Source organism: Kribbella pratensis (assembly GCF_004365355.1).
Classification (GTDB): Bacteria; Actinomycetota; Actinomycetes; order Propionibacteriales; family Kribbellaceae; genus Kribbella.
In genome coordinates this window covers 3209185-3434839 of sequence record NZ_SODP01000001.1, presented here as the reverse complement: position 1 = coordinate 3434839, position 225655 = coordinate 3209185, and the positions used below count along the sequence as shown (strand labels likewise).

At 67.3% G+C, this 225655-nt stretch carries 221 protein-coding genes and 6 pseudogenes (2 of these 227 running past the window's edge); 115 read left to right on the top strand and 112 right to left on the bottom strand.

Features of this window, described 5'->3' with window-relative positions; translation table 11 throughout:
- The 3 genes in view from EV653_RS16295 to EV653_RS16285 are tightly spaced (at most 51 nt apart) and all read right to left on the bottom strand, a layout consistent with a single transcriptional unit that may run on beyond the window.
- A protein-coding gene (locus EV653_RS16295; protein WP_134103672.1) for a sensor histidine kinase crosses the window boundary here: on the bottom strand, positions 1 to 415 show its 5' portion. Its footprint begins 977 nt before the window's first position; the window shows 415 of its 1392 coding nt (coding positions 1–415); it begins with the start codon at positions 413 to 415; its stop codon lies off the left edge, out of view.
- Entirely contained in the window at positions 415 to 2064 is a 1650-nt protein-coding gene (locus EV653_RS16290; RefSeq protein WP_134103670.1) for an FAD-dependent oxidoreductase, read from the bottom strand. Before EV653_RS16290 ends, EV653_RS16295 begins: the two co-directional genes overlap by 1 nt.
- Positions 2065 to 2115: 51 nt before the next feature.
- Positions 2116 to 2838: a FadR/GntR family transcriptional regulator gene (locus tag EV653_RS16285; protein WP_238159772.1), complete on the bottom strand. Its 723-nt coding sequence runs from the start codon at positions 2836 to 2838 to the stop codon at positions 2116 to 2118.
- 165 nt (positions 2839 to 3003) lie between these two features.
- On the opposite strand from EV653_RS16285, the gene EV653_RS16280 reads away from it, so the two are divergent.
- The 11 genes from EV653_RS16280 (at position 3004) to EV653_RS16230 (ending at position 14678) form a co-directional block, all read left to right on the top strand.
- Positions 3004 to 4524, top strand: a complete 1521-nt coding sequence (locus tag EV653_RS16280) for an ABC transporter substrate-binding protein (protein WP_238159770.1) — start codon at positions 3004 to 3006, stop codon at positions 4522 to 4524.
- Complete coding sequence (locus tag EV653_RS16275; RefSeq protein WP_134103666.1) at positions 4521 to 5468, top strand: ABC transporter permease; 948 nt, start codon at positions 4521 to 4523, stop codon at positions 5466 to 5468. The genes EV653_RS16280 and EV653_RS16275 overlap by 4 nt, the downstream gene beginning before the upstream one ends.
- On the top strand, positions 5465 to 6283 hold the full coding sequence (locus tag EV653_RS16270) for an ABC transporter permease (protein ID WP_134103664.1): 819 nt from the start codon (positions 5465 to 5467) through the stop codon (positions 6281 to 6283). Before EV653_RS16275 ends, EV653_RS16270 begins: the two co-directional genes overlap by 4 nt.
- 76 nt (positions 6284 to 6359) lie before the next feature.
- Complete coding sequence (locus tag EV653_RS16265; protein ID WP_134103662.1) at positions 6360 to 7313, top strand: ABC transporter ATP-binding protein; 954 nt, start codon at positions 6360 to 6362, stop codon at positions 7311 to 7313.
- On the top strand, positions 7306 to 8175 hold the full coding sequence (locus tag EV653_RS16260; protein ID WP_134103660.1) for an ATP-binding cassette domain-containing protein: 870 nt from the start codon (positions 7306 to 7308) through the stop codon (positions 8173 to 8175). Before EV653_RS16265 ends, EV653_RS16260 begins: the two co-directional genes overlap by 8 nt.
- On the top strand, positions 8172 to 9605 hold the full coding sequence (locus tag EV653_RS16255; RefSeq protein ID WP_134103658.1) for an aldehyde dehydrogenase family protein: 1434 nt from the start codon (positions 8172 to 8174) through the stop codon (positions 9603 to 9605). Before EV653_RS16260 ends, EV653_RS16255 begins: the two co-directional genes overlap by 4 nt.
- Positions 9606 to 9617: 12 nt before the next feature.
- Complete coding sequence (locus EV653_RS16250) at positions 9618 to 10379, top strand: SDR family NAD(P)-dependent oxidoreductase (protein WP_134103656.1); 762 nt, start codon at positions 9618 to 9620, stop codon at positions 10377 to 10379.
- 10 nt (positions 10380 to 10389) lie between these two features.
- Positions 10390 to 11751, top strand: coding sequence for an amidase (locus tag EV653_RS16245; RefSeq protein WP_134103654.1), 1362 nt, complete (start codon positions 10390 to 10392; stop codon positions 11749 to 11751).
- A 78-nt stretch (positions 11752 to 11829) separates the two neighbouring features.
- The gene (nuoH, locus tag EV653_RS16240; RefSeq protein ID WP_134103652.1) at positions 11830 to 13050 is read left to right on the top strand and encodes an NADH-quinone oxidoreductase subunit NuoH; all 1221 of its coding nucleotides are present in this window, start codon (positions 11830 to 11832) and stop codon (positions 13048 to 13050) included.
- A gap of 45 nt (positions 13051 to 13095) precedes the next feature.
- Positions 13096 to 13827: a TetR/AcrR family transcriptional regulator gene (locus EV653_RS16235; protein WP_166679417.1), complete on the top strand. Its 732-nt coding sequence runs from the start codon at positions 13096 to 13098 to the stop codon at positions 13825 to 13827.
- 17 nt (positions 13828 to 13844) lie between these two features.
- Complete coding sequence (locus EV653_RS16230) at positions 13845 to 14678, top strand: RNA polymerase subunit sigma-70 (RefSeq protein ID WP_134103648.1); 834 nt, start codon at positions 13845 to 13847, stop codon at positions 14676 to 14678.
- A gap of 4 nt (positions 14679 to 14682) precedes the next feature.
- Here EV653_RS16230 and EV653_RS16225 read toward each other — a convergent pair whose 3' ends face one another.
- Positions 14683 to 16746, bottom strand: coding sequence for an MMPL family transporter (locus EV653_RS16225; protein WP_134103646.1), 2064 nt, complete (start codon positions 16744 to 16746; stop codon positions 14683 to 14685).
- A gap of 70 nt (positions 16747 to 16816) precedes the next feature.
- On the opposite strand from EV653_RS16225, the gene EV653_RS16220 reads away from it, so the two are divergent.
- From EV653_RS16220 to EV653_RS41175, 8 genes are all read left to right on the top strand, one after another.
- The gene (locus EV653_RS16220; RefSeq protein WP_166679416.1) at positions 16817 to 17347 is read left to right on the top strand and encodes a MarR family winged helix-turn-helix transcriptional regulator; all 531 of its coding nucleotides are present in this window, start codon (positions 16817 to 16819) and stop codon (positions 17345 to 17347) included.
- A gap of 86 nt (positions 17348 to 17433) precedes the next feature.
- Positions 17434 to 18099, top strand: a complete 666-nt coding sequence (locus EV653_RS16215) for a fasciclin domain-containing protein (RefSeq protein WP_134103642.1) — start codon at positions 17434 to 17436, stop codon at positions 18097 to 18099.
- 398 nt (positions 18100 to 18497) lie between these two features.
- Positions 18498 to 19061 carry an RNA polymerase sigma factor gene (locus tag EV653_RS16210; protein ID WP_238159769.1) on the top strand — a complete coding sequence of 188 codons (564 nt, stop codon included), beginning with the start codon at positions 18498 to 18500 and terminating at the stop codon, positions 19059 to 19061.
- Positions 19058 to 19762 (top strand): anti-sigma factor, encoded by a 705-nt coding sequence (locus tag EV653_RS16205; RefSeq protein ID WP_134103640.1) that lies wholly within the window; start codon positions 19058 to 19060, stop codon positions 19760 to 19762. The genes EV653_RS16210 and EV653_RS16205 overlap by 4 nt, the downstream gene beginning before the upstream one ends.
- Before the next feature lie 76 nt (positions 19763 to 19838).
- Positions 19839 to 20720: a MerR family transcriptional regulator gene (locus EV653_RS16200; protein WP_134103638.1), complete on the top strand. Its 882-nt coding sequence runs from the start codon at positions 19839 to 19841 to the stop codon at positions 20718 to 20720.
- A gap of 175 nt (positions 20721 to 20895) precedes the next feature.
- Positions 20896 to 22512, top strand: a complete 1617-nt coding sequence (gene qcrB, locus EV653_RS16195) for a cytochrome bc1 complex cytochrome b subunit (RefSeq protein WP_134103636.1) — start codon at positions 20896 to 20898, stop codon at positions 22510 to 22512.
- Between the two features lie 118 nt (positions 22513 to 22630).
- Positions 22631 to 23464, top strand: a complete 834-nt coding sequence (locus EV653_RS16190; RefSeq protein ID WP_134103634.1) for a DUF4397 domain-containing protein — start codon at positions 22631 to 22633, stop codon at positions 23462 to 23464.
- Between the two features lie 260 nt (positions 23465 to 23724).
- On the top strand, positions 23725 to 24138 hold the full coding sequence (locus tag EV653_RS41175) for a class F sortase (RefSeq protein WP_166679415.1): 414 nt from the start codon (positions 23725 to 23727) through the stop codon (positions 24136 to 24138).
- A gap of 50 nt (positions 24139 to 24188) precedes the next feature.
- Here EV653_RS41175 and EV653_RS42715 read toward each other — a convergent pair whose 3' ends face one another.
- The 7 genes from EV653_RS42715 to EV653_RS16150 all read right to left on the bottom strand — a co-directional run bounded on the left by EV653_RS42715 (position 24189) and on the right by EV653_RS16150 (position 28848).
- Complete coding sequence (locus EV653_RS42715) at positions 24189 to 24263, bottom strand: hypothetical protein (RefSeq protein WP_370357964.1); 75 nt, start codon at positions 24261 to 24263, stop codon at positions 24189 to 24191.
- A 70-nt stretch (positions 24264 to 24333) separates the two neighbouring features.
- Positions 24334 to 25032 (bottom strand): hypothetical protein, encoded by a 699-nt coding sequence (locus tag EV653_RS16175; protein WP_134103630.1) that lies wholly within the window; start codon positions 25030 to 25032, stop codon positions 24334 to 24336.
- The gene (locus EV653_RS16170) at positions 25016 to 25246 is read right to left on the bottom strand and encodes a hypothetical protein (RefSeq protein WP_134103628.1); all 231 of its coding nucleotides are present in this window, start codon (positions 25244 to 25246) and stop codon (positions 25016 to 25018) included. Before EV653_RS16170 ends, EV653_RS16175 begins: the two co-directional genes overlap by 17 nt.
- 518 nt (positions 25247 to 25764) lie before the next feature.
- Positions 25765 to 26388 carry an NADPH-dependent F420 reductase gene (locus tag EV653_RS16165; RefSeq protein ID WP_134103626.1) on the bottom strand — a complete coding sequence of 208 codons (624 nt, stop codon included), beginning with the start codon at positions 26386 to 26388 and terminating at the stop codon, positions 25765 to 25767.
- Between the two features lie 72 nt (positions 26389 to 26460).
- Positions 26461 to 27195, bottom strand: coding sequence for an SDR family NAD(P)-dependent oxidoreductase (locus tag EV653_RS16160; RefSeq protein ID WP_134103624.1), 735 nt, complete (start codon positions 27193 to 27195; stop codon positions 26461 to 26463).
- Positions 27196 to 27248: 53 nt separating this feature from the next.
- Complete coding sequence (locus tag EV653_RS16155) at positions 27249 to 28184, bottom strand: SDR family oxidoreductase (protein ID WP_134103622.1); 936 nt, start codon at positions 28182 to 28184, stop codon at positions 27249 to 27251.
- Between the two features lie 40 nt (positions 28185 to 28224).
- Complete coding sequence (locus EV653_RS16150; RefSeq protein WP_134103620.1) at positions 28225 to 28848, bottom strand: NADPH-dependent F420 reductase; 624 nt, start codon at positions 28846 to 28848, stop codon at positions 28225 to 28227.
- Positions 28849 to 29035: 187 nt separating this feature from the next.
- Between EV653_RS16150 and EV653_RS16145 the strand changes: the two genes are divergently transcribed.
- On the top strand, positions 29036 to 29932 hold the full coding sequence (locus tag EV653_RS16145; protein WP_134103618.1) for a LysR family transcriptional regulator: 897 nt from the start codon (positions 29036 to 29038) through the stop codon (positions 29930 to 29932).
- A gap of 105 nt (positions 29933 to 30037) precedes the next feature.
- Here the strand turns inward: EV653_RS16145 and EV653_RS16140 are convergent.
- A pseudogene (locus EV653_RS16140) lies at positions 30038 to 31362 on the bottom strand (ISL3 family transposase).
- Between the two features lie 215 nt (positions 31363 to 31577).
- Between EV653_RS16140 and EV653_RS16135 the strand changes: the two are divergent.
- Both EV653_RS16135 and EV653_RS16130 read left to right on the top strand, forming a co-directional pair.
- Positions 31578 to 32237, top strand: coding sequence for a Type 1 glutamine amidotransferase-like domain-containing protein (locus EV653_RS16135; protein ID WP_134103616.1), 660 nt, complete (start codon positions 31578 to 31580; stop codon positions 32235 to 32237).
- Positions 32238 to 32387: 150 nt separating this feature from the next.
- Positions 32388 to 33986: an MBL fold metallo-hydrolase gene (locus EV653_RS16130; RefSeq protein ID WP_134103614.1), complete on the top strand. Its 1599-nt coding sequence runs from the start codon at positions 32388 to 32390 to the stop codon at positions 33984 to 33986.
- Here the strand turns inward: EV653_RS16130 and EV653_RS16125 are convergent.
- The 22 genes from EV653_RS16125 to EV653_RS16020 form a co-directional block, all read right to left on the bottom strand.
- A complete protein-coding gene (locus EV653_RS16125; RefSeq protein ID WP_134103612.1) occupies positions 33965 to 34633 on the bottom strand; it encodes a sugar transferase in 669 nt (222 codons plus the stop codon). The genes EV653_RS16130 and EV653_RS16125 overlap by 22 nt on opposite strands.
- A 10-nt stretch (positions 34634 to 34643) precedes the next feature.
- Positions 34644 to 35714 carry a hypothetical protein gene (locus EV653_RS16120; protein WP_134103610.1) on the bottom strand — a complete coding sequence of 357 codons (1071 nt, stop codon included), beginning with the start codon at positions 35712 to 35714 and terminating at the stop codon, positions 34644 to 34646.
- On the bottom strand, positions 35711 to 37036 hold the full coding sequence (locus EV653_RS16115; RefSeq protein ID WP_134103608.1) for an oligosaccharide flippase family protein: 1326 nt from the start codon (positions 37034 to 37036) through the stop codon (positions 35711 to 35713). Before EV653_RS16115 ends, EV653_RS16120 begins: the two co-directional genes overlap by 4 nt.
- Positions 37033 to 38325: an O-antigen ligase family protein gene (locus tag EV653_RS16110; protein ID WP_134103606.1), complete on the bottom strand. Its 1293-nt coding sequence runs from the start codon at positions 38323 to 38325 to the stop codon at positions 37033 to 37035. Before EV653_RS16110 ends, EV653_RS16115 begins: the two co-directional genes overlap by 4 nt.
- Positions 38326 to 38331: 6 nt before the next feature.
- Positions 38332 to 39384 (bottom strand): aminoglycoside phosphotransferase family protein, encoded by a 1053-nt coding sequence (locus tag EV653_RS16105; RefSeq protein ID WP_134103604.1) that lies wholly within the window; start codon positions 39382 to 39384, stop codon positions 38332 to 38334.
- The gene (locus EV653_RS16100; protein ID WP_134103602.1) at positions 39381 to 39815 is read right to left on the bottom strand and encodes a hypothetical protein; all 435 of its coding nucleotides are present in this window, start codon (positions 39813 to 39815) and stop codon (positions 39381 to 39383) included. The genes EV653_RS16105 and EV653_RS16100 overlap by 4 nt, the downstream gene beginning before the upstream one ends.
- Positions 39812 to 40972 (bottom strand): glycosyltransferase, encoded by a 1161-nt coding sequence (locus EV653_RS16095; RefSeq protein WP_134103600.1) that lies wholly within the window; start codon positions 40970 to 40972, stop codon positions 39812 to 39814. The genes EV653_RS16100 and EV653_RS16095 overlap by 4 nt, the downstream gene beginning before the upstream one ends.
- On the bottom strand, positions 40972 to 41979 hold the full coding sequence (locus EV653_RS16090; protein WP_134103598.1) for a hypothetical protein: 1008 nt from the start codon (positions 41977 to 41979) through the stop codon (positions 40972 to 40974). Before EV653_RS16090 ends, EV653_RS16095 begins: the two co-directional genes overlap by 1 nt.
- Entirely contained in the window at positions 41976 to 43220 is a 1245-nt protein-coding gene (locus tag EV653_RS16085) for a hypothetical protein (protein WP_134103596.1), read from the bottom strand. The genes EV653_RS16090 and EV653_RS16085 overlap by 4 nt, the downstream gene beginning before the upstream one ends.
- A 28-nt stretch (positions 43221 to 43248) precedes the next feature.
- Positions 43249 to 47466 (bottom strand): right-handed parallel beta-helix repeat-containing protein, encoded by a 4218-nt coding sequence (locus tag EV653_RS16080; protein WP_166679414.1) that lies wholly within the window; start codon positions 47464 to 47466, stop codon positions 43249 to 43251.
- 50 nt (positions 47467 to 47516) lie between these two features.
- Positions 47517 to 48977, bottom strand: coding sequence for an RtcB family protein (locus EV653_RS16075; protein WP_134103592.1), 1461 nt, complete (start codon positions 48975 to 48977; stop codon positions 47517 to 47519).
- Positions 48978 to 49009: 32 nt separating this feature from the next.
- Positions 49010 to 50485 carry a polysaccharide biosynthesis protein gene (locus tag EV653_RS16070; RefSeq protein ID WP_238159767.1) on the bottom strand — a complete coding sequence of 492 codons (1476 nt, stop codon included), beginning with the start codon at positions 50483 to 50485 and terminating at the stop codon, positions 49010 to 49012.
- Positions 50482 to 51705: a DegT/DnrJ/EryC1/StrS family aminotransferase gene (locus EV653_RS16065; RefSeq protein ID WP_134103589.1), complete on the bottom strand. Its 1224-nt coding sequence runs from the start codon at positions 51703 to 51705 to the stop codon at positions 50482 to 50484. The genes EV653_RS16070 and EV653_RS16065 overlap by 4 nt, the downstream gene beginning before the upstream one ends.
- Positions 51706 to 51795: 90 nt before the next feature.
- The gene (locus EV653_RS16060; RefSeq protein WP_134103587.1) at positions 51796 to 52503 is read right to left on the bottom strand and encodes a response regulator transcription factor; all 708 of its coding nucleotides are present in this window, start codon (positions 52501 to 52503) and stop codon (positions 51796 to 51798) included.
- Positions 52500 to 53117 (bottom strand): response regulator transcription factor, encoded by a 618-nt coding sequence (locus tag EV653_RS42585; protein ID WP_134103585.1) that lies wholly within the window; start codon positions 53115 to 53117, stop codon positions 52500 to 52502. The genes EV653_RS16060 and EV653_RS42585 overlap by 4 nt, the downstream gene beginning before the upstream one ends.
- Positions 53114 to 53755, bottom strand: coding sequence for a sensor histidine kinase (locus EV653_RS16050; RefSeq protein WP_134103582.1), 642 nt, complete (start codon positions 53753 to 53755; stop codon positions 53114 to 53116). Before EV653_RS16050 ends, EV653_RS42585 begins: the two co-directional genes overlap by 4 nt.
- Positions 53756 to 54015: 260 nt before the next feature.
- A complete protein-coding gene (locus EV653_RS16045; protein ID WP_166679413.1) occupies positions 54016 to 55341 on the bottom strand; it encodes a right-handed parallel beta-helix repeat-containing protein in 1326 nt (441 codons plus the stop codon).
- 278 nt (positions 55342 to 55619) lie between these two features.
- Entirely contained in the window at positions 55620 to 56702 is a 1083-nt protein-coding gene (locus EV653_RS16040) for a sensor histidine kinase (protein WP_134103578.1), read from the bottom strand.
- Complete coding sequence (locus tag EV653_RS16035) at positions 56674 to 57339, bottom strand: response regulator transcription factor (protein ID WP_134103576.1); 666 nt, start codon at positions 57337 to 57339, stop codon at positions 56674 to 56676. The genes EV653_RS16040 and EV653_RS16035 overlap by 29 nt, the downstream gene beginning before the upstream one ends.
- Positions 57340 to 57637: 298 nt before the next feature.
- A complete protein-coding gene (locus EV653_RS16030) occupies positions 57638 to 58240 on the bottom strand; it encodes a L,D-transpeptidase family protein (RefSeq protein ID WP_238159766.1) in 603 nt (200 codons plus the stop codon).
- A gap of 255 nt (positions 58241 to 58495) precedes the next feature.
- Entirely contained in the window at positions 58496 to 59080 is a 585-nt protein-coding gene (locus EV653_RS16025; RefSeq protein WP_134103574.1) for a GNAT family N-acetyltransferase, read from the bottom strand.
- Positions 59081 to 59136: 56 nt separating this feature from the next.
- Complete coding sequence (locus tag EV653_RS16020; RefSeq protein WP_134103572.1) at positions 59137 to 60450, bottom strand: SEC-C domain-containing protein; 1314 nt, start codon at positions 60448 to 60450, stop codon at positions 59137 to 59139.
- Positions 60451 to 60812: 362 nt separating this feature from the next.
- On the opposite strand from EV653_RS16020, the gene EV653_RS16015 reads away from it, so the two are divergent.
- The gene (locus EV653_RS16015; RefSeq protein ID WP_134103570.1) at positions 60813 to 61700 is read left to right on the top strand and encodes a LysR family transcriptional regulator; all 888 of its coding nucleotides are present in this window, start codon (positions 60813 to 60815) and stop codon (positions 61698 to 61700) included.
- Positions 61701 to 61758: 58 nt separating this feature from the next.
- Here the strand turns inward: EV653_RS16015 and EV653_RS16010 are convergent, their stop codons facing one another.
- The 7 genes from EV653_RS16010 to EV653_RS15980 form a co-directional block, all read right to left on the bottom strand.
- The gene (locus tag EV653_RS16010) at positions 61759 to 62733 is read right to left on the bottom strand and encodes an aldo/keto reductase (protein WP_134103568.1); all 975 of its coding nucleotides are present in this window, start codon (positions 62731 to 62733) and stop codon (positions 61759 to 61761) included.
- Positions 62734 to 62778: 45 nt separating this feature from the next.
- Positions 62779 to 63747 (bottom strand): hypothetical protein, encoded by a 969-nt coding sequence (locus EV653_RS16005; protein ID WP_134103566.1) that lies wholly within the window; start codon positions 63745 to 63747, stop codon positions 62779 to 62781.
- Entirely contained in the window at positions 63744 to 65045 is a 1302-nt protein-coding gene (locus tag EV653_RS16000) for a family 4 glycosyl hydrolase (RefSeq protein ID WP_134103564.1), read from the bottom strand. Before EV653_RS16000 ends, EV653_RS16005 begins: the two co-directional genes overlap by 4 nt.
- A gap of 2 nt (positions 65046 to 65047) precedes the next feature.
- Positions 65048 to 65677 carry a hypothetical protein gene (locus EV653_RS15995; protein WP_238159765.1) on the bottom strand — a complete coding sequence of 210 codons (630 nt, stop codon included), beginning with the start codon at positions 65675 to 65677 and terminating at the stop codon, positions 65048 to 65050.
- A 130-nt stretch (positions 65678 to 65807) separates the two neighbouring features.
- Complete coding sequence (locus tag EV653_RS15990; RefSeq protein WP_134103559.1) at positions 65808 to 66620, bottom strand: carbohydrate ABC transporter permease; 813 nt, start codon at positions 66618 to 66620, stop codon at positions 65808 to 65810.
- Positions 66617 to 67540 carry a carbohydrate ABC transporter permease gene (locus EV653_RS15985; protein WP_134103557.1) on the bottom strand — a complete coding sequence of 308 codons (924 nt, stop codon included), beginning with the start codon at positions 67538 to 67540 and terminating at the stop codon, positions 66617 to 66619. The genes EV653_RS15990 and EV653_RS15985 overlap by 4 nt, the downstream gene beginning before the upstream one ends.
- On the bottom strand, positions 67476 to 68876 hold the full coding sequence (locus tag EV653_RS15980; protein WP_134103555.1) for an ABC transporter substrate-binding protein: 1401 nt from the start codon (positions 68874 to 68876) through the stop codon (positions 67476 to 67478). Before EV653_RS15980 ends, EV653_RS15985 begins: the two co-directional genes overlap by 65 nt.
- A 117-nt stretch (positions 68877 to 68993) precedes the next feature.
- On the opposite strand from EV653_RS15980, the gene EV653_RS15975 reads away from it, so the two are divergent.
- Both EV653_RS15975 and EV653_RS15965 read left to right on the top strand, forming a co-directional pair.
- Entirely contained in the window at positions 68994 to 69701 is a 708-nt protein-coding gene (locus EV653_RS15975) for a GntR family transcriptional regulator (protein ID WP_202871612.1), read from the top strand.
- Positions 69702 to 70661: 960 nt separating this feature from the next.
- Positions 70662 to 70895, top strand: a complete 234-nt coding sequence (locus tag EV653_RS15965; RefSeq protein WP_134103548.1) for a hypothetical protein — start codon at positions 70662 to 70664, stop codon at positions 70893 to 70895.
- A 684-nt stretch (positions 70896 to 71579) separates the two neighbouring features.
- Here EV653_RS15965 and EV653_RS15960 read toward each other — a convergent pair.
- Both EV653_RS15960 and EV653_RS15955 read right to left on the bottom strand, forming a co-directional pair.
- The gene (locus tag EV653_RS15960; RefSeq protein WP_134103546.1) at positions 71580 to 72224 is read right to left on the bottom strand and encodes a hypothetical protein; all 645 of its coding nucleotides are present in this window, start codon (positions 72222 to 72224) and stop codon (positions 71580 to 71582) included.
- Positions 72221 to 72571: a hypothetical protein gene (locus EV653_RS15955; protein WP_134103544.1), complete on the bottom strand. Its 351-nt coding sequence runs from the start codon at positions 72569 to 72571 to the stop codon at positions 72221 to 72223. Before EV653_RS15955 ends, EV653_RS15960 begins: the two co-directional genes overlap by 4 nt.
- A 396-nt stretch (positions 72572 to 72967) precedes the next feature.
- Here EV653_RS15955 and EV653_RS15950 point away from each other — a divergent pair, with 396 nt between their 5' ends.
- Positions 72968 to 73282, top strand: coding sequence for an effector-associated constant component EACC1 (locus EV653_RS15950; protein WP_134103542.1), 315 nt, complete (start codon positions 72968 to 72970; stop codon positions 73280 to 73282).
- Between the two features lie 371 nt (positions 73283 to 73653).
- A complete protein-coding gene (locus EV653_RS15945; protein WP_134103540.1) occupies positions 73654 to 74229 on the top strand; it encodes a YncE family protein in 576 nt (191 codons plus the stop codon).
- Between the two features lie 39 nt (positions 74230 to 74268).
- Here the strand turns inward: EV653_RS15945 and EV653_RS15940 are convergent, their stop codons facing one another.
- Positions 74269 to 75399 (bottom strand): epoxide hydrolase family protein, encoded by a 1131-nt coding sequence (locus EV653_RS15940; protein WP_134103538.1) that lies wholly within the window; start codon positions 75397 to 75399, stop codon positions 74269 to 74271.
- A 48-nt stretch (positions 75400 to 75447) separates the two neighbouring features.
- Here EV653_RS15940 and EV653_RS15935 point away from each other — a divergent pair, with 48 nt between their 5' ends.
- Positions 75448 to 76479 (top strand): helix-turn-helix transcriptional regulator, encoded by a 1032-nt coding sequence (locus tag EV653_RS15935; RefSeq protein ID WP_238159763.1) that lies wholly within the window; start codon positions 75448 to 75450, stop codon positions 76477 to 76479.
- Here EV653_RS15935 and EV653_RS15930 read toward each other — a convergent pair.
- Both EV653_RS15930 and EV653_RS15925 read right to left on the bottom strand, forming a co-directional pair.
- Entirely contained in the window at positions 76433 to 77083 is a 651-nt protein-coding gene (locus EV653_RS15930) for a response regulator transcription factor (RefSeq protein ID WP_134103536.1), read from the bottom strand. The two genes, EV653_RS15935 and EV653_RS15930, sit on opposite strands and share 47 nt — an antisense overlap.
- Positions 77080 to 79173, bottom strand: a complete 2094-nt coding sequence (locus EV653_RS15925; protein WP_134103534.1) for a sensor histidine kinase — start codon at positions 79171 to 79173, stop codon at positions 77080 to 77082. The genes EV653_RS15930 and EV653_RS15925 overlap by 4 nt, the downstream gene beginning before the upstream one ends.
- Positions 79174 to 79332: 159 nt before the next feature.
- Here EV653_RS15925 and EV653_RS15920 point away from each other — a divergent pair, with 159 nt between their 5' ends.
- The 3 genes from EV653_RS15920 to EV653_RS15910 all read left to right on the top strand — a co-directional run bounded on the left by EV653_RS15920 (position 79333) and on the right by EV653_RS15910 (position 81258).
- Entirely contained in the window at positions 79333 to 79677 is a 345-nt protein-coding gene (locus EV653_RS15920) for a hypothetical protein (RefSeq protein WP_134103532.1), read from the top strand.
- The gene (locus tag EV653_RS15915) at positions 79674 to 80372 is read left to right on the top strand and encodes a hypothetical protein (RefSeq protein ID WP_134103530.1); all 699 of its coding nucleotides are present in this window, start codon (positions 79674 to 79676) and stop codon (positions 80370 to 80372) included. Before EV653_RS15920 ends, EV653_RS15915 begins: the two co-directional genes overlap by 4 nt.
- Before the next feature lie 118 nt (positions 80373 to 80490).
- On the top strand, positions 80491 to 81258 hold the full coding sequence (locus EV653_RS15910; RefSeq protein WP_134103528.1) for a methyltransferase domain-containing protein: 768 nt from the start codon (positions 80491 to 80493) through the stop codon (positions 81256 to 81258).
- A 9-nt stretch (positions 81259 to 81267) separates the two neighbouring features.
- Here EV653_RS15910 and EV653_RS15905 read toward each other — a convergent pair whose 3' ends face one another.
- Positions 81268 to 82155 carry a DMT family transporter gene (locus EV653_RS15905; RefSeq protein WP_134103526.1) on the bottom strand — a complete coding sequence of 296 codons (888 nt, stop codon included), beginning with the start codon at positions 82153 to 82155 and terminating at the stop codon, positions 81268 to 81270.
- A 78-nt stretch (positions 82156 to 82233) separates the two neighbouring features.
- Between EV653_RS15905 and EV653_RS15900 the strand changes: the two genes are divergently transcribed.
- The gene (locus EV653_RS15900) at positions 82234 to 83148 is read left to right on the top strand and encodes a LysR family transcriptional regulator (protein ID WP_134103524.1); all 915 of its coding nucleotides are present in this window, start codon (positions 82234 to 82236) and stop codon (positions 83146 to 83148) included.
- Here the strand turns inward: EV653_RS15900 and EV653_RS15895 are convergent.
- Positions 83123 to 83917, bottom strand: coding sequence for a hydroxypyruvate isomerase family protein (locus EV653_RS15895; RefSeq protein WP_134103522.1), 795 nt, complete (start codon positions 83915 to 83917; stop codon positions 83123 to 83125). The genes EV653_RS15900 and EV653_RS15895 overlap by 26 nt on opposite strands.
- A 60-nt stretch (positions 83918 to 83977) precedes the next feature.
- On the opposite strand from EV653_RS15895, the gene EV653_RS15890 reads away from it, so the two are divergent.
- Genes EV653_RS15890 through EV653_RS15875 form a run of 4 tightly spaced genes read left to right on the top strand, consistent with a single transcriptional unit; the run spans position 83978 to position 88479 of the window.
- The gene (locus EV653_RS15890) at positions 83978 to 86020 is read left to right on the top strand and encodes an alpha-amylase family protein (RefSeq protein WP_134103520.1); all 2043 of its coding nucleotides are present in this window, start codon (positions 83978 to 83980) and stop codon (positions 86018 to 86020) included.
- Positions 86017 to 86865 carry a 2-hydroxy-3-oxopropionate reductase gene (locus EV653_RS15885; protein ID WP_134103518.1) on the top strand — a complete coding sequence of 283 codons (849 nt, stop codon included), beginning with the start codon at positions 86017 to 86019 and terminating at the stop codon, positions 86863 to 86865. The genes EV653_RS15890 and EV653_RS15885 overlap by 4 nt, the downstream gene beginning before the upstream one ends.
- A gap of 19 nt (positions 86866 to 86884) precedes the next feature.
- Positions 86885 to 87799: a D-2-hydroxyacid dehydrogenase gene (locus EV653_RS15880; RefSeq protein ID WP_134103516.1), complete on the top strand. Its 915-nt coding sequence runs from the start codon at positions 86885 to 86887 to the stop codon at positions 87797 to 87799.
- Between the two features lie 8 nt (positions 87800 to 87807).
- Entirely contained in the window at positions 87808 to 88479 is a 672-nt protein-coding gene (locus EV653_RS15875) for a GntR family transcriptional regulator (RefSeq protein ID WP_134103514.1), read from the top strand.
- Here the strand turns inward: EV653_RS15875 and EV653_RS15870 are convergent.
- Positions 88464 to 89015, bottom strand: coding sequence for a dihydrofolate reductase family protein (locus tag EV653_RS15870; protein ID WP_134103512.1), 552 nt, complete (start codon positions 89013 to 89015; stop codon positions 88464 to 88466). The two genes, EV653_RS15875 and EV653_RS15870, sit on opposite strands and share 16 nt — an antisense overlap.
- Positions 89016 to 89294: 279 nt before the next feature.
- Between EV653_RS15870 and EV653_RS15865 the strand changes: the two genes are divergently transcribed.
- Entirely contained in the window at positions 89295 to 90659 is a 1365-nt protein-coding gene (locus EV653_RS15865; protein WP_134103510.1) for an FAD-binding oxidoreductase, read from the top strand.
- Positions 90660 to 90732: 73 nt separating this feature from the next.
- Here the strand turns inward: EV653_RS15865 and EV653_RS15860 are convergent, their stop codons facing one another.
- The 4 genes from EV653_RS15860 to EV653_RS15845 all read right to left on the bottom strand — a co-directional run bounded on the left by EV653_RS15860 (position 90733) and on the right by EV653_RS15845 (position 93190).
- On the bottom strand, positions 90733 to 91314 hold the full coding sequence (locus EV653_RS15860; RefSeq protein ID WP_134103508.1) for a hypothetical protein: 582 nt from the start codon (positions 91312 to 91314) through the stop codon (positions 90733 to 90735).
- The gene (locus EV653_RS15855) at positions 91311 to 91883 is read right to left on the bottom strand and encodes a hypothetical protein (RefSeq protein WP_134103506.1); all 573 of its coding nucleotides are present in this window, start codon (positions 91881 to 91883) and stop codon (positions 91311 to 91313) included. The genes EV653_RS15860 and EV653_RS15855 overlap by 4 nt, the downstream gene beginning before the upstream one ends.
- Before the next feature lie 190 nt (positions 91884 to 92073).
- Positions 92074 to 92613, bottom strand: coding sequence for a dihydrofolate reductase family protein (locus EV653_RS15850; protein WP_134103504.1), 540 nt, complete (start codon positions 92611 to 92613; stop codon positions 92074 to 92076).
- 13 nt (positions 92614 to 92626) lie between these two features.
- Complete coding sequence (locus EV653_RS15845) at positions 92627 to 93190, bottom strand: NADPH-dependent FMN reductase (RefSeq protein ID WP_134103501.1); 564 nt, start codon at positions 93188 to 93190, stop codon at positions 92627 to 92629.
- A gap of 104 nt (positions 93191 to 93294) precedes the next feature.
- On the opposite strand from EV653_RS15845, the gene EV653_RS15840 reads away from it, so the two are divergent.
- Both EV653_RS15840 and EV653_RS15835 read left to right on the top strand, forming a co-directional pair.
- Positions 93295 to 96318: a BTAD domain-containing putative transcriptional regulator gene (locus tag EV653_RS15840; protein ID WP_134103499.1), complete on the top strand. Its 3024-nt coding sequence runs from the start codon at positions 93295 to 93297 to the stop codon at positions 96316 to 96318.
- A 76-nt stretch (positions 96319 to 96394) separates the two neighbouring features.
- Positions 96395 to 97924: an LLM class flavin-dependent oxidoreductase gene (locus tag EV653_RS15835; RefSeq protein ID WP_134103497.1), complete on the top strand. Its 1530-nt coding sequence runs from the start codon at positions 96395 to 96397 to the stop codon at positions 97922 to 97924.
- Between the two features lie 21 nt (positions 97925 to 97945).
- Here the strand turns inward: EV653_RS15835 and EV653_RS15830 are convergent, their stop codons facing one another.
- Positions 97946 to 98572 carry a DUF6308 family protein gene (locus EV653_RS15830; protein WP_134103495.1) on the bottom strand — a complete coding sequence of 209 codons (627 nt, stop codon included), beginning with the start codon at positions 98570 to 98572 and terminating at the stop codon, positions 97946 to 97948.
- 228 nt (positions 98573 to 98800) lie between these two features.
- Between EV653_RS15830 and EV653_RS15825 the strand changes: the two genes are divergently transcribed.
- Both EV653_RS15825 and EV653_RS15820 read left to right on the top strand, forming a co-directional pair.
- Entirely contained in the window at positions 98801 to 99418 is a 618-nt protein-coding gene (locus EV653_RS15825) for a DUF4291 domain-containing protein (protein ID WP_134103493.1), read from the top strand.
- A 189-nt stretch (positions 99419 to 99607) separates the two neighbouring features.
- Positions 99608 to 100177 carry a LysE family transporter gene (locus EV653_RS15820; protein WP_134103491.1) on the top strand — a complete coding sequence of 190 codons (570 nt, stop codon included), beginning with the start codon at positions 99608 to 99610 and terminating at the stop codon, positions 100175 to 100177.
- On the opposite strand, the gene EV653_RS15815 is transcribed toward EV653_RS15820, so the two are convergent.
- Positions 100174 to 103839, bottom strand: a complete 3666-nt coding sequence (locus EV653_RS15815; RefSeq protein WP_134103489.1) for a UvrD-helicase domain-containing protein — start codon at positions 103837 to 103839, stop codon at positions 100174 to 100176. The genes EV653_RS15820 and EV653_RS15815 overlap by 4 nt on opposite strands.
- The gene (locus tag EV653_RS15810) at positions 103832 to 106903 is read right to left on the bottom strand and encodes a PD-(D/E)XK nuclease family protein (protein WP_134103486.1); all 3072 of its coding nucleotides are present in this window, start codon (positions 106901 to 106903) and stop codon (positions 103832 to 103834) included. The genes EV653_RS15815 and EV653_RS15810 overlap by 8 nt, the downstream gene beginning before the upstream one ends.
- Positions 106904 to 107029: 126 nt before the next feature.
- Here EV653_RS15810 and EV653_RS15805 point away from each other — a divergent pair, with 126 nt between their 5' ends.
- From EV653_RS15805 to EV653_RS42125, 12 genes are all read left to right on the top strand, one after another.
- Positions 107030 to 107242, top strand: a complete 213-nt coding sequence (locus EV653_RS15805; RefSeq protein WP_134103484.1) for a hypothetical protein — start codon at positions 107030 to 107032, stop codon at positions 107240 to 107242.
- 7 nt (positions 107243 to 107249) lie between these two features.
- Positions 107250 to 107645, top strand: a complete 396-nt coding sequence (locus EV653_RS15800; protein ID WP_134103482.1) for a VOC family protein — start codon at positions 107250 to 107252, stop codon at positions 107643 to 107645.
- Positions 107646 to 107763: 118 nt separating this feature from the next.
- Positions 107764 to 110508 (top strand): FtsK/SpoIIIE domain-containing protein, encoded by a 2745-nt coding sequence (locus EV653_RS15795; protein ID WP_238159758.1) that lies wholly within the window; start codon positions 107764 to 107766, stop codon positions 110506 to 110508.
- Between the two features lie 13 nt (positions 110509 to 110521).
- Positions 110522 to 111199 (top strand): hypothetical protein, encoded by a 678-nt coding sequence (locus EV653_RS15790; protein ID WP_134103480.1) that lies wholly within the window; start codon positions 110522 to 110524, stop codon positions 111197 to 111199.
- Positions 111200 to 111217: 18 nt separating this feature from the next.
- The gene (locus tag EV653_RS15785) at positions 111218 to 111478 is read left to right on the top strand and encodes a hypothetical protein (RefSeq protein WP_130388988.1); all 261 of its coding nucleotides are present in this window, start codon (positions 111218 to 111220) and stop codon (positions 111476 to 111478) included.
- Between the two features lie 17 nt (positions 111479 to 111495).
- Positions 111496 to 112725 carry a hypothetical protein gene (locus tag EV653_RS15780; protein ID WP_134103478.1) on the top strand — a complete coding sequence of 410 codons (1230 nt, stop codon included), beginning with the start codon at positions 111496 to 111498 and terminating at the stop codon, positions 112723 to 112725.
- On the top strand, positions 112725 to 113186 hold the full coding sequence (locus EV653_RS15775) for a hypothetical protein (RefSeq protein ID WP_134103476.1): 462 nt from the start codon (positions 112725 to 112727) through the stop codon (positions 113184 to 113186). The genes EV653_RS15780 and EV653_RS15775 overlap by 1 nt, the downstream gene beginning before the upstream one ends.
- Positions 113187 to 113190: 4 nt before the next feature.
- Positions 113191 to 113649: a hypothetical protein gene (locus EV653_RS15770; protein WP_134103474.1), complete on the top strand. Its 459-nt coding sequence runs from the start codon at positions 113191 to 113193 to the stop codon at positions 113647 to 113649.
- Positions 113650 to 114389: 740 nt separating this feature from the next.
- Entirely contained in the window at positions 114390 to 114560 is a 171-nt protein-coding gene (locus EV653_RS41170; RefSeq protein ID WP_166679412.1) for a hypothetical protein, read from the top strand.
- On the top strand, positions 114560 to 115051 hold the full coding sequence (locus EV653_RS15765) for a hypothetical protein (protein WP_134103472.1): 492 nt from the start codon (positions 114560 to 114562) through the stop codon (positions 115049 to 115051). The genes EV653_RS41170 and EV653_RS15765 overlap by 1 nt, the downstream gene beginning before the upstream one ends.
- Positions 115052 to 115203: 152 nt before the next feature.
- A complete protein-coding gene (locus EV653_RS15760) occupies positions 115204 to 115449 on the top strand; it encodes a hypothetical protein (protein WP_134103470.1) in 246 nt (81 codons plus the stop codon).
- Positions 115446 to 115961, top strand: a complete 516-nt coding sequence (locus EV653_RS42125; RefSeq protein WP_238159757.1) for a hypothetical protein — start codon at positions 115446 to 115448, stop codon at positions 115959 to 115961. Before EV653_RS15760 ends, EV653_RS42125 begins: the two co-directional genes overlap by 4 nt.
- A gap of 190 nt (positions 115962 to 116151) precedes the next feature.
- Here EV653_RS42125 and EV653_RS15750 read toward each other — a convergent pair whose 3' ends face one another.
- Positions 116152 to 116463 carry a hypothetical protein gene (locus EV653_RS15750; protein WP_134103468.1) on the bottom strand — a complete coding sequence of 104 codons (312 nt, stop codon included), beginning with the start codon at positions 116461 to 116463 and terminating at the stop codon, positions 116152 to 116154.
- Between the two features lie 182 nt (positions 116464 to 116645).
- On the opposite strand from EV653_RS15750, the gene EV653_RS15745 reads away from it, so the two are divergent.
- Positions 116646 to 117635 carry an NAD-dependent epimerase/dehydratase family protein gene (locus tag EV653_RS15745; protein WP_134103466.1) on the top strand — a complete coding sequence of 330 codons (990 nt, stop codon included), beginning with the start codon at positions 116646 to 116648 and terminating at the stop codon, positions 117633 to 117635.
- 11 nt (positions 117636 to 117646) lie between these two features.
- A complete protein-coding gene (locus EV653_RS15740) occupies positions 117647 to 118138 on the top strand; it encodes a metallophosphoesterase family protein (RefSeq protein ID WP_134103464.1) in 492 nt (163 codons plus the stop codon).
- Positions 118139 to 118228: 90 nt separating this feature from the next.
- Here the strand turns inward: EV653_RS15740 and EV653_RS41165 are convergent, their stop codons facing one another.
- Positions 118229 to 118384 (bottom strand): hypothetical protein, encoded by a 156-nt coding sequence (locus EV653_RS41165; RefSeq protein WP_165546543.1) that lies wholly within the window; start codon positions 118382 to 118384, stop codon positions 118229 to 118231.
- A gap of 18 nt (positions 118385 to 118402) precedes the next feature.
- Between EV653_RS41165 and EV653_RS15735 the strand changes: the two genes are divergently transcribed.
- Entirely contained in the window at positions 118403 to 119038 is a 636-nt protein-coding gene (locus EV653_RS15735) for a hypothetical protein (protein ID WP_134103462.1), read from the top strand.
- Between the two features lie 188 nt (positions 119039 to 119226).
- Positions 119227 to 120468 carry an exonuclease domain-containing protein gene (locus tag EV653_RS15730; RefSeq protein ID WP_134103460.1) on the top strand — a complete coding sequence of 414 codons (1242 nt, stop codon included), beginning with the start codon at positions 119227 to 119229 and terminating at the stop codon, positions 120466 to 120468.
- 593 nt (positions 120469 to 121061) lie between these two features.
- Here the strand turns inward: EV653_RS15730 and EV653_RS15725 are convergent.
- The 4 genes from EV653_RS15725 to EV653_RS15710 all read right to left on the bottom strand — a co-directional run bounded on the left by EV653_RS15725 (position 121062) and on the right by EV653_RS15710 (position 123694).
- Positions 121062 to 121580: an orotate phosphoribosyltransferase gene (locus EV653_RS15725; protein WP_134103458.1), complete on the bottom strand. Its 519-nt coding sequence runs from the start codon at positions 121578 to 121580 to the stop codon at positions 121062 to 121064.
- Between the two features lie 830 nt (positions 121581 to 122410).
- A complete protein-coding gene (locus EV653_RS15720) occupies positions 122411 to 122665 on the bottom strand; it encodes a hypothetical protein (protein WP_134103456.1) in 255 nt (84 codons plus the stop codon).
- Positions 122666 to 122728: 63 nt separating this feature from the next.
- Positions 122729 to 123217: an FBP domain-containing protein gene (locus tag EV653_RS15715; protein ID WP_134103454.1), complete on the bottom strand. Its 489-nt coding sequence runs from the start codon at positions 123215 to 123217 to the stop codon at positions 122729 to 122731.
- An 87-nt stretch (positions 123218 to 123304) separates the two neighbouring features.
- Complete coding sequence (locus EV653_RS15710; RefSeq protein ID WP_134103452.1) at positions 123305 to 123694, bottom strand: hypothetical protein; 390 nt, start codon at positions 123692 to 123694, stop codon at positions 123305 to 123307.
- Positions 123695 to 123842: 148 nt separating this feature from the next.
- On the opposite strand from EV653_RS15710, the gene EV653_RS15705 reads away from it, so the two are divergent.
- Positions 123843 to 124394, top strand: coding sequence for a YceI family protein (locus tag EV653_RS15705; RefSeq protein ID WP_134103450.1), 552 nt, complete (start codon positions 123843 to 123845; stop codon positions 124392 to 124394).
- 309 nt (positions 124395 to 124703) lie between these two features.
- On the opposite strand, the gene EV653_RS15700 is transcribed toward EV653_RS15705, so the two are convergent.
- Both EV653_RS15700 and EV653_RS15695 read right to left on the bottom strand, forming a co-directional pair.
- Entirely contained in the window at positions 124704 to 125189 is a 486-nt protein-coding gene (locus EV653_RS15700; RefSeq protein WP_166679411.1) for a hypothetical protein, read from the bottom strand.
- 102 nt (positions 125190 to 125291) lie between these two features.
- Positions 125292 to 125834, bottom strand: a complete 543-nt coding sequence (locus tag EV653_RS15695; RefSeq protein WP_134103448.1) for a hypothetical protein — start codon at positions 125832 to 125834, stop codon at positions 125292 to 125294.
- A gap of 239 nt (positions 125835 to 126073) precedes the next feature.
- On the opposite strand from EV653_RS15695, the gene EV653_RS15690 reads away from it, so the two are divergent.
- The 4 genes from EV653_RS15690 to EV653_RS15675 are packed head-to-tail and all read left to right on the top strand — an operon-like array spanning position 126074 to position 128905.
- Positions 126074 to 126694 carry a hypothetical protein gene (locus EV653_RS15690; RefSeq protein ID WP_134103446.1) on the top strand — a complete coding sequence of 207 codons (621 nt, stop codon included), beginning with the start codon at positions 126074 to 126076 and terminating at the stop codon, positions 126692 to 126694.
- Between the two features lie 13 nt (positions 126695 to 126707).
- Positions 126708 to 127904 carry a sensor histidine kinase gene (locus EV653_RS15685; RefSeq protein WP_134103444.1) on the top strand — a complete coding sequence of 399 codons (1197 nt, stop codon included), beginning with the start codon at positions 126708 to 126710 and terminating at the stop codon, positions 127902 to 127904.
- Positions 127894 to 128544 carry a response regulator gene (locus EV653_RS15680; RefSeq protein WP_238159831.1) on the top strand — a complete coding sequence of 217 codons (651 nt, stop codon included), beginning with the start codon at positions 127894 to 127896 and terminating at the stop codon, positions 128542 to 128544. The genes EV653_RS15685 and EV653_RS15680 overlap by 11 nt, the downstream gene beginning before the upstream one ends.
- A gap of 4 nt (positions 128545 to 128548) precedes the next feature.
- Positions 128549 to 128905, top strand: coding sequence for an MmcQ/YjbR family DNA-binding protein (locus EV653_RS15675; protein WP_134103440.1), 357 nt, complete (start codon positions 128549 to 128551; stop codon positions 128903 to 128905).
- Here the strand turns inward: EV653_RS15675 and EV653_RS15670 are convergent.
- Positions 128902 to 129567, bottom strand: a complete 666-nt coding sequence (locus EV653_RS15670) for a maleylpyruvate isomerase N-terminal domain-containing protein (RefSeq protein ID WP_134103438.1) — start codon at positions 129565 to 129567, stop codon at positions 128902 to 128904. The two genes, EV653_RS15675 and EV653_RS15670, sit on opposite strands and share 4 nt — an antisense overlap.
- 122 nt (positions 129568 to 129689) lie before the next feature.
- On the opposite strand from EV653_RS15670, the gene pgm reads away from it, so the two are divergent.
- The gene (pgm, locus tag EV653_RS15665) at positions 129690 to 131312 is read left to right on the top strand and encodes a phosphoglucomutase (alpha-D-glucose-1,6-bisphosphate-dependent) (RefSeq protein ID WP_134103436.1); all 1623 of its coding nucleotides are present in this window, start codon (positions 129690 to 129692) and stop codon (positions 131310 to 131312) included.
- Here pgm and EV653_RS15660 read toward each other — a convergent pair.
- Positions 131309 to 131683 carry a DUF3037 domain-containing protein gene (locus EV653_RS15660; RefSeq protein WP_134103434.1) on the bottom strand — a complete coding sequence of 125 codons (375 nt, stop codon included), beginning with the start codon at positions 131681 to 131683 and terminating at the stop codon, positions 131309 to 131311. The genes pgm and EV653_RS15660 overlap by 4 nt on opposite strands.
- The gene (locus tag EV653_RS15655) at positions 131680 to 132417 is read right to left on the bottom strand and encodes a HipA family kinase (protein ID WP_134103432.1); all 738 of its coding nucleotides are present in this window, start codon (positions 132415 to 132417) and stop codon (positions 131680 to 131682) included. The genes EV653_RS15660 and EV653_RS15655 overlap by 4 nt, the downstream gene beginning before the upstream one ends.
- A gap of 42 nt (positions 132418 to 132459) precedes the next feature.
- Between EV653_RS15655 and EV653_RS15650 the strand changes: the two genes are divergently transcribed.
- Positions 132460 to 133515 (top strand): carboxylate-amine ligase, encoded by a 1056-nt coding sequence (locus EV653_RS15650; protein WP_134103430.1) that lies wholly within the window; start codon positions 132460 to 132462, stop codon positions 133513 to 133515.
- Here EV653_RS15650 and EV653_RS15645 read toward each other — a convergent pair.
- From EV653_RS15645 to EV653_RS15630, 4 genes are all read right to left on the bottom strand, one after another.
- Positions 133512 to 135290 carry a glycerophosphodiester phosphodiesterase family protein gene (locus EV653_RS15645; protein ID WP_134103428.1) on the bottom strand — a complete coding sequence of 593 codons (1779 nt, stop codon included), beginning with the start codon at positions 135288 to 135290 and terminating at the stop codon, positions 133512 to 133514. The genes EV653_RS15650 and EV653_RS15645 overlap by 4 nt on opposite strands.
- A gap of 119 nt (positions 135291 to 135409) precedes the next feature.
- Positions 135410 to 138067, bottom strand: coding sequence for an ABC transporter permease (locus tag EV653_RS15640; protein WP_134103426.1), 2658 nt, complete (start codon positions 138065 to 138067; stop codon positions 135410 to 135412).
- Positions 138064 to 138804: an ABC transporter ATP-binding protein gene (locus EV653_RS15635; RefSeq protein WP_134103424.1), complete on the bottom strand. Its 741-nt coding sequence runs from the start codon at positions 138802 to 138804 to the stop codon at positions 138064 to 138066. Before EV653_RS15635 ends, EV653_RS15640 begins: the two co-directional genes overlap by 4 nt.
- A gap of 337 nt (positions 138805 to 139141) precedes the next feature.
- A complete protein-coding gene (locus EV653_RS15630) occupies positions 139142 to 139756 on the bottom strand; it encodes a hypothetical protein (protein ID WP_238159830.1) in 615 nt (204 codons plus the stop codon).
- Positions 139757 to 139869: 113 nt separating this feature from the next.
- Between EV653_RS15630 and EV653_RS15625 the strand changes: the two genes are divergently transcribed.
- The 17 genes from EV653_RS15625 (at position 139870) to EV653_RS15545 (ending at position 157628) form a co-directional block, all read left to right on the top strand.
- Positions 139870 to 140097, top strand: a complete 228-nt coding sequence (locus EV653_RS15625) for a hypothetical protein (protein ID WP_134103420.1) — start codon at positions 139870 to 139872, stop codon at positions 140095 to 140097.
- A 26-nt stretch (positions 140098 to 140123) separates the two neighbouring features.
- Positions 140124 to 140519: a hypothetical protein gene (locus tag EV653_RS15620; RefSeq protein WP_238159755.1), complete on the top strand. Its 396-nt coding sequence runs from the start codon at positions 140124 to 140126 to the stop codon at positions 140517 to 140519.
- An 82-nt stretch (positions 140520 to 140601) separates the two neighbouring features.
- A complete protein-coding gene (locus EV653_RS15615) occupies positions 140602 to 141714 on the top strand; it encodes a GNAT family N-acetyltransferase (RefSeq protein ID WP_134103418.1) in 1113 nt (370 codons plus the stop codon).
- Positions 141686 to 142636, top strand: coding sequence for a potassium channel family protein (locus tag EV653_RS15610; RefSeq protein ID WP_134104301.1), 951 nt, complete (start codon positions 141686 to 141688; stop codon positions 142634 to 142636). The genes EV653_RS15615 and EV653_RS15610 overlap by 29 nt, the downstream gene beginning before the upstream one ends.
- A gap of 241 nt (positions 142637 to 142877) precedes the next feature.
- Positions 142878 to 143894: a LacI family DNA-binding transcriptional regulator gene (locus EV653_RS15605; RefSeq protein WP_134103416.1), complete on the top strand. Its 1017-nt coding sequence runs from the start codon at positions 142878 to 142880 to the stop codon at positions 143892 to 143894.
- Positions 143895 to 143925: 31 nt separating this feature from the next.
- The gene (locus EV653_RS15600) at positions 143926 to 144843 is read left to right on the top strand and encodes a carbohydrate ABC transporter permease (protein WP_134103414.1); all 918 of its coding nucleotides are present in this window, start codon (positions 143926 to 143928) and stop codon (positions 144841 to 144843) included.
- Positions 144840 to 145673 carry a carbohydrate ABC transporter permease gene (locus tag EV653_RS15595; protein ID WP_134103412.1) on the top strand — a complete coding sequence of 278 codons (834 nt, stop codon included), beginning with the start codon at positions 144840 to 144842 and terminating at the stop codon, positions 145671 to 145673. Before EV653_RS15600 ends, EV653_RS15595 begins: the two co-directional genes overlap by 4 nt.
- Positions 145674 to 145719: 46 nt before the next feature.
- Positions 145720 to 147003: an ABC transporter substrate-binding protein gene (locus EV653_RS15590; RefSeq protein ID WP_134103410.1), complete on the top strand. Its 1284-nt coding sequence runs from the start codon at positions 145720 to 145722 to the stop codon at positions 147001 to 147003.
- Entirely contained in the window at positions 147000 to 148148 is a 1149-nt protein-coding gene (locus EV653_RS15585) for an ADP-ribosylglycohydrolase family protein (protein WP_238159751.1), read from the top strand. The genes EV653_RS15590 and EV653_RS15585 overlap by 4 nt, the downstream gene beginning before the upstream one ends.
- A complete protein-coding gene (locus EV653_RS15580) occupies positions 148145 to 149443 on the top strand; it encodes an ADP-ribosylglycohydrolase family protein (protein WP_134103406.1) in 1299 nt (432 codons plus the stop codon). The genes EV653_RS15585 and EV653_RS15580 overlap by 4 nt, the downstream gene beginning before the upstream one ends.
- Positions 149433 to 150353 (top strand): ribokinase, encoded by a 921-nt coding sequence (locus tag EV653_RS15575; RefSeq protein WP_134103404.1) that lies wholly within the window; start codon positions 149433 to 149435, stop codon positions 150351 to 150353. Before EV653_RS15580 ends, EV653_RS15575 begins: the two co-directional genes overlap by 11 nt.
- Entirely contained in the window at positions 150350 to 152338 is a 1989-nt protein-coding gene (locus tag EV653_RS15570) for an SUMF1/EgtB/PvdO family nonheme iron enzyme (protein WP_134103402.1), read from the top strand. The genes EV653_RS15575 and EV653_RS15570 overlap by 4 nt, the downstream gene beginning before the upstream one ends.
- On the top strand, positions 152335 to 153522 hold the full coding sequence (locus EV653_RS15565) for a CaiB/BaiF CoA transferase family protein (RefSeq protein ID WP_134103400.1): 1188 nt from the start codon (positions 152335 to 152337) through the stop codon (positions 153520 to 153522). Before EV653_RS15570 ends, EV653_RS15565 begins: the two co-directional genes overlap by 4 nt.
- A 31-nt stretch (positions 153523 to 153553) precedes the next feature.
- On the top strand, positions 153554 to 154381 hold the full coding sequence (locus EV653_RS15560) for an HpcH/HpaI aldolase/citrate lyase family protein (protein ID WP_134103398.1): 828 nt from the start codon (positions 153554 to 153556) through the stop codon (positions 154379 to 154381).
- Between the two features lie 9 nt (positions 154382 to 154390).
- Complete coding sequence (locus EV653_RS15555) at positions 154391 to 155983, top strand: phytoene desaturase family protein (protein ID WP_134103397.1); 1593 nt, start codon at positions 154391 to 154393, stop codon at positions 155981 to 155983.
- Positions 155980 to 156396 (top strand): TIGR03668 family PPOX class F420-dependent oxidoreductase, encoded by a 417-nt coding sequence (locus tag EV653_RS15550; protein WP_134103395.1) that lies wholly within the window; start codon positions 155980 to 155982, stop codon positions 156394 to 156396. The genes EV653_RS15555 and EV653_RS15550 overlap by 4 nt, the downstream gene beginning before the upstream one ends.
- Complete coding sequence (locus EV653_RS15545) at positions 156372 to 157628, top strand: RNA polymerase sigma factor (RefSeq protein ID WP_238159749.1); 1257 nt, start codon at positions 156372 to 156374, stop codon at positions 157626 to 157628. Before EV653_RS15550 ends, EV653_RS15545 begins: the two co-directional genes overlap by 25 nt.
- On the opposite strand, the gene EV653_RS15540 is transcribed toward EV653_RS15545, so the two are convergent.
- From EV653_RS15540 to EV653_RS15525, 4 genes are all read right to left on the bottom strand, one after another.
- Positions 157618 to 158679, bottom strand: a complete 1062-nt coding sequence (locus EV653_RS15540; protein ID WP_202871611.1) for a class I SAM-dependent methyltransferase — start codon at positions 158677 to 158679, stop codon at positions 157618 to 157620. The genes EV653_RS15545 and EV653_RS15540 overlap by 11 nt on opposite strands.
- A 19-nt stretch (positions 158680 to 158698) precedes the next feature.
- Positions 158699 to 159664 carry a Gfo/Idh/MocA family protein gene (locus EV653_RS15535; RefSeq protein ID WP_134103391.1) on the bottom strand — a complete coding sequence of 322 codons (966 nt, stop codon included), beginning with the start codon at positions 159662 to 159664 and terminating at the stop codon, positions 158699 to 158701.
- A complete protein-coding gene (locus EV653_RS15530) occupies positions 159661 to 160668 on the bottom strand; it encodes an alcohol dehydrogenase catalytic domain-containing protein (RefSeq protein ID WP_134103390.1) in 1008 nt (335 codons plus the stop codon). The genes EV653_RS15535 and EV653_RS15530 overlap by 4 nt, the downstream gene beginning before the upstream one ends.
- Before the next feature lie 61 nt (positions 160669 to 160729).
- The gene (locus EV653_RS15525; protein WP_134103388.1) at positions 160730 to 161713 is read right to left on the bottom strand and encodes a LacI family DNA-binding transcriptional regulator; all 984 of its coding nucleotides are present in this window, start codon (positions 161711 to 161713) and stop codon (positions 160730 to 160732) included.
- Between the two features lie 76 nt (positions 161714 to 161789).
- On the opposite strand from EV653_RS15525, the gene EV653_RS15520 reads away from it, so the two are divergent.
- Together EV653_RS15520 and EV653_RS15515 are read left to right on the top strand one after the other, a co-directional pair.
- Positions 161790 to 163103: an acyl-CoA dehydrogenase family protein gene (locus EV653_RS15520; RefSeq protein ID WP_134103386.1), complete on the top strand. Its 1314-nt coding sequence runs from the start codon at positions 161790 to 161792 to the stop codon at positions 163101 to 163103.
- A complete protein-coding gene (locus EV653_RS15515) occupies positions 163103 to 164314 on the top strand; it encodes an acyl-CoA dehydrogenase family protein (RefSeq protein ID WP_134103380.1) in 1212 nt (403 codons plus the stop codon). Before EV653_RS15520 ends, EV653_RS15515 begins: the two co-directional genes overlap by 1 nt.
- Before the next feature lie 38 nt (positions 164315 to 164352).
- Here EV653_RS15515 and EV653_RS42120 read toward each other — a convergent pair whose 3' ends face one another.
- The gene (locus EV653_RS42120) at positions 164353 to 165480 is read right to left on the bottom strand and encodes a tyrosine-type recombinase/integrase (RefSeq protein ID WP_134103378.1); all 1128 of its coding nucleotides are present in this window, start codon (positions 165478 to 165480) and stop codon (positions 164353 to 164355) included.
- A 798-nt stretch (positions 165481 to 166278) separates the two neighbouring features.
- Here EV653_RS42120 and EV653_RS15505 point away from each other — a divergent pair.
- Positions 166279 to 167355, top strand: coding sequence for a haloalkane dehalogenase (locus EV653_RS15505; RefSeq protein ID WP_134103376.1), 1077 nt, complete (start codon positions 166279 to 166281; stop codon positions 167353 to 167355).
- Here EV653_RS15505 and EV653_RS15500 read toward each other — a convergent pair.
- On the bottom strand, positions 167301 to 167780 hold the full coding sequence (locus EV653_RS15500) for a hypothetical protein (RefSeq protein ID WP_134103374.1): 480 nt from the start codon (positions 167778 to 167780) through the stop codon (positions 167301 to 167303). The genes EV653_RS15505 and EV653_RS15500 overlap by 55 nt on opposite strands.
- A gap of 275 nt (positions 167781 to 168055) precedes the next feature.
- Between EV653_RS15500 and EV653_RS15495 the strand changes: the two genes are divergently transcribed.
- The 4 genes and pseudogenes from EV653_RS15495 to EV653_RS15480 all read left to right on the top strand — a co-directional run.
- Complete coding sequence (locus EV653_RS15495; protein WP_202871610.1) at positions 168056 to 168949, top strand: sigma-70 family RNA polymerase sigma factor; 894 nt, start codon at positions 168056 to 168058, stop codon at positions 168947 to 168949.
- A gap of 918 nt (positions 168950 to 169867) precedes the next feature.
- Positions 169868 to 170503, top strand: a complete 636-nt coding sequence (locus EV653_RS15490; protein WP_134103369.1) for an NAD(P)-dependent oxidoreductase — start codon at positions 169868 to 169870, stop codon at positions 170501 to 170503.
- Positions 170504 to 170596: 93 nt separating this feature from the next.
- Complete coding sequence (locus EV653_RS15485; RefSeq protein WP_134103367.1) at positions 170597 to 171289, top strand: NAD(P)-dependent oxidoreductase; 693 nt, start codon at positions 170597 to 170599, stop codon at positions 171287 to 171289.
- 272 nt (positions 171290 to 171561) lie between these two features.
- Positions 171562 to 171815 (top strand): annotated as a pseudogene (locus EV653_RS15480) (IS3 family transposase); the annotation flags it as partial.
- Between the two features lie 19 nt (positions 171816 to 171834).
- On the opposite strand, the gene EV653_RS15475 reads toward EV653_RS15480, so the two are convergent.
- Positions 171835 to 172284, bottom strand: a complete 450-nt coding sequence (locus tag EV653_RS15475) for a MarR family winged helix-turn-helix transcriptional regulator (protein ID WP_134103365.1) — start codon at positions 172282 to 172284, stop codon at positions 171835 to 171837.
- 52 nt (positions 172285 to 172336) lie between these two features.
- Here EV653_RS15475 and EV653_RS15470 point away from each other — a divergent pair, with 52 nt between their 5' ends.
- From EV653_RS15470 to EV653_RS15460, 3 genes are all read left to right on the top strand, one after another.
- Entirely contained in the window at positions 172337 to 173419 is a 1083-nt protein-coding gene (locus tag EV653_RS15470) for a GNAT family N-acetyltransferase (protein ID WP_134104297.1), read from the top strand.
- Between the two features lie 430 nt (positions 173420 to 173849).
- Positions 173850 to 174065 (top strand): hypothetical protein, encoded by a 216-nt coding sequence (locus EV653_RS15465; RefSeq protein WP_134103363.1) that lies wholly within the window; start codon positions 173850 to 173852, stop codon positions 174063 to 174065.
- A 158-nt stretch (positions 174066 to 174223) separates the two neighbouring features.
- Positions 174224 to 174598, top strand: coding sequence for a DoxX family protein (locus tag EV653_RS15460; RefSeq protein ID WP_134103361.1), 375 nt, complete (start codon positions 174224 to 174226; stop codon positions 174596 to 174598).
- Between the two features lie 727 nt (positions 174599 to 175325).
- Here the strand turns inward: EV653_RS15460 and EV653_RS15455 are convergent.
- From EV653_RS15455 to EV653_RS15445, 3 genes and pseudogenes are all read right to left on the bottom strand, one after another.
- The gene (locus EV653_RS15455) at positions 175326 to 175823 is read right to left on the bottom strand and encodes a MarR family winged helix-turn-helix transcriptional regulator (RefSeq protein WP_166679409.1); all 498 of its coding nucleotides are present in this window, start codon (positions 175821 to 175823) and stop codon (positions 175326 to 175328) included.
- Positions 175824 to 175957: 134 nt separating this feature from the next.
- Positions 175958 to 176416, bottom strand: coding sequence for a hypothetical protein (locus EV653_RS15450; protein ID WP_134103357.1), 459 nt, complete (start codon positions 176414 to 176416; stop codon positions 175958 to 175960).
- A gap of 261 nt (positions 176417 to 176677) precedes the next feature.
- A pseudogene (locus EV653_RS15445) lies at positions 176678 to 176794 on the bottom strand (IS110 family transposase); the annotation flags it as partial.
- 110 nt (positions 176795 to 176904) lie between these two features.
- On the opposite strand from EV653_RS15445, the gene EV653_RS15440 reads away from it, so the two are divergent.
- The 5 genes from EV653_RS15440 to EV653_RS15425 all read left to right on the top strand — a co-directional run bounded on the left by EV653_RS15440 (position 176905) and on the right by EV653_RS15425 (position 181432).
- Positions 176905 to 177780 (top strand): haloalkane dehalogenase, encoded by an 876-nt coding sequence (locus EV653_RS15440; RefSeq protein ID WP_134103355.1) that lies wholly within the window; start codon positions 176905 to 176907, stop codon positions 177778 to 177780.
- A gap of 5 nt (positions 177781 to 177785) precedes the next feature.
- Positions 177786 to 178766, top strand: a complete 981-nt coding sequence (locus EV653_RS15435) for a zinc-binding dehydrogenase (protein ID WP_134103353.1) — start codon at positions 177786 to 177788, stop codon at positions 178764 to 178766.
- Positions 178767 to 178801: 35 nt separating this feature from the next.
- A complete protein-coding gene (locus tag EV653_RS15430; protein ID WP_134103351.1) occupies positions 178802 to 179875 on the top strand; it encodes an alpha/beta hydrolase in 1074 nt (357 codons plus the stop codon).
- 127 nt (positions 179876 to 180002) lie between these two features.
- Positions 180003 to 180167 carry a hypothetical protein gene (locus EV653_RS41160; RefSeq protein WP_166679408.1) on the top strand — a complete coding sequence of 55 codons (165 nt, stop codon included), beginning with the start codon at positions 180003 to 180005 and terminating at the stop codon, positions 180165 to 180167.
- Between the two features lie 65 nt (positions 180168 to 180232).
- Positions 180233 to 181432: a hypothetical protein gene (locus EV653_RS15425; protein ID WP_134103349.1), complete on the top strand. Its 1200-nt coding sequence runs from the start codon at positions 180233 to 180235 to the stop codon at positions 181430 to 181432.
- Positions 181433 to 181671: 239 nt separating this feature from the next.
- Here EV653_RS15425 and EV653_RS15420 read toward each other — a convergent pair whose 3' ends face one another.
- The 5 genes from EV653_RS15420 to EV653_RS15400 form a co-directional block, all read right to left on the bottom strand.
- A complete protein-coding gene (locus tag EV653_RS15420) occupies positions 181672 to 182982 on the bottom strand; it encodes an RNA polymerase sigma factor (protein WP_238159747.1) in 1311 nt (436 codons plus the stop codon).
- Entirely contained in the window at positions 182979 to 183332 is a 354-nt protein-coding gene (locus tag EV653_RS15415; RefSeq protein ID WP_134103347.1) for a YciI family protein, read from the bottom strand. The genes EV653_RS15420 and EV653_RS15415 overlap by 4 nt, the downstream gene beginning before the upstream one ends.
- Positions 183333 to 183395: 63 nt before the next feature.
- The gene (locus tag EV653_RS15410) at positions 183396 to 183935 is read right to left on the bottom strand and encodes a dihydrofolate reductase family protein (RefSeq protein WP_134103345.1); all 540 of its coding nucleotides are present in this window, start codon (positions 183933 to 183935) and stop codon (positions 183396 to 183398) included.
- A 68-nt stretch (positions 183936 to 184003) separates the two neighbouring features.
- The gene (locus EV653_RS15405) at positions 184004 to 184465 is read right to left on the bottom strand and encodes a DUF6069 family protein (RefSeq protein ID WP_134103343.1); all 462 of its coding nucleotides are present in this window, start codon (positions 184463 to 184465) and stop codon (positions 184004 to 184006) included.
- Positions 184466 to 184739: 274 nt separating this feature from the next.
- On the bottom strand, positions 184740 to 185189 hold the full coding sequence (locus EV653_RS15400; protein WP_134103341.1) for a MarR family winged helix-turn-helix transcriptional regulator: 450 nt from the start codon (positions 185187 to 185189) through the stop codon (positions 184740 to 184742).
- Between the two features lie 429 nt (positions 185190 to 185618).
- Between EV653_RS15400 and EV653_RS41685 the strand changes: the two are divergent.
- Positions 185619 to 186473: pseudogene (locus tag EV653_RS41685) on the top strand (class I SAM-dependent methyltransferase).
- 310 nt (positions 186474 to 186783) lie between these two features.
- On the opposite strand, the gene EV653_RS15390 reads toward EV653_RS41685, so the two are convergent.
- From EV653_RS15390 to EV653_RS15365, 6 genes are all read right to left on the bottom strand, one after another.
- Positions 186784 to 187236, bottom strand: coding sequence for a hypothetical protein (locus tag EV653_RS15390; protein WP_134103339.1), 453 nt, complete (start codon positions 187234 to 187236; stop codon positions 186784 to 186786).
- 60 nt (positions 187237 to 187296) lie between these two features.
- The gene (locus tag EV653_RS15385) at positions 187297 to 187521 is read right to left on the bottom strand and encodes a hypothetical protein (RefSeq protein WP_134103337.1); all 225 of its coding nucleotides are present in this window, start codon (positions 187519 to 187521) and stop codon (positions 187297 to 187299) included.
- Between the two features lie 1138 nt (positions 187522 to 188659).
- The gene (locus EV653_RS15380) at positions 188660 to 189529 is read right to left on the bottom strand and encodes an MBL fold metallo-hydrolase (RefSeq protein ID WP_134103335.1); all 870 of its coding nucleotides are present in this window, start codon (positions 189527 to 189529) and stop codon (positions 188660 to 188662) included.
- The gene (locus tag EV653_RS15375) at positions 189526 to 189912 is read right to left on the bottom strand and encodes a DUF3870 domain-containing protein (protein ID WP_134103333.1); all 387 of its coding nucleotides are present in this window, start codon (positions 189910 to 189912) and stop codon (positions 189526 to 189528) included. Before EV653_RS15375 ends, EV653_RS15380 begins: the two co-directional genes overlap by 4 nt.
- Positions 189909 to 191168 carry an MFS transporter gene (locus tag EV653_RS15370; protein ID WP_134103331.1) on the bottom strand — a complete coding sequence of 420 codons (1260 nt, stop codon included), beginning with the start codon at positions 191166 to 191168 and terminating at the stop codon, positions 189909 to 189911. The genes EV653_RS15375 and EV653_RS15370 overlap by 4 nt, the downstream gene beginning before the upstream one ends.
- Positions 191169 to 191172: 4 nt before the next feature.
- Entirely contained in the window at positions 191173 to 191592 is a 420-nt protein-coding gene (locus tag EV653_RS15365; protein WP_134103328.1) for a cupin domain-containing protein, read from the bottom strand.
- A 356-nt stretch (positions 191593 to 191948) separates the two neighbouring features.
- Between EV653_RS15365 and EV653_RS15360 the strand changes: the two genes are divergently transcribed.
- Positions 191949 to 192353 (top strand): tautomerase family protein, encoded by a 405-nt coding sequence (locus EV653_RS15360; protein ID WP_134103325.1) that lies wholly within the window; start codon positions 191949 to 191951, stop codon positions 192351 to 192353.
- Between the two features lie 255 nt (positions 192354 to 192608).
- Here the strand turns inward: EV653_RS15360 and EV653_RS15355 are convergent, their stop codons facing one another.
- Positions 192609 to 193061 carry a winged helix-turn-helix transcriptional regulator gene (locus EV653_RS15355; protein WP_134103323.1) on the bottom strand — a complete coding sequence of 151 codons (453 nt, stop codon included), beginning with the start codon at positions 193059 to 193061 and terminating at the stop codon, positions 192609 to 192611.
- A gap of 161 nt (positions 193062 to 193222) precedes the next feature.
- Here EV653_RS15355 and EV653_RS15350 point away from each other — a divergent pair, with 161 nt between their 5' ends.
- From EV653_RS15350 to EV653_RS15330, 5 genes are all read left to right on the top strand, one after another.
- Positions 193223 to 194140, top strand: coding sequence for an MBL fold metallo-hydrolase (locus EV653_RS15350; RefSeq protein ID WP_134103320.1), 918 nt, complete (start codon positions 193223 to 193225; stop codon positions 194138 to 194140).
- A gap of 99 nt (positions 194141 to 194239) precedes the next feature.
- Positions 194240 to 194485 (top strand): hypothetical protein, encoded by a 246-nt coding sequence (locus EV653_RS42115; protein WP_255510742.1) that lies wholly within the window; start codon positions 194240 to 194242, stop codon positions 194483 to 194485.
- 5 nt (positions 194486 to 194490) lie between these two features.
- Positions 194491 to 195372, top strand: coding sequence for an NmrA/HSCARG family protein (locus EV653_RS15340; protein WP_134103318.1), 882 nt, complete (start codon positions 194491 to 194493; stop codon positions 195370 to 195372).
- A 19-nt stretch (positions 195373 to 195391) separates the two neighbouring features.
- A complete protein-coding gene (locus tag EV653_RS15335) occupies positions 195392 to 195838 on the top strand; it encodes an ester cyclase (RefSeq protein ID WP_134103315.1) in 447 nt (148 codons plus the stop codon).
- A 188-nt stretch (positions 195839 to 196026) separates the two neighbouring features.
- The gene (locus EV653_RS15330) at positions 196027 to 196230 is read left to right on the top strand and encodes a hypothetical protein (protein ID WP_134103312.1); all 204 of its coding nucleotides are present in this window, start codon (positions 196027 to 196029) and stop codon (positions 196228 to 196230) included.
- Positions 196231 to 196237: 7 nt separating this feature from the next.
- On the opposite strand, the gene EV653_RS15325 is transcribed toward EV653_RS15330, so the two are convergent.
- Positions 196238 to 197155, bottom strand: a complete 918-nt coding sequence (locus EV653_RS15325) for an NADP-dependent oxidoreductase (protein WP_134104291.1) — start codon at positions 197153 to 197155, stop codon at positions 196238 to 196240.
- Positions 197156 to 197163: 8 nt separating this feature from the next.
- Positions 197164 to 197598, bottom strand: a complete 435-nt coding sequence (locus tag EV653_RS15320) for a luciferase domain-containing protein (RefSeq protein ID WP_134103309.1) — start codon at positions 197596 to 197598, stop codon at positions 197164 to 197166.
- A 130-nt stretch (positions 197599 to 197728) separates the two neighbouring features.
- Here EV653_RS15320 and EV653_RS15315 point away from each other — a divergent pair, with 130 nt between their 5' ends.
- Positions 197729 to 198130, top strand: a complete 402-nt coding sequence (locus tag EV653_RS15315) for a winged helix-turn-helix transcriptional regulator (protein WP_134103306.1) — start codon at positions 197729 to 197731, stop codon at positions 198128 to 198130.
- On the opposite strand, the gene EV653_RS15310 is transcribed toward EV653_RS15315, so the two are convergent.
- From EV653_RS15310 to EV653_RS15295, 5 genes are all read right to left on the bottom strand, one after another.
- A complete protein-coding gene (locus EV653_RS15310; RefSeq protein ID WP_134103303.1) occupies positions 198115 to 198369 on the bottom strand; it encodes a hypothetical protein in 255 nt (84 codons plus the stop codon). The two genes, EV653_RS15315 and EV653_RS15310, sit on opposite strands and share 16 nt — an antisense overlap.
- 95 nt (positions 198370 to 198464) lie before the next feature.
- Positions 198465 to 199367: an MBL fold metallo-hydrolase gene (locus EV653_RS15305; protein ID WP_134103300.1), complete on the bottom strand. Its 903-nt coding sequence runs from the start codon at positions 199365 to 199367 to the stop codon at positions 198465 to 198467.
- A gap of 422 nt (positions 199368 to 199789) precedes the next feature.
- Positions 199790 to 200011, bottom strand: coding sequence for a hypothetical protein (locus EV653_RS15300; RefSeq protein WP_134103297.1), 222 nt, complete (start codon positions 200009 to 200011; stop codon positions 199790 to 199792).
- Positions 200008 to 200130: a hypothetical protein gene (locus tag EV653_RS42485; protein ID WP_255510739.1), complete on the bottom strand. Its 123-nt coding sequence runs from the start codon at positions 200128 to 200130 to the stop codon at positions 200008 to 200010. Before EV653_RS42485 ends, EV653_RS15300 begins: the two co-directional genes overlap by 4 nt.
- Before the next feature lie 182 nt (positions 200131 to 200312).
- The gene (locus tag EV653_RS15295; protein WP_238159745.1) at positions 200313 to 201962 is read right to left on the bottom strand and encodes a molybdopterin-dependent oxidoreductase; all 1650 of its coding nucleotides are present in this window, start codon (positions 201960 to 201962) and stop codon (positions 200313 to 200315) included.
- 74 nt (positions 201963 to 202036) lie between these two features.
- Here EV653_RS15295 and EV653_RS42710 point away from each other — a divergent pair.
- Positions 202037 to 202168 (top strand): annotated as a pseudogene (locus EV653_RS42710) (hypothetical protein); the annotation flags it as partial.
- 15 nt (positions 202169 to 202183) lie between these two features.
- On the opposite strand, the gene EV653_RS41680 reads toward EV653_RS42710, so the two are convergent.
- Both EV653_RS41680 and EV653_RS15280 read right to left on the bottom strand, forming a co-directional pair.
- Positions 202184 to 202360, bottom strand: a complete 177-nt coding sequence (locus tag EV653_RS41680) for a hypothetical protein (RefSeq protein ID WP_202871698.1) — start codon at positions 202358 to 202360, stop codon at positions 202184 to 202186.
- A 181-nt stretch (positions 202361 to 202541) separates the two neighbouring features.
- On the bottom strand, positions 202542 to 203213 hold the full coding sequence (locus tag EV653_RS15280) for a fasciclin domain-containing protein (RefSeq protein ID WP_134103294.1): 672 nt from the start codon (positions 203211 to 203213) through the stop codon (positions 202542 to 202544).
- Positions 203214 to 203388: 175 nt separating this feature from the next.
- On the opposite strand from EV653_RS15280, the gene EV653_RS15275 reads away from it, so the two are divergent.
- Positions 203389 to 204024: a carbonic anhydrase gene (locus tag EV653_RS15275; RefSeq protein ID WP_134103291.1), complete on the top strand. Its 636-nt coding sequence runs from the start codon at positions 203389 to 203391 to the stop codon at positions 204022 to 204024.
- A gap of 6 nt (positions 204025 to 204030) precedes the next feature.
- Here EV653_RS15275 and EV653_RS15270 read toward each other — a convergent pair whose 3' ends face one another.
- Together EV653_RS15270 and EV653_RS15265 are read right to left on the bottom strand one after the other, a co-directional pair.
- Entirely contained in the window at positions 204031 to 205017 is a 987-nt protein-coding gene (locus EV653_RS15270) for an L-threonylcarbamoyladenylate synthase (protein ID WP_134103288.1), read from the bottom strand.
- A gap of 235 nt (positions 205018 to 205252) precedes the next feature.
- Positions 205253 to 205747 (bottom strand): MarR family winged helix-turn-helix transcriptional regulator, encoded by a 495-nt coding sequence (locus tag EV653_RS15265; protein ID WP_202871608.1) that lies wholly within the window; start codon positions 205745 to 205747, stop codon positions 205253 to 205255.
- A 90-nt stretch (positions 205748 to 205837) separates the two neighbouring features.
- Between EV653_RS15265 and EV653_RS15260 the strand changes: the two genes are divergently transcribed.
- Positions 205838 to 206974, top strand: coding sequence for an ABC transporter substrate-binding protein (locus EV653_RS15260; RefSeq protein WP_202871607.1), 1137 nt, complete (start codon positions 205838 to 205840; stop codon positions 206972 to 206974).
- Between the two features lie 357 nt (positions 206975 to 207331).
- Here EV653_RS15260 and EV653_RS15255 read toward each other — a convergent pair whose 3' ends face one another.
- Positions 207332 to 210775 (bottom strand): putative Ig domain-containing protein, encoded by a 3444-nt coding sequence (locus tag EV653_RS15255; protein WP_134103285.1) that lies wholly within the window; start codon positions 210773 to 210775, stop codon positions 207332 to 207334.
- A gap of 242 nt (positions 210776 to 211017) precedes the next feature.
- On the opposite strand from EV653_RS15255, the gene EV653_RS15250 reads away from it, so the two are divergent.
- From EV653_RS15250 to EV653_RS15230, 5 genes are read left to right on the top strand one after another with little or no spacing between them, the layout of a single operon-like run.
- Entirely contained in the window at positions 211018 to 212331 is a 1314-nt protein-coding gene (locus EV653_RS15250; protein ID WP_134103283.1) for an ABC transporter substrate-binding protein, read from the top strand.
- A gap of 26 nt (positions 212332 to 212357) precedes the next feature.
- Complete coding sequence (locus EV653_RS15245; RefSeq protein ID WP_134103280.1) at positions 212358 to 213323, top strand: carbohydrate ABC transporter permease; 966 nt, start codon at positions 212358 to 212360, stop codon at positions 213321 to 213323.
- A complete protein-coding gene (locus EV653_RS15240; protein WP_134103277.1) occupies positions 213320 to 214216 on the top strand; it encodes a carbohydrate ABC transporter permease in 897 nt (298 codons plus the stop codon). Before EV653_RS15245 ends, EV653_RS15240 begins: the two co-directional genes overlap by 4 nt.
- Before the next feature lie 26 nt (positions 214217 to 214242).
- Positions 214243 to 215250, top strand: a complete 1008-nt coding sequence (locus EV653_RS15235; protein ID WP_134103275.1) for a hydroxyacid dehydrogenase — start codon at positions 214243 to 214245, stop codon at positions 215248 to 215250.
- 43 nt (positions 215251 to 215293) lie between these two features.
- Positions 215294 to 216364: a LacI family DNA-binding transcriptional regulator gene (locus EV653_RS15230; RefSeq protein ID WP_134103272.1), complete on the top strand. Its 1071-nt coding sequence runs from the start codon at positions 215294 to 215296 to the stop codon at positions 216362 to 216364.
- Between the two features lie 98 nt (positions 216365 to 216462).
- Here the strand turns inward: EV653_RS15230 and EV653_RS15225 are convergent, their stop codons facing one another.
- Positions 216463 to 217524 carry a hypothetical protein gene (locus EV653_RS15225; RefSeq protein ID WP_134103269.1) on the bottom strand — a complete coding sequence of 354 codons (1062 nt, stop codon included), beginning with the start codon at positions 217522 to 217524 and terminating at the stop codon, positions 216463 to 216465.
- 142 nt (positions 217525 to 217666) lie between these two features.
- On the opposite strand from EV653_RS15225, the gene EV653_RS42110 reads away from it, so the two are divergent.
- Complete coding sequence (locus EV653_RS42110; RefSeq protein WP_166679243.1) at positions 217667 to 218032, top strand: hypothetical protein; 366 nt, start codon at positions 217667 to 217669, stop codon at positions 218030 to 218032.
- 16 nt (positions 218033 to 218048) lie between these two features.
- Here the strand turns inward: EV653_RS42110 and EV653_RS42705 are convergent.
- The 6 genes and pseudogenes from EV653_RS42705 to EV653_RS15195 all read right to left on the bottom strand — a co-directional run.
- Positions 218049 to 218408 (bottom strand): annotated as a pseudogene (locus tag EV653_RS42705) (BadF/BadG/BcrA/BcrD ATPase family protein); the annotation flags it as partial.
- Positions 218405 to 219499, bottom strand: a complete 1095-nt coding sequence (locus EV653_RS15215) for an SIS domain-containing protein (protein ID WP_202871604.1) — start codon at positions 219497 to 219499, stop codon at positions 218405 to 218407. The gene EV653_RS15215 and the pseudogene EV653_RS42705, both read right to left, overlap by 4 nt.
- Positions 219496 to 220860, bottom strand: a complete 1365-nt coding sequence (locus tag EV653_RS15210; protein WP_134103266.1) for a family 4 glycosyl hydrolase — start codon at positions 220858 to 220860, stop codon at positions 219496 to 219498. Before EV653_RS15210 ends, EV653_RS15215 begins: the two co-directional genes overlap by 4 nt.
- 25 nt (positions 220861 to 220885) lie before the next feature.
- Positions 220886 to 221722, bottom strand: a complete 837-nt coding sequence (locus tag EV653_RS15205; protein WP_134103263.1) for a carbohydrate ABC transporter permease — start codon at positions 221720 to 221722, stop codon at positions 220886 to 220888.
- On the bottom strand, positions 221719 to 222663 hold the full coding sequence (locus EV653_RS15200) for a carbohydrate ABC transporter permease (protein WP_134103260.1): 945 nt from the start codon (positions 222661 to 222663) through the stop codon (positions 221719 to 221721). The genes EV653_RS15205 and EV653_RS15200 overlap by 4 nt, the downstream gene beginning before the upstream one ends.
- Positions 222660 to 223985 (bottom strand): ABC transporter substrate-binding protein, encoded by a 1326-nt coding sequence (locus EV653_RS15195; protein ID WP_166679406.1) that lies wholly within the window; start codon positions 223983 to 223985, stop codon positions 222660 to 222662. Before EV653_RS15195 ends, EV653_RS15200 begins: the two co-directional genes overlap by 4 nt.
- Before the next feature lie 158 nt (positions 223986 to 224143).
- Here EV653_RS15195 and EV653_RS15190 point away from each other — a divergent pair, with 158 nt between their 5' ends.
- A complete protein-coding gene (locus EV653_RS15190) occupies positions 224144 to 224899 on the top strand; it encodes a DeoR/GlpR family DNA-binding transcription regulator (RefSeq protein WP_134103253.1) in 756 nt (251 codons plus the stop codon).
- A gap of 218 nt (positions 224900 to 225117) precedes the next feature.
- Positions 225118 to 225655: the 5' end (the start) of an amidohydrolase family protein gene (locus EV653_RS15185; RefSeq protein WP_134103250.1), read on the top strand. Its footprint extends 539 nt past the window's final position; the window shows 538 of its 1077 coding nt (coding positions 1–538); the start codon lies at positions 225118 to 225120; its stop codon lies beyond the right edge, outside the window.

Below are 225655 nucleotides of genomic sequence, written 5' to 3'. Positions count from 1 at the left end.
TCGACTCGATCGCCCGCGCGGTCCCGTACACGCCCCTGATCAGATGCCCGGCGAGCGGGAACCACGCGTCGATCCGCTCCCGAAGCACATCGGTCGGCACCCGCAGCACCCGGCCCTCGGCCAGGCCGCGGCCGCTGGCGAGGTAGACGCCGTGCTCGTCCCAGGCGCGGAACCCGCCGGCCCAGCGGCCTGGTACGTCCATCTTGCCCATCACGGTGTCCTCGCGGCCGATCTTGCGGTGCAGCGCGATCACGCCGTCGACCAGGACCCACCAGAAGTCGGCGGGCTCACCTTCGTGGAACAGGTCGGCGCCGAGCTCGATCGTGACCTCGGTGCTGCCGTCGATCAGCTCGTCCAGTTGCGCGTCGGTCAGCCCGGCGAAGAGCGGGATGCCTCGCAGGTCCTCGGCGCGCATCAGACGGTCGCCAGGTAGCGGTGGACGAGATAGATCGACATGGCGCCTTCGCCGACCGCGGAGGCCACCCGTTTCATCGAGTCCAGCCGGACGTCGCCCGCGGCGAACACCCCGGGCACGCTGGTCTCCAACGCGTACGGCGGTCTCGGCAACGCCCACCGATCGAAGGCGAGCACGTCAGGCCCGGTCACCACGAAGCCCTTCTCGTCGCGGACGACCGAGTCGCCGAGCCAATCGGTCCGCGGGATCGCTCCGACGAAGATGAACAACCAACTGGCCAGCACCTCCTCGACGCGACCGGAAGCGCGGTCGGCCAGTGTCAGACCCTCGAGGTGACCATCCCCGCGGCAGCCGACCACCTCGGTCCGGCACCGTACTTCGATCGTGGGCGCGTTGGTGATCTTGTCGATCAGGTACCGCGACATCGAGCTCTCGAGCGAGTCGCCGCGGACGAGGAGCACGACCCGCTTGGCGTAGCGCGACAGGTTGAGGGCTGCTTGACCGGCCGAGTTCGCCGCGCCGACGATGAACACCTCGTCGTCCTGCACCTGGCTGGCCTCGCTGGCGGTCGCACCGTAGTACACGCCGCGGCCGGTGAGGTCGGCGAGGCCGGCGACGTCGAGGCTGCGGTACGAGACGCCGGTCGCAACGATCAGCGCGCGAGCCTCGATCTCCCCGGATCCTTCGAGCAACACGGCGTGCACGGGCCCGCGCGACTCGAGCCCGACGACCGAGCGCGCGAGCACCATCTCCGCGCCGAAACGGGAGGCTTGCGCGACCGCTCGCTGGGCGAGGTCCGAGCCGGTCAGTCCGCGCGGGAAACCGAGATAGTTCTCGATCGCCGCGCTGAGACCGGCCTGGCCGCCGGGTGCTTCGCGCTCGATGATGACCGTGCTGAGGCCTTCGGACGCGGCGTACACCCCCGCGGCCAGGCCGGCGGGTCCGCCGCCGACGATGCACACGTCGTACAGCGGCTGTTCGGCTCGCGTGCGCAGGCCGAGCGCCGACGCGAGGTCGAGAGTGGTGGGGGAGCGGAGGGTGTCACTCTCCGGGATCAGGACCAGCGGGAGATCGTTGTCGGAGGCATCGGCCAGGTCCTTCAGGCGCTGGGCTTCGGGGTCGCGTTCGATGTCGTACCAGCGGTACGGCACGTGGTTGCGGGCCAGGAACGTCTTGATGTCGTGCGACCGGTCCGACCAGCGGTTGCCGACGACGCGGACATCGGACACGTGGTCGGGGTTGGCGTGCTGCCAGTCGCCGAGCAGGTCGTCGACGACCGGGAACAGTTGGTCCTCGGGCGGATCCCACGGCTTCAGCAGGTAGTAGTCGAGGCCGATGTCGTTGATGGCCCGGATCGCGACGTCGGTGTCGGCGTACGCGGTGAGCAGCAGGTACTTCGCGCTCGGTGCGTGCACGCGGGCGCGTTCGAGCAGCTCGATCCCGGTCATGCCGGGCATCCGCTGGTCGGTGGCGATCAGCGCGATCGGCTGGTTGCGCAGGGCCAGCTTCGTCAGCGCGGCCAGCGCCTGGTCGCCCGAGGTCGCCCGCACGACCAGGTAGTCGTCGCCGTACCGCCGGCGCAGGTCACGGGAGATCGCCGCCGAAACCATCGGGTCGTCGTCGACAGTCAGAATCGCAGGTTTGCTCACGCGGTGCCCCCCACCCATGAACCGATCCCGTCAGAATGCCACGGGAAACACTCAGTCCTCTACGAGCGCACGCAAGGTTTCCTGCTCGGAGTCGGGCACGTACCCGCCGTAGTAGTCGTACATGTTCTGACGGGCCAGGCGGGCGGCGGCGTGGCCGTTGCCGGTGCGGATCGCGTCGACGACGTCGGCGTGGTGGTGCAGGGACTCGAGCATCAGAGCGCGGCTGTTCGGCGCGTGGGCGATCTTGTCGGAGATCAGGCTGAGGACGACGCCGCGGACGACCTCGTTGCAGGTCTGGATCAGCGAGTTGCGGCTGATCCGCGCGATCAGCTCGTGGAAGGCGAGATCGGCCTGGCTGAACGCGTCGAAGTCGACGTCGATCGCGGCCCGCATCGCGACTAGCGTCTCCTCCAGCTCGTCGAGCTCTTCCGGTGTACGCAACCGCGACGCGACCTGGATCGCGGCGCCGTCCATGATCATCCGGAACCCGATCAGCTCGCTCAGGGTCAGCTCGTCGACGCGGGCCAGGCGGACCATCTGCTTGCGCAGCGCGGACTGCGAGAACGGCAGGATCTCCGGCCCGTTGGGATCGCCCGGGCGGGAGCGGACCACGCCGTTGCTCTCCAGCACCCGCAGCGCCTCGCGGACGGTCGACCGGCTGACTGCGAACTGCGCGACCAGCTCGCGCTCGCTCGGCAGCCGCTGGCCCGGGACGAGGTCGCCGCTGGCCAGTGCGTCCTCGACCTGTTCGACGATCCGTTCGTACGCGCGCACGGGTTGTACCGGTTGGAACTGTGGTCCTGTTGTCACCCGGCGCACCCCCTACTCGCTTGACAGGCACTTGAGCAGGGACAAATCTAGTGGCCCAGTAATACCTAGTCCACTGGTCAGACCAGTCGCAGGTCAGACAGGATCAGTACGGCCTCTGAAGGAGTTGGCGTGAAGTCGTCGTTTCGCATTCGGGCGGTCGCGTTCCTCGCCTCCGCGGCGGTGCTGGCCCTGACCGCCTGCTCGGCAGGTTCGAGCACGTCCGGCGGTGGGTCCGGCAGTTCGCCCGGCGGGGACCAGAAACTGTCGGTCGGCCTGGTCGCCGAGCCGGCCAGCCTGGACTTCACCACCACCGACGGCGCTGCGATCCCGCAGGCGCTGCTCGGCAACGTGTACGAGACGCTGGTCAAGCAGGACGACTCCGGCAAGATCGTGCCGTCGCTGGCGAAGTCGTGGACGGTCTCGCCGGACCGCAAGACCTACACCTTCGACCTGGTCGACAACGCGAAGTTCACCAACGGCAAGCAGTTCACCGCGAACGACGCGGTGTTCAGCATCAACCGGGTGAAGACGGCGTGGACGATCTCGCTGAAGGCCGCGATGGACGTCGTCGCATCCGCGAAGGCGCTGTCGCCGACCCAGTTGCAGGTCACGCTGGCCAAGCCGAGCAACGACTGGCTGTTCCGGATGACCACTCGGATCGGCGCGATGTTCTCGGAGAGCGGCGTCAGCGCGCTGGCGACCGACCCGGTCGGCACCGGCCCGTTCAAGTTCTCGAAGTGGAACCGCGGCGACTCGATCGTCATGGTCCGCAACGACGACTACTGGGGCAGCAAGCCGTTCTTCCAGCAGATCACGCTGAAGTACTTCAAGGACGCGACCGCCCTCAACAACGCGCTGCTGACCGGCACGATCAACGTGATCGGCACGGTCCAGGCGCCGGAGGCGTTGAGCCAGTTCACCAGCAACGACAAGTACCAGGTGATCGAAGGGACGACGAACGGCGAGGTGCTGCTCTCGTTCAACAACTCGCGGCCGGTGTTCAAGGATCTCCGCACCCGTCAGGCGATCCGGATGGCGATCGACCACAAGGCGCTGCTCGATACGTGCTGGGCCGGTCGCGGCAAGCTGATCGGCAGCATGGTCCCGCCGACCGACCCGTGGTACGAAGACCTCACCGGCGTCGCGCCGTACGACCTGGCGAAGGCGAAGTCGTTGCTGCAGGCATCCGGTGCGGCCGGCAAGACCCTCCGGCTGCGGCTGCCGACGTTGCCGTACGCAACGTCCTGCGGCCAGGTCGTGAAGAGCATGCTGGAGCAGGCCGGGCTGAAGGTGCAGATCGACCAGCTCGAGTTCCCCGCGGCCTGGCTGACCACGGTCTTCAAGAACGCCGACTACGACATGTCGATCATCGCCCACGTCGAGCCGCGCGACCTCGGCGCCGTGTTCAACGCGAAGTACTACACGCGGTACGACGATCCGACCTTGCAGGGCTATCTCGCCGCCGCGGACTCCGGTGACGAGGCCGCGCAGGTCGACAACATGAAGAAGGCGGCGCGCCGGCTGTCCGAGCAGGCCGCGGGCGACTGGCTGTTCCTGCTGCCGAACCTGATCGTCGCGGACAAGAACATCAAGGGCCTGCCGACCAACGCCATCACCGAGAACTTCGATCTCTCCAAGCTCGCCCGATGATTCTTCGCCTGATCGAGCGCACCGGCGTGTTCTTGGTCAGTCTTGCGGTGAGCTCGGTGCTGGTGTTCGCGTTCATGGCGGTGCTGCCCGGCGACCCCGCTCGGGTCGCGCTCGGCGTGAACGCATCCGACCAAGCGGTGGCCGAGCTCCGGCAGCAGTTCGGCCTCGACCGTCCGCTGCCGACGCAGTACTTCGACTGGCTCGGTGGATTGCTCCACGGCGACCTCGGTACGTCGTACGTGTCGAAGGTGGCGATCGGGCCGCAGGTGTTCGACCGCCTGCAGGTGACGCTGTGGCTGGTCGTCGCCGGCATGATCATCGCGCTGGTGATCGCCGTGCCGGCCGGTACGGTGATGGCCGCGCGGCACCGCAAGGTGTCCGGGCTGGCGCTCTCCGCGGTGTCCCAGGTCGGCGTCGCCGTACCGGCGTTCCTCGCCGGGATCCTGCTGATCGTCGTGTTCGCGGTCAAGCTCGGCTGGCTGCCTGCGAACGGCTGGACCCCGCCCGCACAAGACCCTGGGATGTTCCTCAAGCAGCTGATCCTTCCGGCCCTCTCGCTAGGCCTGGTCCAAGGTGCGGTCCTCACCCGCTACGTCCGCAGCGCAGTCCTGGACGTGCTCCGCGAGGACTACTTGCGGACGGCACGCGCGAAGGGTCTGCGGCCGTTCCAGGCGTTGTGGCGACACGGGCTGCGCAACGCAGCCGTGCCGGTGGTGACCGTGCTCGGTCTCCAACTGGCGACGTTGTTGATCGGGGCAGTCGTCGTCGAGCGCGTCTTCGTCATCCCCGGCCTGGGCAGCCTCCTGCTGGACGGCGTCTCGAACCGAGATCTTCTGCTCGTCCAGGACGTCGTGATGGTCCTGGTCCTGGCCGTCCTCCTGGTCAACTTCATCGTCGACGTGCTGTACGTCGCCCTCGACCCGCGACTGAGGACGGCGTCATGAAGCGACTGAACCCGAGCCTCATCGTCGGCGGCGCGATCGTCGCCGTCATCGTCCTGATGGCGCTGGTCTCCTTCGTCTGGACCCCGTACGACGCCACGCTCGTCACGCCCACCTCCCGGTTGCTGAAGCCGTCCTGGTCGCACTGGTTCGGGACCGACAAGTTCGGACGGGACGTGCTCAGCCAGATCATGGTCGGCTCACGGACGACGCTGTTCGTCGGCGTGGTCGCCGTCGGCGTCGCCGCGGTGATCGGCGTACCGCTCGGAATCCTGGCGGCGATGGTACGTCGGTGGCCGGGCGAGGCCATCATGCGCGCCAACGACCTGCTGCTCGCGTTCCCGGCGTTGCTGTTGGCCATCATGTTCGGCGCGGTGTTCGGGGCGAGCACGCTGACGGCGATGATTGCCATCGGCATCGCTTCGGTGCCGAGCTTCGCCCGCGTGATCCGCAGCGGCGCGCTACAGGTGATGCGGACCGAGTACGTGCTGGCGGCCCGCGCCGCCGGACGACGGCCGGTGCCGATCGCAGTCCGGCACGTCCTGCCGAACGTGACCAGCCTGATCACCGTGCAAGCCTCCGTGTCGTTCGCCATCGCAGTACTCGCGGAGGCGGCGCTCTCGTTCCTCGGCTACGGCACGCCACCGCCGACACCGTCGTGGGGCCGGATGCTCCAGGAGAGCCAGGAGTTCCTGTTCAGCGCGCCGCGGTTGGCGATCTTCCCCGGCATCGCGATCGCCATCGCCGTCCTCGGCTTCAACCTCCTCGGCGACGGCCTGCGCGACCGCTTCGATCCGAAACTGGAGGACCGCCCATGAACGAGCGAAGCGAGTTCATCGACGGGCACAGCGCGCCTCGTGCCTCATCCGCGCCCGGAGCGAAGCGAGGACGTGGATGAGCAATGTGCTGACGGTTCGCGGGTTGTCCGTGAAGGTTCGCGACACGGAGCTGGTGTCCGACGTCGACCTGACGGTCGGCGCAGGGGAGCGGGTCGGGCTGATCGGCGAGTCGGGCTCGGGCAAGTCGTTGACAGCGTTGAGTGTGATCGGCCTCCTTCCCGAGGATGTGTACGCCGCCGGCTCGGTCCGCCTTGATGGTGTCGACCACGAGCTGATCGGCGCCGACGAACGCCGCATGTCGCAGGTCCGCGGCCGTGACATCGCGATGGTCTTCCAGGAGCCGATGACCGCGCTCAATCCGACCATGCGGATCGGTGACCAAGTCGCCGAGGCGGTGCTGATCCACAAGACCAAGCCCAAATCGGCGGCTCGTGCCGCCGCGGCCGAGCTCCTCGACCGCGTGCAGCTGCCGACCGACACCCTGCGTGCGTACCCGCACCAACTCTCCGGCGGCCAACGTCAGCGAGTCGTCCTGGCGCTTGCCCTGGCCAACGATCCGTCGCTCCTGATCTGCGACGAGCCGACCACCGCGCTCGACGTCACGGTCCAGGCCCTTGTGCTCGACCTGATCGTTCGTGGCGTCATGGACCGGTCGTCCGCACTCCTGTTCATCACCCACGACCTGGCCGTCGTCGCGACAGTCTGCGAACGCGTGCTCGTCATGTACGGCGGACGCGTCGTCGAATCCGGCCCGGTCACCGACGTGTTCACGCGGCCACGTCACCGCTACACCGAGGGCCTGCTCGCCGCGTCCGACCTCGACACCACGTCCCGTCGACTCACCACGATCCCCGGCAACGTGCCACCCGCAGGCAGGTTCCCGTCCGGCTGCGTCTTCCGCACCCGCTGCGCCTACGCCACCGCCCTGTGCGAAGAGTCTCCACCATGGTCGGGCGACGAGGCGCAGGGCTTCGCCTGCCATCACCCCGCGGGGGTGGCCGATGCCTGAGCACATCCCGACGACGCACGAGCTCGAGACGCCAACCGCCATCCAGGTCGTCGATCTCGTCCGCGACTACCCGCGGCCGCGGACCTCGTTGTTCCAGCCGGCTCCGGTCGTGCATGCGCTGCGTGGCGTGAGCCTGGAAGTCAAGCAGGGCGAGCGGTTCGGCATCGTCGGCGAGTCCGGCTGTGGCAAGTCCACGCTCCTGCGCATCATCGCGGCGCTCGACCGCGCGACGTCCGGCACTGTGATTGTCGAAGGCACCGATATCACCCGGCTGTCCGATCGCCGGCTGCGCTTCCTCCGCGAGAACCTCCAGCTCGTCTTCCAGGACCCGATGAGTTCGCTCGACCCGCGGATGCGCGTCCGCGACATCATCGCCGAGCCGCTCGTCGTCCAAGGCCACCCGGCGTCGGGCGAACGCGTCCGCGAGCTGCTCGAGGCCGTCGGCCTGTCCGCGGATGCAGGCGACCGGTACCCGCATCAGTTCTCCGGCGGCCAGCGTCAGCGCATCTCGATCGCGCGTGCGCTCGCGCCCCGTCCGCGCATCCTGATCGCGGATGAGCCGGTCAGCGCACTCGATGTGTCGGTCCGTGCCCAGGTCCTCAACCTGATCTCCGATCTGGTCGACGAGCTCAACCTGACGCTGGTGTTCGTCTCGCACGACCTGTCCGTGATCAAGCACGTCTGCGACCGCGTGGCCGTCATGAATGCCGGCCAGATCGTCGAGACCGGTTACACCGGCGACGTGTACGCCTCCCCACAGCACCCGTACACGCAACGCCTGGTCTCGGCCATCCCCACCCTTCAGCGCGCCCTCTCCGGGGCGACGACGTCCGACCTGCTCGCGAAGGGAGATCCAGCGTGAAGTTCCCAGCCGGCCTGCCGATCGGTGAGGCCTGGATCGAGGCACCGGCCACGGCTCCGGTGATCTTCCCCTACGACGGTTCGACGGTGGCGGACGCGCCGGTCGGTGATGTAGAGCTGGCGCGGACGGCGCTCGACAACGCCCTGTCCGTGCGCGAGGCGGTCGGCCGGCTTCCGTCGTACCTTCGCCGGAAAGTCTTGCAGAGCGTGCATTCCGCGGTCCTTGCTGCGCGCAACGAGTTCGTGGATCTGCTGGTGCTCGAGACCGGCAAGCCGCTCGTCGACTGCCGGGTGGAGATCGATCGGACACTGCTCACCCTGGAGACGTCAGCCGAGGAGGTCGCCCGGCTGCATGGCGAGACGGTGCCGCTCGATCTGCTGCCGAGTGGTGAAGGGCTGCAAGGGTTCTGGGTGCGGAAGCCGATCGGCGTGGTCGTCGGGATCACCGGGTTCAACTATCCGTTGTTGCTCGCGGCACACAAGATCGCGCCGGCGTTCGCGGCGGGCTGCCCGATCATCGTGAAGCCCGCACCGCAGACGCCGCTCGCCACGCTGTGGCTGGTCCATCTCATGCGCTCAGCTCTCGCGGACGCCGGAGCACCCGAGAGCGCTGTTCAGTTGGTCACGGGCGGGGCCGACGTCGGCGCGACGCTCACCACCGACGGTCGCATTGGTGCCGTCTCGTTCACCGGATCCGCCGCGGTCGGTCACCGCATCGCGCGTGATGCAGCTCCGACCAAAGTCCTGCTCGAACTCGGTTCGAACTCCGCGCTGGTCGTTGCCGAGGACGCCGATCTCGACGCGGCCGCCGATGCGATCGTGCGTGGTGGGTACTACGCCTCCGGTCAGGCGTGCATCTCCGTCCAACGCGTGATCGCGGTCGAGTCCGTTCGCCAAGCATTGTTGGAGAAACTCGGTGCTCGCCTCCCGGCCGTCGTCGTCGGGGACCCGCGCGATCGGGAGACGCGGGTGTCCGCCCTGATCAATCCCGCGTCCACCGATCGGGTCCGGAAGTGGGTCGGCGACGCGGTCCACGCGGGCGGGTCGATTGCGTACGAGGCGCCTGGCGACGTCCTCGGGCCGATCGTGCTGACCGACGTACCCGATGGTCTGCCTGCCTGGGACGAGGAGATCTTCGGACCGGTGATCGCGGTGCGGGCGGTGCCCGATATCGACAGCGCGCTGCGGGCCGTGAACGAGACGCGGTACGGCCTGCACGCGAGCGTCTTCACCTCCTCGCTGGACACCGCGTTCGCCGCGATCGACCGGCTCGAGGTCGGGGGAGTGGTGATCAACGACGTCCCCGGGTTCCGCTCCGATGTCATGCCGTACGGCGGTGTGAAGGACTCGGGCACCGGCCGCGAGGGACCGCGCTTCGCGATCGAGGAACTGACCACAACCCGCATGGCAATCATCCGCCCGCGTCCGTGAGAGGTGGCCTGTATGGAGTACGCGAATCTGTTCCGGCTTGACGGCAAGCACGCGCTGGTGATCGGCGCCGGGAGTGGAATCGGGCGCGAGAGTGCGCTGGCGTTGGCCGCGCAGGGCGCGAGGGTCACGTGTGCGGACCGGGACCTCGCGGCGGCTCGCGAGACGGCGGGAAGCGCGCTCACGGCGTACGAGCTGGATGTGCTGGACGATGCCGCGATCGCGCAGGCGGTTGATGAGTTGGATCCCGTGGACGTGCTGGTGTTCACGGCGGCGACCAATGTGCGGAAGCGGATCCTCGACTACAGCGGCGAGGAGTTCGACCGGGTCGTGTCGCTGAACCTGCGGGCGTCGTTCCAGCTGATCCGCGCGTTCGGCAGGGGGATGGCGGAGCGGGGGAGCGGCAGCATCATCGGGTTCAGCTCGATCCGCGGGACGACGGTCGAGCCGGGGCAATCGGTGTATGCGGCAACCAAGGCCGGGCTCGTGCAGTTGTTGCGTACGGCGGCGGCCGAGCTCGGGCCGTCCGGCGTACGGGCGAACGCGATCGCGCCCGGTGTCGTCGAGACCCCGCTCACCGCGCAGATCAAGGCCGATCCGGCCTGGTACGACGCGTATGCGCAGAAGGGCGCACTCGGTCGGTGGGCCCAACCGAGCGAGCTCGCGGGCGCCGTGGTCTATCTCGCGTCCGATGCCGCGAGCTTCGTGACCGGGAGCGTACTCGCGGTCGACGGCGGCTGGACCGCGGTCGACGGCCGCTTCGACCCACCGAACTGAGGAGGCCTGGATGAATCTCGCCGACCTGACTGCCGTTGACTTGCTGGCCAAATACCGTGACGGCTCGGTGTCGCCCGTCGAGGTGATCGAGGACGTGCTGGCGCGGGTGGAGCAGTTCGAGCCCCGGATCTCTGCTCTTTACGCACTAGATCCTGCGGGCGCGCGGGCGGCCGCTCATGAGTCGGAGCGCCGCTGGCGGGACGGTACGGCGGGCGCGCTGGACGGCGTACCGGTCACGGTGAAGGAGAACATCGCGACCCGCGGGACGCCGGTGCCGCAGGGGACCGCGGCGACAGAGCTGATCCCGGCTGTGGAGGACGCGCCGGCTGCGGCGCGGTTGCGGGAGGCCGGGGCGGTGATCTTCAGCAAGACCACGATGCCGGAGTACGGGATGCTCTCGTCCGGGGTGTCGACGTTCCATCACCTGACCCGCAATCCGTGGGATGTCACGAAGACAGCCGGTGGGTCGAGCGCAGGTGCCGCGGCGGCCGCAGCGGCCGGCTACGGTCCGATCCACCTCGGGACCGACATCGGCGGCTCGATCCGCTTGCCGGCGGGCTGGTGCGGGCTGGTCGGCATCAAGCCCACGCACGGGCGGGTCGCGGTCGGGAATCCCTACCCTGGAAGAGCGATCGGGCCACTCACCCGTACGGCGGCCGACGCCGCGCTGGCGTTGTCGGTGATCTCGGGATACGACCCGCGGGACTACACGTCACTGCCGGCTGCCTCGGATCGCTACGAGATCACGATCGCCGGTCTCCGCGTCGCTCTGTTGCTGGATGCCGGCATCGGCCTGCCCGTCGATCCCGAGGTGGCGGCCGCCGTATCGTCGACCGCTAGTCAGCTCGAGAAGGCCGGCGCTCTGGTCGAGCGGATCGCCCCGATCATCACCCGTGAGATGCTCGACGGGCTGGATCGCTTCTGGCGGATCCGCTCGGCCACGGACATCGCGGCGCTGCCCGAGGAGCGGCGCGCGAAGGTCCTCCCGCAGATCCGGGAATGGGTGTCGACGGCGGGCGATCTGTCCGGATTCGACGTCTTCCACGGCTACAGCCAGATGGGTGCGATGGCGGCTGCGGTCGGGCGGGTGTTCACGACGTACGACGTGATCCTGTCGCCGGTCGCGCCGATCACCGCGTTCCCGGCCGAGCTCGCCTATCCGACCGACGACCCGTCCAAGCCGTTCGAACACATCGCCTTCACCGTCCCGTACAACATGTCGCAACACCCCGCGACCACCGTCAACGCCGGCTGGTCCTCGTCGGGCCTCCCCATCGGCGCCCAGCTGGCCGTGCCTCACCACCAGGACCTGACCGCACTGGCCTTGGCCGCTCACCTCGAGAACCACCAGCGGGAGTGGCCGACGAGCTGACCGTCCGCCTTGCCACTCGACTCCCTTAACTGATACACCGTATCTTTTAAGGGAGTCGAGTGGACGAGGTGATGTCTCATGCCCGGGCTGACGCAGTTCGGCCACGACGTCTGGTGGCTCATGCTGCTCAAGGCAGTGCTGATCTTCGTGATCCTGATGCTGCTGACGCTCTTCAACATCTGGGCGGAGCGCCGGGTGGTCGCGCGGATGCAGCAGCGCATCGGCCCCAGCGTCAACGGTCCGTTCGGCCTGCTGCAGTCACTGGCCGACGGCATGAAGCTGATCCTGAAAGAGGACCTGATCCCGAAGACCGCCGACAAGCTGATCTTCCTGTGCGCGCCGCTGATCGTCGTGGTTCCGGCGTTCCTGACCTGGTCGGTGATCCCGTTCGGGCCGACGGTGCGGCTGCCGTGGAGCGACATTCACACGCCGTTGCAGCTGACCGATATGCCGGTCGGGGTGATCTTCGTGCTCGCGATGGCGTCGGTCGGCATCTACGGGATCGTGCTGGGCGGCTGGTCGTCCGGGTCGACGTACTCGCTGCTCGGCGGGCTGCGCTCGAGCGCCCAGATGATCTCGTACGAGGTCTCGATGGGGCTCTCGTTCGTCGCGGTGTTCCTGTACGCCGGATCGATGTCGACTTCGCAGATCGTCGCGGCGCAGGACCGGATCTGGTACGGGCTGATCCTCGCGCCGTCGTTCGTGGTCTATGTGATCTCGATGGTCGGCGAGACCAATCGCGCGCCGTTCGACCTGCCCGAGGCCGAGGGGGAGTTGGTCGGTGGATTCCACACGGAGTACTCGGGGGCGAAGTTCATGCTGTTCTTCCTCGCGGAGTACGTGAACATGGGGACGGTGTCGGCGCTGGCGACCACGCTGTTCCTCGGCGGCTGGCACGCGCCCTGGCCGATCAGTTTCTGGGACGGCGCCAACAGCGGCTACTGGCCGGTCCTGTGGTTCATGGGCAAGGTGATGTTCTTCATCTTCGTGTTCATCTGGCTGCGGGGATCCTTGCCGCGGCTGCGGTACGACCAGTTCATGCACTTCGGCTGGACGCGGCTGATGCCGCTGTCGTTGCTGTGGATCCTTGCGGTCGCGACGGCTCGCACGATCGACCTGCGCGCGGGTATCGAGCGGCAGTGGCTGTTCGCGGCGATCGCGGTGTGCCTGGTCGTGATCGGCATCCTCTTCTTCGCCGCCGAGAAGAAGCAGTCGGACGTCGCGGGCAAGCAGGAGGCCGCGGAGTTCGATGCCTTCGCCGGCGGGTACCCGGTACCACCGCCGGCGAAGGTCCCGTGACCGGGCGGCTCGATGTCGGCGTACCGGGGTCGTACGATGCCCGACATGGCGCTTCCCTCGTCACCCGACGGCAACGCCCAGCCCGTGGGACCGGTCTGGGCGCGGAACGATCGCCAGCCGCGGCGCCGGACGCTCACCCGGGAGTCCATCGTGCTGGCGGCGATCGAGATCGCGGACCGGGACGGGCTCGACGCCGTCTCGATCCGTAGCGTCGCGGCGGGGCTGGGCGTCCGGCCGATGAGTTTGTACGGTCACGTGTCGAGCAAGGACGACCTGCTCGACCTGATGTTCGACCAGCTCGCCGGGGAGAGCGTGCTCGGTGCGGACCTGCCTGACGATTGGCGGAGTGCGCTCGAGGCGATCGCCCGGCGTACGAGGGATCAGGGATTGGCGCACCCGTGGTCGATCGAATTGCTGGTCGACCGCATCCAGCTCGGACCGAACACCCTCCGTGTCCTCGACGAGTGGATCCGCGCGCTGGCGCCGTTGTCGATCACCGCGGACGAGGCCTGGAGCATCGCGACAGCCGTCAACGACTACACCGTCGGCTACGTCACCCGCATCTCCGCCCAGCGCCGCGCCGTACCGACGGATCCGAACGCCGCCCGGGAGTGGACCACGACCGTCAACACCTACCTGACCGAACGCGCCGAGAGCGGCGACCACCCGCACATAGCCCCGCTCCTGCGCGAGGGCTTCGCCGCCCAGCCCGACAGCTTCGAACCAGGCCTCGCCTGGCTCCTCGACACCATCGAACAAAGGCACGCCCCGAACTAACCGCTGATGGAGTAGGTATGGACGACTCCCGGTTGATCGCGCACTGCTACCGCATGCTCGGCTCCATCACGGAAGCCGTCCCAATCGCGGGCGGAGTATCCAACTACGCGGATGCCACTCTCGCCTGCCTCGCTCGCGCCGGGACCCGTCCGCTGCCTTCCGACCTGGCCGCTCCCAGCGCGCATCCGGAGAGCCCACTGTCGGAGAGCTCGGAGATCCTCTGGCTCGAGCCGATTCCCGAGCATCTGATGGACGGCCGCCCGATCGACCTCGGCCTGATCGCCGCCTTGCAACGCATCCCACCACGCGAGCGGGCCGCCTCCATCCTCCACGACATCGAGGGCTGGCCGGCTGCTCGCGTCACGACCCTGCTGGGCGACGTACGTCCGGTGCCGGTCGTCGCGGCGCCGACCGTCGTCCCGGACGACGCTCTGCTGACCCGGTATCGCGCGGCGTTCGAGCAGTACGACGTACCCGCGATCGTCACGCTCTTCACCGACGACGCGATCTGGGAGATGCCGCCGTTCACGTCCTGGTTCCGCGGCGCCCGCGACATCGGCCGCCTCATCTCCACCCACTGCCCGGCCGAACGCCCCGGCGACCAGTACCTCGTCCCCCTGAAGGCCAACGGCCTACCAGCGTTCGCCGTCTACATGCGAGACCCCCGCGACAACATCCACCGCGCGTTCCAGATCCAGGTCCTCACACTCACGGCCACCGCGATCGTCCACGCGGTCGCGTTCTTCGACCTGTCCCTCTTCCAAACCTTCCACCTGCCAGACCTACTCCAAGGCCTCCCACCCAACCTCTACGACGGCACCCTCAAACCCCACATAGAACGACGCCACTAACCATCTACCGCATGCTCGGCACCTCGCCGCCGGCATCCCGGACGGCGGACTGCTCTTGTCTCCGTGGCGTCGCCGGCCACCAGAAGTGCTCTCCGAGCAGGAAGGCCAGCGCCGGTACGACGACAGTCCGGACCAGCAGAGTGTCGAGTAGGACTCCGACGCACACGATGATCCCGACCTGGGTGAGCGTAATCAGCGGAAGCACACCCAGGACCGCGAAAACGGCGGCGAGGAGCAGACCGGCGCTGGTGATCACGCCGCCGGTGACCCGCAGCGCCGTGGCCATCCCCGCCCGGGTGCCCGCGGTGCGTGTCTCCTCCAGAGCACGGGTGCTGAGGAAGATGTTGTAGTCCACACCGAGTGCGACCAGGAAGAGGAACGACAGCAGGATCACTGAACCGTTGAGGGCCGGGAAGTGGAGCAGGTGGTCGAACACGAGCCAACTGGCCCCGAAGCTCGCGAGGAAGGATGCAATCACGGTCAGCAGGAGCAGGGCGGGCGCCAGGATGGATCGCAGGACCGCGACGAGGACCGCGCCGACCAGGATCAGGATCAGGGGCATGATCAGCAACCGGTCGCGCTGGTCTGCGGCCTGAACGTCCAGGCTCTCGGCCGGGCCACCGCCGACGAGCACCTGGTCACTGACCTGATCGAGACGCTGCCGAAGCTCTCGTACGACGGTGAACGAGGCATCGCTGCCAGGTTCGGCCGACAGTATGACGTCGTACCCGGTCAGTTCTCCGTTGCCTTGCACGGGCCTGACCTCGGCGACTCCGTCGACCTCGCGGATGAGCTTCGCGGTCGCAACGGCGTCCTTGGCCGGTCCGACGATCTCGACGGGGTCGGTCGCACCGGCCGGAAAGGCCTCCGCGAGGACCTTCGCGCCCCGCACGGCCTCGGGTTCGACCCGGAACTGCTCGTTGTCTGCCAGGCCGGTGCGGACGCCGAGCCCTCCCGCTGCCAAGCCCGCCAGCAGGAGGACGGAAAGCGTGAGGACGAGGGCAGGCCGCCGGGCGACCATGGCTCCGAGCCGGCCCCACACCTTGCCCTCGGTCGCCTCTTCACCGACGCGCGGGACGAACGGCCAGAAGATCCGGCGCCCGAACAGGACCAGGGCGGCCGGCAGGACGACCAGTCCGGACACAACGGCGAACGCAATGCCGATCATGCAGCCGATCCCGATGCCGCGCAGGGTCTCGGTGCTGGACAGCAGCAGGAAGGCCAGCGCACCGATCACCGTTCCGCCGCTCGCCAGGATCGGCTCGGCAACGCGCCGTACGGCGATGCGCATCGCTGTCAGCGCGTCCGTTTCGGAGCGCAGTGTCTCGCGGTAGCGCGCGATCAGGAGCAACGCATAATCCGTGGCCGCGCCGAAGACCAGCACGCTGACGATGCCGGACACTTCACCGCCGGCAGGGATGCCGAGCCGGGACAGAACCTGCTCGGACACGCTGGTGGTCACCTGTTCGGTGAGTCCGACCACGAGGAGCGGGATCAGAACAAGTCCCGGGCTGCGATAGGTCAGCAGCAGCAGGAGGGCAACGACGCAGGCCGTGACCAGGATCAGCCGGGTATTGGCGCCGTCGAAGACCCGGCTGAGGTCGGTGGTGAAGGCCGCTGGGCCGGTCACCGATGCTTGCAACCCGTCGGGAAGGTTCCTGAGGTTCTCACGCAGGGTGTCGACCGTCCGCGTGATCTGCTCGTCGTCCCCGGCAGGCAGGGTCAGGATCGCCAGGCCGATCTTGCCGTTCTCGGCGAACTGCACCGGGACCTTGACTCCGAGGCCGGCGGCCGCTGTGCGTGCCGCGGTCTGGTCCGCGGGGCTCAAGGCGGCACCCTCTGATCCGCTGAAGACGATCAAGGCAGCCGATGTGTCCGAGCCGGGGAACTTGGCGCGCAGTTGTTCGACCCGCGCCGACTCGACCGACGTGGACAAACCGGTGGCGGAACGCGGCTCGGCCTCCTCCGCGGCCGGGGCCAGCAGCGCGGCCGCCGCAAAGGCGAGCCCGATGAGGACGAAGATGAAGGAAACGCGTCGGGTCCGAAGGAACCAGCCTGAACCTGGCACAGTGTCTCCTCGACGGGATCAGAAGTCTCGATCAGGAAGTATCTTGATTATCAAGACATTAGGAGGTCGGGTGAGCCCGCGCAAGTCTGAGCCGCGGCCTGCCGAGGGCCGGGACGAGCTGGTCCGACTGGTCCAGCTGCTGATCGCGGAGGGCCAGCGGATAGCGCATTTGTTTGCCCAGCGCCAAGGCATCCATGGCACGGACGTGGAGGCTCTGCTCAGGATCCTGGTGGCCGATGAGGGCCGGCCGATGACGGCCGGTCGGCTCGCGGCCGAGCTGGGGCTGAGTACCGGAGCAGTGACGACGCTGATCGATCGGCTCGAGCGTGACGGTCATGTGCGCCGTGAGCGCGACACCGCGGATCGACGCCGCGTGATCGTGCGCTACGACCGGTCCGGCCTCGAACTCGCCGGGCGCTTCTTCCAGCCGCTGGGCCTTCATCACCGTACGGCGACCGCGGATTTCACAGCGGCGGAGCTCGAGGTCGTGAAGCGCTACCTCGCGGCATCGATCGACGCGTTCAGTTCCTACCGCGAGCAGTTGACCGCGGAGCCGGACGTGGGGTCATCCGACCGGCCGGAACAGATATCCGGCCCGTAAGCGCATCCGGACCTGTCGGCGGTGGAGAAGTACCTCACAACAGCGGCTGCCCTGAGACAGTCGTTCCCGTCCGAAAGGTTGGTCCGATGCGCATGCCTTCACGCCCGCTGAGTCGATACCTGACCACAGCAGCCGTCACGATCGGAATGCTGGCGACGAGTGTTGTCGCCACCACGGCGCCGGCCAGTGCCAGCCGTCCGCTGGGCACCAGGAGCCTGGCCAGTGTCCTCGCCGCCGACGGCGATACCTTCGACCGCAACTGGAACGACTACGACGTGCTGACGCAGGCGGTCGGCGCCGTCCTCGCCGCGAAGCCGAACAGTCCGGTCAAGGTGCTGACCGACGGTTCTGTTCGGCTCACCGCGTTCCTCCCCAGCGACCGCGCGTTCCAGGTCCTGGCCAAGGACCTCACCGGGAAGACGTACCGCTCCGAGAGCGCGCTGTTCGCTGCGCTGGCCGGGTTGCTCGGTGTCGGCACGATCGAATCCGTCCTGCTGTACCACGTCATCCCCGGCGTCACGATCGACCGCAGAACCGCCCTGCGGTCCGACGGCGCCAAGCTGACCACTGCTCTGCCGGGCGGGACCATCAAGGTCGATGTCCTCAGCAGGCGCTGCCGGCTGGTCCGGCTCATCGATGCGGACCGCAATGACGCGAATCCCTTGATCAACCCGTGGGCCTTCGACATCAACAAGGGAAACCGTCAGATCGCCCACGGTATCTGGCTGGTCCTCCGTCCGGCCGACATCTGAGACCGTCGCGGACCGCGCCGTGCCACGGTGGCCGCCGCGCAGCGTCAGTTGCACGGCGGCCGGTCCGAAACACGACGGACGAGGGGCTCACCGGATCCCACCTGTGGTCCGGCGCTGGTCAGCCCGACGATCACGCCTCTCAGTTTCCGACCCGACCGGTTGTGCGTAAGTTCTGCACAAGTTGCTTGACGATCCGTGCATCCGGAACCGGTTCTGGGGCGGAATGTCTGTCCAGGAAGTACTGCGCCGGAGGAGAGTGTCATGACCATGCGCCGTCTCGGATCACCGCGGGCCGCTGCCCGAGGCTGCTTCGGCTCGTCATCGGCCCCGTGAACGCAACGATGCAGTGGCCGGCATCGTCTCGGCAACCGGCGACCAGTGGAGCTAGAGTTCCAGCCGTGACCAGCGCCGAGGCCGATGCACCGTCGCCGGCCGATATCGCGAAGGGTTTCGCGGACGGCGACGAACAGAGCCTTGCGGACGCCTATGCCCGCTGGTCCGGTCTCGTCTTCACGCTGGCGCTGCGGAGTCTCCAGGACCGTCCGGATGCCGAAGACGTGACCCAGCAGGTGTTCGTATCGGCATGGCGGGGCAGAGCTACCTTCGATCCGGCCAACGGGTCCCTGGGCGCCTGGTTGACCGGGATCACGCGGCATCGGATCGCGGACCGCTTGGCCGCCCGGAGTCGCGACCAACGCAACTCGTCGGCCGCGATCGGGCTCGTGGATGCCGGCTCCCCACCGGCACATGTCGACGACCACACCGTGGACCGCGTCGTACTCGCCGACGAGCTGGCCAGGCTCGAGGACCCGCGCCGAACCATCCTCAGGCTCGCGTTCTACGAAGATCAGACCTATCCGCAGATCGCCGAGACGCTCGACCTACCCTTGGGCACGGTCAAGAGCCACGTGCGGCGCGGACTGATCCAGCTGCGAGACCGGTTGAAGGAGGTGCAGGGGTGACGCATCTTGACGACGAGCTACTCGCCGAGCTCGCATTGGACGCTCGTACTCCGGACCCCGGCGCCGCCGACCATCTTCGGCTGTGTGATCGCTGCCGCGAGAGCCTGGCGCAGCTGCAGGAGGTGGCGCAAGTACGAGCCGAACTGCCTCGGCTCGAGCTCCCGCCGGCTCACGTCTGGGACCAGATCCGCAGCGAGGTCGGCCTGTCGACTCCCGTCGGCGAGGCTCTCGATCACGCCCGGACTCGGTCCCGCGGTCTTACCCGCCGTTCGCTGGCTCTCGCTGCCAGCGTGGCGGCAGTCCTCGGCTTGGGCGCCGGAGTGGCCGGCACGCTGCTGCTTACCGACCGAGATCGTGCTCCGTCCAACACGGTCGAGGCGGTGATCAGACTGGAGCCGCTGGCCGGCAAGACCGGTGACGGAAACGCCGACCTGATCCGCTCGCCTGCCGGCAACGAGTTGAAGGTCGCGGCCTCGGGTCTCGCCACGACCCCAGGCTTCTACGAGGTCTGGCTGATCAATGTCGACGGGAAGCGGATGGTCTCGCTCGGAGTGCTCAACCCGCGCAGCGGCGGGACGTTCCAGATACCGACCGAGATGACGGCCGAGGGCTACCGCATCGTCGACGTCTCCCTGGAACCGAACGACGGTAACCCTGAGCACTCCCACGACAGCATCATCCGCGGCACCCTCCCGAGCTGAGCCCGGGTCGGCGGACGGTACGTCGCTTGCCGCGGGTTGTGGTGTGACGACCATCCGCACATGAGATTCTTGGGTCATGGGATCCCGGGCTTCGGCGATCGACGGCACCGCACGGGCAGCAACCGTGCTGCCGGTGGGCAAGGTCTCTGAGCTGCTCGGAATCCCTGCGGTCACCCTGCGCACCTGGGAGGCACGATACGGCCTGGGCCCGTCCGGGCGAACCAGCGGAAGTCACCGCCGGTATACGTCCGCGGACATCAAGCGGCTCCGCCGCGTGCAACAGCTGATCGCCCGCGGAGTCTCGGCCGGCGACGCGGCACGGCTGAGTCTCGGCGGCGATGCCACGACCGGGCATCCCGCCCACCGCACTCAGCGGCTGCTGGAAGCGGCCGAGTCGCTGGCCGTCACCGAACTCACCGACACCCTCGTCGAGTGTTTCCTGAACTGGGGAGCGGTGGAGACCTGGACGACGCTCGTCTCGCCTGCGTTCCGGACGCTCGAAACACGGTTCGGACGGACCGGGGACTGCACTGACATCGAGCTCGTTCTCGCGGCAGCAGTCACCACCTCGGCGGAGCGATACCTGCAGTTACGCAAGCTGAGTGCGGACAAGGATCGGCCGATCCTCCTCGTGCATTCGCCGGCGGAACGTCACACGCTGCCCCTGGTCGTCCTCCGGACGGCTCTGCTGGAACGCAGCCGTCCAGTGGTCGTCGTCGGACCTGACGCCAACGAACGCGCCGTTCTGCAAGCGATTGCGCGGACCGATCCCACAACGGTGGTGCTCTGGGCAACTATCCGTCGGCCCGGGCAACTCAAGCTCCGCAATCGGGTGCGGGAGACGGGGAGCCCGTTCCTGCTCGCCGGCCCGGGGTGGCCGGCCGCTGCCGCGCCGATCGAGAGCCTCGTCGCCGCACTCGAGGCGCTGACCACGCCTCGCCACTCGACCAAGTTCTGAGCAGCGGTCGCTCACGGCCGGGCTTGGGATCCGCCGGCCGACAATGCTGCCATGCACCGGAACAGCAAGTGTTCCAGGCGTCACGGCCTTCCTTGCCCTGTGTGCGGGATCACGTCGGCGGATTGTTTGCATCGATTCTGCATAAGTTCTACCGTGGGTTGCAGACACCCTGGAGGTGACGAGCGTGGCAGCCGAACTACCCCCACCGGTGGCTTGGGCCGACGAGCGTCTCGGACTGGCAAAGCTCGGCCGCAAGAATCTGCGCAAGGTTTTCCCCGACCACTGGTCTTTCATGCTCGGCGAGGTCGCGCTCTACAGCTTCGTCATCCTGATCCTCAGCGGCGTCTTCCTGACCCTGTGGTTCAAGCCGTCGATGGCCGAGGTCCAGTACAACGGCTCGTACAGCCTGCTCAAGGGCTTGCACATGTCCGAGGCGTACGAGTCCACCGTGAACATCTCGTTCGACGTCCGCGGCGGTCTGCTGGTCCGGCAGATCCACCACTGGGCCGCGGTGCTGTTCATCGCCGCGATGATGGTTCACCTGCTCCGGATCTTCTTCACCGGCGCGTTCCGCAAGCCGCGTGAGCTGAACTGGCTGATCGGTATCGGGATGCTGTTCCTCGGCATCGTCGAGGGCTTCATCGGCTACGGTCTGCCCGACGACCTGCTGTCCGGCACCGGGTTACGGATCACCGAAGGCCTTGTGCTCGCCGCGCCCGTCGTCGGCACGTACCTCAGCTTCTTCATCTTCGGCGGTGAGTTCCCGGGCGACGACTTCGTCTCGAGATTCTTCACCGTGCACGTGCTGCTGATCCCCGGGATCATCCTGGCCCTCGTCACCGTGCACCTGTTCCTGGTCGTGTACCACAAGCACACGCAGTACGCCGGACCCGGCCGGACCGAGAAGAACGTGGTCGGCCTGCCGCTCTTCCCGGTGTACGTCGCGAAGGCGGGCGGCTTCTTCTTCGTGGTCTTCGGCATCACCGCCCTGATGGGCGCGCTGATGCAGATCAACCCGGTCTGGCTGTACGGGCCGTACAACCCGGCCGAGGTGACGGCAGGGTCCCAACCGGACTGGTACATGGGCTGGCTCGACGGGGCCGTCCGGCTGATGCCTGGCATCGAGTCCCATCTCGGCACCGTGACGATCGGCTGGAACATCTTCCTTCCGGCCCTGGTGGTGCCACCGCTGTTCATCGGGTTCGTTGCCCTGTACCCCTTTATCGAGCAGTGGGTGACTGGCGACAAGCGTGAGCATCACCTGCTGGACCGGCCGCGGAACGTCCCGACCCGGACGGGGATCGGCGTGGGCATGATCACGTTCTACGGAGTTCTCTGGCTGAACAGCGGCAACGATCTGATCGCCACGCACTTCCATTCGTCGATCAACACCATCACCTGGGTCTGTCGCGTACTCGTCCTCATCGGACCTGTGATCGCATTCTGGATCGCCCGGCGCTGGGCGCTGTCGCTCCAGCGTGCCGACTACGAGCGGCTGACGCACGGCCTCGAGACCGGCGTCATCGTCCGCTCGCCCGACGGCGGCTATTCCGAGAAGCATCGGCCGCTGTCGCGGTTCGCAGCCTATGAGTTGACCGCGCGGGAACGGCTGCTTCCGCTGCAGACGCCGCCTGACACCGACGAGAACGGCGTACGCCGGCCGCATCGACGTCGCGACCGGATCCGGGCTGCACTGTCGCGCTTCTACTTCTCCGACATCGTCGAGCCGCCGGCAGCGGACGAGCTGACCGCGGCGCAGCACGGACCCGCGCGCCCTGAGCTCGACGGGTGACCGCATTCGCGACGCGAGTCCTGAACTTCTGCAAAACTTATTCGGCGGCAGTGAATCCGATCGGTGATCCGCGACGGAAGTACGGGTAAGGAAGTCCACCTCCGAGGAGGAAACTCAGATGCCCGTTCGCCGAATCGCTGCCCTGGTGGGTGCGGGGTTGCTGACCGCCGCCCTGCCGTTGGCCGGCGCGACGTCCGCTCAAGCCCGCGCGACGGCCGATGCCCACGTGTCGGTGCTGCACGCCGTACCGGGAGCCACTGTCGATGTCTACGCAAATGGCAAGGCCCTGCTCACGAACTTCAAGCCCGGCACCCTCACCGATCCGGTCAGCCTGCCTCAAGGTAGCTACGACCTCAAGGTGACCGCGGCCGGTGCCGGTGCCAACGGCGCGGCCGTCATCCAGGCCAACGACGTCAACGTGCCCGGTGGCGCGAACATCACTGTGGTCGCGCACCTCGGCGCCGACGGGAAACCCGTCCTGACGCCGTACGTCAACGACACCTCGAAGCTCGCGGCCGGCAAAGCTCGCCTCACCGTCCGCCACGACGCGGCTGCACCCGCCGTCGATATTCGGGCTGGTGGCAAGCCTGTGTTCAAGGGTCTGACCAACCCTGAGGAGGCGAAAGCCGACGTTCCCGCAGGCACCGTCAAGGCCGACGTCGTGCTGGCTGGCACTTCCACTGTCGCGATCGGCCCGGCCGACGTGAATCTGAAGGAAGGCGTCAACACCATCGTCTACGCGTGGGGCAGCGCGAAGGACAAGAACCTCAAGCTCGCCGTTCAAACGATCTCCGGCCTGCATGGGAACCCCACGGGTGTCCCGGGCGGCACTGGCGGCCAGGCCGCACAGCAGACCGACTGGCCGGTGTGGATGGTCGCCCTGCTCGGTGCAGGGGCCCTCGTCATCATCGGAGCGGGGACCGTCGCAATTCGGGCACGCTCCCTGCCGTGAGCAGTCTTCGTCGTGCGGTCACCCTCGTGGTGACCGCACTGGCCCTGACTGTCCAGGCCGGCTGCGGATCCTCACCCCCAACGACGACCTCCGAAAGTCAAGCGTCGGCGGTCGCGACTGCGCGACCGAGCTCTCCTCCGGGCTCAACTGGAGCATCGCGGCCGCCGACACCGTCCGGCGGTGAGATCCGCAGTCAGTCAGCTGCGCTGCCGACCAGGCAGGCGTCAGCACCGGTGCCTTCTCGGCTGATCGTTTCCGCGGTGCACATCGATGTTGCCGTGCAACCCGTGGGGGTGGCTCCCGACGGACAGATGGCCTTGCTGCCGGATCCGGCCGTCATCGGCTGGTACCGCTTCGGCTCCAGCCCTGGCAGCGGCCGGGGCGCAGTCGTCCTAGGCGGGCACGTGGACAGCAAGCAGTACGGCGTCGGGCCGCTGTCACGGCTACGTCGGCTGGCCAACGGTGACTCGATCATCGTGCTGTCCAGTGACGGAACGAGGAAGCGGTATCTCGTCCAACGTGTCGAAGACATCGCCAAGAAAGCACTTCCGATCGACGACCTGTTCGATCGAGACGGTCAGGAACTCCTGCACATCGTGACCTGCGGCGGTCCGTACGACCGCAACGCCGGCGGGTATCGCGACAACCTCGTCGTCACCGCCTCCCCAGCCTGAATCCCCAACCGCCCGACACTGCGGTTAGACCCAGTAGATCGGTGTCACGGTCAGATCGCCGTGGTGCCGCCGTCGGCGAGCAGTTCCAGGCCGTTCACATAGCTCGAGTCGTCGGAGGCGAGCAACAGCGCGACCGCGGCGATCTCCTAAGGGCGGACCATCTTTTCCCCGGGATCAGCGACTCGAACGCCGCAACTAACCAACAGCATCAAGCCGACCGACTGCGGTGTTGACGAACTGGACGAACGCGGCGTCGGTCGGGAAGGTGTCGCTTTCGGCTCTGAGCGTCAGCAGAGTGCCGCCTCTGGCCGCGTACGCGCGGTAGCTCTCGGAGGTCAGTTTCGGATCGGCCGGATCTCCGAATCGGGGCGCAATGCCGGCCCGCAAACCGCGAACCGGCAGTTGGCGGGCGAACGACTTGAACGTCTCGCCTTCCAGCGCCCCGCCGAAGGTCGCACAGCGCGGTAGCACGGCGACGATGTTCCGAACCAGCGGAAGCTGCGAAGCCGGCCACGACGCGATCACCTCGGTCACGACCTTGTCGTCGCTCGGGCTGTCCGCTCCGAGAAAGTACTGTCCCCGGACGGTCGTGCTAGGTGTCTTCCGATCACGCAGCGGGTCGCGTAGCAGCTGGCAGTCGGCCGGATCGTAGGTGATCGGCAGTCCGAGCGTCGGCGTCCGATCCGACGCCACCCCACCTTCCCAGCCCTTCGGCAGGTCGGCGACGGTCAGTGCCGCTTTCGACGCCTGCGCCACCGTCAGTGGAACGACCGTCGGTGCGCTCGGCGCCGGGGTGGTGTCGTCCGCCTGGTGCGCGCACGCGCTCAACAACAGCACGCCGACCACTGCGAACCGGCGTACTACAAGTGAAATGCGCCTAGTGCGCAGCGGCATCAAGCCGAGCCACCGCCTTCGTCAAGAGTCGTGCAAACGCAGCGTCGGTGGGAAACGTATCGCTGACGCCAAAGATGCGGAGCACAGTACCTCCGCGTATCACCGTGGCGGTGTGAAGCACGAAGGTGTGGTCGGGAGTATCCGAGTCGATCAGCTCGGTGCGTAGAGCGATGCCGTCCTTCAGGCCCGGCACCCGCACCTCCTTGACCGTCATCCTCAACTTGGTCCGGACCAACATCGTGCCGCTGACGGTCGTGCAATGCGGCAGCGCCTCGGCGATCTTCCCGACGATCGACAGTTGGCTAGTCGGCCAGGAATAGATCAGTTCGGTGATCCCCTGGAGAGGTTGTCGGACGAAATACTGCCCCCGGACCGAGGTAGCAGGCGCATTCAGGCCCCTCAGTGGGTCACCGACAACGATTCCGCAGTCTGCTGGTTCGTACTGCGTCGTCCCGGCGCCTGCACTCGGACTTGGATCTACCGCGACACCACCGTCCCAGCCTTTCGGCAGGTCGGCGAGGGTGAGCGCGGCCTTCGTGGCCTGGGGGACTGTCAGGGTGGCAACCGTTGGAGTCGGGCTGGGGCTCGGGTTGTCGACCTGTTGGCCGCAGGCTGCTAGCGCGAGTACTGCGACGAGTGTGAGCCGGCGCACCGTGGGTCTCTGCTGGTTCGGCACCTGCGTGTGTTAGCGGGGCGCCGAAGCAGCTTGTTTCTAAGGGCTTATGGGCCAACTCAGCTGAGGTTGTTGATGCCGAGGGAGAAGTCGAAGTTGCCTACGCCGTGGCGGGCCAGGCCCATCGTCAACACACCCGCTCCCTCTACCCAGTGGGCCATGCTCAGGTCGCCCGTGTCCCGCGGGCGCAGTCCGAGGCTTTCGACGAACGCTGACACGCTCGCCTTGGCCTCAGCATCGTCGCCGGCCATGAATACGTCCACCGGGCCGCCTTGGGCGAGCACGTGGCGGAACAGGGTGTTGAACGCCTTCACGACCTGGGTGCTCGCGGGCGCGGCCCCGGCCACCATCTGCGCGATGGAGGTGTCGTGCGGGATGGCCAGCCCAGTGCCGGTGGCGTCGAAGGGGTTGGTGATGTCGACGATGATCTTGCCGGCCAGCGCGTCCCCGAACTCGCGGACGACCGGTACGGCGCTGTCGAACAGCACCGCGAGGATGACGATGTCGCCGGCTGGGACCGCCCCGAACGTCCCGGCCGTGGCGCCGCCGCCGAGCGACTTGGCCAGCGCCGCGGACTTGGCCGCGTCGCGGCCGATCACCTCGACGGTGTTGCCGCCCTTGATGGCCAGGGTGCCGATGGTGGCGGCCATGTTCCCCGTGCCGATGATGCTGATGCTGCTCATGATGTGTCCGCTCTTCCTCGTGCTTGATCGTGCTTTGTCTCGTTGTGCCGGGTCAGACCCAAGGGCTCTCAGTCAGATCGCCGTGGTGCCGCCGTCGGCGACCAGTTCCAGGCCGTTCACGTAGCTCGAGTCGTCCGAGGCGAGGAACAGCGCGACCGCAGCGATCTCCTCAGGGCGGCCCATCTTTCCCCGCGGGATCAGCGACTCGAACGCGGCCTTCGTTTCCTCGTCGAACAGTTCCTCCTGCTTCGCAGTCGCGACCTGGCCGGGGGTCAGTACGTTCACCCGGATCCGCCTGTCCTTCAACTCGTTGAGCCACACGCGGGCCCAGGCCTGCTGGACGGCCTTGCTCCCGGCGTACAGACTCCATCCGGGGAAGGCCCCGAGCGAGGCGTTCGACCCTGTCATGAAGATCGAGCCCTCGTCGTTCATCAACGGCAGGGCCTTCTGCACCGTGAACAGCGTCCCGCGAGCGTTCAGCCAGAAGGCGGCATGGAACTGCTCCTCGGTGATCTCGCCGAGCTTGCCCGGCTCGCCCATGCCGGCGCTTGCCCAGAGGACGTCGATCGAGCCCTTCTCCCTCTTGACCGCGTCGTACAGACGGTCGAGGTCGTCCAGGTCGGCCGCATCGCCCTGTACTGCGGTCACGTTCCGGCCGATTTGCTTGACGGCGTCGTCCAGCGCGTCCTGCCGCCGCCCCATGATGAAGACGTGAGCTCCTTCGGCCACGAACAATTCGGCGCCGGCCAGCGCCATGCCGGTTGATCCGCCGGTGATCACAGCTACCTTGCCATCGAGCTTTCCCACGATTACTCCCTTGAATTGATCTAGACCCGGAAAAGCCCGGATGTTAAATACGCTCAGCCGGCGGAGAAGTAGTGGCCGTTGTCCAGATCGGCGAGCAGGCCGGGCTGAGCGGGTTCCCAGCCGAGGGTTCGGCGAGTGATGAGGTTGGAGGCCGGGTAGGTCTGCGTGACGATGTTCGCGAGGAATCCGAAGTACCCCGGTAGCACCAGCTCGTCGACGGGCACGCTCACGGCGGGCAGGCCCAGGCGGCTGCCGATGGCCTCGGCGATCGCGCGGAGCGGGATGGCCCCGTCTCCGACCGCGTGCCAGTACCTGCCGGCCGGCCCCTTCTCCAGCGCCAGCCGGAACAGGGAGGCGGTGTCGCGGATGTGTACGGCGTTCCACAGGTTCGCGCCGTCCCCGGGGTAGCCGGCGAAGCCATTCTCTTGCGCGAGCGCGATCAGCTGCACGAGGAAGCCGGAACGATCGGTCGTGCTGTGTGCGATGTTGGCAAGCCGCACGACCGATGCCCGCACTCCACGCTCCGCGAGGCCGATCACGGTGGTCTCCACGACGTTACGAGCCCGCAGGGTGCCCCTGTGCTCGTCGCCGACCGGAAGGGCCGGGTCGTCCTCGGTGGCCGGCCGGCCCAGGTTCCCTGGCGAGCCGATGCTCCCCGCTGCGACCAGCGGCTTTCCGGTGCCCGCCAGCGCTTCGCCGTACGCGAGCATGATCGGGACCTCCGCGGCCGCCACGGCATCGATCCCGCCAGAGAACAACAGGTCCTGCCGGTGCGCCACGTGGATGACGCCGTCGGCGTCCGCGGCCGCCTCTTTCAACCCGTCGAGATCCTGGAGGTCGCCGAGACGTACCTTCACGTCGAGCGTGGACAGCGCCGTCGCGGCGGCGTCCGACCGGGCCAGGGCAGTGACCTCGTGCCCGGCGGCGACGAGCTCGGGAATGATGTACGAACCGGAATGGCCGGTCCCGCCGGCGACGAAAACGCGCACGCTGTGTCCTTGTGTGGGTAGGTGAAGGGGTTGGGTGCGCTCAGCCGAGTACGTCGATGCTGAGGGCGATGTCGAAGGTCCCCGCGCCGTGGCGGGCCAGGCCCATCAGCAGCGGCCCGGCGCCTTCCAGCCACCGGGCCATTTCCAGGCCGCCGATGTCGAGCGGACGCAGCCCGAGGCTCTCGATGAACGTCGACACGTCGGCCTTGGCCTGGGAGTCGTCCCCGGCGAAGAGCACGTCCAACGGGCGGTCCTGCGCCAGCACGTGGCCGAAGACGGTGTTGAACGCCTTCACGACGTGCGCGCTCGCCGGAGCGGCCTTGGCGATCTCCTGCGCTCCGGACATGCCGTCAGGCGTGACGACCCCGGTTGCGTCGGCGTTGAAGGTGTTGGAGATGTCGATGATGACCTTGCCGGCCAGCGCATCGCCGTACTGGGTGACGACCGCGACGGCGCTCGCGTAGGGCACGGCGAGGACGACGATGTCGCCTGCCGGGATGGCGCCGAACGTCCCCACCGTGGCCCCGCCGCCGAGCTCCGCCGCTAATGCCGTGGCCTTGGCCGCGTCGCGGCCGACGAGCTCGACCGAATTGCCGCCCGCGACCGCGCGAGTCGCTATTGCGCGGGCCATTCCGCCGATGCCGATAAAACTGACGTTGCTCATAGTGTGCCTGCTTTCTGAAGCTGGACAGCACGGCAATTCCGCCCGATCCCGGTGAGGATCCGGTGCGGAATTCCTTGATCGAATTAGCTTGTGCCCTCTTGACAATGCCACCCGGCCGGAGTGCGTGTCCAAGACCTCTTTCAGCCGTGGTGATACCTTGAGGGCATCGCCGGACCGGGAGGCTCCCATGGATCTGGACCTGCGCAAACTGCGCTACTTCGTCGCTGTCGCCGAGCGGTTGCACTTCGGCCGTGCCGCCGAGGATCTGCACATCGCGCAACCGGTGCTCAGTCGGCAGATCCGCGCTCTGGAAAAGGATCTCGGCGCCTCGCTGTTCGCCAGGGACAGCCACGGCGTGGAGCTGACCGACGCGGGTCGGCAGCTGCTGGACGACGCGGGTCCGCTGCTCGCCTCGGTGCGCGCGGTCCGGCGCCGGGTGTCCGTGGCCGGCCGCGGGAGCCAGCGGCTGGTGATCGGCTTCCGGACCGGCATCCCGGTCATCCCAGCGGCGCGGGTGTTCGAGTCCCGGAACCCGGACGTGGTCGTGGACGTGCAGCGGATGGAATGGGACGACCAGGCCACGATGTTGCTGGACGGCCGCGTCGACGTCGGCTTCGTGCGGCTGCCTGTCGACGAGACCGGGCTGCGCCTGACTCCGCTCTACACCGAGCCCCTGATGGTGGCGCTGCCCAGCGACCACCGGTTGGCCGGCAAGGAGGAGGTCTCCGAAGCCGACCTGGACGGTGAGCCAGTGGTCTGGCATGCCGACCCGAGCACGCAGCCCACCAGGCGCCCGCACCCCGACTCCGGAGTCCGGGCGCGCGGGGTGGAGGAGAAGCTCGAGCACGTCGCGGCAGGCCGGGGAATCTCGTTCGTTGCACGGTCGGAGACCGTGTTCTACTCACGCCCCGACATCAGCTATGTGCCGATCCCGGAACTGGCGCCCGAACAGGTATGCCTCGCGGTGGCCGAATCGCGCACCTCACGAATGGTCGACGACTTTCTCGCCGCTGCCCAGGAAACGGCCGAAATCACCGCGGAATGCGGAAACTACGAAATGTGGCAACCGCAGGCCAGGCGCTAGACCGCGGTGACCCGCAGGCCACGCCTGCGTGCTGACGGTGTATTCGTACTCGAGCGAGCCGCCGACGGCGGACTCGCCGATCTCCTGCTGGAGCTCGATAGCGGCTCATCCCATTCGAGGGTGTAGTTGAGGTCTGAACCCGCCGGTTTCGAGCAGAGATCGGGCGATGTAGTTGATCAGGTTGCGGAAGCCGAGTGCGCTGCCGCGGAGGTGTTCGAGTCGGCCGTTGAGCGCCTCGGTTGGTCCGTTGGATGTGCTTTGGGCCTGTCGAAGTAGGCCAGTACGTCAGCGGCGCGCTTCTTCAACGTCCGGCCCAGCGTGACGATCTCGGTGAGCGCCTTCGGAACGCCGCTGCTGATCGAGTCGATCAGCTTGACCATCAACTCGTGTCCTTGGCGGCGGTCCTCGTGCCGGTAGGCAGCGACCATCCGCTGGTAGATGCCCCAAGTCGCCTCGACCTCGACGTGAGCGTCCTCGGCGAACGGAGCGTTGATCCGGTCGATCTGCTTGTCGGTGAGCAGCCCGGTGCCGGTCTGCAGGGTGCGACGGGTCTTGTAGAGCGGGTCGTCCTTGAAGCCGCGGTGCCCGTGGATCTGCAGTTGGACCCGGCGCCGACACCTGTCGAGGGCGTCACCAGCCAGGTGGACGACGTGGAATGGGTCCATCACCGCGACCGCGTGCGGGACCTCTTCGGCAGCGGCGGTCTTGAATCCGGTGAACCCGTCCATCGCCACGACCTCCACGCGGGCGCGCCAAGGGGCGTCGCGATCGGCGAGCCAGGTCTTGAACGCCTGCTTTGAGCGGCCCTCGACCATGTCCAACAAGCGTGCTGGGCCGGTGCCGTCGCGCACAGGTGTGAGATCGATGATCACGCTCACGTACCTGTCGCCGCGGCTGGTGTGCCTCCAGACGTGCTCGTCGACGCCGATCACCGCGACGCTGTCGAAGCGGGTGGGATCGTTGATCAGCAGGCGCTTGCCATCGGCCAGGACGGCGTTGTTCGCGGTGTCCCACGCGACCCCGAAGGCTTCAGCGACCCGGGCCACCGTGAAGTGCTGGACCACGATGCCTTCCAGCGCCCACCGCAGCCCACGACGCGACAGCTTCGCTCGTGGCTCGGCCGCCAGGCTGGTGTCTTGGCGCCACACGTGCCCGCACTCGCGGCACTGGTAGCGACGCTTGGCGACCTCCAGGGTGGTGGGCCGCCATCCCAGCGGCTCGTGCGCCAAGCGACGCACCACGGTGTCGCGGGCAAGACCCTCGGCACCGCACCGCCTACACCACCCGTCGGCCTCTACGACCCGGCAGGCGAGGGCCACCCGGCCGGGTTCGAGTCGCTGTCCGATGACGGCGAGGCCGAGGCCATCAAGCCGAGCGAAGGCGGTCAGGCCGGGCCGGCCGAAGCCGGCGTGCGGGGTAGCGTCGGACACGTCGAGGTCTTCCAGATGGTGAGCATGAGAACTTCCATCTTCGGGAGGTCTCGACTCCTACCGCGGGACCGACGCGCCAGCCGGGCGACCGCGTGACCACCCTTAACGCTCGCAGAACAGGTGCGACGCGGCGTACGGCCAGGACGGGGGCGCGCGCCCTTCGATCAGATTGGTTACGGTGTGCGGATTCGGGAAGACGAGATCGTAGGAGAGACATGAAGCTTCTTCTCACCTCCGCCGGCATCAAGAACAGGAGCATTGCCGACGCGCTCGTCGAGATGCTGGGCAAGCCCATCGCCGAGGCCAGCGCCCTGGTGATCCCAACGGCGGCTTACCCCGCGGGGGGTCCCGCTGCCGCGTGGCGCATCGTCTCCGGCCACGCGATGACTCCGCTGTGCGAGATCGGCTGGAAGTCTCTCGGCCTGCTCGAGCTCACAGCGCTCCCCAGCATCGACTCGGCGCAGTGGATCCCCATCGTCCGGGAGACCGACGCTCTTTTGGTGGGCGGTGGCGATCCGCTGTACCTGGCGCACTGGCTGCAGCAGTCCGGCGCGGCTGACGTCCTGCCTTCGCTGCAGGACACGGTGTGGGTCGGGGTGAGCGCCGGGAGCCTCGTGGCGGCGCCCCACCTAGGCCAGGACCTGAGTGACTGGCAGTCGCCGTCGGGCAGCGTCGAGGCACTGGGGCTGGTCGACTTCGGTATCTTTCCGCACCTCGACAACCCGAACATGCCGGAGTTCGGCCTAGCCGACGCGGAGCGCTGGGCCGCCGCGCTCGACGTGCCGGGCTACGCCATCGACGACCAGACCGCCATCACCGTCATCGACGGCGAGGTCGCTGTCGTCTCCGAGGGCCACTGGAAGCTGTTCGACTGACCAGTCCCGCTGATCTACACCCTCAACTGGGAAGAGCCGGCATCCTTCGCTCGTTCGCGAAAGCTGACCGGCCCGCATACGGGCATTGACGTAGAGGTTCTCGTGCGGGCGGGGGATGTTCGCGCCGGGCAGCCCGGGGAGCCTGGTGACATGGGTGAGCCGATGATCACTGCGCTCGGGCATGCCGGATTGCGGATCGACGGAGCGGACGTCCGCATCCTCGCCGACCCGTGGCTGTCGCCTGGTGGCGCGTTCCTCGGCTCGTGGTTCCCGTTTCCGGACAACTCGCACGTGCTGACGCCCGAATTGCTCGACGTCGATCTGGTCGTGGTCTCGCACGAGCATCTCGACCACCTGGACCTCGACCTGCTCGCGGGATTGCCGCAGTCGGTTCCGGTGGTTGTGCCGCGGTATCCCTCGACGATCATCCAGCGTCGGCTGCGCGCGATCGGGCGGACCCGGATCGTCGTTCTCGGCGCGTGGCAGCGGTATCCACTGAGCGAGCACGACTGGCTGACGGTCATTCCCGAGCAGTGCCCGATGAGCCACGACTCCGCCGTACTGCTGAAGATCGGGGAACGGAGCGTGCTGCACACGAACGACGCGCGGATCTCGCTCAGTCAGGCGCGACGGGCGATGACCGAGGTCGGGGGACCGCTGGACGTGATGGGTGTGCAGATGTCCGGCGCGAGCTGGCATCCGATCCGGTACGAGTACGACGAGGTCGAGCGTGAGCGGATCTCAACGATCAAGCGGATCGGCAAGTTCAAGGCCGTGACACGACTGGTCCGGCAGGTCGAGCCTCGGCTGGTGATGCCGTACGCGGGTCCGCCGTGCTTCCTCGACGACGACCTGTTCGAGTTGAACAGCGGCCTGCGACCGGGCGGAATCTTCCCCGACCAGAGTGAGGCGCTGGCCTGGCTCGCGGAGCGGATCCCGAGCCAGGCCGGGGCGTGTCTCCTCCCCGGTGACCGGATCCGGCTGGATGACCTGTCCGTCGTCCGCGACCCGCACTGGTCCGGCTTCACGCTGGACGCCGGACCTGAGGAGCGGCGGTGCTATCTGAAGGGGTACGCCGCTCGGCGCCGGCGCGCGATCGACGCTGCCTGGGCGGCGAACCCTGAGCCGCAATCCGGTTTGGCACAACGTTTCAAGACGCATCTGGAGTCACTCGGGACGCTATCGGAGTATTTCCTGGCCCGGATCGGCATGACCTTGCGGTTCGACGTCTCCGGGCCGTTCGGTGGGGTGTGGGACGCGCACATCGGGCCGGACCGCGTGGTGGTCGAGTTGGACGGTGGCGAGGGGCACGCCGATTACCGGCTGTCGATGGACGGCCGCTGGCTGGACGGTGTCGTCTCGGGCCGAACCCGCTGGGAGGAGCTTCTGCTCTCGCTGCGCTTCATCGCGCGCCGGCAGCCCGACCGGTACAACGACTACCTCGTCGGTCTGCTGAAGCATGCCGATCGTGCGGCGCTGCGCGCGGTCGAGGAGTTCGAGGCTGCGCGGGATCCTGAGGAGATCACCGAGTTCACCGTCGGGGGCAGGCAATTCCAGGTGAGCCGCTACTGCCCGCACGCCGGAGAGGATCTGGCCGAGACCGGCGTTGTGGTGAACGGTGTGCTGCGTTGCCTCGGCCACAATTTCGAGTTCGACCTGAACAGCGGGAGGTGTCTCAACGCCCGCTGTGACCCGATCGCCGTAAAGGCTACGAAGACCGTAGAGACCTACGACGAAGAGGCGGTCTGAGCACCGACCGGCTGCTGCAGGTCGGCGAGTCCGACCACGAACAAGGCAGTCACCAGCAAGTAATAGAGGGTGCGTCGGACGGTCGGCCGGTCAAGGTACTCGCGGTCGGCGGCGACCCGCAGCGGCACCAGAACCTCGAGGTACCACCGCTCCACATCGGTCCGGCCATTCGGTGGTACGGCGGACCGCTCGCGGTACCGCAATTGCGCCGGACCGGTCAGTCCTGGCCTGGCCTGCAGCACCGGCCGGCATGCTTCCGGATACCCGGCGGCCAATGCGGCGCTCTCCGGCCGCGGACCCACCAGCGTCATCTGTCCGCGCAGCACGTGCCAGAGTTGCGGCAGTTCGTCGATCGCCGTCCGCCGGAGGAACCCGCCGATCCGGGTGATCCGCACGTCCGTGGCAGCAGTGATTTCGGGGCCGGAGGCAAGCAATCGCATGGTCCGGAACTTGTACAGCGTGAACGGCCGTCCACTCTCGCCGACCCGCGATTGCCGGAACAGCACCGGTCGGCCGCTCGTGACGAGAAGCAGTACGGCGACGACTGCCAGCAGAGGTGAAGCCAGGATCAGCAGTAGCCCGCCGACCAGCACGTCCAAGAGGCGCCGGGCCGGACTGATCGCGGCGACGTGACGGTTCGACGGCATGGTTGCTCCTCTACTGACCGGTGCCAGCAGCAACGAAGACCGCTGTGAAAGCTTGTGCGGCGAGATCGCACTCGTGGTTGTAACTCGCCGAGTCCGTGTGCAGTGTCGACGGCGTCATGTGCGTGATCAGCCGCACGCCTTGCTGCCGTCGTCGTACCATCGCGGTCCACAGCGGATTGGGCTGCAGGTCCGGGGCCAGAAGGCTGACGATCTGGCCCTGGTAGCGCTGCCGCCAGGTCCAGATGTCGACGGCCTGTGCGCCTGCGGCGACGGGCACATCGATGTAGGTTGCGGCGTCGGTCCTCGCCTGGTCGGCATTGCCGCGATACCCGTTCGCATCCGCGAGGGCCTTGCGGGACTGAAGGGTCGTCAGCGAGGCCCAGCCTTGCGCGCGGATCCGGTTCCAGATGTCGGTCTGCGCCGTCTGCCGGTCCAGTCCCCACTGGGCGTAGGTGCTCTCCTCGAGCAGCCCGGTGCTGAGATCGAGCCGGTCGATCAGGTGGGCTCGCAGGTAGCTCTCGACGGCTGCGGCTGTCGCTGCCGGGTGCTTCTGCCGGACACGCTGTGCACAGCCTTCCTGGTTCCCGCCGCGCCATGGCAGGCAGCCAAGCTCGGGCACCACCGCATCCACGAGAATTTGTTTGCCGGGGGCAACCTGCGCCAAGCGGGTCCGGGCCTGGGTCAGGAAGTCGGTGGCCTGCGCTGTCGACGTCAGCCCGTCGCCGTAGCCGATCTCGTCGGAGATCTTGAACCCTGCCGTACCAGGGACCTTTGCCAGCGCGCCGAGGCGGCCGATCGCCTGGTCGAACGCAGCCGATCCTTCGAGCCACTTGGCGACGAGGTCGGATTCCCACCAGATCGCGACGCCGCGTCGATGCAGCGCGTTGGCGAGGGAGACGTACCGATCGCCGGACAGGTCCACCGGCACGCTGCCGTTTGTGGGTGCACTGGACGGACTGGCCGGCTGCGAGGTCGGTGGCGCCGAGGTCGGACTTGGCGTGTCCGGCGGATTGCTGTCCGGCGTCCCTGAGCAGCCGGCGACGAGCAACAAAATCGCGGTGGTGATGGCAATTGCTTTCATGATGTTCCCTCGCCGACGGCAACAGTTGTGCGGTGACGTGGTCCGGTGCCGCTCAGGCGGAGCAGGACTCCGATGAGCAAGGCATCCGTCGTCAGGTAGGCCGCTGTCGATGCGGCCGCCGCGCCGAGAGCGCCGTACCGCGGGATCAGCGTCACGTCGAGCACGACGGTGATGGCCAGTCCGACACCGAGGACGATGGAGTTGAGGCCGGGCGTTCCGCGGCCGTACAGGTACGCGCTGGCGACTCCGGAAGCGCCGGCGAGGATCATGCCCGCCACCAGAACCCGCGCCGGCGTGACGGCCGATCCGAACGAAGCGCCGTAGAGCAACCGCATCACGGGCGACGCGAGCAACGCGACCGGAACCGCGGCGACGACAATCCCTACCAGTGCCGGCCGGATCATCCTGCGGGCGACTCCGGCCGCTTGGTTCTGCTCGAGTTTTGCAAGTCGGGGGTAGAAGACCCAGGTCAGTGCGGTGCCGGGCAGTCTGAGCAGTTCGGCGTACTTCGACGCAACCGCGTAGCCACCCAGAATCGCCGGGCCGGCGATGGCTCCGAGGATCGCGACATCGAGCCGGAGGTTGAGGAGGGTGATGAGCCCGCCGACCTGGCCACGCAGGCCGTAAGACGCCACCTGTTTGCCGAGCACTCGGTCCGGCCGGCCCCACCAGCCGTATCCATTTCCCGCCAGGCCGAACCGGCGCCAGCCCAGGCGGCGACTGACCCGGCGCCAGGCGTCGACCGCGACGACCAGGTCCGCGAGACCGAGGCCGATGATGATCGCGGCGATGCCGTGGATGCCGACGAGCAGCGGGAGGACGAAGCACGGCAGGAAGGCAAGCTCCTCGGCGGCGATGACGGCGTCGCCGCCACGCCGGTCCTCCAGACCCTGTAGGGCTGTCTTGCCGAGTGTGAGGAACAACTGCGACGCGACCGTAGCGCCCGCGACCGCGATCAGCCACGCCGGTTCGTGGGGGAAGAAGACCTTGGCGATCAGTGGTGCGGCGGCCACCCACAGCGCGGTACCCGTGAGAGCTCCGGCGAAGCCGATGGCCATCAGCGTCGGCCACAGCCGCGGTAGTTCCCGCCGCGGTTCGGCCAGGAAGAATGCCAGCGCGCCGGGCAGGCCGAGCACGCACAGGACGCCGATCAGGCCAGGCATCATCCGCAGCAGCGCGTACTCGCCGACGGCGGACGGGCCACCGGTCCGGGCAACGAGAACGGTCGCGAGCGTCAGCCCGAGAATCGCCAGAAGGCGGGCCGAGCAATTGGCGAGCACGGTGCGCAGGAGCTCGCCGCGGTGAGGTCGGCATCGGATCATGACGTCTCCTCTGGTTGATCCTGCATTGCGAGGACGAGCGCCGCGATGAGGCCCAGCCAGGTCCAGAGGTGGCGGAAGTGGAGGACTTCGTAGAAGCCCGCGGCCGTTGCCATCACCGGGCCGACGACCGCGAGCAGCCAGGGTCTGGGCACGAGTTCGGAGTACGCCTTGGGCAACGTGCCGAAGACCAGCCGCAGGCAGCGCGCGAACACGGCGACGCCGAGCAGGAGCAGCCCGATGCCGCCGATCACACCGCGCTCGAGCAATGTCGCGAGGTAGTCGTTGTGCGCTTCCTTCACGTACGGCGCCTGGGTGGCCGCCAGGGTCGCCTTCGTCCGTGCGGGACCGAAGCCGGCGGCGTCGCCCTCCAGGAACAGGTTCGCGCCTTCCTTGACGATCGTCACCCGCTCCTTGCTGGAGTTGGCGCTGCGTCCGAACGAGTCGCGGAGCAACGGCACGCTACCGGCCGCGCGTTCACGGATCTCGCCGAGGTCGACGCGAGGCATGACGAACGCGACCACGAGCCCGCCGATCAAGGCCGTGGCCGCCAATGCGGCAGCTCCGGCGACAGCACCTTGGCGGCGGTACCTCGTCACAGTGAAGGCGAGAACGAGTCCGACCACCAAGGTGAGCATCGCGCCGTTGGAACCGGTGAAACCGATGGCGGTCAGCACCAGGATGTACGCGATCCGCCGGACGCCGGGGGAGCGCGGGTGCTTGCAGGCGGCCATCACGAACAGCGAGACGACCAGGTAGTTGCCGGCCAGGTTCGGGTCGCCGAACGTGTACGACGCCCTTACCCCGTCCTTCCCCGAGACGCCGGTCAGCGCATTGATCCCGACCAAATAGGCCACCGACATCACGCCCGAGTAGATCGCGGCCGTGCGGCACCAGGCGATGGTGACAGCACCGACGATCGCCGGGTTGCGCCGCCCCAGCGCGAGCGCCGCGCCCCAGACGAACAGAAGCAGGTCCTGGATGAGCACCAGTCCGGTCGCAACAGGCGCACCGGTGATGTACGCCGCGAAGGCGCCGCCGAGGACGAGCCCTGCGACTCCTGTCGCGTACGGCAACTTGACGGGTAGATGCGCACGTACCGCCCACAGCAGGGCGAGCACGATGCACAGCAGGATTCCGGCGTCGGCAGGCGCGGTGTTGCCCGGACCTGCCGGGACGAGGAACGGAAGCAGGCAGGTGGTGAGACCCATCATCGCTGCGAGTACGTCGCCGCGGGGCAGCGCCGTCCAGCCGACAATGCCACCGGTGGGTGAGGAAACCGTCGTCGTCATCGAGCATCAGCTCCGTGGCAGGTCGTCGGCCAGCGGCCAGTACGGGAGATCGGCAAGCAGTTCCAGATGCTGCGCAGCGAACTCGTCGTCGTTGGCGGTTGCCGCAATCTCGCCGAGGCCGGCGAGCGCTGCTCCGTACCACAAGGCGGACGGCAGGCCGAGTCCGTCGAGCCCCCTGCGCAGGTAGAGGCGAACGAGATCTGACAGCCAGCCCTCTTCGAGCAGGCCGTACCTGATCCCTGCTCCGAATCCCGTTCGCCGCAGACCGCGATGTCCGCGCACCGGATGTCCCGGCCTGGTGTGCCGGTCGACGTAGAGGCAGTAGCTGAGGGCGAATCGGACGAGGTCGCGCAGTGGCCATCCCGCTCGGGCGCCGTTCTCCCAGTCCACGACTCCGGTGATCCGGCCGTTGTCGACGAGGAGATTCCCGAACCAGTAGTCGCCGTGGACCATGGTCCTGGCGGTCCGGTAGCTCTTCAACTGACGGTCGGCGGCGGCCAGCCGCACCTGTGCGGCTTCGAGCCTGGGGTGTCCCGGCCAGCGACTACGGACGTCGTCCGCGACCTCCCTCGCCCAGGTTATCCGGCCTCGGTCGCCGGCGGTCGCGCGCTGGAAGTGGCGAAGCCATCCGCCGGCCAGCGCGAAGTCCTTCGCAACCGGTTGCCGACGCGAGGTGTGCAGCCACCGGTGGTACGCGACGCTCATCGGAGCGCCCTTGACGACGGTGGTCACGACGGCCGGTAGCCCATAGCTGTCGAGGGTTTCGAGGTAGCGCGGCACTGTGGGCTCGAGCCCGCCGAGCTGCGCCTCGCCGAGGGCCATCAGCATCCGGGTCTCCCGGGAGATCGCACTCGCGGCCGCAACCGTGACCGGGATCTTGATGGCCACCGGGCCGGCGGGGCCGTCAAGATAGCTTTCGGGGGGCGGCGTGACGATAAACGTCCGCTTCGCGTCCGGATCCCGTGATGTCGCGATCAGTACACCGCGGCTGCCCGGTGCGAACAGCAAATCGTGCACCGACCTGGGGTGCGGGTGAAAGGCCTTGGGAACTTCGGTCATGGTCGTCTCCCGATGACGACACGGGCCGGTGCGAAGGCGCCTGTCCAGCGCCACGGCGTACGGCGGGCCACGCCGAGCAGCGCGGACGCGGGCACGGCGGTGAATGCCAGGCCAGGTGGCACGGTCGCAACCGCGGTCCAGAAATACCGGATTGCTTGCTCGGCGTCGTCGACGACGACCATCGGCCGGCCGAGGGTGGGCAGAACGACGAATTCCCGCTCCAGAACGACACCGAGCCGGCGCGCAACCTGCCGAAGGCGTTGTCTGCTGAGCGGCCGCTGATCCATCAGCACGACGGGATGGCCGGCGGACAGCTGATGTTCGTCGACGGGTCCGGATCGGATGTCGATCTCGACCGTTCCGGGAGGGCAGAGCTGCAGCCAAGGTGAGGCAGGTCGCCGCAGTTGGCCGACGGGCTCGGCGCTGCTCATGAGGCAACCAGGTGTGCGGACCGAGGTGCGGAGTACACCTGGTCGAGGACCTCGGCCAGACTTACGGCGTCATACGTACTGCCGGCGCCTTCCTGACCTAGGCGCGCCATGCGGTCGGCCTTCGGACGGTCGTCCAGCAAGTCGTCGATGGCTTCGGCCAATAGGCGCGGGCGACCCGGTGGAACGAGAACGCCGCTCTCGCCGGGGACGACCAGATCGGGTACGGAGTTGACTGCTGTCGCCACCACCGGGATGCCACAGCGCATCGCCTCGACCACAGCGCAGGGGAGACCCTCGTACCGGCTCGCCATCGCGAAGATGTCGAAGGCCGGCAGGAGCTGCGGCACGTCGGATCGTTCGCCGGCGAAGACGAAGCGATCCGACAGGCCGGCCCGCCGTACCAGCTCCTTCGCCTCGCGGTCGCCGGGTCCGGAACCGATCCACACCGCGACGGCTGCGGTATGGCGGAGCGCGGCAATGGCCGCGATGAAGTGTTCGGGTGCTTTCTGGTAATCGATCCGCCCCACCGTGCCGATCAACGGCAACTCCGGAGTGATTCCGAGCTCGGCGCGGGCAGCCGCTCGTGAGCTGTCGGTGCGCGGCACGGTGACGGACTCGACCACCGGCGTGATGGTGCGCAAGGTGCTCGGAGTGGCCAGTCCTCGCCGCAGCGCCTCGGTGGCAACGCCGCTGCCGATCGCCAGCACGCTGTCGGTGATCCGGGCGAGGCGTTGTTCGATGGCGACGTACGCCGCCCGGCGGAGCGGATTCTGGAATTCGTGGAAGGGGAAGCCGTGGTAGGTGTGGACGATGCGCGGCACGCCGGCCCGATGCGCGGCCAGTCGTCCGAGCGCGCCCGCCTTCGCGCTGTGCGTGTGCACGACGTCGTACCGATCTTCCCGGCAGAGCTCGGTCAATCGGCGCAGCGCGCGCCGGTCGTCGTTCGGTGCGAGCGGTGAGACCAGCGACGGCTCGATCAGGACCCGCATGCCGGCGGCCGCGGCTCGGTCGGTCAACGGTCCGCCCTGCCCGGTGACGATCGTGATCCGGTAGCGCGCGGGATCGAGCGGCAGCACTCCCCGCAACGCGACCCCGCCTGCGCCGGCGATGAACCGGGTGACGACCTGGGCGACCTCGATCCGCCCGTCGCCGGCCATCAGCCGACCCTGCCGGTGCGGACCGCGGCCAGCGGACGCCTGAGCAGTTCGGTGAGACCGGCGCCCGGCTCCTTGGCGAGGCGAAGCTCCAGGCAGGGCAGGCGGTTCGCCAGGCGCGTCGCGACTTCTTCGATCGGTGCGTGGATCGGACCGCAACCGGTCGCCGACGCGACGGTCGCTGCGATCGACCAGAACCGGCGTAGCTCACCGGCGGCATACGTGCCCGCGGCGATTCCGCGGGTGGCCTGCGCCGGGCTCAGTTCCCGGAGCTCGGGCGCCGCCTGTGTTCCACGCCGCAGTACGACGACGAGCTCCGGGGAAAGGGATCGGACCCGGTGCGGCCAGGCCTGCTCGCGCCGCCCGTGGGCCGCACGAGTGCCGGTCCTCGCCAGCAGCCGAAGCGGCTCGGCGACTCCGTACGCTGTCGAACCGTCGCACACTGCGAGGTTGTCGCACGTCGCCCGCGCCCCGTCGGCCAGCGCCCGCGCGACCAGGGTCGACTTCCCGACGCCTCCTGGTCCGGCCAGCACAACTGCAACCCCGCCGACTTCGACGACCGACACATGGAGGGGCACGAACCCTTGAAGCGCCGCGAACCAGAGTGCCGGGTAGTGCAGCAATACCTGACTGCTCAATGCGCGGTGCCTGGACGGCAGCAGTTTCGCTGCTGTGGATTCCTGGTACGTCGGCCGCCAGCGGCTGGCGACGTGGAGTCCGTCCTCGTTGATCGTCCATCGCTGGTCATAGCCGGACCCTCCGACACTCTCCAGGACGACCTCCTGGCTGTCGATCGCCCACGCGCCTCGAGTGACGATCTCCGCTCCGTGGGTGTTGAACGGCCGGCGAGTGTCCTCGACCGACAGGACCACGTTGGGGAGGTCTGCCATCGCCGGACCGGATGGCTCAGGTCCGCCGGCCATGGCGACAAGGGCCTGTACGGCGGGAGCCGGACCGTGGACAGCGACACGTTGGCCGGCGGTGTGCAACTGCGCAGTACTCGTACTCACAAGAGCCTGCCGAACCGCCGCCTGGCAGGTCCTTGGACGATGCCCAGCACCGGCCAGCGAACCGCCTTCAGTACGTCGTCGAGATCGTCGAGCCGGCGCAGCATCACCGAGCCGGAAGACACCACGACCACGCCGGCCGTCATCTCGTCCTCGGGTGTGACCGCGGAGAGACCGGTGAAGCGGACGTCGGCGAATCCGGTCAGCCCGGTTTCATCGAGGTCGAACGCCCGGTCGTCGTTGTCGACACGTGCCGCCTTCTTGAGCCGCTGCGGCGCGTGTGCGTGACCCGAGAACGAGAACAGCAGCTTGCTGACTGTCTCGGCATCACCTTCATCGGCGCCCATCAGGACTACTGCGTCCACTCCCTGCCGACGCGCGGCGAGCGCCATGGTGTTGCGGAGTGACTCGACGTCCTCCGTCGCCTTGCCGAGCACGGGCGCCTGCAAGAGACGTGCGAGCGCACGCAGGCCGTTCACCCGCGGACGGAACGTCTCGACGACCGTCGCAACAGTCAGCCCGAGGACGAGTCCGAGCAGCAGGGCCAGCGCCAGTTGCGGCAGTATGGACGTCTTGACCTGCCGGACGTCGGCCTGGTTGCTGACCATCACCACGCGGTCTCGCGTCGCCGAGTCCGCGACGAGCGTCGCACGCTGACTGCTCAGCTGGCTGAGCAGCTGGTTCACGGATTGGATCTGTACGTTGAGGTCCGCCCGTGCGGTGATGTCGGCGATGCCGCGCAGCTGCGTCACCAGCTTGTCACGCTGGACTGTGGCCTGGTCGATCTGGTCCGACAGGTCGTTGAGAGTGTCGTTGAACGATTCCTGGTCGCCCTGATTCATGAACAGTGCGACCCGGGTCGCGAGCTGGCTCACGATCTGTCCGGCAGCGATCGGGTCGTCGTCGGTGACGCTGAGCTCGACGATCGAGGACTCGCCGAGGCGCTGCGCCGAGATGTTCCTTGTCGCGTAGGTCTCGACGTCGCGCGGCGCCTTGGCCGCCATCAGCGCCGCGTCGAGCAGGCTCGGCGTTGTCGCCACGGCAAGCACCCGGCTGTTCATGCCCTCGGCCTCGGTCGTCGACTTCGGTGAGCCGGCGACGACCTGCAGACGGATGGACGCAATGGTCGGATCCGGCCGGCGGGCGGCCAGGATCGCTGCGCCGGCGACCGGTAGCAGCATGCACACCAGGATGATCCCTAGGTGGGCTCGCACGATCCGGCGGAACATCTCTTCGATCGTCATCGATGCGCCCTTCGTCCGTTGCTGTGCATCACTGCGTGACCTGCACTGTCTTGGTGGCGCTGCTGGACAGGCCGACGGTGTCGGTCACGGTCACCTTGACGGTGAACTGACCGGCGGATGGGTAGGTGCAGGTTGTGGTCGGACTCGTCTGCGGCGGGTTGGCCGCACCTGTGCCGCAGCTGAACTGGTACGTCGCGATCGGCGACTTGTCGACGCTGGTCGACCCGGACGCGTCCGCGGTGATCGACTGGCCGTGCCGGATACTCGTCTTGGAGATCGTGAGCTTTGCGGTCGGCGCGACATCGGCCAGGATCTTGATCGTCACAGTGGCCTTGCTGGTCAGGCCGCCGGTGTCTGTGACCGTGACCGCAGCGGTGAAGGAGCCGGCGTTCGGGTAGTCACAGGTTGCCGTGGACGAGGTGATCGCACCAGTCGTCTGGCCGTTGCCGCAATCGAAGGTGTAGCCGGCCAGCGGCCGGCCGTCGGCGTCGGAGGAGCTCGATGCGTCCAGCACCACCTGCTGCGGGCGGTAGGCCTGTGTCGGAGTGGCGGTGATCCGGGCGGTTGGCTTGCCGTTCGCCTTCACGACGATCGGCGCGCCGGTCCAGCTGTCACTGAGTCCGGACGAGTCGGTCACGGTCGCCGTTGGCGTGAACGTCCCAGCCGCAGTGTAGTGGCAGACACCGCTGGACTGGTTCAGTACCGTGCCGTTGCCACAGGTGATCCGGTACGTCGTCAACGGTGCGCCCAGACCGGCGCTGTGGGAGGCGTCGATCGTCACGTCCAGCGGGGCGAACCCGCCGGTCGGCGTAGCCGTCACCGCGATCGCCGGACCGGCGTACTCGAAGGCGCCGAGGTCCGCGAACGTGATCGGACCGATCCCGGTGTTGGCGACCGCCGGGTGGTCGGCCGGCGCGGTGCCGTCACGATTGACCGCGGTCCAGCCCGCCGTCGCGGTGTCGGCCGCGTCGATGGCCGGAGACGTGCTGGTGAGGTGCAGGTCGCGAGTGGTCAGCGCCACGAAGCGCGGGTTCGCCGACTGGCCGGCGGGCTCCTGGCCGCTGACGGTCTGGAACGAGGCCAGCGTCGTGTACGGCTGCGAGGCCCACTCGAACAGCGGGCCGTTGAGGGCGGTCTGGAACACCAGGTCGCGGTCCATCGTGATGCCCGGGCTGGACGTCTCGTCGACGCGGATCTCACCGATCGTCCGGGTGCTGCCGACCGCGTTGTCCATCGCCACGTTGTTGCGGCTGGTCGCGCCGCTCGAGCCGCCCTCGAAGTTGATTCCGGCCGTGGCGTTGCCGACGACGGTGTTCGAGACCACGATCGATCCCGGCGCGGCGGAGTTGTCGATGCCGTGGTCGCCGTTGTCGTAGATCACGTTGCGGCGGATGGTCGTTCCGGTGGAACCGGTGTAGGCCTCGACGCCGGAGTCATCGTTGCCGTAGGCAAGATTGCCGTCCACTACGACCTGCTGGGACGTGGAGGAGACGTCGATGCCGGTCGCGACCCGGCTACCGAGCCGCTTGTTGCGGTACGTCGTGACGCCGGTGACTGTGACCCGGGTGCTGCCCTGGACGCTCACGCCGTGGAAGTTGTTGTCGTGGGTGACCGAGGCGCCCAACTGGCTGTCGGTCGAGTTGAAGAACCGGACGCCGATCGACAGGTTCGACGCGGCCGTGATGCCGTCGAGAGTGGCGTTGGCCGACCCGTCGACCGTGACACCCTGCGCACCGGACTGGGCGACGTCCAGTGTGCTCAGCCCGACGCGCTGGATCCGGTCCAGGTAGACGCCGCTCAGGTTGGTCTGGCGGACCGCGAAGCCGGTCACCGTGACGTCGCTGACCTGGCGGAGCAGGATGCCGAAGCTCCGTGCGCCGGCCGCGACGGTGTGTCCCGCAGCCGGGTTCGTGCCGCCGGTGTCGACGTACAGAGTGGACGTGGGGACGTCGTAGAACCAGGTGCCGCTGCTGGTCGTCGTGGCGCTGGTTGCCTTGGTCAACGGTTGGCCGTCGAGGAAGACCTGCGCCGGGACCGGCGTGAAGGCGTGCTTCCAGGCGGTCGTGGTGGTTGCGGTCCAGCCTGCTGCGTCGGAGACGTCGTCGGAGCCGACGATGACCGCGGACGGCGAGGTGGCGCGCAGAGTGATCGGGGCGCCGGGCTGACCGCTGGCAGTGATCTGGACCTGCTCGCGGTACTGGCCAGGTCCGACCAGGACGGTGTCACCGGCGAGTGCCTTCTTGGTCGCCGCACCGATCGTGCAGAACGGCGTTGCAGTGGTGCCGGCTCCGGTGTCGCTGCAGGCCGGGTTGGTCTGCTCGACGGAGTAGGTCTGCACGGTCCGGGTGCTGACGATCTCCTGCGCGGTGGCGGTGTCGGTCATTCCCGCACTGTCCTGGACCGTCACGGTCACGGCGTACGTTCCCGCTGCGGCGTACGAGTGCGTCGCAGTAGCTGGAGGCTGCGGCCCGACGACCGTGCCGTCGCCGAAGTCGAAGGTGTACGAGGCGATCCCGGCCGTGTCATTGTCGCTGGAGCCGCTCGCATCGGCTGTCACCGGAACCGACGGCGGGAAGCTGACCGCAGCTGGGTTGAGGCTGACGGCGGCATGCGGGGCGTAATCGGTCACGCCCGCGACCGGCTGGAACTCCAGCGCGCCGCGGTCGGCGTACGTCGGGGTGCCGGTCCCGGTGTCCGGAATGATCGGGTCGTCAGCAAGCGAGTTGCCGGCCTGGTCGGTGCCGAGGAAGCCGGTGAGGCCGGCGTTGGCGGAGTCGACGGCCGGAGACCCACCGGTGAGCCGGAAGTCCGCGGAGCCGGCGTCGGCGAAATCGGGATCCACGGACTGCCCGTGGTTCTCCTGCCCGGTCGCGGACGCGAATGCCCCGAGCGTCTTGTAGATGATCCCGTTCACCTTCGTCGAGGACGCACCGACGTGGTTGCAGGCGGTGTCGTAGTCGGCGACGAGGCCGGAGTACGAGCCGGCGTCGACGTACAGGTCGTACTCGGTCGCGGTGGTGCCGTTGTCGACCAGGAGGTTGTTGGCCGTGGTGGCGCCGGTCGAGTTGCCCTCGATCGAGATGCCGTCCCGCCGGTTCCCGTACGCCGTGTTGTTCAGGTACCGCACGCCGGTCGAGGTCAGGGTGTCGAAACCGTGGTCGCCGTTGCCGTAGGAGATGTTGCGGACGACCAGGGCACGATGGCTGCCGCTGTACACCTGGAAACCGCTGTCCTGGTTCTGGTACGCGACGTTGCCGCTCACGGTGTTGTCCGGCGAGCTGGTGTCGACGTCGATACCGTTGGCGGTCGCGTTCGGGTTCAGCGAGACGTTCGCGTACGTCGTGTTGCCGGTGATCAGGTTGTTCGTCGCGTTGGCCAGACCGATGCCGTGCAGGCCGTTGTGATGACTGGTCGATCCGGACACAGTGACGCCGCTCGAAGCAGACAGCCGGATGCCTGTGGACAGCGAGTTGTCGACTGCGGCGGAGCGGATCGCGATCGTGCTGTTCGGACAGGTGTCGACCAGTACACCGTTGCCGGCGGACTGCGACGCGGTCACGTGGTCGACGGTGATCGCGGACGAGGTCAGCAGCCGGACGCCGGCCAGGTTCGGCCGGACGAACTGCAGGTTGCTGATGACAACGTTCTGCCGGCTCGTCGTAGTGATGCCGAACGACTGTGCGCCGGCCTCGACCTCGTGCCCGTCACCGGGGTTGGCACCGCCGGTGTCGACGTACAGAACCTTGGCTGTCGCGTCGTAGAACCAGCTGTTGGCAACTGTCGTGGTGGACGACGCCGCGGCAGCCAGGCGATTGCCGTCGACGAAGACTTGACGTGGTGTCGACGGAGGCGAATACGGCGTGCTCCACGCGGACGTGCCCGTCGCGGTCCACAGCGCGGCGCCGCTCAGCGCGCGGGTGCCGAGCACGATGACGCCCGGCGCGTCGCCGGTCACGGTGATCGGATCGGTCGCGGTGCCGGACGCATTCACCGTGACCTGCTCGCGATAGGTGCCAGGGGCAACGTGCACGGTGTCACCCGGATTGATCGCCTTCTTGGTGCCCTGGGTGATCGTGCAGAACGGCGCGGCCTGGGTCCCGGCGCCGGTGTCGCTGCAGGCGACCGTGTTGTTGACCCAGTAGCCCGTGCCGACGGCCACCGCAGGACTGCTGGTGACGACCAGCAGCAGGGGAGCGGTCATGACCATGACCGTCCAGGCCGCCAGGCTCCGTAGCCGCTTGTTCATGATCGCTCCCGCTCGTCGAAACATCGGTGCAGAAACCGCGGTGCAGAACCTCAGTGCAGAACCGCGATGGGCCGCATCCGCGCGACCGGAGTCACCAGGCCGTTGCGGACGAGGACGTCGAGGGCCGCGTTCACGCCACGGTCGTCGAAGTGATGCGCGTCGGTGGGAGCGCCGTCGTCGTACCGGTACCGACGGGTCTTCCGTTTCCGCGGGTCGTCGCCGGAGACACCGCGCGCGACCAGGTCGGAGACGACCGTGCCGGCGCCGTGGCAGGCGGAGTAGAGGCTGGTGGCCGCCCTGTCACCGGCCACGGCCAGATAGCTGGAGGTCCGGTGCGTGCCGGGCAGCAGAACGGCCTGACCGGTGTCGGCGAACGTCGTCCCCGGCTTCATCATCGAGGCCGGGAAGGCCCGGCACGAATTGTGCCGATGGACGATGCCGGTCCGGTTGCCCACGGGCTCCTCGTAGATGCTGTTGTGCGGCGAGTCGACGACGAGCCGGCCGGTGGCGCCGCCGAAGGAGTCAGCAGCGATCCGGCAGAGAGCGGCGTACGTGGCCGTGCGGAAGGCGAACCCGTAGTTCATCGCCGCGGCGGTCGCGAGCATCAGCCGTTGACCCTCGTCGCCAGCCAGTGACAGGGGGGTGCAGCCCGCGGTGAAGTAGAGGGCGAGCCGTGTCCTGAGCTGGGTGAAGGATCGCGCGGAACGAAGGTGGAACCATGGCTTCAGCGCGGCGTTCACGGCCTTGATCTGCGCCGGATAGTCCTTGCGGCGGAAGAACAACCGGCCGATCTCACCGGTGAAGACACCGCCGCCGCCGTGGTACTGGATCGTCAGTTGCCCCGCGCGGACGCCGAGCTTGCCGGCCCGTTCCGGGGCGAGAATCTCCTCGACCCGCTGGAGTTCGACGAAGTGATTGGACGGTCCAACGGTGCCGAAGCGGTAGCGAGCCAACTGGAAGGCGATCCCTGGCAGTTCGGATCGTAGTCTGTCCATCCCGCCGTACCGCTCCAGGTCGATCCGGCCGCCCTCCTCGATCCGTTCCAGATCCTCCGACGGCGCGCCCCAGCGGTCGACGCTGAACTCGGAGCCGTCCCTGACGGCCTTGACGACCTCCTGACGGCTCAGCTCGGCAGTTCCGCGGGTCGGGTATGGGTAGCGCTCACGGACCGCGCGCATGAAGACGTCGACTGCCTTGTCATCCGGTACTTCGGAGTCGACGGCGATCAGCGCCATACCGCAGTTCACCGATGAGCTGGTCAGCTCCGGGCGGATTGTGCCGTTGGTCGCGACCGCGACGCTCGATGGCAGTTCCATCGCGGACTTGTGATGGAAGTCAGGCAGCACGACCGGAGGAGCAGCCAGGTCCGCGCCCTCGACGCGATGTCCGAGCGCGGAGATGGTCGCTCGGTCCGCAGGGAGCAGTTTGTCGTCATCGAAGACCGTCGGGGATGGAGTGACGGTGCCGTCGAGGACGCGGACGTCCAGTGGCGGCCGAGCCTCAGTGGTCATGCTTGTACTCGCAGTCGTCGAAGAGATGCTGGTCAGTAGTCATCGGGGTACGGCGCTCCGGCAGAGACCAGCCCCGGCGCCGGGGTGTATTCCGGCACCAGCCGGCGAAGGTGCCGGCACACCTCGTCCGGGCGGTTGTGCCCGGCGGAGTCGTACAGCTCGCGCAGCCCGGCCCGGAAGCCTGCGGCCGCCCGCGGGGGCCGGGTCATCGAGATCCGCGGGTGATCGGTCGGCAATGCCTCCTCGCCCGCGCCGAACAGCTCCTCGTGGAGCTTCTCGCCTGGTCGTAGGCCGGTGTACTTGAAGTCCACCTCGCGGATGTTCAGCAGGTTGGCGAAGTTGTGGACCAGGTCGACGATGCGGACCGGCTCGCCCATGTCGAGCACGTACGTCGCGGAGCCGTCGGACATCCGGACGGCCTCCAGTACCAGGCCGACGGCTTCCTCGATCGTCATGAAGAACCGGCTGACATCGGGATGGGTCACCGTGACCGGTGAGCCGCTGGCCAGCTGGTCCCGGACCACATGCAGCAGCGAGCCGCGGCTGCCCAGCACGTTGCCGAACCGCACCGCGGTCAGCACCGTGGAGGCAGGCTGCTGCGAATCCAGGACCAGCTCGGCCAGGCGTTTTGTTGCCCCGAGCACCGAAGTGGGGTTCGCGGCCTTGTCGGTCGAGATCAGCACGAACCGCTCGACGTCGTGGGCGACCGCTGCCTCGACGAGGTTCTGGGTGCCGCGGACGTTTGACTTCACACCCTCGCAGGGATGTCGTTCCAGGACCGGCAGGTGTTTCAGCGCCGCGGCGTGGAACACGATCTGCGGCCGGTAGTCGCGGAAGAGTTGGAAGATCCGCTCGGTGTCGCGGATGTCGGCGACCACGGTGTTCTCGGTGTCCAGCAGTGCCTCGCCCCACAGCTCGAGCTGGGTGCGATGCAGGTTGGACTCGTCGTGGTCGAGCATGATGAGCTGCTCGGGGCCGAACCCGTACACCTGACGGCACAGTTCGCTGCCGATGGAGCCGCCGGCGCCGGTGACCAGGACCCGCTTGCCGGCGATGGCTTCCCGCGCGTTGCGGCTGACCACGTGCATCTCGGGCCGCCCGATCAGCGGACCGACCTGCAGAGCGCGCATGTCGGTGCCGGCGATCTGGCGCTGGAGCGCGGACAGGAACGGCGGGAGATGGAGGACGGTCGCGCCCAGCGCGGCGGCCCGGAGTCCGAGCTCCCTCACCTCGTGCGACGGCATCGACGGTATGGCGACCACGACCACATCGATCCGGTTGTGCTCGAGCACCTCCTCGAGTTCGGCCAGCGTGCCCAGGACGCGACGTCCGCCGTACCTGCGACCCAGTTTCGTCGCGTCATCGTCCAGGAACCCGACAGGGTCCAGCCCGAACGAGCTGACTCGGCGCAGGTCGCGGGCCAGGGCGATGCCGGCCTCTCCGGCCCCGACCACGATGGTCCGTAACAGGCTCTTCTCCCTGTCATGTAGCAGCACAGGCTGGCTCATTCCGTTCCCTTTCCGGTGAGGCCCTGGTGAGCGATGTCGGCGAGCGCCGCACAGACCGCGTCGACCTGGTCGTCGGTCAGCCGGGGGTAGATCGGCAGGGACAGCAATTGGTCGAACAGCGTGTCCGCCCCGAGCAGCCCGATCGACGGGATCAGTGCTGCCTGGCTGAAGTAGGCGAGTCGATGGACCGGGATGAAGTGCACCGAGGTGCCGATCGCGCGCTCGGAGAGCGCGGCAATCACCTCGTCCCGATCGATCCCGCCGTCGAGCTGCAGCCGGATCGGGTACAGGTGCCATGCGTGCTTGCCGTCCCGGGCGGCTGGGCGGTGGGGTAGTCGAATTCCGGGCAGACCGTCGAGCTGGTCGTCGTACCGCGCGGCGATCTGCGCGCGTCGGCGCTGCCAGGACGGGAGATGCGCGAGCTGGGCGCGACCCATCGCGGCTTGGATGTCGGTCATGTTGGCCTTGATGCCTGCGTCGGCGACGTTGTAGCGCCAGCTCCCGCCAGGGAGATAGCGCCGCCACGCGTCGGCCGTCATGCCGTGCAATCGGGCCCTGCGCAACCATTCCGCGCGGGTCGGGTCGTCGGTGGTGATCATGCCGCCCTCGCCGAGGGGCAGGTTCTTCGTGGCGTAGAAGCTGAAGCACGTCGCGGCGCAACCCGATCCGATCGGAGTGCTGCCGGTGTAGGTCCCGACGGCGTGTGCGGCATCGACGACCACTCGGTCCAGTGGCACCTCTGCCGCCGCTGCCAGCGCGGGTACGTCGGCGACATCGCCCGCCCAGTGCACGACGGTAAGGGCGGCCGGCCGGCCGAACTCACGGAGGGCGGTTCGCACCGTGGCCGGCGTCGGCATCCCGGTCTTCGGATCGACGTCGACGAGAACCGGCTGATGTCCGGCGTGAATGATCGCCTGGACGGCGCCGCAGAAGGTCATCGTCGAGCTCAGGACCAGCGAGCCGGGAGGCAGTTCGAGCGATCGCAGTGCGAGCTCGATCCCGTGCGTGCACGACGAAACCCCGACGCCGTGCTCCGCGCCGACGACCATCGCGAACGCTGCCTCGAAGGTCGCGACCTCGCGACCTGTGGTCACCCAGCCGGACTGCAGGACGCGCAGTGCGGCCGCTTGTGCTTCCTCGGTGATATGACAGTCCGCGAACGGCACGGCGACATCGTCTGCTCGTGCGGCGCGCGGCACAGCGTTGATTCGGGTGGTCATCCCCGATGCCCCCTCAGAGCCCCTGACTTCCCTTGACGCTACGGCCCGTGATCGCGGTCCGCGCCCGACGACGGGACGAGAACGCCTACGTCAAGAAGATGATTCGGATCGCTTGGCGATTACGGACCGCTCGGTCTCGTCGATGCCTGCCACGCCGTGTAGCCGGGCGAAGGCGACCAGTGCGAGTGCGGAATGCTGCCCGGTGCGGCGCAGGAGACTCTGGATGTGCGTTCGCACGGTGTTCGTCGACACAAAGAGGTGCTCGGCGACTTCGGTCCTGTTCATCCCGGAGACCAGGCAGCGCAGGACCTCCAGTTCCCGTGGAGTCAACTGATCCGCGAAGCCCAGTGCCGCGCGCTGCCGGCGGAGATCGTTCATGAGGTGATCGAGGACTGGTTGCAGCATCGCGGGCGACAGGTACAGATAGCCGTCCAGGACCTGCCAGACGGCGCTTACCAAGGCGCTCAGCTGGGTTGTCTTCGTCAGCCAGCCGCGGGCGCCTGCTTCCAGCGCCTGCACGATCAGCCGTGGCTCGGTGCTGCCGGACAGCATGATTGCCTCGGGCGCGTCCGGCATGGCCGCCAGGTCGGCCAGGAGGTCGTAGCCGGACTCCTCGGCCAGCCCGAGGTCCAGCAGCACCACATTCGGCCGATCGGCTCCGATCAGCGCGCGAGCAGCATCGAGGGTCGAGGCTGTGCTGACCCGGTCGATTCCCGGCTCGGCCACGAGGAGCCCCGCGAGTGCTTCGGCGAAGACCCGGTGATCATCGACGAGAAGAACAGCGACTCCGTCTTTCACCGGTTTCCGCCTTCGGCGAGTTCGTGGACGTCGACCAGGCCGGCGGTGGCAGCAGCGCGAGCGATCTTGCCGCGGCCGTGTACACCGAGTTTCCGGAGTATTTGCTGGATATGAGTCCGGACGGTATGTCTGCTCACGCCGAGCTCTGCCGCGATCTGTTCGGTGGACAGACCGCGCACGACGAGGCGGAGTACCTCGAGCTCCCTGGTCGTCAACGGATCGACAACGTGCTGTGTCCGGCGATCTGCCGCCGGCCGGCCTTCCGCGACCCGGTGGCCCCGGGCAACCTTGTCGACTGCCGCCGATACAGTCGCGAGGCCGCAGGTCTTGCTGACGATACCGTTCGCTATACCGGCGTCGTACGCATCCCAGGCCGTTTCCTCCTGTGCGTCTGCCAGCAGGACGATGGCAGTACTGCGGCAACGGTCGTGCAATGACTCGGCCGTCCCTGGCCGGGCGTCGACCACGCACAAGTCGGGATCCAGCCGGCCCGCGCCGTCGAGGAGTTCCCGCGGATCGTCGGTGGTGAGGAGGACGTCGTACCCCTGGCCGTCGAAGGCGGCGGCGAGGACCGATGCGAAAAGCCACTGCTGTGCGCAGACTGCCACCCTCATGCCGACCTCACCGCTCGATACCCGGTGGCGAAGCAGAGCCGGACCGTGGTGCCGGACGCCGGCGCACTGGTGATCTCGAGCCGACCGCCGCAGGCACGTGCTGCCCCGGCCACAACGGACAAACCGTGTCCCGTTCCACAGGTGACGCCACCGAATCCCGGACCGTCGTCGGACACCTCGACGTAGGCGTCGTCGTCCGTCGAGCCGACGCGGAGCAGCACATGTCCCGAACTGCCGGCCGCGCGGCACGCGTTGTCGAGCAGGTTGCCGATGGCCCTGCGCAACAAGGTCTTGTCTCCGGCCACGACAATTCGTGCCGCGGGCTCGAAGATGACCGGCGCGCGGTAGGTCACCCGGACCACCTCGGCGCACTCGCCGGCGAGCTGGGTCAGATTGACTCCGCCGATGCGCTGGGCGGTCTCCTGCTCGACGTCCAGCAGCTCGGCGATGGCCGCGAACTGCTGGTGGATCAGACTCAGTCGGTCAAGGCCGGTGTCGTCCTCGATCCGGTCCGCCGTCGGTTCGGACAGCGCCAGACCTGCGGCGACGTACTGCCGCAGATCGTGGCAAAAACGCGAAAGCTGCTCAGATCCGATGCCCGACTCACCTTTCGCCCGCGACGCGTCGAGAGCACTCATCGGTGACCCCCTCAGGTCCCCACCGAGCCCGGCCGCCCACCGCGGCCGCACGTTCGCTAAGCCCTCCGACGACCACGGACGGTCACACCGCCGCAGTATCCCCGTTCGAGCCCCCCAGGCGCACGCGCCTCGGTATCAAAGGTCCAGTAGAGGCCGCTACCAGGCAAAAGAGGCAGGGTCCCGGCCCATACGTCATGATTCGGTCATTTTCACGTCATCTTCTGTCAGTGGAGTTGCCGTTGGTGGATGACGGGCCGTGATCACGGCTGGTATTCGTACGCGCCCAGATCGTCGTACCGCCGTGGACCCTCCGCGAACGAGTTGCTGCTCGCCGGATCGTCGACGCGGCTCTGTCCTTCGATGTCGGCCGACTCCTCTCCGAAGACGCCCGAGTTGCCTCGGTCGATCGCCGGGGAACCGGTCGCCGGCCGCAGGTTCCAGGAGCCTGCCGCGACAAAGCGGGGATCGGCCTGCACGCCGTGCGATTCCTGCTGGGTGGCTGCCTGCATCGCGGCGAGCGAGGTGTACGTCGTCCCGAAGGCGTACATCTTGCCGGCCTGGGTCAGCCAGACGAGGTTGTGATCCACCGTCGTCGACGACGGAGCCGAGTCCCAGATCCCGATGTTGCCGGCCCGCCGAGAGCAGGAGATGCCGTTGTAGGCGGGATAGACCGCGTTGTCGACGGCGACGTTGTTCATCACCTGGTAGTCGCCGGAGGTGCCCTCGACATTGATGCCGGTCGTGCAGTTGCGGTAGACCGTGTTCCCGATGAGCCGGCCGCCGGTGACATTGAGGTCGTCAATGCCGTGATCGCCGTTGTTGTAGGTGACGTTCAGCGCCGCCAGGTTGTTGTTCCCACCCGTATAGAACTGGATACCCGAGTCCTCGTTGTCGTGCGTGACGTTGCGAAGCACGGTGTTGCCGGGGCTGATCACGTTGATTCCGTTCGCATTGCGACGGAATCCCTCGGCGTTGAAGCTGGCCGAGTTCCCGGTGACCAGAATGACGCTGGAGCCGGAGCTGACCAGGATGCCGGTGCCGTTGTTGTGGTGCACATCGTTGCCGCTGACAACCGATGTGCTGGATCCGCGGACGCTGATCCCGTACGCCGTCTCGCCCGAGGCCTGCTGACCCGCGCCGCTGACGGTGTTGCCACTGACGGTGATGTCGTGGCTGCCGGAGACATAGATCCCGTCGTAGCGGGTGCCCGTGAAGGTGAGTCCGGACAGCGTGATGTAGGAGCGGGACGAGATGTTCGCGCCGTAGCCGGCCGGCGTGAGGGTCGGGTGCCGGCCGGGCCAGCCCGTGATCGTGATCGGCGCGGCCGCCGTACCCGACACCGCGGGCTTGATCGTCTCGCTGTACGTTCCGTCGCCGACATAGAGCGTGTAGCCGGCCGCGAGTTTGCTTACGCCTTTGACGATGGTGCAATACGGCGTGGTGGCCGTGCCGGGCCCTGAGTCGGAGCAGCCGTTGACGGTCCTGTCGACGTACAGAGTCGTCGTCGCAGCTCGTGCGGCGAGCGGACAGGCCAGTGCGGCAGCAGAGAGCACCATGATGCCCACTGCTCTCCCCAGGTGCTTCATGCCTTCAGCGTGGCTGAGCGGTGTCCGGACCGCATCGCGCATTCGACGTAAACCTGCGCACTCTGCGGATGAGAACGGGCTGCGTACGTCGGGGGCCGCCCGATCTCTGGGGAGCGGTCACGACGAGGGGGGTGTCGTTGGCCGCAGTCGGCACGGCGCCCGGTGCGATGGGGGGGCGCATCCGGGCCAGTCGTCGACGTACGCAGCATGTTCCCCACAGCAGGGTGGCGTGCGGTTCTCGGCGGGGCAAGGAAGATGACGTCGATGTCATCGAGTGGTCAGGTGGCGGGCAGCTCCAGCGTGAACACGGCGCCGCCCGGGGGTTCGTTGCGGACGGAGAGCGCGCCGCCGTGAGCCGTCGCCGCGGACCTCGCCATCGACAGTCCGAGGCCGGTTCCCATCGCGCCGTACGGTGGCTTCCGGTGCCAGAACCGATCGAAGACGTGGGGCAGGTCGTCCGGTTCGATGCCTGGACCCGAGTCGCCGACCTCGACGATGCAGCGATCGCCGACCCGGTCGCACCGCAGGCTGATCACGCCTCCGAGCGGCGTAAAGTTCACGGCATTCTCGATCAGGGCGTCGAGCGTCATCTCGATCCATTCCGGATCTGCCCTGATCACGCCGGTGGGGAAGGTACGGACGCGCCAGATCCGATCCGAATTCGCGGACCAGTTGGCTGCCATCTCGTCGATGAGATCACCCAGATCCATAGGCTGCTTCGACAGAGCGCCTCCGGAGTCGAGACGCGCCACGGCCAGCAGGCGGTTGGAAAGGGCCGACATCCGCTCGAGCTGCAGCATCGCCACGGAGAGATCCGACCGAACTTCGTCCTCCAGGACCGCGGTCTCGACAAGCTCGAGGTGTCCACGAGCGATGGTCACCGGAGTCCGGATCGCGTGGGAGGCGTCCCGGAAGAACTCACGCTCGCGATCGACCGCGTCGAGCTGGCGTCCGGCCATCGCTTTCAGCTGCTCGACCGCGGCCATCCGCCGGCGGGCGTGCCAGACCATCACCAGCAACACCAGCGGCATCAGCGGGATCTCGGCCAGCTCGGGGCTCGCCAGCCGTCCCGCCGAGGCATGGGCAACCATCAACCAGCCGGCCAGCAGAGTGATCACTGCAGTCGCGCAGATTGTCGGGATCAGCGGCCACATCCGGTATCCGTAGGCGATCGCGACGGCCAGGAACATGATGTGGAACGGACCGGCCTCATGGCCGGGCAACGCAATGATCAGCCCCATCATCGCGACCACGAACACCGCGGCCGCGATGTCGATCGCGACCTCCAGCTGCCGCCGAGGGCCAAGCACGGCCGAGCGGCTCGACAACACGTCAGGCGCTTTGGAGCTGATAACCGACATTTCGCACCGTCACGATGAGATCCGGCCGGAGCTTCGACCGTAGCCTGCCGACACAGACGTCGACGACGTTCGTGGAGGGATCGAAGTCGTAGCCCCAGACCTCCGACAACAGTTCCTGCCGGGAACAGACGACGTCCGGGTTGCGCATCAGATGCCGCAACAGCAGGAACTCCCGTTTCGCCAGGACCGTCGGCTGCCCGTCGACGAGCAGCTGACGGGCCTCCAGGTCGAGCACCATGTCGCCGACGCGCAGCTTGTTCTTCCGCCGGTTCGTGGCGTCCTCACCCAGCCTGCCGCGGACCCGGGCGATCAACTCGCGGATCGCGAACGGCTTCGCCAGGAAGTCGACCGCGCCTTGCTCCAGGCAGCTGATCCGGAGCTGAACGTCCGCCGTCGCCGACAGGACCAGGATTCGATAGCCGGAGTCCTGGGCGAGCAGTGCCGACAGCACCGCCTCGCCATGCATGCCGGGCATCACGAGATCGAGCACGATCAGCGCCGGGCGGTGTTCCAGTGCCAGCCGAAGTCCGCCCAGACCGTCGGTCGAGCTGAGAACCTGATATCCCTCTGCCTCGAGTGCCCGCCGCACGAACCGAATCAGGTCCGGCTCGTCGTCGATCACCAGAATCTTGGTCATCTTCGCCCCCTCCGCGGATGACCGTGCGTAGGAACAACCGCCATTCTGGAACGTACGACTCCCACGCGGAAGCCCCCGTGACCGTTTCGTTCCGCCAGACGCCACCTTTTGGCCATCAGGTGTTAATCAACCGTTTACCTACGCTTTCGCCCGGCCATCAGCTCCCGCCTACTCGGGGTAGCGCACCGCGAGCTGTCGAATTCGCCGCGTGGCCCACTCGCCCTGCCGGCTGGCTCCAGCGACGATCTCGAAGGAGAAGCAGGGCGCAAGGAACGCCCACCGGCCTGCGCAGGACGCGCTAGTACTCGCCGTAGATCTGGACCTTGGTGCCGATCGGGGTGTCGGCGTAGATCTCGTGGATTTCGGGGCGCATGACGCGGACGCAGCGGTGGCTGGCGGGGTAGGGCTTGATGAGGGAGTTGACTCGGGAGCCGTGCAGGGCGATGCCGGGGCGGTCCTTGAGGAAGTAGATCGAGTCGTACATGTACGCGTCGTCGTACAGGCTGCTCTCGTGAGCGCCGGCCCACTTGCGCCAGACCTTGCCGGTGCGGTTCGGGGTGTCGTAGCCGGGCTGGCCGGTGGAGATCCAGACGATCCGTTTGTAGGTGTTCCCAACGATCTGGTACAGGATCTGGCAGGTCTTGTTGACGTAGATGCCGGGGGAGCGGGTCGGCGTGGGGCGCTTGGTTGCGTTGAGCACCGAGTACGCGTCGTTCAGCGTCAGGCCGGCGCGGCTCACCGGAAGCCCGTTCGTCTCGCGCCACGCGCACAGCGCTTGCTTGGCGCGTGCGGTGATGTCACCGTCGATGTCGCCGACCGGGTAGCCGAGTTTGTCCAGCTGCCGTTCCACGCGGAGTGCGTAGTACGCCGGCTTCTGCTTCACCCTGGGCTTCGGACTCACCGTGGGTTTGACTGTCGGCTTCACAGTCGGCGTGGCGCTCGTGCTTGGCGTTGTACTTGGTGAAGATGCCGTGGAGGAAGGGGAGTTCGAGGGGCTCGTCTCGCTTGCGGCCACGTCGGAACATCCGGCGAGCACGAACGACAGTACGACGGCACCGGCGACCAGATCACGACGACGCGACACGTGCGACCCCTCTCTCAGCACTTTTCAATGTCGCAGAACCACGCCGGGTAAGCGTGCAACGACCCGCCGAGACTAATGCGCCGAAGGTTCGCCGGTGGTGTCAGTTGCGCGTCCCGTCACCGAACCGTTGCCGAGGTCCGGCGCCGGGTCGTCCCGCAACCGGCTGTAGAGATACCCGTCCCGCAGCCGCCCGGCCCGGAACTCGCATCCGCGGATGATCCCTTCGAGCCGGAAACCCGCCTTCTCCAAGGACTTCTGCTCGGCCAGGTTCTCCGGATGGGTCGCAGCCTGGATCCGCTGCACCGGCGTGTGCTCGAACAGGTACGCCGTCAGCATCGCCTGCGCCCGCCACCCGATCCCACGCCCGCGGTACTCCGGCAGCAGGGCGATCCCGATCTCCCAGTACTTCGTCCTGCCGTCGAACGACCCGGATCGCCAGCTCACCAGCCCGGCCGTCTCCGAACCCGTAACTGCACCGGTCCGGACCATCAGCCGTCCGTCGTCGTCACCGAGGAACCCGTCCTCGGCGAACCGCCGCACCGGCGCCTGCGCATCCCGAAACCCGTTCCAGTCCAGCCCGATCAACCCAGGCTCAACCAGAAACCGCTGGAACAACGCCACATCGTCTTCCCTTACGGGCCCCAGCAAGACATCCATGCCTGCCAGACTAGGCCGACGGGTCCGCTTCCTCGGTTCGCTCGTTCGGGTGGTGGTTACAGACCGAGATCGCGGAGGAATTCCGGCTTGTACGCCTGGAGCACGACGTACCGCGGGTCCGGGACCTCCATGCCGGCGTTCTTCGCCTCGTCGCTGGCCTCGTCATGCGGGCCGACGGGCACGCTCGGGTCGGTCCAGTCCTGCTCGGCCGGATTCCACCGCGTGATCGTGTACGTCGCATCGAGGTGGTCGTCGGCGACCAGCTCCTTGGCGGTCCGCTCCGCCTCCTGGGCGTCCTCGAGCGTGTGGGTGTACATCAGCATCCGGTTCCCGTCCCGGGTCACCGTCACCTGACTCCCGAGCCGCTTCCGCGCGTCGTCATCCAGATCCAACGCCCGGAACCGATCCCAGAACGTCAACCCGTGCCCCTCGTCACTGAGCACAACCTCGACCCGAAACTCCTCATCCGCCATGCCGCACACCCTACCCACTGGGATCCGCAGGAGAGGGCACAGGCTCTGCGGCAGGCAGCGCCCACCGCAGCACTTCTTGTACTCGAAGCCCGATCCACACCAGCACGGCTGGTCGCGCGCCGGCGGCCAGGCGACGCGTCGCCCGTCGGGTAGTTCGTCGTGACGGTTCCTGACATTTCGCAGGCAGTCTTGCAGACCGCCGTACGTCCAGGTCGCGATCGTGACCCGCTGCTTGCGGTCGCGCAACTCCCGCTCGACCATGTGACAGTAGCGGTCAGCGTTTCCGCCGATGAGGTACTTGCGCCACCGCACGGCGTCGTCGAACTCGCTGCGATCCCACACGTCGATGCGGCCGTTGCTCACCGTTGGCAGGCGGAGGAGATCGTGCAGTTCGGCCTCCCGATCCAATTCCTCGTCCTCGCCCTGCTCCCCGAGCAGATCGATGCCATCCAGCGGCAGCCCCAGCCTCCACTTCACGCGTCGTCTGCCGGTCACCAACTCCCGAACCCGGTAGGTGTTGGTGACGTCCTCGGCGGTCATGTTGTCGGCCGCGATCTCGTACCAGAGCAGGGCATCGTCCAGCTCACCACGCCGCTCCAGCATCTCGGCCGCGCTGCGCCACGGGGAGGCGTAGATCCGCCTGCCGGTCATAACGGCCTCAAGATGGCTCCGGGCTTCGCTCTCCCGGTTCGCCAGAAACAGGTAGTCGGCATAGTCCACCCTGGCGCTGTCGCCGGCGGTACCTCCTTCGCTGATCAACTGCTGCCAAATTGCCACGGCTCGGTCGGGTCTTCCCTGGGCCGCGTGCTCGTTGGCGATGATGAGCAAGGCGAAGGTCCGGCCGAGTTCGGTATCTGTCCAGTGGTTGCGGAGCTCGTCCGCCAAGGGATCTTCCATGCCGGGGAAAGTATTCGGATCCGCTCGCTCGGAGACCGGCTGAATTGGTGCTGTGGATATCTCCCGCAGCCAGTGCGGGCGGACCTGCCGCACTGATCAACGCCCGCCACTGCGGGCTGTTCACCGTGCCGTTGAGCGCGTCTGCGGGCTGCGGACACGGTTGGTGAGTGGTGGGTGTTCGCGCTGCCGACAGAGGCGAACTGCCAGGCCATCGCAATCGCGGCAGACTGGCCCGGCTGCGCCTGGGGCGCGCTTCAGCAGGCATTTGTGATGGCCTGGCGATCCGCTCCAGTGGGCCGCTCTGCAATCCAACATGCGGCGCCGCAGAATCGGCGTGATTCGATCGACTACAGTTCTTAGTCATGGAGCTGAGGCACTTGGAACACTTCGTGGCGGTGGCTGAGCAGAAACACTTCACGCGGGCCGCCGAGGCGATGTCGATCTCGCAGTCGGGGCTGTCGGCCTCGATCCGCGCGCTCGAGCGTGAGCTCCGGGCGTCGCTCTTCGTCCGGAACACCCGCAGCGTGGAGCTCACCGAGGCGGGGCGGGCGCTGCTGTGCGAGGGCCGCCGTACCCTCGCCGCCGCCGAAGCAGCCAAGGACGCGGTCGCCGCGGTCCAGGGGTTGCTGCGTGGGCACCTGACCGTCGGGCTTGAGCAGTGCCTCGGGGTGGTCGACGTACCGGCGCTGCTCGCCAAATTCCGCTCGGCGTACCCGTCCGTCGAGATCGAGGTCCGCCAGGCCGGCTCCACGCCGATGCTCGACGAACTCGCCTCCGGCCGGCTCGACGTCGCGTTCGTCGCCACCGCGGGCTACCCGGTCGACGGGCTCGACCTGCGACCGCTGTCCCGCGAGTCGATGGTGCTCGTCTGCGCGCCGGACCACCGCCTGGCCAACGCGTCCCGTGTCACGCTCGACGACCTGATCGGCGAGTCGTTCGTCGACTTCGACCCGACCTGGGGCGCCCGCGCGATCTCGGACAGCGCGTTCACGGCGGCCGGGGTCGCTCATCCGGTGACGATCGAGGTCAACGACGTACACACGCTCCTGGCCCTCGTCGCCCATGACCTCGGCGTGGCCCTCGTCCCCGAACGCATCGCCGCCAAACGCGGCGACCACGTCACCGTTCCCCTGGCCCCCGGCACCGCCTCCGACTGGCAGGTCTCAGTAGCCGTCCCCACCGGCCCCGCCGCCTCCCTGGCCGCCGACGCCCTGATCGGCATGCTGCCGACAACCGCCGTCCACGCATAGAAACAGCCGGCCGCCTTGTGAAGGCGGCCGGCTGGTTGATGCGTGTGTTTGATGCGTCTTACCAGGCGTAGTCCTCGGGGGAGGTCTTGTAGCCGGGGAAGATCTCGTCGAGGCGGGCGAGGGCCTTCTCGTCGAGTTTGATGTCTACCGCGCGGACGGCGGAGTTGAGCTGCTCCATCGTGCGCGGGCCGACGATCGGGCCGGTGACTGTCGGCTGGTGGAGGAGCCAGGCGAGGGCGAGCTCGCCCGGCTCGTGGCCGAGCTCGTCCGCGAAGGCCTCGTACTGCTCGATCTGCGGGCGCAGACGCTCCAGCGTCTCCTTGGACCGGCCCTCGAGACGACGTACGCCCTCGTTCTCCTTGCGTACGACGCCGCCGAGCAGACCGCCCTGGAGTGGCGACCACGGGATCACGCCAAGGCCGTAGTACTCCGCGGCCGGCAGCACCTCGCGCTCCACGTCGCGGACGAGGAGGTTGTAGATCGACTGCTCGCTGACCAGGCCGATGTAGTTGCGCCGGGCGGCCGCCTCCTGCGCCTGCGCGATGTGCCAGCCGGCGAAGTTGCTCGACCCGGCGTACAGGATCTTGCCCTGCTGGATCGCGACCTCGATCGCCTGCCAGATCTCGTCCCACGGCGTCGCGCGGTCGACGTGGTGGAACTGGTACAGGTCGATGTAGTCCGTCTGCAGCCGCTTCAGCGACGCGTCGAGCGCGCGCCGGATGTTGAGCGCGGACAGCTTGCCCTCGTTCGGCCAGCCGTCGCCCATGTCGCCGTACACCTTGGTCGCCAGCACGGTCTTGTGCCGGTTCGACGGGTCCTTGGCGAACCACTCGCCGATGATCTCCTCGGTCCGCCCCGGGTAGATGGCCCGCCCGTACCCGTTCGCGGTGTCGAAGAAGTTGATGCCCTTGTCATGCGCCGCGTCCATGATCGCGTGCGCGTCCCCCACCTCGGTGTGGGGACCGAAGTTCATCGTCCCCAGCACGATCCGACTAACCGACAACCCAGTACGCCCAAGATGAGTGAAGTCCATACCCACCACCCTTGCTCGCCTGGCTCAACTCTTCCAACAAAAGAATCAGGACAGTGTGATCAGCTGAGCTTCTGAGTCAGCCTGGCGCGAACGGTTTCCGTCGGCGTCGCGCCGCCCTCGGCGATCGCATCGAGCAACGCTCCCACGAGGGGCCGGCGCCTGGGCGTGCCGAAGCTCGATCTCTCGGGGATCGCAGGTACGGCGCAGCGCGGCGAACATCGGCGCATCCGGTTCCGGTACCAAGCCGCCTCCGACTACTACGGTCACTGGTCTGACCAGTCCACAGGTCCGCGCGAGACTGCCGATGTACTGCGTCAGCCGCTCGGCCTGCAGCTCGACCAGCCCGGCCACAACCGGGTCGTCGTCGATGAGCGCCAGGACCGCCGGGGCATGCGCCGCCTGCGCCGCGAAGTCGAACCTGTTGCCGCGAGCAGTGGTGAGCTCGAGCATCTCCTCCGGCGTGGACGCCCCGAGCAGCGGCGGCAGTACGGCGGCAAGCTTCGTCGCCTCGCCCATCCCGAGCTCAGCCAGGTACACCGCTCGCATCGCCTCGTTCACGAGGCCCGCGCCGCCGAGCGGATGCTGCAGCCACCACGACAAGGCCAGTTCCTTCTCCGGACCGCGGCCCGCGAGCGCCGCACCGGTGCCGAGTACGACGGAGATGCCCTGGCCGTCCAACCGCCCGCAGCGGATCAGCGCGAATCCGTCGTTCTTGATGCTGAGACTGCCGAAGCGTGGCTCCAGCGTCGCGCTCCAGAACTGCTCGTCGACTGGCCAGTCCACTCCCGCCAACCGGAACGCCGCATGCTTGACGTCGGACTCGCGCAGGTCCGCCGAGGTCAGTACCTCGTCGACCAGGCTGAGCACGACCGATCTCGCTGCCTCGGGTCCGGCCGGCGCGTAGATGTCGCCGACACCGCCACGTGCAAGGGCGATCAGGTCGCCATCGGCACTGGTCAGACCAGCCCAGGTCTTGGTGTTCCCGGCGTCGACAGCGAGGAAGACGTCCTTCACCGCAGAAGTCTCTCCGGCAGGTACGCCGAGTGTGCCGCGGCCATCTCGTCGTACAGCGGCTCGGCGATCGCCAGGTCAGGTACGAGCGGATTCGCGATGAGCGCACGGATCGCGTCGGCCCGGTTGCCTTCCCAGGCAGCCTTCGCCGCGAGCATCTGGTAGTCGGCGAGCTGGCGCGTGATGCCCCTGACCGCAAGTGGTAGAGGCTGCTGCGGCTCGATGTGGCAACCCTTGCGGTTCACGGTGCAGTACACCTCGACGACGGTTTCAGCGTCGAAACCGGGCAACGCACCGCCGGCGTTCGGAAGGTTGACGGGCAGGCGCGCGCCCGTGTCGTTGTAGTAGGCACTCATCACGTCGATGGCCAACTCCAGCTCGTGGATGCCGCCGCGCGACCGGGCCGGGTCGAGCTCAGGGTGGCTGGACTCGGCCTGCTCGCGGTAGTGCTCCCAGTACCCAGGCACCTCGTTCATGATCACTTCCGAACGGGTCCGCGGCGCGGCCTGCTGCGCCCGGAACACCCCGTTCCGGAAGTAGTAGTAGTTGAAGTAGTCCGACGGGATCGACTGCATGACGACGGCCAGATGCAGCGCGCGCTTGGAGTTGGCGTCGAGTGTCGGGTCGTCCTTGCGCTCTTCCCACGCTGCCTCGAGTAGCGGCATGACGTCCTTGCCGTCGTACAGATGCTCGTAGCTCCAGCAGTTGTGGTTCACCCCGGCCATCGTGACCTTGGCCCGTTCGGGGTCGAGACCGGCGGACCGCAGTACGACGGGCGGGAACACCAGCGGCCCCTCGCACATCGAGTAGATCGGGATCGACGTGTAGCTCGCGACTGCCTGCGAGACGATGTTGACCGGGTTGGTGTAGTTGAAGATCACCGCGTTCGGAGCGACCGCCTGCAGGTCGTCGGTGATGCCGCGCATGTCGTTGATCGAGCGCAGCGCCATGAAGAATCCACCCGGCCCCTGCGTCTCCTGGCCGATCACACCGTGTTTGATCGGAATGCGCTCGTCGAGCGCGCGTGCGTCGAAGTTGCCGGGACGGAAGCTCGTCAGCACGGCGTCGACGTCGGTCAGACCAGTGCGCTGGTCCGTCGTCGCGGTGACCGTGATGTCGTCGCCGCCCTGTGCCGCGAGCTTCTCCGCGATCCGGCGGACGATCTCCAGCCGCTCCGGATCCTTGTCGATCAGCACCACTTCGGAGCCCGCGAACTCCGGCCCGTGCCACAAGAACGACGCCATGGTGCCGGCCGCTCGGGAGGACCCGCCGCCGATGTAGGCCATCTTGATTCGAGCCATGTCTAGGAGACTCCTTCTCGTTCTGACTTTTGCGCGGCTTCTTCGTCCGCATAGATGAGGGCGTTGCGGCAGTCGTGCACGATGGTTGCCGGCCACAACGGGTCGTAGCTGTCGGCCCGAGTGATGCGGTCGAAGGCGTACGCCTTGTTCTGCCCCCACAGCAGCATCGCCGCGGAGTGCGAGAGCTCGACGAGTTCCGCAGTACCGATAGTGACGCCGTGCGCCGGAACGTCTGCCGGGGACTGCAGATGAGGGAAGGTCGACATGTTGTCGCGGCGGGTCGACTCGGGCAGCTCGACGACCCGGGTGGGCGCGTGTCGCGGCGTACCGGGGCCGTTGAGTGCGACATGACCGTCACCTTGGCCGCTGGCCAGTAGGAACAGGTCGATGCCGCCGCGGTCGAGGATCTGCTGTTTGAAACCTTCGGGCTGGTTGGGGTCCGGGGTGAGGAGACTGGTCGGACCAAGGCCGAGCGGGGCTAGCAGGTTCCGTCGCGCCCAGCCGATGCAGCTGTGCGGCGTGTTCGGATCCAGCAGCTCCCACCGGCTGCCGTGCCGGGTGACGTATTCGTCCATCATCACGATCTGAAGGCCGTCCAGCCGGGCACCGGATTGCTTCAGTGCAGCTGCCACTGGAGTGGCGCTTCGTCCGGCGGGAAAGCCGATGATGGCGCTGCCTGCTGTTACTCGGTCCAGAATCCGTTGCGCGACGGCCTCGCCCAGTCGGGCTGCGTCGGGTACTACAGTGATTGGCGTCGTCACGTCACTCCTTGACCGCGCCGGCCATGACGCCGCTGATGAATTCGCGCTGGAAGAACAGGTAGAGGGCCACGACGGGCAGCGACACGATCAGCGAGCCCGCCGCCATCAGATTGACCTGCAGCACATGCCGTCCCTGGAAGGCGCCCAGGGCAACGGTCGCGGTCTGCTTGTCCGGATCTCCCAGGAAAATAAGGGAAAGGAAGAAGTCGTTCCAGGTCCACATGAACGAAAGCAGAACCAATGTGAGTACGGCGGGACGCGCCATCGGGACGAGAATGCGCCACAACGTGCTCCACACGCCGGCGCCGTCGACAGCGGCGGAATCCATCACCGAACGGGGGAGCGCTCGGAACGTCGCCCGCATCCAGTACGTCCCGAACGGCACGCCCATTCCGAGCTGAATGATGACGAGTCCGAGCCACGAGTTGGTCAGCCCGATGCGCTGGAACTCGTAGTACAGCGGGATGACGATGACCTCGGTCGAGACCATCATTCCCAGCAGGATGACCGGGAAGAGGAAGCGTTCACCGACCACGCCGAGGATCCCGAACGCGTACCCGGAAAGAATCGCGAGCACGGTTTGCCCGGCGACTGCGGACACCGTGATCACCAGGGACGCGTACATCGAGTGCGCGAGATTCCCGTCGTGCCAGGCTGCTGTGAAGTTGCTCCAGGCAATGTTGGAGAAGTCCAGCGCTCCCGACGTGTTGGGGCTGAGCGAGGTCAGCACGAACCACGCGACCGGGAACAGCACTCCGACCGTCAGCGCGATGACGATGACGTAATTCGAGACGCGTTCGAACCTGGAGATCATCGGTCTTTGTTCTCCATGATCCGCGTGATACCGACCGCGATACCGAGGCACAGAACGGCCAGTACGACGCCGGTTGCGGATGCTCTGCCGACGTCAGGATTGACGAAGGCCAACTGGTACAGGAGAAGCGCCGGTGTCGTCGTGGCCGTTCCGGGTCCGCCTTGCGTGGTGATGTAGACCATGTCGAACGTCCGCAGAGCGCCGGTGATGGTCAGTGTCAGCGCGATCGCCATCTGTCCGCGCAGGCTGGGCAGCGTGATCAGCCAGAATTCCTGCCATCGCGTCGAACCATCCAGCCGCGCGGCCTCGTACAGCTCGTCGGGAATCGCGAGAATACCGGCCAGGAACAGCACCATGGTGAACCCGAATCCGCCCCAGACACCGATCATGCCGAGCGACGGCAGCGCCCAGGTGAAATCACCGAGCCAGTTGCGCGTGAGGTGGCCGAGCCCGACGCCGCGCAACAGACTGTTCAACGGGCCGTCCGGTGCGTAGATGCGTTTCCAGATGATTGCGACGACGACGCTCGTCAACACCTGCGGGAGAAAGAGGAACCAGCGATAGATACCTTCGCCGCGGATCTTCGCTCTGCTGAGGAGAGCGGCGCTGATCAGTCCGAGGCCGAGCGGGATCAGCCCGAACATCAGAATCAGCACGAGCACATGGCCGAAGGCGGCGTACATCCGTGGATCGCGACCGAATTCCAGGTAGTTGCGGAGTCCGACCCAGGTCGGCTCGCTGACGCCGTCCCATTTGTAGAACGAGTAGTTGACCGTTTGGAGCAGCGGGACGAGCACGATCACGCCGTACAGCAGGAGTGCGGGGGAGAGGAAGAGCAGGCCGATCCAGCGCCGTTTACGGACTTGCCTCGAGACGGGTCGGGTTCTGGCTTTGGTGCGACCGATCGCTAGAACACTCATCGTCCGGCCTGGAACTTGTCGTAGTCGGCCTGCACCGCCTTGACCAGTGCGTCCGGGGCACTCCGGCCGGCGAGCAGCAATTGCACCTGGCCGCCGAGTGTGTCGAGCATCGTCGGCGTCGACCAGTCGAAGTACGGGACGTATCCGTTGTCCTTGTCGAGCGACCGCTGACCGGCGATCTCGGTAGCGAATTCCGGGTTGTCCGGCGGCGCCTTGACGTCGTTGAGCAAGGGCAGGAGCCCGGCCTCGACGACGTACTGCGCGGTTTGCGGGCCGGCGAGGAAATCGAGGAAGGCGGCGGCGACATCCGGGTGCGCACACTTTGATCCGAGCGGACGGCCGTCGAAGCGCCCGTACCGACCACCTTCCCGCCGGAGGCCTGCGGGAGTTGGACGTAGCCGTACTCCTGCTTCTGATTTCCCTTGAAAGCAAGGGTTCCGGTGTATTCGAAGCGGAACGCGGACTTGCCTTTGAGGAAGGCGTCGATCGCGTCGGCGTACTGGATGCCGGCATGGTTCGGCGTGAGCCAGCCCTTGTCCTGGTACGACTTGAGCCGCTCTGCCGCCTCGGACATCCCGATGTCGGCGGCCTTCACTTCGCCGGTCGAGTAGACGAAGTCGTTGATCTTCTTCTGATCGCCGAAAAGGTCTTGCAGGGCAAGGAGAATCGCCGTCGACGAACCCTTGTCCTGTGACCCGTAGCCGATCGGGATAATGCCTGCGGCCTTGGCCTTCGTGCACGCGTCCTCGAACGAAGCGAGATCGGTCGGCGGTGCGACGCCGGCTTTGTCGAGAACTGTCTTGTTGTAGTAGAGGCCGATCAGCGACGAACTGGCGACGGGCGTCGCGAACAACGACCCGCTGCCCATTTCCGTGCCGTCCGGCGTGAACTGCGTCTGCCGCAGGATCGTGCTCGGGAACTTGTCCCACCCGAACGACTTCGAGTACCCGTCCAGGTTGAGCACCAGGCCCGCCTTCGACAACGTGCCGAGGGACTGCCAGCCGTTGTTGACCGTGATGATGTCCGGCGGGTTCTTCTCCTTCAACCGCAGATTGGCCGTCTGCGTGAGCTGACCCCAGTCGACCGACGTGCGTTTGATCGTGACGTTCGGGTACTTCGCCTGGAACCCCTTCACCGCGCTGGCCACCCAGCTGGCGGCGTCACCGCCCCAGAAGTCGAGCATGGTCAGCGTCACCGTGCCGGCTTTGGCGACGTCGATCGACTTGGCGGGTGTGGTCGGTGCGCTGCTCGCTTTGGTGCCCTGCGGCGCGCAACCGGCCAGCGTGAACAGTCCGAGCGCGGCCCCCGACTTCAACACGTTCCGCCTGCTGACCATCGTGACTCCTTCGTCCGTGACTTCCCGCCACCCTACGACGCCGAAACCAGTTATGCCAGTGTGAACCAGTTTGGGATTGTGCCTGGCTTGGCTCACGAAACTGGTATAGTGATGGCCGTGACCGAGCCCGCCGTTGAGCGCGTCAAGAAACGGATCCGCGAGGGGATCGTCCGCGGGAAGTACCCGAGCGGCAGCCGCCTGCCGAGCGAACGTCAGTTCGCGCTAGAGACCGGGCTCAGCCGGATGACCGTCCGCGCCGGCTTCCAGGCCGCCTCCGACGACGGCCTCATCGCCCCATCACCCCAACGCGGCTGGTACGTCCGCGACCTAGTACTGCGCGAACCCCCGAGCCGGCTCCAGTCCTTCACCGAGATGGCCCACGAGCTCGGCTTCCGCCCCACCTCGGCGATCCTCGACCACCGAGAACGCCCCGCCACCCTCGACGAGGCCCACCGCCTCCACCTCGCCCCCACCGCTCCAGTAACAGCCATCCGCCGCCTCCGCGGCATGGACGGCCGCCCCGTCACCGTCGAAGACCTGGTCATCCCGGTCGCGGTCGCCCCCTGGCTGACTGGAGTTGACCTCACCGACACGTCCCTCTACGAACTCTTCTCCACCCACGGCATCGAATTCGCCTACTCCCGCTACACAGTCCAAGCCCAGAACGCCACCGAAACCCTCGCCACCCTCCTCAACCTCCCACCCGCCGCCGCGATCTTGGTAGCCACCGAAATCGCCTACACCCAAGACACCACCCCCCTCCTCTCCGGCACCAACCACTACAGAGGCGACGCCTACCAATTCACCGCCGACCTAACCCGCTAGGCCGGAGTTAGTTCGGACGCCGTCGTACGACCTCCGCGACGCGCGTAGCCGCATCTTCTGGTAGTTCGTGCTCCCAGACTCGAAGCACCGTCCAGCCAGCGTCCTGAAGAACGACGTTGACGTGAGCGTCGCGCGCGAGATTACGCTGCAGCTTGGCGGACCAGTACGACTTGTTGGCTGTTGGCTCTCGATAGTGCTCTGGACAGCCGCACCAGAAACAGTCGTAGTCGGCAGGGCCTATCAGGCGCGCGTTCTCCAGTGGTGTCATCCATCGGACACTCATCGTGCTACCGCTGGTGGTCGACCCCAGCTGACTCCAACCCGAGCCGCACAAGCCCGATCCCAGCACAGAGCCCAGCAGCGACCAGACGAGTTGAGAGTTCGATCGACGTAAGCATCGTCCCTCTTGGTCCGTGGGACAGCAGCCGGACGCGAGCCGAGGTGATCTCGATGACGTCACGGGTCTGTCCTGTTCGTCGCCTGTGGCTGCCACCGACCACTTGTGCGCTGTCGGCTGCGGATTGTTCAACTGGCGGCCCATCGCTACGCCCTCCATCTGTCGCGTTAAAGCCGGGGCTCTCTGCGCCGAATGAAGCCAGAAGCGGTCAGCGATGACTGGCAACGCCGGGTGCCCACACACCCCAGCGCGGCATGGACGAGCTGGCGTGAGCTGATCGAGTTAGGGCCAAGCAGCGGCCATCGCCTCGATGTGCTTCGTCACCGAAGCATGCTCACCCGCTGCTCAGCGGCCTGTCGGCGCTCAACCGTTTTGCTGGCTCTGCCAGCTCAACCAGGCGAGGTATCGCTGACACAGGCCCTCGCTGCAAGCTAACGTCATGCTCGGGCGTCACGACCTCTGACGAGATTGTGTGACGTCCAAATGCGGGTGCAGCGCGGGGACAATGCAGCGAGGCCCTCGGGCATCATCCAGTCCTGCCAATGAACCTTAAGGAGCAGTGCATGGCGCGCATCAGATCCTTCGAAGAAGGCACTCAATCGATCAAGATTCATCGGACGGAAGTTGATTGTTATCATCAAACGATTAGGGATTCTTCTGGCAACCTGCACATCCATTTGACGACATTTGGCTCTGACGATCGTGAGTCGGCCCCGAAGAGCAGTCAATCCATTCAGCTGAACGAGGCCGCTGCCCGCCAGTTGGTACAGATCCTGCAAGAAGCGTTCCATTTCTAGAGCTTCAGCTGGCGAATGTATGCGTATGGATCGGTGTAGTCGCGCACTGCTGATGGGCGACGCGAGGTCGACGCCATAATGTTGGAACGACGCAAGACCGGGCGGGAGTCTCGTGAAGCCGTGAACCTGACTGAACTCTAGGTGGTCGTGCTCAGCGCCGTCCGGGCAACCTGCCTTGTCATTGTCGGCGGTGCTATCCGGGTCGTGTGCTGACGCCCGCGAGACTGCGTGACGTGGTTGTGGCCGATGCTGTGTACGAGCATGGCGAGGGACCGGTATGACGCCGTGATGAGTGTGGAGCCGGGTGGGGGTGCCGAGGCTGAGTTCGATGTGACAATCCTCCGTCCAGGTGGCGGCGAACGGGATCTGCGCAAGGACGATCAGCGGACATCTCCCTGATGCCGGACACGTGCCGGCTTGGCATCTATCTCGCGTTGGGTTCTTGGATGAATGATGCGGTAGCGGTTCGATGCGATTCACAATGGATGGTGAGCAATTCGACGTGACGGATGACGGGTACACGCCCCTCTCGAGAACGACCGCGGTGCCGTCTTCCCGAAGTGCGACGAACTTCCGGCCTATTGTTCGTCCCGGCCGGATCCTGCTCAGGCGCTATCGCTCGCGGACAGGTGTTGCGGGTTTCAGTTGCGGCTCTAGGTGAGCGCGGTTGCTGGAGAGGCCGCTTCACCTGCTCTGGGAAGGGCCTCGGTTTGGGGGTTGGCGTTGAGGGGCTGGCGGGTGGTTCGTTGTTGTTGGTGGGGTGCTGGTGGGCGGGGCCAGGCCGTCCAAGGCCTTCAGGGATTGGGCCATGTCAGGGGGTAGGGCCATGCGGGGTGGGCCGATGAGGCGGTCGGGTTCTTTGCCGGGGCCGGTTATGGGGCGGACTGTCGGGAGGTGGTCGAGTTCGTCGAGGGCGACGCCTTTTGAGCGGCCTAGTCGGTTGGCGGTGACGTCGAAGATCTCGCCGTTCTTGCGGGGAGCGAAGGCGACGACTTGTCGTACCGGGAGGGACGATTCGGTCGGGCCTTCGAATTCCCGGTAGGTGACTCGGTGCGAGGGGCCCATCGGCCGGCCGCGCCGGTTGAACTCCTCCACGACCGGGATCTTGATCTCGGCGCAGTCGCGGAGGTCCGGGTAGTTGTCGGAGCGGCCGAGACGCTCGCCGGCGAACTCGGCCTCGCGACCTTCGCGTAGGGCGCTCAGCGCGACGCGGACTGCTTCGAACTGCTTGGCTGCTACACCGTTCGGGTCTGCCTGGGCGCGGGCGTGGAGCTCCCGAAGCTCGTCCCGGAGGTCCGGGTCGAGGATCAGGTGATACCTGGCCGTCATCGGGGTTTGGGCGGCTCGTTGTCGGTGTCGAGATTCCAACCGAACTCTGCAGCGAGGTCATCGGCCGAGACGTAGTCCTCGGCGCGGTTCGTCGCCAGGCGTCGCTGAGTAACCTCGCGAATCTCACTGGCCTGCTGGGCGTCCTCGGCTAGCTGCTCGAGCTGCTCCCATCGGTCGAACGGGACTACGACACCTTCCGGCTGACCGTCGTCGCCGAAGATCAGCGGCTCGGTCTGCCCCGCACGGAACCGCTGCAACATCCGAGGCAGGTTGTACGCCGCGGTCGCCGTGTCGATCACATTGACTCGGTCACCGTTCGGCCGATCCTGCGGTGTTTCCGTCGACATCTGAGCTCCTTCGCTGGCTGCCTTTCCAGCCTAGACGAGTCGACTCACGCTCGTGGCACTTATCCACAGGGGTTGGGGTTGAGGGATTGCCAGAGGGTGTAGGGGATTAGGACGGCTTCTGGTTTGGTGGTGCCGAAGATTAGGGGGTCTTGGTAGCCGAGGTGGAAGCGGGTGAGCATGTGGGGGAGGAGTTCGGCGGCGGTGGAGGGGGTGATCAGGCAGATGGGCTCGGTTTCGGTGGGGTTCATGGGGACCCTTTCGGTGGGGTTCTCAGCAGAATAGGAGTTGGGGGCTGGTTGGCGGGGGAGTTATCCACAGGGGGCCGGGGGCAACTGATGGGAGTGGTGGATGGGTGAGCCGCGGTGGGTTGAGGTTCGGGTGGTGGGGGATGCAGGGATGGATGAGGGGCGGTGTGTGAAGGCTGTCCGGCAGTTGCGGAAGGAGCTGGCGGGGGAAGGGCTGCCTACGCAGGATGTGAAGGAGCCGGGTGGGTTGGCTCAGGACGATGGATCTATTGCCATCGCGGTGGCGTTGGTGGGGGCGGGCGGGGCGGTGCCGACGTTGGTCGCCGTACTGCGGGATTGGATCCAGCGGCGGAAGAGTCCGGGGAAGATCGTGGTGACGCTGGGGGACGACTCGATCGAGTTGGAGCGGCCGACGTACGACGAGCGCGCCGCCTTGCTCGAGGAGTTCCTGAACCGGCCGCGCTAGTCACCCGTGTGAGGCGTTGTCGGGGGAATCCGGCGGGCGTAGCGTCACTGGGTGGGGGAGGGGATTGTGATGCGCCATTCAGTTGTGATGCGTCATTCGACGGGGCGCTGCAGGATTCGGGGAGGCCTTGGGCGGCGGGGTGTTCGTTGCGGTTTCGGGGGTACGCGGCGGAGTTGGCGGGAGCGCCGGCGGGTCTAGGTCGAGCCCGGCCAGGAAGCTCTGCCCGGACGTCCCTCCAGAAGGGTGGAGCCCAAAGGAGCCCGGAGTGCGTGAGCACTCCGGGCTCTCTGCGTTGCGTCGGCAAATGGCTACCGACCGTTGCGGAACCACCCGGACCCGGGCATGAGTCGATTCCTGGGAGGGTTCTGTAGGTGAACACCGGGACGATGCAGACGGTCGGCGGTCCGTTGGCGAGTGGGCCGAACCCGGCGGACATCGCGGTCGACGAGAAGGGTGCGCGGCTGTACGTCGCCGGCGGGGATTCGGACACCGTCGCGGTGATCGACACGAAGACCCGGCAGCCCGCGCGGAGCCCGATCACGGTGAAGTCCAAGCTCCGTGATCTCACGCCAGGTCCGGACGGAGCCCTGTACGCGATCGGCAGTACGTCGTACGCGGTGATCAACACGAAAGCCGAGACGACCCGCCCGACACCGGTCGACGTGCCGGCCGGGTCACGGATCGCGGCGTCGGACGGCAAGAAGCTCTTCATCCTCGGCGGCGACGACAACCAAGGCACCGCAGGCACCGACGACGTCGTCCGGATCGTTGACCTGGGCAAGCATCAGGTTGTCGGTTCACTCACCGACGACCTGGGGGTGGCAGTGGAACTGGTCGTCAGCCCGGACGGCCAGCGGATGTACGTCAGCAACTTCTACCAGGACGGCATCCTGGTCCTCGACACCGTCGGGCCGAAGGTGATCGGCAAGATCGAGCTGAAAAGCTGAGGAGGCCGGCCCGCGATCTGCGAGCCGGCCCTCAAAAGGTCACAGGTTTCGGAAGAACTTCCGCAGGTCGGCGGTGACGTCGTCCGGGCATTCGAGCGAGGCGAAGTGGCCGCCCTTCTCGAAGGTGGACCAGTGCACGATGTTGGTGTTGTCGCGGTCGGCCAGCGGCCGGATCGTCTTGAAGTCGTCGGCGAAGACGGCGACGCCGGTCCGTGCGTGATTGACCTGTGGCTCGGCGCCGGAGTTCGCCTCCTCGTAGTGGTAGCGGCCGGCCGCCGCCGAGCTGTTCGTGAACCAGTACAGCGAGACCTCGGTCAGGATCTGATCGCGGCTGACCAGGCTGGTGCCGTTGCCGAAGTTGTTGAACAGCTCGTTCCAGGCCAGTTGGCCGACGGGTGAGTCGGAGATGCCGACGGCAACGGTCTGCGGGCGGGTCGAGTTGATCGCGTTGTACCCGCCGACCGACTGGAACCACTTCAGGTGCTCGAGCGCCGCGTAGTCCGCCGGCGTGAACTTCTCGAACTCGGCCGGGTCGCCCGACGGGAACGAGAACAGCTGCAGGACGTGCAGGCCGAGGAAACCTTCCGGGTTCAGTACGCCGAGCTCGCGCGAGATCATCGCGCCGCCGTCGGACCCGTGCGCGCCGTACGACTCGTAGCCGAGCCGTCGCATCAGCGTGTCGTACGTCCTCGCCACCCGCGCCATCGTCCAGCCGCGGTCGACGAGCGGCGTACTGAAGGCGAAGCCCGGCATCGACGGGACCACCACGGAGAAGGCGTCCGCGTCCGATCCGCCGTACGCCGCGGGGTCGGTCAGCGGGCCGATCATGTCGAGAAAGTCGACGAACGAGCCGGGGTAGGTGTGCAGCAGGAGCAGCGGCGTCGCGCCCTCGACGGCGGACGGCACGTGGATGAAGTGGACGGTCTGGCCGTCGATCTCGGTCAGGTAGTGCGGGAACTCGTTCATCCGCGCTTCCTGCTCACGCCAGTCGAACGTGTTCTGCCAGTGGTCGACCATCTCGCGGAGGTAGTGGTTCGGGGTGCCGAGGTCCCAGTCGTCGCCGGGAGCAGGCTCGGGCAGCCGGGTCCGCGCGAGGCGGGCCTGCAGATCGTCCAGGTCGGCCTGGTCGATCTTGACGGTGAAGGACTGGATGCTCTCGTTTGTGCTCATGGGTTTACCGTAGAATCCGTATAGGAACATTAGATTCCTAATTGGGAGATGATTTTGCTCGAGACTTCGCAGCGGCTGTTGTCCCTGCTGGCGTTGCTGCAGACGAAGCCGGCTTGGACCGGCACGGAGCTGGCCGAGCGGCTCGAGGTCACGACCCGGACGATCCGAAACGACATCGACCGGCTCCGCGAGCTCGGGTACCCGGTGGATGCGACCCGTGGCCCGGCCGGGCACTACCAGCTCGGTGTCGGTGCGAAGCTTCCGCCGCTGCTGCTCGACGACGAGGAGGCGGTCGCCGTCGCGGTGGGCCTGCGCACCGGCGCCGGCGTGATGGGGATGGCGGAGAGCAGTACGCGCGCGCTGACCAAACTTGAGCAGGTCCTCCCGCACCGTCTCCAGCGCCAGGTCACCGCGATCCACCGAGCGATGGAGAAGGGGCCCGACAACACGGGTTCCAACGTGGCCGACCCTGAGATCGATCCCGCCGTGCTCGCGACGATCGCAGCCTGCATCCGCGACGAGCACTACCTGCGGTTCGACTACGCCGTCGCTGCGGGGAGTCCGACCCGCGGGGCAGGATCCGGTGTCGTGCAGGACCTGCCGATTCTCGTCGAGCCTTACCGTCTGGTGAGCTGGCAGCGCTACTGGTACCTCGTCGCGCGGGACGAGCAGTCGGTCTGGCGGACCTACCGGGTCGACTGGATAACGTTGCGGATGGCAACAGGTCGCAAGTACCAGCCGCGCCCGATCGCCGACGAGGACTACACCGACTTCGTACTGCGCGACGTCGCGACCACCGGCTGGAAGGTCCACGCCCGCATCACCGTCGACGCTCCCGCCCAGGAAGTCCTGTCCCGCATCCACGCCGCCGTAGGCATCGTCGAATCCATCGACGACAACACCTGCGTCCTCGTCACCGGCGCCGACTCCCTCGAAATCGTCGCCGTCTACATCGGCATGCTCGGCCTCGACTTCCACGTCGACGGCCCACCCGAACTCCTCACCCACCTCCAAACCATCGGCAACCGCTACCTCAACGCGATTCCTCGACCCCCAGCCCAGCGTTCCTCGCCTGGATGATGGCGGTGGAGCGGTCGGCTATGCCTAGTTTGGTGAAGATGGTGGAGACGTTGTTGGCGACGGTCTTGGAGGCGAGGTTCAGGCGGTCGGCGATGGCGGGGTTGGAGAGGCCGGCGGCGATCAGGTCGAGGATCTGGCGCTCGCGGGTGGTGAGTTCGGGGAACGGGTCGGCGGCGGGTGGCGGGGCGGAGAAGAAGGTGAGGACGCGGCGGGCTACGCCGGGGCCGAAGATGGCTTCGCCGGCGGCGACGGCGCGGATGGCTCGGGCGATTTCTTCTTGTTCGGCGCCTTTGACCAGGTAGCCGCGGGCGCCGGCGCGCATGGCGGCGAAGACAGAGTCGTCGTCCTCGAACATGGTGAGGACGAGTACGGCGGTGTCCGGCGCAGATCGTGCTAGCTCGCGGGTGGCGGCGAAGCCGTCGAGGTCGGGCATCTGGAGGTCGAGCACGGCGACATCGGGGCGGCTCGTGATGACCTCGCGGACGGCCTCGCGACCGGTGGACGCGACGCCGACTACCTCGATGCCGGGGAGCGAGGTCAGGAGTGCTGCCAGGCCGGCCCGGACCACTGGATGATCGTCGGCCAGCACGACGCGGATGGTCATCGCGGCTCCAGCGGGGAGGTCGTCGGGGCGGTCGGAGCCTCGGGCTCGGGCATCTCGCGCCTTTCTCGGCGGGGGATGGGCGTCGTCGTGGCTGTCGTGGCGAGGGGGAAACAGGCGCGAACCAGGCCGCCGGTCGGTGTTGGGCCGGCCTTGAAGGTGCCTCCGAGTTCGGCGGCGCGTTCGCGCATTGCCTGGAGGCCGACGCCGGGGCGCCAGGCGCCGTTCGGTGGGCCGTCGTCGGTCACCTCGATCTCGAGCTCGCTGCCGCAGCGGAGCGCGAGTACTGCGGACGTCGCGCGCGAGTGCCGGACGACGTTCGTGAGCGCCTCGGTCGCGATGCGGTACGCCGCGACTTCCAGCGCAGCCGGCAACGTCGGCAACCCGTTGGCGGAGACCGCGACCTGAATCGTGGCGCCATCAGCACGGAACGACAACTGATCGGCCCGCTGCCGCAACGCCCCAACCAGACCGAGCTCATCCAACGCGGGCGGCCGCAGATCGTCCACAAGCCGACGGATGTCGCCGATCGCGGTCCGGATGTCGCCCCGCAACCTCGTCAGAAGCTCAACAGCCTGCGATGCACCGCTGGTGGTCTGCGAGGCGTCGGGGGAGGTGGCGGGGGTTATGAGGTTGGCTACGGCGTCGGCCGAGAAGGCTATGCCGGTGAGGGTGGGGCCTAGGCCGTCGTGGAGGTCGCGGCGGAGGCGGCGGCGTTCTTCTTCGCGGGCGGAGATCAGCTTCTCGCGGGAGGACTGGAGTTCGGCGGACAGGCGGGTCGCGTGCACGGCAACAGCAAGGGGTACGGCGACCAGCCCGAGCACGCTGCGGTCCGCCGACGACAGCGCGGACTCACCCGATCGCATCCCGATAGCGAGCGACCCGACAACCTCACCGCCGTACGAAAGCTCCAGTGGTACGACGGCTCCCGGCGTGCCGTCGACGGCGATCACCTCGCCGTCGACGATCAACGCGGCGTACGGAAGACGGAGCGCGGAGCGGATCGCGGCGACGACACCGGGCAGCCCTGCGGACAACTGCTCCCCGACGCGAGATGCGACCCGCGCCGGGTCGTGCCGATCGCCGTACAGCGCTCGATCGACGAGCTGCTGCAATCGGGGCAGGACAGGCGCGATGATCAGCGCGACGAAGACCGTGACCGCAGCGGATCGTCCGACCTGGGAGGCGATCAGCGAGTCGAGCAGCGCCACCAGCACCGCGTAGATGCCGATGGCAACCAACGACAAGAGTCCCCAGGTCAGCGCCCGCGAGATCACCAGGCGGATGTCGAGCAACTGGTAGCGAACGATTGCCACCGCCACCGAGATCGGGATCAGCGGAATCGCCAGCAGCACAAGGATCGGTGTGCCCGCGACCAACGCCCACGGCGTCACGAACAGGATCGCGATCACCGATGCCAGCAGCAACCACAAGAGTTGCCGTCGGCCCTTTTCGTCGGCGCGCCGATAGCGGATCGTCAGGCAGACGATCGCCAGCAGGATCGCGACCAGGTTGCGGAGCTCGGTCGCCGTCCACAGCGGTTGCAGCGAGTCGTACGACGGGATCGCGAGGTAACCGTGCGGAAGGCCGGGCGAGATGGGATCGCCGCTGCCGACCATCTCCAGCACGAAGAGCGGGGCGGTCGCCACCACACCGATGGCCGCCCACCGCCAGCGCGGCGACAAGAGGCGGCCGGTCGGGAACAGCAGGAGCGCCAGCGGCAGGAAGAGCCCGATCGACCACGGCCACGCGGCGATCGAGATCGTGACGAGCACACGCTGCGCGGCGACCGAGGCGCCGTTGTCGGCGAGGTACTGCGCGAACGCACCTCCGAGCGGCGTCGTCGCATGGCCGATCCCGTCCGCGAGGAAGAGCCAGCCGATCGGGTTGGACGGCCGGTGCCACGCGATGACGGCGCCGCAGAGGCCGAAGGTCAAGGCCATCAGACCGTTCGTCACCATGAACGAGTCGACCAGCTCGTGCCAGCCCCAGCCGATCGCGAGGAGGTAGCCGACGGCGACCGCGACCTCGGCGACCACGAAGCCGGCGAGCAGGCCGACGAGACCCCTTCGGCTCGCTGCGGTGGTGGTCATACCCGAAGTGTGCGCCAAAAGCGTTCCCGGCGTCTCGGGATCGGAATCCCGGTCGGAGCGGGGAGCCGCCTGAGCAGCAGGGAGCGCACGCCCAGGCCTGACCCCCACACGGCAAGCGACGGTTGAGCAGTCGGAAACACCTGATGAGGGGGTACTGAGATGAACAAGTTCGGGTTGGTTCTGCTCGGACTGCTCGGCGTGGCGGATCTGGCCACTCCGTTGACGACGGACGGTGATCACCCGCCGATGAGCATCGCGATCGGTTCAGCCGTGATCGGGCTGCTCAGCCTGGTGCTGGTGGTACTGGCGTGGCGCGGGAAGCGGTGGGCGCTCGCTCCACTGATCACCCTGCGGATCGCGTCCGCGCTGCTGGCGGTGCCGGCGTTCTTCGCCTCCGACGTCCCCGCTGCCGCGGTCGTCGCGGCCGGTGTCGGAGTCGCGGCGACGATCGTCGGTGTGGTTGCGGTGCTGCTGCCGCGGCGTGAGCTGGCAGGTGCGCGATGACGCAGATCCCGATGCAAAAGGCGACGCCTACGACGCACGCAGACATCCGCCCGCTGTGGCGATGGACGGCCGCCCTGATCCTTCCGATCGGCCCAGCAGCGGTGGCGTTGCTGCGGTATTTCCTGCCCTACAACACGACCGACGACGTGCCGACCATCGTCAACAAGATTGTCGGCAATCTCGATCGCAGTTCGTTCGTGCTGTGGCTCGGCTACATCGCGTTCCTGACCCTGGTACCCGGCGTGTACTTCGTCGGCCGGCTGACGCGCCGCAGTACGCCGTGGCTGACCGCGGTCGCGGTCGTCTTGATGATCGCGGGGTACCTGTCCCTGCCCTGGACCGCGGCGAGCGATGTGTTCACCTGGTCCGCGGGTACGGCGGGGCTCGATCCGGCGTCGATCGCGAAGGCCGCCGACGTCACCCACGGCTCGATGAACCTGGCCGGGTTCGTCTTCGTGATCGGTCACGTGTTCGGCACGATCCTGCTCGGCATCGCGATGTGGCGCTCCCACGTCGGGCCGCGTTGGGCCGCGATCGCCGTGCTCGTCTCGCAGCCGATCCACTTCGTGGCCGCGGTCATCGTCAGCAGCCACACGCTCGACCTGGTCGGCTGGGGTCTGGAGGCCGCCGGATTCGCCGCGGTGGGGTGGGCGATTCTCCGGATGCGCGACGACGAGTGGCAGCCGCTGCCATGAGACCGGCCCCGGCCGGCGCTACGCTCGGCCTACTGAAGGGGGAGATCAGTATGACCGATTCCGAAGCGCCGGGCGGGGCGGGTTCGTCACCGAGCGCGGCAGTTTCCGGGCCGCGCACGTGGCCGACCAGAACATCGACCGGCAGGCGTTCGTGCTGGACCAGATGGCTGGCCGGCCCGCCGTACGCACGTTGAAAGCGTGGGCACTCGACCAGCTCGCGCCGACCGCGGGGGAGACGGCGGTCGACGTCGGCTCGGGGACCGGCGAGGACGTGGTCGCGCTCCACGAGCTGGGCGCCAGAGCAGTCGGGGTTGAGCCGAGTCCTGGTCTGCGAGCCGAGGCGGTACGCCGGGCGGCCGGCGCGGACGTCGAGTACGTCGACGGTCACGCCGAGGCGCTGCCCTTCGAGGACGAGTCTGTCGACGTACTGCGCTCGGAGCGAGTCCTCCAACACGTCGACGATCCCGCCGCGGTCGTGGAAGAGATGGCACGAGTACTGCGGCCTGGCGGCCGGATCGTGCTCATCGACACGGACTGGGGTACGGCGATCATCCACCCGGCGGATCCCGACGTACTGCAGCGGATGGTCGGCTACTTCCTCCGCGAATCCGCGAACCCGTACTCCGGCCGCCAACTTCGCGGCCTACTCGCCGAGGCCGGCCTCGAGATCACCGGGGAGACCGCAGCGACGTGGCTCGAGCCACAGGAAGGCGCCCGGCAAGGGTTCGTCGGCATGATGCACCTGACCTCGCTGCAGGCCGGCGTCATCACGGCCGAAGAGGCCGAAGCCTTCGCACAAACCCTTGGCGAAGCAGCCGATCGCGGCGCGTTCCACATGTCACTGACGATGTACGCAGTGAGCGCGATCAAGCCCCGCGCCGTTTGAAGATCCGGCTCATACCGCCGCCTCCGGTGAGGTCCGCGAAAGCAACGATCGCGGTCGCCACTGCACGATGAGTACGGCGGAGAGCACCAACGCCCCGCCGATCCATTGGGTAGCGCTGAGCTGTTCACCGAACACCACAGCCGCCGCAGCAACCGTCACCACCGGCTCGAAGATCGACAGGATCGACGCGACCGACGGACCGACCCGCGCCATCCCGGCGAAGAACAGCAGGATCGCCGCGACCGTGCTGATCAACGCCACCGCCGCCAGCCACAGCCAGCCGATGGGCGCGAAGTTCAGCTCGATGCCCCGGAAAAGTCCGAGAACAAGAAAGGTGCCGAAGGCCCCTATGCACACCAGCGCAGTCAACGCCAGCGGCGGTACGTCGGCCGTCAGCGAATCGCCGACGAGGATGTACCCGGTGTAGACGATGGGTGCACCCAACGCCAGCAGCACACCCAGCAGGTCGAACTGCCCGGAAAGCGCTCCGCTCAGCACCAACCCGATCCCGATCAACGCGATCGCCAACGCCCACACGCGCCGGCGGGATGCCTGCTCCCGTCGCAGCGCGATCGCCGCGACCATGACCAGGATCGGGTACAGGTACAGGATCAGGGCGACCAGTGACGCATCGAGTCGGGCGAGCGCAGAGAAGTACAGACCGGACTGCGCTGCATAGCCGAACACACCCATGCCCAATCCGGTCAGCGCTGCCCGGCGCGGCAGGTTGCGCAGTGAACCGCGGGCGAGCGCGACGATCAGCAGCAGCCCGCCGGCCAGGCCGAACCGGACGAGCAACAGCGCATCGACGGATACGCCCGCGTCGTACGCGAGCTTGCCGAACACGGCCACGACTCCGAAGGCGGCGGCGGAAAGAAGACAGAAGAGGCGTCCCACGACATCGATGGTCCGACCAGTAGACCGTTCACGTCCATCGCGGCTTCGCGGACAGCATCGTGAAGCTAAGCTGAACGAATGATCGATCTGCACCGGCTGCGCCTGCTGCGCGAGGTCCACGGGCGCGGCACGGTTCACGGAGCGGCCCGGGCGCTCGGGTACTCACCCAGCGCGATCTCCCAACAGTTGGCCGTCCTGGAGCGCGAGGCCGGCACGCCCTTGCTCGAACGGGTCGGCCGCAACGTGAGGCTCACCGCCGCGGGTCAGGTCCTGGTCCGGCACGCGACCACGCTGCTCGATGGCGTCGAGGCGGCTGAGGCCGAGTTGGCCGCAGTTGCCGCGGGTCGAGTCGCCGGGATCGTTCGGATCGGGGCGTTCCAGTTCGCCTTCATCCGCATCGTCGCGCCGGCGATCCGCAGCCTCGCCGCCACGTACCCGGACATTCGCGTCGAGGCCGCCGAGATCGAGGTCGAACAGGCCGCGCCCGCGCTCCGGCTGCAGCAACTGGACGTGATGGTCGGCGATGAGTACGACGGCCAGCCGCGCGCCGTCCACACGGATCTCCAGCGCGAGCACCTGCTCCGCGAACACATCCTCGTCGTCCTCCCCGAAGACCATCCGTCGGCCGCGGCCCAGCGGGTCCCGATCGCTGAGCTCGCCGACCTGCCGTGGGCGGCTTGCCAACCAGGGACAGGTCATCGCGAGATGCACGTCCGCGTGTGCCGCGAGCTCGGCGGGTTCGAGCCCGATCTGCGCTACAGCTCCGACGACTTCCTGATCCTGCTCGAACTCGTCCGTACGACGGGTGCCGGCGCCCTGCTCCCGGATCTGGTGATCGGCCAGGGCGCGCCGGGTGTCGCCGTACGGCTGCCCGCCGAAGGCGCTGTCGGACGAGCGGTCTTCCTGCTGACCCGGCGTACCAGAACGCCTGCGGTAGCAGCGGTTGTGGATGCGCTGACGCAGGCCGCTAGTCGAGCCACGCCAGACTGGTGAGAGTGTCCGTCGTCGGCTTGTACTCGCAGGCCGCGACGCCCTGGTAGCCGGTCGCCTTCAACGCATCGAGCGTCGCGGCGATCGGTAGCGATCCGGATCCGGGTTCGCCACGGCCCGGGCTGTCGGCGAGCTGGATGTGAGCGACGGGCACCGAGGCCGCCGTGGCGAGTAGATCGACGCCGTTGCTGCCCAGATGGAAGGTGTCGAACAGCATCGACAGATTGTCGACATCCTGCACTGCGGCAATCACTCGAAGTACGTCGTCCGCGGTGAGCAGCGGATAGCGGCCGTTCAGGCCCTCGGCCAGCGGCTCGATCAACACCGTCCCGCCCACAGCGCCGACATCCGCAGCCGCAGAACGGATGGCATCCAAGGCCGTCTTCGCCTGCTCGTCCGGGGACCAGCGGTCGTCGAGCTGGCCGTAGAGCAGGTTGAACAACCGGCATCCGGTTCGCTCGGCGATGCCGACCATCGCCGACACGTTGGCCGCGAGCTGCTCCTGCCGATCCGGATGCGACGCGACCCCACGCTCGCCGCCCGCGATGTCCCCGCCGTAGAAGTTCAACGCCCCCAGCGAGACACCGCTCGCGGAAACGAGCCGCACGAAGTCGTCGATCTCGCTCGCCGACGGATCGGGTACCGCGAACGGCCACCAGGACTCCACGACCCGAAAGCCGGCCGTTGCGGCCGCGGCGAACCGCTCCGGATACGGCAGCTCGGTGAACAGCATCGATACGTTCGCGCTCAGCTCGTGCCCGCGATACTCCATGTCTCGCAGGCTAACACCAGCACTTGCCAGTCGTGCATTCTTGTCTAACAATTTCGTCCTATGGATGCCTGGCCTCGGACCGCGACCCGCTGGGCCCAGATCACGTTGGCCGAGGACGATCCAGCCCACTTCGACGCGGACTTCTGGCTGCGCCTGATGCGCGACAGCAAGTCGAACGCGACCTGCATCAGCGCCGGCGGGTACATCGCCTACTACCCCACACAGCTCGAGTACCACTACCGCAGCAGATACCTCGCCGACACCGACCCGTTCGGCACGCTCGTCGACGGCGCCCGCGGTCTCGGCATGACCGTCATGGCACGCGTCGACCCGCACGCGATCCACGCCGACGCAGCCGAGGCCCACCCCGAATGGCTGGCCAGGGACCGGGCCGGCAATCCGATCGAGCATTGGGCGTACCCAGGCGTCTGGCTGACCTGCGCGTTCACGTCGTACCACCGGGAATTCCTCACCGAGGTGATCCGCGAGATCGTCCGCGAGTACGACGTGGACGCGGTCTTCGCGAATCGCTGGGAGGGGTACGCCGGGATCTCCTACAGCGAGGGCGCGCGCAAGTCGTTCCGCGACGAGTGCGGTCTCGAGTTGCCGGTCGAGGAGCATGGCGACGGCTGGCCGGAGTACGTCGCGTGGCGGCACAGGCGATTGGGTGAGTTGGTCGGGATCTGGGACCAGGCCGTCCGGGATCTCCGGTCGCACGCGCGATTCGTGCCCAACCTGGGCGCGCTCGCGGCGCGCGACCTGGCCCGCGATCTGGTCGAACCAGTCTCGCCGCTGTTCATCGTCGACAAACAAGGGCGGCACGGGATCGAGGCGCCGTGGGCCGCCGGCCGGAGCGGCAAGCGCAACCGCGGGGTGTACCCGGACCGGCCGGTGCAGCTGATCACCTCGGTCGGGCCGGAACACAAATACCGGTGGAAGGACTCGGTCGCCCCCACCGAGGAGACGAAGACCTGGATCGTCGACGGGTTCGCGCAGGGTGCCCTGCCGTGGTTCACGAAATTCAACGCGACCATCCAGGACCAGCGCTGGGTCCAGCCGGTTGTCGAGGCGTTCAACCTGCACGCGACGGTCGAACCAGTCCTGCGTGACCTGCGGATCACCGCCGAGGTCGCGTTGCTCGACGCGAGCCGGAGCGGGCAATTGCGGGCCGGGGACAACGATCACGAGGACGGCTTCTACCAGGCGCTGGTCGAGGCACGGATCCCGTTCGAGTTCGTCTCCGACCAGGTCATGACGCTGGACCGGCTGCGTGCGTTCAAGGTCGTCGTACTCCCGAATGCGGAACAGTTGAGCGACGAGCAGTGTGCGATGTTGCGCGCGTACGTCGAGGGCGGCGGGTCGCTCGTGGCGGCGTACCAAAGCTCGTTGTACGACGAGCACGGGGCGGCTCGCTCCGACTTCGGGCTTGCCGACGTACTCGCGGTCCGGCTGACCGGCAAGAGCCGGCCGGTGCAGAACAACTACATCGCGTTGATGGATGCGCACCCGCTGAACGCCGGGTTCGAGGGTGCGAACCGGATCATTGGCGGGTCCCACATCATCGGCGTCGAGTCGGGCGCGGTGGCGCCGTTCCGGTTCATTCCGGACTTCCCGGATCTGCCGATGGAGGAGGTCTATCAGCGGGAGGCTCCGGACAACCCCGCGGTGGTCTGCACGGAGAACGCCGCCGGTGGCCGGACGGTGTACTTCGCGTTCAACCTCGGTGCGCTGTTCTGGGAGGCGCTGCAGTCCGACCACGGGCGGCTGATCGCGAACGCCGTCTCGTGGGCGCTCGGGAAGACGCCGGACGTGCGGGTCGATGGCGCTGGGCTGGTAGATGTTGCCGTCTACAAGGGTGATGCCGGCGCGGCCGTTGCCCTCGTCAACCTTACGAACCCGATGGCGATGCGTGGACCGATCCGGCAGACCTTGCCGTTGCCGCCGCAGACCGTGTCGATCGCCGTACCCACGGATCGGGTGAAGGTCCGGCTGCTGGTGGCCGGGACGGACGTGAAGCCGACCGTGGTCGGCGGCCGGGTGGAAGTCGTGATCCCGACTGTGGGACTACTCGAAGTCGTGCACGTGGATTGGAGTGAGGTATGAGGATCGGGTTCATCGGCCTCGGCGTCATGGGTCGTCCGATGGTCGACAATTTGATTGCTGCGGGCCACGAGCTCTCGGTGTACCGCGGGCGGACCGACGTCGATGCGTTCGTGTGCGGTTCGGCGAAGGAGGTGGCCGAGCGGTCCGAAATCGTGATCCTGATGGTGCCCGACACCCCTGATGTCGAGTCGGTCCTGTTCGCGCCGGCCGGGGTGGCCGAGGGCCTGCAGGCGGGTTCGTTGGTGATCGACATGAGTTCGATTTCGCCGACCGCGACGATCGGGTTCGCGGAGCTGATCGAGAAGCTCGGCTGCGCGTACCTCGACGCGCCGGTGTCGGGCGGCGAGCTCGGCGCCCGGGACGGGACGCTGACGATCATGGTCGGCGGGCGGCCCGAGGTGTTCGAGCGGGCGCGGCCGATCTTCGACGTACTCGGGAAGAACATCACGTTGATCGGCGGCGCCGGCGCGGGGCAGACCGCGAAGGTCGCGAACCAGATCATCGTTGGGCTGACCATCGAAGCGGTGGCCGAGGGGCTGCTGTTCGCGGAACGGGCGGGCGCGGATCCGGCCGTCGTCCGCCAGGCGCTGATGGGCGGCTTCGCGAGCTCGCGGATCCTCGAGGTGCACGGCGAGCGGATGGTCGAGGAGACCTTCGAGCCCGGGTTCCGGATCCGCCTGCACCGTAAGGATCTCGGCCTGGCGATCCAGGCCGCGGCCGAGCTCGATCTCGCTCTGCCCAATACTGCGATGACGCAACAGTTGATGAACGCCGCGGTCGCGAACGGCGACGGCGAGCTGGACCACTCCGCGCTGTACCGGACGTTGCGCTGGGACCGTCCGTGATGACGACAGGACTCACCTCATGATCGTTGTTGTTGGCAAGGAATCACCGGCGTACGTCGAAGCGGCCGCGGGCACCCAGGTGCGGTTCGTCGACTCGCTCGACGATGCGGCCGACGTCTTCGGCGAGATGGAAGCGGTGGTCGGGCACGTGTCGCCGGACGTGCTGGCGAAGGCGCCGAAGCTGCGCTGGGTGCACAGCCCGTCAGCCGGTGTGGACTCCGATCTCACGCCGGAGATGCGGTCCTCGCCGGTCGTCCTGACGTCGAGCGCCGGGAACGGCGGGATCCCGCTGGCCGAGCACTCGATGTTGCTGATGCTCATGCTGAGCCGCGACGTACCGCGGTGGATGCGGGCGCAGGCCGAGCACCGCTGGGACCACTACCGGCACGCCGAACTGGCCGGGCGGACCGTCGGTATCTACGGCCTCGGCAACTCGGGCATCGATCTTGCGCAGAAGGCGAAGGCGTTCCACATGCGGACGCTCGGCGTACGACGGCGCCCGGACCAGCCGTCGCCGTACGTCGACGAGCTGTGCGATCTCGACCGGCTACTGGCGGAGTCCGACTTCGTGGTCGTGACGGTGCCGCGGACGCCGGCGACCGCCGGGGTGTTCGACCGGGACGCGTTCGCGCGGATGAAGCCGTCGGCGTACTTCATCTGTATCTCGCGCGGCGGGATCGCGGACGACGACGCGCTGCTGGACGCCCTGCGGACAGGGCAGATCGCGGGCGCCGGCCTGGATGCGCACGGCGTGGAGCCGTTGCCGCCGGAGAGCCCGTTCTGGTCGCTGCCGAACGTCGTCGTCACGCCACACAACGGCGCCACCAGCGACGGCAATCTCCGTCGCTCGCGCGAGATCGTTGCCGACAACATCCGCCGGTTCGTCGCCGGCGATCCGTTGCACAATGTAGTCGACAAGATCCACGGGTATTGAGGGGTGTCGTGAGTAGCGAAGCGCATCTGGAGCTCGGGCCGTCGTCGCTGACCGACGCACTCTACGAGTCGATCCGCAAGCGCATCGTGAACGGTGAGATCCCGCAGGGGGAGAAGCTGACGGAGGTCCGGCTGGCCACGGAGTACAACGTGGCCCGGCCGACCGCCAAGGCAGCACTCGAGCGGCTCACCGGGGTCGGGCTGCTGCGGCGTACGGCGCACAAGACCGCGGTCGTCCCGGTGCTCGACGAGGCCGAGATCCGGGACCTGTTCTTCAGCCGGATCACGATCGAGAAGGCCGCGGTCTCCGCGCTCGCCGCGACCGGCGAGGTGCCGGCCGACGCGGCGCGGGCCCAGGTCGCGATCGAGTACGCCGCCCGCGACCGCCTGTTCGAGAACCAGGTCGACGCGGACATCTCGTTCCACACCGCCCTCGTCGCCGCGGTCGGGAGCCGGCGCCTGTCCCGGATGCACGAGCTGATCATCGGCGAGGTCCACCTGTCGATGGGCCAGTACAAGGCCCACCGGAAGGTTGATCCGTCGACGGTCGCCTCGGAGCACGCCGCCGTACTGGAAGCCATCGCGGCCGGTGACCCCGCCGCTGCCGCCGACCACCTCGCACACCACCTCGAACAGGCCGAAGCACGCCTTCTCAGCACGCTGCCTCAGACGAGGTCGTGACGCAGCAGCACGGTGCGGTTGTCGAACGAGCGGGTCTCCGCGAGGCGGAGGTTGCGGCGTTCGGTGGGCTGGTAGACGGGCTTGCCGCCGCCGAGGATCACCGGGTGCACGATCACGTGGTACTCGTCGAGCAACTCTAGCTCGGTCAGCGCCGCGGCCACGCTCGCGCTACCGGTCAGCAGAATGTCCTTGCCCGGCTCCTCCTTGATCGCCCTGATCTCCTCGGCCGACCGCACGATCCGGGTGTCCCAGTCGGCGCTCTCCAGCGTCGTCGACAGCACGACCTTCGGCGTACTGCGCCAGACCGGTGCGAACTGGATCGCGTGCTCGTCCGGGTTCATCGACTCGGCGTTCGGCCAGTACGACGACATCATGGTCCAGACCGTCCGTCCGTACAGGAACAGGTCGGCGCGGTCGGTCAGACCCATCGAGTAGTCGCCGAGCTCCGGACCGAGCTGCGCCCAGTCGAACTCACCGTTCGGGCCCTCGATGAAGCCGTCGAGCGACTGGTGCACGTAGTACATGATCTTCCGCATGATGTCCTCCAAGTGATGGTTTACCCCGTGGTCGGAGCCAACCGGCCCGCCTTGACACGGGACTGGCACGGGATTGACGAAACCCGTCCGGCTTGGGAAGGTCGTGGTGAACGGGCGGGGTCTGGGGGAGGGCCGGGTGTGCCCGTCGGGGGTTCAGACGCTCTCTGGGGGAGATGTATTCGCGCTGCACTCGACGGCGACGACCGGTCTGCGCGGTGTGCGTGTGTGTGGTGCACGCGCGCGCCGATCTGGGACAGGCGACAGTTTCGGGGAGCGGACATGAGTGCGATAGACGACCTGCGGGAACGCACCAGAGGACAGGTCTTCACCGTAGGTGACGAGGGGTACGACGCGGCGCGCCGCGTCAACAACTGGATGCACGACAAGCGGCCGCAGGTGATCGTCCGGTGTGAGAACGCCGGCGACGTGATGACGGCCATCGACTACGCCCGCACCCAGGAGCTCGAGCTCGCGGTGCGCGGCGGCGGACACAGTGTGCCGGGCTTCGGCACGGTCGACGGCGGTGTCGTCATCGACCTGAGCGGGATGCGCAACGTACGGGTCGATCCGGTGACCCGGACCGCACGGGCCGGCGGCGGCGCGACGTGGGGCGACTTCAACGCGGCGACGCACGCGTTCGGGCTGGCGACGACCGGCGGCATCATCTCGACCACCGGCGTCGGCGGACTGACGCTCGGCGGCGGGATCGGGTACCTGGCCCGCGGCCTCGGGTTGTCCTGCGACAACCTGATCTCGGCCGACGTGGTGACCGCGGACGGGAAGTTCCTGATCGCGAGCGAGAAGGAGAACGACGACCTCTTCTGGGCGCTTCGGGGTGGTGGCGGCAACTTCGGCGTCGTGACCGCCCTGGAGTTCCGGCTCGCGCCGGTGTCGACGATCTACGGCGGCCCGATGTTCTTCGAGCTGTCCGACGCGGCCGCCGTACTCACGGGATTCCGGGAGCTGATCAAGGACGCGCCGGAGCAGTTGGGCGGGTTCCCGGCGTTCCAGATCGCGCCGCCGCTGCCGTTCATCCCGGAGAACCGGCACGGCGAGCCGTTCGCCGCGATCGTCGGCTGCTGGGCCGGCGACCTCGACGAGGGCGAGGCGCAGATCTCGAAGTTCCGCGAGTTCGCGCCGGTGATGGCCGAGATGGTCGGACCGATGCCGTACCCGGCCCTGAACAGCGCATTCGACGCGCTGGTGCCGCCCGGTCTGCAGCACTACTGGAAGGCGAACTTCGTCACCGAGCTGACCGACGAGGCGATCCAGGCGCACCTGCGGCACGCGCCCGGTCTCCCGGCGGTGAACTCGACCGTGCACATCTATCCGATCAACGGCGCCTGCCACCGGGTCACACCGGACGCGACCGCGTTCGCCTACCGCGACGCGAACTTCGCCACGGTGATCGCCGGCATGTGGCCGGACCCGGCGCAGAACGAAGCCGGGATCGAGTGGGTGCGTTCGTACTACGACGACGTGGCGCCGCACTCCGAGGCCGGCGGGTACATCAACTTCATGGCCGAGGACGACCAGGGCCGGATCCGGGAGAACTACCGGCAGAACTACGACCGGCTGGCCGAGGTCAAACGCAAGTACGACCCCGCCAACGTGTTCCACCTCAACCAGAACATCGTGCCCTAGGCAACTAACGAGGTGCGGCCGGTACGTCGTTGTACCGGTCGCACCCCGAGCCGTTGTCGAACTTGCCAGCGTGTCAGAGAGTCAGGAGGCGCTGGAAGAACGCACGGTAGCGCTGGAGCGCCGAGCGCAGGTCCTCGGTCGACGGCTCGCCGCCGGACCACTGCTGCTCGAGGCCCTGGCGCTGGCGGTCGAAGCTGTCCGCCAGGTTCTTCAGCACGTCGTCGACCAGCGAGTCGGCCTCGGTGACGGCCTTACGCGGGTCGTCCACGAACCCTTGCTGGATGACATCCCAGCGAGCCCGGTAGTCGACCACCGCTTCCTCGGCCACCAACGGCTCATCGGCCGCCGGCGTGGCCGTCATTCCGCCGTCCGGCCGGTCCACCACGCGGTCATCAGCGAGGCGGTCATCGGCTAGGGCGCCATCGCCGACGCGGTCGTCAGCAAAACGGTCCTCGGTCATCCGGTCGCCGGCCATGCGGTCATCGGCCATCTGGTCCCCTGGCATCCGGTCGTCAGCCATGCGGTTGTCGGCCATGCGGTCGTCGCGGAGGCGGTCGTTGTCAGGCATCCGGCGGTCGTCCAGGGCGGAGTTGCCGGCGGCGGAGTCGAGGTCGGTGTCGTAGCGGCGGTCGTTCGGCACGTCTGACATGGTCATGCTTGCTCCTCGGCGTTCGTCTGGCGGCTGTGGCGGGCTGTGCTGTCCTGCAGCAAGGCGTCAACCAGCTGACCGTAGGCGGTGACCGCCTGGCGCAGGTCTTCGGTGCCGGCCTCACCGCGGGTGTCGGCGACGGCGACCCGGTGCGCGTCGCGGTAGTGCGCCGCGACCTCCGGGTGGTCGACCGAGATGTCGTTGACCCGCTGGTCGAAGTCGTCGACCGGGTAGCCGGACTCGCGCATCATCCGCAGTACAAGGCGATCCGCGTCGGCGACCGCACCGGCCGGACGATCCACGAAGCTCTGTCGTATTTCGGCCCACTCCACCTCGTAGGCGGCCGCGGATCCCCGGCTCAGCGGCGTGATGTCGAGCTGCGACACGCGGCGTTCCCGGCTGCGCAGTTCGCGTTCCGCGCCGCGCCGGTCACCCGACTCCTCGAGCGTGCGTTCGTACTCCGGGCCGAACCGCTGCTGCAGCTCGCCGGAACGTCTGCGCTGGTACATGAACAACAGCGCGGCCGCCGCGAGTACCACGACGACGATGATGACGATGGTCAGGACGGTACCCATCAGAACTCCAGTGCGATTGGCTGAACGGGTCTGCGATCGCGCAGGGCGCAGCGATCGAGCAGACCCCCGGGCAGACGGTCCCCAGCGCCGCCTTACGTCCCCCGTGGACCGTCCGGTACCCACGACAATCGGACGCAAGCGTCCGGCCCGCACACCTTTCGCGGTGTGCGGGCCGGTGGGGAACGCCGGCTCAGGCCTTCGGAGCGAGCTTGTGGACGACGATGCCGGACTTGAACGCCGTCGTACCGAGCAGTTCGAGGTGGGTGATGTCGATGTTGTCGCCGCGGAACATGTTTGCGCCGTCGGCCACCACCGGGAAGATCCAGAAGTGGTACTCGTCGACGAGCTTGTGCTCCAGCAGGGTCTTCGAGAACGAGCCGGTGCCGTACTTGATCAGGTTGCCGCCGTCCTCCTCCTTCAGCCGGCGGACGGCGTCGGCCGCGTCACCTTCGAGCGGCTGCGCGTTCCACTTCCAGTCGGTCAGTGTGCGAGTGGCGACGTACTTCGGCATCGCGTTGAAGTGATCCGTGAAAGGATCCCCGCCGCGCTGCATCCACGCGTCCGCGAAGCCTTCGTACGTGACGCGGCCGAGCACCTGTGCGTCGACGCCTTCCATCAGGCCTTGCGAGTACGCCGAGTGCTCGTCGTCCCAGTACGGCGGGCTCCAGCGCTGCGGCTCCTCGATGACGCCGTTCAACGTGACGAACGTGGTTTCGATCAGCTTCCTCATGGGTCTGTTCCTTTCAGTGTTTGTACGGACGCGTGGCTCGGGCGTCCCGGAGTGCTTCGGCCCACCAGACGAGCTGGTCGAGCATGAGTTTGGCTTGCGCCTCGTAGCCGGCGGACGGCTTGGGCCAGCAGCCGTCGGCGGTGAACTGCTCCCAGTAGCAGGGCAGTGCGACGGTGTTGCGAATCGTGACGGCCTGGAGCTCGGTGAAGACCTGACGCAGCTGAGCAGTGGCGTAGCAGCCGCCGCTCTCCCGGCCGTAGCTGACGATCGCGACCGGCTTGGCGTGCCATTCCTCGTAGTACCAGTCCAGTGCGGTCTTCAGTGATGCCGGGAAGCTGCAGTTGATCTCCGGGGTGACGACCGCGAACGCATCCGCCGCGGCCAACCTCGGAGCCAGTACGGCGACCTGTGGCGGGGGCTCGTCGTCGGTGTCCGGCAGGGTCGTCGGGAGGTCCACGGTGGCGAGGTCGAGGAGATCGACCTCGAACTGCTTTGCCGCCTGGTGTGCCAGCCAGCCCGCCACGGTCGGGCCGAACCGGCCACGCCGGGTGCTGCCGATGATCACTGCCAGTCGCATTTCCCGCCTCCCTTCCGTCCGGTTCCGTCTGGCACAGACTCTGCCGGAAGGCGTTTACGGTTTCTTTCCGGTTCTTGCTGCCGACGCCGGAATAGGGTGCCCTCATGCGTTTCGGGGTGCTGGGACCGGTGACGGCGTGGACAGACGCAGGGGAGCCTGTAGTCATCCAGGGCCTCAAGGTGCGTGCGCTCCTGGCCGACCTGCTCGTCCACGAGGGGCGTCCGGTGCCGGCGGACCGGCTCATCGACGACCTGTGGGGCTCCAACGTGCCGGGTAACCCGGCAGGGACACTGTCTGCCAAGGTGTCCCAGCTACGCCGGGCTTTTGAGGACGCTGAGCCGGGTAGTCGCTCGCTGGTGCAGTCTGGTCCGGCCGGCTATTCGCTGTCGGTCTCAAGCGCCAACTGCGACGCGCTGCGTTTCGCTGAGCTGGTCGCCGCAGGTTCGCTCGACGAGGCGCTGGCGTTGTGGCGCGGTCCGGCGTACGCCGACTTTGCGGACAACGCCTTTGTGGAGACAGCTGTGGCTCGGCTGACGGATCTCCGCCTGACTGTGCTCGAACAGGCAGACTTGCCCGTTGTCGATCTCGCAGCGCTGGTCAAGGAGCACCCACTCCGCGAGGGCTTGCGAGCCGCGCATATGAAGGCGCTGTACCGCGCCGGCCGTCAGAGTGAGGCTCTGGACAGCTATGCAGAGCTGCGCGACCTGCTGCTCGATGAGCTCGGTCTGGACCCCAGCCCTGAGCTTGTCGCTCTGCAGCAGTCGATCCTCACCCAGGACCTGCCGCACGCCCGCAACAACCTGCCGGCAGCGTTGAGCGAGCTGATCGGTCGCGATGATGCCGTGGCTGAGGTTGACGCCAGTCTGGCGAGTTCGCGGTTGGTCACCCTGACCGGGCCCGGTGGAGTGGGCAAGACCCGCCTAGCTCTGGCCGCGGCCGCTGCGTCGGCACTCCGGTTCGCCGACGGGGTTGTGCTGGTCGAGCTGGCTGCCATCACACCTGATGCGTTGTCGGTCGCCAACTCGCTGACCGACGCTGTGCAGGCCGCGCTGGACCTCCGCGACACCAGCGGCTCGTCCGCAGTCGACCGGCTGGCTGCAGTGATGGGGTCACGCCTGCTGGTCCTGGACAACTGCGAGCAGGTGATCGAAGACGTTGCTGCGTTGACGGACCGGCTGCTTGCCGCTGCTCCGGGACTGCGTGTGCTGGCAACGAGTCGCGAGCCGCTCGGACTGGCCGGTGAGGTCGTGTGGAGCGTTCCACCGCTGGAGGTGCCGGTGCCTTCGCTCCGCCTGGAGGAGGCAAGTGAGTGCAGTGCGGTGCAGCTGTTTGCGACGCGCGCTGCTGCAGCGTCACGTGGGTTCGCACTGACCGACGAGACCGTGGCTGACGTTGCAGTCCTCTGCCGCCGGCTGGATGGCATCCCGTTGGCGTTGGAGCTCGCTGCGACGCGGGTGCGAGCGTTGGGCGTACGTGGACTCGTTGCGCGGCTGGACGACCGGTTCCGGTTGCTGGCGACAGGCCATCGGGGCGCTGCGCCGCGGCAGCAGACACTGCACGCGATGATCGACTGGAGCTGGGAGCTGCTCGCATCGGACGAGCAGTCCGTCCTGCGGCGCCTCGCAGTACACGCAGACGGCTGTACTGCGGAAGCTGCGGCGGCTGTCTGCGGCGAGGACGACGTACTGGATGTGCTGGTGCGATTGGTCGACCGGTCGCTTGTCGTACCGGTCGAGGGGACTCGCTTCCGGCTGCTCGAGTCGGTCGCGGCGTACTGCGTCGACAAGCTGCGAGCCGCAGGCGAGCTGGAGTCCGCACGTCAGCGGCACTTCTCGTACTACGTGTCGCTGGCTGAGGCTGCGCGGCCTGGACTGTTCGGCGGCGAGCAGAGTCGGTGGCTACAACTGCTGGACGATGACTCCGCCAACTTCCGGACCGCACTGGATCGAGCTGTGGCCACTGGGCAGCTGGACCTGGCTGAACGGCTTGTTGATGCACTGGCCTGGTACTGGTTCCTGCGTGGACGTCATCTCGAGGCCCTGCGGTCTCTGGAGGCCGTACCGGGCTCTGCTCGGGCTGGAGCGTGGCGGGCCGGGTACATGTACTTGCTCGGTCACCCTGACGCTCCAGTCGAGCGCGATCGCTGGGTGGATGCTGCAGACGCGATGGGGCTGTGGTGGATCGCCAATGCTGCCAGTGACGCCGGGGATCTTCCGACGTGCGAGGCGATGCTGGACCGCGCGTTGAAGAGGTTCGAGGCCGACGAGGACCAGTGGGGTGTCGCGGCCGTGCTGGCTGCGCGTGCGAAACATGCACATGTACGAGCGGATCTGCCGGCTCTCTACGACAGTGCGTGCGAGAGCATCACGATCTTCCGTGCGCTGGGGGACCGGTGGGGTGTGCTGCAGGCAACGGGCTGGTTCGGCGCGCACGCGGAACTCGTCGGCGACTTCGACGAGGCCCAGCGGCTCCATCTGGAGGGTGTGCAGGCCGCTGAGGAACTCGGACTCTGGCCGGAGGTCGCCAGCGCGTTGGGCATGCTCGGCTGGACGTCGATCCGGCAGGCCGATTACGAGTCGGCCCGGACGTACGGCGAGCGTGCGCTGCGGCTGGCCACCGAACAAGGGCAGCGCGCGACGCAGGCGCTGGCGGAGCTCGTGCTCGGCTTCGCGGCACGTCGTACCGGAGCTCTGGACGAGGCGTCGGAACGGTTGCAGGCGTTGATCGACGCCGCGCGGTTGCAGAAAGAGTCGGTCCTCTATCTGTCGATCGTGTTGGAGGAGCTGGGGTTCGTCAGAGAACTCCAGGGCCGCCCGGAGGACGCGCTGGCGCTGCACACGGAAGCCTTCCAGGTGTCGGTGGACTTCGACTCGCTGCGCGGCATGTGCTGGGCGCTGGAGGGGATCGCCGCCTGTCATCCGGACAAGACCCTGGCGGCTGTCCTGCTGGGGTGCGCGGCTGCCACGCGGGCGTCGAAGAACTACCTGATGGCCGCCACCGAGACCGAGGATCTCGACCGGGCCGTCGCCGCCGCCGGTGTCCTGGGCGAGGCAGCCTACGAGACGGCGTACGCGCGCGGGGCCACCCTGAGCCCGGCCGAAGCCTTCGCCCTGCTCGTCCGCCAGTAGATGTTCTGTAGTTGAGATTATTGGTCTGCCGAAGTAGTTTTGCTCCCGAGCCAACTTCGACAGGTGAAGGTGAACCATGGACTACGGCCACGAGCTGGTCTTCGGCACGTTCCTGACCCCCGCGGTCGACAATCCGGATCGCGTGATCGCGCTGGCCCAGCTGACCGAGCAGGTCGGCCTGGACCTGGTGAGCTTCCAGGACCACCCGTACCAGCCGCGCCTGATGGATGCGTGGACCTTGCTGTCGGTCGTCGCGGTTCAGACGCAGCGCATCAAGGTGACCACCAATGTCGCCAACCTCCCGCTGCGCCACCCGGTCGTCCTCGCACGCAGTGTCGCGACGCTCGACCTGATCACCGGTGGGCGAGTTGAACTCGGACTCGGTGCCGGTGGCTTCCTGGACGCGGTCGCGGCGAACGGCGGACCGCGGCTGACGACCGGACAGAGCATCACCGCTCTGGAGGAGGCCATCGCGATCATCCGCGAGGTCTGGACACCTACCGGCGGCGGTATCCGGCTGGCCGGGAAGCACTACACGGTGGCCGGCGCGAAGCGCGGTCCGGAGCCCGCGCATGACGTGTCGATCTGGCTGGGTGCGTACAAGCCGCGGATGCTTGCGGTCACCGGGCGGCTCGCGGACGGGTGGCTGCCGAGCAGCGGGTACGCCGGTCCGGATCAGCTGACGGCTATGAACAAACTGATCGACGAGGCCGCTCTGGAGGCCGGGCGCGATCCTTCTGCGGTACGGCGGCTGTACAACGTCTCCGGTCGCTTCAGTGGCAACGGCGGGTTCCTGCAGGGACCGGAGGAGCTGTGGATCGACCAGCTCGCCGAGCTGACGCTGGGGGAGGGGATGAGCACGTACATCCTCGCGTCCGACGACCCTGACGACATCCGGCGGTTCGCTGAGGTGGCAGCAGGCGTTCGTGAGGCGGTCGACGCTGCCCGTCGGCTGCCGGTCGACGCCGTCCGGAGTGCTGCTCCTGTGGCGGTTTCTCAGGGCGCAGGTGGTTTCAGCGTCGTCCCGACGCCACCGCCGGCGGTCAAGCGCAGTGCAGTCCAGCTGCTGGACGAGTCGGCGCGGCCGACCGGTCCGGTGCAGGACCCGTCGCGAACCTACACGCCGTACCAGCTGCAGTCCGGTCAGCACCTGATCGACGTACACGACCATCTGCGGGCTGAGCTCGAGCAAGTGCGCGATCTGGTCGAGCAGGTCGCCGCAGGGACGCTCGGCGTCGGTGCGGCGCGTTCGGCGATCAACACGATGACCATGCGACAGAACAACTGGACCCTCGGCACGTACTGCGAGTCCTACTGCCGCCTCGTCACCACACACCATTCGATCGAGGACGCCTCACTCTTCCCGCACCTGCGTCGCGCCGATCCGGAGCTGGTCCCGGTCGTCGATCGGCTGCAGGAGGAGCACAAGATCATCCACGACGTACTCGAAGGTGTCGACAAGGCTCTCGTCGCGCTGGTTGACGGGTCAGGCAGCATCGACGGACTGCGTGCCGCCGTGGACCTGCTCGACGACACGCTGCTCTCGCACCTGTCCTACGAAGAGCGCGAACTGGTCGAGCCGCTCGCGCGACTCGGCGTGCTCTAGCTACTCCGCTTGACCCAGCAGTTACTTCGCTTCGCCCAGCAATGAGGCGAGGATGTCGAGCAGACGGAGCGTCGGCACCTCGCCGAGCAGGCGGGCCGCGCTCGTGGCCGGCTCCGCGATCAGCCGGACCTGCAGCAACTTGAAGTCGCGGACGTTCGCCGGGTTGACCAGGTCGTCGCGGACGGCGGACAGGAACTCCGATCCCGCCGAGGCTGAGCCGTAGGTCATCCGGATGAAGCTGTCGGTCACGGGGAAGAGGTATGGCCGCTTGAGGTGCAGCAGCTTGGACTTCTTGGCGTGCCCGAACCCGCGGTGGCCGGTGAACTTCTCGTCCAGCGCCATCGCCGCCTCGAAGAGTGCGCTGCCCCGCTCCGCGTCCTCCAGCCGCGCGTCCACCGGGATCGCGGCGAACTCTTTCTCCGCCTCGACCTCGAGCAGCCACGGGATGTCGAGCGCGCGCAGATCGCTGCCGATCACCATCGTCCGGCCGAGATCCTCGAGCGTGACCCGGTTCGGGTCGGAGCCACCGACGGTGGTCATCCCCGGCAGCCCGTCGTAGTACTGCAGCACGGCGCCGTTCGTTTCGGCGTACAGCCGCAGCTGCGCGATCGCCTCGTCGACGACGATCTTCCGGGTACCGATGTTCATGAGCCACACCCTCACACTTGTGGTGGCAGACCCGCCAGCGGGCGGACCATCATTCGAACGTTCCTCACACACTGTTTCCGCAGATCGTAGCGACTCCACGGCCCCCCGCACGCCACTCTCACTTCCCGTTATCCACAACCTGTAACCATCCGGCCCCGCAGTCTTGAATCTCTATAGACTCTCAGTAACAGCTCACGCACTGAGAGGAGGCATGCGAGGATCGGCGGCATGGCGGCGGTGTTCCGGCAGGTCCGGGCGATGTACGACGACGAGACGGTTGCGGTGTACCAGGCGTACCCGCCGGAGATCGCCGATCCGGCCTTGGCGGCGGGGACGTTCGTCGAGCCGTTCGGGATGGGACGGATGACGTGGATCAAGCCGTCGTTCCTGTGGATGGCGTACCGATCGGGGTGGGGGACCAAGCCTGGGCAGACCCGAGTGTTGCGGGTTCGCCTGACGCGCGCGGGGTTCGAGTGGGCGTTGGCGCACGGGGCGCTGTCGTACTACGAGGCCGGGTTCCACGAGTCCGAGGACGCGTGGCGGAAGGCGATGGAGTCCGCACCGGTCCGGATCCAGTGGGATCCGGAGCAGACGATCAAGCTGACCCCGACCCCCGAGGTCCGGTCGATTCAGATCGGCCTGTCAGGAGAGGCCGTGCGCCGGTACGTCGGCGAGTGGATCAGCGGGCTGGAGGACGTCACCGCGGAGATGCAACGAATCCGTGACCTGGCGCAGGTGTCCCCGGAGGCGGCGGAGGCAGAGCTGCCACCTGAGCGGCCGTATCCCGTCAACGACGAGCTCGCCGCGCAGATCGCCGCAAGCCGGGGTGCACATCCGGCCGGCTAATTCGGTTGAGCCTTGACGCGCGGCTGCTCATGATGTGCGCATGACTACGATCTTTGGACTGTTGCTGAATGAACCTGCGGCCGCGGTGGCTCGGGTTCAGCAGCAGGCGGGTCATGGATTGGGGTCGACGCTCGGTCAGTTGTGATCGGGGTAGTGGTCGCGGGGCTTCTGGCTGGGTATGGGGTTGCCATGCCGGTCGGGCCTGTCGGGACCTACCTGGTGGTGTTGACTGCGCGGACCTCGTTGCGCATCGGAATGTTCGCGGCGCTCGGGGTCGCCTCGGCCGATGGCGTGTACGCCGCGGTCGCAGCAGTCGCTGGTACGGCGTTGGCCCCGTTGCTGGTGCCTGTCGTCGGACCCTTGCGTTGGACGTCTGTTGTCGTGCTGATCGGGCTCGCGGTGATGGGTGCGGTCAAGGCCGTACGGCGGTATCGCGTGCAGCGGATGGCTGTGATCGAGCAGGAGACGCCGGTCGGCGTACGGACGGCGTACTTCGGGATGCTCGGGATGACGATGCTCAACCCGTGGACAGTGATCTACTTCGCCGCTCTCGTGCTGGGCGGGTCGGGTGTCGCGGGGTTCGGTGAGCGGGTTGTGTTCGTCGTCGCGGCGTTTGCGGCGTCAGCGAGTTGGCAGCTGTTGCTTGCCGGCGGTGGGGCATTGCTGGGGCGTCTGCTGACTGGTCACCTCGGGAAGTTGGTGACCGCGCTGGCATCGACCGTGCTGATCGTGGTGCTGGCCGTCCGTCTCGTTGCCTAGGGCACCTGTCGCTCGATTGCCCCGCTGGGGTTGAGGAACAGCAGGATCGGCGGTCCGGTGTTGGGCAGGATGGCCGAGTACGCCTGGAGCTGTGGGGCGTAATAGGCGACTCGGCTGTCCAGGGCCGCTGCGGGGATGGCGTCCGTCTTGTAGTCGACGATGGTGAGACGGCCGTCGTCCTCGCGGTAGATGAGGTCGACGAAACCCTCGAGCACAGTGCCGTCAGGCTGGACCGTGCCGACATACGACTCGCGCCAGTGCTCGCGGGCTGCGGCTCGTTTCACCACGTCGGACGCCAGCGCCGATCGGACGAGCGCGGTCACGACATCGGCGTACTCGAGAACGCCTTCAGCCAGGCACTGCGCGGAGACGGCGGATTCGAGGCCTGCGCCCGTGGAGAGGTCGACGACCTGCAGTACGGCGTGGACCGCGCGGCCGATCGCGGTGCCGTAGCGTCCCTTGGTCCACGGCGGGAGCTCCAGGTCGCGCGCGGCCTTCGCCGTACCGGGGTCGATGTCGTCGAGCGCGACCTCGGGGCCGGTGCCCTCCAGACCGGAGGCGCTCTGGGCGGAGCGGGCGCGACTTGCGGCCTGGGCGGCGGAGGCTCGGGCCTCCCACTCAGTTCGAGAGATCGGCGGGGTGACGTCGGGGCTGCCGGACGGTTCGCGGTCGGGGACAGGTGGGCTGGTGAACAAGGTCGAGTGCGGCGCCTCGACACCGCCGGCTGATGCGAGCAGCTCGGCGTTGCTGGAGTGGCGGCGATTGCCCGAGCGGTGCAGCGAGACGATCAGGTGGTCGCGGGCGCGCGTCGCGGCGACGTACAGCAGGCGGCGGCGTTCGAAGTCGTCCATCTGCTCATCGACCGGTTGCACGAGGTCGAAGTCCTCGGTCTGCACCGACGACTTGAGCTTCACGGCGTACCCACCGTCCGGCGGCCACAGGACCTGGACGCCGCGCTGACGGTTCGGGGCCGCGGTCATGCCGGAGAGGATGACGATTGGGAACTCGAGACCCTTCGCGGCGTGGATGGTCATCACGCGGACGGCGTCGGCGTCGGTCTCGGGGAGCACGGCCTCGGCGACGCGGGAGGTTTCTTCGCCCTGGTGCGCGGCCCAGGCGAGGTACGAACGCAGGCCGCCGTGCTCGACCTCGGACCACGCGCGGGCCTGGTCGACGACGAACCGGATCCGGCGCCAGGCGTCGCGGGCTCGCGGGCCGATCGCGGCGACTTCGAGCATGCGGCGGTCGGCGACAATCTTGGCGAGAACCTCGCTGGGGGTGAGCCAGCGGGCGGCATAGTGCGTGCGGCGGAGCCATTCCATCGCGTCGCCGACCGGGTGGGTCAACAGCTGGTCGGGGACGGGGGCGGTCAGCGTGAACGAACCGCCGGAGCGCTTCCAGGTGTAGAGGTCGTCGTCGCCGCAGCCGAACAGCGGCGAGCGCAGGGTGGTGACGAGGGCGAGCTGGTCGCTGGGATCGCCGAGCGCGCGGGCGCAGGCGAGCAGGTTGCGGACCTCGGCCGTTTGGTAGACGAGGGAGCTGGCCTCGGCGCGGTACGGGATGTCGGCGCGGTCGAGAGCGTCTTCCAGGAACGGAAGGGAGGTGCGGGCCGGGACGAGTACGGCGATGTCGCCGGCCTCTGCGGGACGCCAGGTTTCGGCACGGTCGTCGTACACCAGCCAGCCGTCGCGCAGGGCCTGCTCGATGACCGACGCGACGTCGGTGGCTTCGCGTTCGCGGAGGACGGAGGCTTGGGCGCGGGGGAGATCGTCGTGTGGCTCCGGACCGAGGATGGTGACGGCGGGGCCGGCGGACGGGTCGTCCTCCTCCGGTGACAAGCCTGATGACAGGTCCGGTGCCAGCCCTGATGACACGGCCGGTGACAGGTCCGGTGCCAGGCCCGCGGGTACGTCGGCGGACACGGAGTCGTCGCGCCGACGGAACGGCAGTACGGTCGCGACGTCGGCAAGCTGCTCGCTGTCGTCCGGCTGCGCGGGCGTCGGGTCCTCGTCGAAGAGGGTCGGGGCGTCATCGCCCTCGTCGAACATGGACAGCTGATCGCCCTTGACTGGGCTGGGCTCGACGGCGCCGGACTTCATGGCGTTGGGCTTGACCGAGCTAGCCCTGACGGCGCTGGGCTCGGCAGGGCTGGGCTCGGCAGGGCTGCGTTCGGCGGGCCGGTCGGCTCCTCGGTGACGAAGCCCCGTACCCGGACGATCCGATGACGAGCTCCCAGGACCGCCCGGCTGGGTGGACAAGGTGGGGTTGGTGCGGTGGGGCGACAGGGACTGGTACGCCGGCTGGGCCGCTTCCTGGGGTTGGATCAGGGTGGCGAAGACGGTGTTGATCCAGGTCAGGATCGGGGGCACCGTACGGAAGTTGGTGGTGAGGGCGACGGTCTCGCCGAGAAGGTCCTGCGCGGTGAGGTACGTCGCGATGTTGGCGCGCCGGAATCGGTAGATGGACTGCTTCGGGTCGCCCACCACGAACAACCGGCCCTCGGGCACCTCGACGTCGCGCCAGTCCTCGGCGTCGGCCTCGACCCCGCCGGCGATGCGGACCGCGAGCTCGATCTGGATCGGGTCGGTGTCCTGGAACTCGTCCAGCAGCAGCCGCTCGAACCGCTCCTGAAGGTCCCCGCGAACCGCCGCGTCCCGCCGCAGCAGATCACGCGCCAGCACCAGAAGGTCGTGGAACTCCAGCCGTCCCTCGGCGCGGCGAAGTTCGGCCGATTCCAGCACCCGCTCCGCGATCCAGTGAGAAAGATGCCGAAGGCAAGCATCAAGCAGCAGCTCGACGAGCGAACCCGCGACCTCGACCACCTCGGTGCAGTCGCCCCGCACCTTGGCGACGTCCGGCCAGTTCTCCTTGCGCCCGATCCGCCCGACCTTCAACCCGCGCAGGGTCTGGAGGATCGCCAGCTGCGACTCCTGGTCAGTGGCGGCATCGAGCATCAGACCGAGCTCGCGAATCTGCACGAGCTTGGGCAGCAGCCGGTCCTCCGGATCAAGACAGGACTCAACCACCCCGCCGATCTGCGCGGCCGCGGCAACCAACCCGGTCAGATCCGGCATCGCCACCAGCTCAGGCGGATCGACCAGCACGCGTTCGGCAATCAAGTCCCAGTCGTTCCCGAACAGCCGTGCGAGTGACCGAAGATGCTTCAGTTCAACCCCGACGGCCATGGCGAGCAACAGCGGCTCAGCGATGGAATCGTCATCGAGCAACTGCTGCTGCAACTCGGCCCAGCGCTCCTCGAACGCAACCGACGACCCGACCTCGTCGAGTACGTCGATCAGCGGGGGCAGGCCGGCCTCGATCGGATGCGCGAGCAGGATCTGCTGCGCAAAGGCATGCAGCGTGCCGATCGAGGCGGAGTCCAGGTCGTCCAACGCCGCGTCGGCCAGCTCACGGGCATCACCCTTCCGCGCCCGCTCGAACTCGACCCGCAGCCGATCCCGCAACTCCGCGCCCGCCTTCTCGGTGAAGGTGACGGCCGCGATGGTCCGCAGCGGTACGCCGTCCCGCAACACCAAGGTGGTCACGCGATCGACCAACGCATGCGTCTTCCCGGATCCCGCGCCCGCCTCGACGAACAGCGTGGTCTCGGTGTCGGAACGGATGCGATCACGAGCCGCTCCGTCCAGCAATTGCTCACTCATCGCCGGCCTCCAACGCAGTCGGGTCGATGAGCCGGACCAGCCGCTCCAGAACGGGGTCGTGACGCTTCCGGTCCCAGCGCGCGCGGACCTCGCTGTGCCCGATGCCGTCGGGGTTGCAGTACGGGCATTGCACCCAGAGGAAGTCTGGCACCTCAGGCGCCTTCGGCGGGAAGTACCCGGCTGCGATCGACGACACGATCACGTCGAGCGTGTCGACGTACCGCTCCTCGACCTCGGGGGTCAGAGGAACGGGGATCCGTTTGCCGCCGCGCCGCACGAACCAGTACGACGCCTCGACCGGAGTGGACGGCTCGCCCAGCCGGGCCCGGGCCGCGTACGCGTACACCGGAAGTTGCAGCTTCGTCCCACCCGCGACAGGGTCCGACTCAATGCCCTCGTACCGCGAGAAACCGCCGGTCTTCACATCCGTCACGTAGATCGTGCCGTCCGCGCCGAGGTCCACCTTGTCGGCCGACCCACGCAACAGCACCCGACCGGACGGCACCGGGATCTCCACCGGCCGCTCACTGTCGAACCCGAACCGGAGCTCACTCGCCACGACCGACGCGGACCGCTCCGCCCGCCACCGGTCATCGTCGGTCAACAGGACCATCAGGTCGCCGAGGATCCGCAACCGCTCGCGTTGCCACAAGCGCGGATGCCCGGTCAGTCCTTCGGCCTCGAACTGATCGGCCAGATCAGCCCCGATCGCCAGCAGCAGCTGGCGTTGGTCCGCCGTCCACGGCTCGCCGTTCGTCGGGAGCGAGCCGGCCAGGCGGGTCACGAACGCATCGAGACTGTTGTGGATCAGGTTCCCGATCTGCACCGGTGAGATCACCAGCAGGTCCTCGGGCGCTTCCAGAGGCTCCACCTGAAGCAACCGTTCGACGAAGTACGCGTGCGGGCAGGTCGCATAGGACTCGAGCGACGTCGGCGACGCGATCCGATCTTCGACCGCGTACTCAGGCAGGCCGGACACACCGGACAGGTCCCCGTCGAAACGCGTGAACGCATTCGAACCGCGGCCGCGCAACAGCTCCCGGGCCCGCACCAGCACGCCGTCCTGCACCCACAACCCGGCCGCGGCGGCGCGTGTCTGCCACTCCTGCTCCGTTGCCGGCATCGTTGCCTTAGTCAACGATCCGGCGTACGACGCCGACGTCTGCAGCACCTCGTCGTGCCTGTCCCACTGGGTCGCCGGCAGCGCATGATCGCCGGTCAGCTCCCGCAACGACCCGAGCAACCAACGCGTCGGCAACCGGCGTGAAGACCGCCTCAGATCGCCACGTGGGAACGCCGCCACGACTCGCGCACCCGCCGAGAAGGCAACCAGCAGATGCCGTTGCTTCTCGTCCAATCGATCCCGGAACGACGCCAGCTCCGGCGCGGCCGCCTCGCGCACCCGATGGGGGAGGAGCGCATCCTCATGCACCCGCCCCGGATACAAGTCCTCCGACAGCCCGACGACGTACACGACGTCCGCGGACAACCCGACGCTCGCGGACAGCGGCGCGACCAGCACGCCCGTCCCGAACGTCCCGACCCGAGGCAGCGACTGCTGCAGCTCCAGATCCAGCACGTCGCGCAGCACCGCCAGGCTCGCCGGCGTCCCGAGCTCATCCAACGTCGACAGCCCTGTCAACGATCCCTCGACCGCAGCCGCGGCGTACTGCTCCTCGATCGGCAGAGACGAGTAGTCACCCAGCAGATCGTGGAAGAGTTGCAGCACGCCTTCCGACAGCCCGGCCCAGGTCTCCAGCTCCGCGAGCGCGCTCAACCGACGCCGCAATGTCGAAGCGAATGCATGCAACCGCTCAGCCGTCGTCGCGTTGTACTGCGCACGCCGCACCGCAGCCGGTCGCGGATCCTCGTCGGCCTCTTCCTGATCAGCGGTCCGTCGCTCGGACTGGGCATACCGCGCGAGTCGCGTGTCCCAGTCGTCCCCACGCACCACGCCGGCCGCCCGGGACATCCGTTCCCACTGCGGCACCGGGATCCGCTCGCCGCCGAAGTCGCGTGTCGGCGCATTCGCCAGCGCCCGGAACACGTCTGCACGCGGCAGATCCTGATCGACCAACGCCAGCACTTCGAGCAGCGTCCGCGCGATCGCCCGCTCGTGCACCGGTCGCGTCCCCGGGCCGTTGACCTCGATCTTCGCGGCGCCGAGGTGCTCATGCAGCAGCCGCGCGTACGGCGAAGCGGCTGAGTAGAGCACCGCGATCCGATGCGCGGGCGTGTGCTCCAACGCCGAGACCACATCTCGCACGACGCAGCGCACCTCGTCGTCGGCGTCGGACGCGTTGAGGATCTCGGTCGCGACCGGGTAGTTCTTCGAGATCGACCGCGGCAGGTCGATCCCGATCCGTTCGAGCGATCGCCGGACGGCGCGGTCGGCACGGCGTACGTCGGTCAGGCCAACGATCACGGTGAGATCCGCCGCCGCGTCTCCGAGCGCTGCGACGAAGGCAGCCTCGGACTGCGTCAGCTCCTGCGGAAGATAGAGGACGAGCGCGCCGAGCTCACGGACGACCTCCGGCGAGGATGCGATCCGCGCGGCGGCAGCTCGAAGCAGGTCGGTCTCGTCGTACCAATCCGAGGCCAGCTCGTCGGTGACGTGGCGGTGCAGGCGCACCAGATCCGGCCCGAGCGCGGATGTGTGCGCGACCTTGTCGAGCGCGGGATCTGTGAGGTCGCGGAGCTCGCGATGGGCCGATGCAAGCGCTTGGATGGTGGACGGGTGCTCGGCGACTTCCTGGAAGATGCCGGGCGCCTTCGCGAGCGCCGTTCGCCAGGTGGCGGCGACGATCGGACGGGTGGCGGGACGGCGCGGTGACAGCATGCCGGCTGCGATCTGCTCGGCCAGCCGCTCGAGCGTCGCCAGGTAGAGACCGGCGATCCCGGAGACGGCGAGGTGCCGGCGGGCGACGACGCCGGACAGGTTGTTGGGCAGCAGCAAGGTGACAGGGGTCATCGGATCGTCGGCCTTGAGCCGCGCGACGACGGCTTGCAGGCACTCCAGCGCCGCGGCGCCGTACGCCGTGCTTTCGATCCGGGTGGTACTCACCACAGCCCCCGATCTCGTGATCCGACTGTCATCGCAGACGGTAGACCCTGCCACAGACAGAAAGGTGAAGGGGCGCGAAACGCCAAGGTTTCTGCAGGGTCGGCGGCTGCCTCTCACAATGAAGAAATGACCAGGGAGACGACGATCGCACGGGTGTTGCTCGTGTTTGTCTTCGCGCCTGGCGGCGGCCTGTTCGGCAAGGCGGTCGCGGAGGCCGCCCAGGCCCGTCCGTGGTGGCCGTGGCTGGTCGCTGCCCTGGTCTGGCTGCTGGTCGCCGGGGCGATCTCGATGGCAGTGTCGAACCGTACTGCATCGAACCGTTCTGCCGAGCACAGATAATGCTGCGATGGTCGCCGCTGTGCATCACGTCGAGATCTGGGTCCCGGACCTGTCCCGGGCCGTCGCAAGCTGGGGCTGGGTCCTCAGCCGGCTGGGCTGGAAGGACGGTGACGGCTGGCCCGGCGGCATGACCTGGATCGCCTCCGACGGCTCGTACGTCGTGGTCGAGCAGAGCCCCGCGATGTCGGCCGCCGAGCACGACCGGATGCGGCCCGGGATGAACCACCTCGCGCTGAACGCGGCCAGCCGGGCCGAGGTCGACACCGTCGTCGGCGAGGCCGCCGACCACGGCTGGACGCTGATGTTCGCCGACCGCCATCCGTACGCCGGCGGCCCGCAGCATTACGCCGCCTTCCTCCACAACACCGACGGCTACGAGCTCGAGATCGTCGCGCCGGACTAGCAGCCGGATTACTGGGTGAGACTGCTGATGCCTGGAGTGACGGATGGGACTACAGGTGTGACATGGTTACACCAGGCAATCAGACAAGTCGCGGGGCAAGGGTGAAAGGGCGGTGCTCGTGACGGAGGAGCCTGACGGGGGAAGTATGCCCGGATCGGCCTCGCCGGAGCTCCTGGAAGCGCGGATCCGCGGTCTGCAGCACGCGCTGGGGCAGCTGCTGGAGAACGCGCGGCGGTTGACCCAAGGCGAGCATCAGCGCGCTGTCCGGCTGCATCGTCAGTTACAGGAGCAGACCGCTATCGCGCGGCGCGAATCGCGGGCATTGGTCGACGCGAAGACCGCAGAGGCCTTGTCCGAGGCCGAGCCCAAGGCGCGGTTGCTCGCCGACCGGCTCGCGCCCGGCCTGGGATCGATCCCGCCGAACGACGCACGCTGGCGTTCGCGTCAGCTCGTCGGCGCGGGCGTCCCGTCGTACGTGCGCGTCGGTGAGCTGGACGCCGGTACGCCGGTGGTCGCCCCGCTGCTGCAGACGAACGGATGGAAGGTCACCGCGGACCGCAACGAGAACGCGCGCCGTCTGCTGCAGAGCACCGCGTTGCGGTTGATCGCGGCGGCCGAACCGTTTCGGCTCCGCGTCGACGCGTTCGATCCGCGGCTGACCGGGATGATGGGACTGCTCGGCCACCTGACCACGAAGTACCCGCAATTGGTGCCGAGGGCAACGCACACGGCGGAGCAGCTGCACACCGTGCTGTCCGGGCTGGTGGACGTCTCCTCGCTGCGGGCGAGCCGGCAGGCGCAGCTCGGTCACGAACGATTCGAGGACCTGCTCAAAGAGACCGGTCAGGTCACCGATCCGTACCGGCTCGTGATCCTCTTCGACTACCCGTTCGGCATCGACACGCTCGCCCAGCGCGACCTGCTCCGGTTGGCCGCGACCGCCGGCAAGCGGGGGATCTGCTTCCTTGTGCACTATGACGCGTCGACTGCGGCGCAGCTGGACGTGGACTCGAAACAGTTGCTCGAGCTCCTCAATCCCGTTGTCATCAGCAATGACCGGGTCGAGGTCGCACAGTTGCCGCCGGCAAGGCTGGACCCGCCGTTCGACGCGACCATTGCCGCGGGCATCTGTGATGTGATCGCCGAGCGGGCCGAGATCGCCGTCCTCCCGACCATCGACTTCGAGCGGACCCTGCCGGACCGTTCCACCTGGTGGCAACCGGTCAAGGACGAGATCAGCGCCGTGATCGGGTACGACGACCGCACGCCGGCATTGGTGCGGTTGCGCAGCGGCAACCCGGCGCTCCCGCACGTGCTCGTCGGCGGCGCGGTCGGCCAAGGCAAGTCGAACCTGCTACTCGTGCTGATCCACGGGCTTGCCGCGCGCTACGCACCGGCGGACCTGGAGATGTACCTGCTCGACTTCAAGCACGGCGTCGAGTTCTCGGCGCTCGGCCCCGGTCCCGATCGGCCGCACTGGTTGCCACAGGTGCGCGTGCTCGGTGTGCACAGCGACCGCGCGTTCGGTCTCGCCGTACTGCGTCATCTGTCGGACGAGCTCGCCCGGCGCAGCGAGATTTTCAAGTCGCACGGCAACGTCGCCGACATCGCGGAGCTCGCGCCCGGTCCGGAGCGGCCGGCGCGCATTCTCGTCGTACTCGATGAGTTCCAGGTGCTGCTCGAGGACGACGACGAGCTCGCCGACGAGGCCGCGAAGTTGCTGGAGCGACTGGTCCGGCTCGGGCGTGCGTACGGCGTTCACGTCGTGCTGGCAACGCAGACGATCGAGGGCGTGAAGCGGCTGTCGACGCGGCGGGACTCGATATTCGGGCAGGTCCCGTATCGGGTCGCGCTGAAGACCACGCCGGCCGACTCCCAGGCGATTCTGCGAAGTGGGAACACGGCGGCGGCCGAGCTGCAGTTCCGCGGCGAGGCGGTGTTGAACGCGAACTTCGGGTCGCCGGACGACAACCAGCATGTGCTCGTGAGCTTCGCGGACAAGCCGGTGCTGGATTCGCTGCGGCGTGAGCTCTGGTCGCGCGCGGGCTCGGAGGCGCATCCGCCTCGGGTGTTCCACTTGGCTGAGCCCGCGCACCTGACGGAGACGGCCGCGGCGGTGAAGCCGGAGTTCGGGAGGCCGTGGACGGGGTTGCCGATCGCGGTGACCGAGGAACCGGTCTCGGTTGAGGTCCGGCCTGAGCCTGGTGCCGGCGTACTCGTGCTGGGGGACGGTCCGGCGGATGCGCTCGGGGTGCTGACCGGGTTGGCGGTGTCGACGGCAGCGGCCGCGGTCGATCCGCCGCGGTTCGTGTTCGTGGACGGGACGAACTCGGCGCCGGTTGCTGCTGAGGGCAAGGATGCGTTGGTGCAGGTACTGCGGGAGCTCGGCTGTGAGGTCGAGACCGTGGACAAGCACGACGACATCGCGCCGCGGCTGTTCGCGCTGCGGGAGGCGATGCGGACGGGGCAGGCCGGGGGGACGTACCTGCTCGGGTTCGGGTTCCACGGAGTACCGCGGATGCAGGTGCATGCCGAGGGGTACTTCGAGAGCCCGGCGAACGCGCTGCAGGACATCGTGCGCGACGGTCCGGCGCAGGGCCTCATCACGTACGGGTGGTGGAACCGGATGCATGTCTGCACCGAGCAGCTCGGGTACGGGCGGGCCAACGTGGCGACTCATCTCTTCCTACGGCACCCGCAGGACGGCGTACGGGCGGTGGCGGGGCCGCTGGTGCGGTGGGCCTCCGAGCCGCATCGAGGGCTGTTGTGGGACGGGCTGCATCCTGAGGCCCAGGTCGTCGTACCGTTCGCCGCGCTGCGGGCGGACGAGGTGGATCGCACGGTGGAGTTGGTACGTCGATGAGGTGTCTTCTGAGATGAGGACCGTGGAGCAGGAGTGGTCGGAGTACGTGCGGGCGTTGCGCACGGTCGCGATGGCGCGGGCGGATGCCCAGCAGGCGCAGGACCGGTTGACGGCGCACAAGTCCAAGGCCGAGGCGACTGCGGCGGCAGAGGCCGACGCGATGGCCGAGCGCGGGCTGAAGCTGCAGACCCGGCTGAACGCGCTCGCCGAGACGGCGGCGGCGAGCCTGCAGCGGGCCGGGCTGCCTGCGGAGGGGAAGCGGGCGAACCACACGCTGCCCGAGATCCGGGCGCTGAACGACCTCGAGACCGTTGCCGAGCGCATCACCAAACAGCTCGCCGAATCGGTCGACGAGTTGGAGGAGCTGCGGACGAAGGCCCGGGCGCTCCAGGAGCAGCGCAAACGGCGTACCATCAGCGCGGTCCTGGCGCTGGTCGGGTTCGTGCTGGTGTGGGTGTTCAGCGGGTCGTTCCTGGCCGGGGTCGAGGCCGCGGCGATCGCGGCCGTCACGATGCTGGCCGCGTCGCGGATGCTGGGGCTGCCGCGGCTGCCCGGCGCGCGCTGGTGGGGCTGGGGCGGCGCGGTCGCGGTCTTCGTGCTGATGGCGGCCGGGCTGCCGTGGTGGATCGGGATCGGGGTGCCCGTCGTGGTGGCAGGTACGGCGATCGTGCTGCCGAAGAAGCGCAACTAGGTTTGGGAGTGGGTTGAGGTGTCCGACGTACTGCGGCTCAAGGAACAGCTGCACCAGGTCTCGATGGAGGCCAAGCAGGCGGCCGGCGGCCTGGCCGGTTTCAAGCTCCGCTTCACCCAGCACAGCCAGCTGGTGGAGAGCCTGATCGCGGGCACCGCGACCGGTATCGATCGCGACATCACCGAGATCCTGGAGGCCGCGAGCAAGGCGGTCGAACAGGCCGCCGAGGCCCTCGAGATCGCGTCCGCCGGCTGCAAGAACTACGCCGACCAGATCTGAGGTTGTGGGGTGCCGGGATGCCGTCGGAGCTGCAGCGGGTCGCGCGCGGTCTGGTCGATTGCTTCGACGAGATCCCGCGCGTGGTCGAGCAGTTGCAGCGCACCGCCGTACGCTGCCGGGAGAACGCACAACTCGCCCTGATCGCGTCGCGCGGACAGGCGACCGTCGCCGCCCAGCAACTGGACGCGGCGGCACGAGCCTGCGAGGCCGCTGCCCACTACCTGTCGATGGCGCCCCCGAAGGCCCGCGGCTGGGCCGAAGGCCTCGTCGGTACGGCGGGCCCGTCGACGAACCGTCCGTCCTCGGACTCCGCAGACCGCAACAAGGCCACCGGCGGCTCCGGCGACCTCGACTCCCTGGGCCGGACCAAACGCCTGAGCTTCAGCTACGAAGACCTGGAAGTTGCCGAAGACAACGAACCGCCGCTGGTCACCGTCGCCCGCAAAGCCTTCGAGAAATACCGCAAGGCCCACGAGAACGACGACCGCGACGAGCAGGAACCCCTCGAGGTAGAAATCACCGTCCTCGAGACCGGCGAGCTCGAATTCGAAGAACGCAACGAAAAAGAAGACCAGAAACGCAACGAACACCTCCTCGACGACTTCGACATCGAAGTAGACCTCACCGAACCAATCAAAGCCCTCCTGGCCTCCATGGCCGCCACCGCAGACCACCAATGGCAACACGCCACCCTCACCATCACCACCGACGAGCTAAAAGCCACCTTCGACTACCCCGAAGAAGACCGCCCCCAACCGATCATCGTCAACATCGAACTCCCCGAACTGCCCGAAGTCGAGTTCGACCCAGCATTCGATCTCCAACCGCTGGAGGTCGACTTCGCGCCCGGCGTCCACGATCCAGACACCGTCTTCAAGCCCCACGAGCGCGCCACCGCCGACCGCCTCGCCCAGGAAGGCTGGCGCATCGACGTGCGGAAACCGGACCACTCATCGGGTGAAAAGAATCCCGACGCGACGGTGCGCAAGGGAAGGGCCGAACGTGGCGTCATCGTCGAGTTCAAAACACCGAGCAAAAACTCCAACAGCACCGTCAGACGCAACATCTGCGACGCGAGCGGTCAAGCGTCCGAGATCGTCATCGACGGACGGAACATCGAATTGTCCGAGGCAGATGCCTGGCGCGCCTACCGCAGGGCACTCGGACAGCCCGGCAAGACTATTGCGGACGTCGTTCACATCATCCTCGGTGACGGGCGTCTCGTCACCTATCGGAAGGAACACTGATGTCAGTCGTCGACAGTGTCTTCATCGCGGTGCCCGGGGCTTCCTCAGAGGTGGCTGATTGGTTGGTTGCCGAGGCTGGGTGCGAGGTGATGGCGACGGAGCGGGACGCGGTCCGGCTGCGCATGCGCGCCCACTCGGCAGATGACTGGCTCGGGATCGTGGTGCAGCCGAACGGGTACGTGCTCCCCGATCCGGAGCCGGACGAGGTTCAGGCGATGGATGGGTACCCGATCGAGGTCCAAATACGTGGCGGGGCAAGTGATGACGCGCTGCACCGGGAGGCGGGCCTCTTGTTCGACACCTTGGTGGCCGCGCATGCCGACGTACCGATGTTGCTCGTACACAATCTCGAAACGCTCGTGACGGCTCATCTACCAGGCGCCGGCACTCACACCTTCACGCCCCCGGTCAGCCCTGACGCCGAAGACCTGGAGACGTGGCACAACTGGATCCGCACCTGACGTGATGGCCGACAGCGATGAGATCTTTCTGTCGTCGGATGGGTCGTTGGAGGAGGTCGCCGGGCGGGTAGCGGAGGTGCTTGGGCTTGAGTTCAACGGTGACCTGCGGGGTGATACCGGTGAACTGCAGTACAAGGGCCAGGCGCGGACGTTCGACGGGACGATCGGTTTCTACGTAGGTCCGAACGCCTTCCAGCCCGAGCCCGACGAAGTACAGGCCATGGATCACTATCCGTTCGTCGTCGATGTGCAGGCCCGCAACCGAAAGTCTGCACAGGCAGAGGAGGCTCGCCTCGCCTTCGAGTCGCTGGTCGATGCACTAGGAGACGTGCCGGCCCTGCTGTCCCACAACGTGGAGCTCCTCGTGGCGGCATACCTGCCCGGCCACGGAACCCACACCTTCGAACCCGGCACAACCCTCGACGACCCAGACCTAGACACTTGGCGCCCCTGGGTGACTTGATGGCGTACGTCGTCGTGGCCGCTCGAAGCGCTGGACTGCGATCAGTCGGTGTCGCACTCGGTGACGGGCGAATGGTCACCATGCGGAAGGAGCGGCGATTTCGACGACTATCAGTAGGAGCTGATCCAGGTCGGGCGGGTCCGACCGATTGTCGGCTCGGGCACGGAGATGGAGTTCCAGCGCGAACACTGCGGACCTGTCGAGTTCCTGCTGACAGTCGATGAGCGGCTTCCACGTGCGGTGTGGGCGGATGGGCTCGATGCTGTCCTGCGTCGCGCCCAGGACGCCAAGTTCGTCGCTCCGACATCGGACTCTTCGTTCGATCGAGCTCGCTACCACCCTTCTTGCGTCAGATCGCGGAAGAGAAGAACGATCACATGCTGCTCAAGTACCGAGAGGTCATCGAGGACGGTCGAACCCCGTGAAAGGGCTCGAAATCATCACCAACGACCGCGATGCGGCTGCATACTTCCAGGACCGCATGCGAGCGCTGGACATCTCGGGAAACGTGACGTTCAAACCAGAGGATGATTCATGACGGAGTACGTCGTCGCGCCGTTGGAACAGCCGGATTGGACTGTTGATGCGGAGCCCTTCGCTGGGGCTTTGCGCGACCGGTGGCCGCAGGCGCGGGTTGAGGTGGGGCGGTCGCGGGATCGACCACGGGGCTGGAGGCGTTGATTCCGCTGGGGCCTGGGACGCGAGAGTTGGGGGTTGCGTTGAGCGGGACCGGGCAGGCGGTGAGCCTGGAGCCGGCGGACGCCGAGGCCGCCGCCGAGTTTGCGGAGTGGTTCGTGCGCGTGGTGCTTCCGGGGTCGAGTGGTCTGCACCTGATCGAGCCTGCTTCGATGCGGACAGTTGAGCTCACCCCTGGACTGAGCGCCGACGAGATCAGGCAGAGGATCAGCTGATGTCGACCGACGACGACATCTTCTTCTCCGGCGGAGCTGTTCGGGATGTGGCGGAGTGGATGGCGCAGACACTCGGGCTGGAGCGACTTGAGCCTCCTGACCTCGGAGAAGGTGAGCACTTCTTCAAGACACGGTCGCGGTGGACCGAGGGGCGATTCGTGCTGCTGTTGGTGCGTCGGAACATCCATCTGCTGGTGGATCCGGAGCCGGATGAGGTGTCCGCGATCGACAACTGCACAGGCATGGTCAAGGTTCGGCTTGCGGGTTGGAGGGATGCACAGGAGCAGACTCAGGAGGCGTGTGCGATCTTCAACGAGCTCGCGGCGTCTGCGCCTGACATCGGCCTGGTCCTCACCAATGCGCTGTCGACCATCGTCGCGGCATACCTGCCGGGCGCCGGTGTGCGGTCGTTCCCGCCTCGTACGTCGTTGGACGTGGAAGACATCGACGTATGGCAGCCGTGGGTGGGCCGGGGTCCTCACGCCGGGTGAGATTTTTCTTGGGAGTCGCGTCATGAACTGCTGAGAGGCTCGTCACTACCTGTGAACCCATCCCCACAGGGAAGTGGAAGTGATTGACGTGAAGGGTTTTGTTGCGAGGTCGCTGATGGGAAACGGCTCGACTCGGTGTCGGGTGCATTGAGATGGCCGAGGGTGGTGATCCTCACCCGGGTGCGGCCCGGGTGGAGCGGCGGCGGGTGCGGGTCTGGTTCGGGGACCATGTGGTTGCCGACTACCGGGCCGAGGCCGAGCTGGCCGAGCGGTACGCCGCGGCCATGTCGCGCAGGTTCGCCGGGTTGCGGGTGACGAGCGACCCGGTGCCGGACCACGATCCTGGTCCGGAGCGGAAGTTGCCGGGGGAACGCCTCTGGGAGGTTGCGCCGAAATGAGTTCCCGTCGTTTTCGCTTGATCCGTCATCAGGACGTCTCCGGTGTCAGCGGCACCGGGCCCGTCGCCGAGGGTGTGCAGTTCACCGACGGAGCCGTCGCGCTGCGCTGGTACGGCGACTATCCGACCACGACCGTGTGGGACGGCATCGACTCCGTCATCGCCATTCACGGCCACGGCGGCGCCACCGAGGTCGAGTGGCTGGACCCGGAACGGGGTCCTGACCCAGACCTGAGGCTGCCGCCCCGCGAGTCCCTACCACCCCGGCCCTGGCCGGACCTGCACTCGACGCCCGAACCCCAGGACCCCGACCCGCTCCACTCCGACAGCGATCTCGCCGGGGAGTTGCGCAGCGATCGCGGTACCGATCTCGGCACGGATCTCGGTACGGGTCTCGGTTCGGGTCTCGGCGGGGATCGCGGCACGGACCGGGGCTTCGGACCGGAGGGCGTGTTCCGCAGGCGCGGCGCCGCGCCACCGTCCGCCTGGACGCCGTACCGAGTCTTTCGCTGACCAATCAGCCATTCGCAGAACGGATCCGGGGCCGCGGACCCGAGCTGCCCTCAGCGCGCACCGGTGCCGTATCCCCTCCCGGCACCGGTCGTGGCCCAGGTACGGCGTGCGCCTCGGCGAGGTGGCGTACGCCGTACCCGGACGCGGTACCGGCCCAGGCGGACTCGCGATACGCCTGGACCGGCACCGGTCAGCGGTACTTCATCTCCTCCACCAGGTCGAGGTTGTAGAACTTGCCCGGGCCGTCGCAGAGCTCCATCATCCGCGTCGAGAACTCGGTGGTGTCGGCCCGCTGGGAGTTCGCCATCGCGTCCTCGTACGAGTCGAACTCGACGATCGCGAAGTACCGTCCGGACTCGTCCCGGTCGGCGCAGGTGATGCCGCGGACCGGTGTAGGCCCCTCGCCCTCGGCTTCGCGTTTGGCGCCGTAGTCGTCCATCAGCGCCTTGATCTCGTCCGGCTTCGACGTCCGGTACTCGATGATCTGAACGAAACCAGCCATCTCTTCCCCCTGTGGTCTGACACTCACCCCTGGGTGTCTTCTTCGACAGTGCGCCCCGATCGCCTGCGTGGCAAGGCCCGAACGATTACGGTGACCTGACGCGGTTAGGGCGATCACGCGCCGTTTCTGCCGTCGGCAGAGGTGTCTGGGTTTTGTCGGTCGGGCCTGATTGGCTTGCCCGCATGGAGATTCTGATCCTCGGTGGTACGGCGTGGCTCGGTCGCGAGATCGCCGCGCAAGCGGTCGCGCGCGGCCATTCGGTGACGTGCGTGGCACGCGGCGAGAGTGGGGCGGTCGCGGACGGTGCGACGTTGATCGCGGCCGATCGCAGTCGCCCGGATGCGTACGACGCTGTGCCGCCGCGGGACTGGGATGCCGTGTTCGAGGTGTCCTGGCAGCCAGGGTTCGTGCGGGGTGCTCTGGCCGCCTTCGGCGCGCGGGCGAAGCATTGGACGTATGTGTCGTCGGTGAACGCCTACGCGAAGTACGACACGCCCGGCGCGGACGAGACCGCAGTACTGCGGGAGCCGACCGAGCTGGACGTGGTGGAGCGGGAGTTGTACGGCGAGGCGAAGGTCGCGTGTGAGCTCGCATCGCGGGAAGTGGTGGGGGATCGGCTGGTGATCGCCCGCGCCGGATTGATCGGCGGGCCGGGGGACCGGAGCGACCGCTCGGGAGCGTGGGTGGCGCGGGCGGCGCATGCGCCGGAGGAGCCCATGCTCGTGCCAGACACACCCCAGCTGGCGACGTCGGTGATCGACGTGCGGGATCTGGCCGGCTGGCTGTTGGACAACGCGACAGAGGGGCGGACGGGGACGTTCGACACGCGCGGTCCGGTGGTGCCGTTCGGCGAGTGGATCGAGCTGGCACGTGAGGTCGGCGGTCACACCGGTCCGGTCGTGCTCGCGCCGCGGGAGTGGTTGGAGGAGCAGAAGGTCGAGCAGTACATGGGGCCGGAGTCGTTGGCGATGTGGTTGACCGAGCCTGGGTACGAGGGCTGGTCGTCGCGGAGCGGCGCGGCGGCGGCTGCGGCCGGCCTGACGCACCGGCCGCGCCGGGAGTTCCTGGTGGATGCGCTCGCATGGGAGCGGGAGCTCGGCCTGGACCGGGAGCGACGCGCGGGGCTGAGCCCGGCGAGGGAGAAGGAGTTGATCGAGTCACTGAACCCGTAGAGAGTGGGCGCATGCGCCTGGTGCTGATCTCGGACACTCACCTGCCGGTTCGGGCGAGGAAGCTGCCGGAGCCGGTCTGGGAGGCGATCGAGCGTGCCGACGTGGTCATCCATGCGGGCGATTGGGTGAGCGTCGGATTGCTGGACCAGTTGGAGTCTCGTGCCACCCGGCTGATCGGGTGCTGGGGCAACAACGACGGTCCGGAGTTGCGGGCGCGGTTGCCTGAGGTCGCGCGCGTAACCCTCGACGGGCTGTCGGTCGCCGTCGTGCATGAGACTGGCTCGGCCAAGGGGCGTGAGGCGCGCTGCGAAGCGGCGTACCCAGGGGTTGATCTGCTCGTGTTCGGACACAGTCACATCCCGTGGGACACGACCAGCCCGGGCGGATTGCGGCTGTTGAACCCCGGATCGCCGACCGATCGGCGCAAGCAGCCGTACTGCACGTACCAGACCGCGACGATCGCCGCCGGCCGGCTGGAAGACGTTGCCCTCCACAACCTTTAATGGTTGCGTGCTGCAACGAACTCGGCCGGGCAGGCGAGATCAGCGCCGTACCACCGAGTTACGGCGTGTCCGGCCTGCCCGGTCGACAGGTCAGGCGTTCGCTGCTTCCTTGACCCGCGTCTTGAGGCGGTCACGCACCTCTTCCGGCGTGTAGGCGCGGCGCTTCCGCTCGCCCCGCGCGATGACTACGCCCGTTGCGGCCACGCCGACGAGCCCCGCAAGTCCTACCACCTTCCATACCTTCATGACGACTAACCTAGCGACGTGAACAGCCGGATTTCGCTGGATGACGCTACGGAACTGACACGAACAGGTGACATTTGGCTGTTCCGCGGCGACAGCGCGGCGGATCGCGCTATCCAACTGACCACGAACAGCCCGGTCAACCACGTCGGGATGGCGGTCGTCATCGAGGACCTTCCCCCGCTGATGTGGCACGCGGAGCTCGGTCGTTCGCTGCCGGACATGTGGACCGGCCAGCATCAGCGCGGTGCCCAGCTGCACAATCTGCGCGACGCGGTGTTGGTGTGGGCGCGCAAGTACGGTCAGCAGGCGTGGCTGCGGCAGCTCGATCATCCCGTCACGCGGGAGATGGAGGACGCCGTACTGCGGACGGTGGCGCGGCTGGACGGAACGCCGTTCCCGTCGACCGCCCGCCTCGCGTCGAGGTGGGTGCGCGGCCGCGTGCCGGCGTTCCGTCGCGGATCGCGCGAGCTCGAGCTGGAGTCGGCGTACTGCGCCGAGGTGGTCGCGGTGACGTACGAGGAGATGGGGTTGCTGCGGGGGCGGAAGCTGAACTGGTACGACCCGGGTCGGTTCTGGAGCGGCGATGAACTCCAGCTGGCGCGCGGCGCGCGGCTGGGCGAAGAGATCGAGGTCGAGATCCCCGCCGACGCCTGACCCGGCGAGGCGCTGACCGCTAGGCCTGACCCGGCGATGCGTGATCTGGCGATGCGTGATCTGGCGATGCGTGATCTGGCGATGCGTGATCTGGCGATGCGTGACCCGGCGATGTCTGGCTCGGCGGAAACTGTCGGCCGCGTGTGATTGGGTTGTTCCAGTCGGTCATCGAGCCGGAGGAGGCCCGGATGTATGCGGTCATCGACACTGAGACGACCGGCCTGCTGCCGAGCCATCGGCATCGGGTCATCGAGATCGCGGTCGTGCTGCTGGACGCCCGCGGGCAGGTCGAGCACGAGTGGGTGACGTTGCTCAATCCCCAGCGAGACTTGGGACCGCAGCACATCCACGGGATTCTGACCGCCGACGTGCTGGCAGCTCCGGAGTTCGGGGATATCGCCCGGCAGTTGGGGGATCTGCTCGCCGGGCGGATGGTTGTCGGGCACAACGTCGAGTTCGATCTCGGATTCCTGCGCGCGGAGTTCGCGCGTCTCGGTGTTACCGTGCCGCTGATCACCGAGCGATCGATGTGCACGATGGCGCTGGCCGGCTATCTCTATCCGGGTGCGAAGCGGACGCTCGGTGCTTGCTGCACGGCCGCCGGCATCTCGATCGAGGGCTGGCACTCGGCGATGGCTGACACACGGGCGACCGCTGAGTTGTTTTCCCACTATCTGAAGGCTTTCCCGTCACCGCCGCCCTGGCAGTGGGCTTACGAAGAGGTACGCCGCTTGCCGTGGCCGGCGTTGCCGGGCACCGACGTCGCGCCGACTGTTCGTCCGGTGCACGCCGGCGGACGTCATGGCTGGATGAGCCGACTCGTCGACCAACTGCCTCGCGTGCCCGAGCCGCCGCAGGCCGACTCGTACCTCGTGCTGCTCGACACGATCCTCGCCAACGGGGAGATCACGGCAGCGGACGCGGATCAGTTGGTGCAGGTGGCAACCGAGCTGGGGCTGACCCGTCCGCAGGTCGACAGCCTTCATCGCTGGTATGTCGCTGCGCTGGCGACGGCGTCCTGGGGCGACGGAACGATCACGCCCGACCAGCGCAACGATGTCGACCGGGTCGCCGTCATGCTCGGCCGTCGCGCGACCGACGTCGACGAGGCGCTGCTCCGCGCCAGCGGCGGGCGGTACGTCGTACCCGATCGTCCTGGGGCGCGCGGCTTTCCCCCGGGAAGCACGATGGTCTTCACCGGCGACATGGTCGAGCCCCGCGAGCTGTGGTGGGATCGCGCGGTCGCGGCGGGATTCGTTCCCCAGGAGGCCGTCCGCCCCGAGACGACGTTCCTGGTAGCCGCCGACGTCGACAGCCTGTCGGTAAAGGCCCGCGCAGCCCGCCAGCTCAACGTCCCGATCATCTCCGTAGACGACTTCCGCCGACTACTCCCAGCAACCCACCAAAACCCCGAACGCAAGGCCGGCTGAGCACAGGCCCGAGCGCAAGACCGGCTGAGCGTCAGTCGGCAGAGCGCAACACGGGGTGAGCGTCAGGCGGGGGAGCGCAACGCGGAGTGTGCGCGAGGGTGAGACCGGGTGAGTGTCGGGCGGGGTGGGCGTCAGGCCGGCTGAGTGTCGGGCGGGCGCCGGCAGGGTGCGTCAGGCGCGGTGAGCGCAGGCCGGCCGAGTGTCATGCGGGGTGAGTGCGACGCCGGGTGAGTGCAAGGCTGGTGAGCGCGACCGGGTGAGCATCAGGCCGGGTGAGGGCAGGCGGGTGAGCGCAGGCCGGGTGAGGGCCAGGCGGGATCAGCGCAAGCCGGGGTGAGCGTCAGGCGGGGTGAGGGCAACGCGGGGTGACCGTCGGGCCGGCTGAGCACAAGGCCGGGCGAGCACAAGACCCAGTGAGCACGAGGCTTGGTGAGCACGAGGCGTGTTGAGCACAAGGCGGGTGGGCGTCAGCCAGGGTGGGCGTCAGACCTGTTGAGCACAAGTCGGTGTGAGTGTTAGGCGGGGTGAGCGTGGCCGGGTGAGCATCAGGCGGGGTGAGCGTGCGGCTGGGTGGGTGCTAGGCCGGGTGAGGGTTAGGCGGTTAGGTGTTCTGGGTTCAGTAGGGCGTGGAGGGTTAGGCCGGCGTCGGTGAGTGGAGCGGGGGTGGTGGGGTTGCGGTTGATGACGCAGAGTGCGTCGGTGATGGTCGCGCCGAGAGCGCGGAGATCGTTGGTCGACAGCACGATTTGGCCGCCGGTGGTGACGACGTCCTCGACGATCGTGACGCGGCGGCCCTCGATGTCGGCGCCCTCGGCCAGGCGACGGGTGCCGTAAGTCTTCGCTTCCTTGCGGACGAACGCGCACGGCAGCCCGGTGTGGCGGCCCAGTGCGGTCACGACCGGTATGCCGCCCATCTCCAGTCCGGCCAGCACCTCAGCGCCCTCCGGGATCAGCGGGACCATGGCCGCGGTCACCTCGTCCAGAAGTACCGGATCGGCCTCGAACCGGTACTTGTCGAAGTACTCCGTCGTCGTCTGTCCGGACCGCAGGACAAACTCCCCGGTCAGATGAGCCGTCGCGTAGATCCGCCGCCCAAGTTCCTCTAGTTGCACACCCCGCACCCTAACCACAGCCCCACCAACCAGTGGGCGACGGCCCGGCGTTCGGCTCGATCAAGCGGTGGGTGACGGCCCGGCGTACGGCTCGATCAAGCGGTGGGGGACGGTCCGGCGAACCATCCGACGAACCATCGGCGACCGCCCGACCAGCCATCCGGCAACCATCCGCCGAACCGCCCGGCGAACCACCACCCGGCGACGGCTCTGCGACGGTGCGGCGACCTCCCGACGAACCATCCGGCCGACCACGCAGCGATCGCCTCACGACGGTGCGGCGACCACCCGGCGAACCACCGCACGACCGGCCGACCAGCCACCCGGGAACCGGCCGACCAACGGACCGACCCAGTCACCGGGCGACCGACCGGCGAACTACCCGGTGACCGCTCCATAAGCGCCAGATCAACCGCCCGGCGATCTACCCGGTGTACCGGCCGATCAGCTCGGCGGGCGATGGCGCGGCGTACCGGCCGATCAACCCGGCAACCCACCCGGCGACCGCTCCACGACCGCCCCAGATCAACCGCCCCGCGACGGTCCCGCGACCGCGCGACCAACTACCCGGCGACGGTCGTGCGACCGCGCGACCAACTACCCGGCGACGGTCGTGCGACCGCGCGACCAACTACCCGGCGACGGTCCTGCGACCGCGCGACCAACTACCCGGCGACGGCCCCACGACCAACTAGCCGACCAATCACCCGGCGACCATCCGACCAATCACTCGGCGACCATCCGACCAACCGCCCGGCGACCACTCGACGGACGTCCGACCAACGAGCCGGCGAGCACTCCGCGGTCGGCTGGGTCGTTGGTGGTGGGGGTCAGCCTTCGTCGGGGATGGGTTCTATTTCGAAGCGGAGTTGTTTGCCGGAGCGGATGCGTTCGATGGCGGACAGGCAGGCGGGCTCGCTCATCTGGACGCCGATTTCGGCGAGTTTGTGGCGGAGGACGCGGGCCGCGTCCTCGGCGGAGCGGGCGCTGGACTCGTTGATCGCCTCGATGGTGGTGGCGGTGAGCTTCTCGCGGATGTCCGGGTGTGTCCGGTGGATCTCGTGCGTGATGCGGAACTCGGTCATCGCGACTCGCTCTCCCTTGTCCTCTGCGGGCCGATAGTGGGACAAGCGTAGTGTCCCAGGACCTCAGCTGAGCACGCGCCGGACGAAAGTCTCCAGGCGGTTTGTCAGTCGCTCCGCGCGAACGTCCGGTGTAGCGGTTTCGCCCTGGGGCAGGTCGAGCTCGCGCAGGCCGCGGATGTACAGCGAGCAGGCGAGGTCGGCGCACATGTACATACCGACGGTGTTCCCCTCGCGGCCGGCCGAACCGGCCCGGCGGGCGGCGAACAACGCGACGTCACTGACGTGGTGCGCGGTGTTGCACAGGTCGCACAGTCCGGCGAACCGGCGCGCGGCTCCGGAGGTCTGGGTGCTGACCGCGATCCCGGTCACCCCGCCGTCGCGCTGCACCACCAGGTAGCCCCGGTTCGGGGCCTTGGCGTCGCGCCAGCCGAGGAAGTCCAGCGACTCCCAGGGCAGCTCGGTGAACCGCGACGGCAGCGCGATCGCCTTCACCTGGCTCTTGGTCGAATTGACGAACGAGCGCCTGATCTCGTCGGCGCTGAGCGGTTCCACGACGGTCCTCCAGTTTCTCCGGCCACCTATGAGACCCGCTGCCACCGGCCCGCCGCAACCGATTAACTCTGTTGCTTGGGGCAACGGTCAGCAGTCGGCGTACGACGTGGTCCGGGTCTCGTCGTGGTTGCGGAGGTCGACGCCGAAGTCGACCGATGCCTTCAGCCGCAGCAGCAGCGAGATCACCTCCGCGCTGTCGGCGGGGTCGCTCGAGCTGAGCGTGAGCTCGGTCCCGCCCGTCTCGCCGGCGGCGAGCGCGAACGTGAGCGTGCGGCCGAAGTACTGCAATCGGTAGAGCTCGTCCTGGACGGCCTCCTCGATCCGGCACTCGCCGGTGCGCCCGTCGGCGAGTACGAACGAGATCACCCCGCCCGATTCCGGCGCCGACGTGGCCCAGAAACGCTCCCGGCCGAGCGACGTACTCACTGCGCGGTAGACGTCGTTCGGTTCCGACGCGCAGAACACCTTCCGCTCCACCGAACCCCCGCTCTCCCGTCGATCGCGTCCATTCTCCGACCCCGACAGGTCCACGAGGTGAACACGCCGGGTGGGGGGTGGACTTCTGAGCGTCAAAGGTGAAATCTGTACTGTGAAAAGTTCAACTAGTCCTCTGGAGGAATCCGCGATGTCCAACGAGTACGCCGCACTGACCGGCGATTACACCCTCGACGCGGCGCACACCCGGATCGGGTTCAGCGCCCGGCACGCGATGGTGACCAAGGTTCGCGGTGCGTTCGACGAGTTCGAGGGCTCGTTCCACATCGACGGCGAGAACCCGGCGAACTCGTCCGGCACGGTGACGATCCAGGCCAAGAGCATCAACACCCGCAACGGGCAGCGCGACGAGCACCTGCGCAGCAACGACTTCCTCGCGATGGACGAGCACCCGGAGATCACCTTCGTGTCGACCGCGGTCAAGCCGAGCGGCGACGGCGAGTTCGTGGTGTCGGGCGACCTGACGATCCGTGGCGTCACCAAGCCGGTCGACGTGACGTTCGAGTACACCGGTGCGGCGACCGACCCGTTCGGCAACCAGCGCGTCGGCCTCGAAGGCTCGGTCGTGATCAACCGCAAGGACTTCGGCGTCAGCTGGAACGCGGCGCTCGAGGGTGGCGGCGTGCTGGTCAGCGACAAGGTCACGCTGGAGCTCGAGGTCTCGGCCATCAAGAACGCCTGACCCGACCGCCGACCCTTCGTCCGTCTCAGGGGTCAACCCCTCAGATGGTCGGTTGCGGACCCGGATTCCGAGGTGCCAACCGGCCGTCTCAGGGGTTGACCCCTCAGACGGTCGGACCCGGATCCGGGGCGCCAGCTGGCCTCTCTCGGGGGTTGACCCTCAGACGGTCGGACCCGGATCCGGGGCGCCAGCCGGCCGTCTCGGGGGTTGACCCCTCAGATGGTCGGTTGCGGACCCGGATTCCGAGGTGCCCACCGACCATCTCGGGGGTTGACCCCTGAGAGGGACGAAGGGCGTGGGGGCTCGCGTTCAGGGGTGGCGACTCGTCTGGTGCAGGAGCGATTCGACGGCCTCGCGGAGTTCGGTGTCGTGGTGCGGTCCGGACCAGACGACGATGCGGCCCTTGTCGCCGAGCTTGGTGGTGACCAGGTCGCGAGCCGGTGTCGGGTCACCCTGATTGAGCAGTACGACGAGACGCCGGCCATCGCGTTGCAGGCGATCGAGCAGCGGCGGGAGCGTGGACCCATGGAACAGTCCGGGGTCGCTCTTCACCTTGGTCTCGATCATCACGCCGCGGCCGCGCACGACGAGCAGGAAGTCAGCGCGGTCCCGGGTGAATTCGCGATCGTGATAGATCCGCGCCTTCGGCCACAGGCGTTGCAGCGCCGCGTCGACCTCGGCGTCGTACTGGACGGCGAGACGACTGACGCGGGAATTCGTCCGCCGGAAGGACTCCGGCGTACGACGGCCGCCGCACCACGTCGGTAGCCAATTGCGGAAACTCGTGTCGATCATCGGTGGACCCCAGACATACCCAGCCGGCACTTGCTGGTGAGTCTTCCCGTCGGCGGCAAGCGGAATCCAAGGGGCGCGCGATCGTGACCGCACTGGGACGAACTAGCAGGCGTTAGGGGTGGTGGTGCCCCCGTCGACGATCCAGCCGGACTGCTGGGGGAGGACGCGCATCTGGTCCAGCCAGCGGGTCGGGGTGGTGTTCGGGAGGACGGAGTGGCCACGGGAGTTCACCGTGCGGGCCGCGGAGGTGTCGTAGCAGGCGCTGACGATGACGCCGTTCGACGCGATGGTCCGCTGCGCCCAGAGGACCTTCGTGGTGCCGGTGTTGTGCAGCTTCTTGGTCCGGAAGTACTTCGCCTGGGCGCTGATCGCCTGGTACATCTTCGGCGTCATCACCTGCTGCAGGGCCGCTGTCTTCCCGCCGCCGCTGCGCATCATCGCGTCGAGCGCGATCCGGTACGCGTAGTACGCATTGACCACCGGGTCGTCGGAGCCCGCCGCCGCGGCCGCCTGGTCGCTGAGACTCGGGCGGGCCGCCTTCTGCGCGGCGGGTGCCGCGTTGGCGACGCCGGCGTCGGTGCCGCAGCCGGGAACGAGCAAAACCGGGATCAGCGTGGCGGCCACCGCCAGGTTCCGCATGCGCATGGTGTCCAGTACCTCCTGTTGGGCGCGGCCTCGCCGCTCGTGCCGTGGCAGCCCAGCGAGCCGTGTACGCCGTCCGGCACTGACCGTGTAACGTCGTCGCACGCATCGTGGTCACTGTGACCTAGATCACAGACACCCCCTACCGGGGTACTGATCGATGGTTGGCTCCCGGGCTGGATGTGCCGGGAGTGTCCGATTTCTAGCCTCTATCTCAGGACCTTGAGACCCGAGGAGACACGATGACGGACACAGCCAGCCGCCACAGGGCGGACGCAGAACCGGCGGACGGCAGGACCCGGCGGCCGACAAGGTCGCTGGCCCGATCACTCGCTAGATCCCTGGCGTACGACGCTGTGCTGGCGCCGGTCAGTGCGCAGACGCTGGCGGACGCGATGCTCGGGGAACCGCAGACCGCCGGACGGCGTTGGCGCAGGCTGGCGGCGTACCGGCTCGGTTGGCGCGGTCTGGTCGGCGGGGACCGGGTTGGCCAGCCCACGGCCGGGGTCGTGTTCGGGTACGGGCTGCTCAGCGCGGTGCTCGGGCTGATGAGCTGGTTCCTGATGCTGCTGGTGGTCACCGCGGTGGTGCGCGGACCGTTCTGGGGCTTCGTCGACCATGGCCCGATCGAGCCCGGCACGTGGGGCGGCCCGACGCGGGCCGGTGCGTGGACAGCGCATGGGCTCATCGCCGTACCGTGCGTCGTCTCGTTCCTGTTCGTGCTGCGGGGGATCGCCGCGCTGCAGGCCCAGCTCGTCCGGCCGCTGTACGGACTGGCGGCCCGCAAGTGGGTGCTCCCGGCAACTATCGTGCTGGCGGCCGCGAGCCTGGCGTTCTTCTGGTCGTGGATCGAACAACTGTGAGTAGGGTCCAACCGTGAACACATGGCCGCGCGGGCGGTGGGCGTGGGCTGCGGCGCTCGGGGTCGTGGCGCTGCTCGTTCTGACGGTCATGGATCTCGGGCAGCACTACGAGGTGCAGCTCGGCGCGGTGCTGGCGCTCGCGATGGCGCGGGCGCTGGCTCTGGGGCTGGCGTGGCTGCGGCCCCGGGCCGCGTTGCTGGTCTCGCTCATCACAACAGCCATCACCGCGGCGGTGACGACGCCGGTCAGCTCGAGTGAACCGTGGCCATGGGGTACGACGGCAGCGTTCGGCCACGCGTTCGTCGTCGCGATCGTGGGAGCTCGTGGACTCGGACGGCGTGAGCAGATCGGTTGGTGGGTGGCGACGCAGGCCGTCGGCGTGGTTGCCGTCGAACTGGCGCCGGACCGCGGCAGTTGGCGCGGTCTGATCACCATGGCGATCCTCTCGGCCGTGGCGATCGTGGTGGGCGACCTGATCCACACCCGCGGTCAGACGAACAGGCGGCTGGCCGAGCAGGAGACCATCACCAAGGTCGAGCGCGCCGAGCGGGAGCGTCTGCAGGAGCGGGCCCGGATCGCACGCGAGTTGCACGACGTCGTGGCGCACCACCTGTCCGTCGTGGTGGTTCGCGCGGACAGTGCGCCGCACCGGCTGGCCGACGTACCGGAGGACGTCCGGGAGGAGTTCACCGAGATCGCCAACGCGGCACGTGTCTCGCTGACGGAGATGCGTCGTGTACTGCGGCTGCTGCGCGAACCGGTCGAGCAACCACCGATGGGGGAGCTGGGTCCGCAGCCCGGACTGGCGGACCTCGCTGATCTCGTCGATAGCACGCGCCGGGCCGGTGCGGACGTGCGGCTGACAGGTGACGTAGCAACCGGCTTCGACCAGACCGTTGAGCTGACGGCGTACCGAGTTGTGCAGGAGGCGTTGAGCAACGCAGTGCGGCATGCACCGCACGCAGTAGTGGAAGTGTCGGTCAAGCGGAGCGGTGGCGAGCTCGAGGTCACCGTGCACAACACGAAGCCGCCAGGCAGTCCTACGCCGGCCCCTGGGAGTGGTCATGGGCTGACGGGGATGCGGGAGCGGGTGGCCCTCGTGGAGGGGACAGTCAGCGCTGCGCCGACCCCTGAGGGCGGTTATCTGGTGCAGGCGATCATTCCGGTCGGACAGGAGGTGGCGAGTGGCGATCACGGTCATGGTCGTTGACGACCAGGAGATGGTGCGGGCCGGGTTCAGCGCGCTGCTCGACGCGCAGCCGGATCTGCAGGTTGTCGGACAAGCTGGCGACGGCGCGCAGGCGGTCGAGCTGGCCGTCGAGCTGAAGCCTGACGTGATCCTGATGGACGTACGCATGCCGGTCCTCGACGGACTGGCCGCAACCCGGCGCATCCTGGCCGGCTCGACGCCGGGGGAGCCGCCGCGGATCGTGATGCTGACGACGTTCGATCTCGACGACTACGTCTACGCCGCACTCCGGGCCGGTGCGAGCGGGTTCTTGCTGAAGCACTCCACTCCGGACGAGCTGGCAGCTGCGGTGCGGGTGGTGGCCGCCGGTGACGCGCTGCTCGCCCCGTCCGTCACCCGTCGGCTCGTGGAGGACTTCGCGCGGGCGCAACCCGTCGTACCGATCACTCCGGTGCGTCTGACGCCGCGGGAGACCGACGTACTGCGGCTGGTTGCTCGCGGACTCTCCAACCGGCAGATTGCTGACGAGTTGGTGCTGGCCGAGCAGACAGTGAAGACGCATGTCAGCAACATCCTGACCAAGCTGGACCTCCGAGACCGGGCACAGGCGGTCGTCTACGCCTATGAGGCAGGCGTCGTGACCCCAGGTCCGCGACACTAGGGCGATGGACGTTCTCGAACGTGTACGCCGCCTGTGCCTGGCGATGCCGGAGGCGACCGAGCGGCCGAGTCACGGTGAGCCGACCTGGTTCGTACGCGACAAGAAGGTGTTCGTCATGTACGCCGACCACCACCACGACGACCGCCTCGGCGTGTGGATGGCAGCGCCACCCGGCGTGCAGGAGGCGTTGGTCGCCGAGGACCCGGAGCACTTCTACCGGCCGCCGTACGTCGGTCACCGGGGCTGGCTCGGGGTCTACCTGGACGTGGACGTCGACTGGGAGCACTTCGAGGACCTGGTCGAGAACGCCTTCCGCCAGATCGCACCGAAGACTCTGATCGCCCGGCTGGATGAGGTCTAGTCGTTCAACGGCAGAGACGTCTGCGGGAGGCTGGCGATCGCCTTACTCCAGCTGGCAGCGTGCTCTGGTGCGTCCCACTCCCAGTCCATGATCTGCGTGGTGCTCCGGCGACCGAAGACCGCCCGGAAGAGTTCATAAGAGCCGGTGTGGGCCACAGCGGTCGGACCGTCGGAGTTGACCGAGTAGGTGCCGTTCGGCGTGATGACGGTCAGTGGGCCAGGCTCGTCGAGCATCCAGTCCAGTGTGGCCAGCCAGAGCTCGGTGGGCGGCCGTCCGCTGCCGATGGCTCCGTGCAGATCGGCTTCGTGGACTGCAGCGTCGACGTACGGGTTGCAGACCAGCGGGTGCGAGGTGGTGCCTTCGACGATCAGCTTCTCCAGCAGCGGCCCGACGGTCGCCCACTCGTCCAGCACCTCTGCGATCGGTAGGTTGCGACGCATCTCGACCTGTACTGCGGTCCACGGCGGGCGTGGTGCACCGACGACGTTTCCGACCACGAAGTCGGCCGCCACACCAGTGAGGTGCGAGACCAGACTGTGCACGCTCCACTGCGGGCAGGCGGGCACCTGGCGATCCAGGTCTTCCAGGCTCAGGTCGCGGACCGCGTCTGCCATCCGTTCGCGCCCCGCGTGGTACAGCTCGGCACTTCTCGTAGCGTCCATCACGTCTACATTGCACCGACAGGGTGACGCGATGGGCAAGGGCGAAGCTGCTCCGGTCGGTCAGAAGCCGGCGAGTTGCTCACGCCGTACGGTCGGTGAGGCTCTTGTGGTTGCATGTGGTCATGCACCCACGCGCAGGCCAGCCCGCTCAGCCCGAGGACCTCGTCGACGTCGATGCCATGCTGGCGGCGTACGACGACATCACGCCGGACGTGGACAATCCGGCCCAGAAGGTCGTCTTCGGTACGTCGGGACACCGCGGCTCGAGTCTTGACGGCGCCTTCAACGAGGCGCACATCCTGGCGATCACGCAGGCCGTCTGTGAGTACCGGGCCGGTCAGGGTACGACGGGACCGCTGCTCGTCGGACGCGACAGTCATGGCCTGTCGGAGCCGGCCTGGCGCACGGTGCTCGAGGTGCTGGCCGGCAACGACGTACAGACGCTCGTGGACAGCGCGGACCGGCTCACCCCGACCCCTGCGGTCTCGCACGCGATCCTGCGGCTCAACCGCGGCGCCGGTGCGGACGCGGACGGCATCGTCATCACACCGTCGCACAACCCGCCGCGTGACGGCGGCATCAAGTACAACCCGCCGCACGGCGGTCCGGCCGACTCCGACGCGACCAAGTGGATCGCCGACCGCGCCAACCAGTTGATCGCCGGCGGCAACCGCGAGGTGCGCCGTACGCCGTTCGAGCAGGCGCGTCAGCACGCGGGGGACTACGACTTCGTCGGGCACTACGTCGACGACCTGCCCTCGGTGGTGAATCTGGCCGCGGTCCGCGAGGCGGGCGTGAAGATCGGCGCCGACCCGCTGGGTGGTGCGAGTGTCGACTACTGGTCCGCGATCGCCGAGCGGCACGGTCTCGACCTGACCGTGGTGAACCCGCGGATCGACCCGGCCTGGTCGTTCATGACGCTGGACCACGACGGCAAGATCCGGATGGACTGCTCCTCGCCGTACGCGATGGCCTCGCTGGTCGCGCAGCGGGACAAGTACGACGTGGCGACCGGGAACGACGCGGACGCGGACCGGCACGGCATCGTCACGCCGGACGCCGGGCTGATGAACCCGAACCATTACCTGGCCGTCGCGATCTCGTACCTATTCAGCAACCGCCAATGGGGTGCGGACGTCGCCGTCGGCAAGACGCTCGTGTCGTCGTCGCTGATCGACCGCGTGGTCGCGGACCTGGGCCGTCGGCTGTGGGAGGTACCGGTCGGCTTCAAGTGGTTCGTACCGGGCCTCATCGACGGCTCGGTCGGCTTCGGTGGTGAGGAGTCTGCCGGTGCCAGCTTCCTGCGCTTCGACGGCACAGTGTGGACGACGGACAAGGACGGCATCCTGCTGGCGTTGCTGGCGAGTGAGATCACTGCTGTGACAGGGGAGACGCCGTCGCAGGCCCACGCCAAGCTGGTGGAGCGTTTCGGTGCATCGGCGTACTCACGGGTGGACGCGCCCGCCACGCGCGAGCAGAAAGCCAAGCTGTCGGCGCTGTCCGCCGACGCGGTCACAGCGACCGAGCTGGCCGGTGAGCCGATCGTGGACCGACTGACGAAGGCGCCGGGCAACGGTGCCGCGATCGGAGGGCTCAAGGTCACCACCGAGTCGGCGTGGTTCGCCGCCCGCCCGTCCGGCACCGAGGACCTCTACAAGATCTACGGCGAGTCCTTCAAGGGTGCCGAACACCTGGAGCAGGTCTTCGAACAGGCCCGCGAGGTCGTGTCCGAAGCACTGGCCTAACGCACGAAGGCGTCCAGCAACCGCTCCAGCTCCGCAGCGGGATCCTCAGTGATCCCGCTGTGGATCGGCCCGGGGTGTACGACGGTACTGCGAGGCGCAGCCAGCCACCGGAATCGCTCACTGATCGTGGTACCCGCGGCAGGCCCTCCAGCGGCCTCACCCGCGCAGATTGCACGAATCTGGTCCAGCGACGCACACACGACGTCTACGTCAACTGCCGGGTCGAGGGCCCTCAGGCGTTCCGGCTTCACATCCCATCCGGCGCCCAGGTAGTCCAGCTCCCGGCAGTAGAGCACCGCCCCGACGTTGATGAACTCGCCCCGCTGGATCCTCGGCGCAGCCCGCAGAATGACGTAGTCGAAGGGACTCATCGAGCACCTCCCGGGACCCAAGCCGACCGCTGCGAAAGCCGCGCCAAAAGATGCCCCAGATACCGCTCGCGATCGCCGTCCGCGATCCACTCGTCCGGCACCAGCCCGATGACTTCCTCGAGCAGCGACGGCGTGATCGCTGCCGTCAACTCACGATCCACCTTCGCCACCCCGGGCACCGCGACGGAGAAGACGTGGTCGGTGGCGTCGTACGGCAACGAAGCGAACTTCTCGGCGGACATCCACGAGTGATGGAAGTACAGCGCTGCCCCGTGGTCGATCAGCCACAGGTTCTTGTGCCACACAAGCATGTTCGTGTTGCGCCACGACCGGTCCACGTTCGCCACGAACGCGTCCAGCCACAGGATCCGCGACATCGCCTCGTCACCGGGGTTGCCCGCCGAGCCGTCGTACCCGAAGGAGCCCGGCAGGAAGTCGACGGCCAGGTTCAGGCCGGCGCTGCGGATCAGCAGCTCCTGGATCTCGAAGTCCGGCTCGGACTTGCCGATCGCCGGGTCGAGCTGGATCAGCTTCAGCTCCGGCACCCGCAGACCCAGACGGCGGAACAGCTCACCGACGATCACCTCGGCCACCAGCGCCTTCGGGCCCTGCCCGGCGCCGTGGAACTTGATCACGTAGGTGCCCAGATCGTTGCCCTCGACAACACCGGGCAACGACCCGCCCTCACGCAACGGCAGGACGTACCGCGTCGCGGTAACCACAGGCAGACTCACGCCGGAGAGCCTAACTGGTTACCCGACGGGTACCGGTCCAGGGTGAATCAACCCAAGATCGGGGTCGAGGAGGAGCTGCTGCTCGTCTCGGCCACCGGTGAGCCCCTGCCGCGGAACAAGAAGGTCGTCGACGAACTGGGCGACCAGGACATCACGCTGGAGCTGACCAGGGCACAGGTGGAGACGAACAGTCCGGTGTGCACGACGGCGGGTGAGCTGCACCAGGCCCTGTCCGACATGCGTTCGGCGCTGGCGGTTGCGGCAGCCGACGAAGGTGGGCGGCTACTGGCCACCGCGGTGCCGCTCTACGGCCAGCCGTCGCAGTTGGTGACGAAAAAGCCGCGGTACCAGGAGATGGAAGCGCGGTACGGCCAGCTGGCCCGGGAGCAGGCGGTATGCGGTTGCCACGTGCACGTCGACGTACCGGACAAGCATGCTGCCATCCGGGTGTCGAACCACCTGCGACGGTGGCTGCCGGCGTTGCTGGCGCTGACCGCCAACTCACCGATCTACCTGGGCCAGGACACCGGGTTCGCCAGCTGGCGCTGGATCATGTGGTCGCGCTGGCCGTCCGCGGGCGCACCACCGTACCTCGAGTCCGTAGAGCACTACGAAGCCCTGGTGGCCATGTACCTGGCGGCCGGGAGCTTGATGGACGAGCAGATGGTCTACTGGGACGCCCGGCCTTCCTCACATCTGCCGACGATCGAGGTGCGGGTCAGTGACGTGCCGCTCACGGTAGACGAGACAGTGCTGCTGGCGACGCTGGCCCGGGCCCTGGTGATGACCGCGCTCGACGACGGCGGACTGGGCCCTGAGCTGGAGCCGCAGATCTTGTCAGCGGCGTACTGGCTGGCTGCCCGGGACGGGCTGACGGCTGACGGGCTGGACGTCCTGACCGGTGAGAAGCAGCCCATGCGGCAGGTGATCGAGGACCTCCGCGCGCACGTCGAGCCCGCGCTGCGTGAGCTCCACGCGCTGACGATGGTGGACGACGGCATCGAGCGAGCGTTCCGCGAAGGAAACGGTGCGATGAAACAACAGAAGGTGTTCCGTGAGGGCGACGACCTCATCGCCCTCACGGAGGTGAAGCCCTAGCCGCGCAGGAAGTCTTCCAGGCCGTGCAGGTCGTCGGTGTTGATGTAGTCGACGTTCGCCGCGACCAGTTCCCGCCACAGTGCCTCGCGGGCGGCGCCCGGGGTGTCCGGGGTCTCCCAGAAGCGGACCTTGTAGCCGGCGTGGTGCGCGCTGACGACGATGTCGTGCAGTTTGGTCCTATCGGCCTCCGGCATCGGACCGACGCCCCGCCAGGCGAAGACGTTGGACCAGTTGTCGCTGACCAACGGCATCAACGACGCAGGCATGCCCGACCCCAGGTCGCCCAGCCGGCCGTCGTAGCCCGCGTACCGGACCTCCTGGGCCTTCATGTCGTCCAGCGGGCGGTTGCCGCTGATGACGGACGTCACCGCACCCTCTAGCACTCGCCCGTTGACAAAACGAGTGCTGATCCCGCGGTACTTCGCCAGCACCTTGTCAACGGCGGCGTACGTCGAGGGCCCGTCGCTCTTGATGTCGATCAGCAGCTGGAAGTCCTGACCGTGCTTGTACACCTGACCGTGGTTCTGCCGGACCCGGTCTGCGAGCGGCTTGAGGTACAGGCTCTCCAGGTTGCGACCGGGCTTGGCGTCCGCGAGGTCGTGTGCGACGCGCAGCTCGCCGTCGACCAGCCACACATCCGCTTCGACGCTGTTGAACCCACGGTCCAGCGCATCCTGCAACGGCCGCCGGTGGTCGTAGTCGTTGTGCGCGTGCGCCGACGGCAATGCCCGTACGGCGGGAGCGTCGTACGCCTTCGGGAGCCGGAAGCCCTCGGACCGTACGACGTCGCGCACGCGGTCCGGGTAGTCGCTGATGATGCCGTCGACGCCCTGCTCGATGAACCACTTGATGGTGGCCGGGTCGTCGACCGTCCACGGGATGACCTTCAGACCGGCCTTGTGCGCCGACTTCACGGTGTCCTTGGTGAAGTACGGACGGAACGCCGGGTCGGTGATCTTGCCGCCCTGCGGGAAACCGTCGACCGGGGAGATCGCCGAGGCGCCGACGGACTTGACTGCCTTGATCGGGTCGCCGCCGAAGTCGTCGATGTCGAGACCGCCCAGCCACGGCGACTTGCCCGGCTTGCCGACCTGCAGGAAGTCGAAGTTGTCCAGCGCGACCAGCGGCAGCTGCGGCATCACCTGGTGCATCCGCATCAGCGAACCCCAGTCGAAGCTCTGGATCGTCACCTGGCGGGCGATGTTCGCCTTACGGATCTCACTGGCGACCACCTGGACGAACTGCTCACGCGGAGCGGTCTCCGCCGGCGCACCGGCCTCGACCTTGGTCTCCACGTTCAGCTTCACGCCGTACGCGCGGAAGCGGTGCACCAGCGCGAAGATGTCGCGCAGCTCCGGCATCCGGGCGCCCGGGTCGGGCTGCTGCTGCGGGAAGTTCGCCTGTGGCAGCGACCCGCAGTCCAGCTGCTCGACCTGTTTCAGCGACAGCGTGTTGATGAACTTGCCGACGTAGGGGTACTCCGGGTCGTCCGGGGTGTACGGCGCGGTGTCGCGGCACTTCTTGCCGTCGACCTTGCGGTCGTGGGTGACGACGGCGTACCCGTCCTGGGTGATCTGTACGTCGAGCTCCAGCGTGCTGACGCCGAGCTCCAGACCGTGCGAGAACGACGCGATCGTGCTCTCGACGGTGAGCCCGAGGCCACCACGGTGGCCCTGGATGTCGAAATCGCCATGGTGGGCGGCGGCCGGGGCGGCCGGAAGCAGCAGTCCGGCGATCAGCGCGCACGGAAGCAGTGCGCGGGGAAGGCGGCGCATGAGGGGGTTCCTTCCGGAGGGGGCGGGACATTCCTGAGGCTGTCTGCCCCAGGAGTACCCACGTCTCCGTCAAGGTAGCCAAGAAGTGACCAGATAGCTACGGAGCGGAAGCGGTCCGGCTACTCGTACTGGAGTGCTTCGAGTGGATTCAGCTTGGCCGCGCGCCGGGCCGGCCAGATCGCGGCGAAGATTCCGACCACCACCGAGACGACGGCGAAGATCACCAGCTGGGACACCGGGACCGTGAACGAGATCTCGTCCAGCCGAGCGGCCAGCAGCCACGCGAGCAGCAGGCCGACAAGGATGCCGATCACCGCACCGATCAACGCCGTGATCACGCTCTCCTGCCGGATCATCCGCTTCACCTGGCCGCGGGTTAGGCCGATCGCGCGCAGCATGCCGAGCTCGCGCGTCCGTTCGAAGACGGTCAGCACCAGCGTGTTGACGATGCCGAACAGGCTGACCAGCACCGACAACGCCAGCAGCACGTAGAGGACGTTCAGCAGGCTCTTGATGCTGTCGGTCTGAGCCTTCTTGAACTGCTCGATCGTCAGCGCCTTCGCGTTCGGGAATGAGCTCAGCGCGTCGTTTAGGGCGGCCGTGTTCTCCGCCGTCACCCCGCCCCGGATGTTCAGGAACGTGTAGAGGTTCTGCGGCTGGGGAGTCGCGGCGTCGAAGGTCGTCGCCGCGATCGTCACGTTCCCGAACGGCGATCCGCCGGCGGGCGGCTTGAAGATGCCGCGAACCTGGAACTGCAGCGTCTTGCCGGTGGCCATCTTCAGCGTGACTGTCGAGCCCTGGCTCAGTGCGTGCTGCTTCGCGTAGTCGGAGTCGACGATCGCGCCGTTGGGCTCGAGCTCGGCCAGCGAGGCCTGCGAGCCCGCTTTCCAGTCGAACCTCAGCAGTTGCGGCGCGCTCCGGTCGATCGCGGTGATCGGGATGGTCTTGTCGAAGGCCTGGGCCTGCCCGCCGCGGACACTCGTCACGGCCTCGACCGATGGCACCTTGGTCACCGCGGCGGCGACCGCCGGCGGCAACGGGCTGAAGTTGTTCTGTGCCGTGATCGCGTAGTCGGCGCTCGAGATCCGGTCGACCGCGTCCTCGAACGGCTTGATCAGCCCGGCGCCGAGCGTGGCGACCAGCGTGACCAGCGCCAGGCCGATCATCAGCGCCGCCGCCGTCGATGCGGTCCGCTGAGGATCGCGCCGGCTGTTCTGCCCGCCGATCGCGACCGCGGGCCGGTCCGGGAGAACGCGCGGGAACTCGGGGTGCCGGCCGAACAACCGGCGTACCGCCCAGACCGGGACGAGGATGAACGGCCAGGCCAGAGCTGTCAGTACGACGACCGCCCACCGCGCCACCGGATCCGCGAAGGCGGCCAGTGGACGGACGAGCCGGGACGAGAACGCGGCGATGCCGACGAACAGCAGCAGCACACCCGCGCCGAGCAGTGAGAGCAGGGTGCTCGTCTTCAGCCCGTCGGCGAACAGGCCGACGAGGACCAGGGCGATACCGGCCGCAGCGAGCAACGCTGCTCCGACCGGACGGAAGCGGTTGAACCGTCCGGGCGCGAGGGTCGCGCCTTCGCGGACAGCCGCGATCGGTGGCACCCGGGTGGCCCGCCAGGCCGGACGCAGACTGGCGAGGACCGTGACGAGCACGCCGACCAGCAGCGCGACGACGATGGTCCGGGTCCGGAACACCAGGCCGTCGTTCGGCAGTGTGAGGCCGATCGCGTCGAACAGCTTGAACAGCCCGGTCGCGATCGCGAGCCCGAGGAACAGCCCGAGGACGGCGGACACGATGCCGGTGACGAGTGCCTCGAGCACCACCGAGCCGAGGATCTGCCGGCGGGACGCCCCAAGGGTGCGGAGGGTCGCGAACTCCCGGGTCCGCTGCGCGATCGTGATCGACAGCGAGTTCGCGATCACGAACGATCCGACGAACAACGCGATCGCGGCGAACACGAGCAGGAAGGTCTGCAGGAAATTCAGGAAGTCCGTCGTGCCGGCGGCGTCCTCGGCGGCCTGGTCCTCGGCACTGCGGACCTGGGTGCCGCTGGGCAGGATGCGATTGACGGCGTCGATCAGCTGCTGCTTGCCGGTGCCCGGCTTCGCGGCGATCAGGATCTGGTCGAGCTTGCCCGGTTTGTCGAAGATGCGTTGCGCGGTACCCAGGTCGAACCCGGCCAGCGTCGCGCCGCCGATCGACGAGACGGCGCCGAACTCGACCAGGCCGGAGATCCGCATCCGCACGACCGATCCGCGGGCCTGTACGCCGATGTCGTCGCCGGCCTGGAAGCCCTTCTTCTGCGCGGTCTGGGTATCGATCACGACCTGGTCCGCCGCCGGCCACGATCCCGCGACGAGCGCCAGCGAGTTGAACTGCGGCAGCGCCGGGTCGACGCTGAATCCGAGGTTCGGCGCGCCGCCGAACACGATCGCCTTGCCGTCCTTGCCGATCAACTGCGCTTCGCCGTTGACCGAACCGCCGGCCGCGCCGACCTCGGGCAAGTCGCGGACCTTCTGCAGCAGGTCGGCCGGGAACGACGGCGCGGCGACGGTACCGTCCTGGGACGCGTCGATCGCCGACTTGCCGGTGATCGCGGCGTCGGTGTTCTTGTAGTTCTGGGTGAAGATCGAGTCGAAGGCGGACGTGATCGAGTCGGTCAGCACATAGGTGCCCGAGATCAGCGCGACCCCGAGCACGACGCCGATCGCGGTCAGCGCCGTCCGGAGTTTGCGGGCCAGCAGCCCCTGTATCGCGAACCGGGTCACTGCAGGTCCAGCGTGTCGATGATCTGGAGGATCTCGTGCTGGCTGGACCGGCCGGTCTCCTTCACGATCTCGCCATCGGCCAGGTACAGCACGCGGTCGGCCATCGCGGCCGCCCGGGCGTCGTGCGTCACCATCACCAGCGTCTGGCCGTACTCCTCGACCGAGGACCGCATCAGCGTGAGGATCTCGCCGCTGGTCCGGGAGTCGAGGTTGCCGGTCGGCTCGTCCGCGAACACCACGGTCGGCCGCGACACCAGCGCCCGCGCGATCGCGACCCGCTGCTGCTGGCCGCCGGACAGCTCGGCCGGCCGGTGCTCGAGGCGGTCGGTGAGACCGACGCGCTGGACCAGGTCGTCGAAGTACTGCTGGTCCGGCTTCGCACCGGCGATCGTCAGCGGCAGCAGGATGTTGTCCCGCGCGCTGAGCATCGGCAACAGGTTGAAGAACTGGAAGATGAAGCCGATGTGCCGCCGTCGCAGTTTGGTGAGCGCGTCGTCGCCGAGCGTGGTGATCTCCGTGCCGTCGATCAGCACCGAGCCCGACGTCGGACGGTCCAGTCCGGCCAGGATGTGCATCAGCGTCGACTTGCCCGAACCCGACGGTCCCATCACCGCGGTGAGCTGGCCTGCCTCGATCTGGACATCCACGCCCCGCAGCGCCTGGACTGCCGTGTCCCCTTCGCCGTAGACGCGAACGAGTTCGCGCGCCTCGACAACCTCGCTTGTGGTCACCACCATGCCGACCATCGCCCCCCTCGGCGATCCAGCGGCCCCCAGCCTGTCCGGTTAGTTCCTCCGAGTCTGACTGCGATCGGCCCGTCCCGACAGGGGGTTTTCCCCGGATCGACCCTGAACCGTCGACTCGAGCCGGCGAACGGCGCGGAATCCGGAGGGGGTGAGAGGGTGCCGGACCGGGAAGCGCCTCACGGCGCGTGGCCGCTCGTGGCGGCTAATTTTGGGACCCGGGGCTTGCACCGGCCCGACACCTCGAACAGTGTAACCGGTGCCCAAACCCCTTGTCCTGTTGGGATCTCGGGCCGCGAGACCATATAACATCCGAACGCGAGGGACGCAACTACCACAGGTGTCCGGCGCGTTCGGCGCGGGCCGCGGTCTGCAGCTGATCTGCGGTCTCGACCAGTTTCGACGCGGACAGCACCCGCTCGTGGCCGTCGTCGGCGAGGTGCGCCCGCCCGGTCGCGACGATCCGCGCGAACGCGGCCGCCCGGTCGAGAGTGGTGGCGAAATCACCGGTCGCGACACCCCGCAGTACGGCGTCGACCATGGCGCGGACCTCGGCCGGACCGGGTGGTTCGGCGACGCCCGCGACGGCGGCGTGCACCTCGGCGTACTCGCGGCCGGTGGCGAACTCGCGGGACACCTCATCGGCGTTCGAGTGCACCCACGACCGCAGTACGTAGAGCCGCCACAGCGCGCCCGGCAGCGAGTCGGCGGGGGAGTCGGACCACAGCTCGGCCAGCTCGTCGAGACCGTACTCGTCGGCGAGTTTGACCACCCGGGCATGCACCTCGGTGTCCTCGGACTTGCGCACGCCGCGGACCAGCAGTTCGGCGGTCCGGTGCGCCGCCTCGGTGACGGTCGCCGGGTCCGCGGCACCGGGCAGCGACTCGAACAACTTGTTGCCCGGCAGGATCGGTCGGCGCGGGTTGGGGGTGGTCACGGCGTCCATGGTGCCTGACGCGGCGAACGTCCGCATGCCGACCCGACCCGGTGCCCCGAAATGCGTCGGCGAGGGGTGCGAAATGAGCGATGAGACGATGTTCAGCGCATACTGGTGTCCTGATGGAGTCTTCTCGCGCGACGACGCGTCGTCACCTGCCCACGAGTCCTTTCGCCCCCCGGACCGCAGCCCCGATCAAGACCTTCGAGATTGGTGACCGGGTATCCCACGACAGGGAGGGCATCGGCCGCATCAGCGCTGTCGAGGGCACTCACGCGGTTGTGGTCGACCTGGGCGGCGGCCGGCTGCTGCGCGTCATGTCGCCTTTCGACAAACTGCATACGCTCTGACCGCCTGAGGTCAGTACGCTCGACCCATGGCGGGTGCGGGGAAACCAAGCAGCAAGCTGGCCAAGAACGTCGTCAAGTACGGCGTGCGATACGGGCCGTTGATCGTCGAGGCGGTGCGGCACGGGCGTGAGCCTGCGCAGCAGGCAGTGCAAGCCGCCTGGGCGAAGCGGTCCGCGCGCCGGAAGGCGGTCGAGCATGCTCTGACCGTGCGCGACGGCTCCTTGCTGAAGGTGATCAAGGACGGCCAGGCGATCTTCTTCGTGTTCTCTGGTGACGCGATCGTCACGACGTACCCGCCGGTGCCGCAGGCGACGTACCCCGAGCTGCTGCGGCACGCGGACCTGGACAAGCGCGAGCCGGCCGTCGTGCTCGCCGCGCGTAAGCCACGACCGCACCTGCCGACGGTGCGGCGCAAACGTTGACGCGGGCGTAACATTCCGGACCCGGCGGGGCAACAGGGCAGACGCACAGTGGAAGCACGTTTCCACGAGGGAGGGCGTCCGCATGCTCTGGAAGATCAGGACCGAACTCGCCGACCGGCCCGGTGCACTGGCCGAACTCGCTGCACGCTGTGGTGCGGACGAAATCAACATCCTCAGCCTCGAGGTCTTCACCGCCGAGACCGGCGCCGTCGACGAGCTGGTGGTCTCCACCGGCGTCGGCTGGAGCGCCGAGGACCTGACCGCACTCGTGGCCGAGGCCGGCTGCGTCGGTACGACGGTCCGCCCGTGCCAGGCCGACGTACTGAGTGACGCGCCGACGCGCTACCTGCGCGCAGTACTGCGGTTGATCGACGACCCGGTGTCTGTCGACGAGGAGCTGGGGAACCTCCAGGGCTTCGACGAGTACACGCCGGCAGAGTGGGCGCGGGCCGACGTGCTCGTGGAGATCGCCGGCCGACTGGCAGAGCGTTTCGACATTGTGGAGGGACCCCGGCCCGGTAACGGTGGCGTACCTGTGCTGCGGAAGGCGACTGTCCAGGACGCCGACGCTGTGGTTGCCATGCATGAGCGGTGCTCGTACGAGAGCCGCACCCGGCGGTACCACGTGCCGATGCCGAAGCTGACCGGCCGTACCGCGCGGCACCTGTCCGCACCGGCCGGTGGCGTGTCAGTGGTCGCGGACGTGGACGGCGCCGTGATCGGGATGGCGACGGCGGCCCCCTGGGAAGAGCTGGGCAGTACGACGATGGAGGTCGCCGTACTCGTCGAGGACGGCTGGCAGGGACAGGGACTCGGGCTCCGGCTGCTGCGCCAGGTGGTCGAGGAGGCCCGGGTGCTGGGCGCCGACCGGGTGGTGTGCATGGTGCAGCCGGAGAACCACGCGATGCTCCGGACACTGGAGCGGCTGCGGATGCGGTCGCGGGTGGTCCAGGACGGCGACAGTCTGATGGTGAGTGTCGCTCTGTCCGAGCGGAGCCTGTCGCATGCGGTGGATCGGCCCGTGGTGCAATATCGTCATACGCGTGCCACCCCTACCCACTGGTCGGAACCCCCACGGTCTGCTGGTCAACCTGCCCGCGAGCACTCGCTCGCCGCTCTTTCAGCTCTTCAGCCGCATTCTGATCGCGCTGGGGCTGCTGACCGTGATGGTGCTGATCGTGGTGGTCGATCGTGACGGGTACCGCGACAGCTACGACGGCAAAGTCGGGTTGATCGACAGCATCTACTACGCAACCGTCACGCTCACCACGACCGGGTACGGCGACATCACACCGGTGACGCCCACTGCCCGGCTGGTGAACGCCTTCATCGTGACTCCGCTGCGGATCGCGTTCCTGGTGGTTCTGGTCGGTACGACACTGGAAGTGCTGGCCAACGAGGGTCGCCGGATCATGCGCGACACGCGCTGGAGGAAACGGATGAAGGACCACACCATCGTCGTCGGCTACGGCACCAAGGGCCGCTCCGCCGTACAGACGCTGATCAGCAACGGGGTTCAGCGCGACAACATCGTGGTGATCGACCCGCGGGCGCAGGCGATCGGTGACGCAGGCAACGACCAGATGGCCGCCTTCCACGGCGACGCGACCAACCGGACCGTCCTGCGTCGCGCCGAGGTGATGACGGCGCGCGAAGTGATCGTGACGACCGACCGGGACGACTCGGCCGTGCTGGTCACGCTGGCGGTGCGGCAGCTGAACCCGAACGCGCATATCGTCGTCGCGGTCCGCGAGGAGGACAACGTGCCCCTGCTCCGGCAGAGTGGTGCGGACGCGGTCGTCACCTCGTCGGAGGCCGTCGGTCGGCTGCTCGGCCTGACGTCGGTCAGCCCGAACCTCGGCGAGGTGATGGAGGACCTCCTCACGTACGGCGAGGGCCTCGAGGTGGCCGAGCGCCCCGTCCTCGGCCGCGAGGTCGGCAAGCCGCCGTCCGCCGTACCCGACCGCGTCGTCTCGGTCGTCCGCGACGGCAAGGTCCACCGCTACTACGACTCGAACGTCTCGGTGCTCGCGGCCGGCGACAAGCTGATCGTCGTACGCCCCGCCAAGGAAACCCCGTGGGCCGAGCGCCCCGGCGCTGACGAGCGCGACGAGTAGCTCCCACCGCCACCCGATCCGTACCACCCCGCGTCCCTTCGCGCGCTCCGATCAGCGACTTTGTGCACCCACCAACCGTTCTGGGGCGTCGTGGACGGTTGATGGGTGCACAAGGTCGCCGGCGGTGGGTCACGGAACGGTTTCGCCGCGGGGATGTGACCGGGGAGATGTTGACGGGGTTGGAGCGGCGGCCTAATGTCTGGCCTGTAAACGATTACAAGAACGATTACAGGAGGTCGGCGTGAGTCGTCCGACGATCGCTGGGGTGGCCCGGGCGGCCGGGGTCTCGGTGGCGTCGGTGTCGCGCGTCCTGAACGGGTTGCCCGCGACCGAGGAGATGGTCGAGCGGGTCCAGCGGGCGGTGCAGGAGCTGGGGTACGTACCGGATGCGCGGGCTCGGTCGCTGAAGGTGGGGCGGACGTTCCAGCTGACGCTGGCGGTCGCGGATGTCGGTAACCCGGTCTACGTGACGATGATGCGAGCCGTCGAGGAGGTCGTGTCCGCGGCGGGTTATCGGCTCGTGGTGACGACGACCGGGCCCGACGTGGTCGACGAGGTCGCGTTGGTGCGTGGGATGGCGCGCGGGTACGCCGACGGGTTGCTCATCAGCCCGATCCGCGTCGACGAAGACCTGGTCAAGTCGATCCGCGAGTGCGAGGTGCCGGTGGTCGTCGCCGGTAACGTCCCCGCAAAGGCCGGCGTCGACACCGTGCGCGCGAACTCACCCAAGGGCATGCTCCTGGCCGTCGACCACCTGGTAGCCAAGGGCCGCACGCGGATTGCCTTCCTGAACGGCCCGGCGGACACCGTTCCAGGTGCCGCCCGTTCGAAGGGTTTCACCGAAGCTCTCAAGGCACACGACCTCGAGCCAACTGCGGCAGCCGAGGCGACCGACTTCACGTTCACCGCGGGACGGGTCGCGGCGCCCGGCCTGCTGGGTGTGGGAGACGAGAAGGCTCGAGCCGATGCTCACCTGCCCGACGCGGTGATCTGCGCGAACGACCTGCTCGCCGTCGGGTTGATGCACGAGCTGGCCGCGTTGGGGTTGCGAGTGCCGGACGACGTGGCTGTGGTGGGGATGGACGACAGCGAGTTGGCTGAGCAGTGTTTCCCGACGTTGACGAGTGTGAATCTGGGGTCGGCCGAGCGGGGGCGGCGGGCGGCCGAGTTGCTGTTGGCAAGGATCGAGGACAACGACCGGACGCCGCGACGCATCGTGGTGCAGCCGTCGTTGAGTATCAGGAGGTCCACCCCGTGACGGCGCTCCTCAGTTCAGGCAGGGAGGCTCCATGACCGCGACCCTGACCGCGCCGACGCAGGTGCAGAAGCCGGGTAAGCCCAAGCAGAACAGGGAAGCGATCTTCCTGTTCCTGCCCGCGTTGCTGCCGGTGCTGATCCTGAGCGTCTATCCACTGATCCGCGGCATCGCGCTCGGCTTCACCGACGCGCGCGCCGGTCTGCATGTGGAGACGAAGTTCGTCGGTTTCGACAACTTCAGCAAGTTGTTGCACAACAACCTGTTCTGGGACTCGTTCCGGATCGGTGTGATCTGGACGCTGTCGGTCACGATCCTGCAGTTCGTCGCCGCACTCGGTCTCGCGTTGCTGCTGAACACCGACATCAAGTTCCGCGGCGTCGCGCGGACGCTCGCGCTGATCCCGTGGGCGATGCCCCCGGTGGTCGTCGCGATCATGTGGCGCCTGCTGCTGCACCCGACCAACGGCCCGGTCAACGAGATCCTGCAGAACCTGCACCTCACCGACCACCCGATCAACTTCCTCGGCAACTTCAGTACGGCGCTGCCGGCCGTGATCGTGGTCGGCATCTGGGTCGGGATGCCGATGACCACGGTCACCCTCCTCGCCGGCCTGCAAGGAATCGACCGCACCCTGTACGAAGCGGCCGCGGTCGACGGCGCCGGTGCCTGGAGCCAGTTCTGGAACATCACGCTTCCGCAGCTGCGGACCGTTATCGTCGCGATTACCAGCCTGGACATGATCTGGAACTTCAACTCGTTCGGCCTGGTCTACGTGCTGACGGCCGGCGGGCCGGGCGGCAAGACGATGCTGCCGATGCTGTTCGCCTACAACGAGGCGTTCCGCTACGGGAACTTCGGAATGGCCGCCGCGATGGGTGACGTGATGGTCGTCATCATCATCCTGTTCCTGTTCTTCTACCTGCGGAACCGCCTGCGGAGCGAAGCATGAGAACTCGACCCACCACCCGCGCGCTCCAGTACCTCGCGGTCCTCGCGTACCTGATCTTCCTCGGCTTCCCGCTGCTCTGGCTGATCTCGAGTTCGCTGAAGTCGCCGCGGGAGTTCGCCAGCGTCACGCCGTCGATCCTGCCGAAGCACGTCGACTTCTCCAACTACACCGACGCGCTGAGCGAACAGGGTCTGGTCCGCGGCCTCGTCAACAGCCTGCAGATCTCGATCTACAGCACGATCCTGGTGCTGATCGTCGCGCTGCCGGTCTCGTACGCGCTGGCGCGTTTCCGCAGCAGGCTGCGGCCGCTGACGAACGGCTGGATCCTGGTCAGCCAGGTGTTTCCGGTGATCCTGATCGTGATCCCGCTGTTCATGATCCTGCGGCCGCTGCACCTGACGAACACGATCCCCGGCGTGGTGATCGTCTACATGGTCTGGTCGCTCCCGTTCGCGCTGTGGATGCTGCAGGGGTACGTCGCTGCCGTGCCGCGCGAGCTGGAAGAGGCGGCGTCGGTCGACGGCGCGAGCCGGCTGCGGACGATCGTGTCGATCGTGATGCCGCTGCTCCGGCCGGGCCTGATCGCGACCGCGATGTTCACCTTCATCTCGGCGTGGAACGAGTTCTTCTTCGCCCTGGTCCTGTTGCAGGACCCGCAACTCAAAACACTTCCGCTGGTGCTCGCCCGCTTCGTCGGTGCCGAGGGCCAGGTGCAGTTCGGCCCGTTGGCGGCCGCGTCCGTACTCGCAACTGTCCCAAGCCTGGTGTTCTTCGCCTTCCTGCAGCGCCGGTTGACATCCGGCCTGCTCAGCGGCGCAGTCAAGGGCTGAAACCAAGAAAACCAAAAGACGTAGTAGTTGGGTTTGAGGAGATGCAATGAAGAAAGCATTGACCGCCCTGGCGGCGGCGGGCGCACTGGTGGCGCTCGCGGCCTGCGGGGGCAACAGCGACAACAGCTCCGGTGGCTCGGGGTCGTCCGACGAGAAGGTGACGCTGAAGTTCCAGAGCCTCGCCTTCCAGAAGACGACGGTGGCCGCGACCAAGAAGATCGTCACCGACTGGAACGCCGCCAATCCGAACATCCAGGTCGAGTACGTCCAGGGCAGCTGGGACTCCGTGCACGACCAGCTGGTGACCCAGTTCCAGGGCGGGACCGCGCCGGACATCATCCACGACGAGTCCGCCGACATCACCGGCTTCATCAACCAGGGCTACCTCGCGGACCTCTCGCCGTACCTGAGCCAGGGCACCAAGGACGCCGTCTCGCAGGGCGTCTGGGACACGGTCTCGAACGACGGCAAGATCTACGGCGCGCCGACCCTCATGCAGTCGTACGTCGTACTCGCGAACTCCGCGATGCTCAAGCAGGCCGGGATCACCGCGACCGGTGACTCGCTGAGCTGGGACGACCTGGCCGCGGACGCGAAGAAGCTGACGGCCGGCGGCAAGTACGGCCTCGGGTGGGGTCTGAAGAGCCCGACCGCGACCGTGCTGAACCTCGGCATGAACTTCGACGGCAAGTTCTTCGACGGCACCGGCAAGGACGCCAAGGCAACGATCGGCGACGCCGAGCTCGAGGTGCCGAAGCGGATCCATGACATGGCCTACACGGACAAGTCGATCGACCCGACCTCGCTGACCCAGAGCGCGTCCGACGTACTGCCCGGGTTTTACGCCGGCAAGTACGGGATGATTGTGGCCGGCAACTATGTCGCGCAGCAGATCCTCGAGGAGGCGCCGAAGACCTTCCAGTGGGAGGTGCTGCCGCCGCTGAAGGGAACCAGCACCAAGCAGGCCGCGAACCCGCAGACCCTGTCGGTGCCGGCCGAGGGCAAGCACATCGAGCAGTCGGCGAAGTTCATCGACTACTTCATGAAGGCCGAGAACCTGGCCGCGGTCGGCCAGGGCGACTGGCTGATCCCGACCACGCAGGCGGCCCGGGACGCGATCCTCAAGACGACCGGCGGTAAGGACGGCTGGCAGCAGACGCTTGCCAGCGGCGCCGAACTGACCAAGGCGCCGTTCCAGAGCGTCGAGAACTACCCGAAGTGGAAGGACCAGATCGCCACGCCGGCGCTGCAGGAGTACCTGGCGAACAAGACCGATCTGGCTGCCCTGGGCAAGAAGCTGAGCGATGGATGGGGTCAGGTCAACCAGTGACGTCGGTGCTGGAAGAGAAGTCGGTAGGCGCCCTCGTCGGCTCCGCGGTCGGTGACGCGATCGGTGGAGCCGTCGAGGGCTGGACCCCGGAGGCGATCCGGGAACGGCACGGCGGCTGGGTGACCGGCATCGTCGGCCCGTGGTACGACGACTGGCGGACGGCGCGTCCGATCGCGCCGTACCACAAGGGCGACGGGCACATCACCGACGACACCTTGATGACACACGCGCTGGTCGAGGTGTACGACGAACGCCGCGCCCACCTCGACGCCTACGCGATCGCGGAGTCGCTGGTGCCGAAGATGCTCAACGGGACCCGCTGGGTCCCCGAGCTCGAGGCGGACGCGTTGCTGCTGCAGCGGGTGTTCCTGGCCGAGAAATGGCTGGTCGCCCGGCTGCACTACGGGCATGTCGATCCGCGCGAGGCCGGCGTCGGCAACATCGTCAACTGCGGTGCGGCGATGTACATGGCGCCGGTCGGCATCGCCAACGCCGGCGATCCCGAGGGCGCGTACGCCGAGGCGCTCGACGTCGCCGGCGCGCACCAGTCGAGCTACGGGCGGGAGGCGGCCGGCGTGTTCGCGGCCGCCGTCGCCGCCGCGATGATCCCGGGCGCGACCCCCGCGTCTGCGGTCGAGACCGCGCTCGGCCTGGCCAAGGACGGCACTCGGAGGGCCGTCGAGGCGGTCGCCGAAGCTGTCTCACAAGGCGACGGCGTGACCGACTGGGAGCAGGCGATTCCCTTGCTGCGCAAGGCGATCGAGCCCTACGACACCGTCGGCCCGAACTACCGGGAGCTGTCGATGGACGCCCGTCGTCCGAGCCGGACTAAGGCGATCGAGGAGCTTCCGGTCGCGCTCGGTTTCGTGCTGGTCTCCGAAGGAGATGTACGCCGGGCGGTCCTCGGCGGCACGAACTACGGCCGCGACGCGGACTCGATCGCGTCGATGGCCGGCGCGATCACCGGCGCGTTGAGCGGGCGCGACGGCGTACCCGCGGACTGGGCCGCCGAGATCGCCGCAGCGAGCAAGACCGACCTGATCGAGCCGGGGCGGGTGATGGCCTCGGTGGCCGTCGACCTGCAGGCCGCCGACGCGCGTCGATGGGCGCGACGTAGCGAAGTACTGGAGACTTTGACGCGATGAGAATGACCTGGGTCCAGCCGGAGGACCTGCTCCCGCACCAGCTGGTCCAGGCGCGGTCCGAGGGTGTCGACGTCACCGACGTCCAGGCCCGCTGGCTGGCAGCAGGCGGTACGACGGACGCTCCCGTGTCGGGCGCGTCCGCCGACCCCGCGCCACCGGCACTGCGCGCACTGGCCCGCGAGCTGCTCGACGTACTCGACGCACGGACTGCGGCGTGGCACGAGCCGGAGATCCCTGACCTGCCGTCGCTCGGTGAGGCGGTGGACCTCGAGGCGAGGACGTTGAACGCGTGGCTCGGCCGGTGTGCGGGCAACCTGCTCGGCAAGCCGGTGGAGAAGATCCCGCGCGAGGGCATCCGGGAGATCCTCGCCGCCTCAGGGCAGTGGCCGTTGACGCAGTACATCACCGCTGTCGGCGTACCGGACGACGTGCAGCAGCGGTGGCCGTGGAACCGGCGGTCGAAGGTGAACAGCCTGCGCGAGGTCATCAACGGCATGCCCGAGGACGACGACATCAACTTCGCCATCCTCGCCCTGCTGATGCTGGAGCGGCACGGTCGTGGACTGACCACCGAGGACGTCGCGCTGAGCTGGCTGAACGAACTGCCGGCCGGACGCGTGTTCACCGCGGAACGTGTTGCCTACCGCAACCTTCTCGAGGGTGTCGACCCGGCCCGCGCGGCCGTCGTCGGGAACCCGTTCCGCGAGTGGATCGGCGCGCAGATCCGCACCGACGCCTACGGCTGGGCGAACCCCGGCGACCGTACTGCGGCCGCACGGCTGGCCCTCGTCGACGCCCGGCTCAGCCACACCGGCGCCGGGGTCGACGGCGCACTCTGGGTGGCCGCCATGTCCGCGGCCGCCCTGGTCCTCGACGACCCGGTCAGGGCCGCTGTCGCCGGCCTCGAGGTGGTCAACGGCCAGGGTGCGATCGCCCGCGCCGTCCGCTTCGGGCTCACGCTCGCCGATGCGGAACTCGACGACGCGCTGGACGCTTTGCATGCGGAGTACGGCGACCTGCACTGGGTGCACGCGGTGAACAACACCGCACTCACGGCGTACGCGCTGACGGCTCCGGATTTCACCACCGCGATCGGTCGCGCGGTGATGGGCGGCTGGGACACCGACTCGGCCGGCGCCACGGTGGGTGCCGTGTTTGGCGCGACGCGCGGGGTTCCGGCAGAGTGGTCCACACCACTGGACAACCGGGTGACCACAAGCCTCCCGGGAATGAACCAGATCGCGATCGACGAACTGGCGGCTAGGACTGTGGAGGTGTCGCGGGGTGCAGTCTGAGGTTCCGGATGTTGTCGTGGTCGGCAGTGCGAATGTGGATCTGGTGTTACCGGTCCAGCGGATTCCGCGTCCCGGAGAGACCGTTCTCGCGGGTGTGATGAGCCGTGGTCCGGGCGGTAAGGGAGCCAACCAGGCGGTCGCCTCGGCGCGGGCGGGTGCACGGACGGCGATGGTCGTCGCGTTCGGTGCGGACGATGGCGGCGCGCTCCTGCGCGATGCGCTCGGCGGCTCCGGGGTAGACCTCTCGCTGGCGACGACCGGCGACGCCCCGACCGGTACGGCGATCATCACGGTCGAGGACAGCGGCGAGAACTCGATCGTGGTCGCCCCGGGTGCGAACGGCGAGCTGACGTTGTCCGCTGACGCGCTGGCCGCCATCGGACAAGCGAAAATCGTGCTTTCCCAGTTGGAGATCCCGTTTCCGACGGTGCAGGCTGCGGCCGCGGCATCGACGTACTTCATCCTCAACGCGGCCCCGGCCGCGGACCTGCCGGCCGAGTTGCTCGCCGAGGTCGACCTGCTGGTGGTGAACGAGACCGAGGCGGAGGCCATCGGCGGTCCGGACCGGTCGGCGCTGCTGAAGAAGGTGCCGGCGGCGATCGTCACCTTGGGTGGTGACGGCGCGGTCATCCTGACCCGGGACGAGGGTGAGATCGCTGTTCCCGGGGTACCTGTCGAGGTGGTGGACACGACGGCTGCGGGCGATACGTTCTGTGGGGTGCTGGCCGCAGCATTGGCTTCCGGGTTAGCTGCTGCGTCAGCTAACGACTCGATCACGGGAAGCGACCTGACGAACGCCGTCCGACGCGCTAACGTTGCTGCTTCATTGAGTGTTCAAGCCGCGGGGGCGATCTCCTCGGTGCCTCACGGGGATGCAATCGACGCGCGTTATGCGGAGGTGTACCTGTGAATCCGCTCGAACCGCGGCCCATCGATCTGCCCGCGAGGGTCGACCTGGGGCTCGGGACCGATTTGTCCTTCCTGGACGACGCCAAGATCCTCGGTGCGCCGGAAGACCCGGTCGACCTGCCGCGGTGGCGCGCCAAACTGGCCGAGTGGCGGTTCGGCGCCATCGAGCGGACGCGGTACGACGGCTCGCACTACGACGAGCCCGGTCGTGAATGGACCCAGACGGCGTACTCGGTGGCGCTGGTCTGGCTCTGGGACGACCTGCTGTACGACGTCGAGACCGGGAAGTTCACGCCGGAGAAGTTCGTCCAGCACGGGCTCGACGAGTTCGGCGGGCACGACGCGATCGTGCTCTGGCACGCGTACCCGGTGATCGGGATCGACGACCGGAACCAGTTCGACTTCTACCGGGACGTGCCGGGGCTGCGGGCGTTGATCGACGACCTGCACCGGCTCGGACTGAAGGTGTTCTTCGACTACAACCCGTGGGACGTCGGCACCCGCCGGTCCGCCCGCTCCGACGCGGACGAGTTCGCGGCGCTGGTGACCGACTTCGCTGTCGACGGCGTCTTCCTGGACACGTTGAAGGAAGGCGATCCGGCCTTCACCCGCGCGCTCCGCCGGGCGAACCCGGCGATCGCGTTCGAGGGCGAGTCAAGGTTGCCGATGGCAAGGATCTCGGACCACGCGCTGTCCTGGGCGCAGTGGTTCGCGGACACGGAGGCGCCGGGCGTGCTGCGTGCGCACCTGTTCGAGCGCCGGCACATGATGCATCACACCCGCCGGTGGAACCGCGACCACAGCGATGAGCTGCAGTCCGCCTGGGTCAACGGCGTCGGCATGCTGGTCTGGGAGTCGGTCTTCTCGGCCTGGGTCGGCTGGAACGCGCGCGACCGCGCGACCCTGCGCCGGATGGTCGCCGCGCAGCGGGCGTTCGCGCCGGTGCTGATCGACGGCGACTGGATCCAGCTGACCCCGGAGATCCCGGAGAAGGCCCGCGACCACGGCGTCTACGGATCACGGTTCGACCTGGCCGACATCACCTTCTGGACGCTGATCAACCGCGACGAGGAGGACTTCGACGGCATCGTGCTGCGCTCCGAGGATCAGGTCGGCGACTGGTACGACGTGACGTCGGGCGTCCCGATCACTGCGGACGACGACGGTGTGCACCTGGTCGTGCCTGGCCGTGGTGTTGCCGGCATCATCCGGGTCGGCGCGACCGCCGGAACTTCGTGCCGGGCGACAGCGCGTCGGCTGGGCACGATGGCGCGGGCGCATGTCCGCGAGTCCGCGTTCCCGATGCGCCCGGCCGAGCTGGTCGCGGTGCCGGCTGTCGCCGGTGACGCGTCGATCGGCGCGACGGTCGACGTACCGGCTGGGCAGCGGACGTTGATCGTGCGGCACCGGCGGCGCGAGACCGGGCTGTACGACACAGCGCCGTACGTCGAGGAGTGGAAGCCGCTGCCGCCTCGCCTGCACGACATGCAGACCGTCAAGCGCGAGGTCGAGCTGTCCGGCATTTCGGTCGCGGTGCGTGAGGTGACCAACGAGGAGTACTCCGAGTTCCTCAAGGCGACCGGATACCGGCCCGTGGTCGCGAACCGGTTCCTGAAGCACTGGGTCGAGGGCGCACCGGTTCCCGGGACCGAGGACCACCCGGTGACGTACGTCGACCTGCCGGACGCGCGCGCGTACGCCGCGTGGCGTGGCGGGCGGCTGCCGACCGAGGACGAGTGGCAGGTCGCGGCGGCTGTCGACGGGTTCGAACGCCGCGAGCCGCTGGTGTGGAACCTGACCGAGAGCGAGCACCGCGACGGCCGCAGCCGGTTCTGCATCCTCAAGGGTGGTTCGCACTACGCGGCCGAGGGCTCCGATTGGTATGCCGACGGCGGGCCGCAGCCGCCCGAGGTCAGCTTCAAGCTGGTGCTGACCGGCGGTGGCCTCGACCGTTCGGAGACCATCGGCTTCAGGTGTGCGGGATGAGGCCTGCTCCTCTCGACGGGGTGAAGGTGCTCGAGGCGGCGACACTGTTCGCGGGACCGCTGGCGGCGACCTTCCTCGGTGACTTCGGCGCCGACGTGACGAAGATCGAGCACCCGTCGCGGCCGGATGCCGCGCGGACGCACGGTGCTTCGAAAGACGGCGTCGGGCTGTGGTTCAAGACGCTCGGGCGGAACAAGCGGCTCGCGACGCTCGACCTGTCCCGCGGGCGGGACGTGTTCCTCGAGTTGGTCAAGACTCACGATGTCCTGGTCGAGAACTTCCGGCCGGGCACCTTGGAGCGCTGGGGTCTCGGGCCGGACGTGTTGCTCGAGGCGAACCCGCGGTTGGTGATCGCGCGGGTGACGGCGTTCGGGCAGGTCGGTCCGTGGTCGCGGCGGCCCGGGTTCGGCTCCTTGGCCGAGGCGATGAGTGGGTTTGCGGCGGTCACCGGTGAGCCGGACGGTCCGCCGACGCTGCCGCCGTTCGGGCTCGCGGACGGGATCACCGCGCTCGCCACGGCGTACGCCGTCCTGGTCGCGTTGCGCGAGCGGGATCGGTCCGGGGCAGGGCAGGTGATCGACATGGCGATCATCGAGCCGATCCTGATGATGCTCGGCGGCGGCATCACGGCGTACCAGCAGACCGGGTACGTGCAGCCGCGGCTGGGGAACCGGTCGTCGAACAACGCGCCGCGGAACGTGTACAAGACCGCGGACGGTCGATGGGTGGCCGTGTCGACGAGTTCGCAGAGCATCGCCGAGCGGGTGGTGACGCTGGTCGGACGGGCCGACCTGGTCGCGCAGCCGTGGTTCGCGACCGGGCGGGAGCGGGCCGAGCACGCGGACGAGCTGGACGACGCGGTCGGTTCGTGGATCGCGTCGAGGGGTCTGGACGAGGTGATGGCCGAGTTCGAGAAGGCCGAGGCCGCGGTCGGCCCGGTGCACGACATCCGCGGGATCATGACCGATCCGCAGTACGCCGCACTCGGGACGATCGTCAGCGTCGACGACGACGAGCTCGGCGGTCGGGTGCAGATGCAGAACGTGCTGTTCCGGTTGTCCGAGTCGCCGGGGTCGATCCGCTGGGCCGGCGGGCCGCACGGCGCGAACACCGACGAGGTGCTCGCGGAGATCGGCGTCACCCCCGACCAACTCGACGCGCTACGGGCTGCCGGAGTCGTGTAGTCCGTGTAATGGCCTGGAGGGGGCGTTCAAGGTGCTGACGGCACTGTATGTTCCGGCCAACCGGCCGGACCGGTTCGCGAAAGCTGTTGCCGCGGGCCCCGATCTGGTGGTGTTCGACCTGGAGGACGCCGTACCGGTCGACGCGAAGGCGGACGCGCGCGGCTGGGCGATCGCCTGGATCGCGGCGAACGCGCACGGGCCGGTCGAGATCCGGGTGAACGCGTTCGGGTCGCCGTGGATCGAGGACGATCTGGCCGCGGTCTCCGCCGTACCGTCGGCCCGGATCCGGCTGCCGAAGGTCGAGAGCGCGGCCGATGTGCGGGCCGTGCTGGAGAAGGTGCCGTCGGCAAGGATCACTGCGCTGATCGAGTCGCCGCTGGGTGTTGAGCGTGCGTTCGAGATCGCCACCGCCGATCCGCGGGTGATCGCGATCGCGCTGGGTGAGGCCGATCTGTCCAGCGCGCTCGGCGTTGACGATCCGGCCGGGCTGGCGTGGTCGCGCAGTCGGCTGGTGTCGGCGTCCCGGGCGGCCGGGCTGGGCGCGCCGATGATGTCGGTGTATCCCCGGGTGGACGACTTCGACGGGCTTCGGCGTACGTCGTTGGAGGGGCGGACGCTCGGCTTCGTCGGTCGTACGGCGATCCACCCGCGCCAGCTGTCCACGATCGTCGAAGCCTTCACGCCGACCGCTGTCCAGCTGGCCGAAGCGGAAGCGCTCCTGGAGGCAGTTGAGAAGGCGGGTGTCTCCGACGGCGGCGTTATCGTCCTGCCCGACGGCCGGATGGTCGACCCAGCCATGATCGGGCGCGCCCGCGAGGTGACCACCCTCATGCGAGAGATCTCGTCCCGGTCAAGTTAGTCTCGAAGCATGCTGCCGCGCAGGGTTGATGCCGTGGTGATCGGTTCCGGGCCGAACGGGCTCGTGAGCGCGATCACGCTTGCCGACGCGGGCTGGGACGTGCTGCTGCTGGAGGCCGCCGACACATTCGGCGGTGCGGTCCGGTCGACCGAGGAGGGCGGCTGGACCAGTGATCGTTTCAGTTCGAACTACCCGCTCGGGGTCGCGTCCCCGGTGATGCGGGCCCTGGAGCTGGAGAAGTTCGGCCTGAAATGGGCGAACGCCCCGCTGCCGCTGGTGCACCTGCTCGACGAGGACGGCGCTGCGGCGGCGATCCACCCGGATCCCGAGGACACCGCGAAGTCGCTCGGCGCCGAGCACCCTGGCGATGGTGAAGCCTGGCTGCGGCTGTACCAGCAGTACGTCTCGATCCGCGAGCCGTTGCTGAGCGCGCTGCTCACCACCTGGCCGCCGGTCGGCCCGGGGCTGAAGCTGGCGCGGAAGCTCGGTTCGGTGGGGGAGCTGCTGCGGTTCGCCCGGTTCATGGCGATGCCGATGCACCGAATGGGGCAGGAGCTGTTCACCGGGCGGCAGGGCCCGGCGATCATGGCCGGGAACGCACTGCACGCGGACGCGCCGTTGTCGGGCAGCGTCAGCGGCACGATGGGCTGGCTGCTCTCGATGCTGGCGCAGGACGTCGGGTATCCGGTCGCCGCCGGCGGATCATCGGCGTTCTCCACTGCTCTGGTACGCCGGGCCGAGCGATCCGGCGCGCTGTTGACCTCGGGTACGCCGGTGACAGGCGTCGCCGTGTCCGCGGGCCGCGTGACCGCCGTACACACTGCATCCGGCGAGACCATCTCGGTCGCACGTGCCGTCATCGCGGACACGTCGGCACCGGCGCTGTACGGCGAATTGTTGCCGGAGGCACTCATTCCGGCGGGGCTGCGACGTGATCTCGATGACCGCTTCGAGTGGGACTACCCGACGGTCAAGCTGAACTTCCGGCTCAGCGGCCCGATTCCGTGGAAGGCAATGGAGGCCCGCTCGGCCGGCGTCGTACACCTCGGTGGGACGGCTGACGATCTGGTCCACGTCTCCGCGGATCTCGACACCGGGCGGATCCCGGCGCAGCCGTTCCTGCTGATCGGACAGACCACGAAGTCGGATCCGTCCCGGTCGCCCGAGGGCTCCGAGGCGGTCTGGGCGTACTCGCACCTGCCGCGCGGGATCGCGGACGACGCGGCCGCGGAGAAGCTGGCCGGCCGGATGGAGCGCGCGATCGAGCGGTTCGCCCCGGGCTTCGGCGACCTCGTCATCGCCCGCGACCTGCAGCGACCGTCCGCGCTGGAGTCGAGCAACGCAGCACTCGGCTTCGGGGCCCTCGGCGGCGGCACGATGCAGCTGCACCAGCAACTCGTCTTCCGCCCGACCATCGGCCTCGGCAGCGCCCGCACTTTCGTCACCGGCCTCTACCTCGGCAGCTCCGCCATCCACCCCGGCGGCGGCGTCCACGGCGCCTGCGGCCACCTGGCCGCCCGCACCGCGATCCGCGACGCCTCCTTCCTGGGCCCCGTGACCCGCACCCTGCCCACCGCCGCCCTGCGCCAACTCCAACGGTGAGACTCGACGAGGCTGGTTGTAGGGCTCGGGTGGCGGCTGCGCGGGTGGGACGGCTCGCGACTGTCGGACCGGACCTGCGGCCTCATGTCGTGCCGGTGACGTACGCCGTCCATGGGGACGAGTTGTTCATCGGGATTGATCAGAAGCCCAAGACGACGACTGCGTTGAAGCGGCTGCGGAACATCGCGGGGAACGAGCGGGTCGCAGTACTTGTGGATGAGTACGAGGAGGACTGGACGCATCTGTGGTGGGTCCGGGTCGACGGGGTCGCGCGGGTAGTGGCGTCCGACGCGGCGGCGGTCGCGTTGCTGGTGGCCAAGTACCCGCAGTACGAGGCGGATCCGCCGCGTGGTCCGGTGATTGCGATCCGTGCTGAGGGGTGGTCGGGGTGGACGTATCGCGGGGAGGACTGAACGTGGTGGACGGGTTGCTGCGCGAGTTGGCGCCGCAGGTGCTGGGGTTCTTGGCGCGGCGGCACGGGCAGTTCGACCTGTGTGAGGACGCTGTCCAGGAGGCCTTGCTGGCGGCGGCGACGCAGTGGCCGGTGGACGGGGTGCCGGCGAATCCTCGTGGGTGGTTGATCACCGTTGCGACGCGGCGGTTGACGGACGCGTTCCGGAGCGAGAGCGCTCGGCGGCGGCGTGAGGACAGTGTGGCCGCGATGGCCGGGCCGGAGGAGTTGGTTGCCCCGGGCGCCGATGTCGACGACGCTCCGGACACCGATGACACGTTGACGTTGCTGTTCCTGTGCTGCCATCCGGCGGTCACGCCGGCGTCGCAGGTCGCGTTGACGTTGCGCGCGGTCGGCGGTCTGACGACGGCGGAGATCGCCCGGGCCTTTATGGTGCCGGAGGCAACGATGGCGCCGCGGATCAGCCGGGCGAAGAAGAGCATCAAGGCGGCGGGCAGCCGGTTCGCGATGCCGCCGGAGTCGGAGTGGGCCGAGCGGCTGCGCGTCGTACTACAGGTGCTGTACCTGATCTTCAACGAGGGTTACACGGCGAGCTCGGGGGAGGAGCTGCAGCGGGTCGAGTTGACCGCGGAGGCGATCCGGCTGACACGGATGTTGCGTACGGCGCTGCCGGACGACGGCGAGACCGCGGGCCTGCTGGCGTTGATGTTGCTGACCGACTCGCGCCGGGCGGCGCGGACGACTGCGGACGGAAGCCTGGTGCCGATCGACGAGCAGGACCGGTCGCTGTGGGACCGCGCGCAGATCACCGAGGGCGCCGACCTGATCCTGCACACGCTGCAGCGGGGAGGGCTCGGGCCGTACCAGCTACAGGCCGCGATCGCCGCCGTACACGCTGAGGCGCCGAGCGCGGACAAGACCGACTGGCGGCAGATCCTCTCGCTGTACGTCGTGCTGGAGAAGCTCGCCCCGAACCCGATGGTGACGCTCAACCGCGCCATCGCACTCTCGCAGGTCGAGGGTCCGCAGGCGGGTCTCGACCTGCTGGCGACGCTGGAGGACGACAAGAACATCACCGAGACCCACCGCCTCGACGCCGTCCGCGCCCATCTCTACGAGCGGTCCGGCGACCTCGCCACAGCGCACGAACATTACCTGGCGGCAGCTCGCCGTACGACGAGCTTGCCGGAACAGCGCTACCTGCAGGCGAAGGCCGACGCGATCACGGGATGAGTCGGTAGAAGCGGAACAGGTCGGTGTGGAACGGGAGCACGTGCGTCTGGCTGAACCCGGCCTCGGTGGCGTAGCGGCGGAGCGTATCCGGGCGCATCACCGCGCCGGTCGCGGCCGAGTCCGGGTCGCCCATCGCATCGGGGAGGCAGGACATCAGGCTCCAGCCGTAGTGATACTGCTCGAGAGCGGACGCCGGTGCGGTGAACTCGTCCTCGACCAGCTCGTCGAGGACCAGGACCGAACCACCGTCGGCGAGCATGCTTCGGGCGGTGCGTAGCGCGTCGACGGGTCGCGACATGTCATGGAGCGCTTCGAGGATCGTGACCAGGTCGAACTGTCCGCTCAAGGTCTCGGATGCGTTGGCGACGGAGAACGTGACCCGATCGCTCACCCCGGCTTCTTCGGCGTGCCCGGTTGCTGCAGCGATGGCGTCCTCGTCCAGATCCACGCCCTGGACGGTGATCCGGGGATAGGACTGGGCCATCGCGATCGACGACCAGCCGGTGCCGCAGGCGAAGTCGGCGACGCGGGCCGGCGGGTCGGCACGGAGGCGTTCGTCGACCTCGGGGATGGCGGGCAGCCATTCCTTGCCCAGCCGGTTCAGGTAGGTCGGGCGGTTGAACTCGGCCCGCCCCTCGGGCTCCCATGGTTGGTGTGGCGGGGCATCTCCGGTGCGGTATGCCTCCACAAGATCCGGGAGCATCCGGGCCGCTCGCGCGAGCTCGACGCCTTTGTAGCCGTGGTAGTTGACGGCGTCCTCGTCGGCGAGCACCGGAATGTGCTCCGCCGGCAAGGTGTAGCGCCGTTCGGTCGGTGGCGCCTTGGTGTTGTCGACGTCGATGAGACCGCTGGCGGCGTGGTGCTCGAGCCACTCGCGGATGTAGCGCTCGTTGGTGCCGGTGCGTTCGGCCAGCTCGGTCGAGGTCGCGGGGCCTTCGTCGGCGAGCGCGCGGTACAGCCCCAGGCGCTCGCCGAGGTAGATGGAGTAGAGCTCGAGTGCGGCTCCGGCGTTCCGGAAGATCCGCTCGACGAGTGCGTTGGTCCGGTCCATGGAGTGGATCGTACTGACGTCAGGACGTGCGGACCCGGCGGCCGCTCTCGTGGGATTCGATCGCGGCATGCGCGAGCTGCAGGGCCCGGCGGCCGGCGCGTGCGTGGACGGGTGGTTGCTCGCCCTTGCGTAGTGCGGTGAGCAGCGCGTCGACGTGGCGGTCGAAGGTACCGGCGAAGTTGCGGGACTCGTCGTCGAAGTACGTCGAGTGCCAGCGCTGCTCGACCGGGTCGTCGGCCTTCTGGAACGTGAGCGCGCGGACGGTGTCATGTATGACCAGTCGGCCCACCGTGCCGTTGACCTCGATCCGCTGCGTGTCGGGGTAGGCGTACGACGAGTCGTACGTGCCGAGCATCGTGCCGACCGCGCGGTTCTCGAACTCGAGTGCGAGCGCGACCGTGCTGAAGGCGCCGTACGTCTTGTCTGTCATCTGCGCGGCTACTGAGGCTACTGGTCCGACCAGTTGCTCGAGCAGGTCGAATCCGTGGCACTGGGTCTCGATGAGGTTGGCGTGCGGGGAGTTCCCGTGGTTCGCCTCGCCGCCGAAACGCCAGGTCGCGAAGACGAGGTCGCCGAGTTCGCCGGCGTCGATGAGCGCCTTCGCGCGCTGCACGGGTTCGGCGTACCGATGGTTGAAGTTGATCGCGAAGAAGTTGTCGCCGGCCTCCGCGAGCAGGCTGTCGGCCTCGGCGAGGTCGAACACGAGCGGCTTCTCCACCAGCAGCGGTACGCCGGTCCGCACCAGCTTCAGCGTGACGTCGTAGTGGTCCTCGTTCGGCAGGCAGACCGTGACGAGGTCCGGCTGCTCGGTGCGCAACATCTCGTCGAGGTCGGTGTACGGCGTGGTGCCGTACTTCTCGGCCCGCGCCCGCGTGCGGTCCGGCGTACGACCGAAGATGCCGCAGAGCTCAGTGTCCTGGCGTCGCGAGAAGATGCGGGCGTGGTGCTCGCCCCACCCACCGGCGCCCACGACCGCGACCCTCATGACGCCCCCTCCTGCGTGACAACGACTTTCCCGCTCTCGCCGCTCATGAACAGGCTGAACGCATCGGCGATCTCCGCAACCGGGAAGCGATGGCTGATCACGCGGGAGATCAGCTCCTGGTGCTCGGACAGCAGCGCTAGGTTGCCCGGCATCTCGTCGTACCGGAAGTACTCGCTGCCGAGGATGGCGTGTTCCGGCGAGATCAGGTCGCGGGAGACGTCGATGGTGAGCGATTCGCCGTGGCCGACGCAGATCAGTGCGCCGCGCTGGCTGACGATGTCGAGCGCGGCCCGGCGGGCGGACTCCTTGCCCGACGAGTCGAATGCGATGTCCGGAGAGCCGGCCTTGCTCAGATCGTCCGCGAGCAACGGGATCGCGCCGAACGATTCGGCGAAGTCGAGCCGCCAGCGGGAGAAGTCGGAGATGTAGACCGGTACGTCGTCGCCGTACTTGAGCTTGCTCATCACCGTCAGGCCGAGGCCGATCGGGCCGGCGCCTGCGATGTACACGCTCTCGACGTCTGGTCTGACCAGTGACGCCCGCCCGATCGCGTGGCTGCTGGTACCCATCACGTCGAGCAGCATCGTCGCGTTGCCGATCTCGATGTCGTCGGTGATCGGGAAGAAGTTCGACTCGTGCACCAGCTCGTACGGCCCGTAGCCGCCGTCGTGGCTGAACCCCATGTCGGCGCGCTTGGCCAGGCACTGGTTGGTGGCGTTCAGCTTGCAGCTGCGGCACTCGCCGCAGAAGTCCATCAGGAACACGGCGCCGCGGGTGCCGACAGGTGTATGGGTGCCTTCGCCGGCTTGCAGGACGGTGCCGGCGGCTTCATGTCCGGGTACGACGGACGAGCCGTCGTAGTACTGGTGCCGGTCGGTGCCGCACAGGGCGTTGGCCTGGACGGCGAGGAGGAGTTGGCCGGGTCCGGGGTCGGGGTACTCGTGGTCCGCGAACTCGATCTTTCCGGCGCCGGTGAACCTTGGGGCGAGGGCGGTGCGCGTCATGTCGCCGGAATTTACTACGTAGCAAATCCTGCCCACAAGGGTTTGTCCCGGGAACGCCTGATCAGCGGGTGGTGCTCTCCCGGACGCGGAGTTCGTAGCCGGCCATCCGGTGCTGCGGGACGTGATCGTCGTCGAGCTGCTCATCGAGGAGGTCGAGTGCCGTGCTCGCGATATCGTCGAGCAGCGGGGCGATCGTGCTGAGCGTCGGCGTCGACAGACTCGACTCGACGATGTCGTCGAAGCCGATGACCGACACGTCGCCGGGTACGTCGATCTTGCCGCGCTGCAGCGCCCGCAGAGCACCGAGCGCCGCCGAGTCGTTCATCGCGAAGATGCCGTCAGGGCGGAGCTTTTCGAAGATGCGCCTGACCGCATCCGCAGCTGCAGCGGTGGTCCAGTCGCAGTCGACGATCAGCTTGGGGTCGAGCTCGATGCCGTGCTTCTTCAGCGCGGCCTGATAGCCCTGGCGGCGGAGTTGGTACGAGCGCCTCGGGCCGTGGTTCGCGCCGAGCAGGACGATCCGTCGCCGGCCGGTGTCGAGCAGATGCGTAACCGCCGCCTGCGCAGCCTCGCGGTTCTTGATGCCGACGTGGTCGATCGCGCTGCCGGGCTCACGGTCGCCGACCAGGACGACCGGGTGCGTACTGCGTTGGTCGGTGCGGCTGAGCGAGACCGCGCTCATGATCACGCCATCGGTGAGCACGTCGCCGCCACCGCGGAGCAGTTCGACCTCGAGGTCGTGCCGGCCGCCGGTCGTCTCGACGAGGATCGTCGTACCGCGATCCCGGGCGGCGGCGATGACGGCTTCGGCGAGGTCGGCGAAGTACCGCTCGCGGAAGGTGGGCACGGCCAGCGTGACGGTGCCGGTGCGGCCGGTGCGCAGGCGGCGGGCCGCGGTGTTCGGGCGGTAGCCGAGGGCGTCGAGGCTGGCCTGGACGCGGGCGCGGGTCGCGGGGGAGACGTGGACGTAGTTGTTGACCACGTTCGAGACGGTGCGCTGGGACACGCCCGCGTGGCGGGCCACGTCGGACATGCTGACCGCCACTGCTGCGCTCCTTCCGGCCGGTTGCGTCAGGCTACCAGCGTGACCTGGGTTGTAACTTCGGTTTACAGTTGGCGGTATGAGCCTTCAGGAGAAGACCCGCGGGCGACGGGACGCGATCGGGGTCGGTGTGGCCCTGCTCAACAAGCTGGCCCGGTCGCGGGCGATCGACCGGTTCGGGCTGCGGAAGCCGGCCGAGCGGGCGGTGTTCGAGGCGACCAAGACCGGATTCCGGACGGCGGGAGCTCTCTCCCGGCGGTTCTCCGCCGCGACGAAGCTGACGGGCCTGTCGGAGCCGTCGCGGCTGCCTGCCGCCAAGGGGACCGGGCGGTTCGACCTGACGCCGACCGAGGACCAGCAGATGATGGTCGACGTCGTCCGCTCGTTCGCCTCCGACGTACTGCGGCCCGCTGCTGCCGCCGCCGACACCCGCTGCGCCACGGAGGCCAAGGTTCTGGAGTCGTCGGCCGAGCTGGGGCTGAGCCTGATCGAGGTACCGGAGCAGCTCGGCGGCATCGTCACCGAGCGGTCCGCGATGACCGGCGTACTGGTCGCCGAGGCGCTCGCGTACGGCGACATGGGGCAGGCGGTCGCGTGTCTGGCGCCGTCAGCCGTGAGTACGGCGATCTCGTTGTGGGGCGACGAGACGCAACAGGCGACGTACCTGCCCGCGTTCACTGGTCAGACCGTCCCGGCGGCCGCGTTGGCGCTGGTGGAGCCGCGGCCGGTGTTCGATCCGTTCGTGCTGCGGACGCGGTACACGGGCGGGCTGCTGAACGGCGTGAAGTCGCTGGTACCGCGGGGCGCCGAGGCGGAGTTGTTCGTGATCGGAGCTCAGACCGACGCCGGTCCGCGGCTGTTCGTGGTGGAGGCAGATCACCCGGGCGTGGTGATCGAGGCGGAACCGTCGATGGGGTTGCGGGCGGCCTCACTGAGCAGGGTGATCTTGACCGATGTGCCGGCCGTTCCACTTGGGTCCGTGGATGACTACGCCGAATGCGTGCGGTTGTCGCGGCTTGGCTGGTGTGCGTTGGCCCTCGGTACGGCGCGTGCGGTGCTCGACTACGTCACGCCGTACGTGAACTCGCGGGAAGCCTTCGGCGAGCCGATCAGTCATCGCCAGTCGGTGGCGTTCATGGTGGCGAACATCGGGATCGAGCTCGAAGGGATGAAGCTCGTGACGTACCGGGCCGGATCGCGTGCCGCACAAGGGCTTTCGTTCGCCCGGGAGGCGGCGTTGGCGCGGCGGTTGTGTACCGAGAAGGGCATGCAGATCGGGACGGACGGCGTACAACTGCTCGGCGGGCACGGGTTCGTGAAGGAGCATCCGGTGGAGCGCTGGTACCGCGACCTGCGAGCGATCGGCGTGATGGAAGGGGCGGTGCTGGTCTGATGATCAACCTCGAGACTCCGCGCAAGTTCCGGGCCTTCGTCAACCAGGCGCATCAGGTCGCGGCGGAGATGCTGCGGCCGAACTCGCGCCGGTACGACCTGGCCGAGCACGAGTACCCGGTCGAGCTGGACATGCTCGCCGCGATGGTCGACGGATTAGGTGCCTCAGGCACCGGTTCGGGCGCGGGCGCTTCCGGCGTACGGCGTAGTGCTTCGGATTCGGCGTCAGGGGACGAGGTCGTCAACGGGTCGAACCTGTCCTCGGTGCTGTCGATCATGGAGATGTGCTGGGGTGACGTCGGACTGCTGCTGTCGATGCCGCGCCAGGGACTCGGCAACTCGGCCATCGCGTCCGTTGCATCCGAGGAGCAACTGCGGCGGTTCGACGGGGTGTGGGCCGCGATGGCGATCACCGAACCGGACTGCGGCTCCGACTCCGCGAACATCCAGACGACCGCGTGGCTCGACGGCGACGACTACGTCCTGAACGGCGAGAAGATCTTCGTCACCGCCGGCGGCCGCTGCGATGCCGTCGTGGTCTGGGCGACGCTCGACAAGACGCTCGGCCGGGCCGCGATCAAGTCGTTTGTCGTCATGAAGGACACGCCCGGTATGACGGTCGAACGCCTGGAGAACAAACTCGGCATCCGCGCTTCCGACACCGCGACCATCCGCTTCGAGAACTGCCGCGTACCGCGCGAGAACCTGCTCGGCACCGCCGACATCGACCAGGGTTTCGCGGGCGTCATGCAGACGTTCGACAACACCCGCCCGTTGGTCGCGGCGATGGCGGTCGGCTGCGCCCGCGCATCCCTGGAACTCACCCGGGACCTGTTGGCGGAGGCCGGCGTACACGTCGACTACGACCGCGCCGTCCATCTCCAGCCCGCGGCCGCCGCGACGTACCTCGCGATGGAAGCCGACTGGGAAGCCGCCTACCTCCTCACCCTCCAGGCCGCCTGGATGGCCGACAACGCCCGACCCAACTCCCTCCAAGCCTCCATGGCCAAAGCCAAAGCCGGCCGCACCGCCAACGACATAACCCTCCGCTGCGTAGAACTAACCGGCTCCCTCGGCTACTCCGAACACGAACTCCTCGAAAAATGGTCCCGAGACAGCAAGATCCTCGACATCTTCGAAGGAACCCAACAAATCCAACAACTGATCGTCGCCCGCCGCTTGCTGGGCAAGACGTCAGCCGAGCTCAAATAGCCTTGTTGTAGGGGATTTCGCTGCTGCTGGCTCGGAGCTCAGAGCAGCCCCGGCCCTGGGTCGAGGTCCTCTGGATCCGGGCCGGTTGCCGCCCTGGTCCGTGACTGGTCCGTCAGCCGCCGCGCAAGTCGCTCGAGCCGCCGATCGACGGCCTGCCGGGCGCGGTCGTAGGACGAGGGCAGCATATGCGTGTACATCTGCAGCGTGAATCCCGGATCGTAGTGACCGAGGTATTCGGAGAGCTCCTTTATGTTGACCCCATCCGCCAGAGTGATGCTGGCGAAGTAGTGGCGCAGGGCGTGCATCCCCGCCGTGCCATCGCTCTTGAAGCGAACACGGCTCCTGCTGTCCTTCGCGGGCGGTGGGATGACGCCTGCCGTCACGAGCGCAGGCTTCCAGATGACCAGGTTGTACAGACCAGCGCGGATCTCACGTCCATCTAACCACGTAAAAAGCAGTGCATGGTCCTGGATCTCGCCGTCGAGGCGTTCCCATGGCAGTGAGATGGTCGTCGTGCCGAAACGCTCGAGGTGCTCCTTGACCATCTCCGCCAGAACAGCCGACATGGGAACGAAGCGTTCCTTGTCGTTCTTCGGCAGCGCGAAGACGTATTCCTTGCCGAGCCGCTTGATCTGACGGCGGACCATGATGACCTGCTCATCGAAGTCGAAGTCGTCCGCCGAGAGTCCGAACAGCTCTCCCTGCCGCAGACCGGCAGCCGATCCGATGGTCGGGATGAGCCTGTATTGCTCAGGATGCGCCTCGACGAGGCCGTCGATCGTCTCGTCCGACCAGGCCACGACCTTGGAGAATCGTCGACACGGTTTCTTGACGATCTTCGACTGGCCCGGGTTGCGCTTGATGAGCTCATCAGCGACCGCGAGTTCCAGACACCCGTTGAGCACCAGGAAGGCGCTCCTGGCCGTCGACGGGCCGTAGGCACCGATGATGTCCGTCAGCCAAACCGCGACTTCCGACGGCAGGATGCTCTTGACCATGCGCCGTCCGAAGACCGGCTCCACGTGGAGACGCCACTTCGACTCGTACAGAATCTCACTTGCAGGATCGACCGTCCGCGACTTCATCCACCGTGGCCAGATCTCCTCCAGCCGCACCTTCCCGGCATTCGGATCGAGATAGTCCCCACGATCCCGATCCGTCTCCATCGCGTTCGCGTACCGCAAGGCCTGCGTCTTCGTCTCAAACGCACGCGACCTCTCCTTCCCCCGCGGATCAATCCAAACCCCTAACCACCGCTTCCCCTTCCCCCAACGCTTCTCATCCCGCTCCCGCGTCACCTCCCCATCGGGTTGCGTGACAGCCCTCGTCCACTTGTCCTTCGCAAACGCCACCGCCGCCTCCTCGGCCCGCTAACACAGACCGAGCTCAACGTGTGAGAGCCGGAGACTTTGACTTGACATCCACCGACAATTGCCAGGACCTGTCACCTGAACGAGCCGTGATATCGGCCGGTGTGTGCTGGAGGGGACGCGGGCCGTCCAGGAACGCACCCGGAAACCGCTGATTCCAGCTGAGACTGATCAGCGTTATTCAATGATGCTTGGATCCCTTGCAGGTAACGGATTCCGCGGCTGCTTGTTGCGCGCAAGTTCTCATCCGTGCGCTCCTGGACCATGACCTGGCCGACGAACTGCGTCTGAGCGTCCTCCCGGTCGTGCTCGGCGACGGAGGCACGGCTGTTCGGCCCGACCAGCGACAAGGTTGCCGTGCATCTTCTCGATATGCGGGCCATTGGCCACGAACTGACCTTCCTCAGGTGTCAGGTCCTCCGCTGACCGGACCGTCCAGCGAGCCGGGGCGCCGCCGCTCAGGCGGTGTCCCTGCAGTGGGCTGAATCTCGAGGTCCCACCCCTGCGGGCGGCTGGACGGCCGTGGAGATGTCACACCTGTGGGGCGGCGTCGCTCTAGGACTCTGAAAGTGCTCCTAGAGAGAGAAGAGCGTCATGGATCAGACGATCAAGAGGCGGTGGCTGCTGTCTGCTGCGACGGCGATCACCGGCGGAGCAGTGTTGGGCTCAGTCGGTGGTTCGAACCAAGCGGCCGTTGCCTTGGGCGACGGCTCGGTGGTCGACCCGAGCGGAGGGATCATCCGGACACCGCCTGAGCGGTTCGCGACTTTGCCGGACTATCCGTTCGAAACGCATTTCGCGTCCGTCAAGCTGGGCGGTGCGTCCGGTGCGAGGGTACGGATGCACTACCTCGACGAGCGGCCGGCCGATCCGGCGAAGGCCTCCGGTGAGACCATTCTGCTTCTGCACGGCAACCCCTCGTGGAGTTACCTGTACAGGCACGTGGTTCCGCTCCTTGTGGAGGCGGGGCATCGCTGCGTCGCGGTGGATCTCGTCGGCTTCGGGAAGTCGGACAAGCTCACCGATCGGTTCGCGTACACCTCCCAGCGTCACGTCGACTGGCTTGCGGAAGCCGTCTTCGAGTACCTCGACCTCCGCGACGTCACGATGGTCTGCCACGACTGGGGCGGCATGCTCGGTCTGCGTCTGCTGGCTCGGGAACCCAGCAGGTTCCGGCGCATCGTGGCGTCGAACTTCGGACTTGCGGAAGGTGGCCGTGACCTCGGACCTGGATGGGCCTACCTGGCCCAGTGGCAGCAGCTCACGCAACGGACGGAGCAACTCCGAGCAAGCCAGGTGATCGAGAACTTCACCACTTCCGGCCTCCGGCCGGCCGTGCGGAGAGGGTACGACGCACCGTTCCCCGACGACCCGTCCCTGCACGGATTTCGTCGATTCGCCGTACTCATTCCGATCACCGCCGACGACGAGGCGAATCCCGCCATCCGTCAGACCTGGGACGTGCTCGAGACTCTGCGGACTCCGTTCCTGTGTGTATTCAGCGACCAGGATCATGTCTTCCACGGCGATCACAGCGGACTCAGCGCGCGGATACCTGGCGCTCAGGGGCAGCCCCATGTCGTGATCAAGGACGCCGCACACTTTGTGCAGGAGGATCAGCCCAGCGAGTTTGCCGCCGCAGTCAACGACTTCATCGAGCGGACGCGGTAGTTGCCTCCATGGAAAGGGGACGGTCTGCACGAGCCCTCGGAGGGCTGGACTGTCCCCTCCATGCACTGCTCATCGGATCGTGAGACTGCCTTGCCTGAAAGGGTGCGGTCGGGGAGACCAGCCGGGACTTCGTCGATGCGAGTCCAATCGGCAGTCATGCCTGGATCGATCACCAGCGCTTTCGTGGCCGCGAGTTCCACCAGCAGTTGCAGATCCAGGCCGATCGGAGACGGGTCGGCGTGCGACACGTAGTTGACCAGCCGGCCATCCTCGAGACCGATGAAGTCGCAGATGTCGATGGATGACCTCTGACCACTGGTCGCGCCCAGGACGACCAATGTCGCGTCGGGTGCGGTCTTGGAGATCGCGTCACGAAGCGACTCCCCGCCGACCGACTCGGCGGCGAGCGCCGCGAGGAGCGCCATCTCGCCTCGGCCCATTCAAGGTTGTCGACGAGAACTGGCACCACCAGCGCGGTCGGTGCTGCGATCTCGGAGAGGCATATGAGGCTAGTCAGGCTCCAGGCCTGGGCCAGTGCCGCGTAGTGACCTAGGGCAGAGTGATAAGCCCTTGATGTCACACTGAGCGGACCGTGGAGCTCTAGGTATGCGATCGGAAGCGAAGGCGGAAGGAGCTCAGGATGCAGGATCAGACGTCGGGCGGCGACGACTCTTCGGCGGACGATCTGTCGACAACGGCGATGGCGACGTTCGTCGAGTATCGGGAACTGCTCTTTTCCATCGTCTACAGCATCCTGGGAACCGTCTCGGACACCGAGGACGTGCTGCAGGAAGCCTGGCTCGCCTGGGACGCGCGTAACCAGTCGGTGGCCGGTGCGGAGATCGCCCACCCCCGTGCCTACCTGGCCCGGATCGCGGTCAATGGCGCCCTGGCCCGCCAAGTAGCAATTCGCCGCCGGCGGGAGACGTACGTCGGACCGTGGCTGCCGGAGCCCCTTGTCGATGCGGCGACCGGTGGCTCGGGCGCAGAGGCGGACGATGCCGTCGGCGCCGCGCTGCGGAACGAGTCGGTGTCGATGGCGATGCTGGTGGTGCTGGAGTCGCTGACACCGCTGGAGCGTGCTGTCTTCGTTCTGCATGAGGTGTTCGGCTATGCCCATCACGAGACTGCCGAGATCCTCGGTCGCAGTCACGCCTCAATACGTCAGTTGGCGCATCGAGCTCGCGAGCAGGTCCAGGCCCGTCGTCCGCGCTATGCGGTGGAACCGCGGCTGAGACAGCAGGCTACCGAGCGGTTCCTCGCCGCGGCAGCCGGCGGTGATGTGCAGGCGCTGCTGGAACTGCTGGCACCCGATGTGATCCTGGTGGCCGACGGTGGCGGCAAGGCACCGGCCGCAGGCCAGTACCCGATCCTCGGTCAGACCAAGGTCGCTCGAGCCCTGGCCGCCGGGGTCGGCCGCTTCCCCCGTGGACTGGACATCCGGCACCGAGAGGTAAACGGCGTACCGTCAGCGGTGTTCTTCCGCGGTGACATGCCATTTGCGGCTCTTTCGTTGGACCTGACCCCGGACGGCGAGCAAATCAGCGAAATCTACCTGGTGTCGAACCCTGACAAGCTGACTCACGTCAGGTGAACCTACGGGTCGTAGGGAGGGCGCACCGGAGCGACTGCGATGAGGATCCGGGAGTTGTCTTCCGTGACACCCTGTGGATGGGCGTCACTGGTTCTGATCGCCTGGAATCGGCGCTGTCGATCATGCGCCACATCCTGCTCATGATGGTGCTGGCGGCAACCTTTCCCGTGTCCTCGAAGGACCACGGTGGCAGCTGGCGCCGGCCTACCTCCTCGGCTCCGGTCGCTTCGCAGTCCATCTGGCCCGACTGTCCGGTCGCGGGAAAGCAATGCGAAGAACGGTACGGCAAACCTGATGCGGCATCTTTCGCGACGCGGCGATCAGGGTGTGGCTGAGGGGAGAAGTTGGCGGTCGGAACGCCAGTGGCAGCCGCACTTTCTTGTCGTGTGGTCGCCGTGGCGACGACAGCCCGCGCCACCGTCGTGAGCGGTCCGGTGCCCAGAGCGTCGAGCTCGTTCGCGGCGGCGTTCAAGCCGGCGCCGTCGCGGCGGATGCCGGCGTAGCTGCTGAGGATCGTGCGAATCCGCTCCGGCATCGCCAAGCGTGAGCTCACGGGTGAGGCCGGGGAATTTCGGTGTCTCGAGCAATCGGCTCTTGCGTGAACCCCATACACCTCGATTGTCGCCTCGACGGCGAACCGGACACTGCCACAGCCTGGCTTGGCGACGTCGTGATGTCACATTTCGCGTGACGAGAGCCTCCATAGACGCAACTACTCGGGCCAGCGACAGGAGGCAGCCGCCACGTGATCCACGACCGACAACATCGGTTCGAATAGTCGGCTCCGCCATTGCATGGAGCAACGAAAGAGAAACCAGTGAGTGACTTGACGAATCGCGCGGCGACGACGGGACCTCTTTGTCACTGCGAACTGTTGTGGTCCATGACCCTCAACGTACGCGTCACAAGGGAGGTCGGATGAAACTCACCATCTTCGCTGCCACCGGTGGGGTTGGTCGCCATTTGTTGGAGCAAGCCGTTACGGGCGGCCACGAGGTCACCGTCGTCGTCCGCGACCCGAGCCTCCTGACCAGGAGGGTCCGGACTGTCCGGGCAGACCTCGCTTCAGCGGATCCTACGCTGCTGGCGGAAGCGGTGTCGGGTGCTGATGCGGTGTTGTCCTGTCTCGGGCCAAGAGGCAGGGCCGGCGCGGGCATCGTCTCTCAAGGCACCCTTGCAATAGTTATGGCGATGGAAGCGTCGGCCGTTCGCCGGTTGGTGATCGTGAGCGTGGCCGGCGTCGCTACTCTGCCGGGTCCTGGCTCGTGGAGCCTGATAGCGAAGGCGCTGAGTGGCATCGGGGACATCGTGCACCACCAGCACTACGCGGACCTCCTCCTGACGGAGAGCTTGCTAAAGGCCAGCGAGCTCGACTGGACCGCGGTCGGGGTGCCGCCGCTCAACGATGGTGCCATGAGCGGGAACTACCGGGTCGCCACCGGGGAGGATCCTCGACCGGGTCTGCGGTTGTCCCGCGCGGATGCTGCGCATTGCATGCTTGCAGTCCTGCGCATGTCGGAGACGATTCGCCAATCGGTGGTCGTGAGCAACTGACCCCGTGGCGGGCGGTGTCACATCTTGCGGGTCGAATCTCTCATATCCGGTGTGGGCCGATGAGCGGCCCCTCTATGAATGTGGAGATGCCAGATGCGGATCACGATCCTGGGCGCGAACGGACCGACCGGGCGATTGCTGACTCAGCAGGCGGTGGCGGCCGGACACAATGTAGTGGCGTTGACCAGGCGACCGGACGAGTTCCCCATGCGGCACCCGAAACTCGTGGTCGAAGGTGGCGACGTCCTCAACCAGGACGCAGTCGATCCCGTGGTAGATGGCAGTGATGCGGTCTTGTCGGCACTGGGGACGCCGTTCAGCAAGGAGGAGTTGGAGGTCTACTCGCGTGGCGGCCATAACACACTTGCCGCGATGAAGCGTTTCGGTACACCGCGGTTGGTAGTCGTCACCTCGGGAGCGGTGACGGGGCAGCCCGAGCCGACTGGCGGCTTCCTGTTCAATCGGGTTCTCCAGCCATACGTCATGCGCGTTCTGGGCAAGACGGTGTACGACGACATGCGGCGGTTGGAGGAGTTGCTCAGCCTCAGCGACACCGAGTGGACAGTGCTGCGACCGTCCGGGCTCTTCGAATTGCCCGACGTGACGAAGTTCTCGATCACCGAGGAGCACGGACCCGGGCGGCTGACCTCGCGCCGTGACCTGGCCGCGGCGATGCTCGAGCAAGTGACGGATCAACGGTTCGTCCGCAAGGTCGCTCACGTCATCACAACGCAGGACAACCCGAGCCTCCTCTCCATGATCTGGCGCGAGGCGCGGAAGAAGTAGCGCTGCAACGGAGGATCGAGGGCGCAGCCTGGACGGTGCTGCGGGTGCTCAGCAGGCCCAAGAAGCGCGAGCGCGCCTCTCGCTTGGAGCGCACACTGCCGCTGATCCGGCGAGCGAGAACCTCCCGGCCGCTCATTGCGGCGAACGACGACAACCCGTCGAGTCGCGCTCGAGATGACCAGCGGGCGAGTGACCGATTACTGGCTGGCGGCGCTCGGGCCCGCTCGGCCGGCTCGCCCAGGCAAGGCGGTCGCTCGCCGCAGGACGTAGCCGGCTGCGTCCTGCATGTCGACCGCGGATCGCTGGTTCAGTCCAGGACGTTGGTGCGCGGGCACTCGGACACCAGGGCCTGGTCGGCACGATAGGTCGGGTCGGCGCCGCGGGCGACAACGCCGCCATGGAAAGCTTCTTCGCCCTCCAGCAGAAGAACGTTCTCGACCGACGAACCCGGTCCACCCGCGACAAACTCGCGATCGTCACCTGGATCGAACGCACCTACCACCGCCGCAGACGTCAAGCAGCACTTGCGCCCGGCTTTGAGTCTGTCAGTCGGGCAGATCGGCGATCCGGGTGGCCACTCGCTCCAGCAGGGCGAGTTCTTCAGTCGACAAGTGATCGACGAATCGGCGGCGGACCGACTCGAGGTGCTGTGGTGCGACCTGCTCGAGGAGCGCGAAACCGGCATCGGTCAGGTGATAGATGGAGCCGCGCGCATCGTCTGGATCAGGCTCGCGCTCGATCAGCCCGCGCGCCTCCATTCGGCTCACGTGATGCGAAAGGCGGCTGCGGGACCATTGCATCTTCACCGCGAAGTCCCTGAGCCCCCAACGACGGCCGGGCTTCTCTGACAACGTGCTCAGTACTTCATAGTCCGCGCTAGAAAGCCCGAGCAGGTTCAGGTCTCGCGCCAGCCGGGACGGCAGTGCTGTGAGCAGGCGCCGCACTGCGCGCCAGGCGCGTTCCTCATCGGCGGTCAACCATCTGGTGTCGGACACATCGCCATCCTACTTCTTTGACATGTCAAAGAAGAGAGTTACAGTCTTGGACATGTCAAAGAAAATTCTGGTGGTCATCGCCAGCACCCGCCCTGGTCGGCTAGGCCCCGCCGTAGCGGACTGGTTCTTGCAAGTCACCGCGCCGACCACGACCGAGCTGGACCTCACGATCGAGGTGGCCGACCTGGCGAAGGTCGGTCTGCCGTTTCTGGACGAGCCTGAGCACCCTTCGACCGGGATCTACCATTACGAGCACACACGGGAATGGAGCCGCCGGGTCCAGGCCGCCGATGGGCTGGTCTTCGTCACGGGTGAGTACAACTTCGCAATGCCTGCCACCCTGAAGAACGCCTTCGACTATCTGAGCCGTGAGTGGGCGTGGAAGCCGTGCCTGTTCATCGGCTACGGCAACACCTCGGCCGGATCCCGTGGCGTGCAGATGGCCCGCGGGGTGGCAACGTCACTGCGGATGCTGTCGATCGGCGGCGACATCTACCTGCGCATTGCCGACGACCTGCCGGACGGCACAGTGATCAGCAAAGACTCCCGCACGAAATACGCCCGATCGGCTCTCGGGCAACTTGCCCGGGCTGCCGAAGTCATGCGACCGCTGCGCAGTGAGGATGAGCAGATCGTGCCGGCCACCTCGGCGGACGTCGCAGAACTGGTCGTTCTACAGCGTGCTTGCTGGGTCGACGAGGCGGTCGCAAACCAGACCCTGGACCTCCCCGCCCTGCACGAATCTGCCGTCGAGGTCGAGGCAGCACTCCACGAGTGGTCCGTTTGGGTGGTTCGCTCGGCCGGGCGGCTGGTCGGCTCCGTCCGCGGGAAACGCGGGGGCGAAGACTGGCTGATCGGCCGGCTGATGGTCGCTCCTGACCAACGACATCGTGGCCTCGGGCAACGACTGCTCGCACACGCTGAAGCACACGCTCCCGGTGATGCGACCGCAATCCAGTTGTTCACCGGCGCGCGCAGCACCGGCCCCCAGGCCCTTTACCAGCGCGCCGGATACCAGCTGACCGCTGAAGGATCACCACCGGGAGCCGTGGGTCTTCGCAAATCGATTCCGGCGGGGCGAGCGCGTCAGAATTCGGAGCTCAACTCGACTGCGCCAGTGTTTCCGTCACGGTAGGGCGACTCTCGGGCGGGTATCGGCGTCCAGTCCCTCGGCCGGGCGCCCGCACGGCAAGTAGTCGCTCTGGACACAGCCCTCCACCTCGGCGTGGGCTGACGTTGTCTCTGGGGCCGCCCGCAGTGCGGGCGCCCAGCGTCGCGGCATCCATCGGGAGAACTTCGGCTGGTGGCCTTGCTGGTTCGCGGCCCAGGTTATATTGACAGGCGCCTGTCTAGTTGATACTTTGATCAGGCGCCTGTCTATATCGTTGGCTCGAGAGGCTCACCATGCCGACATCCGTTCTGCAATCCACCATGTCCTGCCGAGAGATCGGCGCAGGGACACCGATCGTCTTCTGCTTGGCAACCCCACGTCGTCATACCTTTGGCGCCACATCCTGCCGATCATCGGTGCCTTCGGCCGGTGTCCGGCCGCGGACCTGATCGGCATGTGGGAGTCCGGCAAGCCCGATTGCTCGTGGGCGGCAACGCTCGCCGCGGCCGAGCAGCACTTCTATCCCCGGAGTCGAGTCGACGCTGTCCTCATCCCGCACGCCGGCCACGTGACCAACCTCCACCGCAACGCCGATGCCGCCTACCCCTGCATCACCGCATGGGCCGACCACACCGTCGAAGCCGGCAAGAAACCTCAGCTCGGGTCATAGCGGACGCCTGAACCCGCGACGTACTGGCGGCGCTACCCCATGAGTCGATCAGGGTGCACCGACCACAGTCCAACGAGCTCGCGAACGACCTGCCTTGAGCCGCCGCGCCGGCCCACGGCAGCTACGACAAGCGCCGAAAACCCAGCGAAAGAAGGATCATGTCCATCGCGTACGTCATCACCGCTTCTGTCACCGTGGCTGCCAACGCCTTCTCGGGATTCGCGGCCATCACGCGGCTGCGGCCGATCATGGAGGTCCTGCGGCCGGCCCTCGCCGCCACGGGCATCCCGCAATCCTGGCTCACGTTCCCGATCGGAACAGCCAAGGTGGCCGGCGCAGCCGGTCTGGTCCTTGGCCTGTCCGGAGTACCGATCGTCGGCACCGCAGCCGCGATCGGGCTGGTTCTGTTCTTCGTCTGTGCCGCCTACACCCACGTGCGCGTCAGCGACTATTCACAGACGTTCTTCCTCGGCAGTTGCTTCTTTCTGCCGCTGGCGGTTGCGACCCTCGTGCTGGACATCGTCTCATCCTGATCTCGGCGGACCCGGGAGGCTTGGATTCGCGATGACATCGCAAAGCCCCGTACAGCTCGACAAACCTGTGTCTGTGGGCGGTCGAAGGTTCGGTACTCGCCGATCGCGTTAGTAGCGCAACGCGCGACGGGATCGAGAACCCTCGCGCGTCTATGGTCCGGATCGCGGTGAATGCCGCACCGGCCGGCCGTACGACGATCAGTCGGCGGCGGGAGGAGTGATCGGCCCGTCATCACGCCCGCCGACCCGGTTGAGCGTGCCGAGGCGGTATCGATGGCGATGCCGGTCACGCTGGAACGCTCAGCCCGTTGGTGAGGGCGGTGTTCGTGCTGCGCCCGCTGTTCGGCTATGCGTACGCCGAGATCTCGGAGCCGATCGACCGCACCCGGCGGCGATTCGGCAGGTGGCCCAGCGCACCCGCGAACACAGGGCCAGGCGCCCCCGCTTCGAGGCCGACCCGCGAGTGCAGCACGTGGTGACGGAGAAATTCGTTGCGCCGGAGGTGGGGGCTATGTCGGCCGATGGCGCGCAAGGCCCGGGTGGCCGGCCCTCATCCGCGGGGGTGACAAGATCGCTCAGCTGATCATCGGCGACGCCTCCCGCAGGTCCGTCCCGTCTTTGGGCGTTGAGCATTGCACCGTCAAAGGCGGCCCTCCGCGATGCTTCTGTCCCGTCACGCAATTTGCCGTGATCGTGCTCGACATCGACGGCGACCAGGTCGCGTGGTTCAGTCCAGCGGGACGTCGTTGATGGATGTCAGGCGAACCGTGGCGGCGGAGTCTGTTTCGCTGATCCGGTCGAGGAGGTCATGCAGGAGACTGTGTAGTTTGTCGAACTCGTCCGCGCCAATCAGCTCAGCCCAGCGGGTCTCGATGCTGTCGCCCAGAGTCGCGGCGATCGGCTGCACGGTCCTGCCCTTTTCGGTGAGTACGACCAACTGGGAACGTCCGTCGAGTGGATTCGGACGCCGGTCAAGATAGCCGGCCCGTTCGAGGTGCGTGACTGACTGCGCCATGGTCTGCTTGCGGACGCCGGCCCGGATAGCCAGCTCGCGAATCGGCAGTCCCTCCGGTGGAACGAAGGGGAACACCTTCGCATCTCCGGATCGGATGTCATCGAAACCTGCTTCGATCAGCGAGGCCTCGATACCGGCGGTGTATTCGCGGTGCAGCAGGCGGAGCAGAAGGGAGAGCCGCGACCGCTTGCCGGAGGTTGTCCTGCTCATGATGAGAGTCGTACCTGCCTCGTGTTTGGGTGATCGGGAGGTTCCAGTGTGCCGGATGGGCCCCCCGAAGCGGCTGATCCCTCGACGGCTGTGAACAGCTTGGGCCGCGCCCGATGAGAGACCAGCCGAACCCGTCAGTAGTCGATATACCAGTAGTCGGAGGTAGCGATGGTGGCCCGACCGCATCCCACCGTTGGCATCACCTTGAGGTACCCGCAGGTGGAGTTCCAGATCTTGACCCTGGCGCCGTCACGGAAAGAGTTGACCGACCAGATGGTTTCAGGGCTGTTGCAAACTTTGAGCAAAGCGCGCTCCTCGTGACCCTGACCCGCCACGCACCAGTCGGCAAACGGCTGCGCCCTGTTCTCCAACATGCTGCCAACATTGATCCAGCGTTGACTCGCGATGTCCTTGTTGCACGGCGCATCGGTTAGGTACATGTTGGTTCCTGGCGCGTTCAAGCATCTACCGCTGTGGGAGTTGCGGATGCTGAAGCCGGACACCGCCGCTTCCGCAGTGGTGCTCAAGGTCGTGACGCTGAGGAAGGCCGAGAGGATCCAGGCCAGAACTACGAGTTTCGTCGATGATTTCATTGCGCTCCAAAATTGAACCAACTAGACAAGTGCCTGACTAAATTAAGAAATAGACAGTCGCCTGTCAAGATGTCTTGTCTCTCGGTAAGAAGAGCAGTTGCTCTGCTGCCGCAGCATCGCGTCGCGGTAGGCCGGGAGCGCCTGCAGCTGTGCAGCGGCCTTGGGGTCGATGACCCGTCAGTTAGTCATCGATGACAGCAACTCCGACGAGCTACGAGGGAGCGGTCTGCGACGTCGCCCCGACCAAGAACAAACCAGTTGTCTGACGCGGCGCAGCGCGTGGGGCATCGACCGGGCGGCTTCGGCGATCGCGTAAGCGTCGCGCGCGTCGGTCTTGGCGTTTGCTGGGTGCAGGTCGGCGATCCGGCGCGTCGCCAGGAGGAGAGCGAACCGCATCGCTTCGCAGTGAACCCGTATTGACAGCTGCCTGTCTAGTTACTAGTTTGGTCAGGCACCTGTCTATTATGTCATCGTCCGAGAGGCCTGTCATGCCCAGCGCACCTGTTCTGCACTCCACCATGTTCTACCGGGAGATCGGCGCCGGGACGCCGATCGTCTTCCTCCACGGCAACCCGACGACGTCGTACCTGTGGCGCCACATCTTGCCGATCGTCGGCGAGTCGGGCCGGTGTCTGGCGCCGGACCTGATCGGTATGGGGGAGTCCGGTAAGCCGGACATTGCGTACACGTTCGACGACCACGCCCGCTATCTCGACGCATGGTTCGACGCACTCGGTCTCGACCGGATCGTGCTGATCGGCCACGACTGGGGCGGCGCTCTCGCCTTCGACTGGGCGGCCCGCCACCCCGGCCGGATCAAGGGCATCGCCTTCACCGAAACGATCGTGAAGCCGATGTCCTGGGAGGAGTTCCCTGCCGGGGCGCGTCCTCTGTTCGAGGCGATTCGGACGCCGGGGGTGGGCGAGGCGATGATCCTGGACCAGAACGCGTTCATCGAGGAAGCGTTGCCGAGGACCACCGCCCGCGGGTTGAGTGGCGAGGAGTTGGACACCTACCGGCGGCCGTACCCGACCAGGGAGAGTCGTACGCCGTTGCTGCAATGGCCGCGCGCGATGCCGTTGGACGGGCAGCCGGCCGACGTTGTGGCGAGGATCGTCGCGTACGACGCGTGGCTGGCCGCCAGCGCGGACGTGCCCAAGCTGCTGCTCACCTTCGAACCCGGCCCGGGCACGATGATGGGTCCGGAGATCGTCGACTGGTGCGCGACCAATGTGTCCGCTCTCGAGATCGAGACACACGGCCTGGCCGGACATCACACCCCCGAGGACCAGCCCGAGGCCATCGCCGCCTCGCTCGTCAACTGGCTGGACAAGCACAATTTCCGCTTCGACGGCGAGGGCTGACGGCGATGCTCGCGATCAGGCAGTACGCGTTCGGTGGCCCCGACAAACTCCTACTGGAGGAGGTGCCCGACCCGCACCCCACGGGCGGCGAGGCGCGGATCAGAGTCGAGTCGGCCGGCGTGCACTTGCTGGACACCATCATTCGCCAAGGCAGTGCAGGCCCGCGGGTCGCTCCCAGCCTGCCGATGACGCCCGGGCGCGAGGTCGCTGGAGTCGTCGACGAGATCGGTGCCGACGCCGACCAGGGCCTCCTCGGGCAACGCGTCGTCGCCGATCTCGGCCTGATCAGCGGCGGGTACGCCGAGCTCGCGTTGGCCCCGTCGGCGACGGTGCACGTCATCCCCGATGATCTCGACGCAGATTCCGCGGCGGCGATGATCGGCACCGGCCGTACCACGATGGCCATCCTCGAGCTTGCGGTGCCGACTGCCGATGACGTCGTCCTCATCACGGCGGCCGCCGGCGGCATCGGAACACTCCTGATCCAGGCGGCGCGTGCGGTTGGCGCGACGGTCGTCGGCGTAGCCGGTGGCCCCGCCAAGGTCACGCTGGCCGCCCACACCGGCGCCCACCACGCCATCGACTACAGCCAAGCCGGCTGGCCCGATGCCGTGCGCGACGCGTTGGCGGGCAGGCCTGTGACGCTGGTTCTCGACGGTGTCGGCGGCCTGGTCGGTCGGGCGGCCTTGGAGCTGCTCGGTGTCGGCGGACGGCTGATCATGTTCGGTTCGTCGTCAGGCTCGCTGACCGAACTGTCGGCCGGTGATCTGTTCGGTCGGGGCATCAGTGCCGCGTCCGCCATCGGCGCCAGGATCCTTCAGCGCCCGGGCGGCACCCGACCGCTGGAGCTGAGCGCCCTGGAAGCGGTCAACAGCAAACAACTCATTCCGGTCATCGGGCAGCGCTTCCCTCTTGCGGACGCCGCCGCCGCACACACTGCCCTGCAATCGCGCGCAACCGTCGGAAAGACGGTCCTTCGACCGTGACCCGGACTCCATCCCATCAGAACAGGAACACCACCATGCTTCACCGCATCCTGCGCGCCGTCGCCGTTGCGAGCCTGCTGATCGGCCTACCGGCCGCAGGCCTGGCGACGGCCGCCGCGTCCGATTCCGCGACGCACTGCCGAGACGTCACAGTGCCCGTGTCGATCGCGCCGGACCAGCCGGCGCAGTACCAGATCTGGGGCCAGCTCTGCACGCCCAACCATCGGCCCGGCGCCACCGTGCAGGTGCTGATCCACGGCTTGAACTACAGCCATCTGTATTGGGATTTCCCGTTCAAGTCGGCTCAGTATTCCTATGTGCGCTGGGCGAACCGGGCCGGGTACGCGACCTTCAATCTCGACCGCATCGGCGTCGCGCGCAGTTCTCATCCCGCTAGCACCGACGTCACCTTGGGGTCCAACGCCTACACCATCCATCAGATCGTCGCCGCGCTGCGTTCCGGCGCGATCTCCGGACGGACCTTCACCAAGGTGGTGCTCGTCGGCCACTCGTACGGCTCGGAGATCGCCAAGCTGGAGGCCTCGCGCTACCGAGACGTGGACGCGCTCATTCTGACCGGCAGCGCGCACAAGATCTCGCCGAGCACTCAAAGGCTGCTGGCCCAGCTAGGTCAGCCGGTCTCGGAGGTTCCGCGGCTGGCCGCGGAGGTGCCGCCCGGCGACAGCGGCTATGTGACGGCGCAGGACAGGCAACGCCCCGACTTCTTCTACTACCTGGCCGACGCGGACCCGCGTGTCGTGGCGCTGGACATCGCGACGAAGGAGACCAACACCCTCGGCGAGATCTTCAGCATCGGCGACGCCAATGCGCCGGGCGTGAGCGAGGAGCTCACCCTGCCGATCCTCATCGCGAACGGAGCCGCCGATCTGCTCGCTTGTGCCCCAGACGCCACCGATTGCTCGTCGGCGGCAACGCTCGCCGCGGCCGAGCAGCACTTCTATCCCCGGAGTCGAGTCGACGCGGTCGTCATCCCGCAGGCCGGCCACGTGATCAACCTCCACCGCAACGCCGATGTCGCCTACCGCAGCATCACCGCGTGGGCCGACCACACCGTCGGAACCGGCAAGAAACCTCAGTTCGCCTGGTAGCGGACGCGCGATCCCGCGACGTACTGGCGGCGCTTCTCTGCCCAGCCGATCAATGCGCGGACCTGGCTGGAGAGAGTCGCTCCGACCGACGTGAGGGTGTAGTCGACACGACCAGCTCATCGGCCGCATGAAGACCAACGCCTTCGGGCAGGCCGGCCATCACGCCCTCGAGGACCGCCCCGAGGACATCGCCGCCGCCAGCTCCGTCTGGATCGACCATCACAGTCTGAACCCACCGCGGACCGCCCGGCCCGCAGTGCTCTCGCATGATCCCATGAAGGAGACAGAGTGAGGATTTATCACAGAAGGCTGGCGGGCGCTTTGGCCGTTGCGGTCGTGAGCCTAAGCGCAGTCCAGATGCAAGCGGCGCTGGGCCAGTCCAAGTGGGACCCGGACGACATCGAAGTGTTCACCAGTGACCCGTTCGATGCCGGCACGGCGCTGCCTGAGAAGGTGTCCGCCGCCGTCGCCGCCGCTCAAGCGCAGGCGGAGGAGCACCCTTATGACCTCGGTGGCGCGTACTACGACCGATCGACCGGCGAGGTGGTCACCACCACGGTCACCCGAACCGGTGAACGGATCGCCGCGTCTTCGCGCTCCAACGTCGCAGTTGCTCCCGTGCGAGTCAGGAGCGTCACGACCGACTATGCGACGCTGAGACGAATCCAGCACGAGGCGATCAGCCTCGGCGCCACCGGTCTGCCGGGCAACGGCAGCGTATACGGCACCTTCGTGCAGATCGAGCGCAATCGGGTGGTCGTTGAAGCAGTTGCGGCCACGGCCGCTCTGCGCAAAGCGCTCGCAGACCGATTCGGTGCAGATCACGTCGCGATCCACCTGACCCCGGGCATCCCCTTGCCAAGGGCAACTTATGGTGGCTGGAGGGCTGACAGGAGCCCTTTTCTGGGCGGTGCCCGGATCAACGTTCCAGGTGGATATTACTGCACCGCTGCGTTCGCCTGGCGTAATGGCGGCTATCACGGCATCCTGACCGCCGGGCACTGCGTCCCCAACGGCGGACCGGTGTCATCTGTGGTCGAGTCGATCGGTAACACGATCAGCAACAACTGGAACGACGGCACCGGCACTGTCAAGTACCCCGGGGATCCCTACGACCGGGGCGATCTCGGCCTGGTACAGATCCCGGCCGGCACCGGGGCCAGTGACGCCCGGATCTACGTCGGCGGCCCGACCTCCAGCCTGTGGCGCAACGTGATCGGCCGGTTCAACCGCAAGTCCTACCCACTCGACAAGTACTGCACCGGCGGATCCACGACAGGCGAGATCTGTGGCTTCGCGGTCAGGACCGCCAGTTACGACGTCGACTATTACGACAACGGCACCTATGTCGGCACGGCCCGCAATGTCACCTACGGGATCCCGCCCTCAACGGGGAACGTCACCAACGGCGATTCCGGTGGCCCCGTCTACACGGTGGACAGCAACGGACAGGTCCAGGCCAAGGGCGTCATCTCCGGCGCCGGACCGAATCGCCAGTACTTCACCGAGATCACCGACGCAGTCAACGCACTTCCTGGTGACATCGCCACCAGATGACGCCAGTACCACGGCGATGCGGTCCCGCTCCGACCTCGGTCGGAGTCGGACCGCATCGCTGCGAGCAGGATCCGCGGTGTTAGTTGAGGTGGACTGTCCGGCTGGAACTCGGCCATCAACTGGGCCCGGTACGGCGCGTCGGCAAACCGCGGCCCCGACTGGAACGCGCGATGATCAACTGGCTCCGGCCAGACTCCCGGACCGCCACAGCAGCTTCAAATCGCGGAGGGACTCGACCGTTAATGTATATCGGCGTGGCGGGAGGCGCACTCCGCCGCTCGTCCTTGCATGGTCGAACGCTCCTGGCTGTTCTTTGTCAGGGCTGCGGCCCGCAGGAACTGCTGGCGGGCTTCTTCGTGCCGTCCGGCCCGACAAAGCAGGTCGCCCGTGACCGCCGGCAGCAGGTGGTAGCGGCGCATGCTGCGCAGATCGAAAAGAGGGCTCAGGAGGGCGAGCCCGGCGTGCGGCCCGAATGCCTGCGCGGTAGCCACGGCGCGGTTGAGCTCGATCACCGGCGACGGGCTGATCTGAGCGAGCCCGTCGTAGAGCGCCGTGATGCGGTGCCAGTCGGTGTCCGCGACGGTCCGGGCTCGCGCGTGACAGGCAGCGATCGCCGCCTGGAGCGAGTAGGGCCCGGCCGACCCACCAAGTTCGTCGACGCGTCGGAGGAGCGCAAGCCCACGGCGGACGAGCAACTGGTCCCAACGCGTGCGGTCCTGGTCCATCAGGAGAATTGGTTCGCCCTGGGGTCCCGTGCGAGCCTTCAGGCGTGACGCCTGCAGCTCCATCAGCGCCAGAAGTCCTAGCGTCTCGGGATCGCGGGGAGTCAGGCTGGCCAGCATTCGTCCCAGGCGGAGCGCCTCGGTGCACAAGTCGATGCGGATCCACTGCTCTCCGCTCGTCGCGGTGTGGCCCTCGTTGAACACAAGGTAGATGACCTCGCGTACGGCGGCGAGCCGCGCGGAGCGCTCGGTCGCCTCCGGCAGCTCGAAGCGGATGCTTGCCGCGGCCAACGTGAGTTTGGCTCGGACGATGCGCTGGGCAATCGTCGGCTCGGGTGCGAGGAAGGCCCGGGCCACGTCCTCGGTCTTGAGGCCGCAGATCACTTTGAGAGTGAGCGCCGAGCGGGCGTCGGGGGACAGGATCGGGTGACAGACCATGAAGATGAGCCCGAGCAGATCGTCGGCCAGGTCGCCGTCGACGACCTCGTCGATGTCGACGGCCACGGTCTGCGGGCTGGTGGCAGCGATCTGCCGGTACTTGCTGTGCAGGGTGTCGCGCCGTCGGATCCGATCGACGGCGAGGAAGCGTGCGCACTTGTGCAGCCAGGCTGCCGGGTTGTTCGGAATGCCTTCGCTCCGCCACTTCTCGATGGCGGTGACGAACGCGTCCTGGGTCAGTTCCTCGGCGGTGTCGACGTCCCCGACGAGCCGAACCAGGCGAGCAATGACACGGGGGGACTCGACGCGCCACAGCGTCGCCACGGTGGTGTCGAGGGCTGCGGTGTCCGTGGCGGCGCTGTGGCGGTCGATGGTTGCCGCCTTCCTCACAGGTCGGAGAACTCGAGGACGCGTCGTACGTCGAGCCGCTCAACACCGACCAACAGCGCGAACCTGCGCGCGTGCTCGACCGCCTCGGCGAGCGAGTCGACCTCGAGGATGGCGAAGCCGGCGATGAGCTCCTTCGCTTCCGCGAACGGGCCGTCGATGACCCGCACCTCGCCGTCCGTGACCTCGAGCCGGGCACCGGCGGAGCTCGGCGCGACACCTTCGCCGGAGAGGAGTACCCCGGACAGGGCCGCCTCCTGCATGTACTGGCCGATCGCGGCTTGCTCCTCGGGCGAGGGCAGGACGCCGTCCTCCATCGCCTCGGTCTGGTAGTGCATGACCATGTAGCGCATCTGTCTGTTCTCCTTGTGGTGAACGACGTCCAGCCATTCTGGACGGATCGTGCAGGTCGGTGATCAGCGCGTGGTCGGGGCGTAGACCAGGTGCACCACGCCGGTCTTGAAGGTGGTAGCGGTGATCAGGTCAAGCGATACCTTCGCGCCGTCAGCGAACAGCTTCTTGCCGCTCCCGACCACGACCGGGTGTACCAGCAGATGCAACTCGTCGACCAAGCCTGCTTCGAGCAGCCTGCGTACCAGGGTGGCGCTGCCGGTCGTGCTGAGCCGGGTGTCCTGCTTGAGGGCGGTCAGTTTCGCCGCGACTTCGCCGTTGATGACGGTCGAGTTCTCCCAGGTCGCATCGGTGAGCGTGTTCGACACGACGTACTTGCGCGCGCCGTTCATCTGCGCGGTGATCGGGTCGTCGGGGTCGGCGTTCGGCCAGTAGCCGGCGAACTCCTCGTAGGTCTGCCGCCCCAACAGGGTCGCGTCGGTCTCGTTCATCATCGTGCCGACGACTGCTCCCATCTCCTCGTCAAAGTAGTCGAAGTGCCATGTCTCGGGCGCCTCGATGACGCCGTCGATTGAAATGAAGAGGCTGGACTTGATCGATCCCATAATCGTCTCCTCGGTGTGTCGGAGCTTTGTAGGTGGTTGTGGGTGGCGTGCTGGCGGCTTTGTCCGGGTCATCGCGTGCCCGCGAGGCAGCGGCTCACCATGGTGATGACGACTGCGGCTGCCAGGAGATGAGCGCAGATCAGGGTGAGCTTGGTCGCGTTGTCGGTACCTGCGGCCGTCAGTGGCGCCACGGGGGACAGCAGGGCGAGCACGGCGGCCGCGATGCGATAGGTACGGGCCGGGCGTGAAGAGCGCCAGTTGATAATTGCCGCCATCGCCGTACCGGTGACCATGCACATCGCGACTGCGATGGCGCACGCCCCGGCGTTCACCGGGACGACGGAGGAAGGGCTGCCGCCCGGATTGCCGACCGCGAGGTCGACACCGGCAATCCGGACGATCGCCGTCAGTGTCTCGGTCGCGGCGGCAGCCGCGACCGTTGCGACCAGGCTGACCCGCAGCAGCGCGCGGAGCGGGACCTTGGCCGGGGTGGGTGGCGTGCTAGTCAAGGTCGCGGACCTCGTTCTCATGATGGACTCCGATGAACACCTGGCACCGACTTTCGGTGTCTTCCGTGCCTATGCCGAAGGAGCATCCCGGAAATCGACAACTGCTGAAATCCGGCAGGGGCCGCCGGGGTTTCTCCGGTCCTAGCCCAGGAAAGGAACCCCACGACGCCTCAGGTTCGCCGCTTTGCGGTGACGAGGCGTCGGCCCGGCCAGCGCTGCCCTCAGCGCAGCCTGGAGCCCCTGGATCGCTCCCCGCCACCGGAGATAGTGGCGGGGGCGCCCTGTGCGCGGGATCTCACGCTGGTGCCTTGCCGAATGCGATCTCGGCGATCGTCGCCGGGTCGGTCTCGGCGAGCTGTTGCAAAAGGGCGCGGGCTGTCTCGACCCGAGCCGCGTCGAAGAGGCTGAACACCCGACCGGTCGCCGCGCCGATCCGCTCGCGTACGGACTCGTAGCGCTCGGCTCCTGCGGGGGTGAGGCGGAGTAGCTCATCGCCGTCCTCGATCAGTCCGACGGCGGCGAGGCGCCTGAGCAGATCATCGCTGCTCGCGTGGTCGTACCCACTGGTGGAGAGCAGCTCTTTGACGGTCGTCGTCGGGGTAGCCCCTCGCAGGCCGAGGGTGTTGAGCGTGAACCACGCGCCGGGCTCAAGGTCCTCCTCGGTCAGGATCTGGATCAGCGGACCACGCAGGTTGCGCTCAGCGAGCGCCATCGCGGTGCCGAAGGGGAGTGTCGGTGCGTTCACGGTCAACTTCCTTCTAAGATGGACAGGCAACTGTCTACTGTAATCGAAAGACAGGAGACTGTCTATGTATTCGAGCATTCCCAATGTTGACCGCGTCGACCACGAGTCGGGCACCGATCACGAGGGCCGCGAGGGCGAGGATCGCGGACCTGGCGGTCCCGGAGATGTTCCTGGAACGGGATCAACAAGCGAGCCACGAGCACACACTCGCGAGCGTCGCTATCTCGCACGCCGCAGATACTCCAGCGTCCTCAGCGGCTATGAGTCAAGCGCTTGGTCTTGGCGACCTGAGGCTCCGGTTTAGGAGTGGTATCTCCGGGGAGCCGAAAAGTGAAGAGTAGGTTGTAAGCAGTGAATTACCTGACACTCTGTGTATCAAGATCGTGCGCATTCCGCGTCCGCTGGTCGTCAGACCGGTGATGGAACGGCATGCAGAGCTGGCTGGGCGGGGCGGGGCGGGGCGGGGCGGTAGGTTACATGGCTGTCCCTTCCTGTCTGTCGTCGGAGAGGTGTGACTGCATGTCCACGATGAGTAACTCAGAGGCGATCGCAGCATGGTCGGCGATGCCCACTGACGCGATTGAGGCGTACGACGATCAGGGCGACTTTCCCAAGCGCCACTTGATGAATGGGAACCTGCTCCGGATGCTGGGGTCCGTCGATGGTCGGAAAGTTCTCGATGCAGGCAGTGGCGAAGGCTATTTGAGTCGGCTGTTGGCTGAAGGTGGAGCTGAGGTGGTTGGTGTGGAGCCGGCTGCCGCGCTGCTGGCGCGCGCTCAGAGGATGGAGCAGGAGCGGCGTCAGGGGATCAGGTTTGTGTAGGCTGATCTCTCGACGTTGCCGGAGGTTGGTCAGCCGTTCGATGCGGTGGTCTGCAGCATGGTGCTGCTCGCCATACCTGCCTGGCAGTCGGCGATGGCGGCGTGCGTCGGAGCGCTGAAGCCGGGCGGCCGGTTCGTGTTCTCGATCACTCATCCGGCGTTTGAGAATCTCTACCCGACGTGGCGGGATCACGGTCATTATCAGCTTGATCGGTATCTGGATGAGTACGAGATGCCAGGGGGCTGTGCACCCGACTTCCACCGCCCGCTGTCGGCCTACATCAACGAGGTCATCGGTCTCGGGTGTCGAGTGATTGAAGTGTGCGAACCGGGACTGGATCCACAGGTCGCACGAGACAGCGGAATCGATGCGATCGAGTCCTACGTCGCGCTGCCGAACTTCCTGATCGTCAGCGCCGAGCGCGACAGGATGGCAAGCAGCGAGCGCACCACGCGACCCTAAACCATGAATCCTGCTTCGAATTCAGGCTCTCCGCACAAGTCCACCGAACTCGGCTAGACGAGGTCTGTCGAGCCAGCGCGCCGTGCATGACCAGCCTGAGGACAGCGCGAAACGTACCCGTGCGGCAGGAATCGCTTCGGGCTCAGCGGCCGATCAGCCGGCCGAGCGCGTCATCTCCGGCATTAGGTATTGCTGTCACGCCCCGATACCCCCCAGCGCGGGCCTGCCCCAGGCCCGCCGGCCACCTTCTGCTCCGTGGTCGGCAGAAGCACGCAGCCTCCGGCGCTTTGGGCTCCGGGCCTACTTCATGTCAGCGGATCCGCTTGGCGACCTCGAGCGCGAACGCCTCGTGGCGAGGTGCGTCCCGGTAGGTCCACGGGATGAGCAGAGTGTCAGCGTTCCTCAACTGCAATGCCCACCGGGTCCAGAACTGTGCCGGGCCTCGTGAGTGGAGTTCGAGCAGCCGGCAGGCGACCACGTCCGACAGTGCGGTCAGGCTGCCCCACACGTTCACCTTTGCGTGGTCCGGGACGCTTCCGCTGAACCAGTCCTTGCCGGAGCTTTTCCCGGAGACGCTGAGCACCGAGTTGCCGAGCAGCCCGATGCACTCCCAGCCTGAGCCCGTGTAGGTGGAAACAGGGTGTGACACCGGCTCGTCGCCTGCGAGCGCTGCGAGACCCTGCGCTATCTCGATCGGCGGGCGGGTGCCCGTAACTGCGAACAGATCGCTGAAGTCACTCAGCGCCCGCGCTTCTGACTCCATCGACTTCCCCCATGCAAAGTTGTGTTCGCCGAATCTAGCAGGCCCGCATTCTGCGCGGACTCATTTTCGAATTTCGCCATCAGAGAGATGGCCGAGGTTCGTTGCGTTGGCCTCCGTGCAGCTCCGGAGGTCCTCGTGGACCGGCGTGGTGATCGGCTCGCGCAGCTCGGCCACAGCGACAATCGTCTCCTCCTTCACGGCGGCGATGACCAGCTTGTCGAAGATGAACTGGTTGGAGGCTCCGGGTCTCGGATCCGCGAAGGCGGAAGGGGACGTCGCGCCCAAGCAGCTGAGGGGTGCCCTTAAGCGCTACTAGAGGTCGCCATTGATGGCGACCTCCTCATAGGACTGGGTAAAGTGTTTTTGCTCTGGCGTCCGCCATTGGCAGTAGCAGACACGAAGGGGGCGTCACCAGTGAGTGATATGCACGCAAGGGTTGAGCGGCTGAGAGAAAAAGCCGCGTCAACTGCAGCGCGTGAGCAGGCCGAGGCCAGAAGGACCAAAGAGCCGGCAGTGCCTAGCCACGATGCCGCCAGCAGCCCACCGCGTGTGAGCCCGGATCAAAAGGCGCGTCGCGACCTGATCCGGCGTTTTGCCACCTGGGCAGTAGGCTCTGGAATAGATCCCGAAACGATAAGCTCGCGCACCGTGACGCAGAGGCGCTGGTTCATACCGCGGTCGGTGGAGGTACCAGACTTGCAGGGCTGGACAATCTATTCCGAGTCATACGGACAAAGGGAAAGCGTGCATCGCGGCCGAGATGGGTCGGTCGATGTGACTGTCGATGACATTTCCCGCGTATACATAACCACGAACGGCCAAGTGCTGCATGACCGCGGTAGGTGGGGCATCGTTGAATGTAACTGGTCGCTGAGAGCCCTCGAGGATTACGTTGAGAGTTACATCGAAAACCACCTGTCTCACGGTGGCCGGTCGGTCGCCTGGCCCGACTAGCTGACGCGAGTGACTCGGCCATGGCGCCCGGTTCGTCCTTTGAAGAGGGTCAAGCGACCGTGGGCCCTCAGATCAGCGCCGGTCGGCACCCTCGACTGCACCGTTCACCGGGCCCGCTGCCCTCGTCGGCGCGGCGTTCACAACCGGCTTGCGCGCCGACCATGCTGTGCCCTCGGGTCGTTCACGATTGATGTTCCTCGTGATGCACTACTCCCGTGGAGCCAGCTATTGCTGCCGTGATCGCGGTCATCGGTACCCTCTTGGGCTCAGCCCTTACGTATCTCGGCCAGCAGAAGGCAACTATGCGGACTGCGGCGCTTGAAGCGCGGGAACGTGGTCGACAGGAACGCCTTGAGGCATGCGCAGCCTTCGGTGGTGCAGCAGTCCGCTGCCGAACGGCTAGCCAGGCTCGGTGCTGGAAACCTACGAGCGACAGCTCGTCTGGGCCTGACCTTCTGACGGCGGCTGCTCAGCGATCGGTTTTCACTGGCGTGATCGGACCCGGTACGACAGGGCCCTCGATCCGGCCGATGTAGCGACCGGACTCGAGGACGCCGGGGTCGTCATGCGCGGGCAGGATGAAACGGTATTTGAGTGCTCGTTTGATCGCTCCGATCTCCTCTACGACCGAGGTCGTGAAGTTGTTGCTCAACGCGGGATCCGAGACGACCAGGGCCGACGGCTGGACTCCGGCCGTGAACGTCCCGGTGGGCTGACTGTGCAAGGCGCCTTCGACGTCGTAGAACAGGTCGCCGCACAGGTACGCCTCGCCTTCGGAGGTCGGTACGACGATGCCGATCGAACCGGGGGTATGCCCGCCGGACAGGTGGCAGACGATGCCCGGCAGTACTTCTTGCGGCCCGGACTGCTCCAGGTCCAGAAATTGGATCGCACCGGGCGTGTAGACCCTGTCCAGCAGGTGGTGCAGGTCGTCGAGGGCATATGCGCGGCCCTGGATGCCGGTGCAAGCGTTCCCGAGTTCGCTGCGGTTGACGATCACGGGTACGTCGAGCGGCACCTTGTCGAGATGCCCGGCGTGGTCGCGATGTAGGTGGGTCATGATCACGCAGCTCAGATCACCAGGTGCCACGTCGTGTGCGGCGAGCTGTTCCTCGAATGTCTGCCCTGGCCCGACGGACCCACCCGCACCGAGAACAGCGGTGTCGCGGTAGCCGGCGTCGACGAGGACCGGACCCGGACCGCCGAGGACGAGAAACCCCTGGGCGGGTACGTCGATGACGTGGCCGGGCGCGATACCTCGCAACCGCATGGACTCGTCGATCGTGACGGAGCCGAAGTTCAGCCGATGGATCTCATAGGTCACCTGGTCGCCGATCACGATTCGTTCTCCCTGTGCTGAGTGGCGTAGCGGCGCCAGGCGTCGATGATCGCCTGCTTGATCGGGCCCGCGCCGTGTCCCAGGTAGTTCCGGTCGATCTGCTCGATGACCGGCTTGATGTCCGCGGTGACATTCCGGCCGAGGAGCAGCTCGGCGATCCATTCGCGGACGAGACCGGTCACCGCGGTCGAGTCGACCTGCACGACCTGGCCCGTTCTGCGATCGATCCGCAGGCTGACGGCCAGGTACTCGTGCGCCGCGCGGGATGCGGACATCGCCGGAACCTTGGCGTAGCCAACGACGATCAGGTGGTGCTCGATGTCCATCAGCCCAGACTGCCACTGCTCGGCGGCAGGGAGAACGATCGACGTTCCGGTACTCATGTCGGCACCGAGGCACGCATCAGGGCAGATGGCACCGGCTTGGCGCGGGCCATCGTCAGGCAGCCCGCGGCGAGTACCAGGGAGCAGATCATCGCGAGGAACACGACCGTGAAGGAGCCCGTGGTCTGGATCATCCACCCGATCAGGATCGGTCCGAGGAAGCCGGAGATCTGCGTGCCCATGTTGATGAAACCGAGCCACATGCCGACCTCGTGCGGCTGCACGATGTCCATCGGAACCGACCAGAACGGACCCAGCCCCGCGAACAGGAAGAAGCCCGACAGGGTGAGCGCGAGACCGGCGAGGTTCACAGTGGGAGCCAGGACGGTCAGCGCGATGGACACGGCGGTCAGCAAGTACGTCGCCGCGATGAACCGCCTGCGTACGTTGTTGAAGTAGCGCTGGCACATGAACGCGCCGATCACCAGTCCGGCGGTTCCGGCCAGGTACGGCGAACTCGAGAACACACCGGCATGGGTGAGGGTGAGTCCGCGGTACTTGATCAGGTAGGTGGGCAGCCAGCTCATGAGGCCGTACAGGACGAAACCGAAGAAGAAGAACGCACCGAACGTCAGCCAGATGTGCGGCAGCAGCCAGTTCCGTTTCTGGGCAAGGTGTCGGCTGGGCGGTACGTCGGTGCGGAGGTTCTTCTTCAGTGGCGAGTCCCGGAGCATCAGGAGCACGAGGAGCACGGTCAGCGCGCCCGGAATCGCCGTCAGGTAGAAGACCCAGCGCCAGCCGAGCGACGAGATGATGGGCAGCGCCACCACGGGAGCCAGCGCGGGCCCCAGGGTGAGTGCTGTCAGCATCAGCGCCAACGGCTTGGACCGTCCGCCGGACGGGAACCAGTTGGACAGGGTTCGCCACAGCGGCGGCGGGTGGAAGCCTTCGCCCGCGCCCATGAGGAACCGGACGGCGACGAGCGCGATCAAGCTGCTCGCGACCACCCCGGTCAGGAAGCTGAAGACCGTCCACCAGGCGATCGCGGCCGCGATGACCCGGCGTTGCCCGATCCGGTCGGACAGGTACCCCGCCGGGACCTGGACCGCCGTGTAGCTGAGGAACAGCGCGCCGGTGACGACCCCGACGACGGAAGGGGACAGGCCGAGTTCGCGCGACATGAACGGTAGCGCAGCGGCGATCGCCACCCGGTCGAAGTACGAGACCAGCAGTGTCAGCCAGAGCACTGCGACGATGACCCACGCGTACCGCGACGCGCGTCCGGTGACTTGGCCGGTGGACGTATTCGTGTCCATGGCGCTACTCCGCCTTCTGTTCGGCGACGGACGGGTCGAACGAGGCGTTCTCGGGAAGGAACGTGTTGACCGGCGAACCGAGGAAGTCCGGGACCTCGCCGTCGCGGTGCAGGCTCACCGCGAACTTCTTCACCAGCGGGTCGGCGTGCAGCCCCGGGCTGTGCACCTCGATCAGCGTGCACGGAGCATCGCCCTTGTTCCACGACCAGTGCACTTGCCCGGCAGGAATGCGGATGAAATCGCCGGCCCGCAGGTGGTACGCAGCTTCGTCCACGAATACCCACAGCTCGCCGTTCTGCAGCCAGTTCAGCTGCTCGCAGTCGTGGTAGTGCGGCGCCGAATGGTAGTCGGCCGGGCGGGTCGCGACCATCAAGGAGGCGGAGTTGCCGTAGACAACCTTCGTCGTGAACGAGGTGCTGCCCATGTCGGCAGTCTGTTCTTGGACCGAATCGGCCGAGGCGTGGATCGACACGAGAACTCTCCCTTCAAGGCACCGGCAGGCGCCCTGGCGGCGCGATCGCGACGCCTCTCAAGGGAGATCTTGTGACCGTGGTGTGGGTGGCGGACCGAGCGGCTGCCAGCGACACACCGTCAACAGGATCTGTTGATTTCTCCGGAATATAGACGCGACCTGTTGCGCCCGCAAGATGCCGGCCCTCGTGCTGGTCCGGTCGCCTAGTTATACGTTGTTCGCCGTACGTCGAACATCGAGGAGGGGGCGTGTTGGCAGTCTGTTATGTTTGATGAGTATCAAACATAACATCGGAAGTGAGACCTGCTATGCCATTGGTGCGCATCGATCTGTCCACCAGTCACACGGCCGAGGTTCGGGGTGCGATCGCAGCGGGTGTGCATCGCGCGCTGCGTGACGCGATCGGAATTCCCGCCGGCGACCGGTTCCAGATCATCACGACCCATGAACCCGGCGAGCTCGTCTTCGATCCCGACTATCTCGGCGTGGCTCGCACTGACGTCGTCTACGTCCAGATCACGTTGGTCGGTGGGCGCCCGGAGAAACTCAAGCTGGAGCTGTACCGGCGGATCACCGAGAATCTGGCCGAAGCCGGCGTGCGGCCGGACGACGTGTTCGTCGTCCTGACTGAGACCGGCCTGGCCGATTGGTCGGTCGGCAACGGCGAGGCCCAGCTGGTTGCCCAGGGCACCGTTCCGGGCCTGGCGGAATAGCCGACGTCCAGCCGATCCGAACCCTTGCCCCTGAGTGATCAGTTCTCGTCGCTCGTGGTGTCCGTACGACGATGGGCGCGGGGCGGCCCGGCGGGGTCCGGCCGGCTTCGGTGAAGGAGCGTCCCTTCGACGGCAGCGGCGAGCAGGTGCCGCTGCGCCTCATCGGCACGCACGGAATCCGAGTGGGACTGACCTTCCTCGACCACGAGGTCGTCCGGTAGCGGAGTTGCTGTCCGCATCGAGGGAGTGCCGCCGTCAGGTGTTGCCCTTTCGCGGGGACTGCCCGGAATCGTGGGCGGCGCGCGCCGTCTCGATCTCGACGATGTAGCGCTCCGCCCAGGCGCGGACCGCGGCGACCGGCGCGGTGAGCGTCGCGCCGAGTTCTGTCAGGCGATAGTCGACCTGCGGGGGAGTGCTGCCGTGGTCGTGGCGGGCGACGAGGCCGTCGCGTTCGAGGCTGCGCAGGGTTTGCGTCAGCATCTTTTCGCTGATCCCGTCGATCGCGTCGCGCAACTGGCCGAACCGCATGGGGCCGCGCTCGAGTGCGCCGACGATCAGTACCGTCCACTTGTCTGCGATTCGGTCGAGGGCCTGACGAGACGGGCAGGCAGCGCTGTAGACGTTGGCCAGATGTCCGTCGGCCAGCCGGGCGCGGCCAGGATGGCGACTGCCAGGTCGTGGCCGTGGTCGCGTCGGTTGCCGAGTCATACCGCGACACTAACTGCTGGTTAGTGATTCGGCAACGCCGGTCGCACGCAGACTTCCCTTTGTTCAGGGGGTACGCACTTACAAGTGCGTACTTGTGCGATACGCAGACGCTAACGAACAGTAAGTGGCGACAGCTTCATTGGGCGAGTGGGAGACACAGAATGCTGAACGTGGCATCACGCGAGCAGGTCAGGATCGGCGACACGACGGTCACCTACCTGCCGGACGGCGAGGTGCGGCTGCACCCGACAGAGGTCTTTCCGGAAAGTGCTCCGGACGGCTGGGCGCGGCATGCCGCCTACCTGGACGAGGACGGAAGGCTTCCGGTCAGTGTGGGTTCCTTCCTCGTCCGAACCCAGTCGTACGCGGCGTTGATCGATCTGGGACTCGGTGAGGTCGACTTCGAGGTGCCGGGTTTCGCCAGCTTCCGTGGCGGACGTCTTCTGAAGAGCCTGGCCGAAGAAGGCATCGGCGCCGACGACATCGACGTCGTACTCTTCACCCATCTCCACCACGATCACGTCGGATGGACGACGAATGTGGCGCCCTCGCCCGGTATGGCTACGCGCTCTGTCGACGGACTGACGTTCGCCCGTGCGACGCACTACGTCCGGCGTGAAGAGTGGGATCACTGGTCCGGGGTGGAAGACGTTGTCGGCCCACACCTCGAGGCGGTCCAGCGGCCGTTGGCCGAGCGCATCAGGTTCGTCGACGACCCGGGCTTCGACCTGCCTGGCCTGGAGATCCTGCCGACTGCAGGACACACTCCCGGGCACTCGTCAGTGATCGTCAGCGATTCCCGGTCAAATCGGCGGCTGGTGATCCTCGGCGACGTTATGCACACGCAAGCCCAGGTGAGCGATCCCGACTGGAACTTCAGGTTCGACGTGGATCCGGACCGTTCCAGGTCGACCCGTCGAGAGGTTCTGCGCCGTTTCGCCGGCGGGAACGACATCATTGCCGGCGGGCACTTCGCGGGATCCGTGTTCGGCCGGATCGGCACGCCGGCCATGATCCATCGCTGGGCGACGTGGAACCCGAGCAGCGAGCGGCCGGTTCTCGAAACCGCCGGCGTCTGAGAACCACACGTCCGACCCCAGATATCAAAGGAGTCTCTTGGCGTTGGCCGAGAACACATTCCCACTCAACGCGGCGCGGGATGCCGTCCGCCGGGGCACTTGCGGAGGATCCGGCGGCTGGTCGACCTGCGCGGATCGGTTACCGGTGCGAGGCCGGTGTTGCTCGAAGCATCAGGAAAAGTAACGCTGCGAACGGCTCGCGCGATTGCCCGGACCGGCGTCGACGCGATCTCCGTCGGGGCTCTGAGACACAGCCCGAGAGCCTTCGACCTGAGCCTCGCGATCGATCGATCACGGGACTCAGCAGTGCTGTTGAGCGGGCGCGAATCGACATCAGGACAGTGAGGACGATGGCAATCTCGGATGTAATCGTCGTGATCGGGGCTACAGGCAACCAAGGCGGTGCGGTCGCGGCTCGGCTGCTCTCGCAGGGCTGGGGTGTGCGAGCGGTGACTCGTGATACTGCGAGCGTGGCCGCGCAGCGACTGGCTCGCGCGGGAGCGGAAGTCGTGCCAGGTCACCTTGACGACCCTGCGTCGCTGGAGCGCGCTTTCGTGGGAGCTCACGGAGTGTTCAGCGTGCAGCAGGGAGCCTTGGGCGCGGCGGCCGTTCCGTACGACGACGAGGTACGCCGTGGCCGAAGCGTCGCGGACATCGCCGTCTCGTCGGGCGTGCGACACCTCGTGTACGCATCGGTGGCGGGCGCCGACCGGGCCCGTCATGTTCGCGCGTTCGGCAGCAAGTGGGAGATCGAGGAGCACGTTCGCCGTAGTGATATCCCGGCGACGATCCTGCGTCCGGTTTCATTCATGGAGAACTACGTCGATCCGGCGTTCGGCGTGCAAACCGGCAGACTGGCGACACCGTTTGTGGCAGATGTACCCGAGCAACTGATCGCCCTGGCCGATATCGGTGTCTTTGCCGGACTCGCCTTCGCCGGCGCCGATCAATACGTCGGCAGAACCGTCACCATCGCGGGCGACGAACTCCGCCCGCCGGACATCGCCGCGATCCTGTCTCAGGCCGCGGGACGGCACATTCCGTACGTGCAGGTGCCGCTCGAGGACGTCCGCCGATTCAACCCCGCGCTGGCCGAAGCTGCCGATTTTCTCAACCAGCAGGGCGGATACGGCGCCGATGTGGCTTCGATCCGGACGCTGTACCCAGGGCTGATGAGCTTCGCGGACTGGATGGCCGACGAGGGGGCGGCAAGAGTTGCCAAGCTGTTCTGAATCAACGATCGGAGAGAACATGGCCGACATGCACGGTGCGAAGGAACTCGTGCGAGCATTCCTGCTACAGGTTCGATCCGGCGCGCATCCGGAGTATGCCGACCGCTTTCTGGCTGCGCGGGTGCTCGCGCACCAGGTGCAGGCCGAGAATCCGGTCATCGTCGAGCGTTCGCCGCATGATTATGCCGAGCACGTCAGACAGATGACTGACCTGTACGGCGACTTCACGATCGAGATCGAGGAACTCATCGCCGAGGGCGACCGGGTATATGCCCGATGGAGCCAGCACGGCCGTCATGACGGAACTGTCGATGGCCGGCCGCCGACGGGCGCACCTCTGACACAGCTGACCAGCGCCGTGTACCGCGTCGCCGACGACCGCATCACGGAGTACTGGATCCAGATCGACCGGGCGGGCCTGGATGCTCAACTGCACAGTGGAGGTGCGGACGACAATCAGCCCTGACCGCCCCGCTCAGTTTCCACCCACGTCCATGTCGGCAGTGGCGGTTGTCCATGATTGTCTTCATCACGATCGTCGGCGAAGCGCTCGAAATCCCGTCGGCGAACCAGCCAACTGTGCTCACGACACGCCCAATACCGGCGATCTGGTCGGCGTAATCAACGAATCGACCGGCGGCGGCCGGGTGAGGCGTGCCCCTGACTCCTCCCGACCGCCGCCGCAACGTCATGACCATCACCCAACAAGGGCGCCAGCGCCTCCGCGGGCTCGACAAGCTTCTGGCCGCGGTCCAGGACGACCTGCTGGCACCCTTGACGAAGTCCGAGCGCGAGCAGTTCATCGACCTGCTGACGCGCGTCCTGGACCATCAGCTGGAGAAAGCCTCCCACCGCTGAGTCGACCTCAGATGGTTACTGCCAGCTTGCCCACGGTTCCGCGGGTGAAGTCGACGATCGCCTGTCCGGTCTGCGCGAAGGCATACGTGTGAGCGAGCGGGACGTGCAACCGGCGCTCGGTGACGTCAGCCGCCAGCCGGTCCAGCGTCTCGGGACTGGGGTCGGCCATCACGATCGTGGTCTCGAGATCCAGCCCATCGGGGGTGAAATGTACGGTCGATGCCAGCCGCCCGCCCGGAGCGATCAGCCCGGCGATGGTCGGTCCGTCGCCGGCCAGATGAAGAGCTGCCTGCACGCCCTTGGGTGCAATGCCGGACACTTGGGCGGCGAGGTCGGCCGGATCAACAGCCCAGGTGGCTCCGAGCCCGGTGACGAAGGCCGCCGGTGGACCGGGCTGCGCCGTCGCGATGACCAATGCCCCGCGAGCCGCCGCGAGCTGAATCGCGTACGCGCCGACCCCGCCGGTCGCCCCCGACACGAGAACGATCTCGCCCTCTTTCGGCGCGATCGCGTCCACCGCGTTGAGTGCGGCGGTCCCGGCGAGTCCGAGCGCGCCGGCCCGCGCGTGGTCGAGTTGCTCCGGCATCCGGGCCAGCCCGTACTTCGGACTTGCCACCACATACTCGGCGAAGCCACCGAGGCCGAGCGTCGGGCGCATCACAACACCGAACACGCGGTCACCGACCGCCAGGCTGGTCACCTCGGCTCCGACCCCGGCCACCACGCCGGCGAAGTCCTTGCCGAGTACAACCGGAAACTCGTATTCGTACACGCCCTGGAGGTAGCCCCCGAGGACTCCAAGGTCGAACCCGTTGACCGACGACGCCTGAACCCGGACGAGCACCTCGTCCGGCTGCGGCTCAGGGGTTGGCACTTCGGTGAGAACGGGGTCCGCGCCGAACTCGGAGAACGCAACTGCACGCATTCGTCTGCTCACTTCCCGAAACTGGTGGATCGACTGGAATCATTGACCGCCTGCTGCCAAGAGGCCGACACGACGGCGATGGCGACGGCCAGCTCCGTGGCGTCGCGCGGGGCGTAGAACATCACGATCGTGTCGGGCCACTCGGGGCGGCGGCTGATCGGATGTGGCTCGATCCAGCCCGCCTCCTCCAGCGGGGCAATCAGGGCGCGTGGCACCGTGAGATGCAGGAATCCGACCCGGTGGATGTGTCCGAACTCGTCCTGGCTCGGGTGAAGGAATGCCTCCCAGGGGCCGGCGGGATGGTGAAGCCGGAGTGCCAGAGAGGACGGTTCCGACACCTGACTTCGGGCGGTGAACACCCCAGGCAGCGACTTCGCCGCCTCGATCAGCTCCGCCCTGATCTCCGGCGGAGAGAACTGCTCCAGCTGGTCGTGAGGGATCATCCGTCCGGTGGTGACCGGTCTGCGGCCAGGGCGAGCCGGCGGAGCCGCGAGATCGAGATCAACCATTACAGGCCTTTCTGTCTGCTGGTTACTTCTTGTGCGTACAGAAAGTCTTGTGGATGCTGGCTGCATGACGGAAGAAGGCAGTTTGACCCGCCTACCGAACACCAATGTGCGCGAGCCGATCCGGGGCAGCCACCCGACCTGCCAGCTGCGCGACATCCTGGACCGGGCCGGAGACAAGTGGAGTGTGCTGGTGCTGGACCTACTGGGCTCGGGGTCGAAGCGGTACTCCGAGCTCCAGCGATCCGTTGACGGCATCTCTCAGCGCATGCTGACCCTGACGTTGCGGAGCCTGGAGCGAGACGGCCTGGTCGACCGTACCGTCACACCGACCTCGCCGCCTCGCGTCGACTACACCCTCACGCCAGTCGGAGCCACTCTCTCCAGCCAGGTCCGCGCACTGATCGACTGGGCCGAGAAGCACCGGCAGTATGTCGCGGAGTCGCGCCTCCGTTATGACACCAACTGACCTTTCTTGGCAGTTCCGACGGTGCGGTCGGCCCGTGCGGTGATGCTGCGGTAGGCGAGGTCGGCGTTGCGGTGCAGGTTGGTCACGTGGCCGGTGGGTGCGATGACGATCACGTCCACGCGGCTGCACGGGTAGAACCGCGGCCCGGCCGCGGCGAGCAGCAGTCGGGTGGCATCCGGTGCGCAGGCGAGCAGATCGGTGGCTCCGTCCGCGATCTGCCGTGCCCACCCTGCCGTCACCAGGGACCCGCGCCGCCCACCCGCCCGGCCCGGTCGGTGAACGGCGCAATTACGTCAGGCTCGCAGCTGGAGCCGGGTTGCCGCAACGGGCGCGATCAGAGCCATGCGCCGGCGACAATCTTGCCTCTGTCCTCGTCCGGGTGCTCGCGGACGCCGTACTGCGCGCGAGCACCGGCCCAGAGGATCAGCTGTCCGGCGTAGTCGGGATGGAGTTCGATGAGGCGGTTGAAGTAACCAAGGGCAGTGGTCTCGGTCTTCAGGGCGGCCTCGGCGTCATCCAGATACTGCCGGGTGGCCGCGATCTGGCGGACGGCATCGTCGTCACCTAGCCGGTTCTGGTGTCCGGAGACGATCAAGCGCGGCGCGAGTGCCTCGACGTTGTCGATCGCTGCCCGCCAGGGCACGAGACCGTCGGGCCCCAACGCATCGCCGACGTACTGGTGCGCGCCGTTGTAGATCACGTCACCGGCAATGACCAGCTCGAGGTCTGGGACGTGCAGGACGCTCGAGTCGTCGGAGTCGCCGTGGCCGACATCGACAATGTGGAGTTCGTGATCCTCCAGCATGAGGCGGTTGCCGGGCACCTGGACCGCGGTGACCGGCGCTTCCGGAATGTCGTCGTACATCTTGTCCCACAGGAACGGGCGCGCGGCGACACTCGCGTACATCTGCCGGATCACCCCCTCGGACGCGACGATGCGCGCGCCGAACCGGTCGGCGAGGAGTTGAGCTGCGAACCAGTGGTCTCCGTGCCCGTGGGTGATGTAGATGTCGGTGAGCTCGCGTCCCTTGCCGGCCACCCAGTCGCCCAGGTCTTTCACAACAGCTGGGTTGAAGCCGGGATCCGACAAGACGGCGTTCTGCTGCCCGTAGATCAGGGTGCTTGCAATCGGGGAGAAGCTCCTCGGCGCTCCATTAGGCAGGGTGCCCGGCTGTGCCGGTGCCTCGCTGACGAAGACGTCGTACCCAAGGCCCTCCGTCGGCTGCGTGCTGGTCATGATCCGCTCCTACGCATCGATTGATGGCTTCGACGATGCCTCTTCGGAGACCCTGCTCGCGCCAGGGTGATTCCCTGGCCCTGCGTAGTTCGAGGGGAGCCGTCGCCCGTGTCCTGGTCGCGGGCACGATCGGGACCCCGCGATGGACGCGCTCCTGCACGCGGAGTACAAGCGTGGCGGTGGAACGAGCGAGACGGTTGTTCGAGGGGCGTTGCCAGCAAGCTGCCGGACCGCCGGGCGGCCCTGGTCAACAACATCACGCACTCGGGATGCAGGATCGCGAACGGTGCCGCCTACGGCGTCGTCGCCGGATCAACGCCCAAGCCCCAGGCCCCAGGGCCGGTACGGCGCGGTGTTCGGCACCGGCGTCTGGGGTACCAGCTACGTCGTACTCCCGGCAGCAAAGCTCTACCAGCTTGCGCTCATCGGTGATCCGTCCAGACGTCGACGACTTCGAAGTCGAGCTCGAGCCCGATTTGCCCGCGCAAAGGGCCGTTCTGCCAGCCGAGGCGTTTGCGGAGGGCACGGGTGTGCTCGGGGCCGGTGGGTATGTCGTGTACCTCGAGGACTTGGTCGAGTGCAGTGGAGGTGGTGACCAGGAGATCTCGCAGATAGCAGCCCGTCTGCGTCTCGACATCGCTCATGTCGCGCACGCGTTGCAGCGCTCCTGCGAGAGTCGCTGGGTGCGGAACTGTTGCAGGTTGAGGTCGTCCCACTGCAGTCGTTCGGCTGTAGTTGCGTAGGTAGCGACATCGAAGCTCATTTCGAGTCGTTCGATACTGCGTCCCGGGTGGACGGGTCGGCCCTGCTCCGGGAACGTGGAGCAGGACGCCGGGAGGACGAATCCTGGTCAACTCCCGACGTCCTGCGCTAAGGGGAATCGGCATCGCACGGGTGTCGCTACGGTGCCGGCTCGCGTGCTACTAGTTCCCGAATGGCCGAGTTCTACTCGACCATCACGAGCGTGTTGTGCAGGCCGCTGGATCCGTTCGGTCGTGGGGCAGCGCGATCGGCGGTCTGAAGGTGTCCTTCGGCGTCGGTCGCGCGGACGGTGAGTTTGTGGTTGCCGGGTGTTGCGTTCCAGCGGAATGTCCACTGCCGCCAGGTGTCGATGGAGTCCTCGGCTGCGAGCTTGGCGGGCCGCCAGGGGCCGTCGTCGACCTGGACCTCTACCTTGGAGATGCCGCGGCGCTGCGCCCAGGCGACGCCGGCCGCGACGGCCGGTCCGGCCTTGATGGTGGCGAAGCCCTTGGGTACGTCGATCCGCGACGCGGTCTTGATCGGTGCCTCGACAGACCAGCCGCGATCGGTCCAGTACGCGCTGAAGTCGGCGAACCGGGTGACCTCGAAGTCGACGATCCATTTGGTCGCCGAGACGTACCCGTACAGCCCTGGTACCACCATCCGCACCGGGAATCCGTGCGCGAACGGCAACGGCTCGCCGTTCATCGCGACCGCGAACATCGCGTCACGTCCGTCGGTCAGGGCTGTGAGCGGTGTGCCGATGGTGAGCCCGTCGACGCTCGTCGACCTCACCGCGTCGGCGCCGTCCTGTACTCCGGCCTCGCGGAGAATCTCGGCGATCGGTACGCCGATCCAGCGGGCATTCCCGACGTACGGGCCGCCGACCTCGTTGGACACACAGGTCAGCGTGATGTCGCGCTCGATCAGGTGCCGGTCGAGCAGGTCCGCAAGATTCAGCCGGAGCTCGCGGTCGACCATGCCGTGGATGCGCAGCTCCCAGTTCCGGGGATCGACCTTCGGCACCGTCAGCAGCGTGTCGACCCGGTAGAACGACTTGTTCGGGGTGAAGAACCGGCTCACGCCTGCCACGTCTCCGGACACTCCGGCAGGCAGCGCCTGTGCCGGACTCCCAGGGGCTGGGACCTTGACCGCTGCACGAGTTGCCTCGTCCACGCCGCCAGGCACAAGGCGCGAGACCGCTAGCCCGGCCGCGCCGGCTGCGCCGATCGACAGAGCCGTGACAAGAAAGCGCCGCCGATCGAACCCAGGTACGTCGCTTGCGGACCCGCCGGCCGTCGGAACAGGCTCACTGTCCGTGCGGCCTGGCCGAAGTGGATTGCTAGGCCGCGCGTCGTCGGTAGAGGTCTCGTCTGGGCCGGCGCTGCCGACAGCCCGAGGCGAGGGCGGCGGACCAAGGGCTCTGAGAATAAGGACGATGCCGACCGTGGCGACGATCAGAGTCACCACACCGGGCAGCAGCCGGGTTAAAGGGTTGGTTGCGAGCGTCCGCCCGGTGGCGGCGGCCAGGATGGCCAGCACACCCAGGCCGATGGTGAGGACGACCGCCAAGCGTGGGCGGGACGCGCCGACGGTCCCCGCCAGCAGAGCGAAGATCGCCACCGCGAACAGAACGCCGCCAACGAGAATCGGCTTGTCGGCGGTGCCGAGGTTCTTCACCGCCCAGTCCTTGGCCGGACCCGGCGCGAGGTCGATCAGCTGCGTCCCCACCCCGACCACCGGTGACGTGCCGCCGACCAGCGCCGCGGCCAATTCGCCGAGACCAAGCCCCGCCCCCGCAGCTACAAGCCCACCAAAGCCGGCACGAACCCGGCGTCGCAACATGACTGACATGAACAGTATTCGGCGCCACGGACCGAACAGATGGGTGCGTGGCGCCGAAGCTCTTGGTACACGTCGTGCTGGTCATGACCCTGTTCAACGGTCTTTCAAGGAACAGATCCCGAACGACCCAGACAACTCTCGGCGAAGAAGGGCCAGCTGTGTTCGACATCGGATTCCCTGGATTTCTGGTGACAGGTCTGGTCGCAGTCGTTGCCTTCGGCCCCGATCGGCTACCGGAGTTCGTCCGTACGGCGGCACGCCTGCTGAATAAGGTCCGCGAGGTGGCAGCCCGAGCACAACACTTCCTCGGACTGCGCCGGATTGCGCAGGAGACCGAAGACGCCTGGCGCGGTCACGTCGTACAGCGAGCTGAAGGCCGCCGTGTCCCCGTTCGCGACGCGGTTCATCAGCTCGTCGAGCTCTGCAGTCGGTCGCTGGCCGCGAGTCCCCCAGGCCAGGGGAGTGGGGGAGGTCGGTCACGATCGGTCCTCCGCCGGAGAGAATCGCCTTACCAGGAGAGGCGACCGGACCGGTGCCATCGGCAACTGATGGTGGCACCGGTCCAGGTCCATGAGGCTGTGCGTTCGATCAGGCGGCCGGCGGCATCAGTACGGAGTCGATCAGGTACACGGTGGCGTTTGCGGTCTTCACGCCGCCGCAGATGACGTTGGCGCCGTTGACCTTCAGGCTGTCGCCCGAGCCGGTCACGGTGAGGTCCTGCTTCTCCACCGTGGCGTGCTTGCCGACCACGGCGGCCGGGTCGAGCTGGCCGGAGACCACGTGATAGGTCAGGATCTTGGTCAGGAGAGCGTCGTTGGTCTTCAGTGTGTTGACGGTGGCGGCCGGGATCTTCGCGAACGCCGTGTCGACCGGGGCGAAGACAGTGAATTCGCCGCCGTTGAGAGTCGAGACGAGATCGACCTTCGAGTTGAGCTTGCCGGAGACGGCTGCGACCAGGGTCTTCAGCAGTGGGTTGCCCGAAGCCGCGGTCGCGACCGGAGCAGCCGCCATGCCGTCGATCGAACCAGCGCCGGTGGCGTTGGCCTTGGCGTAGTCGGCGCAGCCGGGGCCGACGAGATCGGACATGTTGTCCGCGGATGCAGACGACGATGCGCTCGGAGTGTCTGCGGGAGCGGACGAGGAGGAGCTGGTGGCCGGAGTACCGCTGGAGTTGTCGTCGTTGCTGCCGCAGGCCGCCGTCGCGAGGACGAGGGCCAGAGCAGACGCGGCGAGGCCGGCGCGAACGATCTTCTTGGGCATGACGAGGGCTCACTTTCGATGTACGCCGACGGCTCGTTCCGCGGCTGACATCGGTACTTCGGCGCGGTACTGGCGCCGGATGGGTCCCACGCGGAACAAACAATTGCGTGCCGTCCGGCGCTTACCCGAAGGGCAGGCTGCGCGGTGATCGTGGTCGTTGACCTAGGATCTGGGCATGGCAGAGGTCGAAGATCCGCAACCTCAGGATGCTTTCGAGTTGCTGCTGGCAGGCAACGAGCGCTTCGTCGCCGGCGCACCTGAGCACCCGAATCAGGATGCGACGCGTCGCGCTGAGATCGCGCCGGGGCAGCGCCCGTTCGCCGTACTGTTCGGATGCTCCGACTCACGCCTGGCCGCCGAGATCATCTTCGACCGCGGCCTGGGTGACCTGTTCGTCGTCCGCACTGCGGGCCATGTGATCGGGCCGGAGGTGCTGGGCAGCATCGAGTATGGCGTGGACGTTCTGGATTGCCCGCTGGTGATCGTGCTCGGCCACGATTCATGTGGCGCGGTGGCGGCGGCGTGCGCTGCGCTCGCGGACGGTCTGCCGCCCACCGGATATGTTCGCGACGTGGTCGAGCGGGTGACGCCGAGCGTGCTGGCAGCTCGTGCCGCGGGTCGCGTGGAGCCCGATGAGATCCTGGCCGAGCACATCAAGCACACGGTTGACCTACTCCTGGATCGTTCCCGGGTGCTTGCCGATCGCGTCGCCACGGGCGACACCGCAGTCGTGGGGCTGTGCTACCGGTTGGCCGATGGGAGCGCCCAGTTGGTAGCCGCGCGAGGGCTGGAGGTTGCGGCCAGGTCGTGACCCGGATCACGCTGAGGCACGCGGTCCCGCGGCGCGGCGGAGCCGATTGGCGATCGCGAGTCCGAGCCCTTCCTCGACAGGCAAGGACGCGATGACGAGATCGCAACCTCGCTGATCGAATTCGCGCAAGAAGCCATAGAGTTCGTGCGCGTAGGCGGCCATCGAACCTGGAACTGCCACGACGACGTGAGCGTTGACCGCCGTGTTCGACGAGGTTGGCGGAACCATGACTCCCACCTGGTGACCGAGCTCCTGCGCGAGCTCGGCCTCGGCAATGACCTTCTCAGGAGCGACTAGGACGACCCGCGCCTTCGGCGCGTAATGCGATGGATGCTGGCCAGGCACCCGAACCTGGCTGGTCGAGTGCACCGCGAGTGGGCGTCCGAGGACCGCCTCGAGGTCCTCTCGGGTCGCCCCTCCGGGCCGCAGCACGCTCGGGATCTCACCCGTGGCGTCAACGATTGTCGACTCAACGCCAACCGTGCAGGGTCCGCCGTCGAGCACGAAGTCGACAGCGTCGCCGAGTTCGCTCCTGACGTGGTTCGCGGTAGTCGGGCTGACTGAGCCGAAACGGTTCGCCGAAGGCGCGGCGATACCACCACCGAACGCCGAAAGCAGCGCTAGAGCGACAGGGTGGTTCGGCACCCGTATGGCCACCGTCTCCAAGCCACCTGTTGCTTCGAGTGGCACCCTTCGGCCACGCCTCAGGACCAGCGTCAATGGCCCGGGCCAGAATCGTTCGGCCAGCTCGCGCGCGGGCGCAGGTACGTCTTCAACCCAAGCCTCGAGAGACTCCGCGCCGCCGATATGGACGATCAGCGGATGCGAGGGCGGACGGCCCTTCACCGAGAAGATACGTGCGACGGCAACGGGGTCCTCGGCATTGGCTCCCAGACCGTAGACGGTCTCGGTCGGGAGGGCGACCAAACCGCCGCCACGCAGCACCTCGGCTGCCTGCTCGATGTCACTGATTCGGACTGTCACGCCCGACATGCTCTCATTCCCGTGCCGCCACGCCGCCATCTCTTCTGACGTCTCAATTCCGCTCCCTCGTGGTCGCAGGTTAGTTGCCTGTGGCCCCACAGTGCGCCGTTGACTGCACAGACGTCGAACCAGGCCGCAGGTGGGACCGCTCCGAATGGGAGGTGGCAGGTCGCGTCGTGCGGGCGGCTCCAGCTCCCGACCCGGGACAGCAGGTGCTGCATCCCGTACGCGGTGGCCTCACGCGCTATCTGCGCCGCCAGGGGAGCTCAGCCTGATAGTCGTCCTCGTGGGTGAGACCCTTGATGATGGCCTCGCCGATCTCTGCGAACTGGCGGACCTGGTCAGGCGTGAGGTGGTCGAACATCGCCCGGCGCGCAGCCGCGACGTGACCGGCGGCTGCGGCGGCGAGGACGGCGAAGCCTTCGTCGGTGAGCACTGCGAGTTGGCCGCGCTGGTCCGTCGGGTCGTCGGTGCGTCGCGCCCAGCCGCGTTTTTCCAGCGCCGACAGTGCGTGCGAGAGCCGGCTGCGGGTGACCTTCAGGTGCTCGGCGAGTTCGCTCATCCGCAGCGACCGGTCGGGGGCCACGGACAACCGGCTGAGCAGGTTGTACGTCGCGTGTGACAGGCCGGCGTCCCGTTGCAGCTGCCGCTCCAGGTAGTCGCCCAGCAGCGTTGAAAGGTCGATGTATGCCAGCCAGGCGCGCATCTCCTCCTCGGAGAGCCAGGGGGTGTCGCTCACCAGACAAGCATACCGGAACGTTTGAACTCTCAAACAAAGCGGGTTATGGTCGAGCCGAATGTTTGAGAGTTCAAACTCTTGGGAGGCGTTATGAGGTTCACCGGGAAGGCCGGCACCGCGCTGATGGCGGCCGTCGTGGCGCTGGGGGCAAGCGCGAGCTACGCCATCGCCGATGCGAGCACGAAGGCCACGGCCGGCGCGTCGGGCGAGCAGGCAAAGTTGCAGGCGCTCTACCGCCAGGCTGAGGCCGATGGCGGCGAAGTGACCGTCTACATGGGCGGCGACAAGCCGGGACAGTGGGATTTCATCGCCAAGGCGTTCGCCGCGCAGTTCCCCGGCGTCAAAATCCATCTGGTCACCGATCTGAGCAAGATCCACGACGCTCGGATCGACAACCAGATCGCCACCCACGACCAAGTGGCTGACGTGGCCGTGCTGCAGACCGTGCAGGACTTCGACCGCTGGAAGAGCGCCGGCCAGTTGCTGAAGTACCGGCCCATCGGCTCCGACGAGGTCTTCGACAACGCCAAGGACTCGCAGGGCTACTGGACCGGCGTGTTCTACGGCGCTTTCGCCGACATGGTGAACACCAAGGAGGCCGGGTCGGATCCGTCGGCGTTCACCGCGGCCGATCTACTGAAGCCGGAATTCAAGAAGAAGCTGATCTTCACGTACCCGAACGATGACGACGCCGTCCTTTACGACTTCAAGCTGACCGTCGACAAGTACGGTTGGACCTGGCTGCGTTCCCTGGTCGCACAGAACCCCGCATTCGTGCGCGGCACGCCGTTTTCGGCCGGACCCGTGGCGGCCGGGGACTACCTGGCGACGCTCGGCACGGCGGGCGATCCGACGCCGAACGCGACCATGATCTTCCCGGCGAACGACCCGTTCAACAGCTGGGTGCAGCACGGGGCGATCTTCAAGAACGCTCCGCACAAGGCCGCCGCGAAGCTGTTCCTGAGCTGGCTGACGTCCCGGACGGCCCAGCAACAACTGATCGCTCCGTGGACCTGGTCGGTGCGCAAGGACGTCGCCCCACCGGCCGGGCTGCGGCCGCTGGCCACGTATCACCAGACCGATGTGGCCGGGTTTCAGTCGTTCATGAGCGACCGGGACGCGGTGGAGCGGTTCCGCTCGCGGGTGCAGCTCTACGTCGGCCAGGTCGTCGGTCCGGACCCGGCCGACCCGACCAACACCCTCGGATTGACCCCCGGCAAGTTCTGAGGAGTCAAGGCAGCGTTAGCGTGAGACGCGAAGGCCTCCTGGTCGTTGGAGCGGTTCTTAGACAGCTCCACTCCACGCCGGGAGGTCTTCACCCATCAAACACATTCACCTCGTGTCGTCACACAATCTCGACCGACGTGCCTGGTCAGTACAGCCAGCGGCGGCTACGACAAGCTCGGCGTAGGCACGCTCATGTACGCCAATAGCTCCTGCGGCGAGGTCCGGCTGAACATGCAGACCCGACGCAGGCGTCTCCGATCGGCGGTGCCTGGTCTGCCCGGCGCTACGCGACGGCCCAGGTCGCCGGGAGGCGACCTGGGCTTTGTTGCGTGTGGTGTGAGGACGAGCTGGCTGGTGTCAGGCGTCGTTCTTGAGGTCGCCGTAGAGCTCGACCTCGGACAGGTCGCCGAACCAGCTCGTGGCGTTGTAGATGCGCAGGTATCGGTAGTGGTTCGCACCCGAGGTCCGCTGGTCGCTCCAGGTGTTCGCCACTGCTCCGGTCAGCGAGGTGGTCAGATCGGTCCAGGTCTGGCCGTCGGTCGATCCTTGGACGACCGTACCGTTGGCCCGCTGCGGGTGGGTGGCCCGCGGCAGGAACAGCACTTCCTCGGGTTGTACGGTCGCGTGCGAGCCGAAGTCGAGGGTGTAGTAGGCGCCCGGTCCGCTGTTCAGGTCGCCGTACGTATCGGGGTTGCGGTCGAAGAGCAGGTAGCCGACCTTGTCGGCGCCCAGTCCGGTGCCGGGCCACTGCTTGTCTGAGGCGGTGACGGTAGCGACCTTGGCAACGTCGATGTAGTGTGCGGGGTCGCCCGCGATGTAGAGCTTCGATCCGTCGGTCGTTCCGTATGCGGTCGGGCCGGCCTTGCCGTCGGCATTGAGGTAGTCGACCGCGACCTGTATGTTGCCGGCAGCAACGTTGTCGAGCTTGGCCGAGGCGCTCCAGTTGATTCCGTCCGCCGAACTCGCCTTCGCCGTTACGCCCTGGACGGTGACGGTCACCTGCTGGAGTGGCTTCTTCGTGGTGACTGCGACGTCGACGGTGTCGCCTGTCATGATCTTGCCCGCGATGGCCTGTGCGGACGTGATCGAGGTCGACTTCACCAGGTTGCCGATCTCGTGCCGTTGGCCGTAGATGTGGAACTCGGTCATCTCGAACACGCCGCGCACGATCCCGTAGAGCACGTCCGGCAACTGTTTGATCATCTGGATCTTCAGGTACCGGAACTGGTCGTCCTGGAGATCCTTGGCGACGTCGAGCGTGTTGTAGTCCTGCGTGAACGCTGTGACCCCGGGGGTGAGACGGACCCAGGTGACCCCGTCGTTGGAGCCGAACACGGCCGAGTTGGCGAGCCGGTCGGCGAAGATGTTGCTCTGGAAGCCGAACTTCGTGGCGGACACCCGGTAGTCCGGACCGAAGTCGAAGGTGTGCGAGAGGTTGACGGCTTGGGGATAGACGGTGCCGGTCTGTTCGTCGCCGTCGACCAGGTTGACGATCCGGTCGCCCGTGGTGGACGAGGCGACGAGGCCCGGGTAATCGAGGCTGCCGTCCAGCGCGATCGTCGGCGAGAGCGGGCGCAGTCCGTCGACCGCCCCGACCAGGTCGGTCAGCGCGACCAGGTACTCGCTGTCCGAACCCTTCGTCCGCAGCTTGTCCGCGGCGCCGACGGCGTTGCCGTAGGCATCCTTCGTCGCGGACTCGTACACGGTCCGCTGGTTGTACCCGCGCTCGGCGAGCATCAAGGCACTCGTGCGGTCACCAGCCGCGGTGAGGGCGACGCGGCGGGCCGCCATGGTGGTGCCGTCGTCGGCAGCGACGGTGACCGTCCAGGTACCGGCTCGGGTCGGCTTCCAGGTGAGGACGCCGGTCCCTGGGTCGAGCACGGCACCCTTGGGAAGCCCGCTCGCGGTGTAGGTCGTGCCGTTCGCGGCCGTCGCCGCCAGGTCGACGGTGGCGTCGGCACCGACCCAGCCGACCACGCGATCGGCCGCGGCGGCGGGAAAGACCGGTCCGGTCAGCTCGGCCGCGGCGTTGATGTTGATGTGATCGATGTCGACAGTGGCGCCCTCGACCTCGATGAACAGAATGTCGTCCATAGGTCCGTCGGTCGTGACATAGCGCCACTTACCGCCGGTGTTCGGCACGATCACGGGATAGTCGCGTTTCAGGGTGCGTCCGTTCCTGGCGGTGTGCAGGTGCATTACCGCGTCACCAGTGGTGCGGACGAGGAAGCCCAGCTTCGGCCGGTCGGTCGCACCGTTGAGATAGGCGATCTTCGAGCCGGAGGACATGCTTACGTACCCGTCGCGGACCTCGACCTCCCCTGCGAGGCGGGTGTACCGGTCCTCGACCTGGTAGAGATTTGGGTTGTTGCCCAGCGGCCGGGTCGACTCACCCGCCGCCACAGCCGGCGCGAACAGCCACGAGTCGCCGCCGCCGTCGACGCCGTCCCAGTAGTTGCCTATCACACCGCCGCGCGAGTACAGCGGGCCAGGGCGTTTGGCATAGGCCTCGGCGTAGTAGGGCGCCATCGTCTTGACGTCCTTGCCGAGCGTGAACTTGTAGTAGTAGTAGATCTCCCAGAAGCTCGCCGTGACATACCGGCCGCGGTAGCCGTCGGCGATGTGGTTGTAGGTGTCGCGGATCGTGCCGTCCGGCGAGATCGCGTACGCCATCGGGGTCCACGGGGTGTCGTAGCCGAGCATGAACCGCCAGAAGTAGTCGGCGGTGGCGAGGATCCGGTTGTTGAGGAACTCGTAGGGTCCGACCGCGTTCGGGGCATCTGAGACGGTGCCGGCCACGGGGTCGACCTTCGTGCCCTGGGCGAGCAGCATCCGGGAAATGATCACGGCGTTGGTGAGGTCACCGCCGCCGTGGGCCTGGTCGCGGCCCATCTCGGCATGCTGGACGTGCGGGTCCTTGATCGGCTCGCCGGTCTTGTCGTTGTGGTCGACCCAGCGGAACAGCCGCGCGATCGAGCCGTTGAAGCCCTGGTCCTGCGCGGTGGCGTTCACGGTGAACCACTCGACGGACCGCTTGTAGAGGGCGGTGTCGTCCATGAAGATCGCACCGGCCATCGCGCCCATCAGCGGGTAGCTGTGCTGGTTCATGAAGTGGTTGTTGTCGTTCTGGAACGTCTCGATGACCGGGGTGACGAGGTTACGGGTGAACGCCTGCGTGTCCGCGTCGGTCCACGGGTACGCCTCGTCGGCGCACGACGTGTAGCGCAACAGGTCGGCCGCGGACACCATCCGGTTCATCGGGATTCCGGTGTGGATATGCGCGTCGGTGAAGTACTCGTACTTGGCCGGGTCCATCTGCTCCCAGATGCGAATGATGTCCAGCGCGTTCTTGCGGTAGACCTCGTCACCGGTGAGCACGTAGAGAACTGCCTGGGTGTAGGACTTCAATCCGTCGGCGATGAAGCGGCCGTTGAAGCCTTGGCTGTTGAATGCGTCGGAGGCAGGCTTTGTCGGGTCCCCGCTGCTGCGGTTGGACGATGTCACGGCCGTACCGGCCGCTGACGACTGCCGCATCGCTTGGTATGACGAGGTCCACGGTTCGGCGCCGGCGGCGATCTGCCGGCGGGCGTTCTCGAGGATCGGCTGGGTGAGCCCGACGCCGGGATGTACGAATCCTTGTGGGCTGACCGCGGACTGGAACGACAGGGCACACCCGCCCAGGTCGCGGGCGGCGGCCGGTCGGGCCACCGCGAAGAGGAGTCCGGTGACGAGCACGAGAGCTGCGCTGAACGCGCCGAGTCGCCGGACCCGGCCCCGCGCAGCGGCTGGAGTTGGATACACAGACAGCACCTTCTTTCCTGAGGCGGTGGCAGGAGAAATGCGGGTGAGGCACGACGTGCCGCAGCGAGAGCCGCTCAGCGAACGTCATAGTTACCGATTTCTACGCTAGGCATCATCTGGAGCGCGCGGCAAGAGCACAAGGCCTTGACGGCAACAAGTTCTTCTCCTAGCTTGCATAGAAATCGTTAACTATAGAGGTATCACCAGCCCAGATCCCCTAGCCCACCCCGGGAGATACGCGCATGCCCAGAAACAGCCGTCGCGCCGTGCTGGCCGGCCTCGCCCTGTGCCTGGCCGCCACCACGGTCGCCTGCAGCAGTAGCGACACCGGCAAGACATCCGCCTCCGGCCCGGTCGAGATCGAGTACTGGGCCTGGGCGGACGCCCAGCCGGTGGTGGACAAGTTCAACGCCACCCACACCGACATCAAGGTCAAGCTCGTGAAGCAGGCTGACCTTCCGACCACCGCGACCGGTCTGCGCAACGCGGTCGCGGCCGGCAGCGCGATCCCTTGCCTGGCGCAGAATTTCGGTGACGTGCCGGCCCTGCTGGCGGAGGGCCTGCTCGCTGACGTGACCGACTACCTGAAGCCCGCGGAGAGCAAGTTCTACCCGGCCTCGCTCAAGGGCGCGCAGGTGCAGGGCAGGTACTACGGCATCCCGACGGGCACCGGGCCGACGTTCATGATGGTCAACCGCGCGGCCTACGACAAGTACGGCGTACCGGTGCCGAAGACCTGGGACGACGTGATCGCGGCCGGGAAGGCGCTCAAGCCGCACGGCGTCCAGGTGATGAATCTGGCCGGTGAGGACCCGAGCACGCTCGTCAACCTGGTCACGCAGGCCGGCGGGACCTGGTACTCGGCGCAGGACGATGCGTGGAAGGTCGACTTCCTGTCGCCCGAGTCCGTTGCCTCTGCCAACATTCTTCAGCAGTTGGTCGACAACGACCTGGTCGCCAATCAGACTTATCAGGACCGGCCGGCCCTGATCGCCTACTTCGACCAGGGCAAGATGGTCTCGCTGCCGACCTCTACCTGGCAGCTGACCAACTACGAGTTGAACTTCAAGAAGACCATCGGCAACTGGCAGCCGGTCGACCTGCCGCAGTTCGCCGGCGCGACGAAGTTCGCCACCCCGGCTCACGGGGGCGCGTTGCTCGTGCCGAAGGGATGTCAGCACCTCAAGGAAGCCAGCGAGGTGGGCATCTGGATGAACACCACCAAGGACGGGGTCGACGCCACCTTCGACAAGGCCACCGGCTCCTACGCCTGGCCGGGCGCGATGCCCGATCCGTCGCCGTGGGTCGATGCCGCGGTGCCGCAGAAGCTGTTCGGCAGCCACCGGTCGGAGGCGAAGCCGGTCATCCTCAAGGCCTCCCGGTCCGGAGTGGACAACTGGGTGGTCGGCCCGAACTACACGGGCGTCTTCAAAGAGCTGCAGGACCAGTGGGCGCAGGCGGTGACCAAGAAGATCACCTTCCGGCAACTGCTCGAGAACATGCAGAAGTTCACCGTCGACGATCTGAAGGCCAAGGGCGTCAACGTCGCGAGCTGACCCGTCCACGGCGAGAAGGAGTGCGGATGTCCCTGGATCTGAAGCAGAACCCGTTGGCTCCACCGGCGGCGGAGCAGAGCGGGGCCGTCGATGCCCCCGGCCGGCGATGGCGACGTACGGTCGAACTGAAGGGCGCGTCGTTCACGGTGCCGTTCTTCGCGGGATTTGTGGTCTTCACAGTGGTTCCGGTGATCATGGCGCTGAGTAAGAGCCTCTACAGCTCGAAGAGCTCCGGACTCGGCTTCGGCGAAAAGACCGTCAGCTTCAGTGGGTTCGAGAACTTCGACCGCGCGCTGCACGACGTGAAGTTCTGGGGCAGCCTGTGGCGCGTCGCGCTGTTCGCGATCGTCGTCATCCCGCTGATCCAGGCCACCAGCCTCGCCCTGGCGTTGTTGCTCGACTCAGTCCGCCGCCGGGTCGCCGGGAAACTCCGGATCGCGATGCTCGTGCCATACATGAGCCCGGGCATCGTCGCCACCTTGATCTGGATCTATCTCTACAGCCCTGCCGTCGGTCCGCTCACGCCGTTCTTCAAGCTGTTCGGGATCAACGCGAACTTCTACAGCAGCGAGTTGATCTGGGTGTCGGTCGGCAACCTGATGGCGTGGGGCAGCATCGGCTTCAACATGCTGATCGTGTACGGCGCTCTGCAGGCCGTGCCGCGCGACATCTTCGACAGCGCGCGCGTCGACGGCGCGTCCGAGTGGCGCATCGCCTGGTCGATCAAGGTGCCCTACGTCCGGCGATCGCTCGTCCTGGTGAGCGTTCTCGGCATCATCGGAACCCTGCAGATCTTCAGCGAGCCGCTGCTGTTCCGCTCGATGACACCGGAGACCGTCACCAAGGACTTCACCCCGATCATGACCATCTACAACCAGGCCTTCGCGGTCGGCGACTTCAACTACGCCGCGGCGCTGTCGATCGTGCTCGCGCTCGTGGTCGGCCTGGTCTCGGCGACCTTCTACAAACTGACGAACAGGGCCCCCAGATGACAACGACTGATGCCCGCGCACGCCGGTACGACGACGACCTGCCGGCCGGCCACCATCCGTCCCGGCTCTCCAGGACCCTGGTTTGGACGGGCCTCGTCCTGTTCCTCATCTACTCGATCGCCCCCGTGTGGTTCCTGATCGTCTCCGCGACGAAGAGCCAGCGCGACCTCTACACCACCAACGGCCTGTGGTTCGCCGACTTCCACCTCTTCGACAACACCCGCGACCTCTTCACCTACCACGACGGCATCTTCCTGCGCTGGCTGGCCAACACTCTCGTCTACGGCGTCGCCGGCACCGTCGGTATGACCGTCCTCTGCGTGGCCTGCGGCTACGCCCTGGCCATGTATCAGTTCCGCGGCCGCGGCATCCTGATGGGCTGCATCATCGCCTCATTCCTGATCCCCGGCGCCCTGCTGACCATCCCGTCGTTCCTGCTCTACACCCGGTTGCACATCGTCGACACGCCCTGGGCGATCATCGTGCCGCACTTCTTCAGCGCGTTCTCCGTCTACCTGGCCAAGGTGTACGCCGAAGGCGCCATTCCGCCCGAGCTGCTCGAAGCGGCCCGGGTGGACGGCGCCGGCGAGTACCGTGCCTTCTTCACCATCGGCGCCCGGTTGATGACAACCGGCTCGGCGACCATCTTCCTGCTCGGGTTCGTCGGCTCGTGGAACTCGTTCTTCGGTCCGCTGGTGTTCCTGCGCGGCGAACAGAAATGGACCGTCATGCTCGGCCTGTACTCCTGGCTGAACATCAAGATGGACCGCTCCGTCGACCTGACCGGACTGGTCATCGTCGGCGCGATCGTCTCACTCATCCCGATCGTCGCCCTGATGCTGTCCATGCAGCGGTACTGGCGCTCCGGCATCACGCTCGGCAGCCTGAAATAGCTTTCCACTCATGAACGGAGGAGCCCGTGGCCGACCGCCCCGCGGCACTTTTCGCCCTCGGTGCACAGCATCTGCCGGACCTGTACCCACCACGGTCCATGCACCGGCTGCAGCGACTAGTGCGAGTCGACCAGACCGTCGTCGCCGAGCGGTTCGACACCGATGACATCCGAGCCGCCCTGGCCTCGACCGAGTTCCTGATCACCGGATGGGGCTGCCCACCGATCACCGCGGACGTCCTCGACGCGGCACCGCAGCTGCGGGCGATCCTGCACACTGCGGGCTCGGTCAAGGCCCTCTTGTCTCCGGCATGCTGGGAACGCGGTCTGGCGATCACCTCAGCCGCCGCGGCGAACGCCGTACCGGTGGCCGAGTACACCGTTGCCGCGATCCTGTTCGCCGGCAAGGACGTCTTCCGTCTCCGCGACCAGTACCACGCCACCAGACACTTCACCCTGGCCGAAGTACGGCGAGGCGTGGGGAACTACGGCCGGACGATCGGAGTGATCGGCGCCTCCCGGATCGGTCGGCGCGTCATCGAACTGCTCCGTCCGTTCGATCTGGAAGTGTGCATGTTCGACCCGTACGTCGACGCTGCCACCGCCGGCGAGCTCGGCGTACGGCTGGTCGATCTGGACACGTTGCTGCGCATCAGCGACGTCGTCAGCGTGCATGCTCCGGCGAATCCGCAGACCGATCGCCTCGTCGGAGCCGAACAGCTCACGCTGATGCGGGACGGAGCGACTCTGATCAACACCGCCCGCGGCAGTCTCGTCGACACCGATGCGCTGATCGGGCACCTCGAGGCCAGTCGGTTGTACGCCGTACTCGACGTGACCGAGCCTGAGCCGCAGCCGGCCGGCTCCCCACTCTGGGAGCTGCCCAACGTCTTCCTGACACCGCACATCGCGGGCTCGCACGGCAACGAACTTGCCCGCATGGGCGACTGCATCATCGGGGAACTCGAACGCATCCTCGACGGCCGCCCGTTCGCGCACGCGATCGCGGCCTCTGATCTGGACCGGGTCGCCTGATCTATCGTGGACCACAATTCCAGCACCTCCGAAAGGGGCCTTGGTGGCACGACAACCGGCATCCGGGGACCGCCCAACAGTCAAGGACGTTGCAGCTTCGTCCGGCGTGTCCGCCACCACCGTCTCCCGGGTGCTCGCCGGCAACTATCCTGTCTCGACCGCGACACGCGCACGCGTGATGAAGGCAGTCCGCGAACTCGACTACGTCATCAACGCCCAGGCCCGGGCCCTGGGCGGCGGCGGTACCAAGACCGTGGCCTTCATCGTCCATGACCTGGTCGGCCCCTCCTTCGCGTACGTAGGTCAAGGCGTCGAACAGCAGGCCACGGCCGAGGGCCGGCTGTGCCTGGTCTGCACCACACACGGCGATCCCGAACGCGAGCTCGAACTCATCGAACTGATGCGCGAGCAGCAGGCCGAGGCGGTGGTCCTGGTCGGCGGCGGCACCAACAGCCGAACCTACCTCGAGCGGATGACCCAGATCGCCCGGGCCCTGGACAAATCCGGCTCCCGCCTGGTGCTGTGCGGCCGTCCGCCGCTAGGCCCCGACGTACCCGCGACAGTCGTCGAGTACGACAACGAAGGCGGCGCCTACGCCATCACCAGCTACCTCATCTCCCTCGGGCATCGCGACATCGTGTTCATGGGTGCCGGCGAACCCGGCCACACCACCATTGACGGACGCCTCCGCGGCTTCGAGCGCGCGCATCAAGCACACCAGCTGTCGGCGCCGTCGCAGCAGGCAGTCGCGATCACCTTCGACCGCCAATCCGGATACCGCGCCACCCGGGATCTCCTCGCCGCCGGCCGCAAGTTCACCGCCATCTTCGCCGCAACCGACGTCGTGGCGAGCGGAGTGCTGGTCGCGCTACGCGAAGCCGGCCTCCGAGTACCCGAGGACATCTCCGTGGTCGGGTACGACGACATCCCACTGGCCACCGATCTCACACCCATGTTGACCACGGTCCACGTGGACTACGAAGAACTCGGCCGGACCGCCGTACGCCACGCGCTCAACCGCGACCGGCACGCCATGAGTCAGCACACCGTGATGGGCGTCCACGTGGTCATCCGCGATTCCGCCGGCCCGCTCCCAAAGCCGGCAAGGCGTTGAAACAGCCGTTCTTCGTCCACCCTTGCCGGCGGCCGGATCTGCGGGATGACCCGCTTCGAGGCGTTCTCACTGTCGGGCCAGGGTCACTGCGATGTCCATCACATAGGGTCTGTCTTCGTAGTGGACGGTGATGACGGTGGTGCCGGTGCCGTTGGGCCGGACGAGACCGTCGACGACTGCCGCGACGGCGGGGTCGGCGACGGTGAAGCGCAGTCGGTCGGCCGGGACCAGGTGCCGGGCCCCGGCGGCGTCATAGCGGTACAGCCTGATCGGCCCGCTCCCATTGCCGCTGGTGAAGGACAACTCGCCGGTCTGCAGAAAGGCTCCGCCTTCCACTCGCGGGACGGATGCGGAGTATCGGAAGAAGTCTGCGTCCACGCACCCGGGAGGACGGCCGTCGCGATCGTGATCGCCGTCGGAGCCGGATTCGGCAGGAAGTCGTTGTGGGTGAAGATTCCGACGCGGTCGCCGCGGTAGCCGCCGAATGGGGTCAGTGTCATCTCGGCCCCAGCACGGGCGAAGGTCGTTCCGCCGTCGAGGCTGTGGTAGTAGGTGAGCGTCTGGTCCGCGCCGGTGCGGGCTATGAGATCCACGGTGATGACGCCGACCGGCACCGTGGCGACCGGTCTGACCAGATCGTTGTCCTCGGTGATGATGCGGGTGACTGTGCCGGTCTTCTGTACGGCGATGGCGTTGTGCGCCGTGCCGCCGTTGAAGTGGGCCAGTCCGGCGCGTTGGCCGCTGGTCATGTGGGTGATGTCAAGACCGGCGGTGACCTGTGTCTGTTCTGAGCGCAGGTGACGCTGGTGCAGCGTGTTCCCCGCACGGAAGAACGAGGCGTTCCCGCCGACAGTGCCGAACGCCTTCAGGCGCAGCCATCCGGGGCGTTCGGTCAGGCTCCAGTAGCCGGCTCTCGGCTGGTGGTTCCACAGCCACCTCCGATCCAGCGTCGGACTGACGAATTCGTCACTGCCCTGCGGGCTGGTGATGGGGTAGGTGCGCGGTTGGGCGGTGGGTGTGCCTGGATAGGTCCAGTTCCCGGACGTGTACTTCTCGATGTCGCGGACGAGCGGCTTCGGCGCGGTCCACACCATCGTGCCCAGCCCCGCGGCGTCGGTCGCGCCGCCGAGAACTGGCCAGCCGTTGAGCTGCCATGTCACCGGCAGCAGATGCGCCTGGCGGTGAGCGGAGCCGCCGTCCCGCTGGGCGAACTACACCGGCTACACCTTCCCGAGCGTCCCCGGCGCGACCTTCGTCCTCACCTCCAAGGCGACCCAGGAGGAGCAGATCCAGGCGATCAAGATGCTTGACTACATCTTCACCGAGCAAGGTCAGATCAACGGCCAGTTCGGCATGGAGGGCAAAGGCTGGACCAAGCCTGGCGCCGGGGATGTCGCGCTCGACAAGTCGCTGAAGCCGGTGTTCAAGCAGATTCCGCAGAAGCCAGGATCGAAACCCCTGAACTCCGGCTGGGGCGCGCTGGCGCAGTACAACAACACCGCCCAGTTCCGGAACTCCGAGGCGATCGGCACTGACCTGTACTCCCAGGCGGGCTACGAACGCCGGCTGTTCGAGGCGACCAAGCTGTACGCCGGCCACGAGGACAAAGCCCAGATCTACCCGTTCTGTCGCCGCGGCGGCCGTACGTCATCGAACCGGTGCCGCTGATCACGTTGATGCCGTCGGCCAAGGCGAGTGAACCGGCCCAGCCGCAGACCATGTCGTTGTCACAGCGGTACCGGTCGTGCCCGAGCGCGGACCGTGGCGCCGCGTCGAGCGTGGGCACGTCCGCGCTCACTTCGCCGTACGCCGGTAGTCCGAAGAACGCGTAGGTGATGTCGGCGGGCCGGACGCCGGCCAGCGCGCAGACATGAGCCACGGCCTCGACCAGTACGCGCTCGACCAGCTCGGCTCCTTCGCCGGAGCTTGTGTCGAGGTAGTAGCAGCTGGGTGCGTCCGCCTCGGCGATCACCTCGCCTGCGGCGGTGACGAGGCAGAGCACCGTACCTGAACCGCCGCCGTCTACACCCAGGTAGATGGTCATGGCTCGAGCGGGTGGATGCTGACGCCCTGGACCACGCGGTTGACCTCGCCGTCGGGGAACGGGTTGTCCGGCATCCGGCCGAGCGCGACCGAGAAGCGCAATGCGAGCAGCTGGGCGATGACGACGTACGGCAATGCGAGCAAGGCGTCGTTCACAGCGGCCACACCATCGACGTGCCACGCGTCGTCGGAGGATTGCGCGTCGACGATCAGCACGTTCTCCGGGCTGATCGCCGTCTGGAGTTCGGCCGCGATGTCCTCGTCGTACCGGCGGGTGTAGGGATCGTTGGACAGGTAGACGACCGCGAGGGTCCGCTCGCCGAGGACGGCCTTCGGTCCGTGCCGGAAGCCGAGTGGGGTGTCGAAGTAGCTGATCACCTTGCCCGCGGTGAGTTCGAGGAGCTTCAGCGCCGACTCCCGAGCCAGGCCGCCGAGAGCGCCGCTGCCGAGGTAGACGATCCGTTCGTAGCCACGATCGGCATACCGCGCCACGTCGTCCGCGCGGGCGAGGACCTGCTCGGCCGCGGTGGCGAGCTGATCGGTCAGCTGGATGTTCTCGTCCGAGGCCAGCGCCAGCCAGGCGGTCAGCAGCATCGAGGTAAAGCTCGACGTCATTGCGAAGCCCCGGTCATTGGTTGCCGACGGCATCAACAGTACGAGCGACGAGGCAGCGTCCTGGTGTTCGCGGGCCAGCCGGCCGTCCGCGTTGCAGGTGATGACGAGCTGATGGACCGCGCGCAGGCAGGTCGTCGCCAGTTCGGTGGCGGCGACGCTCTCCGGGCTGTCGCCGGAGCGGGCGAACGAGACCAGCAGGGTCGGCACGTCCTCGGCGAACATCTCCCGCGGGTTCGAGACGATGTCGGTGGTCGCGATCGCCTCGACCCGGCGCCGCAACTTCCGCGAGAGCGCCGGGGCCAGCACCTCGCCGGCGAACGCCGACGTACCGGCGCCGGTCAGCACGATCCGCAGGTCCGGCCGGGCGAGCAGCGGCTTGAGGAACGCGGCGACCTCGTCCGACCTGGCCGCCAGCATCGCGGCCGCCTCACGCCAGACGGAGGGTTGCTGCAGAACCTCTTGATAGGTGACGGTCACGCGGCGACCTCGTTCGCGGCAAAGCGGTCCAGCAACGGGCCGTGGGCCTTGATCGCGTCGTCGAGGATGCCGCTCGCGACGGTGAGCCCGCCGACGAGCGGGTCCAGGACCAACGCCTGCAACGCGAGCGAGCGGTCGCCGGTCAGCGCCGCGCGGACAGTGATCTCCTGCTGCTGCGCCCGTGCCGCCAGGACGGCCGCGATCCCGTCCGGCAACGCGCCGACCCCGAGGCCGATGATGCCGGCGGCGCCGACCACAGCCGGGACCTCGACGACCGCGGTCGACGGCAGGTTGGGGATCTTGCCCTCGTTCGGCAGGTTCACCGCCAGCTCGACATGGTCCTTGCCGGTGACGATGGCCTCGGCGATCGCCACCAGGCGCTCCGCCTCCTGGTTGTCGGTCCGGGGGAGCGGTGCCTTGCCGTCGGCCTGGGCGTGCAGGTTCTCCCACAGGTCGTCCTTCTGGCCGATGTACCGCATGGTGGCATCCCGGCCGCCCTGCAGGCCCCAGGGCAGGTTTGCCTCGTCGACCGGGCTGCCGTCCGCGGCTCGCAGGTACCCACCGAAGAACTCGGCGACGTGCCGGTCGCCCGGCGCCGGGTAGCGCCCGAACGTTCGCATCAGGTCGGCCGACACCGGCAGGTGCACGCCTTCCTCGCTGGTCGAGGGCGCGTCGATGCCGCCGGCGCGCTCGGCCACGAATTTGCGCAGCAGCGGATACGCGTCCTCGGTGTCGTGGCGGAGGTCGAGCAGCCAGCAGAGATGGTTCAGCCCGGCGAAGACCGCCTTCAATTCACCCGGGCGGTAGCCCAGGTCGGCGGTCAGCTTCGAGAGCGTGTGCATGGTGCCGTGGCACAGTCCGACGGCCTTCAGCCCCGTCTCGGCGGTGATCGCCCGGACGTTCGCGGTCAGCGGGTTGGAGTAGTTGATGAGCTGGGCGTCCGGCGCCAGATCGGCGACATCGTTGCCGATCGCTACCAGTTCGGGCATGTGCCGCAAGGCCCGCAGGACGCCGCCCGGCCCCACGCTGTCACCGACGGTCTGGGCAATGCCGTACTTGGCCGGCACCTCGACATCGGCCCGCCAGCCCGCCGCGGCACCGACAGCGATCGTGGTGGTGACGAAACGGGCCCCGGGCAACGCTTCGCGCCGATCGGTGTGCGGGACGAACTCGAGCTCGGCTCCTCGTTCTACGGCGATCCTGCGGCCGACCCGGGCCATGGTCTCGGCGGCCTCGCCGTTCAGGTCGACCAGATGGACGGTCCAGCCATCGAACGTCCGGGTGGACGCGAGGTCGGTCATCAGCCCCGGTGTGAACACCGTGCTGCCCGCGCCGATCAGGACGATGGACTTCTCACTCACGGATTTTCCCTTCAGAAAGTCGGTGTCACTTGGTGCTGCCGGCCAGCAGGCCGTTGACGATGTAGCGGTTGAACGCCAGCGCCAACGCAGCCGGGACGATGATCGCCAGTACCCCGGCCGCGTTCAGCAGCGTCGACGGGACCACGTGCCGTCCCTGCAGCGCGGCGATGACGACGGTGAGCGGCTGGGTGGACAGATCGCTGGACAGCACGAGCGGGAACAGGAACTGTCCCCAGGCGAACAAGAAGGTGATCAAAGCGGTGGAGATGATGCCCGGTCGCGCCAACGGCAGCAGCAGATGCCACAGCACCTGCAGGCGACGGGCGCCGTCGACGAGACCGGCCTCCTCGATCCCAACCGGCAGACTGGCGAAGTAGTTGTGCAGGATCCAGGTCGCCAGCGGCACGAAGCCGGAGACGTAGACCAGCACGATGCCCGTGTAGGTATTGACCAGGCCGAAGGTGCTCATGATCCGGTAGAGCGGGATCAGCGTGGTGTACGCCGGGAACGCCATCGTCGCCAGTACCGCGTAGAACAGCACGTTCCGGCCGCGGAACCGCATCCGCGCGAAGGCGTATCCCGCCAGCGTGGCGAGCAGGACGGTCACGATCGTCGCGGCACCGCACTCGATCACGATGTTCACCGCCGACCGGCGGACCTGCGGCGCGATGTCGCTGTTGCCGCTCAGCAAGGCCGAGTAGTTCTGCAAGGTCGGGTTCGTCGGCAGGTAGTGGGCCGGCTTGGCGCGTGCGTCGGCCTCGGTCTGCAGGCTGGTCTTGATCGCCCAGTAGATCGGCCCGAGGGACCAGATCAGGATGAGCGCGACCCCGATGCTCCGGCCGGCGCCGGTACGACGCTTCACAGCTCGACCCTCCGGTAGACAAGGCGGACCACGCCGAGCGAGATCAGCAGCGTGACGATGGTGATCAACAGGGACAACGCGTACCCCTGACCGAAGTCGAGATCCTGGAAGCTGATGAAGTACGTCTGCATGGTGACCGAGGCACCGGTGTTGGCCGCCCCGTTCAGCACGTACGGCTGGTCGAAAACGTTGAGCGTCGCAATCACCGCTTGCACCATGGTGACCGCAATCCCCGGCCGGGCCAGCGGCAAGGTGATCCGGGTGAACGCCGACCACGGCGTACAACCGTCGATCTGGGCCGCCTCGTAGAGCTCGCCCGGGATGAGTTGCAGGACGGCGAGGATCAGCAGCACCGAGAGCGGCGCGATCTGCCAGACCTGGACGAGCTCGATCAACGCGATCGTGAGCAGCCGGTTCTGGCCGAGGAGAACCGCGTTCCCGTCGCTGAGATGCAGTGACGACAGCACGCTGTTGATCAGGCCCGCGTTCGGATCGAAGATGCCGGTCCAGAGGATGCCCTCGACCACCCCTGGCATCGCCCACGGCAGGATCAGGACGGCGATCACGAGGCTGCGGCCGCGGAACGGCTTCTGCAGGACGACGGCTGCACCGATCCCGATCAGCGTCGACAGTGTCACGCCGATCACGACGTACAGCGCGGTGTTGCCGATGCTGCCGACGACCGCGTGGTCCTTGGCCAGCCGGACGAAGTTGCCGAAGCCGTCGAACCGGGTCGGCGGGTCCAGCGCGTCCACCTTGAAGAACGACTGGACCACGGTGAACACGGCCGGCACCAGCGCCAGGCAGGCGATGAAGATCATCACCGGCGAGATCAGGAGATACGGCAGGAGGTCGAGGCGGGAACGGTGTACCGGCGCCGGGCCGGCCGGGATCTTGCTCTCGGCCGGCCGCGGCGTGGTGGTCGAAGAGGTCACGGTCACGACCCGGACGCCAGCTGGTCCGCCGTGTCGGCGATCGTCTTGATGGCCTGCTCGACCGACATCGATCCGGTCGCTGCGCCGTGCAGGTTGGTGTAGACCGCGTTGGAGAACTTCGGGTACCAGGACGGAGCGCCGCCCTCGAAGACGGGCTTCGAGCCTTGCAGCATCGGCACGAGGTCCTCACCGCCGACCAGGTTGCCCTTCGCGGTCATCTGCTTCACCGCCGACAGGTGCGACGGGATCGGGTACGTCGGGAAAGTCTTCTCCGGCCCGTTCACGCCGGCGAAGTCGGCCTGCTGCTGGGTCGCGGTGAACCACTCGATGAACTTGGCGGCGGCGTCCGGGTACTTGGCCTGCTTGGGGATTCCGATGCCGTCGGGGTTGCTGAGGTTCGCGCCCGGTCCGGAAGCACCCGGGGTCCGGATGTACTTGACCTTGCCGACGACCGAGGACGACTTCTTGACGTTGTACAGCGTGCCGACGTTGCCGGAGTAGTCCGAGAACGTACTGGCGACCTGCCCCTTGGCCATCAGGTTCTGCTGGCCCTGCGAGTCGGTGACGTTGATGTTGCCGGGCGGCACAAGACCGGACTTCAGCGCGTCGACCATCCACTGGGCCGCCTTGTAACCGGGCGAGTCCGGGCTGGTGAACTGCGGCTTGCCGTCCTTGTCGAGGATCGAGCCTCCGAACGCACCGGTCGTCTCGTACCAGTACGTCGACAACCCTTCCGCCGCGGCGAACGGGATGTTCAATGGGTACTGGACGACGCCCTTGGCCTTGATGGCCTTGAGGGCCGCGGTGTACGCGTCGATCGTCTGCGGAGCCGGGTTGGCGCCGGCCTTCTGGAACAGCTCGGTGTTGACGGTCGTGACCATGAACGAGGCGTCGTACGGGATGCCGACCACGTGGCCGTCAACGGTGAACGAGGCGAGCTGCGGTACGTCGGCCGCCATCGCCTTGGTGTCGACGTAGGAGTCCATCGGGTAGTACCAGCCAAGCTTGCCGAGCTGACCGACCCGGGACCAGTCGACGTTGGTTGCGTCGGCGAAGTAGGTCTTCGCCGTGGCCGCGGCCGAGATCTTGCTCTGCAGGCTGTCCCAGTCGATGTTGACCCAGTTGACGGTGATGCCCGTTTCCTTGGTGAACGCGTCCAGGGCTGCCTTCGGGGGAGCGTCCGAGGCGAGCGCGACGGTGATGGTCACTCCGCTGGTCTGCGTCGATCCGCCGCCGGCCTTCTTGTCGTTCGATCCGCTGCAGCCCGCGAGGACCAGGGCCAGACTCGTGACGCCGGCCAGCAGCGCCGTTCGGGTACTCCTCAACATGATTGCTCCGGGAGAGATCGAGTGCGCAAGTGCGCAGTTTCGCGCACGATGATGATTGGAAAGTAGTTCGAAAGAAAACTTCTGGTCAAGGCATTCGACTACATGCGCAATCTTTTGCGCGAGTGCGCACTTTATGTGCATCTTGTACAGTGCGGTTCGTGCGGAAGTCGGAGCGGTTGAGCGCGATCCTCGATCAGGTCGGCCTGCAGGGCACGGTGGGCGTTGCCGCCCTCGCCGTCGCGCTCGGCGTGTCCGGGGCGACCATCCGCCGCGACCTGCAGACGCTGAGCCGCAACCAGCTGCTGGTCCGCACCCACGGCGGAGCCATCTCCAACGAAGCCGGCGACGAGGTGCCGACCCGGGTCAAGGCCGCGCTGCGGCAGGCGGAGAAACGCGCGATCGGTCGCGCCGCCGCGGCGTTCGTCGAAGAGGGCTCGGTGGTCGGCATGACGGGTGGCACCACCGCGCTCGAGCTGTCCCGCGCCCTGGCCCAGCGACGCGGGATCACCGTCGTCACGAACGCGATCAACATCGCCTCCGAGCTGGTCGGCCACGCCGGGATCCGGCTCGTTCTCGTGGGCGGTATCGCGCGTTCGTCGTACGAGCTGGTCGGTCCGGCGGCGGAGGCGATGCTCGCCAACTACCACCTGGACATCGCCTTCGTCGGAGTCGACGGCCTGACCCCGGAAGAGGGCTGCACGACGTACGACGAGATGGAGGCACAGACCGACCTGGCCTTTCTGCGTCGGGCCAGCCGCAGTGTGGTGATCGCCGACAGCTCCAAGATCGGCCGGGTGACGTTCGCGCGGATCAGTCTGATCTCCGGTGTCACCGACGTGGTCACAGACCGCGGTGCCAGCCCCGAGCAACTCGGAGCGCTGGAGCGGGCCGGCGTTCGCGTCACCGCCGTCTAACGGCGCTCACGTGCGCAAATAGGACTGGAAGCTAGATCCCACGGACAACAAACGTCAATGGATCAAGGAAATGCGCAGCTGATTGCGCAAGTGTGCACCGATCGGGATCACCTTCGCCGGACCGATCACTTCGACTGATCAGTTCGTGGGCGTCGCTCGATCGCCGGTCCTACGGTCGTCCCGCATCTCGCTGGTTTCCCTACCGAATCGAGGCATACATGCCCGAGCCATTGGCCGACCTGCGGCTCCGCGACTTCACCCCGGTCTCGATGATGACCGCGACCGCGACCGTCGTGACCGAACCGGCCGCGCCGATCGTCGACGTCCACAACCATCTCGGCCGCCGCCTCACCGGTGTCTGGCGGGTGCCCGACCCGGCCGCCCTGATCGAGACGATGGACGAGGCCGGCGTCGCGACGATCGTCAATCTCGACGGTGAATGGACCGACGAGCTCGAGGCGAATCTCGATCGCTACGACCGCAAGTATCCGGGGCGTTTCGTCACCTTCGCCCGGGTCGACTGGAGCGACACCTCGTCACCCGGCTGGGGCGACCGGATGGGAGCATCGCTGACCGATTCGGTACGACGTGGCGCGGCCGGACTCAAGCTCTGGAAGGACATCGGGCTCCGGATCCGCGACGAGCACAACGACCTCGTCTTCCTCGACGATCCACGGCTGGAACCCTTGTGGGCCGCACTGGCTGATACGGGAGTACCGGCGCTGATCCATACCGCGGATCCGGTCGCGTTCTTCC

Excerpts from the sequence above, each read along its gene's own strand:
- pgm (WP_134103436.1), top strand. The coding sequence starts at position 129,690 with ATGCACCCACGCGCAGGCCAGCCCGCTCAGCCCGAGGACCTCGTCGAC.
- EV653_RS15355 (WP_134103323.1), bottom strand. The coding sequence starts at position 193,061 with ATGACTCGGCAACCGACGCGACCACGGCCACGACCTGGCAGTCGCCAT.
- EV653_RS16215 (WP_134103642.1), top strand. The coding sequence starts at position 17,434 with ATGCGCATGCCTTCACGCCCGCTGAGTCGATACCTGACCACAGCAGCC.
- EV653_RS16245 (WP_134103654.1), top strand. The coding sequence starts at position 10,390 with ATGAATCTCGCCGACCTGACTGCCGTTGACTTGCTGGCCAAATACCGT.
- EV653_RS16025 (WP_134103574.1), bottom strand. The coding sequence starts at position 59,080 with ATGGATGTCTTGCTGGGGCCCGTAAGGGAAGACGATGTGGCGTTGTTC.
- EV653_RS15615 (WP_134103418.1), top strand. The coding sequence starts at position 140,602 with ATGCTCTGGAAGATCAGGACCGAACTCGCCGACCGGCCCGGTGCACTG.
- EV653_RS15775 (WP_134103476.1), top strand. The coding sequence starts at position 112,725 with ATGTCAGTCGTCGACAGTGTCTTCATCGCGGTGCCCGGGGCTTCCTCA.
- EV653_RS16095 (WP_134103600.1), bottom strand. The coding sequence starts at position 40,972 with ATGGCCGGCGACGGGCGGATCGAGGTCGCCCAGGTCGTCACCCGGTTC.
- EV653_RS15515 (WP_134103380.1), top strand. The coding sequence starts at position 163,103 with ATGATCAACCTCGAGACTCCGCGCAAGTTCCGGGCCTTCGTCAACCAG.
- EV653_RS15930 (WP_134103536.1), bottom strand. The coding sequence starts at position 77,083 with ATGACCATCCGCGTCGTGCTGGCCGACGATCATCCAGTGGTCCGGGCC.
- EV653_RS42485 (WP_255510739.1), bottom strand. The coding sequence starts at position 200,130 with ATGAGCTTCGATGTCGCTACCTACGCAACTACAGCCGAACGACTGCAG.
- EV653_RS15680 (WP_238159831.1), top strand. The coding sequence starts at position 127,894 with ATGGTCGTTGACGACCAGGAGATGGTGCGGGCCGGGTTCAGCGCGCTG.
- EV653_RS16040 (WP_134103578.1), bottom strand. The coding sequence starts at position 56,702 with ATGTCGGTTATCAGCTCCAAAGCGCCTGACGTGTTGTCGAGCCGCTCG.
- EV653_RS15965 (WP_134103548.1), top strand. The coding sequence starts at position 70,662 with ATGGCGCGCATCAGATCCTTCGAAGAAGGCACTCAATCGATCAAGATT.
- EV653_RS15890 (WP_134103520.1), top strand. The coding sequence starts at position 83,978 with ATGGATGCCTGGCCTCGGACCGCGACCCGCTGGGCCCAGATCACGTTG.
- EV653_RS15405 (WP_134103343.1), bottom strand. The coding sequence starts at position 184,465 with ATGAGAACGAGGTCCGCGACCTTGACTAGCACGCCACCCACCCCGGCC.
- EV653_RS16010 (WP_134103568.1), bottom strand. The coding sequence starts at position 62,733 with ATGGACTTCACTCATCTTGGGCGTACTGGGTTGTCGGTTAGTCGGATC.
- EV653_RS16070 (WP_238159767.1), bottom strand. The coding sequence starts at position 50,485 with ATGAGCCAGCCTGTGCTGCTACATGACAGGGAGAAGAGCCTGTTACGG.
- EV653_RS16270 (WP_134103664.1), top strand. The coding sequence starts at position 5,465 with ATGAAGCGACTGAACCCGAGCCTCATCGTCGGCGGCGCGATCGTCGCC.
- EV653_RS16190 (WP_134103634.1), top strand. The coding sequence starts at position 22,631 with ATGCCCGTTCGCCGAATCGCTGCCCTGGTGGGTGCGGGGTTGCTGACC.
- EV653_RS15195 (WP_166679406.1), bottom strand. The coding sequence starts at position 223,985 with ATGTTGAGGAGTACCCGAACGGCGCTGCTGGCCGGCGTCACGAGTCTG.
- EV653_RS15455 (WP_166679409.1), bottom strand. The coding sequence starts at position 175,823 with ATGAGCAGGACAACCTCCGGCAAGCGGTCGCGGCTCTCCCTTCTGCTC.
- EV653_RS15630 (WP_238159830.1), bottom strand. The coding sequence starts at position 139,756 with ATGGACGCCGTGACCACCCCCAACCCGCGCCGACCGATCCTGCCGGGC.
- EV653_RS15460 (WP_134103361.1), top strand. The coding sequence starts at position 174,224 with ATGTCCATCGCGTACGTCATCACCGCTTCTGTCACCGTGGCTGCCAAC.
- EV653_RS15280 (WP_134103294.1), bottom strand. The coding sequence starts at position 203,213 with ATGCCCAAGAAGATCGTTCGCGCCGGCCTCGCCGCGTCTGCTCTGGCC.
- EV653_RS16200 (WP_134103638.1), top strand. The coding sequence starts at position 19,839 with ATGGGATCCCGGGCTTCGGCGATCGACGGCACCGCACGGGCAGCAACC.
- EV653_RS15800 (WP_134103482.1), top strand. The coding sequence starts at position 107,250 with ATGGTCGCCGCTGTGCATCACGTCGAGATCTGGGTCCCGGACCTGTCC.
- EV653_RS15960 (WP_134103546.1), bottom strand. The coding sequence starts at position 72,224 with ATGACGGCCAGGTATCACCTGATCCTCGACCCGGACCTCCGGGACGAG.
- EV653_RS16115 (WP_134103608.1), bottom strand. The coding sequence starts at position 37,036 with ATGATCCGATGCCGACCTCACCGCGGCGAGCTCCTGCGCACCGTGCTC.
- EV653_RS15915 (WP_134103530.1), top strand. The coding sequence starts at position 79,674 with ATGACGCAGATCCCGATGCAAAAGGCGACGCCTACGACGCACGCAGAC.
- EV653_RS15595 (WP_134103412.1), top strand. The coding sequence starts at position 144,840 with ATGAGAACTCGACCCACCACCCGCGCGCTCCAGTACCTCGCGGTCCTC.
- EV653_RS15855 (WP_134103506.1), bottom strand. The coding sequence starts at position 91,883 with ATGGGTACCGTCCTGACCATCGTCATCATCGTCGTCGTGGTACTCGCG.
- EV653_RS15985 (WP_134103557.1), bottom strand. The coding sequence starts at position 67,540 with ATGAGTGTTCTAGCGATCGGTCGCACCAAAGCCAGAACCCGACCCGTC.
- EV653_RS15440 (WP_134103355.1), top strand. The coding sequence starts at position 176,905 with ATGCCCAGCGCACCTGTTCTGCACTCCACCATGTTCTACCGGGAGATC.
- EV653_RS15370 (WP_134103331.1), bottom strand. The coding sequence starts at position 191,168 with ATGGACACGAATACGTCCACCGGCCAAGTCACCGGACGCGCGTCGCGG.
- EV653_RS15430 (WP_134103351.1), top strand. The coding sequence starts at position 178,802 with ATGCTTCACCGCATCCTGCGCGCCGTCGCCGTTGCGAGCCTGCTGATC.
- EV653_RS16235 (WP_166679417.1), top strand. The coding sequence starts at position 13,096 with ATGGCGCTTCCCTCGTCACCCGACGGCAACGCCCAGCCCGTGGGACCG.
- EV653_RS15705 (WP_134103450.1), top strand. The coding sequence starts at position 123,843 with ATGTCCAACGAGTACGCCGCACTGACCGGCGATTACACCCTCGACGCG.
- EV653_RS15780 (WP_134103478.1), top strand. The coding sequence starts at position 111,496 with ATGCCGTCGGAGCTGCAGCGGGTCGCGCGCGGTCTGGTCGATTGCTTC.
- EV653_RS15675 (WP_134103440.1), top strand. The coding sequence starts at position 128,549 with ATGGACGTTCTCGAACGTGTACGCCGCCTGTGCCTGGCGATGCCGGAG.
- EV653_RS15365 (WP_134103328.1), bottom strand. The coding sequence starts at position 191,592 with ATGGGCAGCACCTCGTTCACGACGAAGGTTGTCTACGGCAACTCCGCC.
- EV653_RS15940 (WP_134103538.1), bottom strand. The coding sequence starts at position 75,399 with ATGAGCACAAACGAGAGCATCCAGTCCTTCACCGTCAAGATCGACCAG.
- EV653_RS15645 (WP_134103428.1), bottom strand. The coding sequence starts at position 135,290 with ATGCGCCGCCTTCCCCGCGCACTGCTTCCGTGCGCGCTGATCGCCGGA.
- EV653_RS15565 (WP_134103400.1), top strand. The coding sequence starts at position 152,335 with ATGAGGCCTGCTCCTCTCGACGGGGTGAAGGTGCTCGAGGCGGCGACA.
- EV653_RS15320 (WP_134103309.1), bottom strand. The coding sequence starts at position 197,598 with ATGATCCCTCACGACCAGCTGGAGCAGTTCTCTCCGCCGGAGATCAGG.
- EV653_RS16130 (WP_134103614.1), top strand. The coding sequence starts at position 32,388 with ATGGGTGAGCCGATGATCACTGCGCTCGGGCATGCCGGATTGCGGATC.
- EV653_RS15885 (WP_134103518.1), top strand. The coding sequence starts at position 86,017 with ATGAGGATCGGGTTCATCGGCCTCGGCGTCATGGGTCGTCCGATGGTC.
- EV653_RS15750 (WP_134103468.1), bottom strand. The coding sequence starts at position 116,463 with ATGGCTGGTTTCGTTCAGATCATCGAGTACCGGACGTCGAAGCCGGAC.
- EV653_RS15620 (WP_238159755.1), top strand. The coding sequence starts at position 140,124 with ATGGCGGGTGCGGGGAAACCAAGCAGCAAGCTGGCCAAGAACGTCGTC.
- EV653_RS15275 (WP_134103291.1), top strand. The coding sequence starts at position 203,389 with ATGGCAGAGGTCGAAGATCCGCAACCTCAGGATGCTTTCGAGTTGCTG.
- EV653_RS16075 (WP_134103592.1), bottom strand. The coding sequence starts at position 48,977 with ATGACCACTGAGGCTCGGCCGCCACTGGACGTCCGCGTCCTCGACGGC.
- EV653_RS16150 (WP_134103620.1), bottom strand. The coding sequence starts at position 28,848 with ATGAGCAACGTCAGTTTTATCGGCATCGGCGGAATGGCCCGCGCAATA.
- EV653_RS15435 (WP_134103353.1), top strand. The coding sequence starts at position 177,786 with ATGCTCGCGATCAGGCAGTACGCGTTCGGTGGCCCCGACAAACTCCTA.
- EV653_RS15760 (WP_134103470.1), top strand. The coding sequence starts at position 115,204 with ATGGCCGAGGGTGGTGATCCTCACCCGGGTGCGGCCCGGGTGGAGCGG.
- EV653_RS15900 (WP_134103524.1), top strand. The coding sequence starts at position 82,234 with ATGATCGATCTGCACCGGCTGCGCCTGCTGCGCGAGGTCCACGGGCGC.
- EV653_RS41165 (WP_165546543.1), bottom strand. The coding sequence starts at position 118,384 with ATGAAGGTATGGAAGGTGGTAGGACTTGCGGGGCTCGTCGGCGTGGCC.
- EV653_RS16165 (WP_134103626.1), bottom strand. The coding sequence starts at position 26,388 with ATGAGCAGCATCAGCATCATCGGCACGGGGAACATGGCCGCCACCATC.
- EV653_RS15825 (WP_134103493.1), top strand. The coding sequence starts at position 98,801 with ATGGCGGCGGTGTTCCGGCAGGTCCGGGCGATGTACGACGACGAGACG.
- EV653_RS15850 (WP_134103504.1), bottom strand. The coding sequence starts at position 92,613 with ATGAGGAAGCTGATCGAAACCACGTTCGTCACGTTGAACGGCGTCATC.
- EV653_RS15925 (WP_134103534.1), bottom strand. The coding sequence starts at position 79,173 with ATGACCACCACCGCAGCGAGCCGAAGGGGTCTCGTCGGCCTGCTCGCC.
- EV653_RS16020 (WP_134103572.1), bottom strand. The coding sequence starts at position 60,450 with ATGGAAGATCCCTTGGCGGACGAGCTCCGCAACCACTGGACAGATACC.
- EV653_RS16170 (WP_134103628.1), bottom strand. The coding sequence starts at position 25,246 with ATGACGGTCAAGGAGGTGCGGGTGCCGGGCCTGAAGGACGGCATCGCT.
- EV653_RS15805 (WP_134103484.1), top strand. The coding sequence starts at position 107,030 with ATGACCAGGGAGACGACGATCGCACGGGTGTTGCTCGTGTTTGTCTTC.
- EV653_RS16065 (WP_134103589.1), bottom strand. The coding sequence starts at position 51,705 with ATGACCACCCGAATCAACGCTGTGCCGCGCGCCGCACGAGCAGACGAT.
- EV653_RS16275 (WP_134103666.1), top strand. The coding sequence starts at position 4,521 with ATGATTCTTCGCCTGATCGAGCGCACCGGCGTGTTCTTGGTCAGTCTT.
- EV653_RS15250 (WP_134103283.1), top strand. The coding sequence starts at position 211,018 with ATGCCCAGAAACAGCCGTCGCGCCGTGCTGGCCGGCCTCGCCCTGTGC.
- EV653_RS16080 (WP_166679414.1), bottom strand. The coding sequence starts at position 47,466 with ATGAACAAGCGGCTACGGAGCCTGGCGGCCTGGACGGTCATGGTCATG.
- EV653_RS15600 (WP_134103414.1), top strand. The coding sequence starts at position 143,926 with ATGACCGCGACCCTGACCGCGCCGACGCAGGTGCAGAAGCCGGGTAAG.
- EV653_RS16050 (WP_134103582.1), bottom strand. The coding sequence starts at position 53,755 with ATGAGTGCTCTCGACGCGTCGCGGGCGAAAGGTGAGTCGGGCATCGGA.
- EV653_RS42110 (WP_166679243.1), top strand. The coding sequence starts at position 217,667 with ATGCTTGACTACATCTTCACCGAGCAAGGTCAGATCAACGGCCAGTTC.
- EV653_RS15635 (WP_134103424.1), bottom strand. The coding sequence starts at position 138,804 with ATGGTGGTGACCACAAGCGAGGTTGTCGAGGCGCGCGAACTCGTTCGC.
- EV653_RS15820 (WP_134103491.1), top strand. The coding sequence starts at position 99,608 with ATGCCGGTCGGGCCTGTCGGGACCTACCTGGTGGTGTTGACTGCGCGG.
- EV653_RS42585 (WP_134103585.1), bottom strand. The coding sequence starts at position 53,117 with ATGAGGGTGGCAGTCTGCGCACAGCAGTGGCTTTTCGCATCGGTCCTC.
- EV653_RS15700 (WP_166679411.1), bottom strand. The coding sequence starts at position 125,189 with ATGATCGACACGAGTTTCCGCAATTGGCTACCGACGTGGTGCGGCGGC.
- EV653_RS15485 (WP_134103367.1), top strand. The coding sequence starts at position 170,597 with ATGCGGATCACGATCCTGGGCGCGAACGGACCGACCGGGCGATTGCTG.
- EV653_RS15815 (WP_134103489.1), bottom strand. The coding sequence starts at position 103,839 with ATGAGTGAGCAATTGCTGGACGGAGCGGCTCGTGATCGCATCCGTTCC.
- EV653_RS15690 (WP_134103446.1), top strand. The coding sequence starts at position 126,074 with ATGACGGACACAGCCAGCCGCCACAGGGCGGACGCAGAACCGGCGGAC.
- EV653_RS15770 (WP_134103474.1), top strand. The coding sequence starts at position 113,191 with ATGGCCGACAGCGATGAGATCTTTCTGTCGTCGGATGGGTCGTTGGAG.
- EV653_RS15260 (WP_202871607.1), top strand. The coding sequence starts at position 205,838 with ATGAGGTTCACCGGGAAGGCCGGCACCGCGCTGATGGCGGCCGTCGTG.
- EV653_RS15870 (WP_134103512.1), bottom strand. The coding sequence starts at position 89,015 with ATGCGGAAGATCATGTACTACGTGCACCAGTCGCTCGACGGCTTCATC.
- EV653_RS15835 (WP_134103497.1), top strand. The coding sequence starts at position 96,395 with ATGGACTACGGCCACGAGCTGGTCTTCGGCACGTTCCTGACCCCCGCG.
- EV653_RS15270 (WP_134103288.1), bottom strand. The coding sequence starts at position 205,017 with ATGTCGGGCGTGACAGTCCGAATCAGTGACATCGAGCAGGCAGCCGAG.
- EV653_RS15500 (WP_134103374.1), bottom strand. The coding sequence starts at position 167,780 with ATGGCGCTCCTCGCGGCGCTCGCCGCCGAGTCGGTCGGCGGGGAGTCG.
- EV653_RS15315 (WP_134103306.1), top strand. The coding sequence starts at position 197,729 with ATGACGGAAGAAGGCAGTTTGACCCGCCTACCGAACACCAATGTGCGC.
- EV653_RS15470 (WP_134104297.1), top strand. The coding sequence starts at position 172,337 with ATGTCAAAGAAAATTCTGGTGGTCATCGCCAGCACCCGCCCTGGTCGG.
- EV653_RS15350 (WP_134103320.1), top strand. The coding sequence starts at position 193,223 with ATGCTGAACGTGGCATCACGCGAGCAGGTCAGGATCGGCGACACGACG.
- EV653_RS16250 (WP_134103656.1), top strand. The coding sequence starts at position 9,618 with ATGGAGTACGCGAATCTGTTCCGGCTTGACGGCAAGCACGCGCTGGTG.
- EV653_RS15955 (WP_134103544.1), bottom strand. The coding sequence starts at position 72,571 with ATGTCGACGGAAACACCGCAGGATCGGCCGAACGGTGACCGAGTCAAT.
- EV653_RS15980 (WP_134103555.1), bottom strand. The coding sequence starts at position 68,876 with ATGGTCAGCAGGCGGAACGTGTTGAAGTCGGGGGCCGCGCTCGGACTG.
- EV653_RS15830 (WP_134103495.1), bottom strand. The coding sequence starts at position 98,572 with ATGAACATCGGTACCCGGAAGATCGTCGTCGACGAGGCGATCGCGCAG.
- EV653_RS15935 (WP_238159763.1), top strand. The coding sequence starts at position 75,448 with ATGATTTTGCTCGAGACTTCGCAGCGGCTGTTGTCCCTGCTGGCGTTG.
- EV653_RS41160 (WP_166679408.1), top strand. The coding sequence starts at position 180,003 with ATGAAGACCAACGCCTTCGGGCAGGCCGGCCATCACGCCCTCGAGGAC.
- EV653_RS15245 (WP_134103280.1), top strand. The coding sequence starts at position 212,358 with ATGTCCCTGGATCTGAAGCAGAACCCGTTGGCTCCACCGGCGGCGGAG.
- EV653_RS15425 (WP_134103349.1), top strand. The coding sequence starts at position 180,233 with ATGCAAGCGGCGCTGGGCCAGTCCAAGTGGGACCCGGACGACATCGAA.
- EV653_RS16105 (WP_134103604.1), bottom strand. The coding sequence starts at position 39,384 with ATGACCGAAGTTCCCAAGGCCTTTCACCCGCACCCCAGGTCGGTGCAC.
- EV653_RS16145 (WP_134103618.1), top strand. The coding sequence starts at position 29,036 with ATGGATCTGGACCTGCGCAAACTGCGCTACTTCGTCGCTGTCGCCGAG.
- EV653_RS15360 (WP_134103325.1), top strand. The coding sequence starts at position 191,949 with ATGCCATTGGTGCGCATCGATCTGTCCACCAGTCACACGGCCGAGGTT.
- EV653_RS15580 (WP_134103406.1), top strand. The coding sequence starts at position 148,145 with ATGAGAATGACCTGGGTCCAGCCGGAGGACCTGCTCCCGCACCAGCTG.
- EV653_RS15495 (WP_202871610.1), top strand. The coding sequence starts at position 168,056 with ATGGCGACGTTCGTCGAGTATCGGGAACTGCTCTTTTCCATCGTCTAC.
- EV653_RS15990 (WP_134103559.1), bottom strand. The coding sequence starts at position 66,620 with ATGATCTCCAGGTTCGAACGCGTCTCGAATTACGTCATCGTCATCGCG.
- EV653_RS15530 (WP_134103390.1), bottom strand. The coding sequence starts at position 160,668 with ATGACGCGCACCGCCCTCGCCCCAAGGTTCACCGGCGCCGGAAAGATC.
- EV653_RS15860 (WP_134103508.1), bottom strand. The coding sequence starts at position 91,314 with ATGACCATGTCAGACGTGCCGAACGACCGCCGCTACGACACCGACCTC.
- EV653_RS15535 (WP_134103391.1), bottom strand. The coding sequence starts at position 159,664 with ATGAGGGTCGCGGTCGTGGGCGCCGGTGGGTGGGGCGAGCACCACGCC.
- EV653_RS16120 (WP_134103610.1), bottom strand. The coding sequence starts at position 35,714 with ATGAAAGCAATTGCCATCACCACCGCGATTTTGTTGCTCGTCGCCGGC.
- EV653_RS15300 (WP_134103297.1), bottom strand. The coding sequence starts at position 200,011 with ATGAGCGATGTCGAGACGCAGACGGGCTGCTATCTGCGAGATCTCCTG.
- EV653_RS16125 (WP_134103612.1), bottom strand. The coding sequence starts at position 34,633 with ATGCCGTCGAACCGTCACGTCGCCGCGATCAGTCCGGCCCGGCGCCTC.
- EV653_RS15950 (WP_134103542.1), top strand. The coding sequence starts at position 72,968 with ATGGATGAGGGGCGGTGTGTGAAGGCTGTCCGGCAGTTGCGGAAGGAG.
- EV653_RS15295 (WP_238159745.1), bottom strand. The coding sequence starts at position 201,962 with ATGTCAGTCATGTTGCGACGCCGGGTTCGTGCCGGCTTTGGTGGGCTT.
- EV653_RS15625 (WP_134103420.1), top strand. The coding sequence starts at position 139,870 with ATGGAGTCTTCTCGCGCGACGACGCGTCGTCACCTGCCCACGAGTCCT.
- EV653_RS15610 (WP_134104301.1), top strand. The coding sequence starts at position 141,686 with ATGGTGCTGATCGTGGTGGTCGATCGTGACGGGTACCGCGACAGCTAC.
- EV653_RS42125 (WP_238159757.1), top strand. The coding sequence starts at position 115,446 with ATGAGTTCCCGTCGTTTTCGCTTGATCCGTCATCAGGACGTCTCCGGT.
- EV653_RS16015 (WP_134103570.1), top strand. The coding sequence starts at position 60,813 with ATGGAGCTGAGGCACTTGGAACACTTCGTGGCGGTGGCTGAGCAGAAA.
- EV653_RS15415 (WP_134103347.1), bottom strand. The coding sequence starts at position 183,332 with ATGCGCTACATGGTCATGCACTACCAGACCGAGGCGATGGAGGACGGC.
- EV653_RS15740 (WP_134103464.1), top strand. The coding sequence starts at position 117,647 with ATGCGCCTGGTGCTGATCTCGGACACTCACCTGCCGGTTCGGGCGAGG.
- EV653_RS15745 (WP_134103466.1), top strand. The coding sequence starts at position 116,646 with ATGGAGATTCTGATCCTCGGTGGTACGGCGTGGCTCGGTCGCGAGATC.
- EV653_RS15505 (WP_134103376.1), top strand. The coding sequence starts at position 166,279 with ATGGATCAGACGATCAAGAGGCGGTGGCTGCTGTCTGCTGCGACGGCG.
- EV653_RS15720 (WP_134103456.1), bottom strand. The coding sequence starts at position 122,665 with ATGACCGAGTTCCGCATCACGCACGAGATCCACCGGACACACCCGGAC.
- EV653_RS15660 (WP_134103434.1), bottom strand. The coding sequence starts at position 131,683 with ATGAGTCCCTTCGACTACGTCATTCTGCGGGCTGCGCCGAGGATCCAG.
- EV653_RS15730 (WP_134103460.1), top strand. The coding sequence starts at position 119,227 with ATGTATGCGGTCATCGACACTGAGACGACCGGCCTGCTGCCGAGCCAT.
- EV653_RS15765 (WP_134103472.1), top strand. The coding sequence starts at position 114,560 with ATGTCGACCGACGACGACATCTTCTTCTCCGGCGGAGCTGTTCGGGAT.
- EV653_RS15895 (WP_134103522.1), bottom strand. The coding sequence starts at position 83,917 with ATGGAGTATCGCGGGCACGAGCTGAGCGCGAACGTATCGATGCTGTTC.
- EV653_RS15540 (WP_202871611.1), bottom strand. The coding sequence starts at position 158,679 with ATGGACCGGACCAACGCACTCGTCGAGCGGATCTTCCGGAACGCCGGA.
- EV653_RS15590 (WP_134103410.1), top strand. The coding sequence starts at position 145,720 with ATGAAGAAAGCATTGACCGCCCTGGCGGCGGCGGGCGCACTGGTGGCG.
- EV653_RS41680 (WP_202871698.1), bottom strand. The coding sequence starts at position 202,360 with ATGAACCGCGTCGCGAACGGGGACACGGCGGCCTTCAGCTCGCTGTAC.
- EV653_RS15465 (WP_134103363.1), top strand. The coding sequence starts at position 173,850 with ATGTGGGAGTCCGGCAAGCCCGATTGCTCGTGGGCGGCAACGCTCGCC.
- EV653_RS15410 (WP_134103345.1), bottom strand. The coding sequence starts at position 183,935 with ATGGGATCGATCAAGTCCAGCCTCTTCATTTCAATCGACGGCGTCATC.
- EV653_RS15240 (WP_134103277.1), top strand. The coding sequence starts at position 213,320 with ATGACAACGACTGATGCCCGCGCACGCCGGTACGACGACGACCTGCCG.
- EV653_RS16260 (WP_134103660.1), top strand. The coding sequence starts at position 7,306 with ATGCCTGAGCACATCCCGACGACGCACGAGCTCGAGACGCCAACCGCC.
- EV653_RS15305 (WP_134103300.1), bottom strand. The coding sequence starts at position 199,367 with ATGACCAGCACGCAGCCGACGGAGGGCCTTGGGTACGACGTCTTCGTC.
- EV653_RS16000 (WP_134103564.1), bottom strand. The coding sequence starts at position 65,045 with ATGGCTCGAATCAAGATGGCCTACATCGGCGGCGGGTCCTCCCGAGCG.
- EV653_RS16100 (WP_134103602.1), bottom strand. The coding sequence starts at position 39,815 with ATGAGCAGCGCCGAGCCCGTCGGCCAACTGCGGCGACCTGCCTCACCT.
- EV653_RS16110 (WP_134103606.1), bottom strand. The coding sequence starts at position 38,325 with ATGACGACGACGGTTTCCTCACCCACCGGTGGCATTGTCGGCTGGACG.
- EV653_RS15790 (WP_134103480.1), top strand. The coding sequence starts at position 110,522 with ATGAGGACCGTGGAGCAGGAGTGGTCGGAGTACGTGCGGGCGTTGCGC.
- EV653_RS15865 (WP_134103510.1), top strand. The coding sequence starts at position 89,295 with ATGAGTGCGATAGACGACCTGCGGGAACGCACCAGAGGACAGGTCTTC.
- EV653_RS16265 (WP_134103662.1), top strand. The coding sequence starts at position 6,360 with ATGAGCAATGTGCTGACGGTTCGCGGGTTGTCCGTGAAGGTTCGCGAC.
- EV653_RS15450 (WP_134103357.1), bottom strand. The coding sequence starts at position 176,416 with ATGAAATCATCGACGAAACTCGTAGTTCTGGCCTGGATCCTCTCGGCC.
- EV653_RS15840 (WP_134103499.1), top strand. The coding sequence starts at position 93,295 with ATGCGTTTCGGGGTGCTGGGACCGGTGACGGCGTGGACAGACGCAGGG.
- EV653_RS15375 (WP_134103333.1), bottom strand. The coding sequence starts at position 189,912 with ATGAGTACCGGAACGTCGATCGTTCTCCCTGCCGCCGAGCAGTGGCAG.
- nuoH (WP_134103652.1), top strand. The coding sequence starts at position 11,830 with ATGCCCGGGCTGACGCAGTTCGGCCACGACGTCTGGTGGCTCATGCTG.
- EV653_RS16085 (WP_134103596.1), bottom strand. The coding sequence starts at position 43,220 with ATGACGATCGAAGAGATGTTCCGCCGGATCGTGCGAGCCCACCTAGGG.
- EV653_RS15920 (WP_134103532.1), top strand. The coding sequence starts at position 79,333 with ATGAACAAGTTCGGGTTGGTTCTGCTCGGACTGCTCGGCGTGGCGGAT.
- EV653_RS16230 (WP_134103648.1), top strand. The coding sequence starts at position 13,845 with ATGGACGACTCCCGGTTGATCGCGCACTGCTACCGCATGCTCGGCTCC.
- EV653_RS15695 (WP_134103448.1), bottom strand. The coding sequence starts at position 125,834 with ATGCGCATGCGGAACCTGGCGGTGGCCGCCACGCTGATCCCGGTTTTG.
- EV653_RS15880 (WP_134103516.1), top strand. The coding sequence starts at position 86,885 with ATGATCGTTGTTGTTGGCAAGGAATCACCGGCGTACGTCGAAGCGGCC.
- EV653_RS15670 (WP_134103438.1), bottom strand. The coding sequence starts at position 129,567 with ATGGACGCTACGAGAAGTGCCGAGCTGTACCACGCGGGGCGCGAACGG.
- EV653_RS16135 (WP_134103616.1), top strand. The coding sequence starts at position 31,578 with ATGAAGCTTCTTCTCACCTCCGCCGGCATCAAGAACAGGAGCATTGCC.
- EV653_RS16175 (WP_134103630.1), bottom strand. The coding sequence starts at position 25,032 with ATGCCGCTGCGCACTAGGCGCATTTCACTTGTAGTACGCCGGTTCGCA.
- EV653_RS15325 (WP_134104291.1), bottom strand. The coding sequence starts at position 197,155 with ATGCGTGCAGTTGCGTTCTCCGAGTTCGGCGCGGACCCCGTTCTCACC.
- EV653_RS16035 (WP_134103576.1), bottom strand. The coding sequence starts at position 57,339 with ATGACCAAGATTCTGGTGATCGACGACGAGCCGGACCTGATTCGGTTC.
- EV653_RS15390 (WP_134103339.1), bottom strand. The coding sequence starts at position 187,236 with ATGGAGTCAGAAGCGCGGGCGCTGAGTGACTTCAGCGATCTGTTCGCA.
- EV653_RS15555 (WP_134103397.1), top strand. The coding sequence starts at position 154,391 with ATGCTGCCGCGCAGGGTTGATGCCGTGGTGATCGGTTCCGGGCCGAAC.
- EV653_RS15520 (WP_134103386.1), top strand. The coding sequence starts at position 161,790 with ATGAGCCTTCAGGAGAAGACCCGCGGGCGACGGGACGCGATCGGGGTC.
- EV653_RS16045 (WP_166679413.1), bottom strand. The coding sequence starts at position 55,341 with ATGAAGCACCTGGGGAGAGCAGTGGGCATCATGGTGCTCTCTGCTGCC.
- EV653_RS15335 (WP_134103315.1), top strand. The coding sequence starts at position 195,392 with ATGGCCGACATGCACGGTGCGAAGGAACTCGTGCGAGCATTCCTGCTA.
- EV653_RS15845 (WP_134103501.1), bottom strand. The coding sequence starts at position 93,190 with ATGCGACTGGCAGTGATCATCGGCAGCACCCGGCGTGGCCGGTTCGGC.
- EV653_RS42120 (WP_134103378.1), bottom strand. The coding sequence starts at position 165,480 with ATGGAGACGGATCGGGATCGTGGGGACTATCTCGATCCGAATGCCGGG.
- EV653_RS15490 (WP_134103369.1), top strand. The coding sequence starts at position 169,868 with ATGAAACTCACCATCTTCGCTGCCACCGGTGGGGTTGGTCGCCATTTG.
- EV653_RS15340 (WP_134103318.1), top strand. The coding sequence starts at position 194,491 with ATGGCAATCTCGGATGTAATCGTCGTGATCGGGGCTACAGGCAACCAA.